The sequence below is a fragment of the Modestobacter sp. SYSU DS0875 genome (assembly GCF_054050915.1).
The window spans coordinates 1-176,846 of sequence record NZ_JBJHAH010000004.1; the positions used below are offsets into that span (position 1 = coordinate 1).

The following is a 176,846-nucleotide window of genomic DNA, read 5'->3' on the forward strand; positions in this document are numbered from 1 at the left end:
CCCCCCCCCCCCCCCCCCCCCCCCCCCCCCCCCCCCCCCCCCCCCCCCCCCCCCCCCCCCCCGCCCCCCCCCCCCCCACGACTGTTCACAGGGTGGTCAGCGGGGGCGGCGGGTGCCCCGGCGGACCGGCCTGCTGCGGCTTGTCCGGACGGCTGGTGTGAAGTCGGTCACCGAATGTCCTGGTGTTCCGACGTCCGTCTGTCATAGGCTTCGACCGCTCGACTTTGTGAAGTAGTTCACAAGCGTCCGCCCGGTCCGCCGGGTGGAGGAGAGGTCGCCGCCGTGGTCTGCACAGCGAGGTGCACACGCGAGACCGCCCCGGCGCGTGCCCATCGTGCGCCCCGAGGGGGTGGCCGCTGATGCTGTCGACCTACGCGCCGATCGTCGGCCTCTTCGTCCTCGCCGCGGGCTTCGCGCTCTTCTCGGTCACCGTCGCGCCGTTCGTCGGCCCGCGCCGCTGGAACCGCGCCAAGCTGCAGGCCTACGAGTGCGGCATCGAGCCGGTCGACCAGCCGCTCACCGGTGGCCGCTTCCCGGTGAAGTACTACCTGACCGCGATGTTGTTCATCGTCTTCGACATCGAGATCGTCTTCCTCTACCCGTGGGCGGTCGCCAACGACGCGCTGGGCCTGTGGGGCCTCGTCGCGATGGTCGTCTTCATCGGCACCGTCTTCATCGCCTTCGCCTACGAGTGGCGTCGCGGAGGCCTCGAGTGGGACTGACACCGACCCGGAACGGGGGGCGCTGACATGGGCCTCGAGGAGAAGCTCCCCAGCGGAGTGCTGCTCACCAGCGTCGAGAAGCTGGTGAACTGGACCCGCAAGTCCTCGCTGTGGCCGGCCACCTTCGGGCTGGCCTGCTGCGCGATCGAGATGATGGCCTCCGGCGCCGGCCGCTACGACCTGGCCCGCTTCGGCATGGAGGTCTTCCGCGCCTCCCCGCGCCAGGCCGACCTGATGATCGTCGCCGGCCGGGTGAGCCAGAAGATGGCGCCGGTCCTGCGCCAGATCTACGACCAGATGCCCGAGCCGCGGTACGTGCTCGCCATGGGCGTCTGCGCCAGCTCCGGCGGGATGTTCAACAACTACGCGATCGTGCAGGGCGTCGACCACGTCGTCCCCGTCGACATGTACCTGCCCGGCTGCCCGCCGCGGCCGGAGATGCTCACCGACGCGATCCTCAAGCTGCACCACAAAATCCAGCACCAGCCGCTGGGCGCGAAGCGGGCCCGGGAGCTGGCCGCCGCCCGCGCCGACGGCACCGCTCCCGACCTGCACCTCGAGATGCCCTCCAGCGTGCGGTTCGACAAGGAGCAGCGGCGCGCCTACGAGGAGGCCGCGGCCGCCGGCCGCACCGGCCAGTTCGCCATCGAGCAGCGCGGCGGCAACGCCGTCGCCCTGCCCGGCGCCGAGCCGGGAGCGCGACGGTGAGCGACGAGGCGGGCTTCGGGGCGGCGACGGCACCGGGCGGGGGATTCCGCAAGGGCGCCTTCGGGGTCACCGGCAGCGGCGACACCTCCGGCTTCGGCGGCCTGGTCCGGGTCGAGCCCGGCGGCGCGGTCGCCCTGCACTCCACCGACCGGCCCTACGGCGGCTGGTTCGACGAGGTCGCCGACGCGCTCATCGACGCCGTCGGCCAGGCCACCTACGACGCCGCCGTCCAGCGGGTGCTCGTCGACCGCGGCGAGATCACCTGGTTCCTCCACCGCGAGCACCTGCTCACCTTCGTCCGTGCCCTGCGGGACGACGAGGCGCTGCGCTTCGAGCTGCTCTCCAGCGTCTCCGGCGTCGACTACCTCGACAGCGGCGGCCCGGAGGTCTCGCCCGGGCGCCCCCGGCTGCACGTCGTCCACCACCTGACCTCGATGACCTACCGCCGCCGCATCCGGCTGGAGGTGGCGGTGACGGCCGAGGACCCGCACGTCCCCTCGGTCACCGGCGTCTACCCGACGGCGGACTGGCACGAGCGCGAGGTCTGGGACATGTTCGGCGTCGTCTTCGACGGCCACCCCGGGCTGACCCGGATCCTCATGCCCGACGACTGGGACGGCCACCCGCAACGCAAGGACTACCCGCTGGGCGGCGTGCCGGTGGAGTACCACGGCGCGACGATCCCGCCCCCCGACGAGCGGCGGAGCTACCGATGACCACGCTGAACGACCCCTACGCCGGGTCGCGGGAGACCACCGAGGGCCGGATCTACACGGTCACCGGCGGCGACTGGGACCAGACCTTCGGCGCCGACACGCTCGAGGACGAGCGGCTCGTGGTCAACATGGGCCCGCAGCACCCCTCCACGCACGGGGTGCTCCGCCTGGTGCTGGACCTCGAGGGCGAGACGGTCACCAAGGCTCGCGTGGTCATCGGCTACCTGCACACCGGCATCGAGAAGACCACCGAGTACCGCACCTGGGTGCAGGGGACAACGCTGGTCACGCGGATGGACTACCTGTCCCCGCTGTTCAACGAGGCCGGCTACTGCCTCGCGGTGGAGAAGCTGCTCGGCATCGAGGCCCCGCCCCGGGCGCAGACCATCCGCGTGCTGGTCATGGAGCTCAACCGGATCGCCTCCCACCTGGTCGCGCTGGCCACCTTCGGCATGGAGATGGGCGCGCTCACCGGGATGACCAACGGCTTCCGCGAGCGGGAGCTGGTCCTCGACCTGCTCGAGGAGATCACCGGGCTGCGGATGAACCACGCCTACATCCGCCCCGGCGGCCTCGCCCAGGACCTCCCCGAGGGGTGCGTCGAGCACATCCGCGAGTTCCTGCAGGTCATGCCCGAGCGGATCACCGGCTTCCACCGGCTGCTCACCGGCCAGCCGATCTGGCAGCGGCGGCTCAAGGACGCCGGCTACCTCGACGTCACCGGCTGCGTCGCCCTCGGCGTCACCGGCCCGGTGCTCCGCGCCGCCGGCCTGCCCTGGGACCTGCGCAAGGTCGAGCCCTACCTGGGCTACGAGACCTACGACTTCGAGGTGGCGACGGCAGACACCTGCGACGCCTGGGGCCGCTACCTGGTGCGGATGAGCGAGGTCAACGAGTCGCTCAAGATCATCGCCCAGGCGCTGGACCGGCTGGAGCCCGGCCCGGTGATGGTCGAGGACAAGAAGATCGCCTGGCCCGCGCAGCTGTCGCTGGGTGCCGACGGGATGGGCAACTCCCTGGACCACGTCCGGCACATCATGGGCCAGTCGATGGAGGCCCTGATCCACCACTTCAAGCTGGTCACCGAGGGCTTCCGGGTACCGGCCGGTCAGGTGTACGTGCCGATCGAGAGCCCGCGCGGCGAGCTCGGCTACCACGTGGTCAGCGACGGCGGCACCCGCCCGTTCCGGGTGCACGTGCGCGACCCCAGCTTCGTGAACCTGCAGGCCACGGCGGCGATGAGCGAGGGCGGGATGATCGCCGACGTCATCGCCGCGATCGCGTCCATCGACCCCGTGATGGGGGGCGTCGACCGATGAGTGCGCTTCCCGGTTCCGCGGAGGGGACGGCGGTCACCGGGCTGGACTCCAGCCCGGTCGAGGCCGCCGCCCCGGACCTGCCGCCGCTGACCGCGCAGACCGAGGCGGAGGCACGGGAGATCATGGCCCGCTACCCGCAGGCCCGCTCTGCGCTGCTGCCGATGCTGCACCTGGTCCAGTCGGTGCAGGGCTACGTCTCCCCGGAGGGCGTCGGCTTCTGCGCCCGGCTGCTCGGGCTGACCAAGGCCGAGGTGGGCGCGGTCGCGACGTTCTACACGATGTACAAACGGCACCCCACCGGCCGGCACCTGGTCAGCGTCTGCACCAACACGCTGTGCGCCGTCCTCGGCGGGCAGCGCATCTACGACGCGGTCTCCGCCGACCTCGGGGTCGGCCACGACCAGACCGCCGCCGACGGCTCGGTCACCCTGGAGCACGCCGAGTGCCTGGCCGCCTGCGACTACGCGCCGGTGGTCACCGTCGACTACGAGTTCTACGACCAGCAGGACGTCGAGTCGGCCCGGGAACTGGTCGCCGCGCTGCGCCGCGGGGAGAAGCCGCCGCCGACCCGGGGCGCCCCGCTCACCGACTTCCGGGGCATCTCCCGCCAGCTCGCCGGCCTGTCCCAGCACGCCGACCTCGCCGCCGAGCGGGCCGCGGTCGACGCGCCGTCCACCGGGGCGCCCACCCTGGCCGGCGTCCGGCTGGCCGCCGAGCGCGGCGAGACCGCGCCGCCGCTCCAGCACCCCGAGCCCGAGTCCGCCCCCGAGCCGGACGTCTCGGAAGCGGCTGGCACGGGGCAGACGGCGAGCGAGCAGGCCGCCGACACCGCCGTCGCCTCGGCCGACACCCCCGCCGAGCGGGCCGGCACCGCGCAGCACCACCCCGACGCCCCCGAGCCTGCCGGTCGCCAACCGGCCGAGCGCGGTCGCGAGGGCACCGACACCCCGCCGACCGGCACCGGCGCCGGCCAGCAGAGCTCGATCGAGCGGGAGGCCTGAGATGCCCCTGACCCCCGTCCTCACCGCACGGTTCGACGCGCCCCGCTCCTGGACGCTGGACACCTACGAACGCCTCGACGGCTACCGGGCGCTGCGGCAGGCGCTGGCGATGGCCCCGGACGACGTCGTCGCGCTGGTCAAGGACTCCGGGCTGCGCGGCCGCGGCGGCGCCGGCTTCCCCACCGGGATGAAGTGGAGCTTCATCCCGCAGCCCAAGCCGGGGGAGGAGCCCACCGGCCCGGCGGCGGCACCGAAGTACCTGGTGGTGAACGCCGACGAGGGCGAGCCGGGCACCTGCAAGGACCTCCCGCTGATGATGGCCGACCCGCACTCCCTGGTGGAGGGGGTGATCATCACCGCCTACGCGATCCGCTCGCACTTCGCGGTGATCTACGTGCGCGGGGAGGCGGTGCACGCCCACCGCCGGCTGATGGCCGCGGTGCAGGAGGCCTACGCCGCCGGCTACCTCGGCCGCGACGTGCTGGGCACCGGCTACGACCTGGAGCTGGTGGTGCACGCCGGCGCCGGCGCCTACATCTGCGGCGAGGAGACGGCGTTGCTGGACTCCCTGGAGGGCTACCGGGGGCAGCCGCGGCTCAAGCCGCCGTTCCCCGCCGTCGCCGGGCTGTACGGCTCCCCGACGGTGATCAACAACGTCGAGACGCTGGCCACCGTGCCGTACGTGGTCCGCGGCGGCGCCGAGTGGTTCAAGACGATGGGCCCGGAGAAGTCACCCGGGCCGAAGATCTACTCGCTGTCGGGCCGGGTGGTGCGCCCGGGGCAGTACGAGGCCCCGATGGGGACGACGATGCGCGAGCTGCTGGAGCTGGCCGGCGGCGTCCGCCCGGGGCACCGGCTGAAGTTCTGGACGCCGGGTGGTTCCTCCACCCCCTACTTCACCCCCGAGCACCTCGACGTCCCGCTGGACTTCGACTCGGTGGCCAAGGCCGGCTCGATGCTCGGCACCACCGCGCTGATGGTCTTCGACGAGACCGACTCCATCGTCGAGGCGACGCTGCGGTTCACCGAGTTCTACGCGCACGAGAGCTGCGGCAAGTGCACCCCGTGCCGGGAGGGCACCTACTGGCTGGTGCAGATCCTGGACCGGCTGGTCCGCGGGGAGGGCCGCGCCGCCGACCTGGACCTGCTCACCGACACCTGCGACAACATCCTGGGCCGCTCGTTCTGCGCCCTCGGTGACGGCGCCACCAGCTGCATCGCCAGCTCGCTGAAGTACTTCAAGGACGACTACGTCGCCCTGCTGCCACCGGAGGAGCAGCACCGGCTGGGCCGGTCGCTCCGTCTCGAGCCCGTCGGAGCGGCGTCATGACCAGGACCCCCGCCGACAGGACCCCCGCCGTCCCCGAGCCGGCGCCGGCGCTGCCGCCGGGCGCGCCCGGCCCGCACACCCCGCCGGACGCCGTGCACCTCACCATCGACGGCTTCCCGGTCGCCGTGCCCAAGGGCACGCTGATCATCCGGGCCGCCGAGATGATCGGCGTGCAGATCCCGCGGTTCTGCGACCACCCGCTGCTGGACCCCATCGGCGCCTGCCGGCAGTGCCTGGTCGAGGTCGAGGGCCAGCGCAAGCCGGTCGCCTCCTGCACCACCCCGGTCAGCCCGGACATGGTGGTGCAGACCCAGCTGACCAGCCCGGTCGCGGACAAGGCGCAGCAGGGCACCATGGAGCTGCTGCTGGTCAACCACCCGCTGGACTGCCCGGTCTGCGACAAGGGCGGCGAGTGCCCGCTGCAGAACCAGGCGATGAGCAACGGGCGCACCGAGTCCCGGTTCGTCGAGACCAAGCGCACCTACCCCAAGCCGCTGCCGATCAGCTCCCAGGTGCTGCTCGACCGCGAGCGCTGCGTGCTGTGCGCGCGGTGCACCCGGTTCAGCCAGCAGGTGGCCGGCGACCCGTTCATCGAGCTGTTCGAGCGGGGCGCGCTGGAGCAGGTGGCGGTCTACGAGGACGAGCCGTTCGAGTCCTACTTCTCCGGCAACACCACCCAGATCTGCCCGGTCGGCGCGCTGACCAGCGCCACCTACCGGTTCCGCGCCCGCCCGTTCGACCTGCGCAGCGAGCCCAGCGTCTGCGAGCACTGCGCCAGCGGCTGCGCCCAGCGCACCGACTACCGGCGCGGCACGGTCACCCGCCGGCTGGCCGGTGAGGACGCGGCGGTCAACCAGGAGTGGAACTGCGACAAGGGCCGCTACGCGTTCCGCTACGCCAGCAGCAACGAGCGGCTGATGACGCCGCTGGTGCGTCGCGACGGGGAGCTGCAGCCGGCGTCCTGGCCGGAGGCCTGGGCCGCGGCAGCCGCGGGCCTGGCCACCGCACGCGCGGCCGGAGGGGTCGGGGTGTTGCCCGGCGGCCGGCTCACCGTCGAGGACGCCTACGCGTACGCCACCTTCGCCCGCGTCGCGCTGGGCACCAACGACGTCGACGCCCGCGCCCGCGCCCACTCCGCCGAGGAGCTGGACTTCCTAACCACGCACGTCGCCGGCACCGCGCCCGGCGCCGGGGCGGTCAGCTACGACGACCTGTCCGCGGCACCCGTGGTGCTGCTGGTCGGCTTCGAGCCGGAGGAGGAGTCGCCGATCGTCTTCCTGCGGCTGCGCCGGGCGGTCCGCACGGCCGGCCTGCAGGTGTTCGACGTCGCTCCCTTCGCCACCCGAGCCGCGGAGAAGCTGCAGGCCACCGTGCTTCCCACGGTCCCGGGCCAGGAGGCCCGGCTGCTGCGCGACCTCATGACCCACCCGGTGGACGGCGTCCTGGCCGAGGTGGCGGCGGCGCTGTTCCGGCCGGGGGCGGTCGTGCTGGCCGGCGAGCGGCTGGCCGAGGTGCCCGGCGCCTACTCCGCGCTGACCGCGCTGGCCGGTGAGACCGGTGCCCGGATCGGCTGGGTGCCGCGCCGGGCGGGGGAACGGGGTGCGGTCGAGGTCGGCGCGCTGCCCACGCTGCTGCCCGGTGGCCGCACCGTGGCCAGCGCCGCCGACCGCGCGGCGGTCAGCCAGCGCTGGGGCGCCGACGTCCCGGCCACCCCGGGCCGCGACCTCACCGGCATCCTCACCGCCGTCCGGGACGGCGCCCTGTCCGGCCTGCTCGTCGGCGGGGTCGACCCGGCCGACCTGCCCGACCCGCTGCTGGCCGAGCAGGCGCTGGCCACCGCCGGGTTCGTGGTGAGCCTGGAGCTCTTCCCGTCCGCGGTCACCGCGCACGCCGACGTCGTCCTGCCGGTCGCCGCGGCACCCGAGAAGGCCGGCGCCTACCTGGACTGGGAGGGGCGGGTGCGCCCGTTCGACGCGACGCTGCACGGCACCGGCCAGCTCAGCGACGGGCGGGTGCTGCAGGGGGTGGCCGAGCACCTGGGCCTACAGCTGCGGCTGGGGTCGGTGACCGAGGTCCGCGCCGAGCTGACCGCCCTGGGTGGAGCCGCGCAGGCGCCCACCGCGGCGGCGCCGGACGTCGAGCCGGCACCGCTGCCGGAGCTGGCCGAGGACCAGGCGGTGCTCGCCTCCTGGCGGCAGCTGCTCGACGTCGGCACGCTGCAGCGGGACGAGCCAGCGCTGGCCGGCACCGCCCGCCCGCCGGTTGCCCGGCTGGGCAAGGACGCCGCCCGCCGGCTGGGCCTCACCGACGGCGACCCGCTCACCGTCACCGGCCCGGCCGGGGCGATCACCCTGCCGGTGCGGCTGGCCGACCTGCCCGACGGGGTCGTCTGGCTGCCGATGCGCTCGCCGGGCAGCGAGGTGCGCAGCCGGCTCGGTGCCGGCCCCGGCGCCGTCGTCCGGCTGGCCGGCCCGCCCCCCACCCCGGCCGTCTCCAGCCTGCAGGGGGAGGGGGCATGAGCGTGCTCGCCGCCGCTGACCAGCCCACACTCGCCGACTTCGGCGGCGACGTGTGGTGGATCGTGCTCATCAAGATCGTCGGCATCTTCGCCGTGCTCGTGCTGATGACGCTGTTCGCGATCGTCTTCGAGCGCAAGGTCGTCGCCCGGATGCAGCAGCGGATCGGGCCCAACCGGGTCGGCCCCCGCGGCTACCTGCAGAGCCTCGCCGACGGGCTGAAGCTGGCGTTCAAGGAGGACATCATGCCGGCGCTGGCCGACCGGCCGGTGTACTTCCTGGCCCCGGTCATCGCCACCATCCCGGCGTTCCTGGCGTTCTCGGTCATCCCGCTGGGCCCGACGGTGAGCATCTTCGGCGAGCGGACGCCGCTGCAGCTCACCGACGCCCCCATCGGCGTCCTCATCGTGCTGGCCTGCTCGGCGATGGGCGTCTACGGCATCGTGCTCGGCGGCTGGGCGTCCGGGTCGACGTACCCGCTGCTCGGCTCGCTGCGCAGCGCTGCGCAGATGGTCAGCTACGAGATCGCCATGGGCCTGTCGATCGTGGCCGTGTTCCTCTACGCGGGCTCCATGTCGACGTCGGAGATCGTCGCCACCCAGGCCGACGGCGTCCCGCTGTTCGGCGGCAGCGTCACCGGCCCCGGCTGGTACGCGCTGCTGCTGCCGGTCTCCTTCGTGATCTACGTGGTCGCCGTCGTCGGAGAGACCAACCGGGCGCCGTTCGACCTCCCCGAGGCCGAGAGCGAGCTGGTCGGCGGCTTCCACACCGAGTACTCGTCGCTGAAGTTCGCGCTGTTCTTCCTGGCCGAGTACATCAACATCGTCACCGTCTCCGCGCTGGCGGCGACGCTCTTCCTCGGCGGCTGGCGGGCGCCCTGGCCGATCTCGATCTGGGACGGCGCGAACACCGGCTGGTGGCCGGTGCTGTGGTTCCTGGCCAAGGTCGTCGTCGCGCTGTTCGTCTTCGTCTGGCTGCGCGGCACGCTGCCCCGGCTCCGCTACGACCAGTTCATGCGCTTCGGCTGGAAGGTGCTGGTCCCGGTCGGGCTGGTGTGGATCCTCGCGGTCGCCACCATGCGCGCCGTGGCCCGCGAGGCCGGCCTCGACGTCGGGCAGGTCGCGGTCCTCGTCGGCGTGCCCGTCGCGCTGCTGATCCTCGGCGGGCTGCTGATCGCCTCGCGGCGGAGCAACCGGGACACCCGGGTGGCCGCGCGCGCCGCCGCGACCGGCGCGCTCAACCCGACCGAGGCCGAGGTGCTGCCACCGACCGGGCAGGGCGCCGACGGCGGTGGCTTCCCGGTGCCCCCGATGGACCTGGTGGTGCCGCCCTCGCCGCGGCTCGGCCGGGAGTCCGTCGGCGCCGGCGCCGTGGTCGGCACCGGCCGGCGCGGCACCCCACCCACCGAACAGGAGGACGGCGATGTCTGAGCAGGCCCCGGCCCGGCGCAGCGGCTCCCGAGCCCTCGGCACCCAGGATGCGGCCCCCCGCACCGACGGCGGTGCCCCGGCCCGGCGCAGCTGGCTGCCCGGTCCCGCGCAGGGCTTCGGCGTCACCTTCGCCACGATGTTCAAGAAGGTGACCACCGAGCAGTACCCGGAGGTCCCGAAGCAGACCAAGCCGCGTTACCACGGGCGGCACGTGCTCAACCGGCACCCCGACGGCCTGGAGAAGTGCGTCGGCTGCGAGCTGTGCGCCTGGGCCTGCCCGGCCGACGCCATCTACGTCGAGGGCGGCGACAACACCGAGGACGCCCGGTACTCGCCCGGCGAGCGGTACGGCCGCGTCTACCAGATCAACTACCTGCGCTGCATCTTCTGCGGGCTGTGCATCGAGGCCTGCCCCACCCGCTCGCTGACCATGAGCAACGACTTCGAGCTGGCCGACGACGACCGACAGAGCCTGATCTACACCAAGGAGCAGCTGATGGCGCCGCTGCTGCCGGGGATGGAGCAGCCACCGCACCCGATGCGGCTGGGCGACGACGAGCAGGACTACTACGTGCGCCAGCCGGAGGCGTCCTCACCCGCCGAGCCGGTCGTGGGGGAGCGGGCATGAGCGTGCTGGCGGCCGTCGCCGACACCGCCGTCCGGCTGGGCACCGCCGAGACGGTGGTGTTCTGGCTGCTCGCCCCGATCGCCCTGGCCGGGGCGCTGGGCATGGTGCTCTCGCGCAACGCCGTGCACTCCGCGCTGTGGCTGGTGACCACCATGCTGGTGCTGGGCGTGTTCTACGTCGTCCAGGAGGCGCCGTTCCTCGGCGCGGTGCAGATCATCGTCTACACCGGCGCGATCATGATCCTCTTCCTGTTCGTGCTCATGCTGGTCGGCCGCGACTCCTCGGACTCGGTGGTCGAGACGCTGCGCGGGCAGCGGGTGGCCGCCCTGGTGCTGGGCGCCGGGTTCGCCGCGCTGGTCGGCGCCGGCATCGCCCGGGCCACCCAGGACCTCCCGGTCACCGGGCTCACCGGGGTGCAGGGCACCGACGGCGGGCCGGCAGCCGGCAACGTCGAGGCGATCGCCGGGGTGCTCTACGGCCGCTTCGTGCTCGCGTTCGAGGTCACCGGCGCGCTGCTCATCGTGGCCGCGGTCGGCGCGCTGCTGCTCACCCACGCCGAGAAGGAGCCCGGCACCCGGCGCAGCCAGAAGGAGCTCTCCCGCGCCCGGTTCCTCACCGACCGGCCGCAGACGCTGCCCGGCCCCGGTGTCTACGCGCGGGCCAACTCCGTCGCCGCGCCCGGCCGGCTGCCCGACGGCCGACCGGCCCCGGACACCCTGCTGGCCGGCGTCGACCCGCAGCCGGTCGACCCGCTGCCCCCGGCCGGCAGCACCGGCATGGAGCGCGAGGGCCTGCCGCACGCGGGCGGCACCGACGCCGCGCTGGGCACGCTCGACGGCGGACGGGGCGACCGATGACGCTCACCAACTACCTGGTGCTCGCGGCGATCCTGTTCACCATCGGCGCGGTCGGCGTCCTCGTGCGGCGGAACGCGATCGTCGTCTTCATGTGCATCGAGCTGATGCTCAACTCGGTGAACCTCACCCTGATCACCTTCGCCCGGGCCACCGGCACCGTGGAGGGCCAGGTCATCGCTCTGTTCGTGATGGTCGTCGCCGCTGCCGAGGTGGTCGTCGGGCTGGCCATCATCATGTCGATCTACCGGACCCGCCGTTCGGCGTCGGTCGACGACGCGAACCTCCTGAAGTACTGAGCGGAACGGGGCCCAGGATGAACGAGGTCGTACCGGCGTCCCTGCCCGTCGACGGGCTGCTCTCGGTCGCCTGGCTGCTCATCGCGCTGCCGCTGGCCGGCGCCGCGGTGCTGCTGCTGGGCGGCCGGCGCACCGACCGCTGGGGCCACCTGCTGGGCACCGCGACCGTGGTCGCCGCGTTCGTGCTGGCCGTGGCCTGCACCGTGCAGCTCAGCGGCCGGCCCGGGCACGCCGCCAGCATCGACCTCTACACGTTCATCGACACCGGCTCCCTCGACGTCACCGCCGGGCTGCTGCTGGACCCGCTGTCGGCGGTCTTCGCACTGCTGATCACCGGGGTCGGCGCGCTGATCCACGTCTACTCGATCGGCTACATGGCGCACGACCCCGGCCGCCGGCGGTTCTTCGCCTACCTCAACCTCTTCGTCGCCGCCATGCTGCTGCTGGTGCTGGGCAACAGCTACGTCGCCCTCTACGTCGGCTGGGAGGGCGTCGGGCTGGCGTCCTACCTGCTCATCGCCTTCTGGTACACCCGCCCGGCCGCGGCCACCGCGGCGAAGAAGGCGTTCGTGATGAACCGGGTCGGGGACGTCGGGCTGGCGCTGGCGGTCTTCCTGATGTTCGCCCAGCTGGGGACGACGTCCTACGCCGGCGTGCTCGGCTCGGTCGGTGCGCTGGCCGGCGGCGTGGTCACCGCGATGGGGCTGCTCCTGCTGCTGGGCGCCTGCGGCAAGTCCGGCCAGTTCCCTCTGCAGGCCTGGCTGCCCGACGCGATGGAGGGCCCCACCCCGGTCTCCGCGCTCATCCACGCGGCCACCATGGTCACCGCCGGGGTCTACCTGATCGCCCGCAGCGCCCCGATCTACGACGCCACGCCCACCGCCCGCACCGTGGTGCTCACCGTCGGCGCGGTCACCCTGCTGATCGGTGCGATCGCCGGCTGCGCCCAGGACGACATCAAGAAGGTGCTGGCGTACTCCACGGTCAGCCAGATCGGCTACATGTTCCTCGCCGTCGGCCTCGGCCCGGTCGGCTACGCCGCCGGCATCGCGCACCTGCTCACCCACGGGTTCTTCAAGGCCGGGCTGTTCCTCGGCGCCGGCTCGGTGATGCACGCGATGGGCGACCGCACCGACATGCGCCGCTTCGGCGGGCTGGCCCGGCGCATGCCGGTCACCTTCGTCACCTTCGGCCTGGGCTACCTGGCGCTGATCGGGTTCCCGTTCCTGTCCGGGTACTGGACCAAGGACGCGATCATCGAGGCCGCGCTGGACCGCGGCGACTGGTCGGGCTGGCTGCTGGGCGGGGTCGCCGTCCTCGGCGCGGGGCTCACCGCCTTCTACATGACCCGGCTGATGCTGATGACCTTCTCCGGCCGGCCCCGCTGGGAGGAAGCCGACTCACCCGCCCCGCCGCCCGTCCCGCACGAGGCGCCGCCGGTGATGACCGCGCCGATGGTGCTGCTCGCCGTCGGCTCGGTCGCCGCCGGGTTCCTGCTGGTGCAGGTCTTCCCGCTGGCCGAGTGGCTCGCCCCGGTGTTCGGCGAACCGGCGGAGGCCGCGCACGTCGTCGCCCCCGCCGTGGTCGGGCTGGTGGTCACGGCGGTGATGGCGGTGGGCGTGCTGGCGGCGTGGCTGCTCGTCGGCCGTCGCGAGGTGCCCACCACCGCCCCGGCCCGGGTCTCGCCGGTGGTCACCGCGGCCCGCCGCGCGCTCTACGCCGACACGGTCAACGAGGCGCTCCTCATGCGCCCGGGCATCTGGCTCACCCGCGCCCTGGTCTTCCTCGACAACCGCGGCGTCGACGGCCTGGTGAACGGCACCGCCGCCGCGCTCGGCGGCTCGTCGTCGCGGCTGGGCAGGGTGCAGACCGGCTTCGTGCGCAGCTACGCGCTGGGGGTGCTCGGCGGCGCGGTGGTGCTCGCCGGTGCGCTGGTGGCGGTGACGACGGCGTGAGCGGGAACGACGGCGGAAGCGCCTGCCCTGGTCGAGAGGACGCCCGATGAGCGAGTTCCCGTACCTGCTGGCGATGATCGCCGTCCCCGCGCTGGCGGCGGCCGTCGTCGCCGCGCTGCCCGCGGCGCGCGCCGGCCTGGCCCGGTCGCTCGCCCTGGGCACCAGCCTGCTGGTGCTGCTGCTCGCCGTGCTGGCCACCGTCGCCTTCGACACCGCCGGCCCCCGGTTCCAGCTGACCACCTCGGTCGCCTGGATCCCGGACTTCGGCGTCGACTTCGCCCTCGGCGTCGACGGGATCGCGCTGGCGATGCTGCTGCTGACCGGCGTGCTGGTGCCGGTCGTCGTGCTCGCGTCGTGGCGCGACGTGGCCCCCGGCCGGCGGTCGATGCGCACCTTCTGGGCCTGGCTGCTGGTGCTGGAGGCCACGCTCGTCGGCGTCTTCGCCGCCACCGACGTCTTCCTCTTCTACGTCTTCTTCGAGGCGATGCTCATCCCGATGTACTTCCTCATCGGCGGCTTCGGCGGACCGAACCGGCAGTACGCCGCGGTGAAGTTCTTCCTCTACAGCCTGCTCGGCGGGCTGGTCATGCTCGCCGCCGTCATCGGCCTCTACGTGGTGAGCAACTCCCAGCTCGGCGCGGGCACCTTCGCCTTCGACGCGCTGCGCCAGCTGGAGATCGACCCGGGGGTGCAGAAGCTGCTGTTCGCCGGGTTCTTCGTGGCCTTCGCGATCAAGGCGCCGCTGGTGCCCTTCCACACCTGGCTGCCCGACTCCGGCGCCGAGGCGCCGATCGGCGGGGCGGTGCTGCTGGTCGGCGTGCTGGACAAGGTCGGCACCTTCGGCTTCCTGCGCTACTGCCTGCCGCTGTTCCCCGACGCCTCCCGCGACCTGGCGCCGGTGGTGCTGGTGCTCGCCGTCGTCGGCATCCTCTACGCGGCGCTGGTGGCGATGGGGCAGACCGACCTGAAGCGGCTGGTGTCCTACACCTCGATCGCCCACTTCGGCTTCATCGCGCTGGGCATCTTCGCCTTCACCACCGAGGCGGTCACCGGCGCGGTGCTCTACATGGTCAACCACGGCATCGCGACCGGGCTGCTGTTCCTGGTCGTGGGCATGCTCATCGCCCGCGGCGGCTCGCGGCGGATCGGTGACTACGGCGGCGTCGCGGCCAAGGCGCCGCTGCTGGCCGGCGCCTTCCTGATCGCCGGGCTGGCGTCGCTGGCGCTGCCGGGCACCAACAGCTTCGTCAGCGAGTTCCTGGTCCTCATCGGCTCGTTCCCGGTGCGGCCTGTGTTCACGATCCTGGCCACCGCCGGCATCGTGCTCGCCGCCCTCTACGTGCTGCTGGTGTACCAGCGCACCATGCACGGCCCGCCGCGTGGCGTCCTCCTGGTGGAGGACCCCGACGGCGGCACGGCCGTCCCGCCGGTGCCCGACGGCACCGGGGGAGCCACCGCGGTGCTCACCGCCCCCGAGCGCACCCGCACCCTGCGGGTGGCCGACCTGAGCCGGCGGGAGCTGGCCGTCGTCGCCCCGCTGGTGGCGCTGGTCCTCGTGCTCGGGTTCGCCCCGCAGCCGTTGATCGACCTGGTGGAGCCCGCGGTCCAGGCGACCGTGGCCGACGTCGGCGGTGACCCGGGCGGCGTCGTCCCGGCCACCGAGGGGACGGGGGAGTGATGGGCGGCATCGGGGCACCGGAGCTGTCGTTCGCGGCGCTCGCGCCGCTGCTGTGCACCTTCGGGGCGGCCTGCCTCGGCGTGCTGGTGGAGGCGTTCGTGCCGCGCGCGGTGCGCCAGCCGGTGCAGGTCGTGCTGGCGCTGGCCGGCACGGTCGGCGCGCTCGTCGCCGTCGTGCTGCTGGCCGGCCGTCCCGCGGCCACCACCGCCGCCGGGGCGCTGGCCGTCGACGGCGTGGCGCTGTTCCTGCAGGGCACCATCGCCGTGCTGGGCGCGCTGTCGGTGCTCCTGTTCGCCGAGCGGTCGCTCGACCCGGCCCGGTCGGCGTTCGTCGCCGCCGCTGCGGTCCCCGCCGGCAGCGTGCGCGACCGGCAGCTCGCCACCGACGAGCGGGTGCAGACCGAGGTCTACCCGCTGGCGTCCTTCGCCGTCGGCGGGATGATGCTGTTCACCGCCGCCAACGACCTGCTGCTGCTGTTCGTGGCGCTGGAGGTGCTCAGCCTGCCGCTGTACCTGATGGCCGGGCTGGCCCGCCGCCGACGGCTACTGTCCCAGGAGGCGGCGGTCAAGTACTTCCTGCTCGGCGCCTTCGCCTCCGCCTTCTTCCTCTACGGGCTGGCGCTGGTCTACGGCGCCACCGGCACGGTCCGGCTGGCCGGGATCCGGGACGCCGTCGCCGGCCAGGGCGCCGGCACCCTGCTCGTGCTGGGCCTCGGGCTGCTGATCGTCGGGCTGATGTTCAAGGCCAGCGTCGCGCCGTTCCACACCTGGACGCCGGACGTCTACCAGGGCGCGCCCACGGCGGTGACCGCCTTCATGGCCGCGGCCACCAAGGTCGCCGCCTTCGGTGCGGTGCTGCGGGTGCTCTACGTCGCCTTCGGCACCGAGGTGTGGGCGTGGCGGCCCCTGGTCTACGGCCTGGCGATCGCCTCGATGGTGGTCGGCGCCGTGCTCGGGCTCACCCAGACCGACCTCAAGCGCATGCTGGCCTACTCCTCCGTGGCGCACGCCGGCTTCCTGCTCACCGGCGTCATCGGTCTGGGCGCCGGGGCCGGCTCGGGCCTGGCCGCGACGATGTTCTACCTGCTCACCTACGGGCTGATGACCCTCGGCGCGTTCGCGCTGCTGACCCTCGTCCGGGACGGCGACGGCGAGGCCACCCACCTCGCCCAGTGGGCCGGCCTGGCCCAGCGTTCCCCGACGGTGGCCGCGCTGATGGCCTTCTTCCTGCTGGCGCTGGCCGGCATCCCGCTCACCAGCGGGTTCACCGGCAAGTTCGCCGTCTTCCGGGCCGCCATCGACGACGGCGCGTGGCCGCTGGTCCTCGTCGCGCTGCTCACCAGCGCCGTCGCCGCGTTCTTCTACCTGCGGGTCGTGGTGCTCATGTACTTCTCCGACCCGGCGCCGGAGGGGCCGACCGTGGGCGTGCCGGGGCTCCCGACCACGGTCGTCCTCGGCCTCACCGCGGCCGCCACCCTGGTGCTCGGCGTCCTCCCCGGCGCCGTGCTGGACCTCGCCGACTCCGCCGCGGTGCTGGTCGGCTGACGGGCGCCCCGACCTGGTGCACGGCCCCGAGCGCCGCCCGGTGCGCCACACCCAGCCGGCGGCAGCTATCTTCGGCTGTTGATGACCGGAGCCGGCACCACCAGCCCGCGGGGCGAGGGGCACGACACCCGGGGGGAGACCGCCCGGCACCGGCCCGCCAGCCCCGCCTCGACGATCGGCCCCTGGCTGCCCGAGGGCGAGCTCGGCGCCGCGCTGGCCGCCGGGCTGGTCCGGGTGGAGGACGCGCTGGCCACCGCGGTGGCCAGCGAGAACGCCTTCGTCAACGAGGCCGCCGGCCACCTGATGGCCGCCGGGGGCAAGCGGTTCCGGCCGATGCTCGCGCTGCTGGCCGCCCAGCTCGGCGACCCGGAGGCGCCGGGGGTGGTCGAGGCCGCCGTCGTCTGCGAGCTGACCCACCTGGCCACGCTGTACCACGACGACGTGATGGACGAGGCCTCCGTGCGCCGCGGCGCTCCCAGCGCCAACAGCCGCTGGGGCAACAGCGTCGCCATCCTCACCGGCGACCTCCTCTTCGCCCGCGCCTCCGACCTCCTCGCCGACCTCGGCCCCGAGGCCGTCCGCGTGCAGGCGCAGACCTTCGAGCGCCTGGTCACCGGCCAGCTGCGCGAGACCGTCGGTGCGCAGCCGGGCCAGGACCCGGTCGCCCACTACCTGGCGGTGCTGGCCGACAAGACCGGCTCGCTGGTCGCGACCTCCGCGCGCTTCGGCGCCTCCTTCGCCGGGGCCGACGCCGAGCTGGTCGGCGCGCTCACCGCGTTCGGCGAGGAGGTCGGCGTCGCCTTCCAGCTCTCCGACGACCTGCTGGACATCGTCAGCACCGACGGCGCGTCCGGGAAGTCGCCCGGCACCGACCTGCGCGAGGGCGTCGCCACCCTGCCGGTGCTCTTCGCCCTCGCCGGCGACGACCCGGCCGAGGCCCGGCTGCGCGAGCTGGTCGCCGGCCCGATCGTCGACGACGCGGCGCACGCCGAGGCGCTGGCCCTGCTCCGCGGTTCGGCGTCGCTGGCCCGCGCCACCGCCGTCACCGAGGAGTACGCCGACCGGGCCCGCGCCCGGCTGGCCGGCGTGCCCGACGGCGAGGTGCGCGAGGCGCTGTCCGCGCTGTGCACCTACGTGGTGACCCGCACCAGCTGATCTGCACGACCGGTCCGGCCCGGGGATGCTGGAGGTGATGAACAGCCTCTCCCGGTCGTCCACCGCCCTCACCGCCGTCCTGCTGCTGGCCGGCTGTGGCAGCTCGTCCGGTGGTGCTGGGGAGGGAACCGGCCCCGACGAGGCCGTCACCAGCCCGCCGTCCGGTGCGCCGGCCCTGGACGTCGAGGTCATCGCCGACGGGCTGGACCACCCGTGGGACGTCGTCCGGGCGCCCGACGGCACCCTGCTGCTCGACGAGCGGGCCGGCGGGTTCGCCGCCGTCCGGCCCGACGGGCGGGTGCAGGAGGTGGACGCCGACCTCGGTGACCTGTTCGTCGCCGGCGAGACCGGCCTGATGGGTCTGGCCCTGGACCCGGCGTTCACCGACAACCGGCGCTTCTACACCTGCCAGGGCGTGCAGGGTGGCGGGGCCGCGTCGATCGAGGTCGTCGCCTGGACCGTCACCGACGACTGGTCCGGTGCCTCCCGGGTCGACGACCCGCTGGTCGGTGGCATCCCGGTCAACGAGGACAGCGGCCGACACGGCGGGTGTCGTCTGGTCTTCGCCCCCGACGGCGCCCTGCTCGTCGGCACGGGGGACAACGCGGTCGGCACCAACCCGCAAGACCTCGGGTCGCTGGCCGGGAAGGTGCTCCGGGTCGACCCGGCCACCGGGGAGGCGCTGCCCGACAACCCGTTCGTCGGCACGGACGGCGCGGCGGACCGGATCTGGACGTACGGGCACCGGAACGTGCAGGGCCTGGCCGTGCGCCCGGACTCCGACCAGGTCTTCTCGGTCGAGCACGGGCCCGACCGGGACGACGAGGTCAACCTGCTGCAGCCCGGCGGCAACTACGGCTGGGACCCCGTGGGGCAGGGGGAGTACGACGAGAGCGTCCCGATGACCGACCCGGAGCTCGGGGACGTCGTCCCGGCGGTCTGGAGCTCCGGGGCCCCGCCCATCGCGCCGAGCGACGGCACCTTCCTCGACGGTGACCAGTGGGCCGACTACGACGGGCTCCTCCTGCTCGGAGCGCTGCGCGGGGAACACGTCCTCGCGCTCCGCCTTGACGACGCCGGTGCCCTCGTCGAGCAGTTCCGGCTGCCGGAGCTGGACGGCACCTACGGACGGATCCGCACGGTGGAACAGGGCACCGACGGCGCCCTCTACGTCACCACCGACAACGGTGGTGGCGAGGACGTCGTCCTGCGGGTCACCCCCCGGCGCTAACCCGCCCGGACACCCGGGCCGGCACCGGCGTCCCGGCCGGCAGCAGGGGGTCGGGCACGGGGTCGCCGAAGACCGTGTGCACGGGGAGCACGCCACCCCAGACCGGCGTACCCAGGTCCCGCTCGTCGTCCCCGGGCGGGCCGCTGCGGGCCTTGACGCTGGCCTCGCCGAGGTGGAGCGCCAGTACGGCCGTGGCGGCGAGCTCCCTGCGGTCGGGCAGTCGGGTGGTGCTCCAGGAGCCCGGCGCCAGGTGCTCGGTCAGCACGGTCAGCCCGTGCCGGCGCTCGTCCGGGTCGGTGAGCAGTCGCAGCACGCCGTGCACCACGGCGCAGCGGTAGTTCATCGAGTGGTGGAAGACCGAGCGTGCGTAGACGACACCGTCGAGCAGCGTGACGGTGAAGCAGACCGGCGCCCCGGCCGCGGCGGCCCGGAGCGTCGCCGCCCCGGTCGATCCGTGCAGGTAGAGCGTCTCGCCGTCCCGGCCGTACCCGGTGGGGAGCACCACCGGGGCGTCCCCCAGCTGTACGCCGAGGTGGCCGACGAGCCCGGCGTCGAGCACCGCGTAGAGCTCGGCCCGGTCGGTGCGGGCTCGCACGGGATTGCGGCGGACCGTGCTGCGGGTGGTCGGGGAGAGCGGTGCGGTGTCCACGCCGATCAGCCTGACCGCGCCTGTGGCATCGTCCCAGGTCCAATCCGTCGCTGTTCCGGCAGTCCACTTCGGAGGGTGCTCGTGGTCGAGGTGCCGCCTGTCGTGCTCGATCGGAGCGCGCCCACCCCGTTGTCGGTGCAGCTCGCCGACGCGTTGCGCGCCGGGGCCGTGGGGGGCGCGCTCCGCCCGGGCGACCGACTGCCCTCGACCCGCGAGCTGGCCCGTGCGCTGGCGGTGAGCCGCACGGTCACGGCGGCCGCCTACGAGCAGCTGCTCGCCGAGGGCTGGGTCGCGGGCCGCCGCGGTGCGGGCACCTTCGTCGTCGGCTCGGCACCCGCTCCCCGGCCGGTGGCTGCGCCGGTCCGGCGGGCGGTGGCACCGCGGCCGATGGTGGACCTGCGTCCGGGCACTCCCTGCCTCGAGGTGCTCGATCGCGCCGCCTGGCGGCGGGCCTGGCGAGCGGCCGGTGACCAGCCGCCGGACGCCGCGCCCGACCCCGCCGGCGACCCGGCGTTCCGGGTCGCCGTCGGCGAGCACCTGCTCCGGCACCGCGGGCTGCTCACCGACGGGAACTCCGTGCTGGCGACCGCTGGCACGTCCGCAGCGGTGGCGGAGATCGCCCGCACCCTGCCGCCGGGCAGCCGGGTCGGCGTCGAGGACCCCGGCTACCAGCGGGTCGTCGGCGCGCTGCGGGATGCCGGGGTCGCGGTGGTGCCGCTCCGGGTGGACGACGACGGGCTGGTCGTGGACGAGGTGCCGGTGGGGCTCGCCGCCGTCTACTGCACGCCGGCCCACCAGTACCCGCTGGGCCGGCGGCTCTCCGCGGCGCGGCGGGGCCGGCTGGTCGCCCGCGCCCGGGCGGAGGGCTGGTGGGTGCTGGAGGACGACTACGACGGCGAGCTGCGCTACGACGTCGCCCCGCTGCCGCTGCTCGGTGCGCTCGGCCCGGACGTCGTCGTGCACCTCGGGACGACGAGCAAGATCGTCAGCCCCACGCTCGGGGTGGGTTGGCTCGTGGCGCCTGCGCCGCTGCGTACGGAGCTCGTGGCCGGCCGCACCGCCACAGGCACTCGCCCGGCGCGGGCCGGTCAACGGGTGTTCGCCGGGCTGGCCGCCTCCGGGGACCTGGCCCGGCACCTGCGCCGACTGCGCCGTGAGCTGACCGTGCGCCGCGGGCTCGTCCTCGCCGCCGTCGCCGCCGGCGGCCTGCGCGCCACGGGCGACCCGGCCGGGGCCCACGTGCTGGTGCCGCTGCCCGATGCGGAGACCGAGGCCGCGGTGGTGGCGGCCGCCGCCGCGCGGGGGATCGCGCTGGACGGGCTCGCCCGGCATCTGGTGGGGGAGGGACCGGCCGGGCTCGTGCTCGGGTTCGCCGCCCCTGGGCGCGCGGAGCTCACCGCTGCGCTGCCGGTGCTGTCCGAGCTGCTCCGGAGCCGGTGAACGCCAGTGGCCCAGAACCCTGGGGGTTCTGGGCCACTGGCGTTCAGTGCTGGGGTCAGGCGCTGACGGTCCAGCTGTCGCCGCCGGCCAGCAGCGCGTCGAGGTCGGCCGGCTGCTGCGCGGCGGCGTCCTCGAGCTGGTCGGCCATCATCCGCTCGTAGGAGGGCTTGGCCACCGACCGGAACACACCCATCGGCGTGTAGCGCAGGTCCTGGCTGGAGAGCCGGGACAGCGCGAACGCGTAGGCCGGGTCCTCCCGGTGCGCGTCGTGCGCCACGATCTCCGACGGGTCGACCTGGTTGGTCTCGGCGATCCGCAGGCCGCCGAAGTCGTCGCGGACCACGCACGAGGCGCCGTCCGGGCCGAACACCAGCGGCTCGCCGTGCACCAGCGGGATCGTCCACATCGGGCCCGTGGTCGGGTCCTTGAGCAGCTCGAACGCGCCGTCGTTGAAGATGTTGCAGTTCTGGTAGATCTCCACCAGCGACGTGCCCTGGTGCTCGGCGGCCTGCCGGAGCACCTCGGTCAGCCCCTTGCGGTCGGAGTCCATCGCTCGCCCGACGAAGGTGGCGTCGGCGCCCAGCGCCAGCGACACCGGGTTGAACGGGTGGTCCAGCGAGCCCATCGGCGTGGACTTGGTGACCTTGCCGATCTCGCTGGTGGGCGAGTACTGGCCCTTGGTGAGCCCGTAGATCCGGTTGTTGAACAGCAGGATCGTCATGTTCACGTTGCGGCGCAGCGCGTGGATCAGGTGGTTGCCACCGATCGAGAGGGCGTCGCCGTCGCCGGTGACGACCCACACCGACAGGTCCGGGCGGGACGCGGCCAGGCCGGTCGCGATCGCCGGCGCGCGGCCGTGGATCGAGTGCATCCCGTAGGTGTTCATGTAGTACGGGAAGCGCGAGGAGCACCCGATGCCGGACACGATGACCATGTCCTCGCGGGCGATGCCCAGGCTCGGCAGGAAGCTCTGGACGGCGTTGAGGATGACGTAGTCACCGCAGCCAGGGCACCAGCGGACCTCCTGGTCGGTCTTGAGGTCCTTGGCCTTGAGCGTGGCGTTCTTCTCACCGGCCAGCTCGACCGACCGGTTGATCGCGTCGGCGATGGGGCCGGGGGCCGGCATCCCCAGGTCGTGCACGTGGGCATCGAGGGCAGTCACGAGATGGCTCCGTTCCCGGCCGCGACGGCGGCCGGAGTGCTGGTGCTGTCGATGACGTCCTGCAGGACCCCGGCGAGCTCGGCGGCCCGGAAGGGCAGCCCGCGCACCTGGGTGTGGCTGACGACGTCGATGAGGTACTTCGCCCGCAGCACCATGGCCAGCTGCCCGAGGTTCATCTCCGGGCAGATCACCCGGTCGTACCGGGCGAGGATCTCGCCGAGGTCGGCCGGGAGCGGGTTGAGGTGGCGCAGGTGGACCTGGGCGATCGACCGGCCCGACGCGCGGATCTGCCGGCAGGCCGCCCCGATCGGCCCGTACGTGGAACCCCAACCGATGACCGCGACCCGCGCATTCCCGTCCGGGTCGTCGACCTCGGTGGCCGGGATCGACGCGGCGATGCCGTCGATCTTGGCCTGCCGGGTGCGGGTCATGAAGTCGTGGTTGGCCGGGTCGTAGGAGATGTTGCCGGTCTTGTCGGCCTTCTCCAGCCCGCCGATCCGGTGCTGCAGGCCGGCGGTGCCGGGCACCGCCCAGGCGCGGGCCAGGGTCTCCGGGTCGCGCAGGTAGGGGAGGAACTCACCCTCGGTGCCGTCCTCCGCGCTGCCGTTGGGCGCGGTGGCGAAGTCCACCCGCAGGTCGGGCAGCTCCGTGACGTCCGGGATCGACCACGGCTCGGCCCCGTTGGCCAGGTAGCCGTCGGAGAGCAGCATCACCGGGGTGCGGTAGGTCAGCGCGATCCGCACCGCCTCGAGGGTGGCGTCGAAGCAGTCGCCGGGGGAGCGCGGGGCGATCACCGGGACCGGCGCCTCGCCGTTGCGGCCGTAGAGGGCCTGCAGCAGGTCCGACTGCTCGGTCTTGGTGGGCAGCCCGGTCGACGGGCCGCCGCGCTGGACGTCGACGATCAGCAGCGGCAGTTCGGTCATCACCGCCAGTCCGATCGTCTCGGCCTTGAGCGCGACACCGGGCCCCGACGTCGTCGTCACGCCCAGCGCGCCACCGAACGACGCCCCCAGGGCGGCGCCGATGCCGGCGATCTCGTCCTCGGCCTGGAAGGTGCGCACGCCGAAGGACTTGTGCTTGGACACCTCGTGCAGGATGTCGCTGGCCGGGGTGATCGGGTAGGCGCCCAGGAACACCGGCAGGCCCGAGCGGTGCCCGGCGGCGATGATCCCGTAGGCCAGCGCCTGGTTGCCGGAGATGTGCCGGTACTTCCCCGGCGCCATCTTGGCCGGCTTCACCTGGTAGGAGACGGCGAAGGCCTCGGTGGTGTCGCCGTAGTTGTAGCCGGCGCGGAAGGCGGCGATGTTCGCCGCGGCGATCTGCGGCTTGCGGCGGAACTGGCGCTCCAGGAAGCGGACGGTGCCCTCGGTGGGGCGGTGGTACATCCAGCTGAGCAGACCGAGCGTGAACATGTTCTTGCTCCGCTCGGCCTCCTTCTTGCCGAGACCGGAGTCCTTGAGCGCCTCGAGGGTGAGGCTGGTCAGCGGCACGCTCACCAGCTGCCAGCTCTCCAGCGAGCCGTCCTCCAGCGGGTTGGCGGCGTAGCCGACCTTGGCCAGGTTCCGGGCGGTGAACTCGTCGGAGTCGGCGATGATCAGCCCGCCGCCCGGGAGGTCGGGGAGGTTGGCCTTCAGCGCGGCCGGGTTCATCACGACCAGCACGTCGGGGGCGTCCCCGGGGGTCATGATGTCGTGGTCGGCGAAGTGCAGCTGGAAGGAGCTGACCCCCGGCAGGGTGCCCGTTGGCGCCCGGATCTCGGCGGGGAAGTTCGGCAGGGTCGACAGGTCGTTGCCGAAGGAGGCCGTCTCGCTGGTGAAACGGCCTCCGGTCAGCTGCATGCCGTCGCCGGAGTCGCCGGCCAGACGGATGACGACGCGGTCGAGCTCGACGACGCTCTTCACCAGGCCGCCGGGGGCGGAGCTGGGCACGGTCGGGTCCACGGCGGGGTGCATGCCGGGGGCAACGCCGTCCGCGGCCGAGCTGATTCCGGGAGTGGTGCCAGTCATCTGTGAGGTACCTCCGGCTCGCCAGGTTACGTGCGGGTTGCGGGCGCCGGACCGGTCGCGCGTGAACGTGAGGGACCGCACAGCGGGTCGCCTGTCCGCACAGCAGCTCCCCAGGTCGCCGGGGAACGGGTGCGGGGCCGCCTCCGTTCTGATGGTCGTGCAACGGTGGAACAACGGTCTGAAGACGGCGGTCCTGCTCGGCCTGATGGCCGGCGCGATCCTGCTGGTCGGCAGCTTCTTCGGCCGGGGCGGGCTGTTCATCGCCCTCGTGGTCGCGCTCGGCGTCAACGGCTACGCGTACTTCAACTCCGACAAGCTCGCGCTGCGGGCGATGCGCGCCTTCCCGGTGACCGAGACGCAGGCGCCGCAGCTGTACGCCATCGTGCGGGAGCTGGCCACCGAGGCGCGCCAGCCGATGCCCCGGCTCTACGTCAGCCCCACCGATCAGCCCAACGCCTTCGCCACCGGTCGCAACCCACGCAACGCCGCGGTCTGCTGCACCCAGGGGATCCTGGAGCTGCTGGACCGCCGCGAGCTGCGCGGGGTGCTCGCCCACGAGCTCTCGCACGTCTACAACCGCGACATCCTGATCAGCTCGGTCGCCGGCGCCATGGCCACGGTCATCACCTACCTGGCGCACATGGCGATGTTCGCCTCGCTGTTCGGTGGCCGCTCCGACGACCGGGGCGGCGGGGGCGCGCTGGGGAGCCTGCTGCTGGTGTTCCTCGGTCCGATCGCCGCCGGCCTGGTGCAGATGGCGGTCAGCCGCAGCCGGGAGTACCAGGCCGACGCGTCCGGCTCCGAGCTCTCGCAGGACCCGCTGGCGTTGGCCAGTGCCCTGCGCAAGCTCGAGCGGGGGGTGGCCGTGCGGCCGCTGCCGCAGGACGACCAGCTGGTCACCCAGAGCCACCTGATGATCGCCAACCCGTTCCGCGGGTCGGGGATGGCCTCGATGTTCGCCACCCACCCGCCGATGCCGCAGCGGATCGCCCGGCTGGAGGAGATGGCCCGCCAGCTCGGCCAGTAGTGGAAGGACCCCCGTCCCCCTCACCGCTCGCAAGCTCGCGGCGAGCCTCTGGACGGGGGCCGTTCCATCACGTCACCAGGGGGCCGTGCCGTCAGCTCAGCGGTAGTTGTCGAACTGCAGGGCGACGTCGAGGTCCTTGCTCTTCAGCAGCTGCTGCACCGCCTGGAGGTCGTCGCGCTTCTTGCCGCTGACCCGCAGCTGGTCGCCCTGGATCTGCGCCTGCACGCCCTTGGGGCCCTCGTCGCGGATGAGCTTCGCGATCTGCTTGGCCTTGTCCGAGGCGATGCCCTGCTGGATCGTCGCGGAGATCTTGTAGCTCTTGCCGGAGGCCTGCGGCTCCCCGGCGTCCAGCGCCTTCATCGAGATCCCGCGCTTGACCAGCTTCTCCTTGAAGACCTCCAGCGCGGCCGCCACCCGCTCCTCGGTGTCGGCGGTCAGCGTGACGCCGTCCTCGCCGGCCCAGGCGATCGAGGCGTTGACGCCCCGGAAGTCGAACCGCTGGGAGAGCTCCTTGCCGGCCTGGTTCAGGGCGTTGTCGACCTCCTGCCGGTCGACCTTGCTCACCACGTCGAAGGACGCATCGGCCATCTCGGTTCCTCCTCTGCCGCGGTCGGCCACCGACCGGTACCCCGGTGGGCGGCCGACCCTCGTCTTGTACTCTCTCCTCCGTACCACCACGGCGGGTTGCCCGAGTGGCCAATGGGAGCGGACTGTAAATCCGTCGGCTTAGCCTACGAAGGTTCGAATCCTTCACCCGCCACACCTGGTACGAACGGCCCCCGACCACCGGTCGGGGGCCGTTCTGTCTCCCCGGACGTGTCTCAGCGTGCGGGCCTCACGGTGCCGTGGGGGCCCGGGCGCTGGCCACCGCGGTGCGCTCCAGCGGCTCCCCGGCCAGGAACAGCCACCCGAAGGCGATCTCCACGACCCGCGTGCAGCGCACCGTCACCTCGGCACCGTCGGTGACCGCCGACCACGCGTCCAGCCGCACCCCGGCGTCGGCGAGCTGGTCGGCGACCGCCGCCTCGGCTCCCGCGCGGGTCAGCGGCAGCTCCGTGCCCACGCCCTGGCGGTAGACGGCTGCCTCATCGGCCTGGTTGGCCGCCGCCAGCGCGGCGCCGTCGCACACCGACTGCACCTCCTGCTGCTCGAGGAAGGCGTCGGAGGCGGCGACGGCGCCGAGCACCATCAGTGCCGCGACCAGCCAGCACACCAGGACGAAGGGCAGCGTCGACCCGGCCTCCGGGTCGGGGCGGGCCCGGTCGGCACCGAGTGGGCGGGCAGGCACCGGGGCAGCGTAGGGCCCGCGCGCCGGCCCACGCACCGTCGTCCACCGGTTGTGGACGGCACCTGTGGACGATGTGGACGACGGGCGCCTCGGACCCCGGGCGACCGGGGTGGGCCTGTGGACGACGCCCGGGCGGGTGCGCCGCCGCCCCCCAGACTGCCCGCATGGCGATCGAGGTGGTCCCTGCCCGGCTGTACGAGCTGGCGCAGGTGCTGGAGGCGGCGGCCGGGCAGGTCGGCCGCTCGGGGCAGGCGGTACCCGCAGCTGCGGTCGGTGGCCCCGTCGGCCCGGCGGTGACGGCGTGCAGCGAGACGCTCCGCACGGCGGCCGGGTGCCTGGCGGCCGAGCTGACCTGGCTCGGTGGCGCCGTGGCCGCCGCGGCCGACTCCTGGCTCGGGCTGGACGGCTCGGTCCTGCCGGTGCGCGGGGAGGGCTCGCCCCGGTGACCGTCGGACTGCCGAGACCGGTGGACCTCCCCGACCCCCCGGGATCGGCGACGGCGCTCGGTGCGGCCCTGGACGACCTGGGATCCGCTGCCTTCGCGGCCGGCCTGGCCGTCCACCTGCTCGGACCCGCCACGGTGCTGACCGGCTGGCAGGGCGCCGATGCGCGCGTCGCGGCCGGTGAAGTGGCAGCCGCACTCGGCGTCGCCGACGAGCTGCACCGGTGCCTGACCGTGGCGCTGAGCCGGCTGGGCGAGCACCACGACCTGTGGCTGGGTGCCCTCGCCCGGCTGCAGGGGCTGCGTGCGGACCAGGCCGCGGACTTCGCGCAGGCCCGCGCCGAGTTCGGGCGGTTGCTCGCCGCCACCCACCGCGGCGACGGCACGGCCGAGCCGCAGGCCCAGGCGCTGGTGGACCGCCTCGTGGCCGCGGAGGAGGCCCGGTGCACCGAGCACGCAGGCCTGCTGGCCGACCTGGACGGGGACGCGGCCGAGGTCGCCGCGCTGCTGGCTGCTGCGAGCCAGGGACTGGGCGGCAGCGGGCGCACCGGGTCGGCCACCGGCGTCACGGTGCACCTGGCCGGGCTCCTGCCGGGGTGGGGCCGCGGGGCGCTGACCACGATGGGCGTCACTGCGGCGACCGAGCTCACCGGCCCGGGCACCGCTGCCGACGTCCGCGACGCCACCGTCCGCTGGGCCGATGCCGTGGCGGTGCCCGCGGTGGCCGAGGCATTCCTCACCGCCCTGGGCGCGGAGGGGCTCACCTTCCTGCTCGCGCTGCTCCACCAGCAGGCCGGCACGGGGGAGGAGGTGCCGCTCGCCGGGTTGCTGGCCACCGCGCTCACCGTGGGCGGGGCCGGCGGTGAGCCCGCTCCCCGGGTGCGCGAGGTGCTCGCCGCGACCGCGCTGCCGGTGCACGACCGCGATCCGCGGCACGACGAGCTCGCCGTCGGCATGGGGGTCGTGCTCGCCGCGCCCGGCGCCGGGCCGGCACTGGCGGGCGCGTGGGGCCGGCGGCTGCTCGAGCGCGAGGCGGCGCAGGGGGAGCGCGCCGTGGACCGGGTCGCCGCCGGGCGGCCGGACCCGGTGGCGGCGGCGCTGACCGCCGTGGTCCGGGCCGGGGACCCGGAGGCGGCGGGCCGGATGCTCCACGCGTCGTCCGCCTGGGACGTCGTGCTGCGCCGGGGCTGGGACGACGGCGGCCGGGCCGCCGTGGCGCTGGTCGACCTGGCCGCCGACTCGGCCGACGCCGACCACGTCGCCCGCAGCGCGTTGCAGGCGCTGGGGGCAGGCCTCGACCCGGCCGGTGGAGGAACCGGGGAGCCGGTCGACCTCGGGACGCTGGGCCAGCTGGCCGGCAGGATCGGGAGCCTGCTGGCCGGGCAGCCGGAGCTGCTCGGCCGCGAGCTCGCCGCCGCGGGCACCGGGGAGGACCTGACATCGGCGCAGGTGACCGGCCTCCGCGGGCTCGGGCTGCTGCTCACCGAGTCGGCGGCCGAGCAGCGGGTGACCAGCAGCCTGGTCGGCGGGCTGGCACTCGGTGGGGAGCACCGCGCCGAGACGGCCGGCGCCCTGGTGGCGGTGCAGGAGTACGGGCACCGGGCCCGGTACGCGCTGCGCTTCGCGCAGGTCCTCGTCGACACCCGCTCCCGGGAGGGCGTCTACGGGCTGGTCACCGCACCGGTGGACCTGGTCCGCCGGGCGAGGGTCGCCACCGGACTCGGCGTGCTCGTCGACGCCGGCGGGGTGCTGCTGCAGTCGGACGGGCGGATCCGGATCGAGCCCGACGACGGACCGGTCCGCACGGCCGAGGACGCCGGGCAGCTGGCGGCCGTCGTCGTCACCGGGGCGGCCGGGGTGCGGCCGTCCGGGGTGGGGACACCCGCGGGCCGCACCGCCGTCGACGCCGGGAGCGCGGCGTTCGCCCGCGCCTCGGGGGTCCTGACGCTGCCCACGCTGCCGGACCGGTACACCGGGAGCACGACGGGAGCGCTGGTCCACGACGTGGTAGAGGGGCTGGTCTCCGACGCCCTCGGGCCTCCGTCGGAGGGGGAGCGCCGTCGCCGCTGAGTCGTTCCCTCGATCGATGACGAACTTCGGGTCATTAGTTACGCTGTGTCACGACACTTCGGAACGTTCCGACACGTCGGTGGATGGGCTTGCTCGAACGAGTGACCTTCTGCAATGTGATCACTGCGGTGTGTTGCCGGACGACGCTCTGCCCCCGCGTGGGCCGCTGCCGCTCAGCGAGAACTGACAGAGCAGACCGTCATGCCCCGAGGAGACATCATGCCCACCGTCACCAGCTCGTCCGTCGTCCGCACCGCCACCGCCGACCGCGGTTGGCGCTGGCTGTGAGGTGAGGCGGACACCCGATGGGGCGGGGTGCGAGACGCCCCGCCCCATCGGGTGAGCTGCCTTCGTCCGGAGTCCGTGCGCTGTTACCTTCGGCGGGCCCGACCCTCCTCCGACAGGCAGGCTGACGTTGGCCGATCATCCGGCCCCTGACGTGCGGGGGCGTTCCCCGCTGAGCCGTCCCTGGACCCTCGCCGTCCTGGCCGGTGCCGTCGCGGTCGGCAGCGCGTGGGCGACCATCCCGGGTGAGGCGACCAGCCCGCCGGTCGTCCTGGTCCTCGTCCTGTTCGGCGCCCTGATGATCGCCGAGTCGGTCCAGCTCGGCATCGAGTTCCGGCGGCAGACCATCTCCCTGGCCCCGACCGAGATCGCCCTGGTCGTGGGCCTGGTCGAGGTCGGCGGGGTGTGGACCGCCGTGACCCGGGTCGCCGCCCTGGTCGTCGTGCTCGGGGTCAGGCGCACCCCGCCCGCGAAGGTCGCCTTCAACGCCGCGCTGGCGGTGATCGAGCTGTCCGCCGCGCTGGCGGTCCTCCACGTCCTGCCGCCGGGTGACCTGGAGGACCCGCTCACCTGGCTGTCGCTGATGCTGGCCGTGCTGGCCACGCACGTGGTCGGCATGGTGGGGGTCGGCCTGGCCATCACCCTCACGGAAGGCCTCCCGGGCTGGCCCTTCTGGGCTGCTGCGCTCCCCAACGCGCTGTTCGGCCCGCTGTGCGTCGTCGTGGCGGTGATCGCGCTGATGCTGGTGGAGGAGACCCCTTGGGCCTGGGCGCTGATCGTGCCGATGGTGCTCGGCGCGCTCGTCATCTTCCGGCAGTCGGCCCGGGCGGCCCGGGAGCGGCGGACGGTGCAGCGGGTCTACGACTTCGCCCGCCGCGTCGAGCTGGTCACCCCGGACGAGGCGGGCACCCGGGAGATCGTCCGTGCGGTCCGCGAACTGCTCAACGCCGAGCGCGTGGCGCTGTGGCTGCCGCCGTACCTGGACGAGGGGCCGCAGCTGATCGTCGACACCGCCGGCGGCGAGGTCGCCTGGTACGACGGACCGGGCGACCCCGACGACCTGCTGCGCCGGAGGGCGGTCGCACCCGGGGTGGAGGGCTCGCTGCTGGTCACCTCGGCCCGCGCGGACGCCGACGAGCTGGCCGCCCTGTCCCGGCGGGGCGCCCACGAGGTGCTGGGCGCGCCGGTCGCCACGGCCGCCGGGGAACCGGGCTACCTCGAGGTCTGCGACCGGCGCAGCGACGCCGAGGCCTTCGCATCGGGCGATCGGTCCGCCCTGGAGTCGATGCTGACCCACGTCAACGCGGCGATCCGGCAGCAGCAGCTCCTCGGCCAGATCCGGCACGACGCCGACCACGACCGGCTCACCGGCCTGCCCAACCGGCAGCGGCTGGCCGCGGAGATCGACGCGCTGCTGCAGGCCGAGCCCGAGACCGCTCGCGTCGGCCTCGTGCTGGCTGCGCTGGACGGCTACACCAACGTCACCGACACCCTGGGGCACGCCGCCAGTGACGAGCTGCTGATGGTGACCGCGGGGCTGCTGCGGGAGCACGCTCCGCCGCAGGCCGTGCTGGCCCGCATGGAGGGCGGCCAGTTCGCCGTCCTGCTGCCGGGGCTCTCCCTCGCGGCCACCGAGCGGGCCGCCCGCCGGCTGCGGGAGGCGGCCTCCACCCGCGCCCAGGTCGCCGGGCTGCACCTGGAGGTCTCCCTGACCATCGGCGTGGCCGCCGCGCCGGTGCACGGGTCGGACGCGGGGGCGCTGATCCAGCGGGCCGACGTCGCGCTGCTGGCCGCGCACGGGTCCAGCGGCGTCGCCACGTACCACCCGGTGCTGGACCAGCAGAGCCTGCGCCGGCTCCAGCTGGGCACGGAGCTGCAGGCGGCGATCGCCGAGGGGCAGATCACAGTGGTGTTCCAGCCGATCGTGGAGACCCGCACCTCCGACATCGTCTCGGTCGAGACGCTGGTCCGCTGGGCCCACCCCCGGTACGGCGACGTGCCCCCGGACGACTTCATCGCCCTGGCCGAGCAGATCGGCCGCATCGGGTCGCTCACCGACCACGTGCTCGACCGGGCGCTCGACCGCTGCCGGCGCTGGCTGGACCAGGACATCGCGTTGTCGGTGGCGGTCAACCTCTCCGCCCACTGCCTCGCCGAGCCGGACCTGGTCGACCGGGTGCGCCACGCGCTGCGGCACCACGGGGTCCCCGGGGAGCTGCTCACCCTCGAGCTCACCGAGGGCAGCGTCGTCGACGACACCGTGCGCAACAGCACCGTGCTGGCCGACCTGCACGCACTGGGGCTGCGGCTGTCGATGGACGACTTCGGCACCGGCTACTCCTCGCTGTCCCAGCTGCGCGCGCTCCCCATCGACGAGCTGAAGATCGACAAGAGCTTCGTGCTGGGCATGTCGACCAGCCAGAACGAGTCCTTCATCGCCCGCTCGATCGTCGAGCTCGCGCACAACCTCGGTCTCCGGGTGGTCGCCGAGGGTGTGGAGGACGAGGTGACCCGCGACCTGCTGGCCCAGATGGGCTGCGACAAGGTGCAGGGCTTCCTGGTCAGCCGGCCGCTGCCCGAGGACCGGCTGGAGGGCTGGCTGCTGGCCCGCACCGGGGTGCGCACCGCCGCGCCGGGTGGCACCCACCGCCGGTTGTTCGTCCGGACCTGAGGAAGGACCCCGTCCCCCTCGCCCTTCGCAGGCTCAGGGCGAGCCTCCGGCCGGGGCCGCTCGCGGCGCCTGTTACAGTTTCCCGGCGTGGTCGAGGGGGGCCGCCGAGTCGCAGAGAGCGGCTTGGTAGAGTTCCCATCGCTCCCGAGCAACGCCCCTTTAGCTCAGTCGGCAGAGCGTCTCCATGGTAAGGAGAAGGTCTACGGTTCGATTCCGTAAAGGGGCTCGTACGATCGAGTACCGACCACCGGTCCAGTCGCGAGACCGGGCCGCACGGTCACCCGGCGGTGTAGCTCAGCCTGGTAGAGCAAGCGGCTCATAATCGCTGTGTCACCGGTTCAAGTCCGGTCACCGCTACTCCAGACGGACCCCGTTCTCGGGGTCCGTCGTCGTGTCCGGCACCTGTCGGGCACGGGCACCACCCACTGACCAGAACAAGGCGAGGACACACTCATGGCCGCCACAGACGTCCGTCCGAAGATCACCCTGGCGTGCCAGGAGTGCAAGAACCGCAACTACATCACCCGCAAGAACCGGCGGAACGACCCCGACCGGATCGAGCTGAAGAAGTACTGCCCGACCGACCGCAAGCACACGCTGCACCGCGAGACCCGCTGACCCCAGCGGACGTCGAGGCGAGAGGGCGGGAGCATGGCGCTGGACCCAGGACTGGTCGGGCGCAGCTACCCGCCCTCTGCCGTCTACGAGGTCGGGCGGGAGAAGATCGCCGAGTTCGCCACCGCGCTCGGTGACCCCGACCCGGTCTACCGCGATCCGGCCGCGGCGCAGGCGCTCGGCCACCCCGACGTGATCGCGCCGCCCACCTTCGCGATCGTGCTGAGCCTGGGGGCCGGCAACGTGGTCGTCGAGGACCCGGACGTGGGAATCGACTACGGCCGTGTGGTGCACGGCGAGCAGCGCTTCACCCATCACCGTCCCGTCCGGGCCGGCGACCGGCTGGTGGCCACCGCCACCATCGACGCGGTGCGGTCCGTGGCCGGCAACGACATGCTGACCACCCGGGTCGACCTGGCCACCGAGGGCGGCGAGCCGGTCTGCACCACCCGCTCGATGCTCGTCGCCCGGGGCACCGCGTGACCCGGCTGCGCGCCGCGGACGTCGCCGTCGGCACCGAGCTCCCGGAGCAGACCTCACGGGTCACCCGCGCGGACCTGGTCCGCTATGCCGGTGCCTCGGGCGACTTCAACGTCATCCACTGGAGTGACCGCGTGGCCGGCGAGGTCGGCCTGCCCGGCGTCATCGCCCACGGCATGCTCACCGCCGGTCTGGCGGCCAGGGCGGTCACCGCGTGGGCGGGCGACCCGGGTGCGGTCGTCGACTACCACGTCCGGTTCAGCCGGCCGGTCGTGGTCCCCGATGACGAGGCCGGCGCGGAGGTCACCGTTCGCGGGCGGGTCGCCGGGTTGCTGGACGACGGTCGGGTCCGCGTCGACCTGACCGTGACCAGCGGTGGCGAGAAGGTGCTCTCCCTGGCCCGCGCCGTCGTCGCGCTCGCCTGAGGCCCGGCTCGGGGACGGCCGTGCGCACGTGACCGCTGCTGTCCGCCCCGCTCCTCGTGGCGGCGGGCCTGGCCGGCCGCGGTCCGGGTGGCGCGGCGGCACCGACCGCCCCGCGGTCCACCTGGCCTCCGGCCTCGCCGCGAACCTCGCACGGTCGCGGGCGCCGAGGTCGTGCGGCGCACCCCGACCTGCGCGCCGCCCCCGCGGTCCTGCGGCGGGCGGGGGTGCTGGACCCGCCGGGAGCTCATCGGGTGAGCGGCCCGGTGCCCCGCCGGAGGGGGTCCCGCCCGGCCGTGTTGGCCAGCGCTCCCGCCGGTCCCGTACACTCGACGACCTGGGGCCAGCTTGACCCCGCCACCGGCGTGCCCCGGGACCCTCTGGGGCCCGGCAGCGCTGCGGCGCGGACCGGTCCCGGGCGGGTGTTCCTGAGGGCGTTCCGGGTGTCCTGCGCGAGCAATGCTCGTGGAGGGCCGAGGGGTGGTCCGCGGGGCTCCTAGGGGTGTAGCTCAATTGGCAGAGCAGCGGTCTCCAAAACCGCAGGCTGCAGGTTCAAGTCCTGTCACCCCTGCCACCGACCGACGACCGGTGCCGAGCCGGCGCAGGCGATCCATCGAGCAGAGCGAGGCGTTGTGAGCGAGAAGGACGGCGAGCCGAACGGCGAGCGGCCTGACGCCGAGCAGTTCGACCGCGAGGCGCCGGGCGTCGACGACGCCGCCGAGCTCGAGGCGGCCGAGGCGGAGCTCGCCGACGAGGCGGAGACCGACGAGGACAAGGTCGTCACCACCCCCACCCGCCCGCAGCGCGACGCCGGCCGAGCGGGCGGCCGGCCGGCCGGCCGGCCGGGCGAGGGGCGCACCGGGGAGGGCACCCGTTCGCGGGCGGCCGCCGAGCGGGCGCGCGCCGAGGAGCTGCGGGACAAGCGCAGCATCGGCCGGTTCCTCCGTGAGGTCGTCGCCGAGCTGCGCAAGGTCATCTGGCCGGGCCGCAAGGAGCTGATCACCTACACGACAGTGGTGATCATCTTCGTGGCGGTGATGGTCGCGCTCGTCGCCGGCATGGACATCGTCTTCGCCCAGGGCGTGCTCGCCGTCTTCGGCTGAGCGCCCCGCGAGCTGCACCGAACCCAGGAGGAAGAGACCACGTGACAGACCCCCGCGAGCCCTTCGAGACCGACAACGCCGTCGAGGGCACCGACCTCGACGACGCACGGTTCGACGTGCGCAGCGCCGCCGACCTCGAGACCGGTGCCGACGAGCCCGGCGCAGCCGAGGGGTCCAGCGACACCACCGACCAGGACACCGCGACCGGCGCCTCCGACGTCGTCCCCGAGGTGGAGTCCGGCGAGCCGGACACCCTGGCCGGTGACCCGCTGCCCGCGCCGGCGCCCGACCACGACCCGGTGGTCGCCGAGTCGCTCGAGGTGGCCCAGGAAGCCGACGAGGACCCCCGGGAGGCGCTGCGCTCGACGCTGCGCACCCAGTTCGGCGACTGGTACGTCATCCACTCGTACGCCGGCTACGAGAACAAGGTGAAGACCAACCTGGAGTCCCGCATCACGTCGCTGGACATGGAGGACTACATCTTCCAGATCGAGGTGCCCACCGAGGAGGTCACCGAGATCAAGAACGGCAAGCGGACCCAGGTCAACCGCAAGAAGCTGCCCGGGTACCTGCTGGTCCGGATGGACCTCAACGACGAGTCCTGGGGTGCGGTCCGCAACACCCCCGGGGTCACCGGCTTCGTGGGCGCGACCTCCAAGCCCTCGCCGCTGAGCATCGACGAGGTCGTCAACCTGCTGGTCCCGGCGACCCCGGCCAAGCCCACCGCGGCGGCGACCGAGACCAGCTCGCCCGCTGCCGGTCCGGTTCCCACGGTGGAGTTCGAGGTCGGCGAGTCGGTCACCGTCATGGACGGCCCGTTCGCCACGCTGCCGGCCACCATCAACGAGATCAACGCCGAGCAGCAGAAGCTGCAGGTCCTCGTCTCCATCTTCGGCCGCGAGACGCCGGTCGAGCTCTCGTTCACCCAGGTCGCCAAGATCTAGTAGAAGGGCCCCTTCGTCCCCACCCCTCGCAGGCTCGGGGTGGGACCCTGCGAGAGGGCCGTTCCACCACGTCACCACCGTCAGAAGAAGAAGGAAGTCATGCCCCCCAGGAAGCGGTTGACCGCGGTCATCAAGCTCCAGATCAACGCCGGCGCGGCCACCCCCGCGCCGCCCGTGGGCCCGGCCCTCGGTCAGCACGGCGTGAACATCATGGAGTTCTGCAAGGCGTACAACGCCGCCACCGAGTCGCAGCGCGGCAACGTCATCCCGGTCGAGATCTCGGTCTTCGAGGACCGGTCGTTCACCTTCGTCACCAAGACCCCGCCGGCCGCGCGCATGCTGCTCAAGGCCGCTGGTGTCGAGAAGGGCTCGGGCGAGCCGCACAAGACCAAGGTCGCCACCGTCACCCGCGACCAGGTCCGTGAGATCGCGCAGACCAAGATGGCCGACCTGAACGCGAACGACCTCGACCACGCCGAGAAGATCATCGCCGGCACCGCCCGGTCGATGGGCATCACGGTCCAGTGAGGGAAGCCGCCGGCTGACGGCGGCGTTCCACCACCGGGTCCGTCGGACCCGGACAGCAACTGTGGGAGGGCCTCGCCGGGCCCGCACACCACACGACCCCCGAGCCGGGGGGAAGGAGCACCACCATGGCGAAGCACGGCAAGAACTACCGCAAGGCCGCCGAGCTGGTCGACGCGGACGGGCTGTACAGCCCGCTGCAGGCCGCCGGCCTGGCCAAGCAGACCTCGATCACCAAGTACGACGCGACCGTCGAGGTTGCGATCCGGCTCGGCGTCGACCCGCGCAAGGCCGACCAGATGGTCCGCGGCACGGTCAACCTGCCCCACGGCACCGGCAAGACCGCCCGGGTCATCGTCTTCGCGACCGGCGACAAGGCCGCCGAGGCCGAGGCCGCCGGCGCCGACGTCGTCGGCTCCGACGACCTGATCGAGCGGATCCAGGGCGGCTTCCTGGACTTCGACGCCGCGATCGCGACCCCGGACCAGATGGCCAAGGTCGGTCGCATCGCCCGCATCCTCGGCCCCCGCGGCCTGATGCCGAACCCGAAGACCGGCACCGTGACCCCCGACGTCACCAAGGCCGTCAACGACATCAAGGGCGGGAAGATCAACTTCCGCGTCGACAAGCAGGCCAACCTGCACCTGGTCATCGGCAAGGCGTCCTTCGACGAGACCAAGCTGGTGGAGAACTACGCGGCCGCCCTCGACGAGGTGCTCCGCGCCAAGCCGTCCGCGGCCAAGGGGCGCTACCTCAAGAAGGTCACCATCTCGACGACCATGGGCCCGGGCATCCCGGTCGACCCGAACCGCACCCGTAACCTGACGGTCGACGAGGCCAACGCCTGAGGAAGGATCTCGTCCAGAGGCCGTGACGGCGCCGTCCCCTTCGGGGGCGGCGCCGTTCGCCGTTGCGGGGCTGGTCGCTCGCAGCCGGCAACGGGGCTGCGGTCCCGTGGGCATCCGGCCCGGGAGGCCACACGGGCGCAGCTCCCGGTCGCCGACGACCGGAGGTGGCGGAGGCGGTTGGCGGCGTGGGCCGGGGATGGCGTACTCTTGCCGCTGTTCCCCCCATGACCGCTTGGTCGTCGCACGTCCGCGTGCGATCGAAGGTCCGGATCACCGGACGGCCCGCGCAGGTGGACGGTTCGACGAACGTGTCGGAGCCCGGGTCGGCTGACCCGGAGCGACCGGCCTTCCTCGCCCCGTGCGCCCTGCGCCGGGGCGTTCCTCGTCTCCGGGCCCCGATCGTGCACGTGCGTGCACCGGCCGGTGGTCGCCCGACAGCGAGAGGAGGCCCATGCCCACGCAGGCCAAGGACGCCGCGATCCAGGAGATCACCGAGCGTTTTCAGGCATCCAGCGCGGCCGTGCTCACCGAGTACCGCGGGCTGACCGTGGCGCAGCTGACCGAGCTGCGTCGTTCCCTCGGTGCGGGCAGCAGCTATGCCGTCGTCAAGAACACCCTGACGAAGCGGGCGGCGGACTCGGTCGGTTTCTCCGACCTGGGCCCGCTGCTGAACGGCCCCACCGCGATCGCCTTCATCGACGGCGACCCGGTCGAGGCCGCGAAGGCCATCCGCGACTTCGCGCGGGCCAACCCGTCGCTCGTCGTCAAGGGTGGCGTGGTCGACGGCCGCACGGTCGACGCCTCCGAGGTCACCCGCCTCGCCGACGTCGAGCCGCGCGAGGTCCTGCTGGCCAAGCTGGCCGGCGCGATGAAGGGCAACCTGACCAAGGCCGCCGGGCTGTTCCAGGCCCCGCTGTCGCAGGTCGCCCGTCTGGCGGCCGCGCTGCAGGAGAAGAAGCCCGCCGAGGGTGCTCCTGCCGCCGACGCAACTGCTGCTGCTGACACCACCCCCGAGACCACCGACGCTGCCGCGGACACCGCGGCCAGCGACGCCTGACCCACCAAGGAGACACCATGGCCAAGCTTTCCACCGACGAGCTGCTCGACGCCTTCAAGGAGATGACCCTCCTGGAGCTGTCGGACTTCGTGAAGCAGTTCGAGGAGACCTTCGAGGTCACCGCCGCTGCCCCCGTCGCCGTCGCGGCCGCCCCGGCCGCCGGTGGTGGCGGTGGCGAGGCCGCCGCCGCCGAGCAGGACGAGTTCGACGTCATCCTCGAGGCCGCCGGTGACAAGAAGATCCAGGTCATCAAGGAGGTACGCGGCCTGACCTCGCTCGGCCTCAAGGAGGCCAAGGACCTGGTCGACAACGCGCCGAAGCCGATCCTGGAGAAGGTCGCCAAGGACGCCGCGGAGAAGGCCAAGGCCGCCCTCGAGGGCGCCGGCGCCACCGTCACCGTCAAGTGACCCCCTACCCGGCGTCCCCGGACGCCGGGTACGTCACGGTCACGTGACCCCCTGCCCGGCGGAAGCCGGGCGTGCACGACCCGCCAGGGGCCGTCCTCCGCACGGAGGGCGGCCCCTGCGGCGTGCGCGGGCGGATCGTCCGGTTCCCGGCGTGCCTGCCCGCACCGAGCCGGGGCACTGGCATCATCGACGCGCGGCAGCCCCGCCGGCCCGCACGGTCGGCGTCTCCAGACGCACGGCATCCCGGTCCGACGCCGGGGACCGCGACGGCGCCGGGCACACCGATGGGTGTGTCCCGCGCCGCACCAGCGGCCCGACGTGGACACGGGCGCGTAGCAGGGGTAGGGTCTCCTGTTGCGCTGCCCTCTGACTGCCAGCCCGCCGAAACGGGTCACGAGGGGTGCTCGGGAACGGCTCCGGGCGACCCCGTGTTGACCGTACTGACGGGGCCCGGCATCCGCGGTCAGCCTCGCCGACAACGACGACGACCCAGGACGAACTGCACCCACCGCCCGCACGTCGTGAGGTCCTCGAAAGGACGCATCTTGGCAGGCTCTCGCCCCACCAGCATCACCCCCGGCACCACCGAGTCCCCCAGCAGCACCCCGGCCGCGGTCGAGTTGCAGGCCGGTCCCCGCACCGGTGGCACCGACCACCAGAAGATCCCCGGCGCGCCGCTGCGCGTCTCGTTCGCCAAGATCCACGAGCCGCTCGAGGTCCCCGACCTGCTCGGCCTGCAGACCGCCTCGTTCGAGTGGCTGGTCGGCAGCCCCGTCTGGCGCGCCACCCTCCCCCCCGAGGAGCAGGCCGGCGCCGTCGGCGGTCTGGCCGAGATCCTCGAGGAGATCTCGCCGATCGAGGACTTCAGCGGCTCGATGTCGCTGTCCTTCTCCAACCCGCGCTTCGAGGACGTCAAGGCGTCGCTCGAGGAGTGCAAGGACAAGGACATGACCTACGCGGCGCCGCTGTTCGTCACCGCCGAGTTCATGAACAACACCACTGGCGAGATCAAGAGCCAGACGGTGTTCATGGGCGACTTCCCGATCATGACGAACAAGGGCACCTTCGTCATCAACGGGACCGAGCGCGTGGTCGTCTCGCAGCTGGTCCGCAGCCCCGGCGTCTACTTCGACAAGGCGCTGGACAAGACCTCGGACAAGGACGTCTTCAGCGCCAAGGTCATCCCCAGCCGCGGTGCGTGGCTGGAGTTCGACGTCGACAAGCGCGACACCGTCGGCGTCCGCATCGACCGCAAGCGCCGCCAGCCGGTCAGCGTGCTGCTCAAGGCACTGGGCTGGACCGAGGACCGCATCCGCGAGCACTTCCAGTGGTCGCCCACCATGCTGGCCACCCTGGAGAAGGACCACATCGCCGGCCAGGACGAGGCGCTGCTCGACATCTACCGCAAGCTGCGCCCGGGCGAGCCGCCGACGCGTGAGTCCGCGCAGGCGCTGCTGGAGAACCTGTTCTTCAACCCGAAGCGCTACGACCTGGCAAAGGTCGGCCGGTACAAGATCAACAAGAAGCTCGGCGTCGACGCCCCCACCGCGACGACCACGCTGACCGAGGACGACATCGTCGCCACCATCGAGTACGTGGTGCGCCTGCACGCGGGCGAGCCCGACCACGGCGTCGACGACATCGACCACTTCGGCAACCGTCGGCTGCGCACCGTGGGCGAGCTGATCCAGAACCAGATCCGGGTCGGGCTGTCCCGCATGGAGCGCGTCGTCCGCGAGCGGATGACGACCCAGGACGTCGAGGCGATCACGCCGCAGACCCTGATCAACATCCGGCCGGTCGTCGCCTCCATCAAGGAGTTCTTCGGCACCAGCCAGCTGTCGCAGTTCATGGACCAGACCAACCCGCTCGCGGGCCTGACCCACAAGCGCCGCCTGTCGGCGCTGGGCCCGGGTGGTCTGTCCCGTGAGCGCGCGGGCATGGAGGTGCGCGACGTGCACCCCAGCCACTACGGCCGGATGTGTCCGATCGAGACGCCGGAAGGCCCGAACATCGGCCTGATCGGCTCGCTGTCCTCCTTCGGTCGGGTCAACCCCTTCGGCTTCATCGAGACGCCGTACCGCAAGGTGGAGAACGGTCAGGTCACCGACCAGATCGACTACCTGACCGCCGACGAGGAGGACCGCTTCGTCGTCGCGCAGGCCAACTCCCCGCTGGACGCCACCGGCCGCCTGGCCGAGGAGCGGGTCCTGGTCCGCACCAAGGGCGGTGAGGTCGACTACCTCGCCCCCGAGAACGTCGACTACATGGACGTCTCGCCGCGGCAGATGACCTCGGTCGCGACGGCGATGATCCCGTTCCTCGAGCACGACGACGCGAACCGCGCCCTGATGGGCGCGAACATGCAGCGTCAGGCCGTCCCGCTGCTGCGCAGCGAGGCGCCGCTGGTCGGCACCGGCATGGAGCTGCGTGCCGCCGTCGACGCGGGCGACGTCGTGGTGGCCGAGAAGTCCGGTGTGGTCGAGGACTCCACCGCCGACTACGTCACCGTGATGGCCGACGACGGCACCCGGCAGACCTACCGGCTGCTGAAGTTCCGCCGCTCGAACCAGGGCACCTCGATCAACCAGACCCCGGTGGTCGAGGAGGGACAGCGGGTCGAGGTCGGTCAGGTCGTCGCCGACGGCCCCTGCACCGACGAGGGCGAGATGGCGCTGGGCAAGAACCTGCTCGTCGCCTTCATGCCGTGGGAGGGCCACAACTACGAGGACGCGATCATCCTGTCGCAGCGCCTCGTGCAGGACGACGTCCTGTCCTCGATCCACATCGAGGAGTTCGAGGTCGACGCCCGCGACACCAAGCTCGGTGCCGAGGAGATCACCCGGGACATCCCGAACGTCTCCGAGGAGGTCCTCGCTGACCTCGACGAGCGCGGCATCATCCGCATCGGTGCCGAGGTCGTCCCCGGCGACATCCTCGTCGGCAAGGTCACGCCGAAGGGCGAGACCGAGCTGACCCCCGAGGAGCGCCTGCTGCGGGCGATCTTCGGTGAGAAGGCCCGCGAGGTCCGCGACACCAGCCTCAAGGTCAAGCACGGTGAGTCGGGCAAGGTCATCGGCGTCCGGGTCTTCTCCCGCGAGGACGGCGACGAGCTGCCCGCCGGCGTGAACGAGCTGATCCGGGTCTACGTGGCCCAGATGCGCAAGATCAGCGACGGTGACAAGCTGGCCGGCCGCCACGGCAACAAGGGCGTCATCTCCAAGATCCTCCCGCAGGAGGACATGCCGTTCCTCGAGGACGGCACCCCGGTCGACATCGTGCTCAACCCGCTGGGCGTGCCCGGCCGGATGAACGTCGGCCAGGTGCTGGAGACCCACCTCGGGTGGATCGCCAAGACCGGCTGGGAGGTCGAGGGCACCCCGGAGTGGGCGGCCAGGCTGCCTGCCGCCGCGCGCCAGGCCGCACCGGGCACCCGGACCGCGACTCCGGTGTTCGACGGCGCCAAGGAGGACGAGATCATCGGCCTGCTCGGCTCGACGATCCCGAACCGCGACGGCAACCGGATGGTCAAGGAGACCGGCAAGGCACGGCTGTTCGACGGCCGTTCCGGCGAGCCGTTCCCCGAGCCCATCTCGGTCGGCTACGTCTACATCCTGAAGCTGCTGCACCTGGTCGACGACAAGATCCACGCCCGCTCGACCGGGCCGTACTCGATGATCACGCAGCAGCCGCTGGGTGGTAAGGCGCAGTTCGGTGGCCAGCGCTTCGGTGAGATGGAGTGCTGGGCGATGCAGGCCTACGGCGCCGCCTACGCGCTGCAGGAGCTGCTCACCATCAAGTCCGACGACATCCTCGGCCGCGTCAAGGTCTACGAGGCCATCGTCAAGGGCGAGAACATCCCTGAGCCGGGCATCCCCGAGTCGTTCAAGGTGCTGCTCAAGGAGCTCCAGTCGCTCTGCCTGAACGTGGAGGTCCTCTCCGGCGACGGCCAGGCGATCGAGCTGCGCGACACCGACGACGAGGTGTTCCGGGCCGCGGAGGAGCTGGGCATCGACCTCTCCCGCCGCGAGCCCTCCAGCGTCGAGGACGTGTGATCGGCGGCCGGCCGGCCCCGGCACCGGGGCCGGCCGGCGCCCTCCTTCGACAACACCAGAAAGTGCAGTATCTAGCCCCTGAAAGGGGTCACTCAGTGCTCGACGTCAACTTCTTCGACGAACTGCGCATCGGCCTGGCCAGCGGCGACGACATCCGTCAGTGGTCGCACGGCGAGGTGAAGAAGCCCGAGACCATCAACTACCGCACCCTCCGCCCGGAGAAGGACGGTCTCTTCTGCGAGAAGATCTTCGGTCCCACCCGGGACTGGGAGTGCTACTGCGGCAAGTACAAGCGCGTCCGCTTCAAGGGCATCATCTGCGAGCGCTGCGGCGTCGAGGTCACTCGCGCCAAGGTGCGCCGTGAGCGGATGGGCCACATCGAACTGGCCGCGCCGGTCACCCACATCTGGTTCTTCAAGGGCGTCCCCTCCCGCCTGGGCTACCTGCTCGACCTGGCGCCCAAGGACCTCGAGAAGATCATCTACTTCGCCGCCTACATGATCACCTCGGTCGACGAGGAGACGCGGCACCGCGACCTCCCGACCATCGAGGCCGAGATCAGCGCGGAGAAGCACAACCTGGAGACCCGCCGCGACGCCGACGTGGAGGCCCGCCAGCAGAAGCTGGAGGCCGACCTCGCCGAGCTCGAGGCCGAGGGTGCCAAGTCCGACGTGCGCCGCAAGGTGCGCGAGGGTGGCGAGCGCGAGATGCGCCAGCTGCGCGACCGCGCCCAGCGGGAGATCGACCGCCTCGACGAGGTGATGGACACCTTCCGCAAGCTCGAGGTCAAGCAGCTCATCGCCGACGAGGGCCTCTACCGCGAGCTGCGCGACCGCTTCGGTGAGTACTTCGAGGGCGGCATGGGCGCCGCGGCCCTGCAGAAGCTCCTCGCGGGTTTCGACCTCGACGCCGAGGCCGTGTCCCTGCGCGAGACCATCCGCAGCGGCAAGGGCCAGCGCAAGCTGCGCGCGCTGAAGCGACTGAAGGTCGTCGCGGCGTTCCAGCAGACCCAGAACTCGCCCATGGGCATGGTGCTGGACTGCGTCCCGGTCATCCCGCCGGACCTGCGCCCGATGGTGCAGCTCGACGGTGGCCGCTTCGCCACCAGTGACATGAACGACCTGTACCGCCGGGTGATCAACCGGAACAACCGGCTCAAGCGGCTGCTGGACCTGGGCGCGCCGGAGATCATCGTCAACAACGAGAAGCGGATGCTCCAGGAGTCCGTGGACGCGCTGTTCGACAACGGCCGTCGCGGCCGTCCGGTCACCGGCCCGGGCAACCGCCCGCTGAAGTCCCTGAGCGACCTGCTCAAGGGCAAGCAGGGCCGGTTCCGCCAGAACCTGCTGGGCAAGCGCGTCGACTACTCCGGCCGTTCGGTCATCGTCGTCGGCCCGCAGCTGAAGCTGCACCAGTGCGGTCTGCCCAAGCAGATGGCGCTGGAGCTCTTCAAGCCCTTCGTGATGAAGCGGCTCGTCGACCTCAACCACGCGCAGAACATCAAGTCCGCCAAGCGGATGGTGGAGCGCGCGCGGCCGGTCGTGTGGGACGTGCTCGAGGAGGTCATCACCGAGCACCCGGTGCTGCTGAACCGGGCACCCACCCTGCACCGTCTGGGCATCCAGGCCTTCGAGCCCCAGCTGGTCGAGGGCAAGGCCATCCAGATCCACCCGCTGGTCTGCACCGCGTTCAACGCGGACTTCGACGGCGACCAGATGGCCGTGCACCTGCCGCTGTCGGCCGAGGCCCAGGCCGAGGCCCGCATCCTGATGCTGTCCAGCAACAACATCCTGAGCCCGGCCGACGGTCGTCCGATCACCGCGCCGACCCAGGACATGGTGCTGGGCCTCTACCACCTGACGAGCCTGTCCGGCTCGACGGAGACGGCGGAGGGGGAGCTGCCGAAGTCGTACTCGACCACGTCCGAGGCCGTCATGGCCTTCGACATGGGTGCGCTGGGTCTGCAGGAGCGGGTGCTCATCCGCCTCGACGAGGTGTTCGGCGTCGACAACGGCCCGAACGAGCCGTGGGAGGCCCCCGAGGGCTGGGAGCCCGGCCAGCCGGCCGTCGTCTCCACCAGCCTGGGCCGGGTGCTGTTCAACGAGGCCCTGCCCGAGGACTACCGCTTCGTCAACTACCAGGTGCCGAAGAAGGCGCTGGGCGCGATCGTCAACGACCTCGCCGAGCGCTACCCGAAGGTCCAGGTGGCGGCGACGCTGGACGCCCTCAAGTCGGCCGGCTTCCGCTGGGCGACCCGCTCGGGCGTGACGATCGCGATCGACGACGTCGTCACCCCGCCGGTGAAGCAGGAGATCCTGGACCGGCACGAGGACGAGGCGCGCAAGATCGAGCGCCAGTACGAGCGCGGCGTCATCACCGACGGCGAGCGGCGTTCCGAGCTCATCGAGATCTGGACCCGCGCGCGGGCCGAGGTCAGCCAGGCGATGGTGGACAACTTCCCCACCACCAACCCGGTCTGGGTCATGGTCAACTCGGGCGCCCGAGGCAACATGATGCAGATCAGCCAGATCGCCGGCATGCGCGGTCTGGTGGCCAACCCGAAGGGCGAGATCATCCCGCGGCCGATCAAGGCCAACTTCCGGGAGGGTCTGTCCGTGCTGGAGTACTTCATCTCCACGCACGGTGCCCGCAAGGGCCTGGCGGACACCGCGCTGCGGACCGCCGACTCCGGCTACCTCACCCGCCGGCTGGTCGACGTCTCGCAGGACGTCATCATCCGCGAGGAGGACTGCGGCACCGAGCGCGGCGTCCTCATGCCGATCGGCACCGTCCACGACGGCGTCGTCACGCGTGACCCGCACGTGGAGACCAGCGTGTACGCCCGCGCCCTGGCCGCCGACGTGGTGGCCTCCGACGGCACGGTCATCGCGCAGGCCAACTCCGACCTGGGTGACGTGCTGATCCAGACGCTGGTCGACGCCGGCGTCTCGGAGGTCAAGGTCCGTTGCGTCCTGACCTGCGAGTCGCTGCTGGGCACCTGCGCCACCTGCTACGGCCGGTCGCTGGCGTCGGGCAAGCTGGTGGACGTCGGCGAGGCGGTCGGCATCATCGCCGCCCAGTCGATCGGTGAGCCCGGCACCCAGCTGACGATGCGCACCTTCCACACCGGTGGTGTGGCCGGTGCCGACATCACGCACGGTCTGCCGCGTGTGGTCGAGCTCTTCGAGGCCCGCGTCCCCAAGGGCAAGGCCCCGATCGCCGAGCTGGCCGGCACCGTCCGGATCGAGGACGGCGACCAGTTCCGCAAGCTGACCATCACCCCGGACGACGGCTCCGACGAGGTCGTCTACGACAAGCTGTCGCGCCGGTCGCGGCTGCGGGTCGAGGACGGCGGCCACGTCGAGGTCGGCGAGCAGCTCACCGAGGGTGCAGTCGACCCGCACGAGGTGCTGCGGATCATGGGCCCGCGCGAGGTGCAGCTGCACCTGGTCCGCGAGGTCCAGGAGGTCTACCGCAGCCAGGGTGTGTCGATCCACGACAAGCACATCGAGGTGATCATCCGCCAGATGCTGAAGCGGGTGACCATCATCGACTCGGGTGCGACGGAGTTCCTGCCCGGTGCGCTGGTCGAGCGGACGCTGTTCGAGACCGAGAACCGTCGGGTCGTCGCCGAGGGCGGCGAGCCGGCCTCGGCCCGTCCGGTGCTGATGGGGATCACCAAGGCGTCCCTGGCGACGGAGTCGTGGCTGTCCGCGGCCTCCTTCCAGGAGACGACGAAGGTGCTCACCGACGCCGCGATCCAGGGCAAGAGCGACAGCCTGCTCGGGCTCAAGGAGAACGTGATCATCGGGAAGCTGATCCCGGCCGGTACCGGCATCAGCCGCTACCGGAACATCACGGTCGAGCCCACCGAGGAGGCCCGCGCCGCCGTGTACACGATGGCCGGCTACGACGACGGGCAGTACTACAGCCCCGACGTCTTCGGCTCGGGCACCGGCGAGGCCGTCCGCCTGGAGGAGTACGACTGGCGCTGATGCGCTGAGTGACGGCAGGGCCCCGGGAGCGCAGGCTCCCGGGGCCCTGCTGCATCTCGCCGTCACGTGACGCAAACCCCGATCGCCCCGGGTCCTCTCCGGGGGTCAGGAGAGCTGATCGTCGTTGCTCCTGGCTCACCACGGGTGGTGAGCCAGGAGCACGTGCGCTGAGCCAGGACGGCGCCGGCGCCGGTGCCGGATCACCGATCGGCGAGTGCTCGCATCCGCTCGACCGTCCGGAGGCGCCCCCCGGGGCTGTCGTCGAGGGGCTGCAGGTTCAGGGTCGTGACACCGGCCGCGGCGAAGGCTGCGATCCGCTCGGCGACGTAGGACTCGGGGCCGATCAACGAGGTCGCGCGGACCAGGTCCTCGGGGACGGCGGCGGCGGCCTCGTCCTTGCGGCCGGCGAGGTAGAGGTCCTGGATGGTCTCCGCCTCGGCCTCGTAGCCGTAGCGCCGGGCCAGGTCGTTGTAGAAGTTCCTGCCCTTGGCGCCCATGCCCCCGACGTAGAGGGCGATGCCCGGTCGGACGGCGTCCAGCAGGTGGTCGACGTCCTCACCGATGGCCACCGGGACGCCGACGACCACGTCCAGGTCGCCCAGCGAGGGGTCCCGCTCGGCCCGGCCGGCGGCGAGGGGGCCACCCCAGACGTCCGCGGCGCGTTCGGGGTGGAAGAAGATGGGCTCCCACTTCTCCGCGATCTCGGCGGCCAGCTGCACGTTCTTCGGCCCCAGGGCGGCGAGGAGCACCGGCACCCGGTCCCGCACCGGTGTGTTGATGAGCTTCAGCGGTCTGCCGAGGCCAGTGCCCTGCTCGGCCGGCAGCGGCACCGTGTACTTCGGCCCCTCGTGGACCAGCCGCTCGCGGCGCCAGACCTGGCGGCAGATCTCGATGATCTCCCGGGTGCGCTGCAGCGGGGCGTCGTAGGGGAGGCCGTGCCAGCCCTCGATCACCTGTGGGCCGGAGGCGCCCAGCCCGAGCGTGAAGCGGCCGCCGGAGACGAAGTCCAGTCCGGCGGCGGTCATCGCGATGAGCGCCGGCGTGCGGCTGTAGATCGGCAGGATGCCGCTCATCAGCTCGACCCGTTCGGTCACCGCTGCCAGGTAGCCCAGCTGGCTGACCGCGTCGAAGGTGTAGACCTCGGCGACCATGGCCACGTCGAGGCCGGCCGACTCGAGGTCGCGCACCTCCGCGGCCGTCTGCCTGAAGTCACCGGCGTAGCTCGCCTGGATCCCGATGCGCATGGGCGCACGCTATCGCTCGTGCGGCGCCCTGCCGGGGCCCGGCGCGAGCGTGCGCGTGGTGGGAGCAGGGGGTCCTTCGTCAGAGCGGGCGGACGGCCCCGACGACGTGCGTGACCACCTGGACGCCGTCGACGTCGTGGGGCACCCGTGCGCCGGCGTCGGCCTCGGTCAGGTCGACCCGGACCACGTAGCCGGCGTCCCGGCGGGCCAGTCCGACGGCGGCGATGCCGGGGTCGGCGGCGAGTCTGGACGCCAGGACGCGCTTGGCGGCGCTGGCGGTGGTGCGGTCGGACACGAACCCATGGTGCCCCCTCCGGCCCCGCGGCGACAGGTGCGCGGCCGGTCCGCCCTCCGTTGGGGTCAGCCCGCCGCCCACTCCACACCGAGCCGGCTCAGCACGGTGGCCAGCGGGTTGGCGAAGGTCACGCCGCCGCCGGCGCTCCCGCCGAACTCCGAGCCGGCGAACAGCAGCCCGAGCGGGCCGCGGTCGGCGCTGCGCCAGATCACCGAGCCGCTGTCCCCGCCGGCGCTGAACGCCCCGGTGAGCCCCTCGATCTCGATCTGGTCGTCGAAGGTGAAGACGCCGCGGTCGTACTGGACGCCGACGCCGTCGACCTCCACCGCGGTCACCCGGCCCCGGGTGTGCCCGGTGGTCCGGCCGACCTTCTCCACCAGCTCGTCGGGGTCCACCGCGTCCGGGGCGGCCACGGTGGCCAGCAGGGGACCGCCGGGGTACGCCGAGGGGTCGGCCGGCACCTCCGGGTCGAGCAGCGCCACAGCGGCATCGACCCGGTTGCCGGGCCGGTCCTCGAACCGGACGGCGCCGGCGAGCGCGCCGATCCGGTCGTCGCCGGTGCCGCCGTCGGCAGGGCCGGGCTGCAGCACCGGATCACCGACGCCCCCGGCGTCGCTGGCGGCCAGCACGTGGTTGTTCGACAGCACGAGCAGCCGGTCGGCCCCGGGACGGTGGACGAACCCGCCCAGCGTCCCGGCGGTCACCCGTCCGTGCCCCACCGACAGCCCCGGGCGCAGCGGCCGGACCCGCTGCTGCAGCTCCTCCGAGGTAGGGGAGCGCAGTGCCCGGACGGCGCCGACAGCCCGGACGTCGACCTCGGCGAGGGCCGCCCCGCCCAGCCCGGCCAGCACCACCGCGGCGTCGGCCTGGCCGATGACCCGGACCGCCAGGTGGACCTGGTCCGGGCCCACCGGCGCCAGCCCCAGGGCCACGCCGCTCCACGTGGCCGCCGCCCCGCTGGCCCGGACGGCGACCCCGGGTGGCCCTTCGGAGAGGCGGCGGGAGAGCCGGTGCTTCAGTTCGCGGGCGGAGTCGGGCAGCACGGGCACCTTCCAGGGGGCAGGACGTCACCGGGTCGAGACCGAACGTAAGGGCGGCGTCCGACAGAAGCGCGCCGGACACCGCCTGCGCGCGTTCGGGCGAGACCGGCCGGACGACACAGGTCCGGGGGAGGGGACAGCCACCCCGGGACAGGGCTACATTGACGGCCGGTACGGTCCCGGCCGGTCACCGCCGGACCCCCGGGCAGCCTGTTCGTCAGCGCCCGGTGGTGTCACGGTGACCGGGCACCCGGAACCCGCTGTCCGTCCGGGGAGTGACCCGGGTCGCCGTCGGCCAGGCATGCCCGACGCGGCTCCGGAGCTCCCCCGGACGGCCGGCTGGTCCGGTGCCCGCACAGGCATGTGGACCCGGCTTTGACCGGGTCCACATGCCCGGGTATCGTGGTCAGCCGTGCCCAGGTTCACCTGGGCCTGCTCCCGTTCGCGGTGCACTCGAGCGCCCCCCGGCCCCGCCGGTGAGGTGTCGAGGGGCCGGACCACCAGCAGGTGGACTGCCCGGTGCCGAGTCGCGAGGGGCGACGAGTCCGGCCCGACCAGCTGGCCGGTTCTCGCGAAGGGCGACACGCCCGAACGCGGGGGCCGGGCGGTGCGACGCGGCCGGAATCGGGCCGGACGACCGGGCACACGAGATCACCGCACCACCGTCAGCAGAACTCAGAGCACCACCCAGCGCAGGCAGGAGATCCAGGCCACCCATGCCCACGATCCAGCAGCTGGTCCGCAAGGGCCGCGAGGACAAGGTCGAGAAGACCAAGACCCCGGCGTTGAAGGGCTCCCCTCAGCGCCGCGGCGTGTGCACGCGCGTCTACACGACGACGCCGAAGAAGCCGAACTCGGCGCTGCGCAAGGTCGCTCGCGTCCGCCTCACCAGTGGCATCGAGGTGACCGCCTACATCCCGGGCGTCGGCCACAACCTGCAGGAGCACTCGATGGTGCTCGTGCGCGGCGGCCGGGTGAAGGACCTGCCCGGCGTCCGCTACAAGATCATCCGTGGTTCGCTGGACACTCAGGGTGTCCGCAACCGCAAGCAGGCTCGCAGCCGGTACGGCGCGAAGAAGGAGAAGAGCTGACATGCCCCGCAAGGGTCCCGCTCCCCGCCGTCCGCTCGTCGTCGACCCGGTGTACCAGTCGCCGCTGGTCACCCAGCTGGTGAACAAGGTGCTCGTCGACGGCAAGCGCTCGGTCGCCGAGGCGATCGTCTACGGCGCCCTCGAGGGCTGCCGCGCCAAGAACGACACCGACCCGGTGGTCACGCTCAAGCGTGCGCTGGACAACGTCAAGCCGGCCCTCGAGGTCCGCAGCCGCCGCGTCGGTGGCGCGACGTACCAGGTGCCGATCGAGGTGCGCGCCTCCCGCAGCACCACCCTCGGTCTCCGCTGGCTGATCCAGTACAGCCGGGCCCGTCGGGAGAAGACGATGACCGAGCGCCTGATGAACGAGCTGCTGGACGCCAGCAACGGTCTGGGCGCCGCGGTCAAGCGCCGCGAGGACACCCACAAGATGGCCGAGTCGAACAAGGCCTTCGCGCACTACCGCTGGTGACATCGGTCCACCAGCAGCCGCTGCCCGCGGTGAACCCGGGCGACCCCCGGACGCCGTGCACGGACCAGAAGGAAGAGGAGTAAGGGAATGGCCAGCAACGAGGCCCAACTCGCCAAGACCCGCAACATCGGGATCATGGCGCACATCGACGCCGGCAAGACGACGACGACCGAGCGGATCCTCTTCTACACCGGCATCAACTACAAGATCGGTGAGGTCCACGACGGCGCGGCCACGATGGACTGGATGGAGCAGGAGCAGGAGCGCGGCATCACCATCACGTCCGCCGCGACGAAGTGCTCCTGGAACGACCACGACATCAACATCATCGACACCCCCGGGCACGTCGACTTCACCGTCGAGGTGGAGCGGTCGCTGCGGGTGCTCGACGGTGCGGTGGCGGTCTACGACGGCGTCGCCGGCGTGGAGCCGCAGACCGAGCAGGTGTGGCGCCAGGCGGAGAAGTACGGCGTCCCGCGCATGTGCTTCGTCAACAAGCTCGACCGCACGGGTGCGGACTTCTTCCGCTGCGTCGACATGATGGTCGAGCGCCTCGCGGCCAACCCGCTGGTGCTGCAGTTGCCCATCGGGGCCGAGGCCGACTTCATCGGCGTCGTCGACCTGGTCTACATGCGCGCACTCACCTGGCGCGGTGAGACCAAGATGGGTGAGGACTACTCCATCGAGGAGATCCCCGCCGAGCTCGCCGACCAGGCCGCCGAGTACCGCGAGAAGCTCCTCGAGAACATCGCGGACTTCGACGACGCGCTGATGGAGGACTACCTCGGCGGCGAGGAGATCGCCCCCGAGCGCCTCAAGGCCGCCATCCGCAAGGCGACCATCGCCGGTCAGGTCAACCCGGTGCTCACCGGTACCGCCTTCAAGAACAAGGGCGTGCAGCCCCTGCTCGACGCCGTCGTCGACTACCTGCCGAGCCCGCTGGACGTCGAGTCCATCCGCGGCACCGCGCTCGACGGCGAGACCGAGGTCCTGCGGCACGCCGACGAGAACGAGCCCTTCTCCGCGCTGGCATTCAAGATCCAGACCGACCAGCACCTGGGCAAGCTCACCTACATCCGGGTCTACTCCGGCAAGCTCGACGCGGGCTCCCCGGTGCTGAACAGCACCAAGGACCGCAAGGAGCGGGTCGGCAAGATCTACCAGATGCACGCCAACAAGCGCGAAGAGCGCCAGGGCGTGGGCGCCGGCGAGATCGTGGCCGTCAACGGCATGAAGCAGACGACCACGGGCGACACCCTCTGCGACCCGCAGCACCCGGTGATCCTCGAGTCGATGACCTTCCCGGCCCCGGTCATCTCGGTGGCCATCGAGCCGAAGACCAAGGGCGACCAGGAGAAGCTGGGCACCGCGATCCAGAAGCTGGCCGAGGAGGACCCGACCTTCCAGGTCCGCCTGGACGAGGAGACCGGTCAGACGGTCATCTCGGGCATGGGTGAGCTGCACCTGGAGATCCTGGTCGACCGCATGCGGCGCGAGTTCCGCGTCGAGGCCAACGTCGGCAAGCCGCAGGTGGCCTACCGCGAGACCATCCGCAAGAAGATCGAGAAGGTCGACTACACCCACAAGAAGCAGACCGGTGGGTCCGGCCAGTTCGCCAAGGTGCAGGTGACGATCGAGCCCCTTGAGGTCGCGGCCGACGGTCCGACCTACGAGTTCGTGAACGCCGTCACCGGTGGGCGCGTCCCGCGCGAGTACATCCCCTCGGTCGACGCCGGCATGCAGGACGCCATGCAGTACGGCATCCTGGCCGGGTACCCGATGGTCGGCGTGAAGGCGACGCTGATCGACGGGCAGTACCACGAGGTCGACTCGTCGGAGATGGCCTTCAAGATCGCCGGCTCGATGGTCTTCAAGGAGGCCGCACGCAAGGCCAGTCCGGCCCTGCTCGAGCCGATGATGGCCGTCGAGGTCGTCACCCCGGAGGACTACATGGGTGACGTCATCGGTGACCTGAACTCCCGCCGCGGCACCATCCAGGCGATGGAGGAGCGCTCCGGCGCCCGCGTCGTCCGGGCCCTGGTCCCGCTGTCGGAGATGTTCGGCTACGTGGGCGACCTGCGCAGCCGCACCCAGGGACGGGCGAGTTACACCATGGTGTTCGACTCGTACGCCGAGGTCCCGGCCAACGTCGCCAAGGAGATCATCGCCAAGGCGACCGGCGAGTAACCGGCCGGTGGGCAGCGGCGCCCCGCCCCTGCCCACCGGCTCCGAGCACTGCCCAACCCACGCACGCGCACGACTGCGAAGACACGGAGAGAGGAACCCAGTGGCCAAGGCCAAGTTCGAGCGGAACAAGCCGCACGTCAACATCGGCACCATCGGGCACATCGACCACGGCAAGACGACGCTGACCGCGGCGATCACCAAGGTGCTGCACGACAAGTACCCGGACCTCAACGAGGCGTCCGCCTTCGACATGATCGACAAGGCGCCCGAGGAGAAGGCCCGCGGCATCACGATCTCGATCGCGCACGTCGAGTACCAGACCGAGAGCCGGCACTACGCGCACGTCGACTGCCCCGGGCACGCCGACTACATCAAGAACATGATCACCGGTGCGGCGCAGATGGACGGCGCGATCCTGGTGGTCGCGGCGACCGACGGCCCGATGCCGCAGACCAAGGAGCACGTCCTCCTGGCCCGCCAGGTCGGCGTCCCCTACATCGTCGTGGCGCTCAACAAGGCCGACATGGTCGACGACGAGGAGATCCTCGAGCTCGTCGAGCTCGAGGTCCGCGAGCTGCTGTCCGAGTACGAGTTCCCGGGCGACGACGTCCCGGTGGTCCGCGTCTCGGCGCTGAAGGCCCTCGAGGGCGACGCCGAGTGGGGCGACAAGCTCATGGAGCTGATGAACGCCGTCGACACGGCGATCCCGGAGCCGGAGCGCGACATCGACAAGCCGTTCCTCATGCCCGTCGAGGACGTCTTCACCATCACCGGCCGCGGCACCGTCGTGACCGGTCGCGTGGAGCGCGGCATCGTCAAGGTCTCCGAGGAGATCGAGATCGTGGGCATCCGCCCCGGTTCGACCAAGACCACGGTCACCGGCGTCGAGATGTTCCGCAAGCTGCTCGACCAGGGCCAGGCCGGTGACAACGTCGGTCTGCTGCTGCGCGGCATCAAGCGCGAGGACGTCGAGCGCGGCCAGGTCATCGTGAAGCCGGGTTCCATCACCCCGCACACGAACTTCGAGGGCTCGGTCTACATCCTCTCGAAGGACGAGGGCGGCCGTCACACGCCGTTCTTCAACAACTACCGGCCCCAGTTCTACTTCCGGACCACGGACGTGACCGGCGTCGTCACGCTGCCCTCGGGCACCGAGATGGTCATGCCCGGTGACAACACCGAGATGACCGTCGAGCTGATCCAGCCCATCGCGATGGAGGAGGGCCTTCGGTTCGCCATCCGTGAGGGTGGCCGCACCGTCGGTGCCGGCCGGGTCACGAAGATCATCAAGTAACACCCAGACGGGCGGCGGCCGGTCCTCGGCCGCCGCCCGTCGCACGGGTCAGCGGACCCACTTGCGGGTCAGCAGACCCTCTTGAACCTTCACAACCGATCGGCAGGAGCGAAGACAGGCGATGGCGGGACAGAAGATCCGCATCCGGCTGAAGGCCTACGACCACGAGGCCATCGATGCCTCGGCGCGGCGCATCGTGGACACGGTGACGAAGACCGGAGCGCGCGTCGTCGGCCCGGTGCCGCTGCCGACGGAGAAGAACGTGTACTGCGTCATCCGTTCGCCGCACAAGTACAAGGACTCGCGCGAGCACTTCGAGATGCGTACGCACAAGCGGCTCATCGACATCCTCGATCCGACGCCGAAGACGGTCGACGCGCTCATGCGCATCGACCTGCCGGCCTCGGTCGACGTCAACATCCAGTAAGGGCTGTTTCCAGACATGGCGAGCACATTCCGTGGTCTCCTCGGCGAGAAGCTGGGGATGACCCAGGTCTTCGACGAGAACAACCGCATCGTGCCGGTGACCGTCGTCAAGGCGGGCCCGTGCGTGGTCACGCAGGTCCGCACCCCGGAGAAGGACGGCTACTCCGCCGTGCAGCTCGGGTTCGGCGCGATCGACCCCCGCAAGGTGAACAAGCCCGAGGGTGGGCACTTCGCCAAGGCGGGCGTCACGCCCCGGCGGCACGTGGTGGAGCTGCGTACCGAGGACGCCGGCGACTACACCGTGGGCCAGGAGCTGACCGCTGAGGTCCTCTCCGGCGTCGCCAAGGTCGACGTCATCGGCACCAGCAAGGGCAAGGGCACGGCCGGTGTCATGAAGCGTCACGGCTTCAAGGGCCTGGGCGCCGGTCACGGCACCCACCGCAAGCACCGCGCCCCCGGCTCGATCGGTGGGGCCTCGACCCCCGGCCGGGTTTTCAAGGGACTGAAGATGGCCGGGCGCATGGGCGCGGTCACCACCACCACCCTCTCGCTGAAGGTCCACGCCGTGGACACCGAGAAGGGCCTGGTGCTGATCAAGGGTGCCGTCCCGGGCCCGCGCGGTGGGCTGCTGCTGGTCCGCTCCGCGGTCAAGGGCGGCCCCGTGGGGAGTGACGCGAAGTGACCTCATCCACCAGCGAGCGGGTCGACCGCCAGGTCGACGTCCGCACCCCGGCGGGCAGCACCGCCGGCAGCGTGACGCTGCCCGGCGCGCTGTTCGACGCGCCGGCCAACGTGTCGCTGCTGCACCAGGTCGTCGTGGCACAGCTCGCCGCGGCCCGGCAGGGCACGCACGCCACCAAGACCCGCGCGCAGGTCAGCGGTACCGGTGCCAAGCCGTACCGCCAGAAGGGCACCGGCCGTGCCCGCCAGGGGTCGCTGCGGTCGCCGCAGTTCTCCGGCGGTGGCATCGCGCACGGGCCGCAGCCGCGCAACTACGAGCAGAAGACGCCCAAGAAGATGAAGGCCGCCGCGCTGCGCGGTGCCCTCTCCGACCGGGCCCGCGAGGACCACGTGCACGTGGTCTCCGCCTTCGTCGAGGGCGACGCCCCGTCGACCAAGGCCGCGCTCAAGGTGCTGGACTCGGTCACCGCGGCGAAGCGGGTCCTCGTGGTGCTCGACCGTGACGACGTCCTCAACTGGATCAGCCTGCGCAACGTGCCGCGGGTGCACCTGATCGAGGCCGGCCAGCTGAACACCTACGACGTGCTCGTCTCCGACGAGGTGGTCTTCACCGAGGCCGCGCTGGCCGAGTTCATCGCCGGCCCGGCCCGGGGCGGCAGCTCCGTCGAGCTGCCTGACCTGACCACGCCGGACGTCCCGGGTGCCATCCCCTCGATCGAGGGCACCGGCACGACGGACCTCGACCTGGGGGAGACCCCGGCAGAGGCAGCGCCGGCCAAGAAGGCGGCGGCCAAGAAGGCCCCGGCGAAGAAGGCGACGACGAAGGCCGCCAGCGCTGCCGACGCCGCGCCGGCCAGCGCTGCCGAGGCCGCCGCGGCCCCGGCCGAGCAGGCCGAGGCGGCCAACGCCGGTGCGGACGCCACGGCGCCCACCGAGGACGGCACCACCGACGCGAGCACCGAGGAGAAGGCATGAGCGTCCGCGACCCCCGGGACGTCCTGCTGTCCCCGGTCATCTCCGAGAAGAGCTACGGGCTCCTGGACGAGAACAAGTACACGTTCATCGTCCGGCCCGACGCCAACAAGACCCAGATCAAGATCGCTGTGCAGCAGGTCTTCAACGTGAAGGTCCTGTCCGTCAACACGATCAACCGTCAGGGGAAGAGGAAGCGCTCGCGCGGCGCTGTGATGGGGAAGCGCAAGGACACCAAGCGCGCCATCGTCGCCGTTGCCCCCGGCGACCGCATCGAGCTCTTCGGGGGCCCGGGCGCCTGAGGCGACAGCCTCATCCACCCGGCCACCCGCCCCACAGACTGGACCAGAGGACTCTGAGGAACCATGGCCATCCGTAAGTACAAGCCGACGACGCCGGGCCGCCGCGGCTCGTCCGTCGCCGACTTCGCCGAGGTCACCCGCGACCACCCCGAGAAGTCGCTGGTCCGGCCGCTGCACGGTCGCGGCGGGCGCAACGTCCACGGCCGCGTCACCGCCCGGCACCAGGGCGGTGGGCACAAGCGCGCCTACCGGCTGATCGACTTCCGTCGCGCCGACAAGGACGGCGTGCCGGCCAAGGTCGCGCACATCGAGTACGACCCCAACCGCACGTCGCGCATCGCGCTGCTGCACTTCGCCGACGGGGAGAAGCGCTACATCATCGCTCCGGCCCGGCTGAAGCAGGGCGACACGGTGGAGTGCGGGCCGGCCGCCGACATCAAGCCCGGCAACAACCTGCCGCTGCGCAACATCCCGGTCGGCACCGTCGTGCACGCGATCGAGCTGCGGCCCGGTGGCGGCGCGAAGATCGCCCGATCGGCCGGCACGAGCGTGCAGCTGGTCGCCCGTGAGGGCCGCTTCGCCCAGCTGCGCATGCCGTCCGGTGAGATCCGCAACGTCGACGTGCGCTGCCGCGCCACCGTCGGTGAGGTGGGCAACGCCGAGCAGTCGAACATCAACTGGGGCAAGGCCGGCCGCATGCGGTGGAAGGGCAAGCGCCCGACCGTCCGCGGTGTCGCCATGAACCCGGTGGACCACCCGCACGGTGGTGGTGAGGGCAAGACCTCCGGTGGCCGGCACCCGGTCAACCCGAAGGGCAAGCCGGAGGGCCGGACGCGCAAGCGGAAGGCCAGTGATGCCCTGATCGTGCGCCGCCGGCGCACCAACAAGAAGCGCTGAGCGGGTAGAGGAGTCCGACAGACATGCCACGCAGCCTGAAGAAGGGCCCGTTCGTCGACGACCACCTGCTCGCCAAGGTGGACGCACAGAACGACAAGGGCACCAAGAACGTCATCCGCACCTGGTCGCGGCGCTCGACGATCATCCCCGACATGCTCGGGCACACGATCGCCGTGCACGACGGCCGCAAGCACGTCCCGGTGTTCGTCACCGAGGCGATGGTCGGGCACAAGCTCGGCGAGTTCGCGCCCACGCGCACCTTCCGTGGGCACGTCAAGGACGACCGCCGGTCGCGGCGCGGCTGAGCGCGGACCAGGTAGAGAAGAGACGCATCAGATGACTTCCCAGTTGGGACAGGAGACGCCGGTCGCCCGGGCCACGGCCCGGTTCGTCCGCGTCACCCCCATGAAGGCCCGTCGGGTGGTGGACCTGATCCGCTACCTGCCGACCGACGAGGCGCTCGCGCTCCTGCGGTTCGCCCCGCAGAGCGCCAGCGAGCCGGTGGCCAAGGTCGTCGCCAGCGCGGTCGCCAACGCCGAGCACAACCTGCGGCTGGACCCGGCCGCGCTCGTGGTCAGCGCCGCGTTCGTCGACGAGGGCCCGACCCTGAAGCGGATCCGTCCGCGCGCCCAGGGCCGCGCCTTCCGGATCAACAAGCGCACCAGTCACATCACCGTCGAGGTGAGCGAGGTGACCAGCAGCGCGGACCTCGCGCAGCGGTCGCGCAAAGCACGTCGGGACACCGGCCAGGCCGGCCCGGCCACCCAGCAGTCGAAGAACAACACGAGGGGAGGGACCCGCTAGTGGGTCAGAAGGTCAACCCGCACGGGTTCCGGCTCGGCATCACCACCGACTACAAGTCCCGGTGGTACGCCGACAAGCTGTACAAGGACTACGTCAAGGAAGACGTGGCCATCCGCAAGCTCATGGGCAAGGGCATGGAGCGCGCCGGGATCTCGAAGGTGGAGATCGAGCGCACCCGTGACCGCGTCCGGGTCGACATCCACACCGCCCGTCCCGGCATCGTCATCGGCCGCCGCGGCGCCGAGGCCGACCGGATCCGTGGCGAGCTGGAGAAGCTCACGGGCAAGCAGGTGCAGCTGAACATCCTTGAGGTAAAGAACCCCGAGTCCGACGCGCAGCTGGTCGCCCAGGGCGTCGCCGAGCAGCTCTCCAGCCGGGTCAGCTTCCGCCGTGCCATGCGCAAGGCGATGCAGTCCGCGCAGCGGAGCCCGCAGGTCAAGGGCATCCGGGTGCAGTGCTCCGGTCGTCTGGGCGGCACCGAGATGAGCCGGTCGGAGTTCTACCGCGAGGGTCGGGTGCCGCTGCACACGCTCCGCGCGAACATCGACTACGGCATCTACGAGGCCCGTACGACCTTCGGCCGCATCGGCGTGAAGGTCTGGATCTACAAGGGCGACGCCAGCGGCTCCCGCGCCGAGCGCGAGGCCCTCGAGGCCCTCGCGCAGCGGCAGCAGCGTCGCGAGCGCCCGCAGCGTCCGCGTCGTTCCGGCTCCAGCGGCACGACTGCCGGTGGCACCGAGGCCGGTCGCGCCGCTGCGGAGGGCACGGGCCCGGCCCAGGACGCCCTCGCCGTCAGCTCGGGTGACATCCCGGCCGAGCAGACCGTCGCACAGGCCGCCGGCGCGGAAGGCACCGCGGCCGCCGAGGCGGCCGGTACCGAGAACACCACGAATCCGGAGCAGGGGGCCTGATCATGCTGATCCCGCGTCGGGTCAAGCACCGCAAGCAGCACCACCCGGACCGTTCCGGGCGGGCCAAGGGCGGCACGGCGATCAACTTCGGTGAGTACGCCATCCAGGCTCTCGAGCCGGCGTACGTCACCAACCGGCAGATCGAGTCGGCTCGTATCGCCATGACCCGCCACATCAAGCGTGGTGGCAAGGTCTGGATCTCGATCTACCCTGACCGCCCCCTCACCAAGAAGCCGGCCGAGACCCGCATGGGTTCCGGCAAGGGCTCGCCGGAGTGGTGGGTGGCCAACGTGAAGCCCGGTCGCATCATGTTCGAGCTCTCGGGTGTCGCCGAGCCCGTGGCCCGCGAGGCCATGCGCCGTGCCATCCACAAGCTCCCCATGAAGTGCCGCTTCATCACCCGTGAAGGAGAGGTGTGATGGCCGCCGGACTGACTGCGCCCGAGCTGCGCGAGCTGTCCGCCGACGAGCTGGCCACCCGGCTGCGTGAGTCGCGCGAAGAGCTTTTCAACCTGCGGTTCCAGGTGGCCACCGGCCAGCTGGACAACAACCGGCGACTGCAGACCGTCCGCCGCGACATCGCCCGGATCTACACGATCATGCGCGAGCGCGAGCTGGGCCTCTCGGTCGCCCCGAACGAGGGTGTGGCATGAGCGAGGCCAGTACCACGAGCACCGAGTCCCAGAGCTCGACGGGCCCCGGCCTGGCGGGACGCGGGTACCGCAAGGTCCGCGAGGGCCTCGTCGTCAGCGACAAGATGGACAAGACCATCGTCGTCGAGGTCGAGGACCGGGTGAAGCACGGGCTGTACGGCAAGGTGCTCCGCCGGACCAGCAAGCTGAAGGCGCACGACGAGCAGAACACCGCCGGCATCGGCGACCGGGTGCAGATCATGGAGACGCGCCCCACCTCGGCCACCAAGCGCTGGCGCCTGGTGACCGTCGTCGAGAAGGCCAAGTGACGCATCCGGCTGCAACGGCCGGGTGAACAACAGGTACTCTGGACGACTGGCGCCCCTGACGGGTGCGCCGCATCCCGGTACCCCGTTACGGACGGCCGGTGGCACATGCCACCGGCTGTCCGCACGTGGGAACCGGACAGCCGGTTCACCGATCCGGCCCGGCTGTCACCACTAGTTCGAGGAGCAGGAAGTGATCCAGCAGGAGTCGCGGCTGCGAGTCGCCGACAACACCGGTGCCAAGGAGATCTTGTGCATCCGTGTGCTCGGTGGGTCCGGGCGACGCTACGCGGGCATCGGCGACATCATCGTCGCCACCGTGAAGGACGCCCTCCCGGGTGCCGGCGTGAAGAAGGGCGACGTGGTCAAGGCCGTCGTCGTCCGCACCGTGAAGGAGCGGCGCCGTCCCGACGGCTCGTACATCCGCTTCGACGAGAACGCCGCGGTGATCATCCGCGACAGCGGCGACCCGCGCGGTACCCGCATCTTCGGCCCCGTCGGCCGTGAGCTCCGGGACAAGCGCTTCATGCGGATCATCTCGCTCGCTCCGGAGGTGTTGTGATCATGGCTCAGCACGTCAGCGGGAAGACCCCGTCGATGAAGGTCAAGAAGGGCGACCAGGTCGTCGTCCTGTCCGGGAAGGACAGGGGCGCCAAGGGTCGCGTCATCGCCGCCTTCCCCAAGACCCAGAAGGTGCTCGTCGAGGGCATCGGTCGGGTGAAGAAGCACACCCGGATCAGCTCCACCCAGCGTGGCGCGCAGTCGGGCGGGATCGTCACGCAGGAGGCGGCCATCCACGTCAGCAACGTGATGGTCATCGACAGCGAGGACAAGCCGACCCGGGTCGGTTACCGCAAGGACGAGGAAGGCCGCAGCATCCGGGTCTCGCGGCGCACCGGTAAGGACCTCTGATCCCCATGAGCGCACCCACCCGTGAGCTGCCCCGCCTGCTCGCCCGCTACCGCGCGGACATCGCGCCGGCGCTGCAGAACGAGTTCGGCTACGCCAACGTCATGCAGATCCCCGGTCTGGTGAAGATCGTGGTCAACATGGGCGTCGGCGAGGCCACCCGTGACGCCAAGCTGATGGACGGCGCGGTCCGTGACCTCACCGCCATCACCGGCCAGAAGCCGGCGGTCGTCCGGGCCCGCAAGTCGATCGCCCAGTTCAAGCTCCGCGAGGGCATGCCGATCGGCGCGAAGGTCACCCTCCGCGGCGACCGCATGTGGGAGTTCCTGGACCGGCTGCTGTCGCTGGCCCTGCCCCGCATCCGTGACTTCCGTGGGCTCAACCCCAAGCAGTTCGACGGTCACGGCAACTACACGTTCGGCCTGACCGAGCAGTCGATGTTCCGCGAGATCGACGTCGACAAGATCGACCGTCCCCGCGGCATGGACATCACCCTGGTGACCACCGCGACCACCGACGAGGAGGGCCGCGAGCTGCTCACGCTGCTCGGCTTCCCCTTCGCCGGCCAGACCGTCGTGAACGCGACCCGCTGAGCGGGCGAGGAGAAGCGATATGGCCAAGAAGGCTCTGATCAACAAGGCGGCCCGCAAGCCGAAGTTCGCGGTCCGTGGCTACACCCGCTGCCAGCGGTGCGGTCGCCCGCACGCGGTCTTCCGCAAGTTCGGCCTCTGCCGCATCTGCCTGCGGGAGATGGCGCACGCCGGCGAGCTGCCGGGCGTGAGCAAGTCCAGCTGGTGAAGGACCCGGCTGCTCCCCGCGGCACGCTGCGCGTATCGCGGGGAGCAGCCGGCCCGTTCCAGTAAGTCACCACTCGAGCACCACCGATCGCCGAGAGGCCCGGGGCCAAGTCGCACGGACCCAGCCCCAGAGGAACCGCGGCGAGAGAGGCACCACCCGACATGACGATGACCGACCCGATCGCGGACATGCTCACGCGGCTGCGGAACGCCAACCAGGCGTACCACGACACCGCCGCCATGCCGTCGTCGAAGCTGAAGACGCACGTCGCCGAGATCCTCCAGCAGGAGGGCTACATCGGCGGCTGGACCGTCAACGACGTCGAGAAGGACGGCCACATCCGCAAGGAGCTCGTGGTCACCCTTAAGTACGGCCCGAACCGCGAGCGGAGCATCGCTGGCGTCCGGCGAGTGTCGAAGCCCGGCCTGCGGGTCTACGCGAAGTCGACGTCGCTGCCCAAGGTGCTCGGCGGCCTGGGGGTCGCGATCATCTCGACCTCCACCGGGCTGCTCACCGACAAGCAGGCGAACAAGAAGGGCGTGGGTGGGGAAGTCCTCGCCTACGTCTGGTAAGAGGAGCGAGCAGACATGTCACGGATCGGACGACTCCCGGTTCCGGTGCCCTCTGGTGTGGAGGTCGCCCTCGACGGGCAGACCGTCAACGTCTCGGGCCCGAAGGGGAAGCTGAGCCACACGGTCGCAGCTCCCATCACCGTCGAGCGCGGTGAGGACGGCACGTTGCTGGTGCAGCGTCCCAACGACGAGCGTGAGAGCCGGTCGCTGCACGGCCTCTCGCGCACCCTCATCGCCAACATGATCACCGGCGTCACCCAGGGCTACGACAAGACCCTGGAGATCGTCGGCGTGGGTTACCGCGTGCAGGCCCGTGGTGCGGACCTCGAGTTCGCCCTGGGCTTCAGTCACCCGGTCCCGGTGAAGGCGCCCGAGGGCATCACCTTCACCGTCGAGGCCCCCACCCGCCTCCGGGTGAGCGGCATCGACAAGCAGCAGGTGGGCCAGGTCGCGGCCAACATCCGGAAGCTCCGCAAGCCCGACCCGTACAAGGGCAAGGGCGTGCGCTACCAGGGTGAGGTCGTCAAGCGCAAGGTCGGGAAGACGGGCAAGTGATGGCACAGGCACAGAGCGACAAGGGTGCCCGGGTGCACAAGCCCGTGGGCACCGACATCAGCACCGCCCGCCGCGTCTCGCGGCTGCGCCGCCACAACCGGCTGCGCAAGCGGGTCTCCGGCACGCCGGAGCGCCCGCGCATGGTGGTCAACCGCAGCAGTCGGCACATGCACGTCCAGGTGGTCGACGACACCGTCGGCCGTACCCTGGTCAGTGCGTCGACGCTGGACGCCAGCCTCAAGGGCGCCGAGGGCGACAAGTCCGCCCTCGCCAAGCAGGTCGGTGCGCTGGTGGCCGAGCGGGCCAAGGCGGCCGGGATCACCGCGGTCGTCTTCGACCGCGGTGGCAACCGGTACGCCGGCCGCATCGCGGCGCTGGCGGACGGCGCCCGCGATGGCGGGCTGGACTTCTGATGAGCACGGCAACTGAGATCGAGAGGGACGTCTGATGCCAGGACCACAGCGACGCGGCGGCGGCGCCGGCGGCGGTAACGACCGCCGCGACCGCCGTGACGGCGGGCGGGGGCCCGGGGGCGCGCCCGCCGAGAAGAGCCAGTTCATCGAGCGCGTGGTCGCGATCAACCGCGTGTCCAAGGTCGTCAAGGGCGGTCGGCGCTTCAGCTTCACCGCGCTGGTGATCGTCGGCGACGGCGACGGCACCGTGGGTGTCGGCTACGGCAAGGCCAAGGAGGTGCCCGCGGCCATCGCCAAGGGTGTCGAGGAGGCCAAGAAGCACTTCTACCGTGTGCCGCGCATCGCCAGCACCATCCCGCACCCGGTGCAGGGTGAGGCGGCCGCCGGTGTCGTGCTGCTCAAGCCGGCCAGCCCGGGTACCGGTGTCATCGCCGGTGGTCCGGTGCGCGCCGTGCTCGAGTGCGCCGGCATCCACGACGTGCTCTCCAAGAGCCTCGGGTCCTCCAACCCGATCAACATCGTCCACGCCACCATGCAGGCGCTGAAGGACCTCGTCCGTCCCGAGGAGATCGCGGCCCGCCGCGGTCTGCCCCTGGAGGACGTCGCCCCGGCCGCCATGCTGCGGGCGCGGGCCGGTCAGGGGGTCTGAGATGGCTCAGCTGAAGGTCACCCAGATCAAGTCGGCCATCGGCACCAAGCCGAACCAGCGTCAGACGCTGCGTTCGCTGGGGCTCAAGCGGATCAACGACTCGGTCGTCCAGGAGGACCGTCCCGAGATCCGCGGGATGGTCGCGACGGTGCCGCACCTGGTCACCGTCGAAGAGATCGTCTGAGCAGGGGAACACCATGACTCTCAAGGTCCACCACCTGCGGCCGGCGCCCGGCGCTCACACCAAGAAGACCCGCGTGGGTCGCGGTGAGGGCTCCAAGGGCAAGACCGCCGGTCGCGGCACCAAGGGCTCCGGCGCGCGCGTGCAGGTGTCTGCCCGCTTCGAGGGCGGCCAGACCCCGCTGCACATGCGGCTGCCGAAGCTCTCGGGCTTCAAGAACAACAACAAGGTCGTCTTCCAGGTCGTGAACCTGGACCGGATCGCCTCGCTCTTCCCCGAGGGCGGCTCGGTCAACCCGGACTCGCTGGCGGACGCCGGCGCGGTGCGGCGCGGCCAGCCGGTCAAGGTGCTGGGCACCGGCGAGCTCGGTGGCGTCCAGGTCCACGTGCACGCGCACGCCTTCTCGGCTTCGGCCGCGGAGAAGATCGGCGCGGCCGGGGGCAGCACCACCCAGATCTGAGCAAGGACCCTCCTGCCCCCCGCCACGAGCGAGCTCGCGGCGGGGCCCTGCAGGGGGGCCTTTGTCTGTCCGGCCGGTGGAGCCGGACGTCGCTGCCGGTCACCTGCGCCCGTTCCGGGCGACGGGTGACCGGCAGCGGTCCCGTTGTTGATAACCTCGCACGACCGACTCGGGGAGGGCACGTGCTGCAGGCGTTCGCCGCTGCGTTCCGGACGCCAGACCTCCGGCGCAAGCTGCTGTTCTCCCTGGCGGTCATCGCCGTGTACCGGCTGGGCGCCAGCGTCCCCGGGCCGGGGGTGTCCATCGAGAACATCAACAGCTGCCTGGAGCTGGCGCAGGCCTCCGACCAGCGGGACGTCTACTCGCTGGTCAACCTGTTCTCCGGCGGTGCGCTGCTGCGCCTGTCGGTGTTCGCGCTGGGCATCATGCCGTACATCACGGCGAGCATCATCGTCCAGCTGCTGGTCGTGGTCATCCCGCGCTTCGAGCAGCTGAAGAAGGAAGGGCAGTCGGGTCAGGCGAAGCTGACCCAGTACACCCGCTACCTGACGATCGCCCTCGCCGTCCTGCAGAGCACGGGCATCATCGCCCTCGCGCGCAGCGGGCAGCTGTTCCCCGGGTGCCCCGCGGACGTCATCCCGTCGGACTCGGTCTGGACCACGATCGTCCTGGTCGTCACCCTCACCGCCGGTACCGCCGTCATCATGTGGCTGGGCGAGCTGCTGACCGAGAAGGGGATCGGCAACGGCATGTCCGTGCTGATCTTCACCTCGATCGCCGCCCGCATCCCCGCCGAGGGCGGGTCGATCCTGCAGGCGCGCGGTGCCTACATCTTCGCGATCGTCTGCGTGATCGCGGTGATCATCATCGGCACCGTCGTCTACGTCGAGCAGGCGCAGCGGCGCATCCCGGTGCAGTACGCCAAGCGCATGGTCGGCCGCCGCATGTACGGCGGCACCTCCACCTACCTGCCGCTGAAGGTGAACCAGGCCGGCGTCATCCCGGTCATCTTCGCCTCGTCGCTGCTCTACCTCCCGCAGCTGATCGCCCAGCTCCAGGGGGACACCGCCGGCCCGGTCCGGCGGTTCTTCGAGTCCTACGTGATCAACCAGAGCAGTCCGGTGCACATCGCGATCTACTTCGCGATGATCATCTTCTTCACGTACTTCTACGTGTCGATCACGTTCAACCCGGAGGAGCGGGCGGAGGACATGAAGCGCTACGGCGGCTTCATCCCGGGCATCCGGCCGGGGCGTCCCACCGCGGAGTACCTGCAGTACGTGCTGTCCCGGATCACCCTGCCGGGGTCGATCTACCTGGGTCTGGTCGCGGTGCTGCCCAACCTCTTCCTCTCCATCACGCAGGAGGGGCAGAACCAGAACTTCCCGTTCGGCGGGACCGCGGTGCTGATCATGGTGGGAGTGGGCTTGGAGACGGTGAAGCAGATCGAGACGCAACTCAACCAGCGCAGCTACGAAGGGTTCCTGAAGTAGTGCGCGTCGTGCTGCTGGGCCCGCCCGGAGCCGGCAAGGGAACCCAGGCCCAGATCATCGCCGGCCGGCTGTCGGTGCCCGCGATCTCCACGGGCGACATCTTCCGCGCCAACGTGAGCGGCCAGACGGAGCTCGGCCGGGCCGCCAAGGTCTACATGGACGCCGGCGACCTCGTGCCTGATGAGATCACCGTGGCGATGGTCTCCGACCGGCTCGCCGAGCCCGACGCCAAGGCGGGCTTCCTGCTCGACGGCTTCCCGCGCACCATCGCCCAGGCCGAGCAGTTGCGTGACTCCCTCGCCGAGATGGGGCACCGGCTCGACCGCGTCCTGGAGCTCGTCGTCGACCAGGACGAGCTGGTCCGGCGTCTCTCGGGCCGGCGCATGCTCGTGGACGGCGAGTGGGTCCAGCGCGACGACGACAAGCCCGAGACCGTGCGGCACCGCCTCGAGGTCTACCGGGAACAGACGGCACCGCTGTCCGGTTTCTACGCCGAGGCCGGGCTGCTCAGCCAGATCGACGCGATCGGCGAGATCGACGAGGTCACCCGGCGGGCGCTGACAGCCCTCGGCGCCGAGGACGCGCTGGACGACGAGCCGGCCGACGGCTCGACCGAGGACTGAGGCCGGGACGTCCCCGGTGCACGGCGACCGCAGTGCCGCGCTCCTCGCCCAACTGCCCCTGTTGGCCAAGTGGAGTGGACGCATGATCCAGATCAAGACGGCGCACGAGATCGAGCTGATGCGTGCTTCCGGGCTCGTGACCGCCGGTGCCTTGAAGGCGGTGCGCGCAGCCGTGCGTCCCGGGGTGACCACCAAGGAGCTCGACGCGATCGCGGAGGACCACATCCGGTCCCAGGGTGCGGTGCCGAACTTCCTCGGCTACCACGGCTTCACCGGCACCATCTGCGCCTCGGTCAACGACGAGGTGGTGCACGGCATCCCGGACCCCGACCGGGTGCTCGCCGAGGGCGACAACATCTCCATCGACTGCGGCGCCATCCTCAACGGCTGGCACAGCGACTCCGCGATCACGGTCACGGTGGGGGAGCCCTCCCCGGAGGACGCGGCGCTGCTCGAGGTGACCGAGCGGTCGATGTGGGCGGGGCTCGCCCGCGCGCTGGCCGGCGGCCGGCTCACCGACATCAGCCACGCCGTGGAGGAGGCGATCACCGCCGCGGAGCACCGTTACGGCATCGTCGACCACTACGGCGGTCACGGCATCGGGACAGAGATGCACCAGGACCCGCACGTCCTGAACTACGGCCGGGCCGGCCGTGGCCCGAAGCTGGTCCCGGGCATGGCGTTGGCCATCGAGCCGATGGTCACCGTGGGCGACCCGGCGACGGTCGAGCTCGAGGACGGGTGGACCGTGGTCACCAAGGACGGCTCCCGGGCCGCTCACTTCGAGCACTCCGTGGCCATCACCCCCGAGGGCCCCTGGGTCCTGACCGCCGAGGACGGCGGTGTCGCCGGCCTGGCGCCGTTCGGCGTCACACCCCGCACCTGAGGAAGGGCCCCGTCGCCCCCACCACTCGCTCCGCTCGCGGCGGGCCCCTGTGACGGGGTCGAGCGCGGGCTGCGGGTTGCGCGGCCACCGTCACTCCGGCCCGGGTTGGAGAGTCGAGGCGGGGCGGGGTAGAGTGGCCGATGGCGTTCGCGTCGTCCGTCGTCCTGCTGTGGCCGTAGTCCGACGGACGCCCTCTGCGAGATCGCCACTCCAGCACCACCGTCCGTGCCGTCCCGGCATGGGCGCGACCAGCTCCACTGCGAGTTCTGTGAACGAGGAGGCCGTGTAGGGCATGGCAAAGAAGGACGGGGCCATCGAGGTCGAGGGTCGCGTCGTCGAGCCGCTCCCCAACGCGATGTTCCGAGTGGAACTCCAGAACGGGCACCGGGTGCTCGCCCACATCAGCGGCAAGATGCGGCAGCACTACATCCGCATCCTGCCCGAGGACCGCGTGGTCGTGGAGCTCTCGCCCTACGACCTGACCCGCGGTCGCATCGTCTACCGCTACAAGTGACCGCCGGCCGTTCGTGCAGCGAGCACGGGCGTCGGCACATCGATCTGAGGAATGAGGGGCGGCACCGGTGAAGGTCCAGCCGTCGGTGAAGAAGATCTGCGACAAGTGCAAGGTGATCCGCCGGCATGGCCGGGTCATGGTCATCTGCGACAACGCCCGGCACAAGCAGCGCCAGGGCTGAGGGAGTACCTGAACATGGCACGACTGGCTGGCGTCGACCTGCCCCGCGAGAAGCGGATGGAGATCGCGCTCACCTACATCTACGGGATCGGCAAGACCGCGGCGAAGGCGACCTTGAGCGCGACGGGCGTGAGCCCGGACCTGCGCGCGAAGGACCTCTCCGACGAGGACCTGCTGAAGCTCCGCGACTACATCGACGAGCACTTCCGCGTCGAGGGTGACCTGCGCCGTGAGGTCGCTGCCGACATCCGCCGCAAGGTGGAGATCGGTTGCTACCAGGGCCTGCGCCACCGCCGTGGCCTGCCCGTGCACGGTCAGCGCACCAAGACGAACGCGCGTGGCCGCAAGGGCCCGCGCAAGACGATCGCCGGCAAGAAGAAGGCTCGCTGAGTCGAGCTCGACGGCGCGTCGTCGCGGGTCCGTAGGGCCGGACCGACGGCGCGCCTGCAGCCCCCGCGCTGCACCCGCACCACCAGGCCACGAACACAGACACAGACCGGAGAGACATGCCTCCCAGGGCTCGCGCGGCTGCTGGCACCAAGAAGGTGCGCCGCAAGGAGAAGAAGAACGTCGCCCACGGCGCGGCGCACATCAAGAGCACGTTCAACAACACGATCGTGTCGATCACCGACCCGACCGGGAACGTGATCAGCTGGGCCTCCGCCGGCCACGTCGGCTTCAAGGGCTCTCGCAAGTCCACGCCGTTCGCCGCGCAGATGGCCGCTGAGAACGCCGCGCGCAAGGCGCAGGAGCACGGCATGCGCAAGGTCGACGTCTTCGTCAAGGGCCCGGGCTCCGGCCGGGAGACCGCGATCCGCTCGCTGCAGGCCACCGGCCTCGAGGTGGGTCAGATCCAGGACGTGACGCCGCAGCCGCACAACGGCTGCCGCCCCAAGAAGCGCCGCCGGGTCTGACCGGTCACTGACGAGACGAAGAGGTAGATAGACGTGGCCCGTTACACCGGAGCCGATTGCCGCCTGTGCCGGCGCGAGAAGATGAAGCTGTTCCTCAAGGGCAGCAAGTGCGAGTCCCCGAAGTGCCCGATCGAGATCCGGCCGTACCCGCCGGGCGAGCACGGCCGGGGTCGCAGCAAGGACAGCGAGTACCTGCTGCAGCTGCGCGAGAAGCAGAAGGCCCGCCGCATCTACGGCGTGCTGGAGAAGCAGTTCCGCGGCTACTACGAAGAGGCGAACAAGAAGACGGGCAAGACCGGTGAGGTCCTGCTGCAGATCCTCGAGTCGCGTCTCGACAACGTGGTCTACCGGGCCGGCTTCGCCGAGTCCCGTGACATGGCCCGCCAGCTGGTGCGCCACGGCCACATCAAGGTCAACGGCCACAAGGTCGACATCCCGTCCTACCGGGTGAGCGCCAACGACATCGTCGAGGTCGCCGCCAAGTCGGTCGAGATGGTCCCGTTCCAGCTCGCCCAGGCCAAGGCCGGTCAGCGCCCCGTGCCGCCGTGGCTGGAGGTCATCACCACGCAGCTCAAGGTGCTGGTCCACAACATCCCGGTGCGCCAGGTGATCGACACCCCGGTGCAGGAGCAGCTGATCGTGGAGCTCTACTCCAAGTGATCCACCGTCCCTGACCAGGCGCTCGCCTGGTCGGGGTCTGCACGACGGCGGGACGGGCGGACGGATGTCCGTCCCGCCGGCACCACCCCTCACGGCGTCATATGGCGGGTGCCGGAGGACCTGAAGGAGAACCATGCTCATCGCACAGCGTCCGACCCTCACCGAGGAGACCATCGACGCCCAGCGCTCGCGGTTCGTCATCGAGCCGCTGGAGCCGGGCTTCGGCTACACCCTCGGCAACTCCCTGCGTCGCACCCTGCTGTCCTCGATCCCCGGCGCTGCTGTCACCAGCATCCGCATCGAGGGCACCCTGCACGAGTTCACCACCGTGCCGGGCGTCAAGGAGGACGTCACCGAGATCATCCTGAACCTCAAGGGTCTCGTGGTCAGCTCCGACTCCGACGAGCCGGTCACCATGTACCTGCGCAAGCAGGGCCCGGGCGAGGTCACCGCCGCCGACATCGCGCCGCCGGCCGGTGTCGAGGTGCACAACCCCGAGCTGCACATCGCCACGCTCAACGCGAAGGGCCGGCTCGAGGTCGAGCTCGTCGTCGAGCGGGGCCGCGGGTACGTGCCGGCCACCCAGAACAAGCAGCCCGGCCAGGAGATCGGTCGCATTCCTGTCGACTCGATCTACTCCCCGGTGCTCAAGGTCACCTACGCCGTCGAGGCCACCCGCGTCGAGCAGCGCACCGACTTCGACCGCCTGGTCGTCGACGTCGAGACCAAGCCGTCGATGGAGCCCCGCGACGCCATCGCCAGCGCCGGCTCGACCCTGGTCGAGCTCTTCGGCCTGCTGCGGGAGCTCAACGTCGACGCCGAGGGCATCGAGGTCGGGCCGAGCCCGGCCGAGGCCGCCGACATCGCGAACTTCTCGATGCCGATCGAGGACATGGACCTCACCGTCCGGTCCTACAACTGCCTCAAGCGCGAGGGCGTGCACACCGTCGGTGAGCTCGTCACCCGCTCCGAGGCCGACCTGCTCGACATCCGCAACTTCGGTGCGAAGTCGATCGACGAGGTCAAGCTGAAGCTGGCCGCCATGGGCCTCGCGCTCAAGGACAGCCCGCCCGGGTTCGTCCCCTCCTCGGTGGAGAGCTACGACGAGGGCTACGAGACCGACGCGTACCAGGGCGACCCCGCCTTCGGCGACCCGGCCCAGTTCGACGAGGGCAACTACCAGGAGACCGAGCAGCTCTGACGAAGGACCCCGCTGCGCCCCCGCCGCGAGCACGCTCGCGGCGGGGCCCCGCAGCGGGGCCACTCGGGGCCCGGCACACTGGTCCCGGACCCAGCACCGCACTCTGCAGCACCGCGATGGACGACGCAGCCGGCACATGCCCGCCCGGCCGCCTGAGGAAGGACCGACATGCCCACCCCCACCAAGGGCCCCCGTCTCGGCGGGTCCCCCGCGCACGAGCGGCTGATGCTGGCCAACCTGGCCACCTCGCTGTTCGAGCACGGGCGGATCACCACCACCGAGGCCAAGGCCAAGCGGCTGCGCCCGCTGGCCGAGAAGCTGGTCACCTTCGCCAAGCGTGGTGACCTGCACGCCCGCCGGCAGGTCATGACGACGATCCGTGACAAGGACGTCGTGCACCACCTTTTCGCCGAGATCGGTCCCCGCTTCGCGGAGCGCCCCGGTGGCTACACGCGCATCGTCAAGGTCGGCCCCCGCAAGGGCGACAACGCTCCCATGGCGATCATCGAGCTGGTCGAGGGTCAGACCGTGGCCCAGCAGGCCGTCGGTGAGGCCGAGCGCGCCCGTGGCACCCGTTTCGCCTCCGGCGCCGGCTCGGCCGCTGCTGCCGGTGAGGTCGACGCCGACGCAGGCGACCTGACGGACACCGACGTCACCACCGGCCCGGGGGGCGACACCAGCCCGGCGGTCAGCGGCGACGAGCCGGCCGAGGACGTCGCCGCGGCCCAGGAGGTCGTCAGCGACGTCTACAACCCGGACGGCGACCGGCAGGACGACGGCGACGTCACCCCCGAGCCGACCGCGGAGAACCTGGCCGTCGTCGACGACGCGACCCTCTCCCCGGACGTGGCGAACGCCGCGGCCGCCGAGGTCGAGGCCGCCGAGCTCAGCGACGCCGCCACCGCCGGGACGCACGCCCCGGGCGGCGAGCCCGAGGTCGACCCCAAGTGATCCCACCGGCCTCGCGCTGAGGCCGGGGGTCATGGACCACCAGCACGCAACGGACGAGCCCGCCACCGCAGCCGGTGGCGGGCTCGTCCGCGTTCGCCTGGACGTCGCCTACGACGGCACGGCGCTGCACGGTTGGGCCCGCCAGCCCGGCCTGCGCACCGTCCAGGGCGAGCTGGAGCTCGGTCTCGCCACGGTGCTGCGCTCTGACGTCGACCTGACGGTGGCCGGTCGCACCGACGCGGGGGTGCACGCCACCGGCCAGGTCGCGCACACCGACCTCCCGGCCGACCTGTTCTCCGCCCACGCGCCGCGACTGCTGCGCCGGCTGCGCGGCGTGCTGCCGCCCGACGTCGCGGTGACCGGTGCCCGGGTGGTCACCTCCGACTTCGACGCCCGCTTCGCGGCCCTCGCCCGGCACTACGTGTACCGGCTGACCGACGCCGACGCCGGGCCGCCACCGCTGCGCCGGGCGGACACCGTCGGCTGGGCTCGGACGCTGGACGCGACCGCGATGTCGCTGGCCGCCGGCCTGCTGCTCGGGCAGCACGACTTCGCGGCGTACTGCCGACGCCGGGAGGGGGCGACGACCATCCGCACGCTGCTGGACCTGGACGTCGTCCGGGACGGCGACCTGATCGAAGTGCGCGCCTCGGCCGACGCCTTCTGCCACTCCATGGTCCGCAGCCTCGTGGGGGCGCTGATCGCAGTGGGCGAGGGGCGGCGGCCCGTGGGCTGGCCGGCGTCGCTGCTGGAGCTGCGCCGGCGGGCGAACGACGTGCCGGTGGCGCCGGCCGGCGGCCTGACCCTGGTCCGGGTCGACTACCCCTCGGACGCACAGTGGGCCGACCGCGCCCGGCTCACCCGGGCGCGGCGCGACGGCTGATCAGGGGAGGGCTGCGACGGCCTCGTCGATCGGGGTCTCGCCGGCGACCAGTTCGACCACCTCGCCCCACTTCCCGGCGGCCAGGATCTCGGCGAGCACCGCGGCGACGTCGTCCCGGGGAACGCTGCCCCGCTCGACCCCGTGCCGGAGCGTGACGCGGCCGGTGCCGGGGTCGTCGGTGAGCCCGCCCGGCCGCACGATCGTGGTGTCCAGCGCGACCCGGGGGAGGACGGAGTCCTCCGCGGCGAGCTTGGCCTGCAGATACGCGGCGAACTGGGGGTCCATCCCCTGTGGGGTGCCCTGACGGGCCTGCTCGACGCCCATGGAGGAGACCAGGAGGTAGGGGCGCACCCCGGCTCGCTCGGCGGCGTCGGCGAGCAGCACGGCCGCTCCGCGGTCGACGGTGTGCTTGCGGTCCGGGCCGCTGTTCGGGCCGCCGCCGGCGGCGAAGACCACGGCGTCGGCACCGCGGACCACGTCGGCGACCTGGTCGACCGAGGCCTGCTCCAGGTCCAGGACCGTGGGCTGGACGCCGTCGGACTCCAGGTCGGCCCGGTGGTCGGGGTTGCGGACGATGCCGACGACGGTGTCCCCGCGGCTGCTGAGCAGCCGGCCGAGGCGACGCGCGACCTGTCCATGGGCTCCGGCGATCACGATGCGCATGGCCCCGCCCTACCCGCCGGTGCTGCCCGGCAGTCGTCCATTGGCGGCGGCTCGGGCCGCGGCGAGCTCCGCAGGGGTGTCGCAGTCGGTCCAGGGCGGCGGGGAGCCGGGCGGCACGGAGGGACGGTGTCGGACGGCGGTGAGGGGCCCGAGCACCGACCGCAGGGGCGCGTGCGGTCGGGCCCCGACGAGCGCGGTCCGGAGCGCCGCGGTGCGCCACAGCCCCAGCAGCAGCTGCTCCCGGCCGGTCTCGTCGACGACGAGCACGCCGTCCCCGGTGAGCCTGTCCCGCAGCTCGGCGACGAGCTGCGGCGTGACGAACGGCAGGTCACCGGCGAGCACCGCGACCACGTCGACGCCGCCGGGCAGCGCGGCGAGGCCGGCGCCCAGAGCCGGCACGGGACCGCCGCCGGGGGGCTCTTCCCGCACCAGCACGGCACCCGCCGGCACGTCCTGGGGAGGGCCGACGACGACCCGGGGCCGCGCGTCGGCCACCGCGGCCAGGACGGCGTCCAGCATGGTCCGACCACCGACGTCGAGCTGTGGCTTGGGCTGCCCGCCCAGGCGGGCGGCGCGACCGCCGGCGAGGACGACCGCGGCGTAGGGCGGGAGCTCGGTCACGGCACGAACGGTAGGGCGCGGCCGGTGAGTACCGTCAGGCGCGTGGGACGAGTCACGAGCCGGACCCCGGTGCTGCGCATCCGGGGCGACCTGCACACCCAGCGCCCGGACACCGTCGCGGCGGAGGAGCCGTTGGAGATCCGCCTGGGCGGCACCCCCCTGGCGGTGACGATGCGCACCCCGGGCGACGACTTCGACCTCGTGCACGGGTTCCTGGCCACCGAAGGCGTCATCCGCAGCGCCGACGACCTCGCCGGGCTGCGGTACTGCAACTCCGTCGACGACGAGGGCAGGAACACCTACAACGTGGTGGACGTCGACCTGGCACCCGGCGTCGAGGCACCGGACACCGCGCTGGACCGGAACTTCTACACCTCCAGCTCGTGCGGGGTCTGCGGCAAGGCGAGCATCGACGCGATCCGCACCCGGACCAGCTACGCCATCGCCGGTGACGACACCCGGCTCACGCTGGAGACGCTGCTGGCCCTGCCCGACCGCCTGCGGGCGGCGCAGCAGGTGTTCGAGAAGACCGGTGGGCTGCACGCAGCCGGGCTGTTCACGCCCGAGGGCGAGCTGGTCGCGCTGCGCGAGGACGTCGGCCGGCACAACGCGGTGGACAAGGTCATTGGTGACGCGGTGCGCGAGGGGCGGGTGCCGCTGTCCCGGCACGTGCTGATGGTCAGCGGGCGGTCGTCGTTCGAGCTGACCCAGAAGGCGGCGATGGCCGGCATCCCGGTGCTCGCCGCGGTGTCGGCGCCCAGCTCGCTGGCGGTGGAGCTGGCCCAGGAGTTCGGCATGACGCTGATCGGCTTCCTCCGCGGCGATGGCTGCAACGTCTACACCCACCCCGAACGCCTGGATCTGGACTAGGGGGAGCCGGGGACGGGCTGCGACACCGCGAGGCTGCCGCGCCGCACCGCGGCCAGGTGCCGTCCCCGACCTGCGCTGATCCGCTGCCCGGGTTCTCGGTGGGAGCCTCCGGCCCCGCGCCGGGCTCCCGGACCGTCCCACGGACGAGCGATCCGCACCCGTACCCGGCTCTCCCACCTCATGGGCCCGGCGCTGACGCGCCGGGCCCATGATCGCCGCCGCGGAGCTGGCTGACGACGTGCGGGAGCAGCGGGCCGAGGACAGCGAGCCCGTCGCGGACGCCGCCGGTGGAGCCGGGCAGGTTCACGATCAGGGTGCGGCTGCAGGTGCCGGCCAGGCCCCGGGACAGCACCGACGTCGGTACGGCGCCCTGGCCGTACCGCCGGATCGCCTCGGCGATGCCCGGCGCCTCCCGTTCCAGGACGGCGCGGGTCGCCTCGGGGGTGACGTCGGTGGGGGTCAGCCCGGTGCCGCCGGTGGTGAGGACGACGTCGGCGCCGGCGGCCACCGCCTCGCGGAGCACGACCTCCAGCTCGGCGATGTCGTCCGGGCGGACGTGCGGCCCCTCGACGGTGAAGCCGAGCTCGCGCAGCCCGTCGGCGAGCGCCTGGCCGCTGCGGTCCTCGTACACGCCGAACGCCGCGCGGTTGGACGCGGTGACGACGACGGCCAGGGCGTCGGGCGGGAGCTCGGTCACCGGTGGAAGTCCCCGCTCTTGCCGCCGGTCTTCGACAGCAGCCGCACGTCGGTGAGGGAGGCGCGCTTGTCGACGGCCTTGACCATGTCGATCACCGTGAGCCCGGCGACGGTGACCGCCGTCAGGGCCTCCATCTCCACACCGGTGCGGTCGGCGGTGCGCGCGGTGGCGGCGATCTCCACGGCGTCGTCGGTGACCTCCAGGTCGACGGTCACCCCGTGCAGCGCGATCGGGTGGCACAGCGGCACCAGGTCCGGCGTCCGCTTGGCCCCGGCGATGCCGGCGATCCGCGCGGTGGCGATCGCGTCGCCCTTCGGCACGCCCCCGCTGCGCAGCAGCGCGACGACCTCGGGGCTGACCAGCACCCGGCCGGCTGCGGTGGCCGTGCGCGCGGTGACCGCCTTCGCGGTGACGTCGACCATCCGGGCGGCGCCGGACTCGTCGAGGTGGGTGAGCCGTGGCTCGCTCATTGGAGTGCTCCTTCGATCAGGACGACGGTCACCTCGGCCCCCGCGGGCAGCTCGGTGACCTCCTCGGGGAGGACGACCAGGCAGTTGGCCCGGGCCAGGTGGGCGACCAGGTGCGAGCCGGGGCCACCGACCTGGGACACCTCGCCGCCGTCGAACCGGCCGCGGAGGAACTGGCGCTTCCCCGCCGGGGAGCGCAGCGGCGCGGTGAGCCGGGCGGTGGTCCGCAGCCGGTCGGGGTCGCTGTGCCCCAGCGCCCGGCGCAGCGCCGGGCGCACGAACACCTCGAAGGAGACGAACGAGCTCACCGGGTTCCCGGGCAGGGTGACCACCGGGACGCCGTCCACGGTGCCGGCGCCCTGCGGCCCGCCGGGCTGCATGGCGACCTTGCCGAACTCGACGGTGCCCAGGCCGCGGAAGGCGTCCTTGACCACCTCGTAGGCGCCGGCGCTCACCCCGCCGCTGGTCACCAGCAGGTCTGCGGTGTCGAGCTCGGCGCGGACGGCGCGCAGGAACTCGTCGACGTCGTCGGGCACGAAGTGCAGCGCGCGCGCCTCACCGCCGGCGGCCTCGACCGCGGTGGCCAGCAGCACGGAGTTGGACTCGTAGATCTGCCCCGGCAGCAGCGGCCGGCCGGGCTCGACCAGCTCGCTCCCGGTGGACAGCACCAGCACCCGCGGGCGGCGGCGCACGGGCACGACGGCGTGGCCGACCGCGGCCGCCAGGCCGAGCTGCGCGGCGCCGAGCGGCGTGCCCGCGGCGAGGGCGACCTCGCCGGCGCGGATGTCCTCCCCGGTGTGGCGCAGGTGTGCGCCGGCGGCGGGGGAACCGGTGATGGTGACCACGTCGGTCGCGCCGTCGGTGCGCTCCACCGGGACGACGACGTCGGCGCCGGCCGGCACGGGGGCACCGGTCATGATCCGGTGCACCGTGCCCGGCTCGAGGACCGGGACGTCGGTGCGCCCGGCCGGGATGTCGGCGGCCACCGGCAACCGGACGGGGGACTCCGCACCGGCCGCCACCACCTCGGCGTGCCGGGCGGCGTAGCCGTCCATCGCCGAGTTGGTGAAGCCAGGCAGCGAGACCAGCGCGGGCAGGTCGGCGGCGAGCACCCGCCCGGCCGCCGCGGCGAGCGGCACGTCCTCGACCGGCAGCGGGGCCAGCAGGCCGCGCACCACCGCCTGGTGTTCCTCGACCGTCCGCACGCCCCCATCCTCACCGACAGACCGCTGCGGCGGGCGAGGGGGCGCGTGCACCACCCGGCCCGACCGGGCAGGGTGGGCGGCGTGAGTGCTGCTGAGGGACCGGTCGTCGTCGTCGGGCAGGTGGGCCGTGACCTGGTGCTGGAGGTCGACCAGCTGCCCCGCGGGGGCGGCAGCACCCCGGTGCGCTCCCGTCGTGAGCTGCTCGGGGGCAAGGGCGCCAACCAGGCCGTGGCCGTGCAGCAGCTGGGCGTCCCGGTCGCGCTGGTGGGCGTGCTGGGGGACGACGCGGCGGGTGACCAGGTGCTGGCGCAGGCGGTGCACGACGGCATCTGGATCTCCGGTGTGGTGCGCCGGCCCGGGGGGACCACCGCCCTGCTGGTCGACCTGGTGGAGGCCGGCGGCACCCGGCGACTCCTCGAGGACGTGCCCGGGTCGAGCCTGCTGACCCCGGACGACGTGGCGGCCTCCGGTGAGCTGTTCGCGCGCGCCCGGGCGGTCGTCCTGCAGCTGCAACAGCCGGGACCGGCGGTGCGGGCAGCGCTGGAGCTCGCGCCCCGCAGCGCCCTGACGGTGGCCGACGGCGCCCCGCCGGACGAGGAGACCGCGGCGGCGCTGCTGGACGGTGTGCAGGTCCTCCGCGCGGACGCCACCGAGGCCGGCATGTGGGTCGGCGGCGAGCTGACCGGCCTGGACGACGTGCGTGCCGCGGCCACCGAGCTCTGCCACCAGGGCCCGCGGGTGGTCTGCCTGGCCGCCGGCGAGGAGGGTGACCTGACCGTGTGGCGGTCGCGCAGCGGGCTGGTGCAGGAGCAGCTCGTCCCGTTGCAGGGGGAGTCCCCGGTCGACCCGACCGGCGCGGGGGACACCGTCGTCGCGGCGCTCACCGTCGCCCTGCTGTCCGGTCGCGACCCCCGGGAGGCGGCCTGGCAGGCGGGCGTCGCCGCCGCGCGCACCGTCTCCCGGCTCGGTGGGCGCCCGCGGCTGGACCCGGACGAGGTGCAGCGCGCCGCCGCGGAGGCCCGTCGTCCTGCCGGTCGCTGACCCCGCCGGTAGCGTGTCCGCCGCACCCATCGGGGAGAGGACTGCTGTGACCGAGATCGACCGGATGCTGGCGGCCAACGCGGAGTGGCTGGACGAGTTCCCCGGGCCCATGCCGGTGGCGCCCGCGCGCAAGGTCGCCGTCGTGGCCTGCATGGACTCCCGGATGCCGCTGTTCGGCCTGCTCGGCCTCGCGGTGGGCGACGCCCACGTGCTCCGCAACGCCGGCGGCCTGGTCACCGAGGACACCCTCCGCTCGCTGGCCATCTCCCAGCACCTGCTGGGCACCCGCTCCGTGGTGCTCGTGCACCACACCGACTGCGGGCTGAACAAGGCGACCGAGGAGCAGTTCCGCGCCGCCGTCGAGGAGGCCACCGGAGTGCGCCCGCCGTGGCCCGCGGGTGCCTTCACCGACCTGGACGCCGACGTCCGGGAGTCGATCCGCCGCGTGCGCGAAGCGCCCTACCTGGTGACCGAGGAGATCCGGGGCACGGTCTACGACGTCGCGACGGGCCGGCTGCGCGAGGTGTCCTGACGGCGTGCCCTGCAGGGGCCCGTTGCGAGCTCGCGAGCGGTGGGGCGGGCGAGGTCCTCCGGGGGGCCTCCTCCTGGTATCGTGTCCGTTTGGCGCGCGCTGCCGGCTGGTGCACGCGTGTCCCGGGTCGTCGGTCACCTGTACGCACGGTGCCCGGATGGCGGCCAAGTCTCCCGTGCTCGGTGAGGCGATCCCACCAGCCGCCCGCCCGATCGACGAAGGACAGTGAGCCTCGTGCGCACGTACAGCCCCAAGCCCGGTGACATCACCCGGGCGTGGCACGTCATCGACGCCACCGACGTGGTGCTCGGCCGACTCGCCAGCCAGACCGCACAGCTGCTGCGCGGCAAGCACAAGCCCCAGTTCGCCCCGCACGTGGACGCAGGTGACTTCGTCGTCATCGTCAACGCGGGCAAGGTGGCGCTGACCGGCTCCAAGCGCGACGACAAGATCGCCTACCGCCACTCCGGTCACCCGGGCGGCCTCAAGCGGACCAACGTCGGCGACGAGCTCCGGACCCGTCCCGACCGCGTCATCGAGCGCGCCGTCAAGGGGATGCTGCCGCACAACTCGCTGGGCCGGCAGATGCTCTCCAAGCTCAAGGTCTACGCCGGGCCCGAGCACCCGCACGCCGCCCAGCAGCCCCAGACCTACGAGATCAAGCAGGTGGCCCAGTGACCACGCCCATGACCACGGCCCAGACCGTGACCGACGCCGACGGGCGTCCGGTGCAGACCGTCGGCCGCCGCAAGGAGGCCATCGTCCGGGTGCGTCTGCTCCCCGGCACCGGCCAGTTCCGGCTCAACGGCCGCTCCATCGAGGAGTACTTCCCCAACAAGGTCCACCAGCAGCTCATCCGTGAGCCGTTCGTGATCCTGGAGAAGGCCGAGCAGTACGACGTCGTCGGGATCCTGCACGGCGGCGGCGTCAGCGGCCAGGCCGGCGCGCTGCGCCTGGCGATCGCCCGCGCGCTGATCGAGGTCGAGCCCGACGACCGCCCGACCCTGAAGAAGGCCGGCTTCCTGACCCGTGACCCGCGCGTCACCGAGCGCAAGAAGTACGGCCTGAAGAAGGCCCGCAAGGCCCCGCAGTACTCCAAGCGCTGACCGGCGTCCGGGGGTCTGTTCCATGGGTCGCCTCTTCGGCACCGACGGCGTCCGAGGCCGGGCCAACGCCGACCTGACGCCGGAACTGGCCCTCTCGGTGGCCCGTGCGGCTGCCAGCGTGCTCGCCGACCGCGACGGGACCTCGCGTCCCGTCGCGGTCGTCGGCCGCGACCCCCGCGCGAGCGGGGAGATGCTCGAGGCGGCCGTGGTCGCCGGGCTGGCCAGTGCCGGCGCCGAGGTCCTGCGGGTGGGCGTGCTGCCCACGCCGGCCATCGCGCACCTGACCGGGCGCACCGACGCCGACCTCGGCGTGATGCTGTCGGCCAGCCACAACCCGATGCCGGACAACGGCATCAAGCTGTTCAGCCGCGGCGGGCACAAGCTGCCCGACGCGGTCGAGGCGGCGATCGAGCGGCGGGTCACCGGTCTCGACGGCGGTGACCCCCGGGGCGACCACCGCCCCACCGGCGGCGGGGTCGGCCGCGTCCGTGAGCTGGCCGGCGCCGCCGAGGACTACACCGCCCACGTCCTCTCGGCCCTGCGCGAGCCGTTGCGCGGCCTGCGCGTGGTGGTCGACTGCGCCCACGGCGCCGCCTTCCGCTGCGCGCCCGAGGTCTACCGCCGGGCCGGCGCGGAGGTGCACGTCATCGGTGGCGAGCCCGACGGCTGGAACATCAACGACGGCATCGGCTCCACCCACCTGGAGCCGCTGATCGCCGAGGTCGCCCGCCGAGGCGCGGACATCGGCATCGCGCACGACGGTGACGCCGACCGCTGCCTGGCCGTCACCGCCGAGGGGCAGGTCGTCGACGGCGACGCGATCCTCGCGATCTGCGCGCTGGCGCTGCACGAGAGCGGCAACCTCACCAACGACACGGTCGTGGCCACGGTGATGAGCAACCTCGGCTTCCACCACACCATGCGCGACGCGGGCATCGCCGTGCAGACCACCGCCGTGGGTGACCGCTACGTGCTGGAGGCGCTCCGCTCCCGCGGGCTGTCCCTCGGGGGCGAGCAGAGCGGGCACCTGGTCTTCCTCGACTGGGCCACCACCGGCGACGGCCTGCTCACCGGGCTGGCCCTGCTGTCCCGGATGAGCGCGACCGGGGCGTCGCTGTCGGAGCTGGCCTCCGTCGTCCGGCGGCTGCCGCAGACGCTGGTCAACGTGCCGGTCACCGACCGGCTGGCGGTCGTGGAGAGCGACGAGGTCGCCCAGGCGGTCAACGCGGTCGAGGCCGAGCTCGGCGACACCGGCCGGGTGCTGCTGCGGCCCTCGGGCACCGAGCAGCTGGTCCGGGTGATGGTGGAGGCGCCCACCCAGGAGGAGGCCGACGAGACGGCCGCCCGGCTCGCCGCGGTGGTGGCCGCCACCGGCTGAGCGGCCCGGGACGACGCACCGGACGCTCCCGTCGCACCTGTCCCGTGCGCTCCGTGTCGCCATCGACCGTGACGGAACGGTTCCACGCTCCCGGTAGCATCGGTCGAATGTGCGGCATCGTGGGGTATGTGGGACCGCAGAACTCGCTCGACGTGGTCCTGGACGGACTCCGCCGGCTCGAGTACCGCGGATATGACTCGGCCGGGGTCGCGGTCGTCGCCGACGGGCGGATGAGCACCGCGAAGAAGGCCGGCAAGCTGGCCAACCTGGAGAAGGAGCTCGCCGAGGAGGGGCTGCCCGCCGCCACCATCGGCCTCGGGCACACCCGGTGGGCCACCCACGGCGGGCCCACCGACCGCAACGCCCACCCGCACGTCTCCGCCGACGACACCGTCGCGGTCGTGCACAACGGCATCATCGAGAACTTCGCCGCGCTGCGCGCCGAGATCGAGGCGACGGGTGTGGAGTTCACCTCCGAGACCGACACCGAGGTCGTCGCCCACCTGCTGGCCGCCACCTACCGGGAGCTGCCCGCCGGTCCCGGCCGGCTCAGTGAGGCGATGCGCGTGGTCAGCCGGCAGCTCGAGGGCGCCTTCACCCTCGTCGCCGGTCACGCGGCGGAGCCCGACACCCTGGTCGCCTCCCGGCGCAACAGCCCGCTGGTCGTGGGCGTCGGTGAGGGTGAGTACTTCCTCGGCTCCGACGTCGCGGCCTTCATCGGGCACACCCGCAAGGCCCTCGAGCTCGGCCAGGACCAGGTCGTGGAGATCGACCGCACCCGCGGGGTCACGGTCACCGACTTCACCGGCGCGCCGGTCGAGCCCACGGCCTACGACGTCGACTGGGACGCCGAGGCCGCCGAGAAGGGCGGCTACGACTGGTTCATGCTCAAGGAGATCGCCGAGCAGCCGCAGGCGGTCGCGGACACCCTGCTGGGTCGGCTGGGGGAGAACGGCGAGCTCGTCCTCGACGAGGTCCGCCTCTCCGACCAGGAGCTGCGCGACATCGACAAGGTCTTCGTCGTCGCCTGCGGCACCGCCTACCACGCCGGCCTGATCGCCAAGTACGCCATCGAGCACTGGACCCGGATCCCGGTGGAGGTGGAGCTGGCCAGCGAGTTCCGCTACCGCGACCCGGTGCTGGACCGCTCGACGCTCGTGGTCGTCATCAGCCAGTCCGGTGAGACGATGGACACCCTGATGGCGCTGCGCCACGCCCGCGAGCAGAAGGCCCGGGTGCTGGCGATCTGCAACGCGAACGGCTCGACGATCCCGCGCGAGTCCGACGCCGTCCTCTACACCCACGCCGGGCCGGAGGTCGCCGTCGCCTCCACCAAGGGCTTCCTCACCCAGGTGGTCGCCTGCTACCTGGTGGGGCTGTTCCTCGCCCAGGTCCGCGGGGTCAAGTACGCCGACGAGGTCGCCTCGATCGTCGACGACCTGCGGCAGCTGCCGGGTGCGGTGTCCCAGGTGCTCGCCGACATGGAGCCGGTGCGCGAGCTGGCCCGGTCGCTGGCCACCGAGAACACCCTGCTGTTCCTCGGCCGGCACGTGGGCTACCCGGTCGCCCTCGAGGGCGCGCTCAAGCTCAAGGAGCTGGCCTACATCCACGCCGAGGGCTTCGCCGCCGGCGAGCTCAAGCACGGGTCGATCGCGCTGATCGGGCAGGGCACGCCGGTCGTCGTCGTGGTGCCGTCGCCGCGCAGCCGCGGGTCGGTGCACGGCAAGGTGGTCTCCAACATCCAGGAGGTCCGTGCCCGTGGTGCCCGGACCATCGTGGTGGCCGAGGAGGGCGACGACGACGTGCTGCCCTACGCCGACCACCTGATCCGGGTGCCGCGCACGCCCACCCTGCTGGCGCCGGTGGTCACCACCGTGCCGCTGCAGGTGCTGGCCTGCGAGATCGCCGACACCCGGGGCCTGGACGTCGACCAGCCGCGCAACCTGGCGAAGTCCGTCACCGTCGAGTAGGCGGGGCCTGTTCCCCGGTTGGATCAGGTCACCTGATCACTGCCTGTCCCCCCGCACCAGCACTGGTGCGGGGGACAGGTGGTGGTGCGGGAGGACGCCGGGCGGGGCCACCGGGCAGACTGGGCCCGTGATCATCGGGGTCGGCATCGACGTGTGCCCGGTCGACCGGTTCGCCGCGTCGCTGCAGCGCACGCCGGGCCTGCGGGACCGGCTCTTCACCGCCGCCGAGCAGCGCACGCCCGCAGGCACGGAGCGGACCGGGGAGTCCCTGGCCGCCCGCTTCGCGGCGAAGGAGGCGCTGGCCAAGGCCCTCGGGGCCCCCGGCAGCCTGCAGTGGCACGACGCGGAGGTGGTGGTCGGGGAGCGGGGCCGTCCCCACCTGGAGGTGCGGGGCACCGTGGCCCGGCAGGCCGCGGAGCTCGGCGTCACCTCCTGGCACGTGTCGTTGAGCCACGACGGGGGCATCGCCTCTGCCGTGGTCATCGCCGAGGGTGCTCCGTGATCGGGCTGTACACCGCCGACCAGGTGCGGACGGCGGAGCGTGCGCTCATGGCGACGCTGCCGGCCGGCGCGCTCATGCAGCGAGCCGCCACCGGCCTGGCGACGATCTGCCTCGGCCTGGCCGGCCGGGCGCACGGTCTGCGGGTGGTGCTGTTGGTCGGTGCCGGTGACAACGGCGGCGACGCGCTGTTCGCCGGAGCGCACCTGGCCCGCCGCGGTGCGCAGGTGACCGCGGTGCTGCTGGACCCCGACCGCGCGCACGCGGCCGGGCTGGCCGCGCTCCGCCGGGCCGGGGGCCGGGTCGCCGACCCCCTGCACAGCGGGCTGGACCGCGCCGACCTCGTCCTGGACGGCGTCGTCGGCATCGGGGGTTCCGGCGGGCTGCGTCCGGCCGCCGCCGACCTGGCCGGGCAGGCCGCCGCCGGGCCGGGGCTGCTGGTCGCCGTCGACCTGCCCAGCGGGGTCGCCGCGGACACCGGGGAGGTGCCCGGGGAGGTCTTCACCGCGCAGCACACGGTGACCTTCGGCGCGGTGAAGCCGGGGCTCGTCGTCGGGGAGGGCCGCCGGCACGCCGGGCAGGTGCACCTGGTCGACATCGGCCTCGGCCCGCACCTCGGCGAGCCGTCCGCCCGGCAGTTGGCCGATGCCGACGCCGCGGCGCGGATCGAGCCGCCGTCGCCGGACAGCGACAAGTACACCGGCGGGGTCGTGGGGGTCGTCGCCGGCTCGGCCACCTACCCGGGGGCCGGCGTGCTCTGCACCGGCGCCGCGCTGCGCACCCGTCCGGGCCTGGTGCGGTACGCCGGTACCGCCGCCGACGGGGTGCGTGCCTCCTGGCCGGAGGCGATCGTGACCTCCGGCCGCCCCGGGGACGCCGGCCGGGTGCAGGCCTGGGTCGTGGGCCCGGGCATGGGCACCGACGACGACGCGCGCAGCGTGCTGGCCGAGGTGCTCGCCACCGACCTGCCGGTGGTGGTGGACGCCGACGGGCTGACGATGGTCGCCGCGTCGCCGGAGCTCGTCCGCGACCGCACCGCGCCGACCGTGCTCACCCCGCACGACCGCGAGTTCGCCCGCATCTTCACATGGGCGGGTGGGTCGGATCGGATCAGCGCCGACCGGATGGCCGCCGCCCGACGGGGGGCGGCCGAGCTGGGGTGCACGGTGCTGCTCAAGGGCGATGCCACCGTGGTCGCCGACGCGGCGGGGACGACGTTCGTCAACGGCACCGGCACCCCCTGGCTGGCCACCGCCGGTACCGGTGACGTCCTCTCCGGCGTGCTCGGCTCGGTGCTGGCGCAGACCCCGGTCACCGGGCTGCCCGCGGTCGAGGCCGCCGCGACCGCCGCCCACGTGCACGGCCGGGCGGGTCAGCTGGCCGCCGCGGACGGACCGCTGGTCGCCGGTGACCTGGTGCGCCACCTGCCGGAGGCCGTCGGCCGGCTGTACCGGGGCGGTGCCCCCGCCTGAGCGGGCGCGCCTGGGACAGTGGGCTGGTGACGACGGTGCAGCAGACCCCCCGGCGGACCGGGGACAGTCGAGCCGAGGTGCTGGTCGACCTGGACGCGATCGCGGCGAACACCGCGGTGCTGCGCGAGCGGGTCGGCCGGCCGCTGATGGCCGTGGTCAAGGCCGACGGGTACGGCCACGGGCTGGTGCCGGCCGCCCGTGCCGCGCTCGCCGGCGGCGCCGACGCGCTCGGGGTGACCGTGCTGGAGGAGGCGCTCGCGCTGCGTGCGGCGGGGATCACCGCGCCGCTGCTGTCGTGGCAGCACGGGCCGGGGGAGGACTACGCCGCCGCGCTGACCGCCGACGTCGAGGTGTCGGTCAACGCCGAGTGGGCGCTGGCCGAGGTGGTGGACGCCGCCCGGGCCACCGGCCGGACCGCCCGGGTGCAGTTGTTCGCCGACACCGGGCTGTCCCGGGAGGGCGCCACCCCGGACGCCTGGCCCGGGCTGGTGGCGGCCGCGGCGCGCGCCCAGGCCGACGGCGAGCTGGTGGTCACCGGGCTGTGGAGCCACCTGGCCTACGCCGACGCCCCGACGCACCCGACGATCGGCCGGCAGGTGCGCGTGTTCGAGGAGGCCGTGGCGCTGGCCCGGGCGGCCGGGCTGACCGACGCCCGCCGGCACCTGGCCAACTCGGCGGCGACCATCGCGCTGCCGGAGACCTGGTTCGACATGGTCCGTCCCGGCGTGGCGGTCTACGGGCTGGACCCGCTGGGCGGCGACCCGGCGCAGTACGGGCTGCGCCCGGCGATGACCGTGCGGGCCCGGGTCGCGCTGACCAAGCGGGTACCCGCCGGTGCCGGGGTCTCCTACGGCCACACCTACGCGACCGCGGCGGAGACGACGCTGGCGCTGGTGCCGGTCGGGTACGCCGACGGGGTGCCCCGGGCCGCCGGCAACCGCGCGCGCGTGCTGGCCGCGGGCGCGCAGCGCACCATCGCCGGCCGGGTGTGCATGGACCAGTTCGTGCTCGACGTCGGGAACGACCCGGTGGCGCCCGGTGACCGGGTGGTGCTGTGGGGCCCGGGCGACGACGGCGAGCCGACGGCGCAGGACTGGGCCGATGCCCTCGACACCATCCACTACGAGCTGGTCACCCGGGTCGGTGGCAGGTTCACCCGCCGGCACGTCGGTACGGCCGGGGCGGTCTGATGGCCGCCGCGAACCGCCACCCGCACCAGGTCCACCACCTGCACCGGCCCAGCGGGCGCACCGTCGGCCTGGTCGGTGCGGTGCTCGGGCTGGCCGCCGCCGGCACGGCCGTCGGGGTCACCGCCACCCGCGCGGCCACCGCCCGGGTCCGTGCCGAGCGGCTGGCCGGCCAGGTCCCCGACGTCGACCAGGAGACGTGGCAGGAGCTGCGCGAGGAGGACCCGCTGGGCCTGTACCGCCGCCCGGCCGACCGGACGGCGGTGGTCGAGGCCGACGACGGCTGCCGGCTGGCCGTGGAGGAGGTCGGGCCGCTCGACGCGCCGCTGACCGTCGTGTTCGTGCACGGCTACGCGCTGTCGATGCACTCCTGGACGTTCCAGCGCCGCGCCCTCGGCGAGCAGCTGGCCACCGCCAACGGCCACCGGCCGGCGGCCCGGCTGGTCTTCTACGACCAGCGCGGCCACGGCTCCTCCGGCCGGGGCGACGCCGCGCACGCCACCATCGAGCAGCTGGCCGCGGACCTGGAGGCGGTGCTCACCGCGCGGGTGCCGCGCGGTCCGGTGGTGCTGGTCGGCCACTCGATGGGCGGGATGAGCCTGCTGGCGTTCGCCCGCCGCCGTCCGGAGCTGTTCGGCGACCGGGTGGTGGGCGTGGCGCTGGTCTCGACCTCCAGCGGCAACCTCGCCGACCTCGACTTCGGCCTGCCGCACCTGCTCACCCGGGTGCGGACCGCGGTGCTGCCGCTGGCCGCGTGGACCATGCGCCGCCGGCCGGTGATCGCCGAGCACACCCGCCGGCTGGCCAAGGACGTCGTCTCCGCCGCCACCCGGGCGCTGTCGTTCTCCTCCGCCGACGTCGCGCCGGCGCTGGGCCACTACGTGGACGCGATGATCGCCGGCACCCCGGTCGACGTGATCGCGGAGTTCTACCCGGCGCTGGTCCGCCTGGACCAGAGCGGCGCCATCGAGCCGCTGCGCCGGGTGCCCGTCCTGGTGCTCACCGGCGACAGCGACCGGATGATCCCCGCGGCGCACAGCGAGCTCATCGTGCAGGACCTGGGCCACGACGAGCACGGGGTGGACTTCGTCGTCGTACCCGACGCCGGGCACCTGGTGCCGCTCGAGCACCCGGAGCAGGTGACGGCGGCGCTGTCCGAGCTGCTGCGCCGGGTGGAGGCGGAGCGGGGGTCCCGGCGCGGGTGACCGCACCGGACCGGTCGTAGGGTGCTGGCCGTGGCCGCCCTCCGACCGCCCCGCCTCGACGCGGCCGCCGACGAGGTGGCCCGCACCGCCGCGGCCGCGGCGGACTGGACCGCGTTGGCCGGGGTCGCCCGCTCCTGCGTGGCCTGCCCGGAGCTGGCCGCCACTCGCCAGCACGTCGTCGTCGGCGACCTGCCCGTCGGTGGCCGCCCGCGGCTGGTGCTCGTGGGCGAGGCCCCGGGGGCGACCGAGGACGAGACCGGCCGGCCCTTCGTCGGGCGCTCCGGCGCGCTGCTGGACCAGTTGCTCGGCGAGGCGGGGCTGGACCGGGCCGACGCCGCGGTGCTCAACATCGTGAAGTGCCGGCCGCCGGCCAACCGCACCCCGAAGGCGCCTGAGGTGGCGCGCTGCAGCGGCTGGTTGCGCCGCCAGCTGGAGCTGCTCGACGCCCGGGTGGTGGTGGCGCTGGGGCTCTCCTCGGCGAAGTGGTTCCTCGGGCCGCGCACCGTGCTGGCCCAGGTCCGCGGCCGGGCGCACGAGGTCGACGGCCGGCAGGTGTGGGCCACCTACCACCCGTCGGCGGCGATCCGGTTCGGGCCCAACGGGGCCCCCCGCGCCGGCCTGCTGGCCGACCTGCGCGCCGTGGCGGGCTCGCTGTGAGGCGCGAGCACGTGCTCCCCACGCCGGCGGACACCCACGCGCTGGGCCGCGAGCTGGCCAGGATGCTGCGCGCCGGTGACCTCCTGGTGCTCGCCGGGCCGCTGGGCGCCGGCAAGACGGCGCTCACCCAGGGCATCGGCGCGGGGCTCGGCGTGCGTGGGCCGGTCACCTCGCCGACGTTCGTGCTGGCCCGGGTGCACCGCGGCGGCCGGGTGCCCCTGGTGCACGTCGACGCCTACCGGCTCGGCAGCATGGCCGACGTCGACGACCTGGACCTCGACGCCACCACCGAGGAGGCGGTCACCGTCGTCGAGTGGGGCCACGGCCTGGTCGAGCAGCTGGCCGACGAGCACCTGGTCGTCGAGCTGGACCGGCGGGACGACGACGTGCGCACCGCCCGGCTGGTGCCCGTCGGCCCGGGCTGGGAACAGCGGCTCACGGACCGCTGACCGCCGCGAACTACTGTGGTCGGTCGTGCTGGTCCTCGCGCTCGACACCGCCACCCCGACCCTCGTCGTCGGCCTGGCGCGGTGGTCCGGCGAGGGGCCGGGCGCGGGTCCGGCGGAGGTGCTCGCCGAGCGCGCCGTCGCCTCGGGCAACCGGCACGCCGAGCTCCTCACCCCCGCGGTGCGCGAGGTGCTCGCCGAGGCCGGGGTCACGCGGGCCGACCTCGACGCCGTCGTCACCGGGCTGGGTCCGGGGCCGTTCACCGGGCTGCGGGTCGGCATCGTCACCGCCGCCGCGTTCGGCGACGCCCTCGGGTTGCCGGTGCACGGTGTCTGCTCGCTGGACGCGGTGGGCGAGGGCGCCCGGTCGGTGGTCACCGACGCCCGCCGCAAGGAGGTCCACTGGGCCACCTACGACGCCGCGGGCACCCGGCTCGCCGGCCCCGGCGTGGACCGGCCGGAGGACGCCCCGGTCACCGACCCGGTGGTGGGCGACGTCCGGTTCGCCGAGCGGCTCGGGCGCGACGTCGCCCCCGCGGAGGTGACGACGGCGGGGCTGCTGCGCGCCGCCGCCCCGCTGCTCGGCTCGCCGCCAGCACCGCTGGAGCCGCGCTACCTGCGCCGTCCCGACGCCGTGCCGCCGGTCGCCCGCAAGGCGGTCAGCCAGTGAGCGTCCGGCTGCGCGCGATGACCGCGGCCGACCTCCCCCGGGTGATGGAGCTGGAGGAGGAGCTCTTCGCGCCCGACACCTGGACCGAGTGGATGTACCGCGACGAGCTGGCCCGCCCCGACACCCGCCGCTACCTGGTCGCCGTCGACCCGGACGACGTCGTCGTCGGCTACGCCGGGCTGATCGCCTACGACGACGAGGCGCACATCGCCACCATCGGGGTCACCGGCGCGCGGCAGCACGAGGGCATCGGGGCGCTGCTGCTGGACACCCTGCTGGTGGAGGCCGACCGGCGGCCCACCCCGGTGCTGCTGGAGGTGCGCGCCGACGACGCGGCCACCCAGGCGTTCTACGCCCGCCGCGGATTCGTCGAGATCGGCCGGCGGCCGCACTACTACCCGCTCAGCGGGGCCGACGCCGTCGTCATGGAGAGGAAGGTGCGGTCATGAGCGGACAGGGAGTGAGCATCGCAGCGAGGTCTGCGAGCGAGGAGCGGAGCGACCGCGGGAGCGAGCGATGACGGTGAGCGCTCCGCTGGTGCTGGGGTTCGAGACCTCGTGCGACGAGACCGGCATCGGGCTGGTGCGCGGCCAGACCCTGCTGTCCGACGCGCTGGCCACGAGCATGGCCGAGCACGAGCGCTTCGGCGGCGTCGTCCCGGAGATCGCCAGCCGGGCCCACCTGGAGGCGATGGTCCCCACGGTGCACCGGGCGCTGGCCGACGCCGGGGTCTCCCTCGGCGACGTCGACGCCGTCGCGGTGACGGCCGGGCCCGGCCTGACCGGCGCGCTGCTGGTCGGCGTGGCGGCGGCGAAGGCCTACGCGCTGGCGCTGGACGTGCCGCTGTACGGGGTCAACCACCTCGCCGCGCACGTCGCGGTCGACGAGCTGGAGCACGGCCGGCTCGCCGAGCCGTCGCTCGCCATGCTCGTCTCCGGCGGGCACAGCTCGCTGCTGCTGGTCCCGGACCTGACCCAGGACGTGCAGGAGCTGGGTCGCACCATCGACGACGCCGCGGGGGAGGCGTTCGACAAGGTGGCCCGGGTGCTCGGCCTGCCCTTCCCGGGTGGCCCGCCGATCGACCGCGCCGCCCGGGACGGCGACCCGTCGTCCATCGCCTTCCCGCGCGGTCTCACCGGCCCGCGCGACGCCGCCTACGACTTCTCCTTCTCCGGCCTGAAGACCGCCGTCGCCCGCTGGGTCGAGGCCCGGCAGCGGGCTGGCGAGCCGGTACCGGTGGCCGACGTCGCCGCCGCGTTCCAGGAGGCCGTGGCCGACGTGCTCACCGCGAAGGCGGTCCGGGCCTGCCGGGACCACGGGGTCGACCACCTGGTCATCGGCGGGGGAGTGGCGGCCAACTCCCGGCTGCGCGCGCTGGCCCAGGAGCGCTGCGACGCCGCCGGCATCGTGCTGCGCACCCCCAGCCCGCGGCTGTGCACCGACAACGGCGCGATGGTGGCCGCGCTCGGCTCGCGGCTGGCCGAGGCCGGGGTCGCCGCCTCGCGGATCGACCTGGGTGCCGACAGCTCGCTGCCGATCGAGGTCGTCTCGCGGTAGCCCTGAGGGCAGAGACGGCCATGTCCGCCCTCAGCGGGGCGGCTCGCAGACGAGCACGGTCGGCGCCCCGGCCACCCGGGTGACGACGACGACCGCCGTTCCGCTGCCCGGGCCGCGCAGCTGCCGCGCCAGCGTCTCCGGCTCGATCGCCGAGCCGCGCTTCTTCACCGTGACCCGGCCGACGCCGCGGGCGCGCAGCAGCGCCCGCAGCTTCTTGAGGTTGAACGGGACCACCTCGGTGACCCGCAGCGAGCTGACCCAGTGGGAGTCCGCCGGGGCGTCGGAGGTCAGGTAGGCGATGGTGGGGTCGATGCCGGTGGCGCCGAGCCGGTCGGCCACCAGCGCCACCAGGCCGGAGCGGATCACCGCCGGATCGGGCTCGTGCAGCCAGCCCCGCACCGCGGCCACCGGGGTGAGCCCGGGGTCGACGTCGGCGGTCAGCTCCAGCACCGTGCCATCGGGCTGCAGCTGCGCGGCGCGGCGCCAGGTCGTCGACACCCCGCGGCCCCACAGCAGCGCCTCGACGATCGACCCACCGGCGGAGACCCACTCGGCCTCGACCCCGGTCGGCACCCGGTCGTGGTCGAGCCCCGGGGCCACCTTCACCACGCAGGTGGGCAGCACGTCGAGCAGTCGGGACACCGTCGACCAGGGCGGTGACCACCGGTCGGGGTCCAGCAGCCGCCGGCCACCCGCCCGGCGGGCCGGGTCCAGGACGGCGGCGTCGCACCCGGCCACCCGGCCGTCGGCGGCGGCCGCCACCAGGTCGACGACGTCGGCGTCGCGCACCTGCACTCGGTCGGCCAGACCCAGCGCGGTCGTGTTGAGGGCGGTGAGCTCCCGGGCGACCGGGTCACGGTCGACCGCCACCACCCGGGCGCCCGCGCGGGCCAGCGCGATGGTGTCGGTGCCGGCGGCACAGCCCAGGTCGGCGACCTCCGCGGCGCCGCCGGCCAGCAGCCGGTGCGCGCGCCGGGTGGCCAGCACCGGGCGGCCCGCCTGCTCCAGGGTGTCGCCGGTGAAGAGGAGCCGGTCGGCGTCTGCGCCGAAGGCCGCCCGGGCGCGTTCGCGCTGGCGGGCGAAGCCCCAGGCCGGCCCGGCCAGGTCCACCCCCACCTCGGCGCGCAGCCGGGTCAGCGCGGCGACGGCGTCGACCCGTTCGGCGAGCAGGGCGGTCGCCCGCGCCAGCGCCGCGGTACCGGCGGGGGTGGCGGCCGCCCGCAGCTGGCGGACCGTCTCGGCTGCCTGGTCGCCGGACTCCGCCTCCGGGTGCGCGCTGGACACGTCCACCAGCCTGGCCCACGCGTCTGTCGCCCGGGCGGGCGACCCGGTTGAGTGGCTGGCACTCGCGTGGGTAGAGTGCCAACGACACGGCCGGTGGCTGACCCCCGCGACGGCAGCTCCCGCGACTCCGTGCCACAGCATCTGCACCACCGCACGACCTTCCGAGTACCCGTCCGACACCGAAGGGGGCGTCACGACGTGACGACCGCTACCAAGGTCAACATCAAGCCGCTCGAGGACCGCGTGGTCGTCCAGGCCAACGAGGCCGAGACCACCACCGCCTCCGGTCTGGTCATCCCGGACACCGCCAAGGAGAAGCCCCAGGAGGGCACCGTCGTCGCCGTCGGCCCCGGCCGCGTCGACGACAACGGCAACCGGGTCCCGCTCGACGTCAACGTCGGCGACGTGGTCATCTACTCGAAGTACGGCGGCACCGAGGTGCGCTACGGCGGCGAGGACTACCTCGTCCTGTCCGCGCGCGACCTGCTCGCCGTCGTCGAGAAGTAAAGGACCCTCCTGCCCCCCACCGCTCGCAAGCTCGCGGTGGGCCCCTGCAGGAGGGCCGGCGGCTGGTGACGCGTTCATCGCCGCTCGCGCTCCGAACGTCCGCCCCGGCGACCCGAGATACCGGGTCCCGGGGCGGTCGTCGTCCGCCCCTGTTCTCCTCCGCGCACCCTGAGAGAGGTCTGGCAATGGCCAAGATCATCCTGTTCGACGAGGACGCCCGGCGCGCCCTCGAGCGCGGCGTCGACAAGCTCGCCGACGCCGTCAAGGTCACCCTCGGCCCCCGCGGCCGCAACGTCGTCATCAACAAGAGCTTCGGCGCCCCGACGATCACCAACGACGGCGTCACCATCGCCCGGGAGATCGAGCTCGAGGACCCCTACGAGAACCTCGGCGCGCAGCTGGCGAAGAACGTCGCCACCAAGACCAACGACGTCGCCGGTGACGGCACCACCACCGCCACCGTGCTGGCCCAGGCGCTGGTCCACGAGGGCCTGCGCAACGTGGCCGCCGGCGCCAACCCGATGGCCGTGGGCCGCGGCATGCGCGCCGCGGTCGACGCCGTGCACGCGGCGCTGGACCAGGTGGCGATCCCGGTCGACGACCGGAGCGCCATCTCCGAGGTCGCCACCATCTCCGCCCAGGACGCCACCGTCGGCGACCTGATCGGTGAGGCGATGGAGCGGGTCGGCAAGGACGGCGTCATCACCGTCGAAGAGGCCAGCGGCATGACGACCGACCTGGACGTCACCGAGGGCGTGCAGTTCGACAAGGGCTACCTGTCGCCGTACTTCGTCACCGACAACGAGTCGATGGAGGCCGTCCTCGAGGACGCCCTCGTGCTGCTCGTGCAGGGGAAGATCAGCGCGCTGGCCGACCTGCTGCCGCTGCTGGAGAAGGTGCTCTCGACCGGTGGCCGGCCGCTGCTGATCGTCGCCGAGGACGTCGAGGGCGAGGCGCTGTCGACGCTGGTGGTCAACTCCATCCGCAAGACCGTCAAGGTCGTCGCGGTCAAGTCGCCCTTCTTCGGCGACCGGCGCAAGGCCTTCATGGCCGACCTCGCCGTCGTCACCGGTGGTCAGGTCGTCAGCGAGGACGTCGGCCTGTCCCTGGACTCCGTCGGCCTGGAGGTGCTCGGCACCGCCCGCCGGGTCACCGTCACCAAGGACGACACCACGCTGGTCGACGGCGGCGGCACGTCCGAGGCCATCGCCGACCGGGTCGCCCAGATCCGCAAGGAGATCGAGGCCACCGACTCCGACTGGGACCGGGAGAAGCTGCAGGAGCGGCTGGCCAAGCTGGCCGGCGGCATCGCGGTCATCCGGGTCGGTGCGGCCACCGAGGTCGAGATGAAGGAGAAGAAGCACCGGATCGAGGACGCCATCGCCGCCACCCGCGCCGCGGTGGAGGAGGGCGTCGTCCCCGGTGGTGGCTCCGCGCTGGTGCACGCCGCCGACGCCGTCGAGGCGCTGGACCTGTCCGGCGACGAGCTGATCGGTGCCCGGTCGGTGCGCAAGGCGATCGACTCGCCGCTGGCCCTGATCGCCTCCAACGCGGGCTTCGAGGGCCCCGTCGTCGTCGGCAAGGTCCGCGAGCTCGGCGTCGGGCAGGGCTTCAACGCCGCGACCGGTGAGTTCGGCGACCTGGTCGCCCAGGGGGTCATCGACCCGGTGAAGGTCACCAAGGCCGCGCTGGCGCACGCCGTGTCCATCGCCGCCATGGTGCTCACGACCGACTCCGCGATCGTGGAGAAGCCCGCCGAGGAGGAGTCCGCCGACGGCGGTCACCACACCCACGGCCACTCGCACGGCCACGGGCACAGCCACTAGAAGGACCCCGTCCTCCTCACCCCTCGCACGCTCGGGGCGAGCCTCTGGACGGGGCCGACCGCCGGCCGGGAGTCCTCCCGGCCGGCGGTCCCGGTGAATGCCGAGAGGGCCGGTTCGACATCACGTCGGACCGGCCCTCTCGGCATTCGTGGGCGGCGGGGTCTCCCCGCCCAGCGGCGCTGACCCCGGTGCTCAGACCCCGGCGGCGATGGCCGCGGGCTCGGCTGCGATCAGCCGGGTCCGCTCCTCCTCGCTCATGCCGCCCCAGACCCCGTAGGGCTCGCGGACGGCGAGCGCGTGCTTGAGGCACGCGTCGATGACGGGGCACGTTCCGCAGACGGCCTTGGCGGCGGCCTGGCGGCGGGCGCGTGCCGGGCCGCGCTCGCCGTCGGGGTGGAAGAACAGCGAGGTGCTCTCACCCCGGCAGGCGCCGTGCAGCTGCCAGTCCCAGACCTCGGCGACGGGGGTGGGCAGTCGGCGGATGTCGGCCATTGGACCTCCTCGGCTCGGATGCACCGGGGGGTCTGCCCGGTCACGGAGCAGCGGGTGCCCCCGCGCAGTCGGCGGCAAACACGGCTGATCACGTTTCATCGTGCGAGATCTTCCGGGATGTGCATCGCGTCGTCCCCGGCGGACGGCGTCCGCGCAGGTCTCACCCCCGGGGGTGACGGGCGCTGTCCTCTCGTCACCCCGGCGATCAAGGTGGTCACAGGGAGTGCCGACCACCGGGGTGGGGGACACCCCGACACCCGTCCGGGGGTCGGAGGTGGCGGCACCCCCGGGAGCGGGGCGCACCTCGTTCCCGACCATCGGACCGGGCACGCGCCCGGACCGGTACGCGCCGGCTCCCCGCCGGCGCAGAACGGGAGCACGCGTTGATCGAGGACAGGATGCGCGGCAACGGCGGCGCAGGCGCCGTAGTCTGGGTGTTCGACGAGCGTCGCCGGGTGCGCGACGAGGTCGCCGGCCGGCTCCTCGCACTGCCGTTCGTCAGTCGGGTCGAGGCGGTCGGTGACCCGGCCGCACTGCTGGCGCGGCTGGACAACCGGCTGCCCGACGTCCTGCTCGTCGGCACCCAGCGGGCCACCGACGGTGGTCTGTCCGTGGCCACCCAGGTGCTCCGCGCCCACCCCGCGCTGCGGGTCCTGGTGCTCGGCGCCCCCGACGACGCCGACTCCGTGCGGGCCGCGGTCGCCGCCGGCGCCCGCGGCTACCTGCGGTGGGACGCCAGCCCGCTCGAGCTGGGCCTGGGCCTGTCCCGCACCGGCCTGCGCAACGAGCCGGGCCGGCCGCCGTCGCCGGCCCCGGCGCCGCGCACGCCGCACCAGGTGCTGGCCGGTGCCGGTGGGCCGTCGTCCGGGCCGTCCTGGGGCGGGGCGACCCCGCTGGCCGGGCTCGCCCCCACGACCGTCCGCTCGACGGTCCCCGAGACCCCGGCCGTCGCGCTGTCGATGCGGGAGATGCAGGTGCTCACCGGCATGAGCCAGGGCAAGAGCAACGCCCAGATCGGCCGCGAGCTCTACCTGTCCGAGGACACCATCAAGACCCACGCCCGGCGGCTGTTCCGCAAGCTGGGCGCCAAGGACCGCGCCGAGGCGGTCGCCACCGGATTCCGCCGCGGGATGATGACCTGACCCGGTCCGCCGGTCGCGCCTTCCGAGGCTGAGCCGCCGCGCCGTCCGCCGGTCCGTGCTGTGCCGCGGCGCAGGGGCGGCCCGGTGGCTCAGGCCCCGGCGGGGTCCTTCATCAGTCGTCGCGGGCGTGCCGGCCGCCGGTGCCGTGCCGGCCGGTCGGCTCCTCGCGCTCGGCCAGCGCTGCGATCCCGTCGGCGTAGCCGCTGGCGTAGTCCCAGCTGACGTAGTCGTCCGGGTTCGGGTCGAACGGCGGCTCGTGCCGGCCGGTCTGCCCCTCGTCGAGCAGCTGGCGCAGGTTGGCCTGCATCAGCGCCCAGTCGACGTGGTGCTCCTCCTGGCAGTCCTGGCAGTCGACGACGATGCCCTTGACGCCCGTGGGCTCCAGCAGGGTGCGGAAGACCTCCAGCTCGGCGAGGTCGTCGAGCACCCCCGCACGCTCCTCCATGGTCAGCGGCGGGTGGCCCGGTCCACCGTCGGGGTCGGGTCCGAACTCCCCGCCGAAGTCGCGGTCGGGGAACCCGTCAGCTGCGTCGTCCCACGCGTCCACGTGTCCTCCTCGCCCGGTCCTGCTCCTGTGGTCGCACCGGCCCGCTGGTGACCAGCGGAGGCGGTGTCCGACGGACCACGGTAACGGGGGAACAGTGGCCCTGGGGGCTCCGCCTACGATCGATGTGGTCCCCCTGCGCCGTCGGCGGCGCTCCACCACAACTCCGAGAGGGTGGCGACACGTGCAGCCCGATGCGCATGGTCTCGACGAGCACCGTCCCGAACTGCCGGCCAAGTTCGCCCCGCTGGGGCTGACCTACGACGACGTGCTCCTGGTCCCCGGTCCGTCGGACATCGTGCCCACCGACGTCGACACGAGTTCCCGGCTGACCCGCGGCATCCGGCTGGCCATCCCCCTGCTCTCCTCGGCGATGGACACCGTCACCGAGTCGCGGATGGCGATCGCCATGGCCCGCGCCGGGGGCATCGGCGTCCTGCACCGCAACCTCGCCGCCGAGGACCAGGCCGGCCAGGTCGACCTGGTGAAGCGTTCCGAGGCGGGCATGGTGACCAACCCGGTCACCTGTTCCCCGGACAACACCCTGGCCGAGGTGGACGCGCTGTCGGGCCGGTACCGGATCTCCGGGGCGCCCGTGGTCGACGCCGACGGCGTGCTCGTCGGCATGGTGACCAACCGGGACATGCGCTTCGAGACCGACCAGAACCGGCTGGTCCGGGACGTGATGACGCCGATGCCGCTGGTCACCGCCCCGGTGGGCGTCGACCCGGAGCGGGCCCTGGCGCTGCTCAAGCAGCACAAGATCGAGAAGCTCCCGCTGGTCGACGACGCCGGCCGGCTGCGCGGGCTGATCACCGTCAAGGACTTCGTCAAGCGCGACCAGTTCCCCAACGCCACCAAGGACGTCGACGGCCGGCTGTCGGTCGGTGCGGCGCTGGGCGTGGGCGAGGACGCCTACAAGCGCGCCGGGCTGCTCGTGGACGCCGGGGTCGACGTGCTCGTCGTCGACACCGCCCACGGGCACCAGCGTGCGGTGCTGGAGATGGTCGCCCGGGTGAAGCGGGACTTCGCCGACGTGGGCCACGGCGTGCAGGTCGTCGGCGGCAACATCGCCACCCGCGCCGGCGCGCAGGCGCTCATCGACGCCGGGGTGGACGCCGTCAAGGTCGGGGTCGGCCCCGGCTCCATCTGCACCACCCGGGTGGTGGCCGGGGTCGGCGTCCCGCAGATCAGCGCGATCTACGAGGCGAGCCTCGCGGCGCGCCCGGCCGGCGTCCCGGTCATCGCCGACGGCGGGCTGCAGTACTCCGGTGACATCGTCAAGGCCCTGGTCGCCGGCGCCGACACGGTGATGATCGGCGGGCTGTTCGCCGGCGTCGAGGAGGCGCCGGGCGAGCTGGTCTTCATGAACGGCAAGCAGTACAAGACCTACCGCGGCATGGGGTCGCTGGGCGCGATGCAGAAGCGTGGCAACCAGTCCTTCAGCCGGGACCGGTACTTCGCCGACGACGTCCTCTCCGACGACAAGCTCGTGCCCGAGGGCATCGAGGGGCAGGTGCCCTACCGGGGCCCGCTGTCCGGGGTCGCCCACCAGCTGGTCGGCGGCCTGCGCGCCGGGATGGGCTACGCGGGCGCGGCCACCGTCGCCGACCTGCAGGAGCGCGGCCAGCTCACCCGGATCACCTCCGCCGGGCTGACCGAGAGCCACCCGCACGACATCCAGATGACCGTCGAAGCACCGAACTACCGGGGACGCTGACCGATGCCCGTACGCGACAACGTCGAGATCGGTCTGAACCGCTTCGCCCGCCGGGGCTACGACCTGGACGAGGTGTCGATCGTCCCCTCCCGGCGCACCCGTGACCACGACGACGTCTCCACCGCCTGGCAGATCGACGCCTTCCGGTTCGAGATGCCGCTGATCACCAGCCCCAGCGATGCCGTGGTCAGCCCGGCCACCGCGATCGCGATCGGCCAGGCCGGTGGGCTCGGCGTGCTCAACGCCGAGGGTCTGTGGACCCGCTACGACGACCCGACCGACGTCTACCGCCGCCTGCGCGACGCCGCCGGCCCGGACAGCGGGCCGCCGACCGCGCTGCTGCAGGAGGTCTACGCCGAGCCGGTGAAGCCCGACCTGATCACCGCCCGGGTCAAGGAGCTGCGCGACTCGGGCGTGACGACGGCGATCCGGGTCTCCCCGCAGCACACGCTGCAGCTGGCCCCGACGATCCTCGCGGCAGGGGTCGACCTGCTCGTCATCCAGGGCACGATCGTCTCCGCCGAGCACGTCACGACGGCGGGGGAGGCGCTGAACCTCAAGGAGTTCATCGCCGACCTCGACGTCCCGGTGATCGTCGGGGGCGCGGCCGACTACCAGACCGCGCTGCACCTGATGCGCACCGGCGCTGCCGGCGTGATCGTCGGCGTCGGGGCCGACAGCTGGTCCACCGCCGACGCCGTCATGGGCGTCCGGGTGCCGCTGGCCAGCGCGATCGCCGACGCCGCCGCGGCCCGCCGTGACTACCTCGACGAGACCGGCGGCCGGTACGTGCACGTCATCGCCAACGGCCGGATCGAGACCAGCGGTGCGATCGCGCGTGCCCTGGCCTGCGGCGCCGACGCCGTCCAGCTGGGCGAGCCGCTGCGGGCCGCGAGCGAGGCCCCGGCCGGCGGTGTGTGGTGGGACTCGGTCGCCGCCCACCCGCGGCTGCCCCGCGGCGGCACCTCGGGTGCGGCCGAGCCGCGCGGCACGATGGAGCAGCTGCTGCTCGGGCCGGCGGCGGCCGCCGACGGGCGCACCAACCTCTTCGGCGCGCTGCGGCGCACGATGGCCAAGACCGGCTACCGCGACCTCAAGGAGTTCCAGCGGGTCGACCTGGTCCTCGGTGGCGGCAGCGGCGAGAGCGCCGCCGGCCCCGGCCACCTGGTCGGCTGACGATGGACTTCCCGACCGTCCTGGTCGTCGACTTCGGCGCCCAGTACGCGCAGCTGATCGCCCGCCGGATCCGGGAGGCCGGGGTCTACTCCGAGCTCGTCGGCTCCGACGTCCCGGTCGAGGAGCTGCTGGCCCGCAAGCCGGCGGCGATCGTCCTGTCCGGTGGCCCCTCCAGCGTCTACGCCGAGGGGGCGCCGCAGATCGACCCCACGCTGTTCGAGGCCGGCGTGCCCGCCTTCGGCATCTGCTACGGCTTCCAGGCGATGGCGCAGAGCCTGGGCGGCTCGGTGGCGCACACCGGTGACCGCGAGTACGGCGGCACGCCGCTCACCGTCACCACCCAGGCGCAGCTGTTCGGGGGCCTGCCCACCGAGCAGTCGGTGTGGATGAGCCACGGCGACGCGGTGAGCGCGGCCCCGCCGGGGTTCACCGTCACCGCGACCTCGACCGGTGCCCCGGTCGCGGCGTTCGAGGACGTCGACCGGCGGCTGGCCGGCGTGCAGTTCCACCCCGAGGTGAGGCACACCGCGCACGGTCAGACGGTGCTCGAGCACTTCCTGTTCGACATCGCGGGCCTGGAGCCCAGCTGGACGATGGCCAACGTCGTCGACGAGCAGGTCGCCGCGATCCGGGAGCAGATCGGCGACCGGCGGGCCATCTGCGGGCTGTCGGGCGGGGTCGACTCCGCGGTGGCGGCCGCGCTGGTCCAGCGGGCCATCGGCGACCGGCTCACCTGCGTCTACGTCGACCACGGCCTGATGCGCGAGGGCGAGACCGAGCAGATCGAGCGGGACTTCGTCGCGGTCACCGGCGCCGACCTGCGGGTCGTCGACGCCAGCGAGCAGTTCCTGGCCGCACTGGCCGGGGTCAGCGACCCGGAGACCAAGCGGAAGATCATCGGCCGGGAGTTCATCCGGGTGTTCGAGCAGGCCGCGCTCGACGTGATCGCCGATGCCAAGGAGCACGGGGAGACCGTGGACTTCCTGGTGCAGGGCACGCTCTACCCCGACGTCGTCGAGTCCGGTGGCGGCACCGGGACGGCGAACATCAAGAGCCACCACAACGTCGGCGGGCTGCCCGAGGACCTCACCTTCACCCTGGTCGAGCCGCTGCGCACGCTGTTCAAGGACGAGGTGCGCGAGGTCGGCCGGCAGCTCGGCCTGCCCGACACCCTGGTGCAGCGGCAGCCCTTCCCCGGCCCGGGCCTGGGCATCCGGATCATCGGTGAGGTCACCCGCGACCGGCTGGACGTGCTCCGCCAGGCCGACGCGATCGCCCGCGAGGAGCTCACCGCGGCGAAGCTGGACACCGAGATCTGGCAGTGCCCGGTGGTGCTGCTCGCCGACGTCCGCTCGGTGGGGGTGCAGGGCGACGGGCGCACCTACGGGCACCCGGTGGTGCTGCGCCCGGTGTCCAGCGAGGACGCGATGACCGCCGACTGGACCCGGCTGCCCTACGACGTGCTGGCGAGGATCTCCACCCGGATCACCAACGAGGTCGCCGAGGTGAACCGGGTCGTGCTCGACGTGACGAGCAAGCCCCCGGGCACCATCGAGTGGGAGTGAGTCGAAGGCCCCCACCGCCCCCCGCGGCTCGCAGGCTCGCCACCGGACCCGGCGGCGTGGCCTGACCCTGCTCGCGCTCGGGTGGCGGTGACCGGCGGCTCGTGATCTGGTTGCCGGCGGTCTTTCCGTCGACACCTGGAGGTTCCGAGTGACCACCGGAGCGTGGCCGCTCGTGCCGAGCCTCATCGCCCTGGTCCTGATGGGCGTGGTCATCGTGGTCATCGGGGTCCGGCTGACCCGGACGGCGGACGAGCTCGCCGACCGCACCGGCCTCGGCGACGCGATCGGGGGTGCCCTGCTCCTGGGGGCGGTGACCTCCCTCCCGGGCAACGTCGCCGTCCTGACCGGAGCGCTGGAGGGGGACGCCGGATTCGCGCTGGCGAACCCGGTCGGCGGCATCGCACTGCAGACCGTCTGGCTGGCGGTCGCCGACCTGGTGTACCGCCGGGCCAACCTCGAGCACGCCGCCGCGTCGCTGGAGAACGTCATGCAGTCGGTGATCCTCATGGCGATGCTGTCGCTGCCGGTGATCGCCTACTCGACGCCCCAGCTGACCCTCGGCTGGATCCACCCGGTCACGCTGCTCATCCCGCTCCTCTACGCCTACGGGTTGCGGCTGCTGCGCCGGATGCACGACCACCCGATGTGGCTGCCCACCCACACCTCGGCGACGGAGGGCTCGCACGAGGACGACGAGGAGGAGGACTCCGGTCGCTCGACCCGCCGGCTGTGGGCCACGCTGGCCGGGCTGGGGCTGATCGTCGGGGTCGCCGGCTGGATCGTCGGGCAGGCCGGTCTCGGCGTCGCCGCCGGAACCGGTCTGGAGGGCGGCATCATCGGGTTCACGCTGACCACGGCCGTGAGCTCGCTGCCCGAGCTGGTCGTGCTGGTCACGGCGGTGCGGATGGGGCAGCTGACCCTCGGGGTCGGCAACATCGTCGGGGGCAACGTCTTCGACATGCTGATGGTCGCCGTCGCGGACCTGGGCTACGTCGAGGGCTCCTTGTACCGGGACGCCGGCTCGACCAGCCTGGTGCTGCTCGGCGGCACCATGTTGCTGATCGCGGTGCTCACCGCCGGGCTGGTGATGCGGGACCGGAAGGGCATCGGGTTCGAGGGCCTGCTGCTCCCGCTCATCTACGTCGGCACGGTCGCCCTGGCCACGGTCAGCATCTGACGTGGGCCCGGGGAGCGACCGCTCCCCGGGCCCACGTGCACCTCGACTGCGCTCACCTCCGGCGGCGGGCCCGGCGCAGCTCGTTGGCCAGCAGCGCCAGCCCGGCGCCGATGAGCAGCACCCAGCTGAAACCGTGCTCGAACCAGCCCAGCGGCAGGGTCACGCCGGTCATGAGCAGGACGGCGAGGCCGACGAAGAACACCCCGGCGACCAGGGCGGTGGTGTCCAGGTCACGCCGGCGGGCCGGCGGGTCGGTCGGGGAGGCGCCGCTGGGGAACACCTCGGTCTGCTGCCGGCCGTAGGGGTCGTGCTCAGCCACGGGACACCTCCACGCTCCCGGCACCGAGGGAGATCGTGAGCGCGATCTCCGGGTCGTCGTCGTCGCTCCAGTCCGCGCCGTACCCCGGGAAGAAGCCGGACTCCAGGGCGTCCCCGAACAGCTCCACGTCGCCGATGGCGTTGTCCACGCTCACCTGGACGTCGGCCGAGAAGGGCACCAGGACCTGGACGTCGCCCAGGCCGGAGTCCACGCTCGTGCGGATGGTCCGGTCGGCGTCGGCCAGGTCGAGCTCGCTGAGGTCGAGGGTGAAGTCCCCGGCCCCGTGCTCGTACTCCGACTGCACGGCGGCGGCGGTCATCGGCCGGTAGGTGCGGTCGCCCATCTCCCCGTTGGGCAGCTGCACGGTCGACGCCACCAGCAGGGCGGCGGACAGCAGCAGCCCGAGGGTGATCAGCCCGCCCTTGGCGCCGCGGCCGACCCCGGTCAGCGCGCCGACCACCAGCCCGACGCCGACGACCAGCAGGGCGCTGCCCAGGAAGCCTCGGGCGCCGATGTCCAGGTCGGTGAACCGGGTGACCAGCACACCGATGCCCAGCACGATCAGCAGGACGGCGACGGTCACCCCGGGTACCGGGGACCGGGGACCCGACGGGGTGCGCGGGGCCGTCGCGGCCGGGTCACCCGGCTGCACGGCCGGCGCCGCCGGCATGAGCAGCCACAGCAGCAGGTAGATGACGATGCCGCTGCCGCCGGCGAGGGTGAGCGCGATCGCACCGACCCGCCAGAGCAAGGCGTCGACGCCGGTGTAGTCGGCCAGGCCGCCGGCGACGCCGCCGATCACCTTGTCGGTGCGGCTGCGGCGCAGCTGCGGGCGGGGCGCGGGGCCGAGAGGCGGCGGCGGCCAGGAGCCCGGTGGCTGGTCGGCCGCGGGGGGTGGGGCCGAGGGCGGGAGTGCTGAGGTCATGGCACCAGCCTGGCCACTCCGGCGGTGCCACGGTATCCGGGAACCCCCTGGACCGACCCTGATCCCACCCGCCCCGGGCGACCCCGGACCGTGCCGTCCCCGCACTCCGGGTGATCACCGGTGTGCCGGCGCGGCAGGCGGTGACACGATCGATCCGTGACCACCAGCACGGCGCCGACCGCCCGGCCCCCCGTGGGCCGCGCCGCCCGGCCCCCGCTCGCGCGCCCGGCCTCCGGCCAGCTGCTCGCCGGGGTCGCCGCGGGCACGGCCGCGCACCTGCGCCTGGACCCGCTGGTGGTCCGCGTCGTCATCACCGGGCTGTCCTTCACCGGGGTCGGGGTCGTCGCGTACGCGCTGCTGTGGCTGACGATGCCCGTCGTCGAGGAGTCCGACGACGGGGCCCCGGCCGCCGTGATCGGCGAGCGCCCCAGCCGGCGGCAGCTCATCCTGCTGGCGCTGCTCTCCTTCGCCGCCTTCGGGCTGGTCTCCCAGCTGCTCACCTTCGGCGGCTACGACGTCGTCGTGCCGCTGGCCCTGGCCGGGATCGGCCTGGCGGTCATCTGGCGGCAGACCGACACCGACGCGTCGCGGTCCCGCCGCACCAGCCGCTGGGCGCTGGCCGCCGGCGTCGCCGTCGGCGTGGTCGGGGTGGTGCTGCTGCTGGCCACCACCGGGCAGCTGGCCAACGCACGCAACGGCTTCACCGCCACCGTGGTGATCCTGGTCGGCCTGGTGCTGGCGACCGCCCCGTTGTGGCGCCGGCTGCTCGACCAGCGGGCGACCGAGCGGGCCGCCCGCATCCGCTCCGAGGAGCGCGCCGCGGTCGCCGCGCACCTGCACGACTCGGTGCTGCAGACCCTGGCGCTCATCCAGCGGCACGCCGAGGACCCGACCCTGGTCGGGCGGCTGGCCCGCAGCCAGGAGCGCGAGCTGCGCGCGTGGCTGTACGAGCCGACGGTGGCCACCGGCGGCACCTGGGCCGGGCTGGTCGCCCGGCTGGTCGCCGAGGTCGAGGCCGACCACGCCGTCGCGGTGGACCCGGTGGTCGTCGGCGACCTGCCGGTCGACGACGCGGTCGCCGCGCTGGGACAGGCCGCGAAGGAGGCGGTGGTGAACGCCGCCAAGCACTCGGGCGCTCCCCGGGTGTCGCTCTACTCCGAGGTGACGCCGGCGACGGTGACGGTCTTCGTGCGGGACCGTGGCACCGGCTTCGACCCCGCTGCGGTGCCCGGGGACCGCCGGGGCCTGCGCGACTCGGTGGTGGGCCGGCTCACCCGGCTCGACGGAACTGCGACGGTGCGTTCGGCACCAGGAGAGGGGACCGAGGTGGAGCTGTGTCTCCCGCGTGAGGCGGGGGTGTCCGCGTGACCGCGCCGATCCGCGTCTTCCTGGTCGACGACCACGCGATGGTCCGGGCCGGGGTCCGCACCGAGCTCGGCGACGACGTCGAGGTCGTCGGTGAGGCCGCCGACGTGGCCGCCGCGATCTCCGGCATCCGCGCCGCGGCGCCCGACGTCGTCCTGCTCGACGTGCACCTGCCCGGCGGCAACGGGCAGGCGGTGCTGGAGGCGCTGCGCGCGGAGCTGCCGCAGACCCGCTGGCTGGCCCTGTCGGTCTCCGACGCCGCCGAGGACGTCATCGCGGTCATCCGCGCCGGCGCCCGCGGCTACGTCACCAAGACCATCTCCGGCGCGGAGCTGCGTGACGCAGTGCGCCGGGTCGCCGAGGACGACGTGGTGTTCAGCCCCCGGCTGGCGGGTTTCGTGCTCGACGCCTTCGCCGCCGGTGGCGCCGTCGCGGCGCCCGCCGGCGAGGACCCGGCCGTCGACCCCGGCCTGGACCTGCTCTCGGCCCGGGAACGGGAGGTGATGCAGCTGCTGGCCCGCGGCTACACCTACCGGGAGATCGGCCAGCGGCTGTTCATCTCGGTCAAGACCGTCGAGTCGCACGCCTCGAACGTGCTGCGCAAGCTGCAGCTGTCCAACCGCAACGAGCTCACCCGCTGGGCGGCGACGAACCGCCTGCTCTAGGCGGTGTGGACCACCTGGAAGGACTCGGCGAGCCGGCCCTCGGGCAGGCCGTGGGCGCGCGCGTTCTCCCGCATCCAGCCGGTCAGGAACTCCTCCAGCTGACCCTCGGGCCAGTGGGAGACCTGGCTGGCGTGCGAGCGCAGCGCCGCGAGCTTGCGGTCCAGCACGTCGGTCACGTCGACGGCGTGGTCCGAGCGCGGGCCGCCACCCAGCCACACCTCGGACACCGTCCAGGCGTCCAGGCCCTCGTCGGCCAGCAGCTCGGGGAAGGCGAAGGGGTTGCGGGCGTCGGGGTAGACCGCGCGCAGCGTCGACTCACCGACGGTCATGTGGTCGGGGTGGCTGGCGCCGATCCGCTCCCAGAAGCGCTCGGGCGAGCTGGTCAGCACGCGCTGCGGGCGGACCTGGCGGATCACCCGGCTGATGTCCCGGCGCAGCTCCAGGGTGGGCTCCAGCCGCCCGTCGGGGTACCCGAGGAAACGCACGTCGCTGACCCCGACCGCGGCCGCGGCGGCGGTCTGCTCCTCCCGGCGCAGCGGGCCCATCCGGTCCCGGGGGGTGTCGTCGAAGCCGCCCGCGTCGCCGTCGGTGACCATGCAGTAGGTCACCTCGGTACCCGCCGCGGTCCAGGTGGCGACGGTCCCGGCGCTGCCGAAGTCGACGTCGTCGGGGTGGGCCAGCACGCACAGCGCGCGCTCGACGTGCTCGGCAGGGGCGGTCGGCAGCGGCATCACGCGCCGCAGCCTAAGGCCCCGTCCCGAGGCTCGCCCCGAGCCCGCGAGGAGGGTCCTCCCTCAGAGCCGGCCGCGGCCCTGGCGGAGCAGCATCATCCCGAGCGCGGCGCCGTCGGGGCCGAGCGCGCTGCGGAACCGGGCGAGCACCTGGCGCTCACGCGAGAGGTTGAGCCGCATCCCGCCCGAGGCGGTGCGCAGGGACCCGATCTCCTGGGAGATCGCCAGCCGGCGCTGCACCAGCTCGATGATCTGGGCGTCGCAGGCATCGATCTCGCTGCGTAGCGCGCCGATCCGGTCGTCGGCCGGAACGGCCGGCTGGGCGGTGACGGGGGAGAGGCTGGTGCTCATCGGGTCCTCCGGGGTGGGGAGGGCCGTCGGACCCCGCAAGACGAGAAACGCCCCGGGGCCATCGGGCCCGGGGCGTCGTGTGCGGTGGCTGCTCAGCCAGCGGTGACGGACACCGGAACCCGGTGGCCGTAGTAAAACTCGCGGTGGCGCAGCACGGAGCGAGTGTGACACGGACGACGTCCGTCGCGCCACCCGCCCCGCGCGTCGCACCCGGTGCACGGCGCCCGGGACCGTCACCCGTCCGGCTTACAGTGGCGGGGACATGAGCAGCCCGCAGATCTCCCTCCCCGGCACCGCCGCGCTCGCGCGCTCCACCTCCGGCCAGACCGGGCGGGAGCTCGACCGGATGCTCGCCGGCCTGAACGGCCCCCAGCGCGACGCCGTCGTCCACGAGGGCAGCCCGCTGCTCATCGTGGCCGGGGCCGGTTCGGGCAAGACGCGGGTGCTCACCCACCGGATCGCCTACCTGCTCGGCGCCCGGGGGGTGCAGCCGGGCGAGATCATGGCGATCACCTTCACCAACAAGGCCGCCGGGGAGATGAAGGAGCGCGTCGCGGCCCTCGTGGGGCCCCGTGCGCGGGCGATGTGGGTGTCGACCTTCCACTCGATGTGCGTGCGCATCCTGCGCGCCGAGGCCGCCAAGCTCGGCATGAAGAGCTCGTTCACCATCTACGACCAGGGCGACTCGGTGCGCCTGATGACGATGGTCGCCCGTGACCTCGACCTCGACGCCAAGCGCTATCCGGGGCGGAGCCTGGCCAACCAGGTGTCGAACCTGAAGAACGAGCTGGTCGACGAGGAGTCCTTCAGCCCCCAGACGGCGCCGGAGAAGGTGCTCAAGGAGGCGTACGCGCTCTACCAGCGGCGGCTGCGCGAGGCGCACGCGATGGACTTCGACGACCTGATCATGACCACCGTCAACCTGCTGCAGGCGTTCCCGGACGTCGCCGAGCACTACCGCCGCCGGTTCCGGCACGTGCTGGTCGACGAGTACCAGGACACCAACCACGCCCAGTACATGCTGGTCCGGGAGCTGGCCGGTGGCCCCGGCGGGCCGGTGCCGCAGGCCGAGCTGTGCGTCGTCGGTGACGCCGACCAGTCGATCTACGCCTTCCGCGGGGCCACGATCCGCAACATCGACGAGTTCGAGCGCGACTACCCCGACGCCACGACGATCGTGCTGGAGCAGAACTACCGCTCCACGCAGCGGATCCTCCGGGCCGCCAACACCGTCATCGCGAAGAACACCTCCCGTCGGCCGAAGAACCTGTGGTCCGACGCCGGCGACGGCGAGCTGATCTCCGGCTACGTCGCCGAGAACGAGCACGACGAGGCGGCCTGGGTCGCCGAGCAGATCGACGCGCTCACCGACGAGGGCAAGGCCCGGCCGGCCGACATCGCGGTCTTCTACCGCACCAACAACGCCTCCCGGGTGTTCGAGGAGGTGTTCATCCGGGTGGGCATGCCCTACAAGGTCGTCGGCGGGGTGCGCTTCTACGAGCGCAAGGAGGTCCGCGACGCGCTGGCCTACCTCAAGCTCGTCGCCAACCCGGCCGACGTGGTGAGCCTGCGCCGGATCATCAACGTGCCCAAGCGGGGGATCGGCGACAAGGCCGAGTCCTGCATCGAGCAGTTCGCCGACCGGGAGCGGATCGCCTTCGGCACCGCGCTGCGCCGCTGCTCGGAGATCACCACGCTCGCCCCGCGCTCGCTCAAGGCGCTGCAGGAGTTCGTCGCGCTGCTGGAGGAGTTCGAGCAGCTGGTCGAGACCGGCTCGGGCCCGGCTGCGCTGCTGGAGAGCATCCTCGACCGCACCGGGTACCTGGCCGAGCTGTCGGCCAGCACCGACCCCCAGGACGAGGGGCGGGTCGACAACCTCAACGAGCTCATCTCGGTCGCCGCCGAGTTCGAGGCCGCCTCGCCCGGCGGCACGGTCACCGACTTCCTGGAGCAGGTGTCGCTCGTGGCCGACGCCGACCAGATCCCCGTGACCGGGGACGACGCGGGCGTGGTCACGCTGATGACCCTGCACACGGCGAAGGGCCTGGAGTTCCCGGTGGTCTTCCTCACCGGCCTGGAGGACGGCGTCTTCCCGCACCTGCGCGCCCTCGGCGACCCCAAGGAGCTGGAGGAGGAGCGCCGGCTGGCCTACGTGGGCATCACCCGGGCCCAGCAGCGGCTGTTCCTCTCCCGGGCCACGGTGCGCACCAACTGGGGGCAGCCGGCCTACAACCCGCCGTCCCGGTTCCTCGACGAGCTGCCCGCCGACACCGTGGAGTGGGCCAACCTGCAGCCGGCGCCGTCCACCCCGCTGTCGTCGGCCCAGCAGCGGGTCGCCGCGACCGGGCTGTCCACCGGCGGGCTGCGTGGCGGGGCGGGCAACCGCGCCGTCATCAGCGTCGACGTCGGCGACCGGGTCAGCCACGACGCCTTCGGGCTGGGCACCGTGGTCGAGGTCAACGGCGCCGGGGACAAGGCCCAGGCGACGGTCGACTTCGGCTCCGGCGGCACCAAGCGCCTCGTGCTGCGCTACGCCCCGCTGGTCAAGCTGTAGTGGACGACGTGCCGGGCGGTGAGCGGGAGGCCGATCTCGCCGCCTGGTACGACCGCGACGCGGCCGGGCGGAGCACCCGGCCGATCGACCCCCAGCGGGTGCGCCGCCGGCGAGAGTTCACCGCGCTGCTCCGGGCCGAGGGCCGGCGGCGGGTGCTCGAGGTGGGCACCGGCCCGGGCCGGGACGCAGCCGCCTTCCAGGACGCGGGGCTCCAGGTGTCCGGCGTCGACCTCTCGCCCCAGCACGTCGCGCTGTGCCGGGCGGCCGGGGTCGATGCGCACGTGGCCCCGGTGCGCGCCCTGCCTTTCGGGGACGCGAGCCTCGACGCCGGCTGGACGATGAGCACGCTGCTGCACGTCCCCGACGCCGAGCTCGACCAGGCACTGGGCGAGATCGGCCGGGTGCTGCGCCCGGGTGCCCCGCTCGCCGTCGGCGTCTGGTGCGGTGCCGACGTGGAAGGACCGCTGGCCTCCGACGCGTTCGACCCGCCGCGCTTCTTCAGCTTCCGGTCGCCCGGGCGGCTGGTCGAGCTGCTGAGCCGGCACGGCGAGGTGGCGCGGTCGGAGGTGTGGGCCGCCGGTGGCGAGCGGGACGACCGCTACCAGTGGGTCCTGCTGCGCCTGCCGGGCAGCTGAGCCCAGCGGTCAGCGGACGGAGAGCCCGCGCTCGGCCAGCCAGTCCTCGGGGTCGGTGGGCTTGCCGTTCATCCCGCCGACGTGGATCTCGTAGTGCAGGTGGGGGCCGGTCGACTGCCCCTGGTTGCCGACCTTGGCGATCTGCTCGCCGGCGGAGACGACGTCGCCGGCCTCGACGCTGTAGTAGCGCATGTGCCCGTAGATGTGCACGTTGCCGTCGGCGTCCTGGATGTAGACCGCGTTGCCGTAGCCCGACGCCGGGCCGGCGCGCAGCACCACGCCGTCGGCGGCCGAGTAGATCGGGGTGCCCAGCGGTGCGGCCAGGTCCAGGCCCCAGTGCATGGTGCCCCAGCGCATGCAGTAGCAGGTGGTCAGCCGGCCGGTGGTCGGGACCACGAAGTCGGGCTCGCGTGCCGCTCGGGACGCCGCGATCTCACCCAGACGCGCGGCAGCCTCGGCCTGGCTGATCTCCCCCCGCGCGGCGGCGACGTCGACCCCGCCGGCGAAGCTGACGTCCTCGACGCCCAGGCCGTAGTCCTGCCCGGAGGCCACCGGCGCGGTGTCGGTGGTGCCGCCCAGCAGCGCCGCCCCGAGTGCGCCGGCGACGGCGACGGCGAGCAGCACCGGTCCGCGACGGCCCGGCGGGCGGCGGGCGACGGTCGGGCGGGGGAGCCGGGGACGGCGGAGGTGGGCGACACGGATCCGGCGGCGCGGCGCGCGGGTCCGGTCCTCGGCGGCGTCGTCCCGGGGGGCCTCGTCGTTCCGGGGGGCCTGGTCGTTCCGGGGGGCCTGGTCGTTCCGGGGGGTCTCGTCGTCCTCCCGCGCGCTGTCCAGGTCGTCGAGCTCGGCCCAGCTCCCGTCCCAGTCCGACTCGTCCCAGTCCGGCCCCGGGGTCCAGTCGCCGTCCCAGGCGTCCTCGGTGCCCAGGTCGGCGTCGGACGCCGACGTGGTCCGGCCCACGAGCTCGCGCAGTCGGGTCAACGGGCACCTTCCGGGGGCGGCACCCCGGGCAGCCGGGGTGCCTGGCGGGCGCCGGTCACCGGGGAGGGCGACCGGGCTGCGCACAGGCTGTGCGTCGACGTCTCCGGGGAATCCCATCGATGTCATTCCGGACGCTAGCCACGGTCGGGGGGCCGGACAACGACCTGACGGCACGTGTCGCAGCACTGTGCGCTGAGTGACGACACACGCCACCCGGGGCGCAGGGACGTCGCCTCAGGCGGCCACGGGGGAGTCGGCGGGGGCGGCGCTCCGCTGCCCGGCCAGCGTCGCGGCGACCTCGTCGACGACGGCTCGGTGGATCGGCAGGGACATGTGGCCCACTCCGCGGACCAGCACGTTCCGGACCCGCAGGTCGGGGTGCTCGCACCGGCCGGCGGCCGAGGGGACGACGACCTGGTCCAGGTCGCTGTAGACGGCTGTGACGGGGGTGCGGCAGCCCGGCGCGGGCCGGGCCAGCTCCCGCAGCAGGGGCGACCCGGGCCGGAGCTGGCGGATCAGCGGGGTCGGCAGCACGTGCGCCCACCGCGAGCCGCCGTGCGGGGTGCCCAGGGTGACCAGTGACTCCACCCGGGCGTCGCCGCCCAGCCGCTGCACCAGGTACCGGGCGATCAGCCCGCCCAGGCTGTGCCCGACCACGTGCACCCGTTCATGGCCGGTCTCGCTGCACACCCGCTCGATGTGCCGGCCCAGGGCCTCCGCCGCGCCGGCCACGTCCCGCACCAGCGGGCCGTAGTTCCAGGAGCAGACCTGGGCGAAGCCGCGCCGCCGCAGGCTGCGCCGCATGATCGCGAAGACCGACCGGTTGTCGACCAGGCCGTGCACCAGGACGACCGGGATCCGGGCGGCCAGCGGGTCGTCGGCGAACAGGGCGCGCACCCCGGGGGGCTGGGTGCCCGGACGGTACCGGCCGTCGGTGCGCACCCGTTCGGTGCGGGCGCCGAGCGGGTAGAGCAGCGCGTGGGCGCCGACCCAGGCCAGCTCGGTGAGGCCGCCGGTGAGCGTGATCGGGCTGACCAGTGACCGCAGGCCGGAGCGGGCCGACGCCGTCCGGTCCGGTACGTCGGTGCCGGCTCCGGTCGCACGGGCGTGCCACGCTGGGGGAGAGGGCGGGTCGGTGGTGTGCACCTGGTCTCCCTCCGCCCGTCCGGCCCGGCGCCGGGGGGCGCCGCGTGCACTCGTGGTGTGCTCGGTTCGGGGACCGTAATGCCCCCGTGTGCCGGACATCACACAACTGCCATGCGACACGACCGACCCAGTGACCTCCGAGGGGGAACCGTGCCCGCCCGCGACCGCGCGCCTGCCCGTTCCACGACCGGCCGGCCGAGCCCCCGCCGGGCGTCCAGCCGTGCTGCCCGGCCGGCGCGCCGGCCGGCGGCCCGACCTGCCGGTGACCCGCTGGTCGTCGGGACGGTCCCGCCGCTCGCCCGGGTCGCCGGGGTGCTCCTCGCCCTCGCCGGCCTGGTCGGCGCCGTCGGCGTCTTCCCCACCTACCTGACGGTCGGCGGGACCACGATCGACCTCGTCACCGGCCCGCTCGATGCCCTGGTGGCGCTGCTCGGCCCGCTCGTGTCACTGCTGGTGGGGGTGGTGCTGACGCTGGGGCGGGTGCCGCGGCTGGGGTTGGCCTATGCGGCGGTGAGCGGTGCGCTGGCGGTCGGCCGGCTGCTGATCGAGCTGCACCAGGGGCACGGCTCCACCGCCCGCCCGGCGATCGAGGTGCTGGCCGGTGAGCGCGTGCTCACCAGTTCGGTGGAGACCGGCGCAGGATGGGTCCTCGGCCTGGTCGCCCTCGGCCTGACCGTGCTCGCCGGTGGGGTCGCCCTCGTGGCGTGGGGGCGCACCGTGATGGAGGACGCCGGGACGCTGGACCCGGTGCGGCCGGTGCTGGCCGGGTCGGCGGTGGTGCTCGGCGTCGTCGGGGTGCTCTGCCTGGCGCTGCCCGCCGCCGACGTCCCCGACCGGGTGGTGGCCGACCCGGTGACCGGACTGGAGACGGTGGTGACCGTCGAGGGGCCGCAGGCGCTGCTGGAGCGGCCCGGGCTCGCGCTGCTCGGCGGTCTGCTGCTCGCCGGCGCCCTCCTGCTGTGCTCGGTGACCGCGCCGTCGCTGCGCCCCCGGCTGGGCGCGGTCGGCGGTCTGCTGGCCCTGTCCGTGTTCGTGCTGGCCACCGCGCTGGCCGGGATGCGGGACGCCGCCCGGAGCCCGGAGGTCGAGTGGACCGTGCCCGGGGTGGGCCTGCTGCTGGTCGGCCTGGGCTTCGTCGGGCTGACCGTCGTCGCCTGGCGCTGGCGGACCGGCGCGACGACCACGCGGAAGTGACGCAGGACACGCCAGGGGCCCTAGAGTCCACGGCGTGACGAGCGAGCGCATCCGGGTGGTGATCGCCAAGCCCGGCCTGGACGGGCACGACCGCGGCGCCAAGGTGGTCGCGCGCGCCCTGCGCGACGCCGGCATGGAGGTCGTCTACACCGGGCTGCACCAGACCCCGGAGCAGATCGTGGAGACCGTCGTCCAGGAGGACGCCGACGCCGTCGGCCTCTCCGTGCTCTCCGGTGCGCACCTCACGCTCTTCGCCCGACTCGCCGAGCTGCTGCGCGAGCGCGGCGTCGACGACGTGGTCGTCTTCGGTGGCGGGATCATCCCCGAGGCCGACCTGCCCGCGCTGGCCCGCCTGGGCGTGGCGCGCGTGTTCACCCCCGGCGCCAGCACCGAGGAGATCGTCGGCTGGGTGCGCGCGCACGTCGGCGCCCCCGCCGGGGCCTGACGCACCCACCCCGATCGGGGTGACGCGCCGCACTCGCGGCCGGGCGCGTGAGCAGCGGCCGCGGCGGCGGTCTACGGTGCCTGTTCGTGGATCTCTTCGAGTACCAGGCCCGTGACCTGTTGGCCGCGCACGGCGTCCCCGTGCTCCCCGGCGGCGTAGCCGAGACACCCGAGCAGGCCGAGGCGATCGCCCGCGAGATCGCGGCGCCCGTCGTGGTCAAGGCCCAGGTGAAGGTCGGCGGCCGGGGCAAGGCGGGTGGCGTGAAGCTCGCCGACGACCCCGAGACCGCCAGGGCGCGCGCCCAGGACATCCTCGGGCTGGACATCAAGGGTCACATCACCCACCGCGTGATGGTCGCCCAGGCCAGCGACATCGCCGAGGAGTACTACTTCTCCTACCTGCTCGACCGGTCCAACCGCACCTTCCTGGCCATGGCCTCGAAGGAGGGCGGCATGGAGATCGAGCAGCTCGCCGTCGAGCGCCCCGAGGCGCTGGCCCGGGTCCCCGTCGACGCCTCCGTCGGTGTCGACACCCAGAAGGCCGCCGAGATCGTCGACGCCGCCGGGTTCCCCGCCGAGGTGCGCGACCAGGTCATCGCCATCGCGGTGCAGCTGTGGGACGTCTTCAGCAAGGAGGACGCCACCCTGGTCGAGATCAACCCGCTGGCCAAGGCGCCCGACGGCACCGTCCTCGCGCTGGACGCGAAGGTGACCCTCGACGAGAACGCCGGCTTCCGGCACGCCGAGCACGAGGCCCTCGAGGACGCCGCCTCCGCCGACCCGCTGGAGGCCGCGGCCAAGGCCAAGGACCTCAACTACGTCAAGCTCGAGGGCGAGGTCGGCATCATCGGCAACGGTGCCGGCCTGGTCATGAGCACGCTGGACGTCGTGGCCTACGCCGGCGAGGAGTTCGGCGGCGTCCGCCCGGCGAACTTCCTGGACATCGGTGGCGGCGCCTCGGCCGAGGTCATGGCCAACGGGCTGGGCATCATCCTCTCCGACCCGGCCGTGAAGAGCGTCTTCGTCAACGTCTTCGGCGGGATCACCGCCTGCGACGCCGTCGCCAACGGCATCGTCGCGGCGCTGGGCCAGCTCGGCGACGAGGCCAGCAAGCCGCTGGTCGTCCGGCTCGACGGCAACAACGTGGAGGAGGGCCGGCGGATCCTCGCCGACGCCAACCACCCGCTGGTGACCGTGGTGGACACGATGGACGGCGCCGCCCGCCGGGCCGCCGAGCTCGCCGCCCTCTGACCCCCCGCTGCGAACAGGACAACTGAGATGTCGATCTTCCTCACCGAGAACAGCAAGGTCATCGTCCAGGGCATGACCGGCTCCGAGGGGCGCAAGCACACGCAGCGCATGCTCGCCTCCGGCACGGCCATCGTCGGTGGCGTCAACCCGAAGAAGGCCGGCGAGACCGTCGACTTCGACGGCGCCAGCGTCCCCGTCTTCGGCAGCGTCTCCGACGCCATGAAGGAGACCGGCGCCGACGTCAGCGTCATCTTCGTGCCGCCGGCCGGCGCGAAGAACGCCGTCATCGAGGCCGTCGACGCCCAGATCGGGCTCGCCGTCGTGATCACCGAGGGCATCCCGGTGCACGACTCGACCTACTTCTGGGCCCACGCCCAGGGCGGCACGACCCGGATCATCGGCCCGAACTGCCCGGGCCTGATCAGCCCCGGGCGGTCCAACGCCGGGATCATCCCCGCCAACATCACCAAGGCCGGCAAGATCGGCCTGGTCAGCAAGAGCGGCACGCTGACCTACCAGATGATGTACGAGCTCCGGGACATCGGCTTCTCCACCGCCGTCGGCATCGGCGGCGACCCGGTCATCGGCACCACGCACATCGACTGCCTCCAGGCCTTCCAGGACGACCCGGAGACCGAGGCGATCGTGATGATCGGCGAGATCGGTGGCGACGCAGAGGAGCGGGCCGCGGACTTCATCAAGGCCAACGTCACCAAGCCGGTCGTCGGCTACGTCGCCGGCTTCACCGCGCCCGAGGGCAAGACGATGGGCCACGCCGGTGCGATCGTCTCCGGTTCGGCCGGCACCGCCCAGGCCAAGCAGGAGGCCCTCGAGGCCGCCGGCGTCCGGGTGGGCAAGACCCCGTCGGAGACCGCGCGGCTGATGCGCGAGATCGTCGGAGGCTGACGCCGCCGCGAGCATCGCAGGGAGCGCCAGCGACCGAGGAGCGGAGCGGTGGCGGAAGCCGACCCGTGTGCTCGGAGGCTGACGCCGCCGCGAGCATCGCAGGGAGCGCCAGCGACCGAGGAGCGGAGCGGTGGCGGAAGCCGACCCGTGTGCTCGGAGGCTGACGCCGCCGCGAGCTCGCAGGGCGCCGAACTGCCCGGCACCTCCCGCGGAGGTGCCGGGCAGCGGCGTTCCCGGTGGGGGACGATGCGGGGGACCCTGCCGCGCACCAGGAGGAGAGCCGCAGCGATGACGTCCAGTGGTCCCGAGCAGCAGCCGGGCGGGCCGGGACCGGAGCCGGAGCCGGTGGCCCCCGGACCGGCGCCCCGCCGCCGGCCCGGGCTGCGGGTGCTGGGCTGGGCCGACCTCGCCGTCCCGGCCGGGGCGCTGCTCTACCTGGTGTTCCTCAGCGTGCCGTGGTTCACCGTCCCGGGGTACGACCTCGGGTTCGGCTACCGCGCACCGGGCACGTCGGTCAACGGGTTCCGGTCGCCCTGGCTGAGCCTCGCGCTCGTGCTGCTGGGCGCGGCCGCGGTGTGGACCGTGCTGCCGGCCTTCCGTGAGGTCCGGGTTCCGTTCCCGCGGGCCGTCGTCCCGGCCGGCCTCGCGTCCCTGGCCTTCCTGTTCACGCTGACCGAGTGGCTGACCACCTTCGACGCCGGCTTCACGCTGATGGGGCTGCTCGCCTTCCTCACCGCGACGGCGCTGCTGGTAATCACGATGTCCCGGCTGCTCGCCGAGCTGCGGGCCGTGGGCGCCGCCCCAGCCGGGTGGATCGGTGCACCACCTCCGCCCTCGGGCGCCCCGGGTTGGGGCTCGCCGCCGTACGGGCCGCCGGGGTACGGGCCACCGGGGTACGGGGCGCCGCCGACCCACGGAGCCACCCCGCCCCCCGCCGGGTGGAGCCCGGGGGTGTCCCCGGGGTACGGGCAGGCTCCCGACCCCGCGCCGGCCCCGGGCTGGGGGCCACCTCCGCAGTCCGGCTGGTACCAGGGCCCGCCCACCTGGACGCCGGCTCCGGCCTGGCCGGCGGCGCCGCAGCCCGGGCCGACAGCGCAGCCCGGGCCGACAGCGGAGCCCGACCCCGCGGACGGCGAGCCCGCACCGGAGCCCGGGCGTCGCCCCGGGGAGCCCGGCGGGAGCACCGCTGCCGGGGCCGGCTGATCCCTCCGGCCGGACGGCCGTGTGAGATGGCCGGACCCGGCGCGTGCGCCGCCGATCCGGCGACGTCGCTTGCGAGAGTGGGGAGGTGACGTCCCTGCTGTCCCGCCTGCCCCTCGGGTCACGCGGCACCGGTGGACGGCGCGGCCCCGCCACCGGGTGGCTCGCGGTGGCCACCGCCCTCGCGGTCCCGGTGACCGGGCTGCTGGGGCTGTGGCTCGCGCTGCTCGTCGTGCAGACCCTCGACCCCGACGGCGGGCTGCCGGCGGGGTCGTCCGCGCGGGTGGCCGGGCAGCTGTGGCTGCTGGCGCACGGCGCGGCGGTCGAGCTGCCCTCCGGGCCTCTCCGGATCGCCCCGCTGCTGGTCACCGCGGGCATCGCCTGGGGGCTGGCCCGGGCGTCGGGGTCGGTGGTCGCGGTCCGCGAGCTGGAGTCGCCCCGGTCGGTCAGCGGGGTGCTCGCCGTCGTGGTCGCGGTGCACACCGCCACGACGGGGCTGGTCACCGCACTGGTCACAGCGCCCGACGCCACGATCGGCCCGGTGCGTCCGCTCGTGGGGGCCGCCGTGCTCGCGCTGCTCGCCGGTGGCGCGGGCGTGCTGCGCGACTCCCCGCTCGGCGGGCAGCTGCTGGACCGGTTCCCCGGCCCGGGCCGGGCCGTGCTGCGGGCCGTGGCGGCCGGCACGCTGGCGCTGGCCGCCGGGTGCGCCGCCGTCCTCGCCGTCGGGCTGGGGTCCGACGTCGACGGTGCCGCCGCGATGGTCAGCGGCCTCGGGAGCGCCAGCGCCGGGGCCGCCGGGCTGGTCGGGCTGAGCCTGCTGCTGATGCCCAACGCCCTCGCCGCGGTCGCCGGGCTGGCCGCGGGACCGGGGTTCGTCGTCGGGACGGGCACCGCCGTCTCGGTCGGCGGCGTCACGCTCGGGCCGGTGCCCGCGTTTCCGCTGCTGGCCGCCCTGCCCGACACCCAGGCCGTGCCGCTGGTCGCGTTCCTGTCCCAGGCGCTGCCCGCGCTCGCCGGGGTGGTCGCCGGCATCGCGCTGGGACGCCGGCTCGAGGACGGCGACGGCGGGGCGGTCACCGCTGCCCTGTGGGGCATCGTCGCGGCGGTCGGCGTCGGCGTCGTCACAGGGCTGTGGGTGCTCGTCGCCGGGGGCGCGCTCGGCGACGGAGCCCTGGCCGAGGTGGGCGCGCCGGCGCTGGCCACCGGGCTGGCGGTCGCCGCGCAGGCCGGGATCGCCGCCGTCCCCGGCGCCGCCGTCGCCCGCTGGCGCGCCCGGTCCTGACCTGCCCGCGCCCGACCCGTCGGCACCGGGCTCCGGACCCGGCCACTAGGGTCTGCGGACGTGCCCGCCGACGCATCCGCCGTCCCGGGGACGCCGGGTGCCCGGGCGCGCGTGGTCGTCCTGCTCTCCGGGGCCGGCTCGCTGTGCGCCGCCCTGCTCGCCGCCACCGAGGAGCCCGGCTACCCCGCCGAGGTCGTCGCCGTCGGCGCGGACCGCCCGGACGCCGCCGGCCTGACCCTCGCTGCCGACCGCGGGATCGGCACCTTCGTCGTCGCCCTGCGCGACCACCCCGACCGGGCGTCCTGGGACCGAGCGCTGGCCGCCGCGCTGGTCGAGCACCGTCCCGACTGGGTGGTCTCGGCCGGGTTCATGAAGCTGTTGGGCCCCGCCGTGCTGGCCGCCTTCGGCGGCCGAGTGGTCAACACCCACCCGGCGCTGCTGCCGGCATTCCCGGGGGCGCACGCCGTCCGCGACGCCCTGGCCGCCGGGGTCACCACGACCGGCGCGACCGTGCACCTGGTCGACGCCGGCCTGGACACCGGCCCGGTGCTGACCCAGCGCCCCGTCCCCGTGCACGCCGACGACGACGAGGCGAGCCTGCACGAACGGATCAAGACCGTCGAGCGCGAGCTCCTGGTGCGCACCGTGGCCGCGCTGGCCACCGGCGCGCCGATCCCCTCCCCACCGACTCCCGCCATCCCGACCGAGGAGAGCACCCGATGACCGAGCGCACCCCCGTCCGCCGCGCGCTGCTGGGCGTCTACGACAAGAGCGGCGTCGACGAGCTCGCCCGCGGCCTGGTCGACGCCGGTGTCGAACTGGTCAGCACCGGCGCCACCGCGGCGCGGATCGCCGCCGCCGGGCTGCCGGTCACCCCCGTCGAGCAGGTCACCGGCTTCCCCGAGTGCCTCGACGGCCGGGTCAAGACGCTGCACCCGGCGGTGCACGCGGGCATCCTGGCCGACCGCCGCAAGCCCGCGCACCTGGCCCAGCTGGAGGAGCTGGGCATCGCCGCCTTCGACCTGGTCGTGGTCAACCTCTACCCGTTCAGCGACACCGTCGCCTCCGGCGCCTCCCCGGACGAGTGCATCGAGCAGATCGACATCGGCGGCCCGGCGATGGTGCGGGCCGCGGCGAAGAACCACCCGTCGGTGGCCGTGGTCGTCGACCCGGGCCGCTACGAGGAGGTCGTGGAGGCGGTCGGCGCCGGCGGCTTCACCCTGGCGCAGCGCCAGCAGCTGGCCGCCGAGGCGTTCCGGCACACCGCGGCCTACGACGTCGCGGTCGCCTCCTGGATGGGCAACGTCCTCTCCCCGGACGACGAGAGCGGCTTCCCCGAGTGGGTCGGCGGCAGCTGGGAGCGCACCGACGTCCTCCGCTACGGGGAGAACCCGCACCAGGGGGCGGCGCTGTACCGCAGCGGGCAGCCGGGGCTCGCCGACGCCGACCAGCTGCACGGCAAGCAGATGTCCTACAACAACTACGTCGACACCGATGCCGCCTGGCGGGCCGCGCACGACCACCGCGAGCCGTGTGTGGCGATCATCAAGCACGCCAACCCGTGCGGGATCGCGGTCGGGGCGGACATCGCCGCCGCGCACCGCAAGGCGCACGCCTGCGACCCGGTCTCGGCCTTCGGCGGGGTGATCGCCGCCAACCGCGAGGTCGACCTGACCCTCGCCGAGCAGATCTCCGAGGTGTTCACCGAGGTCGTCGTCGCGCCGTCGTTCACCGAGGACGCCCTGGGCCTGCTCACCCAGAAGAAGAACATCCGGCTGCTCCGGATGCCCGAGTCCCCGCGGCTGACCGTCGAGCTGCGTCCGGTGAGCGGCGGGCTGCTGCTGCAGACCGCCGACCGGATCGACGCCGCCGGCGACGACCCCACCAGCTGGACCCTGGCCACCGGTCAGCCGCTGGACGCCGCCGGCCTCGACGACCTGGTCTTCGCCTGGCGGGCCGTGCGCGCGGTGAAGAGCAACGCCATCCTGCTGGCCGCCGACCGGGCCACCGTGGGCGTCGGCATGGGTCAGGTCAACCGGGTCGACTCCGCCCGGCTGGCCGTGGCGCGGGCGGGGGAGCGGGCCGCCGGGTCGGTGGCCGCCTCCGACGCGTTCTTCCCCTTCGCCGACGGGCTGCAGGTGCTGCTGGACGCCGGGGTGCGTGCGGTGGTGCAGCCGGGCGGGTCGGTGCGGGACGACGAGGTGGTCGCCGCCGCGGCGGCCGCGGGGGTGACGCTGTACCTGACCGGCACCCGGCACTTCGCCCACTGATGGCGATCCGCAACACCCGGCCCCCGGTGAGCCCGCCCGAGCCGGACACCGTCTGGGAGGGCGAGGACCTCGCCGGTGCCGAGTGGGACTGGGCCCGGCTGGAACGGGTCACCTTCGTCGACTGCCGCTTCGACGACGCCTCGTTCGCCGAGCTGGTCACGGTGCGGTGCGTCTTCGAGCAGTGCCTGCTCACCGGCGTGGCCATGGCGGGCGCCCGGCACGAGGGGACGGCCTTCCTCTCCTGCCGGTTCGACCGGGCGATGCTGTCGGGCAGCACCTGGTCCGGCTGCAAGCTCACCGGCTCGCAGTTCCCCGGCGCGACGCTGCGCCCGATGACCACCGCCGACACCGACTGGAGCTACACGTCGCTGCGCGGGGTGGACCTGTCCGGCGTCGACCTCTCGGGCCAGAAGCTGGTCGAGGCCGACCTGACCGACACGGACCTGCGTGAGGCCGACCTGACCCGTGCCGACCTGCGGCACGCCCGGCTGCAGAGCACCCGGCTGCGCGGGGCCGACCTGCGCGGCGCGGACACCGACGGGGTGAACTGGCACGGCTTCGACGTCACCGGCGTGCGGCTGGACGTCGTCCAGGCGGTGACGTTCGCTCGCGCCCACGGGGCGCTGGTCGCCGACTGACCTGCCGGGCGGTCAGGTCGTCCAGGCCGGTATGCACCAGCTCCAGCCCGGTGCCGCCGCCGTTCAGCCGCACCACGAGCAGCCTGATCCCGGCCGCGACGCCGGCGAGCAGGAGCAGCAGGCCGGCCAGGGTGTCCGGGCGGCGGCAGGCCGTCGGCCGGTGCCCGTCGCCGGGCCGCTCGCCGCGGTGCCGGGCCAGCGCTCCTGCGGGTGCACCACCTCGGTGGGCTGGTCGGCCAGTGGCGGGGCGGGCTGGAGCCCGCCCCACCACGCGGAGCTGCCGTTCGTGGTGGGCTCCCCGTCCCACGGCACCTGCCGGGAACGGCTGTCGGGCACGCTCATCGGTCCTCCTCGCGCGGGCCGCCCCCGCGGCCGGCGGTGTGCGGGAGCCCAGGGGAACGGGCGTGCGGCAGACTGGCGGCGTGGCGGCGACGACTCTGGACGGCAAGGCGACGGCAGCGGCGATCCGGGCGGAGCTCACCGGGCGGGTGGCCGCGCTCGCGGCCGCCGGACGGCCCCCTGGGCTGGGCACCCTGCTGGTCGGTGACGACCCGGGCAGCCGGTGGTACGTCTCGGCGAAGCACTCCGACTGCGCCGAGGTGGGCATCGCCAGCATCCAGCGCGAGCTGCCGGCCACCGCCACGCTGACCGACGTGCTGGCCGTCGTCGACGAGCTCAACGCCGACCCGGCGTGCACTGGCTACATCGTCCAGATCCCGCTGCCGCGGGGGATCGACGAGAGCGAGGTGCTGGAGCGGATGGACCCGGCCAAGGACGCCGACGGCCTGCACCCGACCAACCTGGGGCGGCTGGTGCTCGGGGTGCCGGGCCCGCTGCCCTGCACCCCGGTGGGCATCGTCGAGCTGCTGCGCCGGTACGACGTCCCGCTCGCCGGGGCCGAGGTCGTCGTCGTCGGCCGCGGGATCACCGTCGGCCGGCCACTCGGCCTGCTGCTCACCCGGCGCACCGAGAACGCCACGGTGACCCTCTGCCACACCGGCACCCGGGACCTGGCCGCGCACACCCGGGACGCCGACGTGGTGGTCGCCGCCGCCGGGGTGCCCGGGCTGATCACCGGGGAGATGGTGAAGCCCGGGGCCGCCGTGCTCGACGTCGGCGTGAGCCGGGTCGACGGGAAGATCGCCGGTGACGTCGCCGCGGACGTCCGCGACGTCGCCGGATTCGTCGCCCCCAACCCCGGCGGGGTGGGCCCGATGACCCGGGCGATGCTGCTGGCCAACGTCGTGCTCGCCGCCGAGCAGGCGGCCGGCGCGGAGGTCCTCTCGGCGTGACCCGGCCGGCCCGTGAGCCGCTGTACCGGCGGCGGCCGCTGCTGGCCGGCTTCCTCCGGCAGTGGCCGCTGCTGCTGGTCATCGTGGTGGTCGGTGCCGGCCTGGGGCTGGTGGCGCTCGAGCAGTGGCGCCGCGGCCTGGTGCTCATGGGGGTGGCGGTGGTCGGTGCCGGGCTGATGCGGCTGCTCCTGCCGGCCCGCCGGATCGGGTTCCTGGCGGTGCGCAGCCGCCCGGTCGACGTGGGGCTGAGCCTCGTGGTGGGCCTGGCGGTCGCCGGCATCGCGCTGGCCATCCCGGCCGACTGACCCGTGCGGGGCGCCCCGCATGGCCCTGCGGGCGGATCCGGGGCTAGGTTGGCGGGCATGGTGGAGCGGGACCGGCAGGGCAAGGTGACCGTCGTCGGCGCCGGTTTCTACGGCTCGACCACCGCGCTGCGGTTGGCGGAGTACGACCTGTTCGAGACCGTGGTGCTCACCGACATCGTCGAGGGCAAGCCCGAGGGGCTCGCGCTGGACATCAACCAGTCGCGGCCGATCGAGGGCTTCGAGACCCGGGTCGTGGGGGTCGGAGGCGGCTCCTACGAGGGCACCGAGGGCTCCGACATCGTCGTCATCACCGCCGGCCTGCCGCGCAAGCCGGGGATGAGCCGGATGGACCTCATCGAGACCAACGCCGGCATCGTCCGCTCGGTCGCGGAGAACGTCGCGCGCACCTCGCCCGACGCCGTCGTCATCGTCGTCTCCAACCCGCTCGACGAGATGACCGCGCTGGCCCAGCTGGCCACCGGTTTCCCGAGGGCCCGGGTCATGGGGCAGGCCGGGATGCTCGACACGGCCCGGTTCACGAACAACGTGGCCCAGGAGTGCGGCGTGCCGGTCGGCTCGGTGCGCACCCTGACGCTCGGGTCGCACGGCGACACGATGGTCCCCGTTCCCTCGCGCTGCACCGTCGACGGCCGCCCGCTCGCCGAGGTGCTGCCCGCCGACCGGATCGCGCACCTGGTCGACCGCACCCGCAACGGCGGGGCCGAGGTGGTCGCGCTGCTGAAGACCGGCTCGGCGTACTACGCCCCGTCCGCGGCGGCCGCCCGGATGGCGCGCGCGGTGCGGGAGGACGCCGGGGCGGTCATGCCGGTGTGCGCCTGGGTCGACGGCGAGTACGGCATCTCCGGGGTCTACCTGGGGGTCGAGGCCGAGATCGGCCGGGCAGGAGTGCGGCGGGTCGTGCAGAGCGACCTGACCGACAGTGAACTGGCGGGCCTGCGTGAGGCCGCCGAGGCCGTCCGCGCCAAGCAGGCCGATGTAGCCGACCTCTGACCACGACGGTCAGAGCTGCAGAGAGGGAAACCGAACACGTGACCAAGATCAAGGTCGAGGGCAAGGTCGTCGAGCTCGACGGCGACGAGATGACCCGGATCATCTGGCAGTTCATCAAGGACCAGCTGATCCTCCCGTACCTGGACGTCGACCTCGAGTACTACGACCTCGGCATGGAGTCGCGCGACGCCACCGACGACCAGATCACCGTCGACGCCGCCAACGCCATCAAGAAGCACGGCGTCGGCGTCAAGTGCGCGACCATCACCCCCGACGAGGCCCGGGTCGAGGAGTTCGGCCTCAAGCGGATGTACCGCTCGCCCAACGGCACGATCCGCAACATCCTCGGCGGCGTCATCTTCCGCGAGCCGATCATCATGGCCAACGTGCCGCGGCTGGTGCCCGGCTGGACCAAGCCGATCATCGTCGGCCGCCATGCCTTCGGTGACCAGTACCGCGCCACCGACTTCCGCTTCCCGGGCGCGGGCACCCTCACGGTGACCTTCACCCCGTCCGACGGCTCCGCGCCGATCGAGCACGAGGTCTTCCAGGCCCCGGGATCCGGTGTCGCGCTGGCCATGTACAACCTGGACGAGTCGATCCGTGACTTCGCGCGCGCCTCGCTCAACTACGGCCTGGCCCGCAACTACCCGGTCTACCTCTCCACGAAGAACACGATCCTCAAGGCCTACGACGGCCGCTTCAAGGACCTGTTCCAGGAGGTCTTCGAGACGGAGTTCAAGGACCAGTTCGCCGCGGCGGGCATCACCTACGAGCACCGCCTCATCGACGACATGGTCGCCGCCTCCCTCAAGTGGGAGGGCGGGTACGTCTGGGCCGCCAAGAACTACGACGGCGACGTGCAGTCCGACACCGTGGCGCAGGGCTTCGGCTCGCTGGGCCTGATGACCTCGGTGCTGGCCACCCCGGACGGCCGCACGGTCGAGGCCGAGGCCGCGCACGGCACGGTCACCCGCCACTTCCGCGCCCACCAGCGCGGCGAGGCGACCTCGACCAACCCGATCGCGTCGATCTTCGCCTGGACCCGGGGCCTGGCCCACCGCGGCAAGCTGGACAACACCCCCGAGGTGACCCGGTTCGCCGAGACCCTGGAGAAGGTCTGCATCGACACCGTCGAGAGCGGCCAGATGACCAAGGACCTGGCGCTGCTGATCAGCAAGGACAGCCCGTGGCTGAACACCCAGGACTTCCTGGCGGCCATCGACGCCAACCTGCAGAAGGCGATGGGCTGAGCAAGGACGCCGCACGGACGGCCCCCGCGATCACTCGGTCGCGGGGGCCGTCCCGCGTACGGGGGCCGCGCCCGGCGCCATGATCACCTCGGCGTCGCCGGGGTGTCGAGCGCGTGGTGACCCCGCTGGCGCCGGGGTGAGCGAAGCCTGTGGACGGCGCCAGCGCGACAGCCGCGGGCTCCGGCCCGCTCCGCGGGTGCCCCGCCCACCTGCGCGTCCACCCGCACTCGACGGGCGGGTCTTCCGCGGTGAGACGGCGGTGGCCCGTGGTCTGCTGACCCCCGACCAGCTCCGCAGCACGGCCTGGCGCCGGGTGCTGCCCGGCGTGTACGCCGACGCACGGCTGGCCCCCGACCACCGGCTCATGGTCACCGCGGTGTCGCTCGTCGCCCCACCGACCGCCGTCTTCGGTGGCCGCACGGCGGCGCTGCTCTGGGGCGCCGAGGGTGTGGTCGGCGCTGTCCATCCCGTCGAGGTCGTGCTCTCGGTCGGTCGACGCTGGAGCCCGCGGTCACCGGCCGTACGGGTGCGCACCGCGGTGCTGGACGACGACGACGTCGAGGTGCGGAACGGGTTGCGGGTCACTGGACGCACACGGACGGCGGTCGACCTGATCCGCCGTGGCCCGCTGGAGGACGGCGTCGTCGTCCTGGACCAGCTCGGACACCAGCGCGTGGTGCGACTCGAGGAGGTGCGCGCCGCGGTCGCGGCGCTGCCCCGGTCGCGGGGCAGCGCACAGGCCCGGCGCGCCGCCGCGCTCGCCGACGGGCTGGCCGGGTCGCCGCAGGAGACCCGGGTGCGGCTGGTGCTGGTGCGTGCGGGCCTCCCGTCGCCGGTGGCGCAGTTCGAGGTACGCCACCGCGGCGGCTTCGTCGCCCGGGTGGACTTCGGCTGGCCCGCGCACCGGCTGGCGCTGGAGTACGACGGTCAGTGGCACGCAGAGCCGGGCCAGTTCGCGCGCGACAGGCAGCGGCTGAACCGTCTGACGGCGGCCGGCTGGCGGGTCGTGTTCGTCACCGCCGCCGATCTGCGCCGACCCGACCTGCTGGTGGCGCGGGTGGCGGAGGCGCTGCGCGGATGATCACCTCGGCACCAGCAGGCCCTCGGGGACAGCGAGTGCCCGGGAGCGCCGAGGTGATCACAGAGCTCAGGTGCCGAAGAGCTGGGTCCACCAGGGGCCGCCGGCGCCCTGGGCCACGCCGATGCCCAGGGTGCCCAGGTCGCAGTTCAGGATGTTCGCCCGGTGGCCGGGGCTGCCCATCCAAGCGGCCATCACCGCGGCGGCGTCCGGCTGGCCGTAGGCGATGTTCTCCGCCCGTGCGTGCTCGATGCCGGCCGCGCGGGCCCGGGCGAACGGGTCGCGGCCGTCGGGGTCGACGTGGGAGAAGAAGTCCCGGTCGCGCATGTCCGCGCTGTGCGCGCGGGCGACCCCGGCGAGGCCGCCGTCGGCCACGACGGCCGGGCAGCCGGCCGCCGCGCGCTCGGCGTTGACCAGGTCGAGCACCTGCTGCTCCGTGCCGGCGCCGGCCGCCGCCACAGGGCCGGACGGCGGGGTGGGCGCCGGCGCCGGTGCCGGTGCCGGTGCCGGTTCGGGGGAAGGCGCGGGGAGAGCCGTGGACGTGGCCGAGCCGGGGGCCGTGACATCCGCCTCTGGTGCGGGGAGCGGCTCGGACCCGGCGGCCGGGGGAGCGGGGGGCTCGGGGACGGTGGTCTCCGGCTGCGGTGCGGTGCCGGCGGGGACGTCGGCGGCGGTGTCGGGTGCCGGAGTGGTCGACGGCCGGGGCTGCGGGGCCTCGGCGGCGGCCTCGGTCAGCTGGGTGCGGACCACGCCGTGCACGACGGTGGCCGTGGAGGCGACCAGCACCAGGACGGCGGCCAGCAGCAAGGGCGCCCAGAGCGACCGGCCACGCCAGCGGAGCGGGCGGTACAGGGCGGCGTCCAGGCGGCGCAGCGCGGACGGGCGGGGCGGGGAGGGAGGCACGGCTCGCCCTCAGCAGCGGATCGCGGACGTCACCCGACCGAGGGTAGCCGGAAGCGGACAGTCACCAGTGCGGCCGCGGAGGGAACACCCGGGGGAGGGGGGCGGGTTCGACGGGGAGGACCCGTGGCGGGTCCGGCCACTACCGTGGTCCGCTGACGCCGGCAGAGCGCTGCCGAGCACTGCATCTGGAGGAACACGCCGCTCGTGAGCGACGTCTGGCTCAACATCGTCATGGTCGTCGGGTTCGTCCTGATCGGCGGTGCGTTCTCGGGGGCCGAGATCGCCCTGGTCTCCCTGCGTGAGTCGCAGGTCCGTGCGCTGGCCGACACCGGCCGCCGCGGGCAGGCGCTGCACAAGCTGCTCGGCGACCCGAACCGCTTCCTCGCCGCGGTGCAGGTCGGGGTCACCCTGGCCGGCTTCTTCTCGGCTGCCTTCGGGGCCAGCACGCTGTCCGGGCCGCTCGCCGACCTCCTGGTCGACCGGGGCCTCCAGGTCACGGTGGCCGACCCGCTGGCCTTCGTGCTGGTCACCATCGCGATCAGCTACCTGTCGCTGGTCGTCGGTGAGCTGACCCCCAAGCGGCTGGCCCTCCAGCGGGCGGAGGGGTTCTCCCTCGTCGTCGCCGCGCCGCTCAACGCCATCGCCAAGCTCTTCCGGCCGGTCATCTGGCTGCTGTCGAAGAGCACCGACCTGCTCGTCCGGCTGCTCGGCGGTGACCCCACGCAGAGCGGTGAGTCGATCAGCCAGGAGGAGCTGCGCGACCTGGTGGCGGCGCACGAGTCGCTCTCCAGCGACGAGCGGCGGCTCATCGACGAGGTGTTCCGCGCCGGCGACCGGGAGGTGCGCGAGGTCATGACCCCGCGCACCGAGGTGCACTTCCTGGACGGGTCGACGACCGCGAGCCGGGCGGCCAAGCAGGTCGCCGACTCCAGCTGGTCGCGCTACCCGGTGGTCGGCCGGGGGGAGGACGACGTCATCGGCTTCGTGCACGTCCGCGACCTGTTCCTGCCCACCCACCCCGCCGGGCGGGCGGCGACCGTGGCCGACCTGGCCCGGGAGGTCAAGCAGCTCCCCGGTACGGCGAAGGTGCTCAACGCGATGTCGGAGATGCGCCGGGAGAACCGGCACTTCGCGATCGTCGTCGACGAGTACGGCGGCACCGACGGCATCGTCACCCTGGAGGACCTCATCGAGGAGGTCATCGGGGACATCTACGACGAGTACGACGCCGACGTCGCCGCGGAGGACGCCGAGCCCAGCGGCGGCCCGCAGGAGCTGGACGGGCTGCTGAACCTCGACGACTTCGCCGAGGCCACCGGCCTCGAGCTGCCCGAGGGGCCCTACGAGACGGCCGCCGGCTACCTGCTGGCGGCGCTGGGCCGGCTGCCGGTGGTGGGTGACGTCGTCGAGGTCGAGGGCCGCACGCTCACCGTGCTGGAGCTGGACGGACGGCGGATCGCCCGCATCGAGGTCAGCCCCGCGCCGGAGCCGGAGGACACCGAGGGCGCCGCCGCGGAGTCCAGGGCCTAGCGGCGCTGCTGCACGAACTCCCAGGCGTCGCGGACGATCTTGCGCAGGTCGGTGTGCACCGGCCGCCAGCCCAGGTCGCCGTGGATCCGGGCGGAGCTGGCCACCAGGCGGGCCGGGTCGCCGGCGCGGCGGGGGCCCACGACCACCGGTAGCTCGTGCCCGGTGACCTCGCGGACGGCGTCGACCATCTCCTGCACCGAGAACCCGCTGCCGCTGCCCAGGTTGTAGACCCGGTGCTCGCCCGGTGCCGGGGCGGGGAGGGCGAGCAGGTGCGCGGCGGCGAGGTCCTGCACGTGCACGTAGTCGCGGATGCAGGTGCCGTCGGGGGTCGGGTAGTCGTCGCCGTAGACGGTGAGCGACTCGCGGGTGCCCGAGGCCACCTGCAGGGCGATCGGGATCAGGTGCGTCTCGGTGGCGTGCCGCTCGCCCCGGCCGTACGCGGCGCCGCCCACGTTGAAGTAGCGCAGGCTCACCGCGGCGAAGTCGTACGCCACCGCGTAGCTGGTGAGCATCGCGTCGACGGCCAGCTTGCTGGCGCCGTAGGTGTTGGTCGGCCGGGTGGGCGCGGTCTCCGGGATGGGCACCTCCTCGGGCTCTCCGTAGGTGGCCGCGGTGGAGGAGAAGACGATCCGGCGGCAGTCGGCGGCGCGCATCGCCTCCAGCAGCGCCAGCGACCCGCCGACGTTGTTCTCCCAGTACAGCTCCGGCGCCTGCTGGCTCTCCCCGACCAGGCTCTTCGCCGCGAAGTGCAGCACGGCCTCGGGGCGGACGTCGGCGAGCACGGGCGCGGAGTCGTGCAGCGAGGCCTGCACCAGGCGCGCGCCGTCGGGGACGGCGTCCTGGTGCCCGGTCGAGAGGTCGTCGAGCACCGTGACCTCGTGGCCCTCGGCCAGCAGAGCCGCGGTGACTACGCTGCCGATGTACCCGGCTCCGCCGGTGACGAGAACGCGCATGCCCGGGAGCCTAGACACGCGCACGCCGGAAAGCCTGGACAGGTGCGCCCCCCGCACCGGTAGGAGGAGCCCCGTGGTAACCGCACGTCCCGCAGTCGCCGCGATGCCGGCCTACCGGCCCGGCCGCAACCCCGCCGACCTGGCCCGGGAGATCGGCGTGCCGCGCGCGGTGAAGCTGGCCAGCAACGAGGTGGCCTTCCCGCCGCTGCCGGCCGTCGTCGAGGCGATCGCGGCGACGGCAGGGGAGACCCACCGCTACCCCGACAACGGCGCGACCGTGCTCACCGCGGCGCTGGCGGAGCGGTACGGCGTCAGCCCCGGTCAGGTGGCCACCGGCTGCGGCGCGGTCACCCTGCTGCAGCAGCTGGCCCAGGCCTACAACGACCCGGGCACCGGCATCGCGTTCGCCTGGCGGTCGTTCGAGATGTACCCGCTGCTGGCCCAGGTGGCCGGCGCCCGCGCCCAGCAGGTGCCGCTGGTGCCCGGGACGCCGGGCGGCGCCGCCGACACCCACGACCTCGAGGCGCTGGCCGCCGTGGTCGACGAGCGCACCCGGCTGGTGCTCGTCTGCAACCCGAACAACCCGACCGGGACGGCGGTTCGCCGGGCGCAGCTGGAGCGGTTCCTCGACGCGGTCCCCGAGACCGCGCTGGTGGTGGTCGACGAGGCCTACCGGGAGTTCGTCACCGACCCTGGGGTCCCCGACGGCGTCGAGCTGATGCGCGGGCGGCCCAACGTCGCGGTGCTGCGCACCTTCTCCAAGGCGTGGGGCCTGGCCGGGCTGCGGGTGGGCTACCTGCTGGCCGAGGACCCGGGCGTCGCCGACGCGGTGCGCCGCACCCACGTGCCCTTCAGCGTCTCCAGCCTCGCGCAGGCTGCGGCGGTCGCCGCCCTGGCGAGCGAGGACGAGGTGCGGCAGCGGTGCGCCGCCGTCGTCGCCGAGCGCGACCGGCTGACCGCAGCGCTGCGCGAGCGGGGCCTGCCGGTCGCCGACAGCCAGGCCAACTTCGTCTGGCTGCCGCTGGGTGAGCGCACCGCGGACGTCGCCGCAGCGCTGGAGGCGCGCGCGGTGATCACCCGGCCGTTCCCCGGCGTGGGGCTGCGCGTGACGGTCGGGACGGCGGAGGAGGACGACGTCCTCCTCGGCGCGCTGGACGCCGTCCTGACCAGCGCCGGGACCGAGGACGCGGACACCTGACCGGAGACCGGTGGGGCGCGTGGTTCGATGAGGGACGTGCCTGCTCCCCGCGTGCTGTCCGGCATCCAGCCGACGGCTGACTCGTTCCACCTCGGCAACTACCTGGGTGCGCTGCGGCAGTGGGTGGCGCTGCAGGACGACCACGACGCCTTCTACTGCGTCGTCGACCTGCACGCGATCACCGCGGAGCAGCCCGACCCGGCGGTGCTGCGCCGGCGCACGCTGGTCTCCGCCGCGCAGCTGATCGCGCTGGGCGTCGATCCGGCGCGCAGCACGCTGTTCGTGCAGAGCCACGTGCCCGAGCACGCCCAGCTCGCCTGGGTGCTCCAGTGCCTGACCGGGTTCGGCGAGGCCAGCCGGATGACCCAGTTCAAGGACAAGAGCACCCGCGAGGGCGCCGGGACGACGTCGGTCGGGCTGTTCACCTACCCGGTGCTGCAGGCCGCCGACATCCTGCTGTACCGGGCCGCCCGGGTACCGGTCGGTGAGGACCAGCGGCAGCACCTGGAGCTGACCCGTGACCTGGCCACCCGGTTCAACGGCCGGTACGGCGACACGTTCGTGCTCCCCGAGGCGTACGTGCCGCCGGGGGCGGCCAAGGTGCTGGACCTGCAGTCGCCGGACAAGAAGATGAGCAAGAGCCTGCCGCCGGCCGGCTGCGTGAACCTGCTCGACGACCCGAAGGCGACGGCGAAGAAGATCCGCTCGGCGGTCACCGACACCGGCCGCGAGATCGTCGCCGACCCGGTGGAGAAGCCCGGCGTGACCAACCTGCTGGCCATCCACTCGGCGCTGTCCGGGCAGACCGTGGCCCAGCTCGAGGAGCACTTCGCCGGTCGCGGCTACGGCGACCTGAAGAAGGAGCTCGCCGACGTGGTCACCGAGGCGTTCGCCCCGGTGCAGCAGCGCACCGCCGAGCTGCTGGCCGACACCGGCGAGCTGGAGCGGGTGCTGGCCGCCGGGGCCGCCCGTGCCCGCGAGGTCGCGGCCCCCACGCTGGCCACCGTTTACGAGCGGGTGGGCTTCCTGGCCCCGGTCGGGGGCACGCCGGCGTGACCGACCGACCGCTGCGCGCCGACGACACCTTCGTGCACCGCCCTTCGGCGGAGCGCGAGGTGCCGGCCGACACCGCCGTGCTGGGCGTGGTGGTGTCGATCCCGGAGCCGTGGGCGCAGCTGCTGGTCGAGTGGCGGGGCAAGTGCGGGGACCCGCAGGCGAGCCTGGTGCCGCCGCACGTCACGCTGCTCCCGCCCACCGAGGTCGCGGTGGGTGACCGCCCGGCGATCAGCGCCCACCTGGCGCAGGTCGCGGCGGCCCACCCGCCGTTCGACATGCGGCTGTCGGGCACCGGCACGTTCCGCCCCGTCTCGGAGGTCGTCTTCGTCGCCGTCGAGCGGGGCGTCGCCGACTGCGAGCTGATCGCCACCGACGTCCGCACCGGCCCGCTGGCCCGGCCGCTGGCGTTCCCGTACCACCCGCACGTGACGGTCGCGCACGACGTGCCGGGGGAGATGCTGGACCTGGCGCACGCCGGTCTGGCCGACGTGCGGGCGGACTTCCGGGTGGACTCGTTCACCGAGTTCGAGCAGCTCCCGAGCGGCGCCTGGGCCGTCGCCCGCGAGTACCCGCTCACCGGCACACCGCGCTGACCTGCGGCGACCGGGCCGGAACGCTCCGGTCGACGGGCGCCGGAGATCGCCAGACCGCACACTCGGTCCGGTGACCGAGCCCAGGACGACGCCTGACCGTGTCGACGGTCCGGCTCCGGGCAACCCCGTCACCCGGTTGGCCGCCGCCGCCCGCCGTCTGCTGCGCCGGGGCCGGAACCGGTGGCCGTGGCTGGACCACCTCGTGCACGCCGGGGGCCACTACAACCGGGTGCAGGGTGACCTGCTCGCCTCCGGCGTCACCTACTACGTCTTCCTCGCGCTGTTCCCGGTGCTGCTGCTCGTCGCCGCCGTCGCCGGGCTGGTGCTGCGGGGCAACCCGCTCCTGGAGCAGCGCATCGTCTCCGGGATCCGCGACGCGGTGCCCGGGTCGACGGGCGCGGACCTGGCCGAGCAGGCCGAGGCGGCCATCGACAGCGCCGCCACCTTCGGGCTGGTCGGCCTGCTCGTCTTCCTGGTCATCGGGCTGCGCGCGATGGACAAGCTGCGGGTCGGCATGGACGTCGTCTGGCGCGGCCAGCCCGATCCGCCGAACTTCCTCACCGACCGGGTCAGGGACGTCGCCGGCCTGCTCGGCTTCGGGGTGGCGGCGGCGCTGAGCATCGCGCTGACCACCAGCGCGACGTCGGCATCGACCCGGCTGCTGGGCCTGCTGGGCCTGGACGACGTCCCCGGTTCCGGGGTGCTCACCGCGGCGGTGGCGATCGCGCTGGCCCTGGTCGGCGACACCCTGGTCTTCCTCTGGCTGCTGCGCGGCGTGCCGGACAACCCGTTCGGCTCGCGCCAGCTGCTGCCCGGCGCGGTGTTCGGGGCGGTCGGGTTCGAGCTGCTGAAGGTCGCCGGCACCCTCTACCTGACCGTCATCAGCGGGAACGTCACGGCGCAGACGTTCGGCGGGATCGTCGGCCTCATCGTCTGGCTGAACGTGGTCTTCCGGTTCGCCTTCTACACCGCGGCGTGGACGGCGACGATCCCGTCGCTCGAGCAGGAGCGGATCGCCGCCGGGCACGTGCGGCCGGTGGTCAGCGCGCCGGACCCGGTGGCGCCGGCCGAGGCCCGTCCGGGTCGTCCGCCGGCGGCGTCCCCGGCCGCGGATCCGGCGGCGGACCCGCGGGTGTCCCCGGTGCGGACGGCGGTGGGGCTGCTGGGGGCCGGTGCCCTGACCGGTGCCCTGGGGGTGGCGCTGGGGACCGGGTGGCTGGCCCGCCGTCGGCGGGGGCGGCGGGCCGGCTGACCGGGCGGCGGGCCCGCCGGCGGCCGACGACGGTGGCGAGGACCACCAGCACCGCGGCGACGGCCAGGGCGACGGGCACGAGCGGGCTGCTCGGCTCCTGCGCCGCCGTGGGGGCGGCGGCGGTGACCGGCGGGGCCGCGACGGCCGGGCGCGAGGAGGCGGTCGGGGTGGGGTGGGCCGGGGTGGCCGACGCCGTCGGCTCGGGCTCGTCGGGGTCGACCAGCCGGCCCGGGGCGTCGACCGAGGCCGGGGTGGCGAAGCCCCAGTCGAGGAGCCGGGTCGCCTGCTCCTGCTCGTGCACCGGGCGGCGCTCGGCCTGCATCAGGCTGACCACCAGCCGGCGGCCGTCGCGCTCGGCCGCGGCGACGAAGGTGTGCCGCGCGGCGTCGGTGAAGCCGGTCTTGCCGCCCAGCGCTCCCGGATAGCCCGACAGGAGTGCGTTCTGCGACTGGATCTGGAAGCCGTCGAAGCCGGGCGCCGGGGGCATCTGTGCGACCCGGGTCTGCAGCACGTCGAGGGTGTAGGGGTCGGCCACCAGCTCCCGCATGAACAGGGCCAGGTCGTAGGGGGAGGAGGACTGGCCGGCCACGTCCAGGCCGGACGGCGTGCCGACGACGGTGTCCGAGGCCCCCAGCCGGGCCGCGGTGGCGTTCATCGCCGCGACCGTGGCCTCGACCCCGCCGGCGGTGCGGGCCAGCGCGTTGGCCACGTCGTTGCCCGACTGCATGACCAGCGCCCGGAAGAGCAGGTCGACGGGGTACTGCCCGTCGTGCACCAGCCCGACCCGGCTGCCCTCGATCGCCTCGTCCTCGACGGTGGCGACCACGACCTGGCCCGGGTCCAGCTGCGGCGCCAGGGTGAGCAGGGTCAGCGTCTTGATCGTGCTCGCCGGGTAGTAGCGGCCGTGCGGGTCGCGGGCGCCGAGCACCTGACCGGTGCCGGCGTCGGCCACCAGCCAGCCGCGCGCGTCGATCCCCTCGGGCAGCGGTGGGGCGCCCTCGGCGGTGACCACCCCGCGGGTGTCCAGCCCCGCCCCGCCGACGGTGCTGCCGTCGACGGCGCTGCCCTGCGGCGGGCCGGCCTCGTACGGCGCGGTCGGCGTGGGAGCCCCGGGGTCGACGGTGGGCCGGGTGGTCTCGGCGGAGGCGGTCACCCCGGGTGGGGCGAGCACCGCGATGGCGACCAGGGCGACGGTGACCAGGGCACGGACGACGGCGGACCGGACGACGGGGCCGGCGCACGGCCGGGCCGGGGACGTCGGGTGGCGCATGACGGGCACGCTAACCCGGCCGGGTCGCGGGCCGGGCTGTGGGCGCCGTCTCACCACGGCTGCGGGGTGTGTGCCCGGTGTTGCCCGTAGGCAACGATCCCATCTCTATCCGTCTCCTGGTGGCCGCACCCGCGTCACCCGCAGTTAGCGTGCCGGGGGCGTCGTCGAGCGGTCCGGTCACCCCGGCTGGGCGGGCGGCGGAGCACTGAACACCTGGCACCGGGGCCCACCGATCCGATCGGCCGGGCCCATGAGAGAGGAGACCGTCTTGCGCCGAGTGCGTGGGATGAAGGCCGCGGCACTGCTGCTGGCCGGCAGCATGGCCCTGGCGGCCTGCGCCAGCGACGAGACCGACAGCGGCTCGGGCGGCAGCGGCGGCAGCGGCAACGACGACCTCATGATCGGCCTGGCGTACGACACCGGCGGCCGGGGCGACAAGTCGTTCAACGACTCCGCCTACGCCGGGGTCGAGGCCGCCGTCGAGGAGCTCGGCCTGTCGATGGAGGAGAACGTCCAGACGCTATCGCCGAACGACGACGCCTCCAACCGCGGTGAGCTGCTCACCCAGCTGGCCGAGCAGGGCTACGACCCGGTGATCGCCGTCGGCTTCAACTACGACGAGATCATCGGTGAGGTCGCCGCGGAGTTCCCGGAGACCACCTTCGCCCAGGTCGACGGCTCCAACGAAGACGGCGCCAAGGGCGACAACGTCACCGGCCTGCTGTTCGCCGAGGAGCAGGGCTCGTTCCTGGCCGGCGTGGCCGCGGCGTCGAAGACCGAGACCGACAACATCGGCTTCGTCGGCGGTGTGCAGAGCCCGCTGATCGAGAAGTTCCAGGCCGGCTACGAGGCCGGTGCCCGCGCGGTGAACCCGGACATCACCATCCAGAGCCAGTACCTGTCGCCGGCCGGTGACTTCAGCGGCTTCGGCGCCCCGGACCGCGGCTACAGCGTGGCCCAGGGCTTCTACCAGAACGGTGCAGACATCGTCTTCCACGCCGCTGGTGGCTCCGGTGAGGGCGTCTTCCAGGCCGCGGTCGAGACCGGCAACCGGGCCATCGGCGTCGACTCCGACCAGTGGCAGCTCGGCTCCCCCGAGCAGCAGGCCGTGATCATGACCTCGATGCTCAAGCGGGTCGACAACGCGGTGCAGGAGTTCATCCTGTCCTTCGCCGAGGGTGAGGTCGAGGGCGGCACCGACGTCGTCTACGACCTGGAGTCCGACGGCATCGGCCTGGCCACCTCCGGCGGCTACATCGACGACATCGCCGACGTGATCGAGGACTACCGCCAGCAGATCGTCGACGGCGAGATCACGGTCCCCACCACTCCGTGACGCGCTCGTCCTGAGCACACGGACGGCGGCGGGCTCGGGGGCGGCACACGCCCCCGGGACCCGCCGTTTTCCGTGTGTACCGTCTGCGCGTCGGACGACAGCGCCGCAAGACCACGCCCGAGAACCACCGCCAGCCGCAAGACCTGCGGCCGGAGGCCCACCCCGCGCCACCACGCCGGTCCCCCGAGGAGAGCCCGTTGACCGAGTCGGCACCGCTCGCGGTCGAGCTCCGCGGCATCACCAAGCGCTTCCCGGGCGTGGTGGCCAACTCCGACATCCAACTGCGCGTCCGCCGCGGTGAGGTGCACGCGATCGTGGGGGAGAACGGCGCCGGCAAGTCGACGCTGATGAAGACCCTCTACGGCATGCACCGCCCCGACGAGGGCGAGATCCTCGTCGACGGCCGCCCGGTCACCTTCCGCAGCCCGGCCGACGCGATCGGCGCCGGGATCGGCATGGTGCACCAGCACTTCATGCTGGCCGACAACTTCACCGTGCTGGAGAACGTCGTGCTGGGCAGCGAGCCCACCAGGGGCGGCCGGCTGGACCGCGCGGAGGCACGGCGCCGGATCCGGGAGATCTCCGACGCCTACGCCCTCGGCCTCGACCCGGACACGCTGGTCGAGGAGCTCGGGGTCGGCGACCGGCAGCGGGTGGAGATCGCCAAGGTGCTCTACCGCGGCGCCCGCACGCTGATCCTCGACGAGCCCACCGCGGTGCTGGTGCCGCAGGAGGTCGACGAGCTGTTCGGCAACCTCGCCGAGCTCAAGCGCGAGGGCCTCACCGTCATCTTCATCTCGCACAAGCTCGACGAGGTCCGGAAGGTCGCCGACGCGATCACCGTGATCCGCCGGGGCACGACCGTCGGTGAGGCCGACCCGCGGACGACGACGGCCCGCCAGCTCGCCGAGCTGATGGTCGGCGCCGAGCTGCCCACCGCGCAGAAGCGTGACTCGACCGTCCGGGACACCCCGGTGCTGCAGCTGCGCGGGGTCACCGTCGCCGCGCCCGGTGGCCGCCCGGCGGTGGACGACGTCTCGCTCACCGTCCGCGAGGGCGAGGTCGTGGGCATCGCCGGCGTCGAGGGCAACGGCCAGGCCGAGCTCGTCGACGCGGTCATGGGGCTGCGGCCGCTCAGCTCCGGCACCGTCCTGCTCGGCAGCGACGAGATCACCGCCTGGTCGACCCGGCAGCGACGGGAGCAGGGGCTGGGCTTCATCCCCGAGGACCGGCACCGGCAGGGGATGTTGCTGGAGGCCCCGCTCTGGGAGAACCGGATCCTCGGCCACCAGACCCGGCCGCCGGCGGTGAAGGGCCCCTTCATCGACCGCAAGGGCGCCCGCGAGGACACCGCGCGGATCATGCGCGAGTACGACGTCCGGGCACCCGGCCCGGACACCGCCGCCATGGCGCTGTCCGGCGGCAACCAGCAGAAGCTGATCGTCGGGCGGGAGATGAGCGCCCGGCCACGGCTGCTCATCGCCGCCCACCCGACCCGCGGCGTGGACGTCGGCGCCCAGTCGGTCATCTGGGAACTGCTCAAGGACGCCCGCGCGGAGGGGATGGGGATCGTGCTGGTCTCGGCGGACCTCGACGAGCTCATCGGCCTGTCGGACACGCTGCACGTCATGCTCCGCGGGCGCCTGGTGGCCACGCTGGACCCGGCCCGGCTCAGCCCGGACGAGCTGGGGAGCCACATGACCGGTGCCGGTGACCCCGCGGTGGGTGCCGCGTGAGCAGGGTCCGCCGCCTGGGCACCGCGCTGCTCGCGCCGGTGCTGGCCATCGTCGTCGCGCTGGTCATCTCCGCGCTGGTCATCGTGCTGATCGGGGAGAACCCGCTCAGCGCCCTCGAGGTCATGCTCGACTTCGGCGACAGCCCGTCGCAGCAGACCCAGGCGATGGTCGTCATCCTCAACCGGGCCGTGCCGCTGTTCCTGGCCGGCCTCGCCGTCTCCGTCGCCTTCCGGATGGGGCTGTTCAACATCGGGGTGGAGGGCCAGTACCGGCTCGCCACCATCCTGGCCGCCGCGGCCGGCGCGGCCGTCGCGCTGCCGGCCCCGCTGCACGTGCTGCTGATCATCGTCGTCGCGATGCTGGTCGGCGCCTTCTGGGCAGGCATCGTCGCCGTCCTGAAGGTCACCCGGGGCGTCAGCGAGGTGATCAGCTCGATCATGCTGAACTTCATCGCGCTCGGGCTGGCGTCCTACCTGCTCACCGGGCCGCTGCGCGGCAGCGAGCCGGGCGCGTCGATCATCACCACCGCGGACATCCCGGAGTCGGGCTGGTTCCCGTCGCTGAACGGGGTGTTCGGGGTGCTGGGGCTGGCCGAGCCGCGCTCGGAGCTGTACGGCTTCCTGCTGGTGGCGGCGGTCGCCGGGATCGTCATCGCGGTGCTGATCAAGCGCACCCGGTTCGGCTTCGACCTGCGCGCCACCGGCATCTCGCCGTCGGCCGCCACCGCCAGCGGCGTCGACGCCCGCGGCATGGTGCTGAAGACGATGCTCATCTCCGGCGCGGTCGCCGGCCTCATCGGCCTGCCCGACCTGCTGGGCAGCTCCCACCACTACGGCACCGAGTTCACCACCGGCCTGGGCTTCCTGGGCATCGCCGTCGCGCTGCTGGGGCGCAACAACCCGCTGGGCATCGCCTTCGGTGCGCTGCTCTTCGGCTTCCTGGACCGGGCCGCGATCCCGCTTCAGTTCGAGGGCATCCCGGCCTCGGTGGTGACGATCATCCAGGGCACGATCGTGCTGGCCGTCGTCGTCGCGAACGAGATCGCCCGCCGCGTCACCCGGCGCCAGGCCGAGCGCGGCGGGGACCAGGCAGCCCCGCCGGCCAGCGGTGACGGCAGCACCGACGGCGGTCAGGGCCCCGGGGGCCCGCCGCCGGCCCCCGGCTCCACGATCGGCACCGGCACCGGTCCCGGCGTGCGCAGCGGGGCAGGCACGGACACCGCCCAGGGAGGAGCGCGATGAGCACCGCGGCCACCACGACGTCCGCCCCGAGCCGGGGGCCGGTCACCGAGCTGCTGCTCGGCGGCGGGCGGGCGCGGCGGATCACCTGGTTGCTGGTCGGGCTGCTCGTGCTCGTCTCGGCGGTCCGCGTGATCTCCGGCGAGCAGGCGCTGACGTCGTCCTCGACGTTCTCCGCCGCGCTGCTGCTGGCCGTCCCCCTGGGCCTGGTGGCCCTCGGCGGCCTGTTCGCCGAGCGGGCCGGCGTGGTGAACATCGGTCTCGAGGGGATGATGATCCTCGGCACCTGGGGGGCCGGCTGGGCCGGCTACCAGTGGGGCTGGGCCGGAGCGCTGATCGGCGGCGCGGTCTGCGGCGCCGCCGGTGGCCTGCTGCACGCCATCGCGACGGTCACCTTCGGGGTCGACCACGTGGTCTCCGGTGTGGCGATCAACATCCTCGCCGCCGGCGTCGTCCGGTTCCTCTCCGAGCTGCTCTACAGCGACAACCCGGCCGGGGGCGGGGTGACCCAGTCGCCGGCGCTGTCCAGCCGGCCACCGTCGTTCTCGTTGCCGGTGCTCTCCTCGGGGCCGGACCTGCTCGGTGACCTGGAGCGCCAGCACTGGTTCCTCGTCTCCGACGTCGCGGGCATCCTGCGCGGGTTCACCAGCGGAGTCGGCGTGCTCACCGTGCTCGCGGTGCTGCTGGTGCCGGCCACCTACCTGCTGCTGTGGCGCACCGCCTTCGGGCTGCGGCTGCGCTCCTGCGGGGAGAACCCGGCGGCCGCGGACTCCCTGGGCGTGCCGGTCTACCGGCTCAAGTACGTCGCCGTGGTCATCTCCGGGGCGCTCGCCGGGCTCGGCGGGGTCTTCCTGGTGTTCGTCGCCAACATCTACCGCGAGGGGCAGACCGGCGGCCGCGGCTTCATCGGCCTGGCCGCGCTGATCTTCGGCAACTGGCGGCCGGGTGGGCTGGCCGCGGGTGCGGGGCTGTTCGGGTTCTCCGACGCGCTCCAGCTGCGCAGCCCCACCGCCGTCGTCGCCCTGCTGCTGCTCATCGCCGTCCTGCTGGTCGGCGTGGCGGTCTGGCAGGCCACCCGGCGCCGGTACGTGCAGGCGGTGATCGCGGCGGCGTTCGGGGCCGCGGCGCTGGCCGGCTTCCTGACCATCGACGAGCTGCCCGAGGGCATCGTCTCCTTCACCCCGCACCTGACCACGCTGCTGGTGCTGTCGCTGGCCTCGCAACGGCTGCGCATGCCCAAGGCCGACGGGCTCGTGTACCGACGAGGAGAGCACTGATGGACGTGGACTGGGACGCGCTGCGCACCGCGGCGCGCGAGGCGATGAGCCACGCCTACGCGCCCTACTCGCGGTTCCCCGTGGGCGTGGCCGGGCTGGTCGACGACGGCCGGGTGGTCACCGGCTGCAACGTGGAGAACGCCTCGTACGGCCTGGGGCTGTGCGCCGAGTGCGGCATGGTCAGCGACCTGGCCCGCACCGGCGGCGGCCGGCTGGTCGCCGTCGCCTGCGTGGGCGGTGACGGGCAGCCGCTGATGCCCTGCGGGCGCTGCCGGCAGCTGCTGTGGGAGCACGGCGGGCGCGACATGCTCCTCGAGACCGTGTCGCTGGGCATCGTGCCGATGAGCGACGTGCTGCCCGACGCGTTCGGGCCCGACGACCTCACGACTGCCGCCACGCGGTCCGCCGGCGGCGCAGCTGCGGCCGAGCGGGGGCAGCAGGCATGAGCGCGCCGTTCGACGCCGTCGACGTCATCCGGGCCAAGCGCGACGGGCAGACCCTCACGCCCGAGCAGATCCGCTGGGTCGTCGGCGCCTACACCGCCGGCGACGTGGCACACGAGCAGATGAGCGCCCTGCTGATGGCCGTCTTCTTCCAGGGCATGGCGGCCGAGGAGCTCTCCGTCTGGACGCAGGCGATGATCGACTCCGGCGTCCGCAAGGACCTCTCCGGCCTGGGTCGGCCCACCGCCGACAAGCACTCCACCGGCGGGGTCGGCGACAAGATCACCTTGCCGCTGGCGCCGCTGGTCGCCGCCTGCGGGGTGGCGGTGCCGCAGCTGTCCGGCCGCGGGCTGGGCCACACCGGCGGCACGCTGGACAAGCTGGAGTCGGTGCCCGGCTGGCGGGCCTCGCTCACCGCCGCCGAGTACGTGCAGCAGCTGCGCGACGTCGGTGCGGTGATCTGCGCCGCCGGTGCCGACCTCGCTCCGGCGGACAAGGTGCTCTACGCGCTGCGCGACGTGACCGGCACGGTGGAGTCGATCCCGCTGATCGCCAGCTCGATCATGAGCAAGAAGATCGCCGAGGGCGCCGACGCGCTGGTGCTCGACGTGAAGACCGGGTCGGGGGCCTTCATGCGCGACCCCGACGACGCGCGCACGCTGGCGCGCACCATGGTCGGTCTCGGCGAGGCAGCCGGGGTGCGCACCGTCGCCCTGGTCACCGCGATGGACCGTCCGCTGGGCCGTTCGGCCGGCAACGCCGTCGAGGTCGCCGAGTCGGTGGAGGTGCTCGCCGGGGGTGGGCCGGCCGACGTCGTCGAGCTCACCCTGGCGCTGGCCCGGGAGATGCTGGCCGGGGTCGGCCGGGACGACGTCGACCCCGCCGACGCGCTCGCCGACGGTCGGGCGATGGACGCCTGGCGCCGGATGATCGCCGCCCAGGGCGGCGACCCGGACGCCTCGCTGCCGCAGCCCGCCGAGCGGCACGTGGTCACCGCGCCGGCGACCGGCACCCTCACCCGGCTGGACGCCTACGCCCTCGGGGTCGCCGCCTGGCGGCTGGGCGCCGGGCGCGCGCGCAAGGAGGACCCGGTCTCCGCCGCCGCCGGCGTCGTCTGGCACGCGGGGGTGGGGGAGCAGGTGACCGCCGGGCAGCCGCTGCTGGAGCTGCAGACCGACGACGCCGCCCGCATCCCGCGTGCGCTGGAGGCGCTGGAGGGCGCCGTCGGCGTCGACACCGCCGACCGGCCGCTCCCGCTGCTCATCGACCGGATCACCGGCTGACGCGCCGCGGGGAGGGTGGCGTCGGGATCACAGGTCGATGGAGGACACTGACGCCTCGTGCAGCAGAAGGACCTCCCCACGATCCGCGCGCTCGGGGTGCCGCCCGCGGGGGTGCCGCTCGATCCTGACGCCGCCATCTCGGTGCGCGGCCTGGTCAAGCGCTACGGCGAGCGAGCGGCCGTCGACGGCCTGGACCTGGACATCCGGCGCGGTGAGATCTTCGCGCTCCTGGGCCCCAACGGCGCCGGCAAGACCACCACGGTCGAGGTGCTGGAGGGCTACCGCAGCCGCGACGGCGGCGAGGTCCGGGTGCTCGGCGTCGACCCGGCCGCCGGCGGGCGGGCGTGGAAGGGCGAGCTGGGCATCGTGCTGCAGTCCGGCGGCGGCGACAGCCAGCTGACCTGCCGGGAGCTGCTGCGGGCCCAGGCCTCTTACCACGCCGACCCGCGTGACCCCGACGAGGTGCTCGAGCTGGTCGGGCTCACCGAGAAGGCGGGCTCCCGCGGCCGCACCCTCTCCGGCGGCCAGCGCCGCCGGCTCGACGTCGCGCTCGGCATCGTCGGCCGCCCCCGGCTGCTGTTCCTGGACGAGCCGACCACCGGCTTCGACCCCGAGGCCCGCCGCCAGTTCTGGTCGCTGATCCGCTCGCTGCGCGACCTCGGCACCACGATGCTGCTCACCACGCACTACCTGGACGAGGCCGAGGAGCTGGCCGACCGGGTCGGGGTGATCGCCCACGGCCGGCTGGTCGAGGTCGCCGTCCCGGCCGAGCTCGGCGGGCGGGGCACCGCGCCGGCCGTCGTCAGCTGGACCGAGGACGGCGCGCGCCGGGTGGCCGAGACCACCACGCCGACGGCGTTCGTCGCAGAGCTGGCCGGCCGGTTCCCCGGCGAGGTGCCCGACCTGGCCGTCGCCCGGCCCACGCTCGAGGACGTCTACCTGCGCATGATCGGAGAGCCCGTCACATGACCGCCACGACGGAGCGGTCGCTGCCCTCGGTGGGCGCGGTCTGCCGGACCCGGGCCGGGGTGGAGCTCAAGGAGTTCTTCCGGCAGCGCGAGTCCGTCGTCTTCACGCTGATGTTCCCGGTGATCCTGCTGCTGGTCTTCGGCGCGGTGCTCGACTACGACCTCGGGGCCGGGGTCAGCTTCACCCAGTACTTCATGGCCGGGGTGATCGCCGCGGGCATCCTCGGCGCCAGCCTGCAGAACATGGCGATCAGCATCGCCACCGAGCGCTCCGACGGCACGCTCAAGGGCCTGGCCGGCACGCCGATGCCCAAGAGCGCCTACTTCGTCGGCAAGGTCGTGCAGGTCCTCGTCGTCACCGTGGCGATCGTGGTGATCCTGCTGGTCATCGGGGTGGCGTTCTACGACGTCGCGTTCCCCGCGGGTGCGGACTGGCTGACCTTCCTCTGGGTCGCCGGGCTCGGCTCGGCAGCGTGCACGCTGCTGGGCATCGCGGTCTCCAGCCTGGCCCGCAACGGCCGCTCGGCGTCGGCCACGGTCACCCCGATCGCGCTGGTGCTGCAGTTCATCTCCGGGGTGTTCTTCCAGTTCAGCGAGGTGCCCACCTGGCTGCAGACGGTCGCCGCGGTCTTCCCGCTGAAGTGGATGGCGCAGGGGCTGCGGTCGGTGTTCCTCCCCGACGCGCTCGCCGCGCAGGAGCCGGCCGGCAGCTGGGAGCTGGGCCGGGTCGCGCTGGTGCTCGGGATCTGGTGCGTCGTCGGCCTGGTGCTGTGCGTGCGCACCTTCCGCTGGCAGGACCGCGAGAGCCGGTGAGGGCCCTGGTCCTGCGAGTGCCGGACGGTCGTGTCGGAGAATGGCCGGGTGCCCGCTGAGCTGAACGCCGAGAACCTCGTCCGTGCGCCCAAGGTGCTGCTGCACGACCACCTGGACGGCGGGCTGCGGCCGCAGACGGTGCTGGAGCTGGCCGACGAGGTCGGGTACCGCGACCTGCCGGCCGACGAGCCCGCGACGCTGGGCCGCTGGTTCCGCGAGGCGGCCGACTCGGGGTCGCTGCCGCGCTACCTGGAGACGTTCGCGCACACCGTCGCGGTGCTGCAGCGGCCCGCGGCCGTGCACCGGGTCGCCCGGGAGGCCGCGCTCGACCTGGCCGCCGACGGCGTCGTCTACGCCGAGGTGCGGATGGCGCCGGAGCTGCTCACCGCGGGCGGCATGGCGCTGCCGGCGGTGGTGGAGGCGATGCTCGACGGCTACGCGCAGGGCAGCCGGGAGGCCGCGGCCGCCGGGACGCCGATCGTCGTCGGCACCCTGCTGTGCGCGATGCGCCAGGCCGACCGGTGGGTGGAGGTCGCCGAGCAGGTGGTCCGGTTCGCCGACGCCGGGGTGGTCGGCTTCGACCTCGCCGGCCCCGAGGACGGCTTCCCGCCGGACCGCATCCCGGAGGCGATCGCCGTGCTGGACCGGGCCGGGGCGCACCGCACCGTGCACGCCGGGGAGGCCGCCGGGATCCCCTCGATCGTCGCCGCACTGGACGGCGCGGGTGCCGAGCGGCTGGGCCACGGGGTGCGCATCGCCGACGAGGTGCCCGTCGACGGCGCGCTCGGTCCGGTGGCGCAGCGGGTCCGCGATGCGCAGGTGCCGCTGGAGGTCGCCCCGTCGTCCAACGTGCAGACCGGCGCCTACCCGTCGCTGGCCGACCACCCGGTCGACCGGCTGCACCGGGCTGGCTTCGCCGTGACGCTCAACACCGACAACCGCCTGATGAGCGGGGTCTCGGCGAGCAGCGAGCTGGCCGCCGTCGCCGCCGCCTTCGGCTGGAGCTGGGACGACGTGCAGACGGTGACCGAGCGGGCGCTGCGCGCCGGCTTCGGCGACGACGCCGTGCGTGCCCGGATCACCACCGAGGTGGTCCGCCCCGCCTACGACGCCCTCCGCGCGGGCGGCTGAGGCACCCGGGGGAGCGGGGTCACCCGGTCTCGGGAATCAATCCGGCCGCCGCGCTGCTAACCTGACCGTGCCGGTGAGTGTGCCGGTCATCCTCCCGGGCGGTCCTGTCCGGGCACAGCGCATCCGTGCAGATCACGCGTCATCGCAGACGGCGGCGATCACCAGTGTGGGCGTCGGTTCCCGGCGCCGAGCATCACCACGGGACGCGCACCGATCTGTATCGGAGTTCCCGCTTGTCCTCGTTCGACTCTGTCGACACCCGCACCACCCCCGAGAACACCCCCAACGACGACACGGCCGCGGTCGTGACCCCCGTCGAGGCCCCCGAGCCCACCGGCCCGACCTTCGCCCAGCTGGGCCTGCCCCAGCCGCTGGTCACCGCGCTGGAGCGCAAGGGCATCCGCCACCCGTTCGCCATCCAGACCTCCGCCCTCCCCGACGCGCTCGCCGGGCGCGACGTGCTGGGCAAGGCCGCCACCGGCTCGGGCAAGACGCTGGCCTTCGGGCTGCCGTTGCTCGCCCGCCTGGGCGACGACGCCCAGCACGGTCGTCGGGCACCGCGTGGCCTGATCCTGGTGCCGACCCGTGAGCTGGCCCAGCAGGTGCACGACAACCTGGCCCCGCTCGGCCAGTCGATCGGCGTCCAGCTGGCCGCCGTGTACGGCGGTGCCTCGATGTACCGCCAGATCCAGCAGCTGCGCCGCGGCGTCGACGTGCTCATCGCCACCCCCGGCCGGCTGCAGGACCTGATCAACCAGGGTGAGACCACCCTGTCCGAGGTCGTCGTCTCGATCATCGACGAGGCGGACTTCATGTCCGACCTCGGCTTCCTGCCGGTGGTCAAGGAGCTGCTCGACCAGACCCGCCCCGACGCCCAGCGGCTGCTGTTCTCGGCCACCCTGGACGGCGAGGTCGACACCCTGGTCCGCCGCTACCTCAAGGACCCGGCGCGTCACGAGGTCGTCAAGGCCGCGGACTCCGGTCCCCAGGCCGAGCACCTGGCCTACAGCGTGTCCTTCCCGGACAAGCTGAAGGTCACCGAGGCGATGGCCGCCCGTCCGGGCCGGATCATCATCTTCGTGCGCACCCAGCACGGTGCCGACCGGCTGGCCGGCAACCTGCAGGCCGTCGGCATCTCCGCCGAGGCGATCCACGGCGGCCTGCCGCAGTCGGCGCGGCGCCGGGCCCTGGAGGCGTTCACCGACGCCCGCAGCCCGGTGCTGGTGGCCACCGACGTCGCCGCGCGTGGCATCCACGTCGACGACGTGTCGCTGGTGCTGCACTACGACCCGCCGGCCGACCACAAGACCTACCTGCACCGTTCCGGCCGCACCGCGCGCGCCGGTGCCGCGGGTGTCGTGGTCTCGCTGCTGCTGCCCGACCAGGTGGGGCAGTCCAAGCGTCGGTTCCGCCAGGCCAAGGTCGAGCCGCAGGTCACCCGGATCCGTCCGGGCGACGCCGCGATCTCCGACCTGGTCGCCGGTGGCACCTTCGTCGAGCCGGTGCAGCGCCCGGTGCGCGAGTCGCGCCGCCCGGCCGGGGCCGGTGGCCCCGGTGGGCGCCGGCCGCGCCGGGACGGCGACCGCCCCGGGGGCCGCAGCGGCCCCCGCCGGTCCTACGGCGACCGCGATCGTTCGTACGGCGAGCGCCCTCAGGGCGAGCGCTCCTACGGCGACCGGGATCGTCCGGCCGGTGACCGGCCCGCGGGCGACCGCGATCGTTCGTACGGGAGCCGCCCGCAGGGCGAGCGCTCCTACGGCGACCGGGATCGCTCCTTCGGCGGGGACTCCCGTGACCGGCGTCCCGGTGGGTACCGCGGCGCCGGGGAGGGCAACCGCTCCGGCGGCCGCCCGCCCCGTCCGGCGCGCTCCTACTGACGAAGGACCTCGCTGCCTCCGGGCAGCGGGGCCCTGAACGGCAACGGCCGGCTCCCGCGAACGCGGGGGCCGGCCGTTGCCGTTCCGGGTCCTAGTCGCGGAAGTGCAGGGCCCGGCTGACCTCGGTGACGACCTCGTCCCAGGAGCTCGCCAGCACGGCGGCGTCCTGGGCCGGCAGCGGCGCCGCCGGGTCGGTCTCGCTGCGGGCGACGGCGCGACCCAGCGGGGTGTCGCTGGTGAGCAGCTCCTCGACCCGGGTCAGCCCGGCGTACTCGGCGACGTCCCGCACGCCCTCGACCGGCTGCTCCAGCGCCTCGTGCTGCGCCAGCCCGCCGGCGCCGCCGGCGACCTCGCGCAGCACCTCGGCGAGGGCGGTGAGGTCGTAACGGTCCTGGTCGGCCGGCAGCGGCAGGACGTCGGTGTCGGCCACCTCCGGCCAGGAGGCGATGCCGCTGAGGTCGTGGCGCTCGTCCGAGGCGCAGAAGCGGGCCAGTTCGGCCGGGGAGGGGAACAGGAAGACCTGCCCGTCGCGGCCGAGGAACCGGGCGCGGTCCTCGACGTAGCAGCGCAGGGTCAGGCCGGCGCCCTCGGGGACGACGAGCTCGACGGGGAGGATGCCGACCGCCTCCCAGAACTCCTGGGCCGCCGCGACCGCGGCCGGGCTGGCGGTCAGCCGGCTGCCGCTGCGGATGTCCCGGGTGCCGGTGGTGGGCACGCCCGGGGCCGCGGCGGTGGAGCCGGCCGGCTGGCGCTGCGCGCTGGCCCCCGCCACGGTCGGGCGAGCGGCGTCGTCCACGTCGAGCAGGTCGACGTCGACGTCATCGTCGTCCTCGTCCTCGGGCTCCGCCGCGCGCGCCTCGGCCTCCTCGGCGGCCGACGGGTAGTCGTCGGGGGAGACGCTGCCGGCGCCGGTCCAGTCCAGGTGGTCGTCGAGCTCCTCGAGCACGTCCTCCCAGAGCTCGTCGATCGCGGTGCCCAGCCGCTGCCAGGACTCCTCGCCGGTGCGGCCGAGGAACGCCTGCACGCCGAGGGGCAGCGCGGCCACCTCGGGGCGGGAGACCAGCTCGGCGACCGACTCGAACTCGGTCTCGTCGTCGTCGAGCAGGTCGTCCTCGTCATCGGTGGTGTCGCAGCACTCGGCGATGCGCCCGACGACGTCGACGACGGCGGCCAGCTCGTCGACGGCCCAGCGGTCCGGGTTCTCCGCGACCACGTCGTAGACGCCGTCGAGGTCGAACCGGTGGTCCTCGTCGGGGGTGAGGTCGCCGGCGTCGAGCCCGGCCACGACCGGCCAGACCGGGTGGTCGGCGAGGTCGTGGTCGGTGCTGGCGCGGCAGAAGGCAGCCAGCGCCGCCGGGGAGGGGAACAGGTGGACGACGGCCTTGGTGACGCCGTCCTCGGGGTCGTCGTCGTTCAGGTCGGCGGGCACGTCGACCGTGCTGCCGAGGAACGCCTGCCACTCCTCGCCGTCCTCCTCCCAGGGAGGAGCCCAGAGCGTGTAGCCCGTGCGGTCGTCGAGGGTGAGGGCGATGGGGACGATGCTGGGCCTGGGCACCCGCCCATCCTGCCCGGTCCGGCCGTTCATGGGGCAGTGGGTCGGGGGACGGCGTCCATGTCGGTGAGCCAGCGGCCCGAATTCCCCCGCTGCGAGAGCCGCTCCGAGCTCCTCGTCCGGCTGGGGACCAGCGGGCCACCGTGTGTCTCCGAGCACGAGGCGACCTTCCTGGACGGTTCACGTCCGGTTCGTCCACGGCTCTTGGCGCCCGCATAGCTTCGGTGACGTCCGGTTCGCTGGAACGACCGACAGGGGAACGTCCGTGAAGAAGCTTGTACCGCTGGGCCTCGGCCTGGTGCTCGTGAGCCCGATCGTCCTGCAGACCGCCGCGAGCGCGGAGTGCGCGGGAACCTGCGGAACGACCGAGACCGCCACCGGCGTCGTCTTCGAGGATCTCGACGAGGACAACGAGCACGATGAGGGGGAACCCGGGGTCCCGGGCGTGTCGGTCTCCAACGGCCGAGAGGTGGTCCTGACGGACGAAGAGGGCCGCTACCGCCTGGGCGTGACCGACGAGACCATCGTGTTCATCACCAAACCAGCGGACTACATGGTTCCGGTCGACGACGTCCAGCTGCCGCAGTTCTACTACGTCCACTACCCGAACGGGACGCCCGTGGATCTGGAGTACGGCGGTATCGAGCCGACCGGGCCGCTGCCGGAGTCGGTCGACTTCCCACTGCGTGCGCAGGCCGAGCCCGACCAGTTCGAGGTGGTGGTGTTCGCCGACCCGCAGACCCGCAACGTCGGGGAGCTCGAGGCCTTCCGCAAGGACGTCGTGGCGGAGCTGACCGGATCTGACGCGGCGTTCGGGCTGACCGTCGGGGACCTCGTCAACGACCCGCTGGACCTCTTCGAGCCGCACAACGAGGTCGTCTCGGAGATCGGCCTCCCGTGGTGGAACCTGCCTGGGAACCACGACATGAACTACGACGCCCCCGACGACACCTACGCCACCCAGACGTACAAGAGCATCTACGGCCCGACCGACTACTCACTCGACTACGGCCAGGTCCACTTCGTCAACATGGACAACGTCGACTACCTCGGCCAGACGGCCGAGGGGGAGAACGGCGAGTACCGCGGATACCTGAACGACGCGCAGCTGGAGTGGTTGAAGAACGACTTGGCCCACGTCCCCGCCGACAAGCTCGTCCTGATCGCCACCCACATCCCGCTGCGGATCGACGCCATCGGCGAAGAGAACATCAACACGGTGAACCTGGACGAGCTCTTCGAGGTGCTGGAGGGGCGGGAGCACCTGTACGCGATCTCGGGCCACGACACCAGCAACAGCTGGCAGAAGTACATCGGCGACGAGGGCGGCTGGACCGGTGAGGACCCGTTCCTCAGTCACACGCTCGCCGAGGTGCGCGGCGGGGGCTGGACGAAGGGCCCCGTGGACGAGCGGGGCGTCCAGGCTGCCGACATGGCCGACGGCAACCCGAACGGCTACTACACCATCAGCTTCGACGGCAACCAGTACACCCCGCGTTTCAAGCCGGCGAGCCTGCCGGAGGACTTCCAGATGCGGCTCACCTTCCAGGGAGGAGGTCACGACCAGGAGGTACTCCTCCCCTCGGGGCCGAGCGGATCGGGTGGGTTCTCGACCGCACCGCAGTTCCATCCCCGGGACTGGGCGAAGGGCGAGGCGCCGCAGGTCACGGTGAACGTCTTCGACGGAGGCGAGCGGCACCAGGTGGAAGCCCGGGTCGACCACGGGGAGTTCTCCCCGATGGCCTACAACCCGCCGTTCAAGGGGCTGACCGACGGTGACCCGAACGGCAACCTGGACCCCTACGTCTCGGCACTGTTCGAACGGCTGGAGGGCACCACCGAGGAGCCGGCCGAGCCGCAGCCCTCCTCCCACCTGTGGATGGCAGACCTGCCCAGCGGGCTGGAGCCGGGCTGGCACGTCCTGACCGTCCGCAGCACCGATCCGTACGGGCAGGTGTCGGAGACCTTCCAGTTGTTCGAGGTCGTCACCGGCCGGCCGGGCTCCCCGCAAGGCTGAGCCGACTGGACGCCCGCTTCCCCTGCACCGCCGGCCGGCCCGCGGCCCCGGTGCGGGGGAAGCGGCTGCCCCGGAACGAGGCCTCACACGCCCATCGGATGCCAGACGCTCTTCGTCTCCAGGAAGGGCGTCATCCGGCTGAGACCGGGGTCCGCGGTCCAGTCCGGCTCCTCCGCGGGAGCCCGCAGCACGCGCTTGATCGTGCCGGCGGCCGAGCGTTCCAGCTCCATCGCCAGCGGGCCGTGCGCACCGGCCAGGTCGATCGCGTCGACGTCGGCGTGCTCGGCCAGCCAGGGGCCGATCTCCGCGGCGTCACCGGTGAGCAGGTTGACCACACCACCGGGGACGTCGGAGGTGGCGAGCACCTCGCCCAGGGTGATGGCCGGCAGCGGGCGCTCCTTCGCGCTGACCACCACAGCGGTGTTGCCCCCGGCCAGCACCGGCGCGAGCACGCTGACCAGTCCGAGCAACGAGCTGCGCTGCGGAGCGAGGACGGCGACCACACCGGTCGGCTCGGGGGTGGAGAAGCCGAAGTACGGGCCGGCGACCGGGTTGCTGCTGCCCAGCACGGCGGCGAGCTTGTCGGTCCACCCGGCGTACCAGACCCACCGGTCGATCGCGGCGTCCACGGCGGCCCGGGCCTTGGCGCCGGACAACCCCTCGCCGGCGGCCACCTCCTCGGCGAACTGGGCCGCCCGGCCCTCCATCACCTCGGCGACCCGGTACAGCACCTGGCCCCGGTTGTAGGCGGTGGCGCCCGACCAGTTCGCGAAGGCGCCGCGGGCGGCCACGACGGCGTCCCGGGCGTCCTTGCGGGAGGCCCAGGCGGCGTTGGCCAGGAAGTGGCCCTTGGCGTCGTGCACCTCGTAGGTGCGGCCGGACTCCGAGCGGGGGAAGGCCCCGCCCAGGTAGAGCTTGTAGGTCTTGCGGACGGCGAGGCGGTCGGTCACTTGGCGTCTCCCGTCGAGAGGTAGGCGGCCAGCCCCTGCCGGCCGCCCTCGCGGCCGTAGCCGGACTGCTTGTAGCCGCCGAACGGCGAGGTCGGGTCGAACTCGTTGAAGGTGTTGGCCCACACCACGCCGGCGCGCAACTGGTCGGCGACCTTGAGGATGCGCGAGCCCTTCTCCGACCAGATGCCGGCCGACAGCCCGTAGGTTGAGTTGTTCGCCTTCGCGACCGCCTCGTCGGGGGTGCGGAAGGTCAGCACGGACAGCACCGGGCCGAACACCTCGTCCCGGGCGATCCGGTGCGCCGCCGAGACGCCGGTGAAGATGGTCGGCGGGAACCAGAACCCACGGTCGGGGAGGTCGCACGCGGGCTGCCAGCGCTGGGCGCCCTCGGCCTCGCCGATCTCCGACAGCTCGCGGATCCGGGCCAGCTGCTCGGCGGAGTTGATCGCGCCCAGGTCGGTGTTCTTGTCCAGCGGGTCGCCCACGCGCAGGGTGCCGATCCGCCGCTGCAGCGCCGCGATGACCTCGTCGTGCACCGACTCCTGCACCAGCAGGCGCGAGCCCGCGCAACAGACGTGGCCCTGGTTGAAGAAGATCCCGCGCACGATGCCCTCGACGGCCTGGTCGACCGGAGCGTCGTCGAAGACGATGTTGGCGGCCTTGCCCCCCAGCTCCAGGGTGAGCCGCTTCTCGGTGCCGGCGACCGAGCGGGCGATCTCCCGGCCGACCTCGGTAGAGCCGGTGAAGGCGACCTTGTCGACGTCGGGGTGCGCGACGACCGCGCGGCCGGTCGGGCCGGCGCCGGTCACGATGTTGACCACGCCGGGCGGCAGGTCGGCCTGCTGGCACACCTCGGCGAACAGCAGCGCGGTCAGCGGGGTGGTCTCCGCGGGCTTGAGGACGACGGTGTTGCCGGCCGCCAGTGCGGGAGCGACCTTCCACGCCAGCATGAGCAGCGGGAAGTTCCACGGGATGACCTGGCCGGCCACGCCGAGCGGCCGCGGGGCCGGCCCGAGACCCGTGTGCTCGAGCTTGTCGGCCCAGCCCGCGTGGTAGAAGAAGTGCGCCGCGGCCAGCGGGACGTCGACGTCCCGGCTCTCCCGGATCGGCTTGCCGTTGTCGAGGCTCTCCAGGACGGCGAACTCCCGCGCCCGCTCCTGCAGCAGCCGGGCGATGCGGAACAGGTACTTGCCGCGGTCGGCCGGGCGCATCGGGCCCCAGACCCGGGTGAAGGCGCGGCGGGCGGCGCGGACGGCGCGGTCGACGTCCTCGTCGGTGCCGACGGCGACCTCGCTGAGCACCTCCTCGGTGGCCGGGTTGACGGTCTTCAGCGGGGTGCCGGTGCCGGGGGTGAACTCACCGTCGACGAACAACCCGTAGCTGGGCCTGAGGTCGACGATCGACCGCGACTCGGGCGCGGGGGCGTACTCGAACATGGTCATCAGTCGACGCTCACGTGGTCGGGGCCGGAGTAGTGGCCGGTGCGGAGCTTCTGGCGCTGCAGGAGCAGGTCGTTGAGCAGGCTGGACGCACCGATGCGGAACCAGTCGGGGGACAGCCAGTCGGGCCCGGCGGTCTCGTTGACCAGCACCAGGTGCTTGACGGCGTCCTTCGTCGTCCGGATGCCGCCGGCGGGCTTGACGCCGACCTGGCGGCCGGTGGCGGCGCGGAAGTCGCGGACCGCCTCCAGCATCACCAGGCAGACCGGCAGCGTGGCGGCGGGGGAGATCTTCCCGGTGGAGGTCTTGATGAAGTCGCCGCCGGCGAGCATCGCCAGCCACGAGGCGCGGCGCACGTTGTCCAGGGTGACCAGCTCACCGGTCTCCAGGATCACCTTGAGGTGCGCAGGACCGCAGGCCTCCTTCACGGCCACGATCTCCTCGAAGACGTCGAGGTAGCGGCCGGACAGGAACGCTCCGCGGTCGATGACCATGTCGATCTCGTCGGCGCCGTTGGCGACGGCGTCTCGGACGTCGGCGAGCTTGACCTCGCGGCTGGCGCGGCCGCTGGGGAAGGCGGTGGCGACGGCGGCGACGTTGATGCCGGTGCCGGCCAGCGCCTCCGTGGCCACGCCCGCGAGGTCGCCGTAGACGCAGACCGCGGCGACGGCCGGGCAGGTGAGGTCCTCGGGGTCGGGGCGGCGGGCCTTGGCGGCGAGGCTGCGGACCTTGCCGGGGGTGTCGGCGCCCTCGAGGGTGGTCAGGTCGACCATCGAGATCGCGGTGTCGATCGCCCAGGCCTTCGCGGTGCTCTTGATCGAGCGGGTGCCGAGGACGGCGACCCGCTGCTGCGCCCCCACCTGGTCGACGCCGGGCAGCCCGTGCAGGAAGGCGCGGAAGGCGTCGTCCGAGCGGGTCACGTCGGCGAACGGGTCCGGTGGGGTGCCCGGGGCGCCGCCGGACCCGGCCAGCGCGTTCGGGTCGAGCACGTGGGTCATGCCGGGCATTCTCCACTGCCCGCTGACACTCCTCGGGCGCTCACCCTCCCACGGTGGCCCCGACCGGTGTCCAGGGCCTCTGCTGCGCGGCGCCTCACAGCTGCGGCCATGCGTCCCGCTGCTGTCGCGGGGCGCCTGTCAAGTCCGTCGGTGAATCTGTGGACAGGCTCGTGACCTGCAGATACGGGTGGTGGATGCCCCCACCTCCCGCTAGATTTCGAACACGTATTCGAATCGACGGGGGGGGTGTCCGTGAGCGACGTGCTGACGCTGGACGCCCCTGCGCCGAGCGTGGTTGCCGACCTCCCCGACGATGGGCTGGAACGGGTGCTCGGGTCGCCACTGGCCTCGGCGCTCGATGCCCTGGCCGGCGAGGAGCTGCACGGGTTGACCGATGGTGAGGTGCTGGACCGGACGGCGCTGCTGGTGGCGGCGCGGAACCGGTTGGACGCGGAGTTGACGCGGACGGTGCGGCACGCGGCGGTGTCCCAGGCCGCCGAGCGTGACGGGCTCAAGAGCATGCGGTCGTGGTTGACCGGGCACGCGCGGTTGTCGGCGGGGGAGGCTGATCGGATCGGGCGGTCGGGGCGGGCGTTGGCGCACTTCCCGGCGTTGGCCGCCGGGTTCGCGGCAGGACACGTGACGGCGGCGCAGTTCGACGTGGTGGCCGGCGCGGTCGGTGATCGGGAGCGGGCGCGGGCGGAGGAGCAGGGCATCGACCTGGGTGCGTTCGACGCCGCATGGGTGACCGTTGCGCGGGAGGCGCCGCATGCGTCGCTGGTGCAGGCGGTGCAGCAGTTCGACGACGCCTTGGATCCTGACGGGCCGGAGCCGGACCCGACGGAGGGTCGGCGGTTCACCATCGTCAAGCACGCCGACGGCAGCGTCACCGGCCGCTTCGACCTGGACGCCGCCGGTGGGGAGAAGGTGCAGGCGGCGATCGAGTCCCACGTGCAGGCCGACCGCCCGAAGGGGGACACCCGCACCCGCGCCCAGCAGCAGGCCGACGCGTTCGTGCAGGTGTGTGACAACCAGCTGGCCTCAGGTCAGTCGCCGACGCTGCGGACGGTGAAGCCGCACGTGGTGGTGGGGATCGACCTGGAGGACTTGGTCGACCCGGCCACCGGCCCCGGGGCCGCCCAGCTGGGCTTCGGGGCGGTGATCTCCGCGGCCCGCGCCCGCTACCTGGCATGTGACGGCAGCATCTCCCGGATCGTGATGGGCCCCGACGGAACCCCGTTGGACCTGGGCCGGGACCACCGGGTGGTCACCCCGGGGCTGCGGCGGGCGGTGGAGCGGCGGGACAAGGGCTGCGTGTTCACCGGCTGCGGCGCCCCGACCTGGTGGTGCGACGTCCACCACCTCGTCCACTGGCTCCACGGCGGAGAGACGTCACTGACCAACTCCGCACTGCTGTGCGAACGCCACCACACCAAGGTGCACCACGGGTTCCGCGTCGAGCGACAACCCGATGGCCGATGGCGCACCTGGCGCCCCGACGGCACCGAGATCCTCATCGGGCCCCTGCTCAGCTGACCTGGCCTGCTGCCCGGGACTACCGGCAGCCGTCCAGTGGTGGGACGACGCCGAGCAGGTACCGCTCGTCCTGGTGCACCACCTGCCAGGCGAGACAGGTGCCGCGGCCGGCGGGGTCGTCCACCACGAGCACGTCACCACGGCCAGAGCTCCGGACCACGCCCTCCAGCCCGTCGTCCGGGGAGGGGAGGTCGGCGAGCAGCTGGTCGGCGTAGTCGGCGGGAGCGTCGTCCACCATCAGCGCCTGCAGCGCATCGACGTCCCGCTGTTCCACCGCCGAGGCGACCCGGGTGGCCAGGGCGTCGACCGAGGCTGTTCCCGGAACCGGGAGGGTGGCGATCTCGATCGCGACGAAGGCGACCCAGGCGACGAAGACGACGATGCCGAGTGCCGCCAGTCCGCGGCCGGTGGGGCTGCGTGGTGCTCGAGCCATGCCCTCACCTTGCCCGCTCGATCCAACTGTGGCTCGGGCTCCGGTCCGGCCCCTCGTTCAGCAACCGGACCGGCGACGGTCCTCGGCCGGCGTGGTCGACTCGGCGGGGGCACCACGTCGTCACGGGCGCGCTCATCCACCAGGGCCGGGTCCTGCTCACCCATCGATCGCCGCACCGGCGTTGGTACCCCGACGTCTGGGACCTGCCGGGCGGCCACGTCGACGACGGTGAGACCGAGTTGGACGCGTTCCGGCGCGAGCTGCGCGAGGAGCTCGGGGTCGAGGCGCTGACCATCGCCCCGGAGCCGGTGACGCGCATCAATGACCCCGCCGCGGACATGCGCCTGGGCCTCTGGGTGGTGCGAACCTGGCGAGGAACGCCCACCAACGCCTGCCCGGGCGAGCACGACGAGATCCGCTGGGTCGGACCTGGCGAACTGAGCAGGCTCCTCGCCCATCCGTGGTACGTGGGGCCGCTCAGCACGCCCACCGCCAGTCCCGGTGCAGGTGCGGGCGGTGGAGCGGCTTGAGCACCTAAAGGTGTCGCGGAGCCTGTCGCCCGCGTGCTTGCATGCCGCGATGGAAATGTTCGTCGACGGCTCGCCCGGCGTGCGACTCTGGATCGAGGAGACCGGCCGCGCGGACGGGGCACCGATGCTGCTCGTCATGGGCGCCAACGCCTCCGGTCTCACGTGGCCCGACGACCTGGTCCGCGCGCTGGGTGAACGACACCGGGTCATCCGTTACGACCACCGGGACACGGGCCGGTCGACCTGGGGCTTCGACGAGAGCCCGTACGCGATCCGGGACCTGGCGGACGACGCGGTGCGGGTCATCGACGCGCTCGGCATCGCACGCGCCCACGTGGTGGGCATGTCGATGGGCGGCACGCTGGTCCAGCTCCTGCTGCTCGACCACCCGGATCGGCTCTGCTCGGCCACGGTCTTCGCGACCGCGGTGCTGGAGGGCGCCGGCCCGGGCGGTGCCGCGCCCCCCGCCTTCACCGACACCGACCCACGGCTGCTGGAGCTGTGGGAGCACCTGCCGGACCCGCGCGATCGGGCTGCCGAGGTGGCTTGGCGGGTCGAGCACTGGCGGCTGCTGAACGGCGCCGACATCCCCTTCGACGCCGAGGAGTTCCGTCGGGTGGAGGAAGCGGTGATCGACCACGCCGGGCGGCACGACAACACGGCGGCGCACGCGCGAGCCGACCAGACCGGGCTCGCACGCGGCGCGGAGCTCGTTGGGGTGACGGTCCCGACGCTGGTCGTCGAGGCGCCGAACGACCCGATCAACCCGCCGCCGGCGGCCCGTCGCATCGCTGAGGCCATCCCCGGCGCCCACCTCGTGACCGTGCCGGGGATGGGGCACGCCCTGCCGTCCGCGGTCGTCCCGCCGCTGGCCGCCGCCGTGCTGGCACACACCGCACGCGTGGACGCAGGGCGAGCCTGAGTCGCCGTCGCCCGCAGGGCAGGGGCGCCGCTCAGGGCAGCTCCTTGACCAGGTGCACGATCTCCAGCCCGGCCGCAGCTCCTCCGGCCGGTCCTCGACGTACCCGTGCCGGCGGGAGAGCCGGAGCTTGGCCTCGCTCCGCGACCCGGTGAACGACGTGGCCCGCGTGCACGTGGTGTTGGCCTCCGCCGCCCCCAGCAGCCGGCGGCCGATCCCGATGTCCTGCTGGTCCGGCGCGACGACGAGCCGCCGACGTGGAGCACCTGGGCCACTTCCCGGATGCGCACGGCGCCGACCAGCCGCGCACCGGACCACGCGGCCACGCACGTGCTGGCGGCCAGCTCGACGGTCAGCTCATCGAGGGTCTGCGTGAGAGCGGGCAGCCGTACGTCGTCGTTCAGCTGCGCCTCGCTGACGTACGCCGCCCGTTGCAGCGTCAGCAGCTCGCCCGCCGCGGACGACGGCAGAGGCTCGAGCACCACGGGTGGTGCACCGCCGCCGGAGCCGGGTCGGTGGTCAGCGCAGGGCGCGCAGCACCTGCTCCAGCGACCGCGCCGGGTGACCGGTGAGCTCTGCGACGTGATCGGTGACGCCGGCCAGCGAACCGTCCGCGATCGCCGTGTAGGTCGACACCCACGCCTCGACCTCCCAGTCGGGCGCACCGTAGGACGCCCGGGAGGCGTAGGCCTCGTCGTGGGTCTCCGGGAGGTAGCGGGTCGCCCTGCCGGTGACCGCGCTGATCGTGTCGGCCACCTCGTGGAGCGTCAGCGCCTCCGGCCCGGTCAGCGACCAGGTGCGCCCGCCGTGGGCAGCCGGGTCGCGGAGGACGGCGACCGCAGCGTCCGCGATGTCGTCCCGGGCCACGGCCGCCACCCGGCCGTCGCCAGCTGGCCCGCGGATCGCGCCGTCCTGCCCGACGAACTCCACGAGCGAGTCCAGGTAGAGCTGGTCGCGGAGGAACGTGGCCGGCAGCCCGAGCGCACGGATGTGCTGTTCGGTCGCCCAGTGGTCGCGGGCCAGGGTGAAGGTCGCATCCGCCGCCGCGCCCTCGAAGGACGTGTAGACCAGGTGCTCGACCCCGGCGTCGGCCGCGGCGTCGAGGAAGCTGCGGTGCTGGTCGACCCGGTCAGCGGTCTCCGACGCCGACACCATCAGCACGACCGGCACGCCCGCGAGTGCCTCGCGCACCGCCTCCCGGTCGCCGTAGGGCGCCCGGACGACGGTCGCTCCCGGCAGCTGCGGTGCCCGGGAGGGGTCACGGACCAGCAACTGCTGCGGAACCCCGGCCTCGGCGAGCAGTCGTGCGACGCGGCCGCCGAGGTGGCCGGTGGAGCCGGTGACGGCGATCGGGGCAGGGGGCATGGGTTGCTCCAGGGTGCTCGGTCCGGACGTCGCCCGGCTCGTCGGTGGGCCGGTGCCTGACGAGTCCACCCTGACAGCGATGTGCAGGTCCGGCGCCCGGTGGGCCGCCGGGGAGGCCGTCGCCCGGCTCAGCGCCTGACCGGGACCCGGGGGCCGATACGGTGTGCGCCGTGCAGCTCACCGTCGTCGACCACCCGATCGCCCGCGCCCGCCTGTCCCGGATGCGCGACGAGCGCACCGACAACGCCGCGTTCCGCGCCGCCCTGCGCGAGCTCACCCAGATGCTGGTCTACGAGGCCACCCGCGACCTCGAGGTCGCCGAGGAGTCGATCACCACCCCGGTCACCGACACCATCGGCTACCGGCTGGCCGGTCCGCCGCTGATCGTCCCGGTGCTCCGTGCCGGCCTCGGCATGGCCGACACCGCGCACGGCATGCTGCCGGAGTCGCAGATGGGCTTCGTCGGCCTGGCCCGCAACGAGGTCACCTTCCAGCCCGAGGCCTACATGGCCTCGCTGCCGGAGTCGCTGGTCGGCCGGGCGGTCTTCGTCCTCGACCCGATGCTGGCCACCGGCGGCTCGCTGGTGCACTGCTGCACCCTGCTCACCGACCGCGGCTGCACCGACATCACCGTGCTGTGCGCGCTCGCCGCTCCCGAGGGCATCGAGCGCCTGGAGGCCAGCGGCCTGCCGCTGCGGGTCTTCACCGCCAGCATCGACCAGGGCCTGGACGAGAACGCCTACATCGTCCCGGGCCTCGGTGACGCCGGTGACCGCCAGTTCGGCGCCGTCTGACCACAACGGAGAGAGCATTGCAGCGAGGGACGAGCGAGGAGCGGAACGGAGTGACCGTGGGCAGACCCGGAGGAGTGGCCTGATGCGGTTCGGGGTGCTGGGCACCGGCCACTGGGCACGCACGGTGCACGCCGCCTCCCTGGCGGAGCACCCCGACGCCGAGCTGGCCGGGGTCTGGGGCCGTGACCTGGCCAAGGCCAAGGCGGTGGGCGCGGAGTTCGACGTCGCCGGCACCGACGACCTCGACGCGCTGCTCGCCGACGTCGACGCCGTCAGCGTCGCCGTCCCGCCGGACGTGCAGGTGCCGTTGGCCGAGCGCGCCGCCGCGGCGGGCAAGCACCTCCTGCTGGAGAAGCCGGTGGGGCTGACGCTCGCGGCCGCCGACCGGGTGGTCACCGCGGTCGGGACCGCCGGGGTCGCCTCGGTCGTCTTCTTCACCAGCCGCTTCCGGACGGCGACCTCCACCTGGCTGCAGGAGGCGAGCCGCACCACCCTGGCCGGCGGCGCGGTCACCTGGCTGGGCTCGCTGGCCGGCAGCCCCTTCGACTCCGCGTGGCGGCGGCAGCACGGCGCGCTGTGGGACGTCGGCCCGCACGCCCTGGCGCTGCTCGTCCCCACCCTCGGACCCGTGCGCACCGTGCAGGCCGGCGCCGGGCAGGGCGACACCGTGCACCTGGTCCTCGGCCACGACGACGGGCGGGCGAGCACCGTCACGCTGTCGCACACCGCCGCCGGGCTGTCGGCGGGCATCGACGTGTGGGTGCACGGCGACGCCGGCCGGCTGGTGCTGCTGCCGGAGTCCGACACCGCGGTCGCCGCGCACCGGGTCGCGGTCGACGAGCTGCAGGCCGCCGCGCTCACCGGCGGCGCCCACCCCTGCGACGCCACCTTCGGCCGGGACGTCGTCCGGGTGCTCGAGACCGCGCAGCGGTCCCTGGCCAGCGGCTGCCGGGAGACCGTCGCCGCGTGACCCGCAACGACGGCCGGGTCGGCCCCGCCGCTTGGTACGTCCCCACCGGGCGGATCCAGCGCAGCGACTGGTGGCTGCGCTACGTGCTCGTCATCCTGCTCATCGGGGTGCTCGCCTCGCTGGTCGACGCCTCGACCTTCCCCGACGCGTTCCCCCGTTTCCAGGACCGGGAGAACGTCCTCGACGTCGCCGACCTGCTGTGGGCCTTCCCCAGCCAGGGCGGGCCGGTGACCGTGCTGGCTGCGCTGGTGCTGGTCGTGCCGAACGTCGCGGCCACCGTCACCCGGCTGCACGACCGCGACCACTCCGCCTGGTGGCTGCTGTGGGCGGCGCTCCCCGTGATCGGCTGGCTGGTCCTGTTCCTCACCTGCGGCTTCCTCGGGACGCAGCAGCACCCCAACCGCTACGGCCGCCCACCCGCCTGACCGCCGGCGAGCGCGTCGCCCGGCCGGGGGACAGACGCCACCCTGCGTGATCGGCACGATGAAGTGCCGGCCCTCCGGACGGCGTCGGTCCGCAACGACGGTGAGGTCCCATGAACATCGCCCAGTGGTACGTGTCCCGCGGCAGGATCAGCCGCCGCACCTTCTGGCTCCACTACGTCCTGCCGATCTGGCTCGTGAACGCCCTGGCCTTCGCGGCCGACCTGGCCTTCGGCTTCAGCCAGGTCACCGACACGACGACCACGGCGACGAGCGCCAGCGTGCAGACGACGCTCGGCGTGCTGTCGCCGATCGTCGCGCTGCTCACCCTGGTGCCCTCGTTCTCCTCGAACGTCACCCGGCTGCACGACCGAGGGCACTCGGCCTGGTGGCTGCTGATCGGGCTCATCCCGCTGGTGGGCGTCCTGATCCTGGTGGTCCAGGTCGGGTTCCTGCCCGGGGAGGAGCGCACCAACGACTACGGCCCGCCGCCGGCCGGCGAGCGGGTGCCGGAGCCGGGCTACCCGCAGAGCTACCGCTGACCACCCCGCCGCCGCCCGGCTGACCGGGCGGCGGCGGGTGGCGGGCGCTACAGCCCCAGCGCGGCGGACATCTCCGTGCGCAGCCGGTCCAGCTCCGCCTCGGCGCGCTCGCGGGCGGCGGGCAGCCCGGCGGCGTCGGCCACCGGGACGACGGTCTCCAGGTAGGCCTTGAGCTTGGGCTCGGTGCCGCTGGGGCGTACGACCACCCGGACGCCGTCGCCGGTCAGCCGCACCGCGTCGACCGGTGGGTCGGCGTGCGCCAGGTCGGCGGCCTCGACGTCCCGGCCGAGCAGCTGCGCGGGCGGCTGGGCACGCAACCGGACCATCGCCCCGGAGATGACGGAGAGGTCCTCCACCCGCACCGACAGCGGCCCGGTGGCGAACAGCCCGTGCTCCACGGCCAGCTCGTCGAGCCGGTCGGTCAGCGTCCGCCTGTCGGCGTGCAGCTCGGCGGCGAGCAGCGCCACCGCCAGCGCCGCGGAGATGCCGTCCTTGTCGTGCGCGACCCGGGGGGTCACCGCGTAGCCCAGCGCCTCCTCGTAGCCGAATGCCAACGGCGCCTCGGCCGAGCCGGCCCGGATGATCCACTTGAAGCCGGTGGGGGTCTGCTCGAACGGCGCGCCGTGCGCGCGGGCGAGTGCGCCCAGCAGCGACCCGCTCACCAGCGAGCAGGCGTAGGTGCCGCGCACGCCGCGGCGCAGCAGCCAGTCGCCCAGCAGCGCGCCGACCTCGTCGCCGGTCAGCTGGCGCCCGCCCACGACGACCGAGCAGCGGTCGGCGTCGGGGTCCTCCGCGATCGCGACGTCGGCGCCGGCCTGCTCGGCGCGGGCGATCAGCAGGTCGACCGCGCCCGGCTCCTCCGGGTTGGGGAAGGCGACGGTCGGGAACGCCGGGTCGGGCCGGTCCTGCTGCGGCACGGTGTGCAGCGGCCCGAAGCCGGCCGCCTCGAACACCCGGCGGGTGGTGGCCGACCCGACGCCGTGCATCGCGGTGTAGGCGACGGTGAGCCGCTGCCGGTCGGCGAGCGCCACCCGGCCGGGCTCCAGCGCGTCGACGACGGCGGCCACGTAGTCGGCCTCGACGTCGTCGCCGCAGGTCACCCAGTCGTCGCTGCGCGGCACCGACCGCAGCGACCCGACGGCGGCGATCGCCGCCTCGATCTCCCGGTCGGCCGGCGGCACCAGCTGCGCGCCGTCGCCGAGGTAGACCTTGTACCCGTTGTCCTGCGGCGGGTTGTGGCTCGCGGTCACCATGATTCCGGCGACCGCGCCCAGGTGCCGGACGGCGAACGACAGCACCGGCGTGGGCAGCGGCCGGGGCAGCACCTGGACGGCGAAACCGGCGCCGGCCAGCACCTCGGCGGACAGCCGGGCGAACTCGTCGGAGCGGCGCCGGGCGTCGAAGCCGATCACCACCCCACCACCGGCGTGGCCGGCGTCGCGCAGCCAGGCCCCCAGCCCGGCGGCCGCGCGGGTGACGACCGCGGCGTTCATCCCGGCCGGGCCCGCGCGCAGCGGACCGCGCAGCCCGGCGGTGCCGAAGGTGAGCGGGCCGGCGAAGCGGCGGGCCAGCTCCTCGGTGTCGGCCGCCTCGATCAGCGCCTCGATCTCGGCCCGGTCGCCGTCGTGCGGGTCGTCGTCGGCCCAGGCGCGGGCGGTGGTCAGCACGTCGGGGGAGCGGGTCACCGGGTTCCTCCACTGCTCGGCTGGACCGGTGCGGTCTGCGCCGCGACCACGTCGGCGTCGAGGTCCGGCAGCGTGTACTCGCCACCCACCCGGCCGTGCACCGGGTCGCGGGGGTCGGGCTCGCCGTGCACCTCCAGCAGCGCCGGCGCGTGGGCCTCCGCGTCGTCCTGCGGGTCGTACCCCAGCGCGCGGGCGGCGGTCAGGTCCCACCAGCCCCGGGTGTTGGCCGACACCCCCCACACGACGCGGAAGCCGGGGGACGGCGCGCGCAGCGCTGCGTCGAACAACCGCACGGTGTCACCCGGCGACAGCCAGGTGGACAGCTGGCGGACCGTCGTCGGCCGCGGGAAGGCGCTGCCGATGCGCAGGCAGACCACGTCGATCTCGTACCGGTCGGCGTAGAGCGAGCCCAGCGCCTCCATGGTCACCTTCGCGACGCCGTAGAAGGTGTCCGGCCGCGGGGGCGCGGCGGCCTCGGTGAGCAGCCCGTCGGCCGGCCGGGGCGTGAAACCGCTCGCGTGGTTGCTGCTGGCCAGCACGACCCGGCCGACCCCGGCCCGTCGCGCGGCCTCCAGCACGGCGTGGGTGGTCTCGATGTGCGACCGCTCGATCGCCTCCCAGGTCGACTCGCCCAGCACCCCGGCCAGGTGGACGACCGCGCCGGTGCCGTCGGCCGCCGCCGCGACGGCGGCCAGGTCGGCGGCGTCGGCCACAAGGTGCTCCTCCCCGGGTCGCGGCTCGGGCACCGGGACGACGTCCAGGCAGCGCAGCGCCCAGCCGTGCTCGGGCAGGCCACTGCGCAGCACGGTGCCGATGCCGCCGGCGGCACCGGTCACCAGGACCGGCCCGGGAGTCGTCACGGCATGCGCCCGATCAGCTGCACCAGGAACTCCCCGAGCCGGCCGGCGGCGGCCTTGCCGGCCTCCAGCACCTCCAGGTGGTCCAGCGCCTCCCCGGTGATCCCGGCCGCGGCGTTGGTGACCATCGACAACCCGACCACCTCCAGGCCCGCGGCCCGGGCGGCGATCGCCTCCAGCGCCGTCGACATGCCGACCAGGTCGGCGCCGAGGGTGGTGAGCATCCGGATCTCCGCCGGCGTCTCGAAGTGCGGGCCGGGCAGGGCGGCGTAGACGCCCTCGGCCAGCGACGGGTCGATCTCCCTCGCCAGCGCGCGCAGCCGGGCGGAGTACAGGTCGGTGAGGTCGACGAAGGTGGCGCCGACCAGGGGCGAGCGCGCGGTCAGGTTGAGGTGGTCGCTGATCAGCACCGCCTGCCCGACCCGGTGCTCGGGCCGCAGGCCGCCGGCGGCATTGGTCAGCACCACGGTGCGCACCCCGGCGGCAGCGGCGGTGCGGATGCCGTGCACCACCGGCTCGACCCCGCGGCCCTCGTACAGGTGGGTGCGGCCCAGGAACAGCAGCACCTTGCGGTCGCCCACCCGCACCGAGCGGATCTGCCCGCCGTGGCCGGTGACCGTGGGGGCGGCGAAGCCGGGGAGCTCGCCGATGGCGACGCTCGCCAGCGTCTCGCCGAACGCGTCAGCGGCCGGCGCCCAGCCCGACCCCATGACGACGGCGACGTCGTGGTCCCCGCCGACGGTGGCGGTCAGCTGCTCGGCGGCCTGTGCGGCCAGCGCAGTGGGATCGGACGGGGGTGCTGCGGTGGGCTCGCTCACCTGCGCGAGCATAGGGACCGGGTCGGACACCGCACCTGCTCGCACGACCGGCGGCCCGCCTCCGCCGCTCCTAGACTCACCGGGTGCAGATCCCCTTCCACTCGTCCGAGCGCGCCTCCCTGGGAGTGGAGTGGGAGCTCCAGCTGGTCGACCGGGAGACCGGTGAGCTGACCTCCGGCGCCACCGAGATCCTGGCCGAGATCACCCCCGACGGCCTCGAGGAGCACCCGAAGGCCAAGCACGAGCTGCTGCAGTCGACGGTCGAGGTCATCACCGGGATCTGCACCACCGTCGCCGAGGCCAAGGCCGACCTCGCCGGCACCCTCGCCGAGGTCGTCGCCGCGGCCGACCGGCGCGGCCTGGACCTCATGTGCGCCGGCAGCCACCCCTACACCCGCTGGGACACCCAGGAGATCTCGCCCAAGGAGCGGTACGCCGAGCTGGTCGAGCGGACGCAGTGGCTGGCCCGCCGGATGCAGGTCTTCGGCGTGCACGTGCACGTCGGCGTCCGCTCGCCGGACAAGATCGTCCCGATCGTCAACGCGCTCACCGGGTACGTGCCGCACCTCCTCGCGCTGTCGGCGTCCTCGCCCTTCTGGTCCGGCTGCGACACCGGCCTGGCCTCGGTGCGCACCAAGGTCTTCGAGGGCATGCCGACCGCCGGGCTGCCGTACCAGCTCACCGACTGGGCCGGGTTCGAGGAGTACATGGGCACGCTCATCGCCGCCGGGGCGATCGAGAGCGTCCGCGAGGTGTGGTGGGACATCCGCCCGCACCCGGACTTCGGCACCGTCGAGCTGCGGATCTGCGACGGGCTGCCCACCCTCGACGAGATCGGCGCCGTCGCCGCGCTGGCCCAGTGCCTGGTCGAGCAGCTCGACACCCAGCTCGACCGGGGCTACACCCTGCCCACCCCGGCCGGCTGGATCGCCCGGGAGAACAAGTGGCGGGCGGTGCGCTACGGCCTGGACGCGAAGATCGTCGTCGACGAGCAGGGCACCGTCGCACCCGTTCGGGAGGCGCTGGCCGAGCTGGTCGAGGAGCTGCTGCCCACCGCCCGCAAGCTCGGCTGCGAGGCCGAGCTGCTCGACGTCCGCCGGGTGCTGGCCGTCGGGGGGTCCTACCAGCGGCAGCGGGCGGTCGCCGCCGCGCACGGCGGCGACCTGCACCCGGTCGTGGACAGCCTGGTCGCCGAGCTGCGCGACGGCCTGCCGGCCGGCCTGCCCGACGTCGACGACGCCGCCGGGGAGCCGCGGTGAGCGAGGCCCCCTCCCCGGACGACGCCGGCGCCCGGCTCGACGACTGGACCAAGGAGCACCACCCGGAGCTGGTCGCCGTCCGCCGCCACCTGCACGCCCACCCCGAACTCGGGTTCGCCGAGCACGAGACAACCGCCCACCTCGAGCAGCGGCTGTCCGCGGCAGGGTTGCGTCCGCGGCGGCTGCGCAGCGGCACCGGCCTGGTGTGCGACGTGCCCGGTGACCCCGACGGCCCGGTCGTCGTGCTGCGTGCCGACATCGACGCGCTGCCGCTGGCCGACCTCAAGGACGTGCCCTACCGCTCCACCCGCGAGGGCCTCTGCCACGCCTGCGGGCACGACGTGCACACCACGGTGCTGCTCGGCGTCGCACTGGCGCTCGCCGCGCAGGAGCGGCTGCCCGGCACCGTGCGCTGCGTCTTCCAGCCGGCCGAGGAGCAGCTGCCCGGCGGTGGCCTGGCGGTCGTCGACGAGGGCGTGCTGACCGGCGCCACCCGGGCGTTCGCGCTGCACTGCGACCCCTCGCTGCCGGTCGGGCAGGTGGGGCTCCGCAACGGCGCGATCACCGCCGCCTGCGACCGGGTCGAGGTCACCCTGACCGGGCCCGGCGGGCACACCGCCCGGCCGCAGCTGACCGTCGACCTGGTGCACGCGCTGGGCCGGGTGGTCACCGACGTCCCCGGTCTGCTCTCCCGCGTGGTCGACCCGCGGTCGAGCCTGTCGCTGGTCTGGGGGGCGGTCAGCGCCGGTGTCGCGGCGAACGCCATCCCGCAGACCGGCACGCTGCGCGGCACCCTGCGGGTGCTGGACCGGTCGGTGTGGGGCGAGGCGGAGGACCTGGTCCGCCGGCTGGTCACCGAGGTGGCGGCCGGTTCGGGCGCCGAGGTCGCCATCGAGTACGTGCGGGGTGTGCCGCCGGTGGTCAACGACCCGCGCAGCGTCGCCCTGCTGCGCGCGGCCGCGATCGAGACCGTCGGCGGCGAGGGGGTCGTGCTCTCCCCGCAGAGCATGGGCGGGGAGGACTTCGGCTGGTTCGCCGAGGTGCTGCCGATCGCGCTGGCCCGGCTGGGCACCGCCGGCTCCGGCCCGCCGCTCGACCTGCACCGCGGCACGTTCGACGTCGACGAGGCGGCGATCGGCGTCGGCGTCCGGCTGCTGGCCCGCACGGCGCTGCACGCGCTGGCCGCCGACGCGGCCGTCCCCGTGGGTGACCCTGCCCGGTAGATCGTGTAGAGGTTGGGCCCACGAGTTGCACCGACGCACCGCGCGGCACCGAGAGGCGAGGACCCGACGATGAGCTCTCCCGACCAGCAGGCGGGGCGTCCGGCCGGGCCGCCCCCCGCCGAGCCGGGTACGCCGGAGGAGCTCGCCCTCGCGGCCGGTTTCCCGGCCGCCACCCGGGAACAGTGGCGGGAGCTGGTCGCCGGGGTGCTGCGCAAGGCCGGGCGGGACGACCTGCCCGACCCGGTCGAGGACGCGCTGCGCCGGACCGTGGCCACCGGGGTCACCGTCGCGCCGCTGTACACCGCCGAGGACGTCGGCGACCTGCCCACCGCCGTCGGGGTGCCGGGGGCGCCGCCCTTCGTCCGCGGCTCCCGGGCGGGTGGCGCCGAGGTGGAGGTGCCGGCCGGGTGGGACGTCCGGCAGCGGCACGCCGACCCCGACGTCGCCCGCACCCGGGAGGCGATCGCCGCCGACCTGGAGAACGGCGTCACCTCGCTCTGGCTGGTGCTCGGTGAGGGCGCCCTCCCGGTCGAGGCGCTGGGGGACGTGCTCGCCGACGTCTACCTGGACCTCGCGCCGGTGACGGTCGACGGGGGGCCGGTGGCGGCCGAGGCGTTCCTCTCCCTGGTCGAGGGGCGCACAGACCTCGCACCGGGCGGCTGCCTGGGCCTGGACCCGCTGGGCGTGCAGGCGGCCACTGGGGAGGAGCAGGACCTCACCGGCCTGGCCGGCCTGGCGCGCCGCGCTCCCGCGGGCTGGCGCACCGTCGTCGTCGACGGCACGGTGTTCGCCGACGCCGGCGGGTCGGTGGTCGAGGAGCTCGGCTGCGCGATCGCCGCAGGGGTGGGCTACCTGCGGGCCCTGACCGACGGCGGGCTGCCGGTGGACGAGGCGTTCGGCCAGCTGGAGTTCCGGCTCTCCGCCGGGGTCGACCAGTTCACCACCATCGCCGCGCTGCGCGCCGCGCGCCGGTTGTGGAACCGGGTGGGCGAGGCCAGCGGGGTGGCGGCGGAGCACCGGGCGATGCGCCAGCACGCGGTCACCTCGTCGGCGATGGTCACCCGGCACGGCGCGGCGGTGAACATGCTGCGCACGACGGTCGCCTGCTTCGCCGCGGGCGTCGGCGGCGCCGACGTCGTCACGGTGCAGCCGTTCGACGCCGCGCTCGGGCTGCCCGACGCGTTCGCCCGGCGGATCGCCCGCAACACCCAGACCCTGCTGCTGGAGGAGGGGTCCGTGGGCCGGGTGCTCGACCCGGCCGGCGGCTCCTGGTACGTCGAGGCGCTCACCGAGTCGATCGCCCGGGCCGCCTGGGCCTGGTTCACCGAGGTGGAGCGGGCCGGCGGGCTGTCCGCCGCGCTGGCCTCCGGGCTGGTCGGCGAGCGGATCGCCGCCGCCTGGGCGACCCGGCAGGAGCGGGTGGCGCACCGCACCGACGCGGTCACCGGCGTCACCGAGTTCCCCGACGCCGCGGAGGTGCCACCGAGCCGCCGGCCGGACCCCTGGCGGCCGCCGTCCGGGCCCGGCGGGCTGCCCCGGGTGCGCACCGCCGAGCGGTTCGAGGCGCTGCGCGACCGCGTCGAGGCCACTGAGCCGCGGCCGGCGGTGTACCTGGCCACGCTCGGCCCGGCCGCCCGGCACACCGCCCGCACCGGCTTCGCCACGAACCTGTTCGCCGCCGGCGGGCTGCGCACGCCGTCCGGCGACGGCGCCTCCGGGTTCGCCGAGGCCGGGACGACGGTGGCCTGCATCTGCGGCACCGACCGCGACTACGACGCCGACGGCGCAGCGCTGGCCGCGGAGTTGCGGGCGGCCGGCGCGACCCAGGTGTGGCTGGCCGGCACCGCCGACGTCGCGGGCGTCGACGGGCACCTGTCCACCGGCTGCGACGCCCTCGCCGTGCTGACCACCGTCCTCGACCAGCTCGACGTCCCACCCGCGCTTCATCGCGAGAAAGCACCCGCGCCTTCTCGCGCTGAAGCGCAGGGTCCCGACCTGGAGGTGCGGCCGTGAGCGCGATCCCCGACTTCGGCGACCTGGAGCTCGGCGCTCCGCAGGCGTCGGCCACCGGCACGGACTGGGCGTCGGCGTTCGCGCAGGCCACCGGGCGGACCCCGGCCGAGGCGGCCTGGCAGACCCCGGAGGGGATCGCCGTCCCGCCGCTGTACACCCCGGCCGACCTGGCCGGGCTGGACTCGCTGGCCACGTACCCGGGCATCGCGCCCTACCTGCGCGGGCCCTACCCGACGATGTACACCACCCAGCCGTGGACCATCCGGCAGTACGCCGGGTTCTCCACGGCCGCGGCCTCCAACGCCTTCTACCGGCGCAACCTGGCTGCCGGGCAGAAGGGCCTGTCGGTCGCCTTCGACCTGCCCACCCACCGGGGCTACGACTCCGACCACCCGCGGGTGGTCGGAGACGTCGGGATGGCCGGGGTGGCGATCGACTCGATCCTGGACATGCGGCAGCTCTTCGACGGCATCCCGCTGGACCGGATGAGCGTGTCGATGACGATGAACGGCGCGGTGCTGCCGGTGCTGGCGCTCTACGTCGTCGCGGCGGAGGAGCAGGGGGTGAGCCCGGACCAGCTCACGGGGACGATCCAGAACGACATCCTCAAGGAGTTCATGGTCCGCAACACCTACATCTACCCGCCGCAGCCGTCGATGCAGATCATCAGCGACATCTTCGCGTTCACCTCGCAGCGGATGCCGCGGTACAACTCGATCTCGATCTCCGGCTACCACATCCAGGAGGCCGGAGCGACGGCCGACCTGGAGCTGGCCTACACGCTCGCCGACGGCGTCGAGTACCTGGAGGCGGGGAAGGCCGCGGGCCTGGACGTCGACGCCTTCGCCCCGCGGCTGAGCTTCTTCTGGGCCATCGGCATGAACTTCTTCATGGAGGTCGCGAAGCTGCGGGCCGGGCGGCTGCTGTGGGCCCGGCTGGTCCGCGAGGCCGGCGCGACGAACCCGAAGTCCATGTCGCTGCGCACCCACTCGCAGACCTCGGGCTGGTCGCTGACCGCGCAGGACGTCTACAACAACGTCGTCCGCACCTGCCTGGAGGCGATGGCCGCCACCCAGGGGCACACCCAGTCGCTGCACACCAACGCCCTGGACGAGGCGCTGGCGCTGCCCACCGACGCCTCCGCCCGGATCGCCCGCAACACCCAGCTGCTGCTGCAGCAGGAGTCCGGGACGACGCGGGTCATCGACCCGTGGGGCGGGTCGGCGTACGTGGAGAGGCTGACGTACGACCTCGCCCGCCGCGCCTGGGCGCACATCGAGGAGGTCGCGGCGCACGGCGGCATGGCGCAGGCGATCGACGACGGCATCCCGAAGCTGCGGATCGAGGAGGCCGCGGCCCGCACCCAGGCCCGCATCGACTCCGGCCGCCAGCCGGTCATCGGCGTCAACAAGTACCGGGTCGAGGCCGACGAGGCGGTCGAGGTGCTGCGGGTGGACAACGCCGACGTGCTGGCCCAGCAGCGGGCGAAGCTCGCCGAGCTGCGGGCGACCCGGGACGAGGCCGCGACCCGGGAGGCGCTGGCCCGGCTCACCGACGGCGCGCGCGCCGCAGCCGAGGGCCGTCGGGGTCCCGGGCTCGAGCAGAACCTGCTGGCGCTGTCCATCGCCGCCGCGCGGGCGCGGGCGACGGTGGGGGAGATCTCCGACGCGCTGGAGGCGGTGTACGGGCGGCACGCCGGTCAGGTGCGCACCATCTCGGGTGTGTACCGCGACGAGGCCGGCGAGGCCGGCGCCATGGCCGAGACCCGCGCGCTGACCGACCGGTTCGCCGAGGCCGAGGGGCGCCGGCCGCGGATCCTGGTGGCCAAGATGGGCCAGGACGGGCACGACCGCGGGCAGAAGGTGATCGCCACCGCCTTCGCCGACCTCGGCTTCGACGTCGACGTCGGCCCGCTGTTCCAGACCCCGGAGGAGGTCGCCCGGCAGGCGGTGGAGGCCGACGTGCACGTCGTCGGCGTCTCCTCGCTGGCCGCCGGCCACCTGACCCTGGTGCCCGCGCTGCGCGACGCACTCGCCGAGCTGGGCGCCGACGACGTGCTGGTCGTCGTCGGCGGGGTGATCCCGCCCGACGACGTCCCGACGCTGCGGGAGATGGGCGCCGCCGCGGTCTTCCCGCCCGGGACGGTGATCGCCGAGGCCGCGCAGGAGCTGCTGCGGACGCTGTCCGCCCGGCTCGGTCACCCGTGAGAACCCCCGCCAGGATGGCCATTTGGGCGGAAGGTAGGCGACGGTGAGCCGGGAGGTCGACGTCCCGGCGCTGGCCGAGGGGGTGCTCGCCGGCGACCGGCGCTCGGTGGCCCGGGCGATCACCCTGGTCGAGTCACGCCGGGCGGACCACCGCGACCGTGCCCAGGAGCTGCTGGTGCGGCTGCTGCCGCACGCCGGAGGCGCCCGCCGGGTGGGGATCAGCGGGGTGCCCGGCGTCGGCAAGTCGACCTTCATCGACGCCCTCGGCGTGCAGCTCACCGCCGCCGGGTCGCGGGTCGCGGTGCTCGCGGTCGACCCGTCGTCGGCGCGCTCGGGCGGGTCGGTGCTCGGCGACAAGACCCGGATGAGCCGGCTGGCCGTCGACCCCGCCGCCTTCATCCGGCCCGCGCCGACCGCGGGCACCCTCGGCGGGGTCGCCCAGGCGACCCGGGAGTCGATGGTGGTGGTCGAGGCCGCCGGGTACGACGTGGTCCTGGTCGAGACCGTCGGCGTCGGGCAGTCCGAGATCGCCGTCGCGGAGATGGTCGACTCGTTCCTCTTCCTCACCCTCGCGCGCACCGGCGACCAGCTGCAGGGGATCAAGCGCGGCATCCTGGAGATCGCCGACGTGATCGCGGTGAACAAGGCCGACGGCCCGGGGGAGGCCGACGCCCGCCGGGCCGCCCGCGAGCTGGCCGGGGCGGTGCGGATGCTGCGCGGCCCCGGGGACGACGTCCCGGTGCTCACCTGCGCGGGGCTCACCGGCGCCGGGCTGGCCGAGGTGTGGGCCGCGGTGGTCGCGCACCAGGACCGCCGGCGGGCCTCCGGGGAGCTGGACCGGCGGCGGCGCGAGCAGCAGGTGCGCTGGGTCTGGCAGCTGGTGCGCGACGGCCTGGAGCACCGGCTCCGGGAGCACCCCAGCGTCCGGTCGCTCGCGCCGGAGCTGGAGCGCGAGGTGCTCTCCGGCGAGCTCACCCCGGCGCTGGCCGCCCGCCGGCTGCTGGGTTCCTTCCTCGGCTGACCGGCCGAGCACCCTCCGGGGTGGCGCTCCCGCGTCGGTGGGCGACGGCGGGCGCCGCAACAGTGACAATGGTGCCGGCAGACGACGGTCCACGCTTGGAGCAGCACACCATGACCCGCATCGTGATCATCGGCGGCGGCCCGGCCGGGTACGAGGCGGCCCTGGTCGCCGCCCAGCTCGGCGCCGACGTCACCGTCGTCGAGCGCGACGGCATCGGCGGGGCGAGCGTCCTGTCCGACTGCGTCCCGTCCAAGACCTTCATCGCCTCCGCCGGTGCGATGACCGCGGTCCGCGACTCCGCCACCCTGGGCGTCACCGGCACCGAGCTCGGCCGGGCCGCCATCGACCTCGCGGCGGTGAACACCCGGATCAAGGGGCTGGCGGTCGCCCAGTCCGCCGACATCCACCACCGCCTGGCCTCCGAGGGCGTGCGGATCATCGGCGCCGCCGCGCGGCTCGCCGACGAGGTCCGCGGGCTGACCGTGCACCGGGTCGAGGTGCTGGACGCCGACGGGCAGGTGACCGAGGTGCTCGAGGGCGACGTCGTGCTGATCGCCACCGGTGCCGACCCCCGGGTGCTGCCCGGTGCGGAGCCCGACGGCGAGCGGATCCTGTCCTGGCGCGACGTCTACGAGCTCACCGAGATGCCCGAGCACCTGGTCGTGGTCGGCTCCGGCGTCACCGGCGCGGAGTTCGCCTCCGGCTACCTGGAGGCCGGCGTCCCGGTCACCCTGGTCTCCTCCCGCGACCAGGTGCTGCCCGGCGAGGACGCCGACGCCGCCGCCGTGGTCGAGCAGGTCTTCCAGTCCCGCGGCGGGCGGATCGCCGAGCGCGGCCGGGCACAGAGCGTGGTCCGCACCGAGAAGGGCGTGCGGGTCGAGCTCACCGACGGCCGGGTGGTCGAGGGCTCGCACGCGCTGATGACCGTGGGCACCGTGCCGAACACCAGCGGGCTGCAGCTGGAGCAGTGCGGTGTCGAGGTGACCGGGTCCGGGCACGTGGTCGTCGACCGCGTCTCGCGCACCACCGTCCCCGGGATCTACGCGGCCGGTGACGTGACCGGCGTCTTCCAGCTCGCCTCGGTCGCCGCGATGCAGGGCCGGATCGCCATGTGGCACGCGCTCGGGGAGGCCGTCGCGCCGATCCGGCTGAAGACGGTCTCGGCCAACGTGTTCACCCACCCGGAGATCGCCACCGTCGGCGTGCAGGAGAAGACGCTGACCGAGGACGCCGACGTCGAGGTCGTGCGGCTGCCGCTGGCGACCAACGCGCGGGCCAAGATGGGCGACCTGCACGACGGGTTCGTGAAGCTCTTCACCCGCCGCTCCACCGACGTCGTCGTCGGCGGTGTCGTGGTCGCCCCGGGGGCGTCGGAGCTGATCCTGCCGATCGCGCTCGCGGTCACCAAGGGCCTCACCGCCGCGGACCTGGCGCAGACCTTCGCGATCTACCCGTCGCTGTCCGGGTCGATCACCGAGGCCGGCCGCCGGCTGATGGGGATCGAGGACGAGCACAGCTGACCTGAGCTGTGACGCACGGGGCCAGCGGGGGGCCTGGCGCGGACACGCACCGGGATCCGGGCCGCGGTGGACCGGAGCCCGGTCCCGGCTGCCGATGCTGAGGGCGGTCCCGTCTGCCCTGGAGTCCCCGTGCCCCTCGCTCTCCGCCAGGCACCCCGCCGCCTGGTCGTCTCCGCCGTACTGAGTCTCGCGCTGCCCGTGACCCTGCTGGGCGGTTCGACCGCCCGTGCGGAGCCGACGCCGCCCGCCCCGGGCGAGACCGTGGTCGGGGAGCTCGTGCAGGCGTACGCCGACCCGGGGCCGGGTGAGGCGGAGGAGCACGGGGCTCACGAGGACGGGGGCCACGAGGACGGGGAGGACGCCCGGCTCAGCTGGGTCCGCAGCGACGACGGCGACACCGTCCGGGTGCCCACCGAGGCCGTCGACCACGTCCAGCTGGGGGCCACGGTCCAGGTGACCCTCGGCGACCAGGTGCGGGACGAGGCCGTCGCCGAGGGGCTGGAGCCGGCCCGCGAGGTGCTCCAGGCGCAGGTCGTCGCACCGGCCGAGGAGCCGCCGACCGCGGGCGCGGTGGGCCCGGTGAACCACCCGGTCACGGTGGTGCTCCTGCAGCCCGGCCGCATCGCCAAGGACGGCCGGACCCTGGCGCAGGTGAGTGCCGCGGTCGACGGCGGCGTCGCGGAGTTCTGGGAGCGCGAGTCCGGCGGTGCCGTCCGGTTCGGGACCGTCGCCGGGTTCGACTGGACGCCGGTCGACGCGACGTGCGCCGACCCGCACGCGCTGTGGCAGGCGGCCGCGGACCGGGCGGGGTGGACCGCCGGCGCGGGCAAGCACCTGCTGGTCTACGTGCCGGAGAACGCACCGGGCTGCAGCTTCGGGCTCGGCACCGTCGGCACCGGACCCGGCAGCGGCGGGGTGTCCTACGTCCGGGGCATCGCCACCTCCTTGATCGCCCACGAGTTCGGGCACAACATCGGGCTGGGGCACGCCTCGGCCCGTCAGTGCGACGGCGTCATCGAGGGCGGCACCTGCCGCACCCTCGCCTACGGGGACTACTACGACGTCATGGGCGTGTCCTGGGACCAGGTCGGCTCGCTGAACCCGCCGCATGCTGCGGCCCTCGGGGTGCTGCCGGCGGACCAGTGGGCCGCGCTGGCGGCCACCGACGCCGGCGGCACGTACACCCTCGCCCCCTACGGTGACCGGACCGGGCTGCGGGCGCTCCGGCTCACCGGGCTCGACGGCAGCGTCTACTGGCTGGAGAACCGGGCGGCCACCGGGGCGGACGCGTGGCTGGGCACCTCGGCGAACTGGCCGGGGATGCGCCCAGGCCTGCTCCTGCGCCGGGCCGCCACCGGGAACGACACCTCGCTCCTGCTCGACGGCTCCCCGTCGACCTCGACCGGGTGGGGCGCTGACCAGGCGTTCCCGTTCGACCCGTCGGTGGCCGGCCCGCACGCGCTCGCCGGTGGGGCGTTCTTCCTGACCATCACCGGGTCGTCCACCGCCGGCGTCACCGCGGAGGTGACGACGAGCTCCCCGATCACGGTCGCCCACCAGGCCAGTGGCGGGGACGGCGGCCCACTCGGTCCGCCCGTCGCCGCGCAGGTCTGCGGACTCCGCGGCGGGGGGTGCTCCCGGCAGTTCGAGAACGGCAGCATCCACTGGTCGCTGGCCACGGGCGCGCACTCGGTCACCGGCCCGGTGCGCACCCGCTGGTCCGCGCTCGGACGGGAGTCCGGATCGCTGGGTTACCCGGTGACCGACACCGTCTGCGACGCGGCCGGGTGCGTGCAGGCCTTCCAGCGCGGTTCGCTGGCCGGGCCGGTGGGGGCGCAGGCCTGGGTGCTGAGCGGGGCGGTGCGCGACCGCTGGACCGGCTCGGCGCTGGTCGGCACCGTCGGCCTCCCCACCGGTGACACGTTCTGCGGCTTGCCCAGCGGCGGCTGCGCGCAGCACTTCCAGCGCGGCTCGGTCTACTGGCAGCCCGCGGTCGGCGCGTACACCGTGACCGGTGCGGTCCGCGACGGGTGGGCCCGGACGGGGTGGGAGCGTGGTGCGCTGGGTTACCCGGTGCGGGACACCACCTGCGGGCTGGCCGGTGGCGGCTGTTTCCAGCACTTCCAGGGCGGGTCGGTGTACAGCAGCGCGTCGACCCCGGCGGTGGTGCTGACCGGGGCGCTGCGGAGCGGGTGGGCGGCGCGGGGCTGGGAGCGGAGTGCGCTGGGCTATCCGGTGCAGGGGCAGGCGTGCGGGTTCCGGTCCGGTGGGTGTCTGCAGGCGTTCCAGCGTGGGGCGTTGTACTGGACGGCGGCGACGGGGGTGCGTGCGGTGCTCAGTGGCCCGGTCCGGGACGCGTGGGCGCGGACGGGCTGGGAGAACGGGGCGCTGGGCTATCCGGTCAGCGACACGGTGTGTGGGTTGTCCGGGGGTGGCTGTTTCCAGCACTTCCAGG

Annotated in this window: 172 protein-coding genes, 4 tRNA genes and 2 pseudogenes; 143 read left to right on the forward strand and 35 right to left on the reverse strand. The window is 73.5% G+C overall.

Annotated elements, in window-relative coordinates; genetic code table 11:
• The first annotated feature begins 359 nt into the window (after nucleotides 1–359).
• The 16 genes from ACI79Y_RS02900 (at nucleotide 360) to ACI79Y_RS02975 (ending at nucleotide 19,086) form a co-directional block, all read left to right on the forward strand.
• Nucleotides 360–722: an NADH-quinone oxidoreductase subunit A gene (locus ACI79Y_RS02900; protein ID WP_457157049.1), complete on the forward strand. Its 363-nt coding sequence runs from the start codon at nucleotides 360–362 to the stop codon at nucleotides 720–722.
• A gap of 27 nt (nucleotides 723–749) precedes the next feature.
• Nucleotides 750–1,430, forward strand: a complete 681-nt coding sequence (locus ACI79Y_RS02905; RefSeq protein WP_457157050.1) for a NuoB/complex I 20 kDa subunit family protein — start codon at nucleotides 750–752, stop codon at nucleotides 1,428–1,430.
• A complete protein-coding gene (locus tag ACI79Y_RS02910; protein WP_457157051.1) occupies nucleotides 1,427–2,146 on the forward strand; it encodes an NADH-quinone oxidoreductase subunit C in 720 nt (239 codons plus the stop codon). The genes ACI79Y_RS02905 and ACI79Y_RS02910 overlap by 4 nt, the downstream gene beginning before the upstream one ends.
• Nucleotides 2,143–3,465 carry an NADH-quinone oxidoreductase subunit D gene (locus ACI79Y_RS02915; protein WP_457157052.1) on the forward strand — a complete coding sequence of 441 codons (1,323 nt, stop codon included), beginning with the start codon at nucleotides 2,143–2,145 and terminating at the stop codon, nucleotides 3,463–3,465. Before ACI79Y_RS02910 ends, ACI79Y_RS02915 begins: the two co-directional genes overlap by 4 nt.
• Nucleotides 3,462–4,466 carry an NADH-quinone oxidoreductase subunit NuoE gene (gene nuoE / locus ACI79Y_RS02920; protein ID WP_457157053.1) on the forward strand — a complete coding sequence of 335 codons (1,005 nt, stop codon included), beginning with the start codon at nucleotides 3,462–3,464 and terminating at the stop codon, nucleotides 4,464–4,466. Before ACI79Y_RS02915 ends, nuoE begins: the two co-directional genes overlap by 4 nt.
• A 1-nt stretch (nucleotide 4,467) precedes the next feature.
• Nucleotides 4,468–5,796, forward strand: coding sequence for an NADH-quinone oxidoreductase subunit NuoF (gene nuoF / locus ACI79Y_RS02925; RefSeq protein WP_457157054.1), 1,329 nt, complete (start codon nucleotides 4,468–4,470; stop codon nucleotides 5,794–5,796).
• Nucleotides 5,793–8,315 (forward strand): NADH-quinone oxidoreductase subunit G, encoded by a 2,523-nt coding sequence (locus tag ACI79Y_RS02930; RefSeq protein ID WP_457157055.1) that lies wholly within the window; start codon nucleotides 5,793–5,795, stop codon nucleotides 8,313–8,315. The genes nuoF and ACI79Y_RS02930 overlap by 4 nt, the downstream gene beginning before the upstream one ends.
• Nucleotides 8,312–9,742: an NADH-quinone oxidoreductase subunit NuoH gene (nuoH, locus tag ACI79Y_RS02935; RefSeq protein WP_457157056.1), complete on the forward strand. Its 1,431-nt coding sequence runs from the start codon at nucleotides 8,312–8,314 to the stop codon at nucleotides 9,740–9,742. Before ACI79Y_RS02930 ends, nuoH begins: the two co-directional genes overlap by 4 nt.
• On the forward strand, nucleotides 9,735–10,370 hold the full coding sequence (gene nuoI / locus ACI79Y_RS02940; protein WP_457157057.1) for an NADH-quinone oxidoreductase subunit NuoI: 636 nt from the start codon (nucleotides 9,735–9,737) through the stop codon (nucleotides 10,368–10,370). The genes nuoH and nuoI overlap by 8 nt, the downstream gene beginning before the upstream one ends.
• Nucleotides 10,367–11,227, forward strand: a complete 861-nt coding sequence (locus ACI79Y_RS02945; RefSeq protein ID WP_457157058.1) for an NADH-quinone oxidoreductase subunit J — start codon at nucleotides 10,367–10,369, stop codon at nucleotides 11,225–11,227. Before nuoI ends, ACI79Y_RS02945 begins: the two co-directional genes overlap by 4 nt.
• Entirely contained in the window at nucleotides 11,224–11,523 is a 300-nt protein-coding gene (gene nuoK / locus ACI79Y_RS02950; RefSeq protein ID WP_457078634.1) for an NADH-quinone oxidoreductase subunit NuoK, read from the forward strand. Before ACI79Y_RS02945 ends, nuoK begins: the two co-directional genes overlap by 4 nt.
• A 17-nt stretch (nucleotides 11,524–11,540) precedes the next feature.
• Nucleotides 11,541–13,478 (forward strand): NADH-quinone oxidoreductase subunit L, encoded by a 1,938-nt coding sequence (gene nuoL, locus ACI79Y_RS02955; RefSeq protein ID WP_457157059.1) that lies wholly within the window; start codon nucleotides 11,541–11,543, stop codon nucleotides 13,476–13,478.
• 46 nt (nucleotides 13,479–13,524) lie between these two features.
• Nucleotides 13,525–15,156: an NADH-quinone oxidoreductase subunit M gene (locus ACI79Y_RS02960; RefSeq protein ID WP_457157060.1), complete on the forward strand. Its 1,632-nt coding sequence runs from the start codon at nucleotides 13,525–13,527 to the stop codon at nucleotides 15,154–15,156.
• Nucleotides 15,156–16,700, forward strand: a complete 1,545-nt coding sequence (gene nuoN / locus ACI79Y_RS02965) for an NADH-quinone oxidoreductase subunit NuoN (RefSeq protein WP_457157061.1) — start codon at nucleotides 15,156–15,158, stop codon at nucleotides 16,698–16,700. The genes ACI79Y_RS02960 and nuoN overlap by 1 nt, the downstream gene beginning before the upstream one ends.
• 81 nt (nucleotides 16,701–16,781) lie before the next feature.
• A complete protein-coding gene (locus ACI79Y_RS02970; protein ID WP_457157062.1) occupies nucleotides 16,782–17,855 on the forward strand; it encodes a polyprenyl synthetase family protein in 1,074 nt (357 codons plus the stop codon).
• Between the two features lie 37 nt (nucleotides 17,856–17,892).
• A complete protein-coding gene (locus ACI79Y_RS02975; RefSeq protein ID WP_457157063.1) occupies nucleotides 17,893–19,086 on the forward strand; it encodes a PQQ-dependent sugar dehydrogenase in 1,194 nt (397 codons plus the stop codon).
• Here ACI79Y_RS02975 and ACI79Y_RS02980 read toward each other — a convergent pair.
• A complete protein-coding gene (locus ACI79Y_RS02980) occupies nucleotides 19,070–19,735 on the reverse strand; it encodes a pyridoxamine 5'-phosphate oxidase family protein (RefSeq protein ID WP_457157064.1) in 666 nt (221 codons plus the stop codon). The genes ACI79Y_RS02975 and ACI79Y_RS02980 overlap by 17 nt on opposite strands.
• Nucleotides 19,736–19,837: 102 nt before the next feature.
• Here ACI79Y_RS02980 and ACI79Y_RS02985 point away from each other — a divergent pair, with 102 nt between their 5' ends.
• Nucleotides 19,838–21,175, forward strand: coding sequence for an aminotransferase-like domain-containing protein (locus tag ACI79Y_RS02985; RefSeq protein WP_457157065.1), 1,338 nt, complete (start codon nucleotides 19,838–19,840; stop codon nucleotides 21,173–21,175).
• A 55-nt stretch (nucleotides 21,176–21,230) separates the two neighbouring features.
• Here the strand turns inward: ACI79Y_RS02985 and ACI79Y_RS02990 are convergent, their stop codons facing one another.
• The gene (locus tag ACI79Y_RS02990) at nucleotides 21,231–22,337 is read right to left on the reverse strand and encodes a 2-oxoacid:ferredoxin oxidoreductase subunit beta (protein ID WP_457157066.1); all 1,107 of its coding nucleotides are present in this window, start codon (nucleotides 22,335–22,337) and stop codon (nucleotides 21,231–21,233) included.
• Complete coding sequence (locus tag ACI79Y_RS02995) at nucleotides 22,334–24,265, reverse strand: 2-oxoacid:acceptor oxidoreductase subunit alpha (RefSeq protein ID WP_457157067.1); 1,932 nt, start codon at nucleotides 24,263–24,265, stop codon at nucleotides 22,334–22,336. Before ACI79Y_RS02995 ends, ACI79Y_RS02990 begins: the two co-directional genes overlap by 4 nt.
• A gap of 229 nt (nucleotides 24,266–24,494) precedes the next feature.
• On the opposite strand from ACI79Y_RS02995, the gene htpX reads away from it, so the two are divergent.
• Complete coding sequence (htpX, locus tag ACI79Y_RS03000; RefSeq protein WP_457157068.1) at nucleotides 24,495–25,370, forward strand: zinc metalloprotease HtpX; 876 nt, start codon at nucleotides 24,495–24,497, stop codon at nucleotides 25,368–25,370.
• Nucleotides 25,371–25,466: 96 nt separating this feature from the next.
• On the opposite strand, the gene ACI79Y_RS03005 is transcribed toward htpX, so the two are convergent.
• Complete coding sequence (locus ACI79Y_RS03005) at nucleotides 25,467–25,958, reverse strand: YajQ family cyclic di-GMP-binding protein (protein WP_457157069.1); 492 nt, start codon at nucleotides 25,956–25,958, stop codon at nucleotides 25,467–25,469.
• Nucleotides 25,959–26,048: 90 nt separating this feature from the next.
• Between ACI79Y_RS03005 and ACI79Y_RS03010 the strand changes: the two genes are divergently transcribed.
• Nucleotides 26,049–26,130 (forward strand) — tRNA-Tyr (locus ACI79Y_RS03010).
• Between the two features lie 75 nt (nucleotides 26,131–26,205).
• Here ACI79Y_RS03010 and ACI79Y_RS03015 read toward each other — a convergent pair.
• Nucleotides 26,206–26,658 carry a pilus assembly protein TadG-related protein gene (locus tag ACI79Y_RS03015; RefSeq protein WP_457157070.1) on the reverse strand — a complete coding sequence of 151 codons (453 nt, stop codon included), beginning with the start codon at nucleotides 26,656–26,658 and terminating at the stop codon, nucleotides 26,206–26,208.
• Between the two features lie 164 nt (nucleotides 26,659–26,822).
• Here ACI79Y_RS03015 and ACI79Y_RS03020 point away from each other — a divergent pair, with 164 nt between their 5' ends.
• The 17 genes from ACI79Y_RS03020 to ACI79Y_RS03100 all read left to right on the forward strand — a co-directional run bounded on the left by ACI79Y_RS03020 (nucleotide 26,823) and on the right by ACI79Y_RS03100 (nucleotide 46,577).
• On the forward strand, nucleotides 26,823–27,104 hold the full coding sequence (locus tag ACI79Y_RS03020; protein ID WP_457157071.1) for a hypothetical protein: 282 nt from the start codon (nucleotides 26,823–26,825) through the stop codon (nucleotides 27,102–27,104).
• On the forward strand, nucleotides 27,101–29,170 hold the full coding sequence (locus tag ACI79Y_RS03025) for a hypothetical protein (RefSeq protein WP_457157072.1): 2,070 nt from the start codon (nucleotides 27,101–27,103) through the stop codon (nucleotides 29,168–29,170). The genes ACI79Y_RS03020 and ACI79Y_RS03025 overlap by 4 nt, the downstream gene beginning before the upstream one ends.
• 439 nt (nucleotides 29,171–29,609) lie before the next feature.
• Complete coding sequence (locus ACI79Y_RS03030; protein ID WP_457157073.1) at nucleotides 29,610–32,126, forward strand: putative bifunctional diguanylate cyclase/phosphodiesterase; 2,517 nt, start codon at nucleotides 29,610–29,612, stop codon at nucleotides 32,124–32,126.
• A gap of 153 nt (nucleotides 32,127–32,279) precedes the next feature.
• A tRNA-Thr gene (locus ACI79Y_RS03035) sits at nucleotides 32,280–32,352 on the forward strand.
• Nucleotides 32,353–32,409: 57 nt separating this feature from the next.
• Nucleotides 32,410–32,483, forward strand: a tRNA-Met gene (locus ACI79Y_RS03040).
• Nucleotides 32,484–32,579: 96 nt separating this feature from the next.
• On the forward strand, nucleotides 32,580–32,744 hold the full coding sequence (gene rpmG / locus ACI79Y_RS03045) for a 50S ribosomal protein L33 (RefSeq protein WP_110553396.1): 165 nt from the start codon (nucleotides 32,580–32,582) through the stop codon (nucleotides 32,742–32,744).
• Nucleotides 32,745–32,777: 33 nt separating this feature from the next.
• Nucleotides 32,778–33,224, forward strand: coding sequence for an FAS1-like dehydratase domain-containing protein (locus tag ACI79Y_RS03050; RefSeq protein ID WP_457139925.1), 447 nt, complete (start codon nucleotides 32,778–32,780; stop codon nucleotides 33,222–33,224).
• Nucleotides 33,221–33,646 (forward strand): MaoC family dehydratase, encoded by a 426-nt coding sequence (locus ACI79Y_RS03055; protein WP_457157074.1) that lies wholly within the window; start codon nucleotides 33,221–33,223, stop codon nucleotides 33,644–33,646. Before ACI79Y_RS03050 ends, ACI79Y_RS03055 begins: the two co-directional genes overlap by 4 nt.
• 495 nt (nucleotides 33,647–34,141) lie before the next feature.
• Nucleotides 34,142–34,217: transfer RNA gene (locus ACI79Y_RS03060), tRNA-Trp, on the forward strand.
• A gap of 58 nt (nucleotides 34,218–34,275) precedes the next feature.
• Entirely contained in the window at nucleotides 34,276–34,746 is a 471-nt protein-coding gene (gene secE, locus ACI79Y_RS03065; RefSeq protein ID WP_457157075.1) for a preprotein translocase subunit SecE, read from the forward strand.
• Nucleotides 34,747–34,787: 41 nt separating this feature from the next.
• Nucleotides 34,788–35,690, forward strand: a complete 903-nt coding sequence (nusG, locus tag ACI79Y_RS03070; protein ID WP_457157076.1) for a transcription termination/antitermination protein NusG — start codon at nucleotides 34,788–34,790, stop codon at nucleotides 35,688–35,690.
• Between the two features lie 99 nt (nucleotides 35,691–35,789).
• Nucleotides 35,790–36,218, forward strand: coding sequence for a 50S ribosomal protein L11 (gene rplK / locus ACI79Y_RS03075; RefSeq protein ID WP_153359795.1), 429 nt, complete (start codon nucleotides 35,790–35,792; stop codon nucleotides 36,216–36,218).
• 125 nt (nucleotides 36,219–36,343) lie between these two features.
• Nucleotides 36,344–37,063, forward strand: a complete 720-nt coding sequence (rplA, locus tag ACI79Y_RS03080) for a 50S ribosomal protein L1 (protein WP_457157077.1) — start codon at nucleotides 36,344–36,346, stop codon at nucleotides 37,061–37,063.
• 451 nt (nucleotides 37,064–37,514) lie between these two features.
• The gene (gene rplJ, locus ACI79Y_RS03085) at nucleotides 37,515–38,120 is read left to right on the forward strand and encodes a 50S ribosomal protein L10 (protein WP_457157078.1); all 606 of its coding nucleotides are present in this window, start codon (nucleotides 37,515–37,517) and stop codon (nucleotides 38,118–38,120) included.
• Between the two features lie 17 nt (nucleotides 38,121–38,137).
• Nucleotides 38,138–38,527, forward strand: a complete 390-nt coding sequence (gene rplL / locus ACI79Y_RS03090; protein ID WP_457157079.1) for a 50S ribosomal protein L7/L12 — start codon at nucleotides 38,138–38,140, stop codon at nucleotides 38,525–38,527.
• Nucleotides 38,528–39,072: 545 nt separating this feature from the next.
• Nucleotides 39,073–42,582: a DNA-directed RNA polymerase subunit beta gene (gene rpoB, locus ACI79Y_RS03095; RefSeq protein ID WP_457157080.1), complete on the forward strand. Its 3,510-nt coding sequence runs from the start codon at nucleotides 39,073–39,075 to the stop codon at nucleotides 42,580–42,582.
• A gap of 95 nt (nucleotides 42,583–42,677) precedes the next feature.
• On the forward strand, nucleotides 42,678–46,577 hold the full coding sequence (locus tag ACI79Y_RS03100) for a DNA-directed RNA polymerase subunit beta' (protein WP_457157081.1): 3,900 nt from the start codon (nucleotides 42,678–42,680) through the stop codon (nucleotides 46,575–46,577).
• 200 nt (nucleotides 46,578–46,777) lie between these two features.
• Here the strand turns inward: ACI79Y_RS03100 and ACI79Y_RS03105 are convergent, their stop codons facing one another.
• The 3 genes from ACI79Y_RS03105 to ACI79Y_RS03115 form a co-directional block, all read right to left on the reverse strand.
• Nucleotides 46,778–47,821 (reverse strand): LLM class F420-dependent oxidoreductase, encoded by a 1,044-nt coding sequence (locus ACI79Y_RS03105; RefSeq protein WP_457157082.1) that lies wholly within the window; start codon nucleotides 47,819–47,821, stop codon nucleotides 46,778–46,780.
• Nucleotides 47,822–47,900: 79 nt separating this feature from the next.
• Nucleotides 47,901–48,116, reverse strand: a complete 216-nt coding sequence (locus ACI79Y_RS03110; RefSeq protein WP_457157083.1) for a hypothetical protein — start codon at nucleotides 48,114–48,116, stop codon at nucleotides 47,901–47,903.
• Between the two features lie 65 nt (nucleotides 48,117–48,181).
• Entirely contained in the window at nucleotides 48,182–49,159 is a 978-nt protein-coding gene (locus ACI79Y_RS03115; protein WP_457157084.1) for a hypothetical protein, read from the reverse strand.
• A 713-nt stretch (nucleotides 49,160–49,872) separates the two neighbouring features.
• Here ACI79Y_RS03115 and rpsL point away from each other — a divergent pair.
• The 36 genes from rpsL (at nucleotide 49,873) to truA (ending at nucleotide 72,992) form a co-directional block, all read left to right on the forward strand.
• Entirely contained in the window at nucleotides 49,873–50,247 is a 375-nt protein-coding gene (gene rpsL, locus ACI79Y_RS03120; protein WP_153359811.1) for a 30S ribosomal protein S12, read from the forward strand.
• A 1-nt stretch (nucleotide 50,248) separates the two neighbouring features.
• Nucleotides 50,249–50,719 carry a 30S ribosomal protein S7 gene (rpsG, locus tag ACI79Y_RS03125; protein ID WP_457157085.1) on the forward strand — a complete coding sequence of 157 codons (471 nt, stop codon included), beginning with the start codon at nucleotides 50,249–50,251 and terminating at the stop codon, nucleotides 50,717–50,719.
• Nucleotides 50,720–50,806: 87 nt separating this feature from the next.
• A complete protein-coding gene (fusA, locus tag ACI79Y_RS03130) occupies nucleotides 50,807–52,906 on the forward strand; it encodes an elongation factor G (protein WP_457157086.1) in 2,100 nt (699 codons plus the stop codon).
• 100 nt (nucleotides 52,907–53,006) lie between these two features.
• Nucleotides 53,007–54,200 carry an elongation factor Tu gene (gene tuf / locus ACI79Y_RS03135; protein WP_457084180.1) on the forward strand — a complete coding sequence of 398 codons (1,194 nt, stop codon included), beginning with the start codon at nucleotides 53,007–53,009 and terminating at the stop codon, nucleotides 54,198–54,200.
• Nucleotides 54,201–54,321: 121 nt separating this feature from the next.
• Complete coding sequence (gene rpsJ / locus ACI79Y_RS03140; protein ID WP_014742859.1) at nucleotides 54,322–54,627, forward strand: 30S ribosomal protein S10; 306 nt, start codon at nucleotides 54,322–54,324, stop codon at nucleotides 54,625–54,627.
• A 15-nt stretch (nucleotides 54,628–54,642) separates the two neighbouring features.
• The gene (gene rplC / locus ACI79Y_RS03145) at nucleotides 54,643–55,308 is read left to right on the forward strand and encodes a 50S ribosomal protein L3 (RefSeq protein WP_457084183.1); all 666 of its coding nucleotides are present in this window, start codon (nucleotides 54,643–54,645) and stop codon (nucleotides 55,306–55,308) included.
• Entirely contained in the window at nucleotides 55,305–56,282 is a 978-nt protein-coding gene (gene rplD, locus ACI79Y_RS03150) for a 50S ribosomal protein L4 (protein WP_457157087.1), read from the forward strand. The genes rplC and rplD overlap by 4 nt, the downstream gene beginning before the upstream one ends.
• A complete protein-coding gene (rplW, locus tag ACI79Y_RS03155) occupies nucleotides 56,279–56,581 on the forward strand; it encodes a 50S ribosomal protein L23 (protein ID WP_457084187.1) in 303 nt (100 codons plus the stop codon). Before rplD ends, rplW begins: the two co-directional genes overlap by 4 nt.
• A 63-nt stretch (nucleotides 56,582–56,644) precedes the next feature.
• Nucleotides 56,645–57,478 carry a 50S ribosomal protein L2 gene (rplB, locus tag ACI79Y_RS03160; RefSeq protein WP_457076402.1) on the forward strand — a complete coding sequence of 278 codons (834 nt, stop codon included), beginning with the start codon at nucleotides 56,645–56,647 and terminating at the stop codon, nucleotides 57,476–57,478.
• Nucleotides 57,479–57,501: 23 nt separating this feature from the next.
• Nucleotides 57,502–57,783, forward strand: a complete 282-nt coding sequence (rpsS, locus tag ACI79Y_RS03165) for a 30S ribosomal protein S19 (RefSeq protein WP_153359827.1) — start codon at nucleotides 57,502–57,504, stop codon at nucleotides 57,781–57,783.
• A 31-nt stretch (nucleotides 57,784–57,814) separates the two neighbouring features.
• On the forward strand, nucleotides 57,815–58,282 hold the full coding sequence (gene rplV / locus ACI79Y_RS03170) for a 50S ribosomal protein L22 (RefSeq protein WP_457076401.1): 468 nt from the start codon (nucleotides 57,815–57,817) through the stop codon (nucleotides 58,280–58,282).
• Nucleotides 58,282–59,193, forward strand: coding sequence for a 30S ribosomal protein S3 (gene rpsC, locus ACI79Y_RS03175; RefSeq protein WP_457157088.1), 912 nt, complete (start codon nucleotides 58,282–58,284; stop codon nucleotides 59,191–59,193). The genes rplV and rpsC overlap by 1 nt, the downstream gene beginning before the upstream one ends.
• 2 nt (nucleotides 59,194–59,195) lie before the next feature.
• The gene (rplP, locus tag ACI79Y_RS03180) at nucleotides 59,196–59,612 is read left to right on the forward strand and encodes a 50S ribosomal protein L16 (protein WP_222194238.1); all 417 of its coding nucleotides are present in this window, start codon (nucleotides 59,196–59,198) and stop codon (nucleotides 59,610–59,612) included.
• Nucleotides 59,612–59,845: a 50S ribosomal protein L29 gene (gene rpmC / locus ACI79Y_RS03185; RefSeq protein WP_014742850.1), complete on the forward strand. Its 234-nt coding sequence runs from the start codon at nucleotides 59,612–59,614 to the stop codon at nucleotides 59,843–59,845. Before rplP ends, rpmC begins: the two co-directional genes overlap by 1 nt.
• Nucleotides 59,842–60,153 (forward strand): 30S ribosomal protein S17, encoded by a 312-nt coding sequence (gene rpsQ, locus ACI79Y_RS03190; RefSeq protein ID WP_457157089.1) that lies wholly within the window; start codon nucleotides 59,842–59,844, stop codon nucleotides 60,151–60,153. The genes rpmC and rpsQ overlap by 4 nt, the downstream gene beginning before the upstream one ends.
• Nucleotides 60,154–60,343: 190 nt before the next feature.
• The gene (gene rplN / locus ACI79Y_RS03195) at nucleotides 60,344–60,712 is read left to right on the forward strand and encodes a 50S ribosomal protein L14 (protein WP_457076398.1); all 369 of its coding nucleotides are present in this window, start codon (nucleotides 60,344–60,346) and stop codon (nucleotides 60,710–60,712) included.
• Between the two features lie 2 nt (nucleotides 60,713–60,714).
• The gene (rplX, locus tag ACI79Y_RS03200; protein ID WP_457076397.1) at nucleotides 60,715–61,062 is read left to right on the forward strand and encodes a 50S ribosomal protein L24; all 348 of its coding nucleotides are present in this window, start codon (nucleotides 60,715–60,717) and stop codon (nucleotides 61,060–61,062) included.
• A 5-nt stretch (nucleotides 61,063–61,067) separates the two neighbouring features.
• Nucleotides 61,068–61,652: a 50S ribosomal protein L5 gene (gene rplE, locus ACI79Y_RS03205; RefSeq protein WP_457084197.1), complete on the forward strand. Its 585-nt coding sequence runs from the start codon at nucleotides 61,068–61,070 to the stop codon at nucleotides 61,650–61,652.
• Nucleotides 61,653–61,671: 19 nt separating this feature from the next.
• Nucleotides 61,672–61,857: a type Z 30S ribosomal protein S14 gene (locus ACI79Y_RS03210; RefSeq protein ID WP_113838243.1), complete on the forward strand. Its 186-nt coding sequence runs from the start codon at nucleotides 61,672–61,674 to the stop codon at nucleotides 61,855–61,857.
• Nucleotides 61,858–62,024: 167 nt separating this feature from the next.
• Complete coding sequence (gene rpsH, locus ACI79Y_RS03215) at nucleotides 62,025–62,429, forward strand: 30S ribosomal protein S8 (protein WP_457139049.1); 405 nt, start codon at nucleotides 62,025–62,027, stop codon at nucleotides 62,427–62,429.
• A gap of 15 nt (nucleotides 62,430–62,444) precedes the next feature.
• Nucleotides 62,445–62,984 carry a 50S ribosomal protein L6 gene (gene rplF / locus ACI79Y_RS03220; protein WP_457157090.1) on the forward strand — a complete coding sequence of 180 codons (540 nt, stop codon included), beginning with the start codon at nucleotides 62,445–62,447 and terminating at the stop codon, nucleotides 62,982–62,984.
• A complete protein-coding gene (rplR, locus tag ACI79Y_RS03225) occupies nucleotides 62,984–63,397 on the forward strand; it encodes a 50S ribosomal protein L18 (protein ID WP_457157091.1) in 414 nt (137 codons plus the stop codon). Before rplF ends, rplR begins: the two co-directional genes overlap by 1 nt.
• 34 nt (nucleotides 63,398–63,431) lie before the next feature.
• Entirely contained in the window at nucleotides 63,432–64,046 is a 615-nt protein-coding gene (rpsE, locus tag ACI79Y_RS03230; protein ID WP_153359847.1) for a 30S ribosomal protein S5, read from the forward strand.
• Nucleotide 64,047: 1 nt separating this feature from the next.
• A complete protein-coding gene (gene rpmD / locus ACI79Y_RS03235; RefSeq protein ID WP_457063857.1) occupies nucleotides 64,048–64,230 on the forward strand; it encodes an uL30 family ribosomal protein in 183 nt (60 codons plus the stop codon).
• Nucleotides 64,231–64,243: 13 nt separating this feature from the next.
• Nucleotides 64,244–64,687 (forward strand): 50S ribosomal protein L15, encoded by a 444-nt coding sequence (rplO, locus tag ACI79Y_RS03240; RefSeq protein ID WP_457084203.1) that lies wholly within the window; start codon nucleotides 64,244–64,246, stop codon nucleotides 64,685–64,687.
• A gap of 182 nt (nucleotides 64,688–64,869) precedes the next feature.
• Nucleotides 64,870–66,180 (forward strand): preprotein translocase subunit SecY, encoded by a 1,311-nt coding sequence (secY, locus tag ACI79Y_RS03245; RefSeq protein ID WP_457157092.1) that lies wholly within the window; start codon nucleotides 64,870–64,872, stop codon nucleotides 66,178–66,180.
• Nucleotides 66,180–66,803 (forward strand): adenylate kinase, encoded by a 624-nt coding sequence (locus ACI79Y_RS03250; protein ID WP_457157093.1) that lies wholly within the window; start codon nucleotides 66,180–66,182, stop codon nucleotides 66,801–66,803. Before secY ends, ACI79Y_RS03250 begins: the two co-directional genes overlap by 1 nt.
• A gap of 82 nt (nucleotides 66,804–66,885) precedes the next feature.
• A complete protein-coding gene (gene map, locus ACI79Y_RS03255; RefSeq protein WP_457157094.1) occupies nucleotides 66,886–67,689 on the forward strand; it encodes a type I methionyl aminopeptidase in 804 nt (267 codons plus the stop codon).
• A gap of 292 nt (nucleotides 67,690–67,981) precedes the next feature.
• Nucleotides 67,982–68,203 carry a translation initiation factor IF-1 gene (gene infA, locus ACI79Y_RS03260; RefSeq protein ID WP_012950459.1) on the forward strand — a complete coding sequence of 74 codons (222 nt, stop codon included), beginning with the start codon at nucleotides 67,982–67,984 and terminating at the stop codon, nucleotides 68,201–68,203.
• Between the two features lie 67 nt (nucleotides 68,204–68,270).
• Nucleotides 68,271–68,384: a 50S ribosomal protein L36 gene (gene rpmJ / locus ACI79Y_RS03265; RefSeq protein WP_012950458.1), complete on the forward strand. Its 114-nt coding sequence runs from the start codon at nucleotides 68,271–68,273 to the stop codon at nucleotides 68,382–68,384.
• 14 nt (nucleotides 68,385–68,398) lie between these two features.
• Nucleotides 68,399–68,773, forward strand: a complete 375-nt coding sequence (gene rpsM, locus ACI79Y_RS03270) for a 30S ribosomal protein S13 (RefSeq protein WP_457157095.1) — start codon at nucleotides 68,399–68,401, stop codon at nucleotides 68,771–68,773.
• Between the two features lie 116 nt (nucleotides 68,774–68,889).
• Nucleotides 68,890–69,297, forward strand: coding sequence for a 30S ribosomal protein S11 (gene rpsK / locus ACI79Y_RS03275; RefSeq protein WP_026844840.1), 408 nt, complete (start codon nucleotides 68,890–68,892; stop codon nucleotides 69,295–69,297).
• Between the two features lie 33 nt (nucleotides 69,298–69,330).
• The gene (gene rpsD / locus ACI79Y_RS03280; RefSeq protein WP_457157096.1) at nucleotides 69,331–69,957 is read left to right on the forward strand and encodes a 30S ribosomal protein S4; all 627 of its coding nucleotides are present in this window, start codon (nucleotides 69,331–69,333) and stop codon (nucleotides 69,955–69,957) included.
• Between the two features lie 133 nt (nucleotides 69,958–70,090).
• Nucleotides 70,091–71,158, forward strand: a complete 1,068-nt coding sequence (locus ACI79Y_RS03285; protein ID WP_457157097.1) for a DNA-directed RNA polymerase subunit alpha — start codon at nucleotides 70,091–70,093, stop codon at nucleotides 71,156–71,158.
• 168 nt (nucleotides 71,159–71,326) lie between these two features.
• The gene (gene rplQ, locus ACI79Y_RS03290) at nucleotides 71,327–72,109 is read left to right on the forward strand and encodes a 50S ribosomal protein L17 (protein ID WP_457157098.1); all 783 of its coding nucleotides are present in this window, start codon (nucleotides 71,327–71,329) and stop codon (nucleotides 72,107–72,109) included.
• 31 nt (nucleotides 72,110–72,140) lie between these two features.
• Nucleotides 72,141–72,992 carry a tRNA pseudouridine(38-40) synthase TruA gene (gene truA, locus ACI79Y_RS03295; protein ID WP_457157099.1) on the forward strand — a complete coding sequence of 284 codons (852 nt, stop codon included), beginning with the start codon at nucleotides 72,141–72,143 and terminating at the stop codon, nucleotides 72,990–72,992.
• On the opposite strand, the gene ACI79Y_RS03300 is transcribed toward truA, so the two are convergent.
• Together ACI79Y_RS03300 and mobA are read right to left on the reverse strand one after the other, a co-directional pair.
• Nucleotides 72,993–73,655 carry an SDR family oxidoreductase gene (locus ACI79Y_RS03300; RefSeq protein WP_457157100.1) on the reverse strand — a complete coding sequence of 221 codons (663 nt, stop codon included), beginning with the start codon at nucleotides 73,653–73,655 and terminating at the stop codon, nucleotides 72,993–72,995.
• A gap of 9 nt (nucleotides 73,656–73,664) precedes the next feature.
• Nucleotides 73,665–74,276, reverse strand: a complete 612-nt coding sequence (gene mobA / locus ACI79Y_RS03305) for a molybdenum cofactor guanylyltransferase (RefSeq protein WP_457157101.1) — start codon at nucleotides 74,274–74,276, stop codon at nucleotides 73,665–73,667.
• Nucleotides 74,277–74,318: 42 nt separating this feature from the next.
• On the opposite strand from mobA, the gene fdhD reads away from it, so the two are divergent.
• Nucleotides 74,319–75,146, forward strand: a complete 828-nt coding sequence (gene fdhD, locus ACI79Y_RS03310; RefSeq protein ID WP_457157102.1) for a formate dehydrogenase accessory sulfurtransferase FdhD — start codon at nucleotides 74,319–74,321, stop codon at nucleotides 75,144–75,146.
• 178 nt (nucleotides 75,147–75,324) lie between these two features.
• On the opposite strand, the gene ACI79Y_RS03315 is transcribed toward fdhD, so the two are convergent.
• The 3 genes from ACI79Y_RS03315 to moeA are packed head-to-tail and all read right to left on the reverse strand — an operon-like array spanning nucleotide 75,325 to nucleotide 77,515.
• Nucleotides 75,325–75,843, reverse strand: coding sequence for a MogA/MoaB family molybdenum cofactor biosynthesis protein (locus ACI79Y_RS03315; RefSeq protein ID WP_457157103.1), 519 nt, complete (start codon nucleotides 75,841–75,843; stop codon nucleotides 75,325–75,327).
• Complete coding sequence (moaC, locus tag ACI79Y_RS03320) at nucleotides 75,840–76,313, reverse strand: cyclic pyranopterin monophosphate synthase MoaC (protein WP_457157104.1); 474 nt, start codon at nucleotides 76,311–76,313, stop codon at nucleotides 75,840–75,842. Before moaC ends, ACI79Y_RS03315 begins: the two co-directional genes overlap by 4 nt.
• Nucleotides 76,310–77,515: a molybdopterin molybdotransferase MoeA gene (moeA, locus tag ACI79Y_RS03325; protein WP_457157105.1), complete on the reverse strand. Its 1,206-nt coding sequence runs from the start codon at nucleotides 77,513–77,515 to the stop codon at nucleotides 76,310–76,312. Before moeA ends, moaC begins: the two co-directional genes overlap by 4 nt.
• Before the next feature lie 81 nt (nucleotides 77,516–77,596).
• Here moeA and ACI79Y_RS03330 point away from each other — a divergent pair, with 81 nt between their 5' ends.
• From ACI79Y_RS03330 to tsaD, 15 genes are all read left to right on the forward strand, one after another.
• Complete coding sequence (locus ACI79Y_RS03330; RefSeq protein WP_457157106.1) at nucleotides 77,597–78,556, forward strand: PfkB family carbohydrate kinase; 960 nt, start codon at nucleotides 77,597–77,599, stop codon at nucleotides 78,554–78,556.
• 46 nt (nucleotides 78,557–78,602) lie between these two features.
• The gene (locus tag ACI79Y_RS03335) at nucleotides 78,603–79,088 is read left to right on the forward strand and encodes a beta-class carbonic anhydrase (protein ID WP_457157107.1); all 486 of its coding nucleotides are present in this window, start codon (nucleotides 78,603–78,605) and stop codon (nucleotides 79,086–79,088) included.
• A 234-nt stretch (nucleotides 79,089–79,322) separates the two neighbouring features.
• On the forward strand, nucleotides 79,323–79,766 hold the full coding sequence (rplM, locus tag ACI79Y_RS03340; protein WP_457084233.1) for a 50S ribosomal protein L13: 444 nt from the start codon (nucleotides 79,323–79,325) through the stop codon (nucleotides 79,764–79,766).
• Complete coding sequence (gene rpsI / locus ACI79Y_RS03345; RefSeq protein WP_457084235.1) at nucleotides 79,763–80,194, forward strand: 30S ribosomal protein S9; 432 nt, start codon at nucleotides 79,763–79,765, stop codon at nucleotides 80,192–80,194. Before rplM ends, rpsI begins: the two co-directional genes overlap by 4 nt.
• Before the next feature lie 22 nt (nucleotides 80,195–80,216).
• Complete coding sequence (gene glmM, locus ACI79Y_RS03350; protein WP_457157108.1) at nucleotides 80,217–81,572, forward strand: phosphoglucosamine mutase; 1,356 nt, start codon at nucleotides 80,217–80,219, stop codon at nucleotides 81,570–81,572.
• 107 nt (nucleotides 81,573–81,679) lie between these two features.
• The gene (gene glmS, locus ACI79Y_RS03355; RefSeq protein ID WP_457157109.1) at nucleotides 81,680–83,542 is read left to right on the forward strand and encodes a glutamine--fructose-6-phosphate transaminase (isomerizing); all 1,863 of its coding nucleotides are present in this window, start codon (nucleotides 81,680–81,682) and stop codon (nucleotides 83,540–83,542) included.
• A gap of 127 nt (nucleotides 83,543–83,669) precedes the next feature.
• Nucleotides 83,670–84,044: a holo-ACP synthase gene (locus tag ACI79Y_RS03360; RefSeq protein ID WP_457157110.1), complete on the forward strand. Its 375-nt coding sequence runs from the start codon at nucleotides 83,670–83,672 to the stop codon at nucleotides 84,042–84,044.
• Complete coding sequence (locus ACI79Y_RS03365; protein ID WP_457157111.1) at nucleotides 84,041–85,513, forward strand: NAD(P)H-hydrate dehydratase; 1,473 nt, start codon at nucleotides 84,041–84,043, stop codon at nucleotides 85,511–85,513. The genes ACI79Y_RS03360 and ACI79Y_RS03365 overlap by 4 nt, the downstream gene beginning before the upstream one ends.
• A gap of 26 nt (nucleotides 85,514–85,539) precedes the next feature.
• Nucleotides 85,540–86,703 carry an alanine racemase gene (alr, locus tag ACI79Y_RS03370; protein WP_457157112.1) on the forward strand — a complete coding sequence of 388 codons (1,164 nt, stop codon included), beginning with the start codon at nucleotides 85,540–85,542 and terminating at the stop codon, nucleotides 86,701–86,703.
• Nucleotides 86,703–87,905, forward strand: a complete 1,203-nt coding sequence (locus ACI79Y_RS03375; RefSeq protein ID WP_457157113.1) for an alpha/beta fold hydrolase — start codon at nucleotides 86,703–86,705, stop codon at nucleotides 87,903–87,905. The genes alr and ACI79Y_RS03375 overlap by 1 nt, the downstream gene beginning before the upstream one ends.
• 30 nt (nucleotides 87,906–87,935) lie before the next feature.
• On the forward strand, nucleotides 87,936–88,562 hold the full coding sequence (locus ACI79Y_RS03380) for a uracil-DNA glycosylase (RefSeq protein WP_457157114.1): 627 nt from the start codon (nucleotides 87,936–87,938) through the stop codon (nucleotides 88,560–88,562).
• Nucleotides 88,563–88,573: 11 nt separating this feature from the next.
• The gene (gene tsaE, locus ACI79Y_RS03385; protein ID WP_457157115.1) at nucleotides 88,574–89,011 is read left to right on the forward strand and encodes a tRNA (adenosine(37)-N6)-threonylcarbamoyltransferase complex ATPase subunit type 1 TsaE; all 438 of its coding nucleotides are present in this window, start codon (nucleotides 88,574–88,576) and stop codon (nucleotides 89,009–89,011) included.
• 25 nt (nucleotides 89,012–89,036) lie between these two features.
• Nucleotides 89,037–89,678 (forward strand): tRNA (adenosine(37)-N6)-threonylcarbamoyltransferase complex dimerization subunit type 1 TsaB, encoded by a 642-nt coding sequence (gene tsaB, locus ACI79Y_RS03390; protein ID WP_457157116.1) that lies wholly within the window; start codon nucleotides 89,037–89,039, stop codon nucleotides 89,676–89,678.
• Nucleotides 89,675–90,127 (forward strand): ribosomal protein S18-alanine N-acetyltransferase, encoded by a 453-nt coding sequence (gene rimI / locus ACI79Y_RS03395; RefSeq protein ID WP_457157117.1) that lies wholly within the window; start codon nucleotides 89,675–89,677, stop codon nucleotides 90,125–90,127. Before tsaB ends, rimI begins: the two co-directional genes overlap by 4 nt.
• Nucleotides 90,128–90,194: 67 nt before the next feature.
• Nucleotides 90,195–91,235, forward strand: coding sequence for a tRNA (adenosine(37)-N6)-threonylcarbamoyltransferase complex transferase subunit TsaD (tsaD, locus tag ACI79Y_RS03400; protein WP_457157118.1), 1,041 nt, complete (start codon nucleotides 90,195–90,197; stop codon nucleotides 91,233–91,235).
• A 30-nt stretch (nucleotides 91,236–91,265) separates the two neighbouring features.
• Here the strand turns inward: tsaD and ACI79Y_RS03405 are convergent, their stop codons facing one another.
• Nucleotides 91,266–92,519, reverse strand: coding sequence for a class I SAM-dependent methyltransferase (locus ACI79Y_RS03405; RefSeq protein WP_457157119.1), 1,254 nt, complete (start codon nucleotides 92,517–92,519; stop codon nucleotides 91,266–91,268).
• A gap of 198 nt (nucleotides 92,520–92,717) precedes the next feature.
• Here ACI79Y_RS03405 and groES point away from each other — a divergent pair, with 198 nt between their 5' ends.
• Together groES and groL are read left to right on the forward strand one after the other, a co-directional pair.
• Nucleotides 92,718–93,026 carry a co-chaperone GroES gene (gene groES / locus ACI79Y_RS03410; protein ID WP_036334331.1) on the forward strand — a complete coding sequence of 103 codons (309 nt, stop codon included), beginning with the start codon at nucleotides 92,718–92,720 and terminating at the stop codon, nucleotides 93,024–93,026.
• Nucleotides 93,027–93,211: 185 nt separating this feature from the next.
• Nucleotides 93,212–94,852: a chaperonin GroEL gene (gene groL, locus ACI79Y_RS03415; protein ID WP_457157120.1), complete on the forward strand. Its 1,641-nt coding sequence runs from the start codon at nucleotides 93,212–93,214 to the stop codon at nucleotides 94,850–94,852.
• Nucleotides 94,853–95,044: 192 nt separating this feature from the next.
• On the opposite strand, the gene ACI79Y_RS03420 is transcribed toward groL, so the two are convergent.
• Nucleotides 95,045–95,344 carry a WhiB family transcriptional regulator gene (locus tag ACI79Y_RS03420; RefSeq protein WP_457063782.1) on the reverse strand — a complete coding sequence of 100 codons (300 nt, stop codon included), beginning with the start codon at nucleotides 95,342–95,344 and terminating at the stop codon, nucleotides 95,045–95,047.
• Nucleotides 95,345–95,727: 383 nt separating this feature from the next.
• Here ACI79Y_RS03420 and ACI79Y_RS03425 point away from each other — a divergent pair, with 383 nt between their 5' ends.
• A complete protein-coding gene (locus ACI79Y_RS03425) occupies nucleotides 95,728–96,486 on the forward strand; it encodes a response regulator transcription factor (RefSeq protein ID WP_457157121.1) in 759 nt (252 codons plus the stop codon).
• 112 nt (nucleotides 96,487–96,598) lie between these two features.
• Here ACI79Y_RS03425 and ACI79Y_RS03430 read toward each other — a convergent pair whose 3' ends face one another.
• Complete coding sequence (locus ACI79Y_RS03430; protein ID WP_457157122.1) at nucleotides 96,599–97,033, reverse strand: DUF5319 family protein; 435 nt, start codon at nucleotides 97,031–97,033, stop codon at nucleotides 96,599–96,601.
• 181 nt (nucleotides 97,034–97,214) lie between these two features.
• On the opposite strand from ACI79Y_RS03430, the gene guaB reads away from it, so the two are divergent.
• The 4 genes from guaB (at nucleotide 97,215) to ACI79Y_RS03450 (ending at nucleotide 102,668) form a co-directional block, all read left to right on the forward strand.
• On the forward strand, nucleotides 97,215–98,750 hold the full coding sequence (gene guaB / locus ACI79Y_RS03435; RefSeq protein ID WP_457139022.1) for an IMP dehydrogenase: 1,536 nt from the start codon (nucleotides 97,215–97,217) through the stop codon (nucleotides 98,748–98,750).
• Nucleotides 98,751–98,753: 3 nt separating this feature from the next.
• Nucleotides 98,754–99,926, forward strand: a complete 1,173-nt coding sequence (locus tag ACI79Y_RS03440; RefSeq protein WP_457157123.1) for a GuaB3 family IMP dehydrogenase-related protein — start codon at nucleotides 98,754–98,756, stop codon at nucleotides 99,924–99,926.
• Nucleotides 99,927–99,928: 2 nt separating this feature from the next.
• A complete protein-coding gene (gene guaA / locus ACI79Y_RS03445) occupies nucleotides 99,929–101,491 on the forward strand; it encodes a glutamine-hydrolyzing GMP synthase (RefSeq protein ID WP_457157124.1) in 1,563 nt (520 codons plus the stop codon).
• 172 nt (nucleotides 101,492–101,663) lie between these two features.
• Nucleotides 101,664–102,668 carry a sodium:calcium antiporter gene (locus ACI79Y_RS03450; RefSeq protein ID WP_457157125.1) on the forward strand — a complete coding sequence of 335 codons (1,005 nt, stop codon included), beginning with the start codon at nucleotides 101,664–101,666 and terminating at the stop codon, nucleotides 102,666–102,668.
• A 52-nt stretch (nucleotides 102,669–102,720) separates the two neighbouring features.
• On the opposite strand, the gene ACI79Y_RS03455 is transcribed toward ACI79Y_RS03450, so the two are convergent.
• The gene (locus tag ACI79Y_RS03455) at nucleotides 102,721–102,987 is read right to left on the reverse strand and encodes a hypothetical protein (protein WP_457157126.1); all 267 of its coding nucleotides are present in this window, start codon (nucleotides 102,985–102,987) and stop codon (nucleotides 102,721–102,723) included.
• On the reverse strand, nucleotides 102,980–103,912 hold the full coding sequence (locus ACI79Y_RS03460; protein ID WP_457157127.1) for a PspC domain-containing protein: 933 nt from the start codon (nucleotides 103,910–103,912) through the stop codon (nucleotides 102,980–102,982). Before ACI79Y_RS03460 ends, ACI79Y_RS03455 begins: the two co-directional genes overlap by 8 nt.
• Before the next feature lie 156 nt (nucleotides 103,913–104,068).
• Between ACI79Y_RS03460 and ACI79Y_RS03465 the strand changes: the two genes are divergently transcribed.
• A complete protein-coding gene (locus tag ACI79Y_RS03465; RefSeq protein ID WP_457157128.1) occupies nucleotides 104,069–105,280 on the forward strand; it encodes an ATP-binding protein in 1,212 nt (403 codons plus the stop codon).
• Complete coding sequence (locus ACI79Y_RS03470; RefSeq protein WP_457157129.1) at nucleotides 105,277–105,942, forward strand: response regulator; 666 nt, start codon at nucleotides 105,277–105,279, stop codon at nucleotides 105,940–105,942. The genes ACI79Y_RS03465 and ACI79Y_RS03470 overlap by 4 nt, the downstream gene beginning before the upstream one ends.
• Here the strand turns inward: ACI79Y_RS03470 and ACI79Y_RS03475 are convergent.
• A complete protein-coding gene (locus ACI79Y_RS03475; RefSeq protein WP_457157186.1) occupies nucleotides 105,939–106,673 on the reverse strand; it encodes a PIG-L deacetylase family protein in 735 nt (244 codons plus the stop codon). The genes ACI79Y_RS03470 and ACI79Y_RS03475 overlap by 4 nt on opposite strands.
• 63 nt (nucleotides 106,674–106,736) lie before the next feature.
• Entirely contained in the window at nucleotides 106,737–107,024 is a 288-nt protein-coding gene (locus ACI79Y_RS03480; protein WP_457157130.1) for a chorismate mutase, read from the reverse strand.
• Nucleotides 107,025–107,286: 262 nt separating this feature from the next.
• On the opposite strand from ACI79Y_RS03480, the gene pcrA reads away from it, so the two are divergent.
• Complete coding sequence (pcrA, locus tag ACI79Y_RS03485) at nucleotides 107,287–109,578, forward strand: DNA helicase PcrA (protein WP_457157131.1); 2,292 nt, start codon at nucleotides 107,287–107,289, stop codon at nucleotides 109,576–109,578.
• The gene (locus ACI79Y_RS03490) at nucleotides 109,578–110,213 is read left to right on the forward strand and encodes a class I SAM-dependent methyltransferase (protein ID WP_457157132.1); all 636 of its coding nucleotides are present in this window, start codon (nucleotides 109,578–109,580) and stop codon (nucleotides 110,211–110,213) included. Before pcrA ends, ACI79Y_RS03490 begins: the two co-directional genes overlap by 1 nt.
• A gap of 9 nt (nucleotides 110,214–110,222) precedes the next feature.
• Here the strand turns inward: ACI79Y_RS03490 and ACI79Y_RS03495 are convergent, their stop codons facing one another.
• Together ACI79Y_RS03495 and ACI79Y_RS03500 are read right to left on the reverse strand one after the other, a co-directional pair.
• The gene (locus ACI79Y_RS03495) at nucleotides 110,223–111,194 is read right to left on the reverse strand and encodes a M23 family metallopeptidase (protein WP_457157133.1); all 972 of its coding nucleotides are present in this window, start codon (nucleotides 111,192–111,194) and stop codon (nucleotides 110,223–110,225) included.
• Nucleotides 111,195–111,428: 234 nt separating this feature from the next.
• Entirely contained in the window at nucleotides 111,429–112,340 is a 912-nt protein-coding gene (locus ACI79Y_RS03500; RefSeq protein ID WP_457157134.1) for an esterase/lipase family protein, read from the reverse strand.
• Between the two features lie 150 nt (nucleotides 112,341–112,490).
• Between ACI79Y_RS03500 and ACI79Y_RS03505 the strand changes: the two genes are divergently transcribed.
• From ACI79Y_RS03505 to ACI79Y_RS03545, 9 genes are all read left to right on the forward strand, one after another.
• Nucleotides 112,491–113,534 (forward strand): hypothetical protein, encoded by a 1,044-nt coding sequence (locus tag ACI79Y_RS03505; RefSeq protein WP_457157135.1) that lies wholly within the window; start codon nucleotides 112,491–112,493, stop codon nucleotides 113,532–113,534.
• Between the two features lie 34 nt (nucleotides 113,535–113,568).
• Nucleotides 113,569–113,979 (forward strand): cobalamin B12-binding domain-containing protein, encoded by a 411-nt coding sequence (locus ACI79Y_RS03510; protein ID WP_457157136.1) that lies wholly within the window; start codon nucleotides 113,569–113,571, stop codon nucleotides 113,977–113,979.
• 86 nt (nucleotides 113,980–114,065) lie between these two features.
• Nucleotides 114,066–115,229 (forward strand): ADP-forming succinate--CoA ligase subunit beta, encoded by a 1,164-nt coding sequence (sucC, locus tag ACI79Y_RS03515; protein ID WP_457157137.1) that lies wholly within the window; start codon nucleotides 114,066–114,068, stop codon nucleotides 115,227–115,229.
• Between the two features lie 27 nt (nucleotides 115,230–115,256).
• Nucleotides 115,257–116,135: a succinate--CoA ligase subunit alpha gene (sucD, locus tag ACI79Y_RS03520; RefSeq protein ID WP_457084299.1), complete on the forward strand. Its 879-nt coding sequence runs from the start codon at nucleotides 115,257–115,259 to the stop codon at nucleotides 116,133–116,135.
• 288 nt (nucleotides 116,136–116,423) lie between these two features.
• Nucleotides 116,424–117,338 (forward strand): hypothetical protein, encoded by a 915-nt coding sequence (locus ACI79Y_RS03525; RefSeq protein WP_457157138.1) that lies wholly within the window; start codon nucleotides 116,424–116,426, stop codon nucleotides 117,336–117,338.
• 85 nt (nucleotides 117,339–117,423) lie between these two features.
• A complete protein-coding gene (locus ACI79Y_RS03530; protein ID WP_457157139.1) occupies nucleotides 117,424–118,617 on the forward strand; it encodes a cell division protein PerM in 1,194 nt (397 codons plus the stop codon).
• 60 nt (nucleotides 118,618–118,677) lie between these two features.
• Nucleotides 118,678–119,340 carry a phosphoribosylglycinamide formyltransferase gene (gene purN, locus ACI79Y_RS03535; RefSeq protein ID WP_457157140.1) on the forward strand — a complete coding sequence of 221 codons (663 nt, stop codon included), beginning with the start codon at nucleotides 118,678–118,680 and terminating at the stop codon, nucleotides 119,338–119,340.
• Nucleotides 119,337–120,887: a bifunctional phosphoribosylaminoimidazolecarboxamide formyltransferase/IMP cyclohydrolase gene (gene purH / locus ACI79Y_RS03540; RefSeq protein ID WP_457157141.1), complete on the forward strand. Its 1,551-nt coding sequence runs from the start codon at nucleotides 119,337–119,339 to the stop codon at nucleotides 120,885–120,887. The genes purN and purH overlap by 4 nt, the downstream gene beginning before the upstream one ends.
• A 26-nt stretch (nucleotides 120,888–120,913) precedes the next feature.
• Nucleotides 120,914–121,525, forward strand: coding sequence for a pentapeptide repeat-containing protein (locus tag ACI79Y_RS03545; protein WP_457157142.1), 612 nt, complete (start codon nucleotides 120,914–120,916; stop codon nucleotides 121,523–121,525).
• Between the two features lie 63 nt (nucleotides 121,526–121,588).
• On the opposite strand, the gene ACI79Y_RS03550 is transcribed toward ACI79Y_RS03545, so the two are convergent.
• The gene (locus ACI79Y_RS03550) at nucleotides 121,589–121,867 is read right to left on the reverse strand and encodes a hypothetical protein (protein ID WP_457157143.1); all 279 of its coding nucleotides are present in this window, start codon (nucleotides 121,865–121,867) and stop codon (nucleotides 121,589–121,591) included.
• An 80-nt stretch (nucleotides 121,868–121,947) separates the two neighbouring features.
• Between ACI79Y_RS03550 and ACI79Y_RS03555 the strand changes: the two genes are divergently transcribed.
• The 5 genes from ACI79Y_RS03555 (at nucleotide 121,948) to ACI79Y_RS03575 (ending at nucleotide 126,467) form a co-directional block, all read left to right on the forward strand.
• Nucleotides 121,948–122,817, forward strand: coding sequence for a bifunctional methylenetetrahydrofolate dehydrogenase/methenyltetrahydrofolate cyclohydrolase (locus ACI79Y_RS03555; RefSeq protein ID WP_457157144.1), 870 nt, complete (start codon nucleotides 121,948–121,950; stop codon nucleotides 122,815–122,817).
• Nucleotides 122,814–123,122 (forward strand): DUF3017 domain-containing protein, encoded by a 309-nt coding sequence (locus tag ACI79Y_RS03560; protein ID WP_457157145.1) that lies wholly within the window; start codon nucleotides 122,814–122,816, stop codon nucleotides 123,120–123,122. The genes ACI79Y_RS03555 and ACI79Y_RS03560 overlap by 4 nt, the downstream gene beginning before the upstream one ends.
• Before the next feature lie 57 nt (nucleotides 123,123–123,179).
• Nucleotides 123,180–124,133 carry a malate dehydrogenase gene (gene mdh, locus ACI79Y_RS03565; protein WP_457157146.1) on the forward strand — a complete coding sequence of 318 codons (954 nt, stop codon included), beginning with the start codon at nucleotides 123,180–123,182 and terminating at the stop codon, nucleotides 124,131–124,133.
• Between the two features lie 38 nt (nucleotides 124,134–124,171).
• Nucleotides 124,172–125,386: an NADP-dependent isocitrate dehydrogenase gene (locus ACI79Y_RS03570; RefSeq protein ID WP_457157147.1), complete on the forward strand. Its 1,215-nt coding sequence runs from the start codon at nucleotides 124,172–124,174 to the stop codon at nucleotides 125,384–125,386.
• Nucleotides 125,387–125,582: 196 nt separating this feature from the next.
• Nucleotides 125,583–126,467 (forward strand): hypothetical protein, encoded by an 885-nt coding sequence (locus ACI79Y_RS03575; RefSeq protein WP_457157148.1) that lies wholly within the window; start codon nucleotides 125,583–125,585, stop codon nucleotides 126,465–126,467.
• 66 nt (nucleotides 126,468–126,533) lie between these two features.
• On the opposite strand, the gene ACI79Y_RS03580 is transcribed toward ACI79Y_RS03575, so the two are convergent.
• Nucleotides 126,534–127,367: a CAP domain-containing protein gene (locus ACI79Y_RS03580; protein WP_457157149.1), complete on the reverse strand. Its 834-nt coding sequence runs from the start codon at nucleotides 127,365–127,367 to the stop codon at nucleotides 126,534–126,536.
• 204 nt (nucleotides 127,368–127,571) lie between these two features.
• On the opposite strand from ACI79Y_RS03580, the gene ACI79Y_RS03585 reads away from it, so the two are divergent.
• The gene (locus tag ACI79Y_RS03585) at nucleotides 127,572–128,897 is read left to right on the forward strand and encodes a hemolysin family protein (protein ID WP_457157150.1); all 1,326 of its coding nucleotides are present in this window, start codon (nucleotides 127,572–127,574) and stop codon (nucleotides 128,895–128,897) included.
• On the opposite strand, the gene galE is transcribed toward ACI79Y_RS03585, so the two are convergent.
• Nucleotides 128,894–129,850, reverse strand: coding sequence for a UDP-glucose 4-epimerase GalE (galE, locus tag ACI79Y_RS03590; RefSeq protein WP_457157151.1), 957 nt, complete (start codon nucleotides 129,848–129,850; stop codon nucleotides 128,894–128,896). The genes ACI79Y_RS03585 and galE overlap by 4 nt on opposite strands.
• Nucleotides 129,851–129,923: 73 nt before the next feature.
• Here galE and hisC point away from each other — a divergent pair, with 73 nt between their 5' ends.
• From hisC to ACI79Y_RS03610, 4 genes and pseudogenes are all read left to right on the forward strand, one after another.
• Nucleotides 129,924–131,048 carry a histidinol-phosphate transaminase gene (gene hisC, locus ACI79Y_RS03595; protein WP_457157152.1) on the forward strand — a complete coding sequence of 375 codons (1,125 nt, stop codon included), beginning with the start codon at nucleotides 129,924–129,926 and terminating at the stop codon, nucleotides 131,046–131,048.
• A gap of 27 nt (nucleotides 131,049–131,075) precedes the next feature.
• A complete protein-coding gene (gene trpS, locus ACI79Y_RS03600) occupies nucleotides 131,076–132,104 on the forward strand; it encodes a tryptophan--tRNA ligase (RefSeq protein ID WP_457157153.1) in 1,029 nt (342 codons plus the stop codon).
• On the forward strand, nucleotides 132,101–132,697 hold the full coding sequence (locus ACI79Y_RS03605) for a 2'-5' RNA ligase family protein (RefSeq protein WP_457082413.1): 597 nt from the start codon (nucleotides 132,101–132,103) through the stop codon (nucleotides 132,695–132,697). The genes trpS and ACI79Y_RS03605 overlap by 4 nt, the downstream gene beginning before the upstream one ends.
• A gap of 229 nt (nucleotides 132,698–132,926) precedes the next feature.
• Nucleotides 132,927–133,679, forward strand: a pseudogene (locus tag ACI79Y_RS03610) (YihY/virulence factor BrkB family protein); the annotation flags it as partial.
• Nucleotides 133,680–133,737: 58 nt separating this feature from the next.
• Here the strand turns inward: ACI79Y_RS03610 and ACI79Y_RS03615 are convergent.
• Nucleotides 133,738–135,219 (reverse strand): D-alanyl-D-alanine carboxypeptidase family protein, encoded by a 1,482-nt coding sequence (locus tag ACI79Y_RS03615; RefSeq protein WP_457157154.1) that lies wholly within the window; start codon nucleotides 135,217–135,219, stop codon nucleotides 133,738–133,740.
• 277 nt (nucleotides 135,220–135,496) lie between these two features.
• Here ACI79Y_RS03615 and ACI79Y_RS03620 point away from each other — a divergent pair, with 277 nt between their 5' ends.
• The 10 genes from ACI79Y_RS03620 to ACI79Y_RS03665 all read left to right on the forward strand — a co-directional run bounded on the left by ACI79Y_RS03620 (nucleotide 135,497) and on the right by ACI79Y_RS03665 (nucleotide 147,321).
• Nucleotides 135,497–136,555, forward strand: coding sequence for a BMP family lipoprotein (locus tag ACI79Y_RS03620; RefSeq protein WP_457157187.1), 1,059 nt, complete (start codon nucleotides 135,497–135,499; stop codon nucleotides 136,553–136,555).
• A gap of 197 nt (nucleotides 136,556–136,752) precedes the next feature.
• Entirely contained in the window at nucleotides 136,753–138,291 is a 1,539-nt protein-coding gene (locus tag ACI79Y_RS03625) for an ABC transporter ATP-binding protein (RefSeq protein ID WP_457157155.1), read from the forward strand.
• Nucleotides 138,288–139,532 carry an ABC transporter permease gene (locus ACI79Y_RS03630; protein ID WP_457157156.1) on the forward strand — a complete coding sequence of 415 codons (1,245 nt, stop codon included), beginning with the start codon at nucleotides 138,288–138,290 and terminating at the stop codon, nucleotides 139,530–139,532. Before ACI79Y_RS03625 ends, ACI79Y_RS03630 begins: the two co-directional genes overlap by 4 nt.
• Nucleotides 139,529–140,806, forward strand: a complete 1,278-nt coding sequence (locus ACI79Y_RS03635) for an ABC transporter permease (RefSeq protein WP_457157157.1) — start codon at nucleotides 139,529–139,531, stop codon at nucleotides 140,804–140,806. The genes ACI79Y_RS03630 and ACI79Y_RS03635 overlap by 4 nt, the downstream gene beginning before the upstream one ends.
• The gene (locus tag ACI79Y_RS03640; RefSeq protein ID WP_457157158.1) at nucleotides 140,806–141,252 is read left to right on the forward strand and encodes a cytidine deaminase; all 447 of its coding nucleotides are present in this window, start codon (nucleotides 140,806–140,808) and stop codon (nucleotides 141,250–141,252) included. The genes ACI79Y_RS03635 and ACI79Y_RS03640 overlap by 1 nt, the downstream gene beginning before the upstream one ends.
• Nucleotides 141,249–142,532, forward strand: coding sequence for a thymidine phosphorylase (locus tag ACI79Y_RS03645; RefSeq protein ID WP_457157159.1), 1,284 nt, complete (start codon nucleotides 141,249–141,251; stop codon nucleotides 142,530–142,532). Before ACI79Y_RS03640 ends, ACI79Y_RS03645 begins: the two co-directional genes overlap by 4 nt.
• 57 nt (nucleotides 142,533–142,589) lie before the next feature.
• A complete protein-coding gene (locus tag ACI79Y_RS03650; RefSeq protein WP_457157160.1) occupies nucleotides 142,590–143,501 on the forward strand; it encodes an ABC transporter ATP-binding protein in 912 nt (303 codons plus the stop codon).
• A complete protein-coding gene (locus ACI79Y_RS03655; RefSeq protein WP_457157161.1) occupies nucleotides 143,498–144,313 on the forward strand; it encodes an ABC transporter permease in 816 nt (271 codons plus the stop codon). The genes ACI79Y_RS03650 and ACI79Y_RS03655 overlap by 4 nt, the downstream gene beginning before the upstream one ends.
• A gap of 48 nt (nucleotides 144,314–144,361) precedes the next feature.
• Nucleotides 144,362–145,444, forward strand: a complete 1,083-nt coding sequence (locus ACI79Y_RS03660) for an adenosine deaminase (RefSeq protein ID WP_457157162.1) — start codon at nucleotides 144,362–144,364, stop codon at nucleotides 145,442–145,444.
• 233 nt (nucleotides 145,445–145,677) lie between these two features.
• Nucleotides 145,678–147,321 carry a DEAD/DEAH box helicase gene (locus ACI79Y_RS03665; protein WP_457157163.1) on the forward strand — a complete coding sequence of 548 codons (1,644 nt, stop codon included), beginning with the start codon at nucleotides 145,678–145,680 and terminating at the stop codon, nucleotides 147,319–147,321.
• A 91-nt stretch (nucleotides 147,322–147,412) separates the two neighbouring features.
• On the opposite strand, the gene ACI79Y_RS03670 is transcribed toward ACI79Y_RS03665, so the two are convergent.
• Entirely contained in the window at nucleotides 147,413–148,876 is a 1,464-nt protein-coding gene (locus ACI79Y_RS03670) for a hypothetical protein (protein ID WP_457157164.1), read from the reverse strand.
• Between the two features lie 262 nt (nucleotides 148,877–149,138).
• Here ACI79Y_RS03670 and ACI79Y_RS03675 point away from each other — a divergent pair, with 262 nt between their 5' ends.
• Complete coding sequence (locus ACI79Y_RS03675) at nucleotides 149,139–150,890, forward strand: calcineurin-like phosphoesterase C-terminal domain-containing protein (protein WP_457157165.1); 1,752 nt, start codon at nucleotides 149,139–149,141, stop codon at nucleotides 150,888–150,890.
• 83 nt (nucleotides 150,891–150,973) lie between these two features.
• Here the strand turns inward: ACI79Y_RS03675 and ACI79Y_RS03680 are convergent, their stop codons facing one another.
• From ACI79Y_RS03680 to deoC, 3 genes are read right to left on the reverse strand one after another with little or no spacing between them, the layout of a single operon-like run.
• Complete coding sequence (locus ACI79Y_RS03680; RefSeq protein WP_457157166.1) at nucleotides 150,974–151,840, reverse strand: aldehyde dehydrogenase family protein; 867 nt, start codon at nucleotides 151,838–151,840, stop codon at nucleotides 150,974–150,976.
• Nucleotides 151,837–153,282: an aldehyde dehydrogenase family protein gene (locus tag ACI79Y_RS03685; RefSeq protein ID WP_457157167.1), complete on the reverse strand. Its 1,446-nt coding sequence runs from the start codon at nucleotides 153,280–153,282 to the stop codon at nucleotides 151,837–151,839. Before ACI79Y_RS03685 ends, ACI79Y_RS03680 begins: the two co-directional genes overlap by 4 nt.
• The gene (deoC, locus tag ACI79Y_RS03690) at nucleotides 153,282–154,277 is read right to left on the reverse strand and encodes a deoxyribose-phosphate aldolase (RefSeq protein WP_457157168.1); all 996 of its coding nucleotides are present in this window, start codon (nucleotides 154,275–154,277) and stop codon (nucleotides 153,282–153,284) included. Before deoC ends, ACI79Y_RS03685 begins: the two co-directional genes overlap by 1 nt.
• A 342-nt stretch (nucleotides 154,278–154,619) precedes the next feature.
• On the opposite strand from deoC, the gene ACI79Y_RS03695 reads away from it, so the two are divergent.
• Nucleotides 154,620–155,813 (forward strand): DUF222 domain-containing protein, encoded by a 1,194-nt coding sequence (locus ACI79Y_RS03695; RefSeq protein WP_457157188.1) that lies wholly within the window; start codon nucleotides 154,620–154,622, stop codon nucleotides 155,811–155,813.
• A gap of 19 nt (nucleotides 155,814–155,832) precedes the next feature.
• Here ACI79Y_RS03695 and ACI79Y_RS03700 read toward each other — a convergent pair whose 3' ends face one another.
• Nucleotides 155,833–156,246, reverse strand: coding sequence for a hypothetical protein (locus ACI79Y_RS03700; protein WP_457157169.1), 414 nt, complete (start codon nucleotides 156,244–156,246; stop codon nucleotides 155,833–155,835).
• Here ACI79Y_RS03700 and ACI79Y_RS03705 point away from each other — a divergent pair.
• Together ACI79Y_RS03705 and ACI79Y_RS03710 are read left to right on the forward strand one after the other, a co-directional pair.
• On the forward strand, nucleotides 156,231–156,776 hold the full coding sequence (locus ACI79Y_RS03705) for an NUDIX domain-containing protein (protein ID WP_457157170.1): 546 nt from the start codon (nucleotides 156,231–156,233) through the stop codon (nucleotides 156,774–156,776). The genes ACI79Y_RS03700 and ACI79Y_RS03705 overlap by 16 nt on opposite strands.
• Before the next feature lie 49 nt (nucleotides 156,777–156,825).
• Complete coding sequence (locus ACI79Y_RS03710) at nucleotides 156,826–157,698, forward strand: alpha/beta fold hydrolase (RefSeq protein WP_457157171.1); 873 nt, start codon at nucleotides 156,826–156,828, stop codon at nucleotides 157,696–157,698.
• A gap of 516 nt (nucleotides 157,699–158,214) precedes the next feature.
• On the opposite strand, the gene ACI79Y_RS03715 is transcribed toward ACI79Y_RS03710, so the two are convergent.
• Nucleotides 158,215–159,060, reverse strand: a complete 846-nt coding sequence (locus tag ACI79Y_RS03715) for an SDR family oxidoreductase (protein ID WP_457157172.1) — start codon at nucleotides 159,058–159,060, stop codon at nucleotides 158,215–158,217.
• Between the two features lie 170 nt (nucleotides 159,061–159,230).
• Between ACI79Y_RS03715 and upp the strand changes: the two genes are divergently transcribed.
• From upp to ACI79Y_RS03735, 4 genes are all read left to right on the forward strand, one after another.
• Nucleotides 159,231–159,854 carry a uracil phosphoribosyltransferase gene (gene upp, locus ACI79Y_RS03720; protein ID WP_457157173.1) on the forward strand — a complete coding sequence of 208 codons (624 nt, stop codon included), beginning with the start codon at nucleotides 159,231–159,233 and terminating at the stop codon, nucleotides 159,852–159,854.
• Between the two features lie 82 nt (nucleotides 159,855–159,936).
• Complete coding sequence (locus ACI79Y_RS03725; protein WP_457157174.1) at nucleotides 159,937–160,824, forward strand: Gfo/Idh/MocA family protein; 888 nt, start codon at nucleotides 159,937–159,939, stop codon at nucleotides 160,822–160,824.
• Entirely contained in the window at nucleotides 160,821–161,249 is a 429-nt protein-coding gene (locus ACI79Y_RS03730) for a DUF805 domain-containing protein (RefSeq protein WP_457157175.1), read from the forward strand. The genes ACI79Y_RS03725 and ACI79Y_RS03730 overlap by 4 nt, the downstream gene beginning before the upstream one ends.
• Nucleotides 161,250–161,359: 110 nt before the next feature.
• Complete coding sequence (locus ACI79Y_RS03735; RefSeq protein WP_457157176.1) at nucleotides 161,360–161,788, forward strand: DUF805 domain-containing protein; 429 nt, start codon at nucleotides 161,360–161,362, stop codon at nucleotides 161,786–161,788.
• Between the two features lie 47 nt (nucleotides 161,789–161,835).
• Here the strand turns inward: ACI79Y_RS03735 and ACI79Y_RS03740 are convergent, their stop codons facing one another.
• Genes ACI79Y_RS03740 through ACI79Y_RS03750 form a run of 3 tightly spaced genes read right to left on the reverse strand, consistent with a single transcriptional unit; the run spans nucleotide 161,836 to nucleotide 165,148 of the window.
• Nucleotides 161,836–163,473 carry a phospho-sugar mutase gene (locus tag ACI79Y_RS03740; protein WP_457157177.1) on the reverse strand — a complete coding sequence of 546 codons (1,638 nt, stop codon included), beginning with the start codon at nucleotides 163,471–163,473 and terminating at the stop codon, nucleotides 161,836–161,838.
• On the reverse strand, nucleotides 163,470–164,333 hold the full coding sequence (locus tag ACI79Y_RS03745; protein WP_457157178.1) for an NAD-dependent epimerase/dehydratase family protein: 864 nt from the start codon (nucleotides 164,331–164,333) through the stop codon (nucleotides 163,470–163,472). The genes ACI79Y_RS03740 and ACI79Y_RS03745 overlap by 4 nt, the downstream gene beginning before the upstream one ends.
• Nucleotides 164,330–165,148 (reverse strand): purine-nucleoside phosphorylase, encoded by an 819-nt coding sequence (locus tag ACI79Y_RS03750; protein WP_457157179.1) that lies wholly within the window; start codon nucleotides 165,146–165,148, stop codon nucleotides 164,330–164,332. The genes ACI79Y_RS03745 and ACI79Y_RS03750 overlap by 4 nt, the downstream gene beginning before the upstream one ends.
• An 83-nt stretch (nucleotides 165,149–165,231) precedes the next feature.
• Here ACI79Y_RS03750 and ACI79Y_RS03755 point away from each other — a divergent pair, with 83 nt between their 5' ends.
• The 7 genes and pseudogenes from ACI79Y_RS03755 to ACI79Y_RS03785 form a co-directional block, all read left to right on the forward strand.
• Entirely contained in the window at nucleotides 165,232–166,407 is a 1,176-nt protein-coding gene (locus ACI79Y_RS03755; RefSeq protein WP_457157180.1) for a glutamate--cysteine ligase, read from the forward strand.
• A complete protein-coding gene (locus ACI79Y_RS03760) occupies nucleotides 166,404–167,630 on the forward strand; it encodes an amidohydrolase (protein WP_457157181.1) in 1,227 nt (408 codons plus the stop codon). The genes ACI79Y_RS03755 and ACI79Y_RS03760 overlap by 4 nt, the downstream gene beginning before the upstream one ends.
• A gap of 69 nt (nucleotides 167,631–167,699) precedes the next feature.
• Nucleotides 167,700–169,643, forward strand: coding sequence for a methylmalonyl-CoA mutase subunit beta (locus ACI79Y_RS03765; protein ID WP_457157182.1), 1,944 nt, complete (start codon nucleotides 167,700–167,702; stop codon nucleotides 169,641–169,643).
• The gene (gene scpA / locus ACI79Y_RS03770) at nucleotides 169,640–171,850 is read left to right on the forward strand and encodes a methylmalonyl-CoA mutase (protein WP_457157183.1); all 2,211 of its coding nucleotides are present in this window, start codon (nucleotides 169,640–169,642) and stop codon (nucleotides 171,848–171,850) included. Before ACI79Y_RS03765 ends, scpA begins: the two co-directional genes overlap by 4 nt.
• Before the next feature lie 43 nt (nucleotides 171,851–171,893).
• Complete coding sequence (gene meaB / locus ACI79Y_RS03775; RefSeq protein WP_457157184.1) at nucleotides 171,894–172,871, forward strand: methylmalonyl Co-A mutase-associated GTPase MeaB; 978 nt, start codon at nucleotides 171,894–171,896, stop codon at nucleotides 172,869–172,871.
• A gap of 110 nt (nucleotides 172,872–172,981) precedes the next feature.
• Nucleotides 172,982–174,391 carry an NAD(P)H-quinone dehydrogenase gene (locus tag ACI79Y_RS03780; protein ID WP_457157185.1) on the forward strand — a complete coding sequence of 470 codons (1,410 nt, stop codon included), beginning with the start codon at nucleotides 172,982–172,984 and terminating at the stop codon, nucleotides 174,389–174,391.
• A 129-nt stretch (nucleotides 174,392–174,520) separates the two neighbouring features.
• Nucleotides 174,521–176,846, forward strand: a pseudogene (locus ACI79Y_RS03785) (hypothetical protein); the annotation flags it as partial.

Coding starts and splice junctions, on each gene's coding strand:
- ACI79Y_RS02900 (WP_457157049.1), top strand. CDS start 360: ATGCTGTCGACCTACGCGCCGATCGTCGGCCTCTTCGTCCTCGCCGCG.
- ACI79Y_RS02905 (WP_457157050.1), top strand. CDS start 750: ATGGGCCTCGAGGAGAAGCTCCCCAGCGGAGTGCTGCTCACCAGCGTC.
- ACI79Y_RS02915 (WP_457157052.1), top strand. CDS start 2,143: ATGACCACGCTGAACGACCCCTACGCCGGGTCGCGGGAGACCACCGAG.
- nuoE (WP_457157053.1), top strand. CDS start 3,462: ATGAGTGCGCTTCCCGGTTCCGCGGAGGGGACGGCGGTCACCGGGCTG.
- nuoF (WP_457157054.1), top strand. CDS start 4,468: ATGCCCCTGACCCCCGTCCTCACCGCACGGTTCGACGCGCCCCGCTCC.
- ACI79Y_RS02930 (WP_457157055.1), top strand. CDS start 5,793: ATGACCAGGACCCCCGCCGACAGGACCCCCGCCGTCCCCGAGCCGGCG.
- nuoH (WP_457157056.1), top strand. CDS start 8,312: ATGAGCGTGCTCGCCGCCGCTGACCAGCCCACACTCGCCGACTTCGGC.
- nuoI (WP_457157057.1), top strand. CDS start 9,735: ATGTCTGAGCAGGCCCCGGCCCGGCGCAGCGGCTCCCGAGCCCTCGGC.
- ACI79Y_RS02945 (WP_457157058.1), top strand. CDS start 10,367: ATGAGCGTGCTGGCGGCCGTCGCCGACACCGCCGTCCGGCTGGGCACC.
- nuoK (WP_457078634.1), top strand. CDS start 11,224: ATGACGCTCACCAACTACCTGGTGCTCGCGGCGATCCTGTTCACCATC.
- nuoL (WP_457157059.1), top strand. CDS start 11,541: ATGAACGAGGTCGTACCGGCGTCCCTGCCCGTCGACGGGCTGCTCTCG.
- ACI79Y_RS02960 (WP_457157060.1), top strand. CDS start 13,525: ATGAGCGAGTTCCCGTACCTGCTGGCGATGATCGCCGTCCCCGCGCTG.
- nuoN (WP_457157061.1), top strand. CDS start 15,156: ATGGGCGGCATCGGGGCACCGGAGCTGTCGTTCGCGGCGCTCGCGCCG.
- ACI79Y_RS02970 (WP_457157062.1), top strand. CDS start 16,782: ATGACCGGAGCCGGCACCACCAGCCCGCGGGGCGAGGGGCACGACACC.
- ACI79Y_RS02975 (WP_457157063.1), top strand. CDS start 17,893: ATGAACAGCCTCTCCCGGTCGTCCACCGCCCTCACCGCCGTCCTGCTG.
- htpX (WP_457157068.1), top strand. CDS start 24,495: ATGGTCGTGCAACGGTGGAACAACGGTCTGAAGACGGCGGTCCTGCTC.
- ACI79Y_RS03005 (WP_457157069.1), bottom strand. CDS start 25,958: ATGGCCGATGCGTCCTTCGACGTGGTGAGCAAGGTCGACCGGCAGGAG.
- ACI79Y_RS03020 (WP_457157071.1), top strand. CDS start 26,823: ATGGCGATCGAGGTGGTCCCTGCCCGGCTGTACGAGCTGGCGCAGGTG.
- rpmG (WP_110553396.1), top strand. CDS start 32,580: ATGGCCGCCACAGACGTCCGTCCGAAGATCACCCTGGCGTGCCAGGAG.
- ACI79Y_RS03050 (WP_457139925.1), top strand. CDS start 32,778: ATGGCGCTGGACCCAGGACTGGTCGGGCGCAGCTACCCGCCCTCTGCC.
- rplK (WP_153359795.1), top strand. CDS start 35,790: ATGCCCCCCAGGAAGCGGTTGACCGCGGTCATCAAGCTCCAGATCAAC.
- rplA (WP_457157077.1), top strand. CDS start 36,344: ATGGCGAAGCACGGCAAGAACTACCGCAAGGCCGCCGAGCTGGTCGAC.
- rplJ (WP_457157078.1), top strand. CDS start 37,515: ATGCCCACGCAGGCCAAGGACGCCGCGATCCAGGAGATCACCGAGCGT.
- rplL (WP_457157079.1), top strand. CDS start 38,138: ATGGCCAAGCTTTCCACCGACGAGCTGCTCGACGCCTTCAAGGAGATG.
- ACI79Y_RS03105 (WP_457157082.1), bottom strand. CDS start 47,821: ATGCGCATCGGGATCCAGGCGAGCTACGCCGGTGACTTCAGGCAGACG.
- rpsL (WP_153359811.1), top strand. CDS start 49,873: ATGCCCACGATCCAGCAGCTGGTCCGCAAGGGCCGCGAGGACAAGGTC.
- rpsG (WP_457157085.1), top strand. CDS start 50,249: ATGCCCCGCAAGGGTCCCGCTCCCCGCCGTCCGCTCGTCGTCGACCCG.
- fusA (WP_457157086.1), top strand. CDS start 50,807: ATGGCCAGCAACGAGGCCCAACTCGCCAAGACCCGCAACATCGGGATC.
- rpsJ (WP_014742859.1), top strand. CDS start 54,322: ATGGCGGGACAGAAGATCCGCATCCGGCTGAAGGCCTACGACCACGAG.
- rplC (WP_457084183.1), top strand. CDS start 54,643: ATGGCGAGCACATTCCGTGGTCTCCTCGGCGAGAAGCTGGGGATGACC.
- rplW (WP_457084187.1), top strand. CDS start 56,279: ATGAGCGTCCGCGACCCCCGGGACGTCCTGCTGTCCCCGGTCATCTCC.
- rplB (WP_457076402.1), top strand. CDS start 56,645: ATGGCCATCCGTAAGTACAAGCCGACGACGCCGGGCCGCCGCGGCTCG.
- rpsS (WP_153359827.1), top strand. CDS start 57,502: ATGCCACGCAGCCTGAAGAAGGGCCCGTTCGTCGACGACCACCTGCTC.
- rplV (WP_457076401.1), top strand. CDS start 57,815: ATGACTTCCCAGTTGGGACAGGAGACGCCGGTCGCCCGGGCCACGGCC.
- rplP (WP_222194238.1), top strand. CDS start 59,196: ATGCTGATCCCGCGTCGGGTCAAGCACCGCAAGCAGCACCACCCGGAC.
- rpmC (WP_014742850.1), top strand. CDS start 59,612: ATGGCCGCCGGACTGACTGCGCCCGAGCTGCGCGAGCTGTCCGCCGAC.
- rpsQ (WP_457157089.1), top strand. CDS start 59,842: ATGAGCGAGGCCAGTACCACGAGCACCGAGTCCCAGAGCTCGACGGGC.
- rplX (WP_457076397.1), top strand. CDS start 60,715: ATGGCTCAGCACGTCAGCGGGAAGACCCCGTCGATGAAGGTCAAGAAG.
- rplE (WP_457084197.1), top strand. CDS start 61,068: ATGAGCGCACCCACCCGTGAGCTGCCCCGCCTGCTCGCCCGCTACCGC.
- ACI79Y_RS03210 (WP_113838243.1), top strand. CDS start 61,672: ATGGCCAAGAAGGCTCTGATCAACAAGGCGGCCCGCAAGCCGAAGTTC.
- rpsH (WP_457139049.1), top strand. CDS start 62,025: ATGACCGACCCGATCGCGGACATGCTCACGCGGCTGCGGAACGCCAAC.
- rplF (WP_457157090.1), top strand. CDS start 62,445: ATGTCACGGATCGGACGACTCCCGGTTCCGGTGCCCTCTGGTGTGGAG.
- rplR (WP_457157091.1), top strand. CDS start 62,984: ATGGCACAGGCACAGAGCGACAAGGGTGCCCGGGTGCACAAGCCCGTG.
- rpsE (WP_153359847.1), top strand. CDS start 63,432: ATGCCAGGACCACAGCGACGCGGCGGCGGCGCCGGCGGCGGTAACGAC.
- rpmD (WP_457063857.1), top strand. CDS start 64,048: ATGGCTCAGCTGAAGGTCACCCAGATCAAGTCGGCCATCGGCACCAAG.
- rplO (WP_457084203.1), top strand. CDS start 64,244: ATGACTCTCAAGGTCCACCACCTGCGGCCGGCGCCCGGCGCTCACACC.
- map (WP_457157094.1), top strand. CDS start 66,886: ATGATCCAGATCAAGACGGCGCACGAGATCGAGCTGATGCGTGCTTCC.
- infA (WP_012950459.1), top strand. CDS start 67,982: ATGGCAAAGAAGGACGGGGCCATCGAGGTCGAGGGTCGCGTCGTCGAG.
- rpsM (WP_457157095.1), top strand. CDS start 68,399: ATGGCACGACTGGCTGGCGTCGACCTGCCCCGCGAGAAGCGGATGGAG.
- rpsK (WP_026844840.1), top strand. CDS start 68,890: ATGCCTCCCAGGGCTCGCGCGGCTGCTGGCACCAAGAAGGTGCGCCGC.
- ACI79Y_RS03285 (WP_457157097.1), top strand. CDS start 70,091: ATGCTCATCGCACAGCGTCCGACCCTCACCGAGGAGACCATCGACGCC.
- rplQ (WP_457157098.1), top strand. CDS start 71,327: ATGCCCACCCCCACCAAGGGCCCCCGTCTCGGCGGGTCCCCCGCGCAC.
- truA (WP_457157099.1), top strand. CDS start 72,141: ATGGACCACCAGCACGCAACGGACGAGCCCGCCACCGCAGCCGGTGGC.
- ACI79Y_RS03300 (WP_457157100.1), bottom strand. CDS start 73,655: ATGCGCATCGTGATCGCCGGAGCCCATGGACAGGTCGCGCGTCGCCTC.
- moaC (WP_457157104.1), bottom strand. CDS start 76,313: ATGAGCGAGCCACGGCTCACCCACCTCGACGAGTCCGGCGCCGCCCGG.
- glmM (WP_457157108.1), top strand. CDS start 80,217: ATGGGTCGCCTCTTCGGCACCGACGGCGTCCGAGGCCGGGCCAACGCC.
- glmS (WP_457157109.1), top strand. CDS start 81,680: ATGTGCGGCATCGTGGGGTATGTGGGACCGCAGAACTCGCTCGACGTG.
- ACI79Y_RS03375 (WP_457157113.1), top strand. CDS start 86,703: ATGGCCGCCGCGAACCGCCACCCGCACCAGGTCCACCACCTGCACCGG.
- tsaD (WP_457157118.1), top strand. CDS start 90,195: ATGACGGTGAGCGCTCCGCTGGTGCTGGGGTTCGAGACCTCGTGCGAC.
- groL (WP_457157120.1), top strand. CDS start 93,212: ATGGCCAAGATCATCCTGTTCGACGAGGACGCCCGGCGCGCCCTCGAG.
- ACI79Y_RS03420 (WP_457063782.1), bottom strand. CDS start 95,344: ATGGCCGACATCCGCCGACTGCCCACCCCCGTCGCCGAGGTCTGGGAC.
- ACI79Y_RS03440 (WP_457157123.1), top strand. CDS start 98,754: ATGCCCGTACGCGACAACGTCGAGATCGGTCTGAACCGCTTCGCCCGC.
- guaA (WP_457157124.1), top strand. CDS start 99,929: ATGGACTTCCCGACCGTCCTGGTCGTCGACTTCGGCGCCCAGTACGCG.
- ACI79Y_RS03460 (WP_457157127.1), bottom strand. CDS start 103,912: ATGACCTCAGCACTCCCGCCCTCGGCCCCACCCCCCGCGGCCGACCAG.
- ACI79Y_RS03475 (WP_457157186.1), bottom strand. CDS start 106,673: ATGCCGCTGCCGACCGCCCCTGCCGAGCACGTCGAGCGCGCGCTGTGC.
- ACI79Y_RS03480 (WP_457157130.1), bottom strand. CDS start 107,024: ATGAGCACCAGCCTCTCCCCCGTCACCGCCCAGCCGGCCGTTCCGGCC.
- pcrA (WP_457157131.1), top strand. CDS start 107,287: ATGAGCAGCCCGCAGATCTCCCTCCCCGGCACCGCCGCGCTCGCGCGC.
- sucD (WP_457084299.1), top strand. CDS start 115,257: ATGTCGATCTTCCTCACCGAGAACAGCAAGGTCATCGTCCAGGGCATG.
- ACI79Y_RS03525 (WP_457157138.1), top strand. CDS start 116,424: ATGACGTCCAGTGGTCCCGAGCAGCAGCCGGGCGGGCCGGGACCGGAG.
- purH (WP_457157141.1), top strand. CDS start 119,337: ATGACCGAGCGCACCCCCGTCCGCCGCGCGCTGCTGGGCGTCTACGAC.
- ACI79Y_RS03550 (WP_457157143.1), bottom strand. CDS start 121,867: ATGAGCGTGCCCGACAGCCGTTCCCGGCAGGTGCCGTGGGACGGGGAG.
- mdh (WP_457157146.1), top strand. CDS start 123,180: ATGGTGGAGCGGGACCGGCAGGGCAAGGTGACCGTCGTCGGCGCCGGT.
- galE (WP_457157151.1), bottom strand. CDS start 129,850: ATGCGCGTTCTCGTCACCGGCGGAGCCGGGTACATCGGCAGCGTAGTC.
- trpS (WP_457157153.1), top strand. CDS start 131,076: ATGAGGGACGTGCCTGCTCCCCGCGTGCTGTCCGGCATCCAGCCGACG.
- ACI79Y_RS03615 (WP_457157154.1), bottom strand. CDS start 135,219: ATGCGCCACCCGACGTCCCCGGCCCGGCCGTGCGCCGGCCCCGTCGTC.
- ACI79Y_RS03635 (WP_457157157.1), top strand. CDS start 139,529: ATGAGCACCGCGGCCACCACGACGTCCGCCCCGAGCCGGGGGCCGGTC.
- ACI79Y_RS03640 (WP_457157158.1), top strand. CDS start 140,806: ATGGACGTGGACTGGGACGCGCTGCGCACCGCGGCGCGCGAGGCGATG.
- ACI79Y_RS03645 (WP_457157159.1), top strand. CDS start 141,249: ATGAGCGCGCCGTTCGACGCCGTCGACGTCATCCGGGCCAAGCGCGAC.
- ACI79Y_RS03655 (WP_457157161.1), top strand. CDS start 143,498: ATGACCGCCACGACGGAGCGGTCGCTGCCCTCGGTGGGCGCGGTCTGC.
- ACI79Y_RS03685 (WP_457157167.1), bottom strand. CDS start 153,282: ATGACCATGTTCGAGTACGCCCCCGCGCCCGAGTCGCGGTCGATCGTC.
- deoC (WP_457157168.1), bottom strand. CDS start 154,277: ATGACCCACGTGCTCGACCCGAACGCGCTGGCCGGGTCCGGCGGCGCC.
- ACI79Y_RS03700 (WP_457157169.1), bottom strand. CDS start 156,246: ATGGCTCGAGCACCACGCAGCCCCACCGGCCGCGGACTGGCGGCACTC.
- ACI79Y_RS03710 (WP_457157171.1), top strand. CDS start 156,826: ATGGAAATGTTCGTCGACGGCTCGCCCGGCGTGCGACTCTGGATCGAG.
- ACI79Y_RS03715 (WP_457157172.1), bottom strand. CDS start 159,060: ATGCCCCCTGCCCCGATCGCCGTCACCGGCTCCACCGGCCACCTCGGC.
- ACI79Y_RS03725 (WP_457157174.1), top strand. CDS start 159,937: ATGCGGTTCGGGGTGCTGGGCACCGGCCACTGGGCACGCACGGTGCAC.
- ACI79Y_RS03735 (WP_457157176.1), top strand. CDS start 161,360: ATGAACATCGCCCAGTGGTACGTGTCCCGCGGCAGGATCAGCCGCCGC.
- ACI79Y_RS03765 (WP_457157182.1), top strand. CDS start 167,700: ATGAGCTCTCCCGACCAGCAGGCGGGGCGTCCGGCCGGGCCGCCCCCC.
- ACI79Y_RS03780 (WP_457157185.1), top strand. CDS start 172,982: ATGACCCGCATCGTGATCATCGGCGGCGGCCCGGCCGGGTACGAGGCG.